The organism is Streptomyces sp. YJ-C3 (genome assembly GCF_053891275.1).
On sequence record NZ_CM132685.1, the window covers coordinates 3,542,630 to 3,766,576 of the forward strand.

Sequence of the window (223,947 nt, forward strand, 5' to 3'; positions counted from 1 at the left end):
GTGGTCGAGGCGCGGACCTTCCTGCCCCTGGTGGATCTGCGGATGCTGCGCGACCGGTTCCTCGTCGGCGGGGTCGCCGCACAGGTGCTCTGGGGCATGGGCGTCAACGGCGTGTTCTTCTTCACCGCCCTCTACCTCCAGCAGGTCCTCGGCTTCTCGCCGGTCAAGGCCGGCCTCGCGTTCCTGCCGCTCGCCGGCGCGCTGCTGCTGTGCACCCCGTTCGCCGAACGGGTCGCCCGGCTAGTGGGCGTACACCGCTCCATCGCCGCCGGCCTCGCGCTCGTCGCGGCGGGCCTGCTGCTCGTGTCGCGGGTCGGGGCCGGCGCCTCCTACGCGGATCTGCAGCCCGGCCTCGTGCTCATCGGTGTCGGCTCCTCGCTGACCACACCGTTGACCGTACGGTCCGTCGCGGGCGTCCCCGCCACGCGCACCGGCATGGCGTCCGGCCTGGTGAGCGCGGCACGCGAGATCAGCGGCGTGTTCGGCGTCGTCCTGGTCGGCATCGTGCTCACCCGCACCGAACGCGACGCGCTGCACGACGGCGCCGACCCGCGCACGGCGTTCCTCGACGGCTACGACACCGGGCTCCGGCTGGCCGCCGGATGTGTCCTCCTCGGCGCTGTCGTCACGGCCGTCGCGCTGCGCCGCCCGGGCCGTCATCGCCGCCGCGCGCGTCGAGAAGGGTGACGAAGCCGTCGGGTCCGCACATCGCGAGCCGTCCCGTACGCAGCCATCCGCCGGGCATCAGGCCCGGCACGTCGCCGAACTGCGGTCCGCGCAGCAGCAGTTCGCCCGCATGGCCGGGCAGCGCCTCGGCCGCGAGCGCCCCCTCGACGGCGATCCGTACCTCCGTCCCGGGCAGCGGGATCCCCGCCGTGCCCGAACGGGCGTCGGCCGTGGCCGGGTTGGCCAGCGCGATCCCGGCCGCCGCGGTCGGCCCGTACGCCTCGACGACCCGGACGTCCAGGGCCGCCCGCAGCCGCTCACCGGTGACGGCGTCCAGCGGGCCCGTGACGACCGTCCGCACCGTGGCGAGTGCCTCCCGCTCGTGGGCGGGCCGCTCCATGAGCAGCCGCAGCCGGGCGGGTGACGCCGCGAGGACGGTGGGCGCCGCGCGGCGTGCCGCCCGCAGCGCCGTCGCGGGATCGCCGTCCGGCACCAGGACGGTGCAGGCCCCGGTGAGCGCGGCCGCCGCCACGCCCAGCGCGAGACCGTGGGGCCCGGACAGCGGCACCAGCGACAGCAGCCGGGCGCTCCGCTGCGCCGACTCCGGATGCCAGGCACGGATCTGGTGGGCCGCCGCGGCCAGATGACGGTGCCGGAGCGTCACGGAGGTGCCGTCACGGCGGGGCAGGACGACGGCGATGTCCTCGGGCAGCGGACCGCCGGCCCGGCTCCGGTCGTCAGCGGCATCCCGCCGGTCCAGGTCGTGATAGGCCACCAGCGTCGGGGCCTGCCGCGGCTGACGGGGAGCGGTTCCCGGCCCGCGGGCCGAGGTGGTCCGGCTCGGTCCGCGCGGCCGCGGCGGTGCCCCGCCCGCCGTCAGCGACGCCCGCGACACGGAACCGGCCGGGATCCCGCCTCGACGCCTCGCCCCCGGACCGCCCCGTCGGCCCACCTCGACGGTCACGACCACGGACAGTGCCGCGTACCTCCCGGCCCGCGCCGTCTCCGGCCCTCTCTCCCGCGGCACGACGGCGACCACGGCTCCCGCCACCGCCCGCCCGGGGTCCGCCGGGTTCCCCGGCACGACCACCGCCCCGAGCCGCCACACCGCATGGCACAGCACCACCAGTTCCGGACAGTCGGGGAGCAGCACCGCCACCCGGTCGCCGCGGCCCACCCCGAGCCGATCCAGCGCCGCGGCGCAGCGCACCGCGGCCCGCCGCAGCGCGCGGAAACCCGTCCGGCGCCCCTGGCAGGACAGCGCCGCGCGGAACCGGAACCGACGGGCGGCGTCGTCGAGCAGGTCCGGCAGCGTGACCGGGGGCACCGACAGGTCCGGGGGAACTCCGGGCGCGTAGAAGCGCAGCCAGGGCGCCGTCACGGGGCGTCGCGCGAACAGGTCCGTCATGCACGGATCGTGGCGCACGACACATCGTCACCACTTGTGCCCGCACGCGCAGGACGCGTCGGCGCGTTGTCACTCCAGTGACAAGGGTCACGGCGGATTCTGTACGCCGACGACGGGCCGCCGCCCGGGCCCGGCAGTATCGTCGCCGAGCCCCTGATGTCCCCACGCGCAGAGGGAGGTCCCATGGCCGACGGAGCCCGCACCACGGCCGAACGCCCGGCGGACGAGGCCGCGTTCAGCTCCTTCCCCGCCGAACTCCACGACCAGCTGAGGCCGTTCCTCGGTGACCTCACCGACGAGGTCGTCCGCGCCATCAGAACAGAGATCGCCGAGTACGCCCGGCCGATGGACGACACGTACATGCATGTCGTGCACCGTGGCGTCGAGCAGGCCCTGGAGGGTTTCCTCGCCCGCGTCGCCGACTCCGAGACCGACTGGGAGGACGTCAAGGCGACGTATCAGCGCATCGGCCGGGGCGAGGCCGACGAGGGCCGCAGCCTCGACTCGTTCCAGTCGGCGCTGCGGCTCGGCGCCCGCGTCACCTGGCGCCGGGTCAGCGAACTGGTCCGGGCCGACCGGCTCCCGCCGAACGTCCTCGTCGCGTTCGGCGAGGCCATGTTCCTGCACCTCGACGAGATGGCGGCCGCCACCACCGCCGGATACACCGAGGCCCGGCTGCACATCGCCGGTGAACTCCAGCAGCGCCGCGACCGGTTGATCGATCTGGTCACCGCCGATCCGCCGGTCTCCCCGGAGGCCGTCGCCGACCTCGCGCACACCGCGCAGTGGCCGGTGCCGAGGGAGATCGCCGTGGTCGTCACCGAGGGCGCAGGGAAGGGCGAGACGCTCCGGCCCATCGTGCCGCCCGAGTTCCTCGCCCGGTTCGAAGGACCGTCCGGCGTCATCGTCGTGCCCGACCCCGAGGGCCCGGGGCGGGAGAGGGCCATCACCGGGACGTTACGGGGCCTGCGCGCCGCGATCGGGCCGACGGTCGCGCTCGACGAGGGGGCCCGCTCCCTGCGATGGGCCCGCGACGCGCTCGACCTCGTGCGCCGTGGCGCGCTCCCCGCCACCGGCCTCGTCCGCTGCACCGACCATCTGGCGACCCTGCTGCTCTTCCGCGACGAGGACCTCGTCGACGCGCTCGCCCGCCAGCACCTCGGCCCGCTCGACGCCGTACGGTCCCCGCAGCGCGAGCGGCTCGCCGAGACCCTGCTGTGCTGGCTGAGCTGCGCCCGCAACGCGAGCGAGGTCGCCCAGCGCCTCGCCGTCCACCCCCAGACCGTCCGCTACCGGCTGCGCCAGCTGGAGGAGGTGTTCGGCGACCAACTCCGTGACCCGACGGCTCAGTTCGAGATGCAGCTCGCGTTACGGGCACTGAGCCTGCGCCGGTCGCCGCAGGGCGCGGGTGCGCCGGCCGGCTCGCGGAGCGCCTAGCGTCGGAGGAGGGGACGCGGGCCCGGTCAGCCTGCGACGCGGACGCCGAACTGGAAGCTGCCGATCGTGCTCATCGACTCGTACCGGACGACGGCGCCCGGGTACGGCGCGTGCAGTACCTGGCCGCCGCCCGCGTAGAGGCCGACGTGCTCGGTGTTGTTGAAGAAGACCAGGTCGCCGGGCTTGAGTGCGCTCATGCCCACCCGGGCTCCGTCGTTGACCTGCGTGTACGTGACCCGGGAGATCTGGACACCGGCCTGCGCGTACGCCCACTGCGTGAGGCCCGAGCAGTCGTAGGAGTTGGGGCCCGTGCCGCCACGGACGTACGGCTTGCCTATCTGAGAGGCGGCCGCGTTCAGGGCGGCCGATCCGAACTTGGAGGCGGCCACCTCGTTGCCGAGGTCGACGCGGCCGGCGGCGGAGCGGCTGGCGCGCGCTTCGTCGTCGGCCATCTCCTGGCGCTCGGCGGCGGTCAGGGAGTTCAGCAGTTTCTGTGCGGAGCCGAGCTTGCCCTGAATCTCCTTCTTCCTCTCGCCGAGCTCGGTGCGGGTGTCGGCGAGGTCCTTGAGCTTCTCGGCGGCCTCGGCGCGCTCCTGGGTCAGCTCGCGCTGCTTCGCCTGGACCTTCTTCAGCGACTCCAGCTGCTGTTCGGAGAGCGAGTCGAGGGTGGACGCCTTGTCGAGGTAGTCGTCCGGGTCGGTGGAGAGGAAGAGCTGGACGGAGGGGTCGATGCCACCGGAGCGGTACTGCTCGCTGGCCATCGCGCCGATGCCCGTGCGCAGTTCATTGAGCTCGTCCTGCTCGCGGGCGACCTTCTCCTGGAGCCGGCTGATCTCCTTCTCCAGTTTCTTCTGCTTCTCCTTGGCTCCGTCGTACTGGTTGGTGGCCCGCTCGGCCTCTTGGTAGAGCTTGTCGACCTTGGCCTTGACCTCGCTCTTCGTGGGCTTGGGGGCCGCGTTTGCGGCCTGCGAGGTGAGTGCCACGGCAGCGGCGGCGGTCACGGTGAGCACGGTCACTTGAGCGCGGCTCGGCTGCTTGGGTCGACGGTGGGACGCCACGAAGGCGAGCTCCTTCTTCCTCCGGCCGCCCACGGAACACCGAGTGGGCGGTGCCCCTCCACCGTCACACACCTCATGTGAGTGATCATCCAAGCGGAGGTTCGATGTTGACCTTAGTGACCTTCCTGTGACCGTTTCAAAGGTTGACGTGAAAAATATCGGTCACACCCTGCATTCTTTGCGCACAACTCACGTGCAGTGATGCCAACTTGACCGTACGTTGTGTGACAGTTACGTCAAATCGGCTAAGCGGGACATAGGTTGCAGATCTGTTCGCCGACCGTGGCCATGGTCCGCCACGGAGCCGCCATCCGGATGTGGGCGGCGGCCCGGGCCGGGAACGTCGACGTCACCTGATGTGCCGCGCCGGCCGCGTGGCGGCGTGGAGCAGATACTCCAGCGGGCCGCGGGGGAGCAAGCGGGTCCAGACCGTCGCCAGGAACATGGCGGTCACCGTGAACACGCAGAGCGACAGCAGCGCCGGACCGGTGGCGTCCTCCATTCCCACCACGCGGATGGCCACGATGTGCAGCACGTAGGCCGTGAGCGCGATACGGCCCACCGCCATGACGGGAACCGCCCGGCGGGTGAAGCGGGGGCTCCGGGTGGCCGCGAGGCAGAGGGCGACGACGAGGAGCGCGAAGCCCGTGTTGCCGAGGATCGAGAACGTCGTCTGGCTGTGGGGCGCCCCCACCAGCAGCCAGCCGCCGGGGGCGGCACCGGTCAGGTCGCCGACGGTGTCGGACCACCAGGCCGCGGACGCGGAACCGCCGTCCGTGGCCCCGGCCACGGAGGACAAGGCCCCCGGGACGAGGTGCAGCGCCAGCCACGAGCCGCCGTACCCCAGGACGGCGAGCGCACCGCCGACGAGGGTCAGCCGGGCACGGACCCGGTGCCGGGTCAGGTCGAGACGGGCCACCGCCATGCCGGCCAGGAGGAACGGCGCCCACGTGAGGATCGGGTACTCGCCCGTGAAGAACAGCTCAGTGAAGCCGTCCGTGTCCGTGATCCGGGCCAGCGGATCCGCGGCGACGACAGCGTCCGACCAGTCGCCCTCCCAGATCAACTGCCGGATGACGAACAGCACTTGCGGCAGGATCAGCGCGCTCGCGGCGGCGAGGAGCGTCAACGCCCGGGCGCCCAGCCGGTGCAGCGGGAGGAGCAGGAGGAAGAGCAGGCCGTAGAAGGACAGGATCACGTCGACGTCGGTGTCCAGCGCGGTCAGCATGTAACCGAGCACCATCAGCACGAGGGCGCGCAGGACGACCCGGCCGGCCGCCTGGCGTCCCGCGCGCCCGGTGTGCGGACGCGGGCGGCCGGTGATGAGCACCAGGGAGAATCCGGCAAGCAGCGCGAAGAGCGCGGAGGAACGCCCGCGCCCCAGTTCCATGAGGAAGCCTCCGGTACCGCCGATGACGGGGTCGGGGCCGACGTGGGCGGCGTACATGCCGAGGACCGCGAGACCTCGGGCCAGGTCGATGCCCAGGAGCCGGCCCGGGGGTGGTCCCGCGCCCGGATCGGCGGTATCGGTGGTTTCGGAGGGATCGGGCGAACGGACGGATGCGGCGGACGATGCTTGTCGCGTCATGGGCCCGAGCCTCGGTGCGCGTGAGCGCCGGGCCCATCCGGCAGGCGGCCGGAGTCCCCCCGCCGACCGGCGGGGAGGCCCGCCGGGGAACCGGCGGGCGCCACCGGCCGTCACAGCGGTCCACTGGTGGTCCGACGAGGGGCTGAGCACGCATGATCCGGGTACTGGTCGTCGACGACGAGGCCATGGTGCGTACGGGCTTCCGGCACATCCTGGACACCGCGGACGACATCGAGGTGGTGGCGGCCGTCTCCGGCGGCGCCGCCGTCGAGACCGCGCGCGGACGTCGGCCGGACGTCGTACTGCTCGACATCCGGATGCCGGACGTGGACGGACTGACCGTACTGGCCGAGCTGCGCCGGATGCCGGATCCGCCGGTGGTCGCGATGCTCACGACGTTCGACATGGACGAGTACGTGTCCGCCGCCCTGCGCAGCGGGGCGGCCGGATTCCTGCTGAAGGACACCGATCCCGAGCAACTCCCTTACTTGATACGTTCCTTGGCCCAAGGCGGCGTCGTACTGTCGGGCAAGGTGACGCGCAGGGTCGTCGACGGCTACCTGGACACGGGGCCCGGCAGCCCGGCCGCCACGGGTGTCGCCCGGCTCAGCGAGCGCGAGCGCACCGTGGTCGTCCTCGTCGCCGAGGGCCTGTCCAACACCGGCATCGCCGAGCGGATGCATCTCAGTGCCGCGACGGTCAAGGACCATGTGAGCGCGGTCCTGGCGAAGCTGGGGGTCGGCAACCGGGTCCAGGCAGCGCTGCTCGCCCAGCGCGCCGGTCTGCTCAACGAGCCGTCCGCGCCGCCGGAGGCCCGATGAGCCGACGCCCGTCCGGCCTCGTCGTCGACATCGCTCTCGTGGCCGTCGCGCTGCTGGACGTCCGGGTGCACGTCCAGGGTCACCACCGGGCGTCCATGGCGTGTGCGCTGCTGGGCGCATTCGCGCTCCTGCTGCGCCGCCACCGGCCCCTGCTGACCTATCTGCTGACGCTGCCCACCACGCTCGTCACGGACGCGGTGTTCGCCACCCTGGCCGCGCTCTACGCGCTCGCGTCCCGCACCCATCACCGCGCCCTGCTGGTCTGCTGCGCACTGGTCTTCACCCTCAGCGACACCACCGTATGGTCGTACGACGCACCGGAGTTCGCCGATCCTTCGGACTCCCGCGCCCTGGTCACGATCACGTACAGCCTGGCGACGGCGGCCGCGCCCGTCTTCCTCGGGCAGCTCGTCCAGGCCCGGCGGGCCCTGGCGCTGCGGCTCGCCGAGATCACCGAAGCGCGGGTGAACGAGCGGCAGTTGATCGCGCAGACCGTGCTGGCCAAGGAACGGGCCCAGCTGGCCCGCGAGATGCACGACGTCGTCTCCCACCAGGTCAGCCTGATCGCGGTCCGCGCGGGCGCCCTCCAGGTCAGCACCGGGGACACGGAGTCGAAGGCGGCCGCCGCCGACATCAGACGGCTCGCCGTGCAGACACTCGACGAACTGCGGCACATGGTCGGCGTCCTGCGGGCCGCGGGCAGCCGCCCCGCCGAACTCACCCCGCAGCCCTCGCTCGCCGACCTGCCGAACCTGGTCCACGCCAGCGGGATCGAGGCCGAGCTGAGCACCGAACTGACCGAGGAGCTGCCGACCACCGCGCAGCGCGCCGTCTACCGCACCGTCCAGGAAGCGCTGACCAACGTACGCAAGCACGCTCCCGGCGCGAAGGCCGCCATCCGCATCGCCCGCGCGGACGACACCGTACGCGTCGTGGTGACCAACACGGCCTCCCGCCACCCGGCCCTGCCCCTTCCGGGCGCTCACCACGGCCTGGTCGGGCTGCGCCAGCGCGCCGAACTCCTCGGCGGGAGCGTCACGGCGGGGCCCACGCTCGACGGCGGATACGAAGTGCGCCTGGAGTTCCCGGCCCGGTCCGCGCGCTGAGGGAGCGCACCGCTCGGCAGAGCAGCGCGGCGGGCGGATCTCATGTATCCGCCTGAGCCTTGGTCCCGGATGGTTTGTGGGACGAGCTGAGTGACAAGGAGTCGAACAGACGGCCCGTGTGCGGCGGTTGTACGTGAAGGGGACGGAGGCGGACGGAGGAGCATGGATTACGTGGAGCAGTTCCGACGTGAGGTCGAGGCGTTCGAAGCAGCTGCCCGCGCGGCGGCGCGGGCAGCAGGGGACGGCGGTGTCGCCCTGGTGCCGTCGTGTCCCGGATGGTCGGTGGCGGACCTGACCCTGCACCTGGGGGCGGCGCACCGCTATGTGATCCGGCTGATCGAGGAGGGGCTGCGGGAGCCGCCGCAGGACCACGGCCCCCAGCACCTCGGGCTGCCGGCGGACACGGCGGGCTGGCCGGATCCGGAAGGGGGCCCGCACCACGGCCCGTTGGCCGAGAGCCTGCTCACCTGGTTCGTGGAGGGCGCCGCGGCGCTGGCCGAGCTGTTCGCCGAGCGGGACCCGGCGGAGCCGGTGTGGACCTGGTCCGAGAAGCAGTCCGTCGGGTTCTGGCTGCAGATGCAGACCATCGAGGCGGCCGTGCACCGCTGGGACGCGCAGAACGCACTGGGCGACCCCCGCCCGATCGACCGGCAGCTGGCGGCGGACGCCGTCACCCACACCTTCGAGGTGATGGCCCCCGCCCGCCGCAGATCGCAGGCCGCGGCGTCGGGAGCCGGGGAGCGGATGCGGTTCCGGGAGGCGGACGGCCACCGCATGTGGATCGTGCAGACGGACCCCGACGAGGTCCTCCTCAACCAGGGCACCGGATGCTGCCTCGTCGAGCTCAGCGGCACGACATCGGAACTGATGCTGTTCCTGTGGCACCGCATCCGCAAGGAGGACCTGGCGGTGCGGGGTGACGAAGCGCTCCTGGACCGCTACTTCAAACTCGTCCCGCCCATGTAGACCGATGCGCGGTGACGGCGCGCGGGCGCGGCGAAGACGGCCGGGCGCACACCGCGGGCGGTTCGAGGAGGCGCGGAGATCCGGTCACCCGGTACGGGGGCGCAGTTGCCTCATCGGGGCCGGCCGCTGCCGTACGGCGCGTACAGGTCGAGCAGCCGGGTGCGGGCCGACTGGAGGCGGTGCGCGAGCACCCGGCCGACCCAGTCGGCGACGGCACGGCCGAAGGCGGTGTCCTCGGCGCACAGGGCGCGGACCGTGGCGGCGTCGAACTCCCAGGCACGTACGGGGGTCGACGCCTCGGCGCCGAGTTGCCACACGAACGGCGTGAAGTGCCAGGACCAGCCGATGAGTTCACCGTGACCGAGCGTCTCGATGAGCGCGGCCCGGCGTCCCGGCACATGCATGTCGAGACCGACGGTGCCGGTGCGCACCACCCAGAACCGGTCGGCGCGCCCCCCTTCCTCGAACAGGCGGGTACCCGCCTCGAAGTGGACTTCTCGGGCGACGCGCAGCAGGCGTTCCCGGTATTCGACCGGCAGGCTCGTGCGCAGCGTGGTCGCGGAGGTCATCCGTCTCTCCTTCCTTGCCTCGTTCCGGGACGGTGCCGGGGCCCGTCGCCTCAGGCGGCGCCGAGCCCCGACGCGTGATCGGGCACGTACCGCTGGAGTTCGCGCGGCGGCCGGTGGTACCCCGTGGACGGCGGACGCGGGGGGAGTTCCAGATCGGGCGGTGGCACGTCCCGGTAGGGCACCGTCGACAACAGGTGCGCGATCATGTTGAGGCGCGCGCTGCGCTTGTCGTCGCTCTCGACGACGTACCAGGGTGCTTCCGGGATGTCCGTGTGCACGAGCATGTCGTCCTTCGCCCGCGAGTACGCCTCCCAGCGCGTGATCGACTCCACGTCGAGCGGAGACAGTTTCCAGCGCCGGGTCGGGTCGTCGAGGCGGCGGCGGAAGCGCTGCTCCTGCACGGTGTCGCTCACCGAGAACCAGTACTTGCGCAACAGCACACCGTCCTCCACCAGGAGCCGCTCGAAGATGGGGCACTGGTGGAGGAAGCGCCGGTGTTCGGCCGGAGTGCAGAAGCCCATGACGTGCTCCACCCCGGCCCGGTTGTACCAACTGCGGTCGAACAGCACGATCTCGCCGGCCGTGGGAAGCCGCTCGACGTACCGCTGGAAGTACCACTGCGCCCGCTCGCGGTCCGAGGGCGCGGGCAGCGCGACGATCCGGGCGACCCGCGGGTTGAGGTGCTCGGCGACGCGTTTGATCGTGCCGCCCTTCCCGGCCGCGTCCCGGCCCTCGAAGACCACGACGAGGCGGGCCGCCTGGACGCGCACCCACTCCTGGAGCTTCACCAACTCCGTCTGCAGGCGCAGCAGTTCCCGTCCGTACAGCGCCTTGTGCACCAGGTTGCTCCTCTCCCGAGGGGGCGGCGGGTCCGGTGGGCCCGGTCAGTCGTGCGGGACGACCGCGACCGGGCAGGCGGAGTGGTGCAGGACGGCATGGCCGACCGGGCCGAGCTGCAGACCAAGAGCGCCGCGGTGCCGGCGGGCGCCGACGATCAGCAGATCGCAGTGCGCGGACACCTCGACCAGGATGTCGCGGGCCCGCCCCTCCCGCGGCTGCGTCCGTACCGTCACCGCGGCGTGACCCTCGCGCGGGTCGTGCAGCGTGACGCTCAACTCGTTCTCCGCCCGCACCTGGTGGGTCTCGCTGTCGGCCGTGGGGTAGTCGGGCACCTCGTGAGCGGGGCACCGCCAGGCCCGCAGCGCGAGCAGATCGGCCCGGCGCAGCTCGGCCTCCCGGAACGCGAACTCGGCGACGTCCGCGGCCCCTTCGGCCTCCCCCACGCCCAGGGCGAGCTGCCCGAAACCGCCGTGCACGTTCTTCTCGTGGCCGCGCACGACGACGACAGGAGCCTCGGCGCGCGCGGCGACCGGAAGGCTGACCGAGCCGAGCAGCAGCCCCGCGAAGGTACCCCGCCCGCGGCTGCCGACCACCACCATCACAGCCTCTCGGCTGGCCTCGACCAGGGCGGCCGCCGGGTCGTGCGGGGTGACCTCGCCGGTGATCCTGGTCCCGGGTGCGCGGTGCCGGGCACGTTCGGTCGCCTGCGCCGCGATGTGCTCCGCGAACTCCTGGACGGCGCCGCGGCCGCGGCCGAAGGACGGCTCCAGGACTTCGTACCGCTCCCAGCGCGAGGCGTGCAGCAGATGCAGCCCGGCGTCGCGGCGCCCCGCCTCCTCGATCGCCCAGTCCAGGGCCTGAGCACTCGACTCCGAGCCGTCGATCCCGACGATCAGCGGACCCCGTTCCACGGTCCTCGCCCCCTTCCGGGGAGGCCCCGATGAGGGCCTCCCCGCCCACGCTGGCATCGCCCGGTCGCCGGGAGCAGGGGCGAACTGGCCCCGCACATCGGGTCGTTCGGCCCTGCCGGGCCGTCCGGCTCTCTACGTCGCGCGCCTCGACGGCACGGTCGGGGGAGCGCTCGGGGCGCCGCGTCGGGCCGGTCCGCGCGGTGGGGGCACAGGGCCGGACGGCCCCGTCCCTCTGCCCCGCCCGCCCCTGGGAGCCGGGGCGCGCACGCCGGACGCTGGACGAGGAGGCCGGCGACCGAGTCGGCGTCCGAAGTCGCCGGAGGGCGAGGACATGACGGACAGGCGCAACGCCACGGCCGGGACACACTCGCTCCTCGTCGACGGAACGACCGTACGGATCCGTCCGCCGCGCGGCGCGGACCACGCCAAGGTGCGGGAACTCTACGAGGAGATGTCGCCGGGGAACCTGCGGCTGCGCTTCTTCGGGCTGAGCCGCGACTCGGCACGCCGGGCCGCGGACCGGATCTGCGACACGTCCGACAAGGGACACCGGGGGCTTCTGGCCGAGCACGAAGGGCAGTTGGTGGGAGTCGCCGAGTACGAGCGGACGCCGGGCACGGACGCCGCCGAGATCGCACTCGCCGTGGGGGACGACTGGCACCACCGGGGCGTCGGCACCCTCCTCCTGGAACATCTGGTCTCAGCCGCCCGCGCGGACGGCATCGCCGCGTTCACCGCGGACGCCCTCGCCGAGAACCACGAGGTGCTGAAGGTCTTCGCCGACCTGGGACTGCGCACCGCCCGCCGGTTCGACGGGCCCGAAGTCCGCTGCACCGTCCAACTCGCCCAGAGCGAGACCTATTTGACCGCGGTGGAGCAGCGCGGGCGGGCCGCCGCGGTCGCCAGCCTCGTGCCCCTGCTGCGGCCCCGCTCGGTCGCCGTGGTCGGCGTGGGCCGGGGGCCCGGCTCGCCCGGGCGCGCGATCCTGCGCAACCTGCGCACCGGCGGCTGCACCGCCCGGCTGCACGCCGTGCACCACCGGGCCGCCGCCGTCCTCGGGGTGCACGCCTTCCCGGCCGTCTCCGCACTGCCCGAGGTCCCGGACCTGGTGGTGCTGGCGGTGCCCGCCGATGAGATGGTCGGGATCGCCGAGGAGTGCGGCAAGCTCGGCGCGCACGCGCTGCTCGTCGTCACCGGCGGACTCGACCCGGCCCGGGCCGCCGTCCTCCTGGAGACGTGCCGCACCCACGGCATGCGGCTCGTCGGGCCGCACTGCCTCGGCCTGGCGAACACCGAGGAGACGGTCCGCCTCGACGCCACCTTCGCCGCCGCGCACCCGGCCCCGGGCACCGCCGGAGTCGCCGCCCAGTCCGGCGGCGTCGGCATCGCCCTGCTCGGCGGCCTGGCCCGCCTCGGTATCGGCGTGTCCAGCTTCGTCTCGCTCGGCGACAAGTACGACGTCAGCGGGAACGACCTGCTCCAATGGTGGGAGAGCGACGAGCGCACCGGCCTCGCGCTGCTGCACCTCGAATCGTTCGGCAACCCGCGGGCGTTCTCCCGGACCGCCCGCCGCGTGACCCGCCGGATGCCCGTGCTGACCGTGGACGCGGGCCGCACCGAGGCGGGGCGCCGCGCGGCCGCCGCGCACACCGCTGCCGCCGCCACCCGCACCATGACCCGGCAGGCCCTGTTCGCACAGGCCGGCATCACGGCCACCCGCACGATCCCCGAACTCCTCGACGCGGCGGCCCTGTTGTACGCGCAGCCCCTGCCCGCCGGACGCCGGACCGGCATCGTCACCAACGCGGGCGGCGCCGCCGTGCTCACCGCCGACGCCTGCGCGGAAGCGGGGCTGACCCTGCCGCCGTTCGGGCCCGGCCTCGTCGACGAGCTGCTCGCCGTCCTGCCGCGCGGAGCGAGCGCCGTCAACCCCGTCGACGCCGGCGCCACGGTCACCGAGGACCAACTCCGCGACTGCGTGGACCTCTTGACCGGATCCGGCGCCGTCGACGCGATCCTCGTGGCGCTGGTGCCGACCGCCGTGTCCGCCGCGACCGGCGACGATCTCGTCCGGTCCCTCACCCGGGCCCCCGGACGACGCCGCACCCGCCCGCTGGCCGCGGTCCTCCTCGACCAGGCCGAATCCGTCCGCCTGCTCCCTGCCGACCAGGGGCCCGTGCCGTCCTACGCCGATCCCCAGGCCGCCGCCCGCGCCCTCGCCCACGCGGCCGCACGCGCCGACTGGCTGTCCCGGCCCCCGGGGACCGTCCCCGCGCCCGAAGGCCTCGACCCGGAGCGCGCCCGCGGCGTGGCCGAGCGCCACCTGGGCGCATCCGGGGACGGCGGCTGGCTCGACCCGCGCGCCTGCGCCGAACTCCTCGACTGCTACCGCATTCCGCAGCTGCCCTGGGCCTGGGCGGGAACCGAGGACGAGGCCGTGCTCGCCGCCGAACGCCTCAGGGGAGCCGACGGCCTCGTCGTGCTCAAGGCGCACTGGCCCGGCCTCCTGCACAGGACCCAGCAGCGCGCCGTGCATCTGGACCTGCGCGGCGACAGCCAAGTGCGGGCGGCACACCGGGACTTCGAGATCCGTTTCGGCGGCGTGCTGACCGGAGTGGTGGTGCAGCCGCTGGCCCCGCGCGGCATTGAGCTCTTCGCGGGCGTCGTGCAGGACGCCGTGTTCGGACCGCTCGTCCTCTTCGGACTCGGCGGCACCGCCCACGAGGTCCTCGCCGACCAGGCGGGCCGCCTTGCGCCGCTCACGGACCACGACGTCCACGACCTGATCACCGCGCCGCGCTGTGCCCCGCTGCTGTTCGGGCACGGCGCACGGGGCCCCGTCGACCTCGAAGGCCTGGAACAACTCCTGCTGCGGCTGTCCCATATGGCGAGCGACCTGCCGCAGCTCGCCGAGGCCGACTTCAACCCGGTGCTCGCCCGTTCCGGCGGTGTCACGGTCGTCGATGCCCGGATACGCCTCGCGCCGGCCCGGACCCGGGACCCCTACCTCAGGCGACTGCGCTGACGACGAACGACGAGAGGAGCCGGCGGAGATGAAGCACAGCAAGGTCGGATCCGTGATGGTGGCGGAGGTCGTGCACGCCGAGTACGCCACGCCCTTCAAAGAAGTCGCACGGCTGCTGAACCGGCACCGGATCAGCGGCCTGCCGGTGGTGGACGACGACGAGCGGGTCATCGGTGTGATCTCCGAGACCGATCTCATGATCCGCCAACGCGACGAGGCCGAACCCGAGTCCCGCGGCAGGCGCCGATGGCTCTCGCGGCTGCGCCGCGGTGCCCGCGGCACCCGCCGCAAGGAGACCGCTCGTACCGCCGGTCAGCTGATGTCCGAGCCGGCCGTCACGGTCCACGCCGACGACACGATCGCCGAGGCCGCCCGCACCATGGCCCACCGCAAGGTGGAGCGGCTGCCGGTGGTCGACGAGGAGGACCGGCTCGTCGGCATCGTCACGCGCCGCGATCTGCTCCAGGTGTTCCTGCGCCGTGACGACGAGATCCGCCGCGAGGTCGTCGACGAGGTGCTGGTGCGCTGCCTGTGGCTGACGCCGGAAACCCTCACCGTCCAGGTCCACGAGGGCGTGGTCACCCTGACCGGCCAGGTCGAGCGGCGCAGCGAGAAGGACATCGCCGCCCGCATGACCGGACACATCGACGGCGTCGTCGCCGTCGTCGACAAGATGTCGTACCGGCAGGACGACGCACACCTGCGCCCCGACGAGCCGGCGATGCACGGGATCCAGGAGCACTGGCTGCGCAAGCGGTGAACACACGAGAACACGAGAACGGGAGAACACGGAGGGAGACGGCGATGTTCGGCAATATGGGCCCCTACATGAACAGTTGGGGATACACGCTGATGGCGGCGAGCGTCCTTGCGCTCTGGGGGCTGCTCGGCCTGGCCGCGTTCGCGCTCAGCCGCGGCACGTCCCGCCGCTTCGACGACCGTGAGATGCCGCCCGGGCGGGCCGAGCAACTGCTCGCCGAACGGTACGCCCGCGGGGAGCTGGACGCGGACGAGTACCGCAAGCACCTCGCCGTGCTGCGCGACAACACACCCCTCACCAAGGGAGGTTGACGGCCATGGCCGACAGGGAGCCTCGCGTGCTGATCGCCTACGGGACGAAGAACGGCTCCACCGCAGAGATCGCCCGGCACCTGGGCGAGGTCCTGGCCAAGGAAGGGTGCGCCATGACGGTGTGCCCCGCCGACGAGGTCGGCGTGGACGTGTCCGCGTACGACGCCGTGGTGCTCGGCGGCGCCCTGTACGCGGGCCGCTGGCACCGGGACGCCCGCCGCTTCGCCCGCCGGGCCCGCCGCGACCTGGCGACGCGCCCGGTGTGGCTGTTCAGCAGCGGTCCGCTCGACGCCTCCGCCCCGGACCGGGACATCGCGCCGGTGCGAGGTGTGCGCCGCGTCGCGGACCGGATCGACGCGCGGGGCCACGTCACGTTCGGGGGCCGGCTCGACGAGCACGCCCGCGGTTTCACGGCACGGATGATCGTCAGGTCCGGCAGGGGTGGGGACTACCGGAGCTTCGAGCAGGTCACCGCCTGGGCCGAGGGCATCGCCCGCGACGCCCGGTCCGCCAATTCCGAGAGGACGTGACGCGCGGTGGGATGCCCGTACGGCACGGAAGCCGCTGGGCGGGGTGGCTTAGGCTGCCCTCCCGCGCCCGGGTGAGGTGCGGGTCGGAGGGGGCGGGCATGGCCGGTCGGGACACGAAGCACGGCGAGATCACACTCAACTCCACGCTGCGGGCGGAGATCGATCTGCCCTGCCCGACGACCGGTGCCGCTTACCGCGAGCTGGCCGAACGCTGGTTCACCGCCGCGATCGAGGCACTCGCGGGGCCGCTGGGGGCGACCTTCGCATCCGACGCGGACTTCTCCGGTCGCGCCGTCGCACTCAGCCGCGGCGAAGCCGCCCCCGGAGAGCTGTGGGCGACCCTGGTGCTTCTCGAGCCGACCCGTCGGCGCAAGAGACCGTACGAGGTCCACTGGTCCCCGAAGAACTGGCGCGCCTTTCTGCGGGATCTGGAGGACATGCCCGGTCAGGCGACGGTCGCCCTCAGCACCGTCGGCCCCGACGGCCACCCCGACCAGCCGTCGCTGTATGTCGACGTGGACCGGGACCGCGACACCCCCGAGGTCGTCTCACTCGTCGCGTCCCGCTCCACGGAGGAATTCACCGACCCGGGCACCCGCGACGAGACCCAGCACCGCTGGATCGCCTTCTTCCGTACGCAACTGCACCGGCACACGGACATCCTCTACGGAAGCATCGCGGACGACGCGGAATCCGTGACGGGCAGGACCGCGCTGGAGCGTGAGATCGGCCTGCTGCTGGAGGACACGTTCCCCGAACTGGACACGGCCCTGCGGGGCTACGCGTGGTGGACCGTCTGCTCCCCGGGCGCGGCAGCGCGCCTCGGCGGCATCGAGGCCCTCCGCGACAGCGGCGCCTTCCACGAGGCCGAGCTGCTGCCCGGGGGAGGGGCGTCCCTGCGGGCGACCGCGAACCTCTGGGAGTACGACGAGGAACGGGTGCGCGCGGTGTTCCGGGCGGTGGCCCCCGCGCTGCCCGAAGGGAAGCCGTCCAGATCGATCAGCTCGGACACGCACAGGCTGGTCTGCGAGGACGCGGCGGACCACCGAGGAGCACAGCGCCGCTGACTTTCCCTGTCGTTCCGGCCGCGGCAACGGAAATCAGGGCGGTGAAGGGAACCCCGGCGCGGGACAGTCGGGTTCGGCGTACGTACCCGACCGGGCCGTCTCACCGGCCCCGGTCCGGTCGGCCCAGCGTCAGCTTCGGCAGCGCATAGCCGACGAGGGGGCCTATCGCGAGGGCGAACACCACCGTGGCGATGCCGACACCGCCGCCCAGCAGCCATCCCGCGGCCAGCACCGACACCTCGATCGCCGCACGCGCCGCCACGACGGGAACGCCGCGCTCGGCCAGCCCGGTCATCAGCCCGTCACGGGGACCCGGGCCCCAGCCCGCCCCCACGTAGAGACCGGTCGCGACGGCCACGCCGCACACCGCCACCACGAGGAAGACCGCCCGTTCGACCAGGTGGTGCGCGGCGGGGAGCCACGCGATGCCCAGGTCGAGGAACGGCCCGACGAGCAACGCGTTGGCGACCGTGCCCAAGCCGGGACGCTGGCGCAGCGGGAGCCACAGCACCAGCAGGACCAGCGAGACGACGACGACCACCTCGCCGAGCGAGAGGCCGGTGGCCAGAGCGATGCCCTGCGTGAAGACGGTCCACGGGTCGGCGCCGAGACCCGCTTTGAGGAGCAGTGCCAGGGAGAAGCCGAACAGGGCCAGCCCCGCCACGATCCGTGTGGCCCGCTGGACCGGGCGGTCGGACAGGCTACGCATGAGCGCCCGTGGCCGCCGCGACGAGCACCGCGGCCGCCCGCGCCGCGTCGTCGACCGCGCCGGCCGCGGCCCCGGGACCGTGGACGACCACGCGTCCGGCCACGCCGTCGATGAGGAGCAGGAGTTGGGAGGCGAGCACCTCAGGGGACCTGGCACCGGCCTCCTCGCACAGCCGCCCGAGCGTGTTCAGCAGCCACTGCTTCTCCTCCTGCGCCGCGACCGAGACCAGCTCGTCCGACGGTGACAGCTCGGCGGCGGCGTTGACGAAGGCACACCCTCTCTTCCCGTGGCCCTCGTACCAGTCGGCCAGCCACGTGAACACGGCGAGCAGACGCGGTTCCCCTGACGCCTCGGTGGAGAGGTACGTCTCCAGATCGGCGGCCCGCCGCGCATGCCGACTTCTGAGCGCTTCCGCCGCCAGCGCCGATTTCGACGGGAAGTGGGCGTACAGGGTCGGCTTCGTCACTCCCGCTTCCTGGGCGACGGCGTCGACGTTGGTCGAGACGATCCCCCGCTCATAGAAGACGCCCTCGGCCGCGGCGAGAAGACGGGCTCGGGAGGTGGTGTTCCGCTTCATAAATTAAACTTACCAGTTAGTTTAATTAGGAGGCTACTCCGGCTTCCGTTCCGGGACTTGTGCGGAGCGGGCCGTGTGGCGGAGGTTTGCGGCATGATCCACACGTGCGCGAGGTGAGCGTTTGGGCGCCGGCGCGGTAGGGGAGCGGGACATGGCCGTACTGGTGAGGCCGCAGGCGATCCGGCGGCGGGCCGGATGGCATGATTGCCGACGACATAGGCGACGGCGGTTCGAGGAATCCGGTGTGAATCCGGTGCGGTACCGCCACTGTGATCGGCGAGCGGATCCCGACGAGCCACTGCCCAGGACGGGTGGGAAGGCCGGGACGAGCTTCGACCCGAGAGCCAGGAGACTCACGCTGTCGCCTCCTCGACGGACCCCGGGGCGGACTTCCCCGGAGAGGGAGGAGTGCGGCATGCCCAAGAGGCCGGCTGACGAGAAGGGCGCAGCACGGGGCCGCGAGGTTCCGTGCAGGGTGGTGGTGTGCCGCGACTGCTGCTGCGGCAGCGCCAAGGTGAGCGGTGATCACGCGGCGCAGACCGCGCGGTTGCGGGCGGTCGCGCCGGTCCGCGTCTCCGAGTGCCTGGATGTCTGCGACCAGGCCAACGTCATCGTCGTACAGCCCTCGGAGGCCGGGCGGGCGGCGGGTGCCCGCCCGGTGTGGCTCGGCCTCGTCAACGACCGTGACGCCACCGAGGACATAGCCGACTGGATCACCGCCGGCGGGCCGGGCGTCGCACCCCTTCCGGAGATTCTCGATCTGTACCTCTTCAAGCCGCCGCGCCGCCTCAGGACCTCTTGAGCCCTCGGCTCCGGATGTCCGAACCACCACAGCGCTGAAGGGACTTGTCGTGAGTGAGGAGCCGAGCGAGCTCTCGCGCGGGAGCGTGATCGAGGCGCTTCACGAGGTCGCGAGACTCGACGGATTCTTCGTCCTGGAGACGGCGGAGAGGCCCGCAGGACGGGCATCCGGGAGCGGGCGGCTCGCCTCGTCGGAATTCGCCGTTCTCGCGCGGGCGGTCAACGACCGCTGCGCCACGGACGAAGCCCGCGTAGGCGTCTCCCTCGCGCACCTGGGGCTCGCCGCCCGTCTTTGGTCACCGGTGCTGGCCTGCACGCTCCTGCACCGGATCGTGCCCGACACGAGCACGGTGGAATGGGCCGGAGGCGGTCCGGCGCTCCGCCTGGCGGCTCCGACGGGACGGCCCGCCGGGTGCTTGCCGTCCCTTGCGGAGGCCGTGTACGCGGAGGTCAACGGCCCACTGGAGGAACTGGAGAGCAGACTCACCGTCACCATCGCCCCGGGGCTGCTGGCGGGGAACGTCGCGTCCGCGCTCGTCGGGTCGGCGGCGGTGCTGCTCAGGGCTCGGCCGGACCTGCGTACAGAACTCGTGTGCCTCACAAGGGAGTTGCTGGAGACGGGACGGCTTCGTGGCACCGGCCGGATCACCGGCCCGGGGCTGACGTTCCGCCGCCGCAGTTGCTGCCTGTACTACCGCATCCCGGGCGGCGGGAAGTGCGGGGACTGCTGCCTGGCGGACTGACCGGGTTCTCCTCTCAGCGTTCTCCTGTCAGCGGAGCAGGGTGGGGAGCGGCGCCCGTCGAGGCCTACAGTCCGACCGCGCCCCGCACGAATCTCCGGAGATGCCCGCGTACCTCATCGGGCCGTTCCAGCCAGGGCTCGTGCCCCGCGCCGTCGATCCGTGTCAGCGGGACACCGAGCCGGACCGCCAGCGACGCGAGTGCCGACAGCGGGCGGGGATCGTCTCCGCCGCCGAGGATCTCCACCTGCGCGGGCAGACGTGCGCGAAGCTCGCCGAGGCGTCGGACGAGCGGTTCCTTCCGCCCCTCCGCGCCGAGTTCACGGTTCATGGTCCAGTTGACGGGGCGCCGACTCCGCGCGCCCTGCGCGGCCCAATGCCGGCCGCGTTCGGGATCGGCGTGGTCGGTGAACCAGGACAGCGTGAGCAACTCGACCTCCTGCTGCTCCGTGCGGTGCGGCAATTGCTGGAGCTCGTGGAGCCGTGCCTGTTGCGGTGCGGTCATGCGGCGGCCCCGTTCCGCTCGGTCCGCGGTGCGCCACTCACCGACGAACGGCCCGCACAGCAGCAGCGTCGCGGCCACTCGCTCCGGATGCGCCAGGCAGAACCGCGAGGCGAGGTCGGCGCCGTAGGAGCGGCCGATCAGCACGGCCGCCGGCGCGTCCCACGCGTCGAGAAGCTCGGCGAGATCACCGACATGGCGGACAACTGCAACGTTGTGCGCTGGTGCGGGCAGACACCGTCTCCCGGGAACGGGTCCTCGACGCCCTGCCCCGCCTGCTCGCCCCTGCGCGGACGGCCCTGGTGTTCGTCAGCCATGACCTGCCCGCGGTGCGTGCGCTGACCGGGGAGGCCGTGCTGTTCGAGGGCGGTCGTTGTGTGCGGCGGGGGCCCGTCGAAGAGGTGCTGCCCGCTCCCGGCGGCATCGGAACCGCGTGAGCCAGGGGACGAACGAGGGCGTCGGCTTCAGCCGTGATCCGCCCGATGGCCGTGGATGGTGAGGGCCGTGGCGAGCGTCATCTGGGTGGTGAACGAGGTGACGTCCGCGTCGAGGAGCCGTCCGACCCTGTGGAGCCGGTTGTTCACGGTATTGGGATGGACGCCCAATGCCCTGGCGGTGCGCGCGCGGTCCAGGTCGTTGGTGAACCAGGCGCGCAGGGTGTCGACCAGCTCCGGGTGCGGGTGCAGCGGTTCGATCTGCCCGAGGAGTGTGGCCTGAGCGGGGGAGACGTGGGTGAGGTGATAGTCCAGAGCGTGGTCGGCGATGCGGTGTGTGTGATCGCCCGCGGCAGTGGAGGAGCGGGCCAGACGCAGCAGGTCGTGCCCGACGCGTGCGGACGCGGGCAGGTGGCGGATCTCGGCGGGATCGGTGCAGGAGGCGCGGATGTCGAGGCGGGTCTCCGTGCGCAGGGCGCGATGCAGGGCGTTCGCCCGCTCGGCGACGACCGGGTCGGGTTCGTGCGTGTCGGCGGGGAGCAGGATCTGGGCGTGGGTCGCTTCGAGTACGGCGAGGTTGGTGCGGCCCGCGTGGTGGTGGGCGAGCGCGGTCGCCACCTGACGGACACGGCGCCGTGTGGTCACCTCGTGCGTCACCGGACGGGCGGGTGAGGACGGCAGAGGCGGCAGCGTCAGGGTGAGGATCGCGTAACGGGAGGCGAGGGGCGCACTGGTGGCGTGACCCGTCTCAGGGCCTGGTTCCTGCCCTGCCAGGAGGGCTTGTGCCAGCATTCGGCCGGTACCCAGGTCCTCGTCCCGCAGTACGGAGAGCCGGGCCTGATAGCTCTCCGTCACCGCCTGCAGGGCGGCGTCCTGGAAGGCGTACAACTGGTGGCCCAGGTAGCCGAGACCGGCGATGTGCCGATCGCCCGCGGCGTCGACGCAGGCCTGCCACAGCAGGCGGGCCGCGTGCTGCCAGTTGTGCAGGACGAGAGGGAGCGGCATGCCCTCTTCGGCGCGCTGCGCGGCGCGGTGACGGGCCAGTTCGAGGTCGGAGCGGTCGAACTGCCCGCCCGAACGCATCAGGCGCAGTGCTGCGGCGTAGTAGCGACGCGCGGTGAGCGGGAGTTCGTGACGGGCGATGTCGTCGGGCATGCCCTCCAGGAGCGGATCGTCGCTGCTGTCCCGTGCCAGGGCGTCGACGCGGACACGGACCAGGTCGAGGATGGCCACCGCGTCAGGGGGCGGGACGGCGGATGCCATGGAGTGCTGCCTTCCGTTCGGTGCTGCGGTGGTGCTCGAGCACCACCGCAGCACCTGTGAGTGTCATCGACGCCATTGTCAGGGCTCGCGCCCGGACGCCTCCCACGGGGCCGTCCCGCTCAGGCGCGGGGCTCCGGAGCCGCTGTCGACCTGACGTGTGCGCCGAGGCATGTGGCTCAGTCCCGTACGCGGGCCTACAGGTCCACGGGCTGTCCGCTGCGCACGGACTCCTCGATCGCGCACAGGATCCTCGTGACCTCGATGCCGTCCTGGCCGGTGGCGAGGACCGGCTTGTCGAAGACGACGGCGTCGACGAAGTAGGCGATGGCGTCCAGCACGAAGCCGGTGAGGTGCTCGCCGGTGGGCGGGGCGTACAGGTCGGGGAAGGTGCTGCGCTCGGCCGTGTACAGCTCCAGGGCGCGGTTGTGGGAGCCGTCGATGTTGAGCGCGCCCTTGTCGCCGAGGATCTCCAGCTTCAGGTCCTTCACGGTGGAGTGGGTGTCGGGCAGGATCCACGCGGACTCGAACACGGCGACGGCGCCCCCGGCGAACTCCACGGTTGCAGCGTGGAAGTCGGCGGTGGGGATGCCGCGTTCGCGCAGGATCTTGTCGCGGCTGACCGCGTAGACGCGGGTGACCTCGTCGTCGAGCATCCAGCGCACGACGTCGATGGTGTGGCTGGCCAGGAACCACAGGGCCGAGGAGTGGCCGGCCCAGGAGAGCATGCCGGTGGCCACGCCCAGGGTGTTGCTCAGCCGGGAGTAGACGTAGGCGGGCGTGCCGATGTCACCGCGGGCGATGGCCTGTTGGGCGGAGTACATCATCGGGTTGACCCGGTTGTGGAAGTCGACCATGAGCTTGACCCCGTTGGCACGGGCGGCGTCGTCGATGGCGCGGGCGTCCTCCACCGTGGTGGCCAGTGGCTTCTCCACGAGGATGTGCTTGCCCGCTTCGGCCGCGGCCACGGCCAGATCGCGGTGCAGGTGGTCAGGGGTGGCGATGGAGACGGCGTCGATGGTGGCGTCGGCGAGAACGTCCCGGTGGTCACGGGTGGCATGGGCGGCGCCGTACGTGGCGGCGATCTCCTCGGCCCGGCCGGGGCGCATGTCGCACACGGCGGCGAAGTCCACGTAGGGGGAGCGGTGGTAGGCCTGGGCGTGGCGTTCGCCGAAGAGTCCGGCGCCGATGAGGGCAAATCGCTTGGTGTTCACGGCAGTTGTTTCCCTTGGTTGGTGCGGGTGGTGGTGCGGGTGGTGGTACGGGTGGTGGTGCGACAGGGGGTCTTCAGAGGGCGAGCGCCCGTAAGTAGGGGGCGGCCCTGGGGAGCTGGTCCGGGGCGCGGTGGGCGAGGCGGGCCAGCTGTGCGGCGCCGTCCAGCGAGGAGCCGGCGGGCTCGGTCAGCCGGGCGTGCGGCGCGGCACGGCGTACGGCCGCCCGGAACGGGTCACGCAGCAGTGCTCCGGCGCGGAAGAGACCTCCGCACCAGGACACGAGCGGTTCGTGGTGGGCGGCCGGCAGCGCCGCGACGACGCTGTCGGCCAGATGCTCCGCGGCGCGCTGCCAGATGCTGCGGGCCACGGCGTCGCCCCGGTGGGCGGCGTCGGCGACGTCGGTGGTGAAGGAGGCGAGACGGCCGGCGACGTCGCCGTGCGGGTAGATCCGGGAAGGCCACCGCGCACAAGGGCCGAAGCGGTCGACGGCCAGGTGCAGCAGCGCCGTTGAACCGCCGGGACGCTCGTCGTGGGACCGTAGCGCGGCGCGCAGGCCCTCGGCTCCGATCCACGCGCCGCTGCCCTCGTCCCCGAGCAGATGCCCCCAGCCGTCGCGGTGGCGCCACCACTGCGCGAAGTCGGTGCCCAGCGCCACCGCCCCGGTGCCTGCGGCGACGACCGCGCCGGGCCGCATCCCGAGTGCGCCGATGTGGGAGGTGAGTACGTCGGAGGTCAGCACCACGTGCCGGGCACCGAACAGATGGGCGAGATCCGTCATCAGGCGGGCCGGGTTCGCGGTGAGGGCCAGCAGCCCGCTCATGCCCACGGCCACGGCCGTGATGGGGGTGCTCTCGGGCAGGCGCAGTGACCGCAGCGCGTTCTTCACGGCGGTGAGCAGGGCCTCGGTGTCGAGTCCGTCGCCGGTGACGGCCCGTCCGGGACCGTGCGCGGTGCGGTCGGTTCCGGACACGGTCAGACGGATGCCGGAGCCGCCGATGTCCACCGCGGCCACCCGCGCGTCGGGTGCGCCCCCGGGCGGTGCGGCGGCCGGTGCGGCCGGGCGGGGGTGGCCGGCGGAGTGCACCGCGCTCATGAGTGCCGCGTCCTTGCGGGCGTGCGCCGCTGCTGCAGCGCGTCGTGGGTCAGGGACAGGGCGCGCATGGTGGTGTCGTAGGTGCGCTGGGTGATGCCGACGAAGAGGCAGTCGATGGTGAGGAGTTGGCTGATCCTGCTCGCCAGGGCGCCGGGCCGGAACGGGCTCTCGCCTCCCGCGGGGCGCAGCAGATGACCGCAGCTGCGGGCCAGCGTGGACCGTGGGTGGTTGGTGATGGCGACGGTGGCGGCGCCGGTGGCGGCGGCCTGCCGCAGCGGGTCCACGACGTCACGTGTCTCGCCCGAGTAGGAGATCCCGATGGCCACGTCGGCCTCGCCGAGCAGGGCGGTACTCGTCAGACCGGCATGGATGTCGAGATGGACGTGGCTGAGATAGCCGATGCGCTCCAGCTTGTGGTGCAGGTCCGTGGCCACCAGGCCGGAGGCGCCGGAGCCGTGGACGGTGATCCGTCGTGCGCCGATGAGCAGGTCGATGACCCTGTCGAGGACGACGGCGTCGAGCTGGGCCGCGGTGTCGGAGATGGCCTTCATCTCTTCGCCGGCCAGCTTGGCGATGACGTCGGGCAGGGCGTCGTCGCGGGAGATGTCCCCGGTGACGGGCCGTTCGCCCGCCTCTCGGGCGGCTTCGGCGGCCAGCGCGAGGCGCAGTTGAGCGTAGCCGCCGAAGCCGAGCGCCCGGGTGGCGCGGACGACGGAGGACTCGCTGGTGCCGGCCAGCTCGGCCAGCTGTGTCATCGTCAGCTGCGCGGCGCGGGCGCGGTCCTCCAGCAGGACCCGGGCGATGCGGGTGGCGGCCGGATTGAGGCTGGGCAGCAGGGCGCGGACACGTCCCTCGAGGCGTTCCGGCCGGGAGAGCAGGTGAGGGTCGCCGGCGGTCGCGGTGGTGGATTCAGTCATGGGTGGCGGCTGCTTTCCGCTCGGAGCTGCTTCGGGGGGAGACGGGAAGGCCGGCTGCGGCGGGCGCCTTGGCCAGTTCGGGCACATCCGGAAAGAGCCGGGCCCGACGGCGCAACAGGCGCCCGGGGACGTCGAGGAAGACCAGCAGGACGAGGGCGACGACCCCGACGGCCGTCAGGCTGACCATCGCCGTGCCCAGCCCCCAGCTGTCGCCGAGCACGGCGCCCCACCACGGGGCGACGCCGCCGCCGACGGCGCCGATGTTGTAGACGGTGCCGAGGCCGGAGGCCCGGGTCCCGGCGTCGAAGTAGTCGTAGAGGTACTTGGGCAGGAGTCCGGAGATGCCGAAGTTGGTGCCCATGAAGCAGAACAGCAGGAGCACCAGCGGCAGGGGCCGGCCGCCGCCGACGGCGAAGACGGGGAAGAGGAACACCAAGGACACGGCGAGCACCGACGCGTAGGTGCGGGCGGTTCCGAACCGGTCCCCGAGGAACCCCGAGGCCGCGGTGCCGAGAACGGTGCCCAGGCCGGCGTAGAACATGATGTCGCCGCTGCTCCGGCGGCTGTAGCCGAGTGAGTCCAGATAGGAGGGCATCAGCCCGGAGACCGGCCAGTTGGTGCAGAACGCCAGGAACACGACCAGGATCAGCGTGAGTGTCACCGGCAGGCGCTGCCGGGAGAACAGCGACAGGGCGGAGAGGGAGCGCACAGTGCCCTGTTCGCGGGCGGCGGCCTGCCATTCGGCGCTCTCGGGTGCGGACTTGCGGATGTACAGGGCGACGAAGACGGGCAGCAGGCCGAGGAAGAACAGGGAGCGCCAGCCGAAGTGGTCGACCACCGGGGCGTACACCTGGGCCGCGACGAGCCCGCCGACCGCGAAGCCGGTGATCAGGAAGGCGCTGGCCTTGTTCTTCAGGTGCGCGGGCCAGCTCTCGACCGCGTAGGTACTGCTCGCTCCGTACTCGCCCGCCATACCGATGCCGACGATGAGGCGGAACGCGAACAGGGCGGCGAAGTTCCAGGCGAGGCCGCACAGGAACGTGCCGCCCGAGTACAGGACGATCGACCAGACCATCGCCGCCTTGCGGCCGTAGCGGTCGCCGACGGACCCGAAGACGACTCCTCCCAGCCATCGGGACCCGAAGGTCGCCACCAACAGGGTGCTGGCGGTCGCCAGGGACACGTCGAACTCGGCGCTGATGTCACTCAGGACGTACGTCAGCAGAACGAAGTCGAAACCGTCGAGCAGGTAGCCGATCCAGGCCGCGAAGAGCGCGCGGACATGGGTGCCGGTGAGTTGTCTGAACCACGGCTTCGGGGGTGCGGGGGACAACGGGTACCTCCGGGCAGGGCGGTGCGCACGGGCGGACCGTGACGGTGGGCGTGGTGTGAAGGGACGGCCGGGCGCGGGCCGGAGCAGTGGTGGAGGATTCCGCCGGACTGCTCGTGTGCGGTGGAGATCAACTCCGCCGCCGGGACACGAGCTTGCGATCACCGTCAGGGGAACGTCAACGGTTACCGGTTGGTAGGTGCGGTGGTCCGGATGCCGGGGCCGCAGGCGTCATCACCCCTCGCTCGTGCCTGCGGAGCGGTTTCGCCGCACTCCCGATGTCGGCTGCGTGACATACCAACTCGCCTATTTAGTAACGGAATTGGAGCAGCTCAAGCGGTGTACGTCCTGCGCTCCGCGGGCGGTCGTTTCCCGCGTTCCCGCCGGAGGTGACCGTCCCCTCGTCACCGGCGGGTGTCGTGAACTCGCCTGGCGGGAAACGGTGGTGGCGACATTGCGACAGCATCCACTTGTCGACACTGAAGCCCTGTCGCGCGCCCTGCTCCGGCTCCTGGCAGACGACCGATGCGGGGGCTCGCTCGCCGCGGCCACCTGCCCGGCCGGCGACGGCCTCGTGAACTCCGTGCATTCAGGGCGGAGGTGACGGAGGCGACACTATTCGCGGGCTCGGCGCGCGGGTCCCCAGCCGGCCGAGGCCAGATGAATCCCGAGCTGCAGACGGTTGACGCTGCCGCTCGTCTCCATGAGCCGGGCGATGCGCCGCTGCACCGTCCGCGCCGCACAGCCCAGCGCCCGTGCGATCGCCGCGTCCGTCAGTCCCGACACGAGCAGGCGCACCAACTGCTCGTCCTCCGCCGGCACCGAGGGCCGCGCTGGGAGCGCCTCGGTCAGGGGCAACGGCAGCGCCCGCGCCCACACCGACTCGAACAACTCCAGGAGTGCTTCCAGCAGCGCGCACGGACGGACCAGCACCGCCCGGTGCGAGGACCGTTCCTGCTGCTCCAGTGGAATCACCGCGACCCGCCGGTCCACCACCACCAGCTTCATCGGCAGCCGGTCCGTCGTCCGCGCCAGCTCCCCGGCCGACACCGCCGCCCGCACCGACCCCTCACCCTCCTCGGTGGCCAGCGCGGCATGCGCGTACACCGTGCGGTACTGGACCTGGCGCTCCCGCATCATCTCCACCTGCACGGCATTGAAGCGGTCCGGCGAGACGCAGGGCGGCCGGTCGAGGATCAGGACCTCGTCCCGCGCGGCCCGCTGAAGGGCGTCGAAAGCGGCCGGCCCGGCATCCCCGGGTTCGAGGATCTCGACCGGGTCGCTGCGCGATCCCCGGCCGCGGCGCCACCGTTCGGCCACCTCCTGGGCGGACGCCCGTACCTCGTCCAGTGCCGCGTCCCAGGCCCGCACGACACGGCTCAGCCCCGTGCCCGGTTCCACCGCCTGCGGCATGCCCCCGGTCCTGTCGTGCTCCACCAGGCCCCAGACATGAAGGTGTTCCAGCGCCGTGCGCACGACGTCGGCGCCCAGCTCCTCGCGGAGCGGTTCCAGGCCTCCCGAGGCCCCGGACGCCAGCCGCTCGTAGAGCAGCCAGTCGTCGGGCGAGAGCGGGGAGGGATTCACGGAGAACTCCGGCAGCACGTAGAACGTCTCGTCCGCAGAACGCGCGGCGAGACATCGATGGCGGGGATGTCGATCACGCTAAGCAGTCCGCTGGGGCGGAGCAATGAGTCCTGGGCCCAACCGAAGCGCATGCGACTGTGCTCGAGCACACCGCGAGGTGTGGGTACGGCTCACGAGGGCGGGGCGGACGGGCGGCTGATGCCGTCGAGCGTGACGTCGTGGACCCGCGGGGCGCGCTCGTCGAGTCCGGCGGCGGGGATGCCGAGGTCGCCGGAGAGGGTGTCGCGGAAGATGCGGTAGTCCATGGCGCAGGCCGCGGTCAGCTGGGCGAGGGCGAAGCGGAGCATGGCGCGCGGCGCCGTTCGGTGAACGGCCTGTCCCAGTGGTTCTGGGCACAGAGGGGGCGAGTAGCGCGGGATCAATCGTCTCAAGCGCCACCGGGCCATAGCCACGAGGTACGACGAACTCGCCGTCCGCTACGAAGCCACGGTGCTGGTCGCGGTGATCGACGAATGTATGTGAGTGGCTCCGGCGCACCCATGATCGTTAGCCTCACCGGCTATGAAGCAGCGCCGGCAGAAGAAGCTCTCCCGCCGCCTTTTCGAGGCGATCCTGACAGGTGACGCCCGGAGTACGAAGACCCTGTTGCGCAGCGGAGCAGACCCAGAGAAGCGGAACAGTGACGGCACCACTCCGCTGTACTTGGCATCGGTGCAGGGCGAATTCGAAGTAGCCCGTCTCCTCATGGAAGCCGGGGCTTCTCCCGACACGGAGAGCAGCGGCCTCGGCTCGGAGGGCACGCCGCTGTGTGCGGCGGCGTGCTGGGGGCACATCGAAACGGTCCGGCAACTGCTGGCACACGGAGCCGATCCCAACCTTCGCGAAGACCATGGCACAGGCTGGTCCCCGCTCGACTGGGCGGACAACGGCCCCCACCACAGCACTGCCGAGATCCTCCGAGCAGCGGGAGCGCAACCGACAGCGCACTCGGCTCCGTAGCCAGTGCGACCTCAGCACTCACTGTCGCAACAGACCCTAGGCGACATCGGTGGCGGCGAGCCGCAGCCGCAGCCGGTTCAGCCCTCGCCTGGAGTGGCTCTTGACGGTGCCCAGGGGCCAGCCCGTCACCTGAGCGATCTGACTGTGCGTGAGGTCGCTGTAGAAGGCGAGTTCCAGAACGCGCCGCTGTACCGCGGGCAACAGTGCCAGTTCGTGACTGATGAGCACCCGGTCGAGGGTGCGCTGCGTAGAGTCGTCGGCGGCCGGTGCCGCGCTCAGCGAGGCCTCCGCGGCGGATGCCAGTGCGGACCGGCGGGTCCGGGCGCTCAGGGCATCGGCGATCTTGCGTCGGGTGATGCCCACGACCCAGCCGACGAAGGCGCCGCGCTCGGGGGCGTACCCCTCACGGCCGCGCCACACGGCCAGGAAGACCTGCTGGGTGACGTCCTCGGCTTCGCGCGAGTCGCCCAGTGACCGGTAGGCCAGCGTGTGAACGAGCGTTCCCCAGCGACGGTAGGCGGCCTCCAGGCACGCTTCCTGGCCGCGGCGAAGGCCGGTGGCCAACTCTTCGTCGGCAAGGGACTCTTCGACAGGTGCCCACAGGCCGTCCTGCAGAGTCCGCGTGGTCCGCTGAGCGCGCATGGGCCCGTGCCCTTCCGTCGCCGGTCAAGTGATCTTCACTCTGGGGCAGCGGAGGCCTTGAATTCGAGTCGCATCGAATGTGCATCGCTTCTGCGTGGGGCGGGAGTCGCCCCCCCCCGGACTACAGCTCGCGTCGAATCGCCTCCCATACCGTGTCGGGCGGCCGCGCGGCTGCTACCGGTCCCTCCCGGCCGGCCGCCAGCACGCGCAGGAACGAGTTCAATGTCGACAGGCAGGTCTCGCACTCCGGCACGTGCTGGTCCGCCGGTGTCGGCGCCTCGGCGCCCAGTGCGATGAGCGCGAGATCCCCCGGCGAGGGATGGCGGATCGAGGACGGGGCTGACATCGGTCACCTCTGGCGGCCAGGCCTGTGGAGCAAGGCGAATGTGCGGGACGGGAAGAACCCGTGTCACCGGACGTTCCGTTCCTTGCGGCAGGGCAGATGCACGCGGCAGCAGATCCGTGCAGCCGCCACGCCTCGCCCCGGACCGCAACGATGTTGCGTCGATACACTTCGTGCATGAACTCCCACGCTGTGCCCGAACAGCCGCCCCGGCGTCCGGCAGCGGTCGACGGTGCGGGCATCACCTCGGGATCGCTGGCCCGGCGCCTGGGCATTTCACCCACGACGCTGCGGTCATGGGACCAGCGCTACCGGCTGGGTCCCGCCCAGCGGAATCATGGTCGCCACCGTCGCTGGTCCCCGCGTGACGTCGCCATGATCGAGGACATGTGCCGCCTCACGGCTTCCGGCATCCCTCCGGCCGAAGCCGCGCGCGTCGCCAAAGAACGTGCCGGAGCCGTCGCACAGCACGGTGAAGCGACCGAGACCGCCATGTCCGCCAGTACGGCGCCGGCCCCTCCGCAGAGCCACGGCCCCGGCACGTCCTTTCTCCAGATTGGCATGGTGCGGACCGAATGCCGGGGACTCGCCCGTGCCGCTCTGCGCCTCGACTCCGACGCCGTTCAGCAGCAGCTCGACGCCTTCGTCCGGCACCACGGGGTGATCACCGCGTGGGAAGAACTCATGATGCCGACCCTGCACGCGGTCGGCCGCAAGTGGGAGTCCGCCGGTGACCGCTACGTCGAGGTCGAACACCTGCTGTCCTGGCACGTGTCCACCACCCTGCGCAACGCACAGTTCCTGCTGGACTCTCCGCAGACGATCCGAAACGCGCCCCGTGTGCTCCTGGCCTGCGTTCCCGGCGAACAGCACACGCTGCCGCTCGAGGCCTTGCACGCGGCGCTCCTGCACGTGGGCCGACCCGCGCGGATGCTCGGCGCAGCCGTTCCGGCCGACGCACTGGTCGCCACGGTGCGCCGGACCGGGCCGGCCGCCATAGTGCTGTGGTCGCAGACCCGGTCCTTGGCGAGCACCCCTCTCGCCGCGCACCTCCAGCGAGCGGCCTGGGGACTCAAAGGGGCACGGCAACAGCCGGCACTCCATCTGGCGGGGCCCGGCTGGCGGGGCACTGTCATCGACGGGTCCGTCCAACCCGGGGGACTGCGCGAGGCCGTCGCCCTGCTGGAGCCGGAGCTCTGCGGCTAGGGCGTGTCCTGCGGTGGAGCGCTCGGGATCGAAGGCGGGTGGGCGTCCGTCGCGGGAGCCCTCGGCTGTGCGGCGGGCGATCTGGTCGCTGCGTTCCGGACTGGTGGACGCGATCCCGCGAGCTCGCATTGCCGCCCGGGTCGACGGGTGGGAGTACGCCTTGTCGGCCAGGACCCGGTCGGGGTGTGTGCGAGGGCGGCCGGATCCGTCACGGCCGACTGCTATCTGCTCCAGCAGTGGCAGCAGGTGCGAGTGTCCCCGGCCTGGCCCGGGGACAAGACGACCGACATGGGTAGTCCGCGCGCGTCGACGGCAAGGTGGATCTTGCTGGTCAGTCCGCCGCGGGACTCCAATCCATGGGGTGGGCGGGCGTCGCCATATGCGGGTTTGGAAGGGCGCCGGGTCATTGCCCGAGACCAGTTTCCGTACCAGCCCTCCAACACTGCTGTCGGCGAGGGCCTCGAACCGGACCGCGGCTTTCTCACGGTCCGGGCTCGCGGGTGACGACCCGGATCGGAGGTCCGAGGGCGTGGCCAGATGGACGAGGGGGTCTCTCCGCTCGCTCCACGGCCGCGTACCGACGTCCCCGAGGTCGGGGTGGGTGACCCCGCAGCGTTGAGGCGTCGTTGGATCAGGCTGTGGGCAGCCGGGTGCCGCGGCGCCAGACGGCTCGGGTGTTGAGGGTGTCGTCGATGGTGGTGGTGGGGTCGCCGTCCACGAGGAGCAGGTCGGCGCGCAGGCCCTCTGCGATGCGGCCGCGGTCGTCGAGCTTGAAGCGGCGGGCGGTTGTGGCTGTGGCGGCGCGCAGGGCCTGGGCGGGGGTGAGGCCGGCCTGTACGAGGTATTGCAGTTCGTGGTGGAGGCTGGCGCCGTGAGCGAGGCCGCCGAGGAAGGGCATCGGCATGGAGACGTCGGTGCCGGCGAGGATGTCGACGCCTGCCTCGTGCAGGGCGCGGACCGAGGCCAGGACGTCGTCGATGCGGCCCTGTGGGTAGTGGTTGAAGCTGCTACGGAGCGTCTTGATCCAGGCTTCGTCGAGGCGGCTCGCCACGCGGGGGTCGTCGGCGAGACGGTCGCCGGTGATGCCCATCATGGAGGCGTTCAGCACGACGCAGGGCACGACGAACGTGCCGGAGTCGCGGATCAGGGTGATGATCTCGTCGCTGTGGGGGCCGTCCATGAACAGGTGGGCCAGGCCGTCGACGCCGGCCTCGATGGCCATGTCGGTCGCCTCGACGGTCAGGGCGTGGGCGACGGTGAGCTTGCCGTGGCGCTTGGCCTCGGCGACTCCCGCGTTCAAGGTGGCCTGGTCCAGCATGGGCAGGCCGGGATGGCCCTCTACGGACCCGTCGTCGACCATGAACTTGATGTAGTCCGAGCCGCGTTCGATCAGCTGGGGGATGAACGCCACCGCTTCCTCAGGGGTGGTGGAGAACGGCATGAGCGGCGGGGGGCCCTCCGGCCGCGCAGATGAGGCGCCGGGTGGCGGGCCGGGACGGAATCCCTCCGGGAACAGTTCGCTGGGGTGGCCGCCGGGCGGCGTGATGCCGAAGCCGGAGGAGCGAACGTCGGCGAGCGAGTCGTCGTCGGTGATGTGCGCGCGGTTGTCGGCGGTGTTGGTGCCCTGCATCTCCAGTTCGGTGGTCACTCCGAAACGTAGCGCGAGCGCGAGCGAGGCGGTGTTGGTGTGGACGTGGGCGTCGATCAGCCCAGGCAGCAGGGTCGCGCCCTCGGCGTCGACCACTTCGGCGCCCTCGGGGGTGTCGGCGCCGAGGGCGCGGATCCCCGTGGAGTCGAAGACGACGGTGCTCGCCTGAAGCGTCTGCTCGTCGTCGAAGATGCGGGCGTTGATGATCGCAGTGGTCATGGCTGTGTGTCCCATCAGTGGTGTGCCGCTGCGCAGCGATCCGCAACGGCGGCGCAGCACACATGCAGTGCAGCATATACATGCATTCTTGCATGCTTATGTATTCGGCACGAGTCTGCGGATATGCTGGGCGGATGAAGGACCACGCAGATCAGATGCCCGACATGTTGCTGGACTCGGTCGGCGCTGCGTTCGCCCGGATACGCCGGCGCACTGCATTGGTGCAGGTCGACCCGCCGGTGACCCGCAAGGACATGTCCCGCAATCAGGTCATCAACATCGTCGACGAGGCTGAGGGGGAGATGACGGTAGGAGGGGTCGCCTATCAGCTCTCCGTCGACCCCTCGGTGGCCAGCAGGATGGTCAAGGACTGCATCGATGCCGGCCTGTTGGAGCGGACCGTCTCACAGCGTGACGCGCGCCGGACCGTTCTGCGGCTGACCGGCGAGGGCATCGCCCTGCGTGATCGTTTCCGCAGCCAGCACCGCCAGGCGTTCGTCCACCTCACCCGCGGCTGGCCGGAACAGGAGCGGCTCGAATTCGCCCGGCTGTTGCTGAAGTACGCGGACGCGACGGCCGAGCTCGGCCGGGAGACAGGCAGCTGAACCGCCCCTTCGGCCTGCGCGGGCGTGTTGCGGTTGCGGGGTGGTGGCCGCGTGCGGCAGGTCAGCAGGTCGCGGCGATGCTGATCGCGGCGAGCTGGATTCCTGCGGCGACGCGCACGGGCACGGTGGGGGGTGTGTCCGCTACGGATTCCTGCTCCCACTGCTGGTAGGTGCGGGTCATCTGTGCGTGCAGCGGCCGCAGTGCGGGGTTCGAGGCGAGCAGGCGGACGAGCATGCTTCCGTAGCGCAGGCGCAGCAGGTGCCGGGACTGTGCTTGGGATGCCACCTCGGCCCGCGTGGCCAGGCGGCCGGTGGTGGGTGGCATGAGGCTTGGCTTCGATGTCAGGCGGTCTCGGCAGGCTCGGGCGAAGAGTGAGCCTGCGTCGATGAAGTCGGCCGCCTCGGTGTAGACGTCTCCCAGGATCTGAAGGGTGTGCTGGGTGGTGGCGCGCTCCTGTTCGCGGAGCTCGTCGAGGGGGACGGTGCTGGGGCTGGTGTCGCTGAACGTGGCATCGCTCCACATGGGCACTTCGGCAATGAGTCCGGTGGTCCCGTACTTCCGGGCGTAGGAGAAGCTGGAGTCGCCGGCGCTCCAGGTGTCCGGTGCTTTGCCGTGCTCGATCAGGCAGTCGATCTCTTCTGGGGTGTCCCACTGGCCGAAGACGGCGGGCGCCAACAGGGGCGCGCCCGGTGATTCGGGTTCGCCGACGTCGAGGGTGAGACCGAAGAGCGGGGGCAGGGCGGACAGCCGTCGGGCCAGGTCGGAGACGTCGCGGGAGAGGTAGTAGAAGACGCCGCCGGTGTCGCTGTTGTGCAGCGACGGCATGAGGTCGGGCCGGAGTTCGTCGATCGATTCCATCCAGGCGTGCACCTCGGGCAGGGTCGCCTCGAATGTCACCCCCCGGTGGTCGAGGGGGAAGGTCCATTCGATCTGGTCGAAGAAGGCAGGGCGGTAGAAGCCGCGGAAGTAGGCGAGCCGGTCGTGGGGGCGGTCGAACCAGGAGTAGTTGAGCTTGGCGCCGTCGGGATCGATACAGCCAATGATGTGCCAGGAGTGGCCCAGGCGTTCGCGCAGAGCCGGGTCGGCGCAGAGCGCTTCGGCCAGGTGCAGCGCGGTGATGGAGCCGATCGGTTCGTTGGGATGCGGGCCGCCCACGACCAGGGCGGTACGGGGACCGCCGTCGATATCCAGACGCAGCAGCGGCTCGCCGCCCCGGGATGTCCCGATGCGGCGCAGGCTCGCCACGGACGGGTGCCGCTCGGCTAGTGCCGCCAGGCGGTCGTTGATCTCGGTGACGGTGGGAAAGGCCGTGACGTGCGGGACGGAGGCGCACAGCGTCCTCAGGTCGGGCGGCAGCGGCCAGTGCGGCGAGAGGGCGGGGGTGACGTGCATGAAGTCTCCAGTCAGCGGCTCGACTGACAGATGTATCAGTTTGAATCGGCTCCTGTACATGCCCATTCGCGCGTAACCCCTTCGTTACATGCATGTGCGGCGGCAACTTAGTGACAGACATGTCAATCATGCGTAGAGTTCCGGCCACTCGGCCCGGCGCGGTGGCGTCGGCACGGCTGGAACTGTTCGAGGAGCTCGCATGAAGCTCAGGAAACCGGCACGCTGGCAGGCGCGATGCGCGGCCGTCAGCATGCTCATGGTGGCAGCGGTGGGATGCCGCGCCCCGGGCGCGCCTCCGGAGGGAGAGGTGCTGCGGATCGGGACGGTGTCGCCGATCGACTCCGTCAACCCCTACACCGCGGGCAGCGACGAGGGGCTCAACGCCGTCTCGATGACCTACCCGCGACTGGTGCAGTACGGCCCGGGCAACAAGGTGATCCCGGCGCTGGCGACCCGTTGGTCGAAGACCGACGGGGGCCGGAGCCTGGTCCTGCACCTGAACCCCGATGCCCGGTGGTCCGACGGGTCGGCGCTGGGCGCGCCGGACGTGGTCTGGAGTGCGCGCACCGACCTGAAGTTCGCCAAGGGTGCCACTGCCTCCCTCGCTTCCGCGTTGGGCCCGGTCGACAAGGTGAGTGCCGTCGACGCCCACACGGTGAAGCTGGCGTTCACGCGTGAGGCTCCGTCCAACATCCTCGATCTGCTCACCGGCTTCTTCGTCCTGCCGCGCACGGTGTGGAAGGACCACATCGGCAAGGGCGGGGCGGGCCTGCTGAGCTATCGGCCGCAGGACTCGCTGCCCATGGTCAGCGGGGGGCCCTTCACCATCACGCGGCTGGAGGAGAAGGGGACCACGGTCTACCGGCCCAACCCCCGCTACTACGGCGCCCGGCCCACGCTCAAGGCCGTGACCCTGACCTACTACACGAACGCCGAAGCCCTGGTCTCCGACCTCATCGCGGGCAATCTCGACTTCGTCAACCAGCTGCCCAGCACGACCGCGGACGCCCTGCGCAAGGCCGACAAGATGCGGGTGACCACAGCTGACGGACCGATGCGCAGCGACATCATCTTCAATTCCAACCCCGCCAAGCCCCGCAACCGCGAGCTGCTCGACCCGCAGGTACGCGAGGCGCTGGAGCGGGGAGTGGACCGGCGGCGCATCGCCAAGGTCGTCTTCGGCGACTATGCCCAGCCGTACGCGAACCTCATCTCGCCCATGTCGGGCGACGCCTGGCGCGACCCGAAGATCAAGCCGCTACCGTTCGACGTCGCCGCCGCCAACCGGGCACTGGACGCCCTGGGCTACCGGCGCGACAAGGACGGGACACGGATCGTCCCCGCCACGACCGGCAAGTATCCGCAGCCGGCACACCGCATGAATTACGAGATCATCACCCCCGGGGACCTGACCTTCGACGTCAATCGCCAGTTCAAGATCGTGCAGAGCGACTGGGCGAAACTCGGAGTGAAGGTCACCCAACTGCCCTCCGGAGACACGGCGCAGGCGTTCGCCGCCCTGTCGGCGCCCGACTACAAGTACGAGAAGGCCGACATCGGCATGTGGACGTGGGGCGGGAACGTCGATCCGTCGTTCAATCTGTCGCTCCTGGCCAGCGACCAGCTCGGCAACCTCAACGACACCGGGTTCAGCGACCCCGCCTACGACCGCCTCTTCCAGGAACAGGCCCGCGCCGGCTCGCTCGCCCAACGCCGCGCCCTCGTGCACCGGCTGCAGCAGATCGCCGCTCGCCAGCGCCCGTACATCTTCCTGGTCAACACCTCTCTCATCAGCGCAGCCCGCCCCGGGTGGAGCGGGTTCGCCCCCCGCACCATCGGAGCCTGCGACTGCTACTACGCCAACGTGCAGCACCACCAAGGAGATCCGCGATGACCGACTCCTGTTGTCCGCTCACGCTGTTTCCCGGGGGCCGCGCATGAGCCCGCAGCGCCTCATACGCCGGATCGGCGCGGCCCTTCTCACGCTGTGGGTGGCCGCCACGCTCAACTTCGTCCTCTTCCGCACGATCCCCGGCGACGCCGTCTCCTCCCTGCGCTGCCAGCGCTGCACCCCGGCCTTCCGGGAACTGCTGCGCCACCAGCTCGGCCTCGACCGGCCGCTGATCGTGCAGTACCTGTACTACCTGCGCGACCTGCTCCACGGCGACCTCGGCCAGTCGGTCTCCTCCCACCGCCCCGTCACCACACAGCTGCTCCAACCGCTGCTGGCCACCCTGCCCATGCTGCTGCTGGGCACCATCGCGGCCCTGCTGCTCGGCGTCATCGCCGGCTCGCTGGCCGCATGGCGGCACAACACGCTCACCGACCGCGGCCTCACCCTGACCAGCCTCATCCTCTACTCGATGCCCGCCCAGTGGCTCGGCCTCATGCTCGTCATGTACGTCGCGTTCACCGTCGGCCTGCCGGTCGCAGGACTCCACTCACCCAGCCTCGGCGTCCTCGAACCCGCCTCATGGAGCGACAGCCTGATCGACCGCGTCCAGCACATGGTGCTGCCCTCGGCGACCCTCGGCATCATCCTGTTCGGCCAGTTCGCGCTCATCACCCGCTCCTCCCTGCTGTCCGCCCTGGGTGAGGACCACGTGCTGACTGCCCGGGCCAAAGGACTCAGCCCACTGAGCGCGGTCTTCCGGCACGCACTGCCCAACGCCCTCCTCCCGCTGGTCACGATCACCGCTCAGACCTTCGGTTACATCGTGGGCGGCGCCGTCGTCATCGAGAGCGTCTTTTCCTACCCGGGCATTGGCCTCGCCGTCATGGACGCCATCAGCAGCCGCGACTACCCGACCCTGCAGGGCGCCTTCCTCCTGCTGACCGCCGCCGTGATCGTCGCCAACCTGATCGCCGACCTCCTCTACCCCAAGCTCGACCCGCGTGTGGGAGCCGCCTCGTGAGCGCACCAGCCCCGACCGAACCAGCCCCCACGACCATCGCCCCGCCGTCGCCTGCGCGCCGTCGCCGGCCCGTCCGTGACGCCCTGCTGCACACCCTCTACGGGCGCATCGGTCTCGTCCTGCTCGGCCTTCTGCTGATCGTGTCCGTCTTCGGGCCGCTGCTCGAACCGCACGGCACCAACAGTGCCGTGGGGGACCCGTTCGAAGCCCCCTCCGCGCGCTTCCCGCTCGGCCTGGACGACGGCGGCGTCGACATGCTCAGCCAGCTCATCGCCGGCGCCCGCGTCTCCCTGATCGTCGGCCTCACCGCGGCCGCCGTCGCGGTCCTGATCGGCGGCGCCGTCGGCATGATCTCCGGCTACGTCGGCGGCCGCACCGAGGGCATCCTCATGCGGATCACCGACTACTTCCTGACCCTGCCCGATGTCCCGTTGATGATCGTGGCCGCGGCACTGTTCGGCCGGAACCTCACCAACGTCGTGATCATCATCGCCGCGATCTACTGGACCAGCACGGCCCGCATGGTGCGCGCCGAGGTCAAGTCGCTGCGCGAACGCCCCCACATCCAGCGCGTGCGGTCCCTGGGCGCCAGTCACGGCCGGATCCTGCGCCACCACATCCTGCCGGGCATCGCACCTCTGCTGGCCGCGAACGTGGTGCTGATGATCTCCACGGCGATCTTCGCCGAGAGCTACGTGTCCTTCCTCGGCCTGGGCGACCCCAACGCCATCACCTGGGGCGGCCTCATCGAAGCCGCCTCGACCTCCAGCGCCGTCCTGCGCGGAGCCTGGTGGGCCATCGTCCCGCCCGGCCTGTGCATCACGCTCGCCGTCGTCGCCTGCTCCATGGTCGGCCAGACCATCGAGGACGCACTCAACCCCCGCCTGGGAGCGGGCCACCTGTCGGTGCGCACCTTCGGCGTCCTGCCGCTCGCCCGGTTCAAGGAGAAGCGATGACCCCGACCTCGACGCAGCCGCAGGAGTCAGAAGTCACGGCGGTGCCCACCCCCGTCCTCGAAGTCAAAGACCTCCATGTCAGGTTCGAGCAGGCGGCCGGAGAGCCGGTCACCGTGCTGCACGGGGTCGACCTGGCCGTCCACGCCGGTCAGCGACTGGGCCTCGTCGGCGAATCGGGCAGCGGCAAGTCCACCGTCTCCCTCACCTGCATGGGGCTGCTGCCCGCCAACGCCACCGCCGCCGGCCACGTTTTCCTCAACGGCACGAACATTCTGGCGGGGGGTGAGCGCTCCATCCGGCCCCACCGGTGGAAGGACATCGCCATGGTCTTCCAGGGAGCCATGGCCGCCTTCAACCCGGTACGCACCATCGGCAAGCAGATCGCCGAACCGATGCTGCTGCACCAGACCCAACCGCACCGCAAAGCGGCCCGAGCGCACACCGAACATCTTCTGGACCTGGTCGGTCTCACCCCCGCTGTTGCGGACCGCTACCCCCACGAACTGTCCGGCGGCATGCGCCAGCGCGCGGTCATCGCCATGGCACTCGCCTGCGAGCCCAAGGTGCTGCTCGCCGACGAGCCCACGACAGCCCTCGACGTCATCGTCCAGGCGCAGATCGCCGATCTCCTCGTCGACCTCACCGACCGGTTGGGTCTGGGGCTCGTCCTCGTCTCGCACGACCTGCCACTGGTGAGCCAGTACTGCGAAAGCCTCGCCGTCATGCGCCACGGCAAGGTCGTCGAGCACGGCCCCAGCGCGCGCCTGCGCACCGACCCTGCCCACCCCTACACCCGCCAGCTGTTCGACGCCTCCGAGGAAGCCGCCCGATGAGCAACCCCACACCAGCCGAGGCACCCTGCCCGCTCGAACTGCGCGACGTCTGTGTCAGCTTCGCCCCGCAGCGCCGCACCCTCCTGCCCCGCTCCCGTACGGCCGAGCCGGTCCGCGCGGTCGACCACGTCAGCCTGCGCCTGGAACACGGCAAGGCACTGGCCCTAGGTCGTGTCCGCAAAGTCGTTGGCTCGTTGGTCTGTTCATGGTGCGTCGTCATGAACTGACCGATGAATCCTGGGCGGTGATCGAGCCGTTACTGGCTCCGCCCCGGATGGGCCGTCCGGTGCGGGACCGACGTCAGGTCGTCAACGGAATCCTGTGGAAGCTGTCGACCGGGGCGGCCTGGCGGGACCTGCCGGAACGCTATGGCCCGTGGAAGACGGTCTACGAACGCTTCCGCCGCTGGTCGGCCGATGGAACCTGGGACCGCCTGCTGGCCCACGTCCAGCAGCATTCCGACGCCGTGGGCGCTGTCGACTGGTCGATCGTGTGTGTCGACTCCACGACGGTGCGAGCCCATCAGCATGCGGCCGGGGCACGAAAAGGGGGCTCTGGCCGGGCGAGGCGATCGGCCGCTCCCGCGGCGGACTGACCACGAAGATCCACCTTGCCTGCGACGGACTCGGCCGGCCCCTGGCCTTCACCCTGACCGCTGGGAACGTCAACGACTGCACCCAGTTCGAGGCGGTGATGGCCCGCATCCGGGTCGCCCGATGCGGTCCGGGCCGCCCACGCACCAGACCGGAGCGGGTGGCCGCAGACAAGGGTTACTCGTCCGTCAAGATCCGCGCCTACCTGCGCGGACGCGGCATCAAAGCAGCGATCCCGGAACGAATCGACCAGATCAACGGCCGCATCCGCAGAGGCCAGAGCCGATGCAGACTCAACCGGGCCGCCTACCGGCGCCGCAACCTCGTCGAACGCTGCTTCAACAAGCTCAAGCACCACAAGGCCCTGGCCACCCGCTACGACAAACGAGCCCGCCACTACCAAGCCATGGTCACCCTCGCCTGCCTACAACTCTGGCTCCCATGACTTTGCGGACACGACCTAGTCGGCGGCTCCGGCTCGGGCAAGAGCACCACGGCCGCCGTCGCCGCCCGCATGCTCACCTGCGACAGCGGCACCGTCCTGCACGCCGGCCAGGACGTCACCCACCTCGGCGGAGCCGCGCTGCGCGCCCGGCGGCGCCACATCCAGACCGTCTACCAGGATCCCTTCGCCAGCCTGCCCAGCCGCTTCACCGTGCGCCGGATCGTCGAGGAGGGGCTCCTCATCCACAAGATCGGCTCCAACGCCGGCGAGCGTGAGGACCGCATCGTCCGCGCCCTCGAACGCGCTCACGTGCCCACTGCCCTGCTGGACCGGCTGCCCCACCAGCTGTCCGGCGGCCAGCGCCAGCGCGTCGCCATCGCCGCCGCCCTGGTCCTGGAACCGGCCGTCCTCATCGCCGACGAACCCGTCTCCATGCTCGACGTCTCCATGCGGGCCGGCATCATGCAGCTCTTCGACGACCTGCGCAGCACCGGCACCGCCCTGCTGCTGATCACCCACGACCTGCCCGCCGCGGCCCGCCACGCCGACACCATCGCCGTCCTCCAGAAGGGCTGCATCGTCGAGGAAGGCGACGCCCGCACCGTCCTGAGCGAGCCCGCCCACCCCTACACACAAGCCCTTCTCGACGCCACCCCCACCACCGCTTCCCGCCCCTGAAGGGCGTTCAGAACCCCCACCCGTATAGGTTGCTGACTGTGCCCACCAGGAAAGTAGAAGTACGCCGCGAACAGATCCTCCACGCGACGATCGAGGTACTGCGCGAACACGGCTTCGCCAAGGCGCGCGTCAAGCACGTCGCCGAGCAGCTCGGCATCAGCTACACCCTCGTCTACTACCACTTCCCCACCAGGGAAAAGCTCCTGACGGACACCTTCACCTTCCTCGCCGAGGACGAAGCCGTCGCCATGCGCCACACCGCCGAAGGCGACGGCAACGCCATCGAGAAGATGCGCGCTGCCATCACCCCGATCACGGCCGAGCGGCCCACCACTCGCTGGATCCCTCTCATGGAGGGCTGGGTTGCCGCGCTGCGCGTTCCGGAAGTCAGATCGGGACAGATCCGCTACCTGCACCGGTGGCTCGACTCCTTCCAGCGCATCATTGAACAAGGCAACCAAGAAGGCTCGTTCCACTGCACTTCCCCAGAAGCATCCGCCTGGCGCATCAACGCGCTGCTCGACGGAGTGTGCGTGCAACTCGCCAGCTATGACGGGGCCCTGCCGCGCAAGACCGCCTATGCGCGCATGTGGGACGGCATTGCCCTCGAACTCGGCTGCACCACCCAGACGCTGGCACCGCAGGCCAAGTAGGGGCGGTCCTCGGCTCGCTCCGCCGCCCTGCCAGACTTCCTGCACACCTGCAACCACCACCGCTGCCACACCGCGCTCGGCGGCCACCCACCGATCACCCGCGTAAACAACGCTGCGAGTCAATACACCTAGGCAGCGACGGCCCGCACTCCACGGTGCAGAGCCCGCGCCGGGCCTGACCGACCGGCGAGAGAGGCTGCCCTGTCACAGGAAGTGCTGCACGGCCCGGGTGGCCGTCTCGGCGGCGCGGAACGACAGCGGGCGCTTCGCCCAGCGGCCGGGGTCCACCGTCACGCTGTGGGAGACGTCGGCGTCGTAGTCCGCGTCGAGGGCGGCGGTGAACTCCGTGTCGAGGACGGCGAGCATCACCTCCTCGTCGTGGTCGAGGGAACGCCGGTTGAGGTTGGCCGAGCCGATGAGGGCGGCGGTGCCGTCCACCGTGACGATCTTGCAGTGGAGCATGGTCCGCTGGTACTCGCGTATGGTCACCCCGCACTCCAGCAGCCGGTGATAGTGGTGACGTCCGGCGATCCGGCTGATCTTCTTGTCGGTGTACGGGCCGGGCACCAGCAGCTCGACCTCGACGCCGCGGCCCGCCGCGGCGCACAGCAGCTCGACGAAGTGGTCGTCGGGTGAGAAGTAGGCGGTGGCCAGGCGCAGTCGCTGCTCGGCGGACGCGATCGCCACCCGCAGCAGCGTCTGGATGTCCTGCCAGCCGAGGCTGGCCGACCCGCGCACCACCTGCACGACGGCATCGCCCTTCGGCTCGTGCTCGACGAAACGGTCCCGCTCGTCGAAGAGCTCGTCGTGGCACTCCGCCCAGTTCTGGGCGAAGGCGGCGCAGATTCCGTCGACGGCCGGGCCGTGCACCTGGACGTGGGTGTCGCGCCACTCGTGCGGGCCACGGGCGTCTCCGCACCACTCCTCGGCGATGCCGACGCCGCCGGTGAACGCCGTCAGCTCGTCGACGACGAGGACCTTGCGGTGGCAGCGGTGGTTCTGTTTGAACGGGGACAGCAGCAGTGGCTTGCGGAACCAGGCGATGTCGACGCCCTCGCGCTCCATCAGGTCGAGGAGGTCCTGTTCGATGGTGCGGCTGCCGAACGCGTCGAGCAGGAGCCGCACACGAACACCGGCGCGCGCACGCTCGGCGAGAGCCTCGGCGAACTCCCGGGCTATCTCGCCCTGCCAGTAGACGAACGTCATCATGTCGACGGTGTGCCGGGCCTCGCGGATCGCCGTCAGCATGGCGGGGAAGATCTCGTCGCCGTTGCGCAGGGGCAGGAGTCTGTTCCCCTCGGTGGCGGCGACGCCGATGAGGCGCTCCATGCGGCGTCGCAGGCGCTGAACCCGCTCGGCCTGTGACCTCCCGTGCGTCGGCTCGGGAACGGTGGCCGCGGTGGTGGCAGACATGTGCTTCTCCAGGTCGGGTGCGGGTGGTCGCACGCATCCGCATGCCCCTTCACCTTTTGTTCACGCATCTGCACATCGCCGTGCCCTGCGGGGAGTTCGGCCGTGGTCCGCCGAGCAGGTTCCGGCCCTGCGGCACGCTCCTTCAGGTTCCGTAGATCGGTACGACAACCTGCAGGTATGCACGTCGACTTCCTGGGTAAGCGGGGTGGACGGGGACCGATAGGCAGGCTCAGTCGACAAGAGGCGGAACGCATGAAGATCGTGACGGCGCAGGGACCCACGACGGCCACACCGGCCGAGGAGGCCTTGGTCGAGCGGGCGTACGCGGACCCGTCGTCGATCGCGCCGAAGGACGCGCGTCAGGTCGGCCGGCACTTCTTCGACCGCCTCACCGAACTCGAGGAAGGCACGCACGAGTACCAGTACGTGCGCAACGTCCTGATCGAGATGAACCTCTCCCTCGTGCAGTACGCGGCGTCCCGGTTCAAGCACCGCGGTCCGCAGGAGATGGAGGACATCGTCCAGGTCGGCACGATCGGTCTGATCAAGGCGATCGACCGGTTCGAGCTGAGCCGCGAGGTCGAGTTCACCTCTTTCGCCGTCCCCTACATCACCGGCGAGATCAAGCGCTTCTTCCGCGACACGTCCTGGGCCGTGCACGTCCCACGCCGTCTGCAGGAAGCGCGCATCGAACTGTCCAAGGCCACCGAGGAGCTGCGCTCCCGTCTGGGACGCGCGCCGAGCACGGCGGAGCTGGCGGAGCTGATGCAGCTGGACCCGGCCGAGGTCGCCGAGGCGCAGAAGGCCTCCAACGGTTACAACAGCGTGTCCCTGGACGCGACGGTCAACGGCAAGGACGACGAGTCCGACACCATGCTGGCCGACTTCGTCGGCGTCGACGAGGACCGCTTCGAGCTCGTCGAGAACTTCCACGCCCTGGCTCCGCTGATCGCCGATCTGGACGAGCGGGAACGCGCCATCATCCATCTGCGCTTCGTCGAGGAGCGGACCCAACAGCAGATCGGTGAGGAACTGGGCTACTCGCAGATGCACGTCTCCCGGTTGATCACCCGCGTCGTGAACAAGCTCCGGGCGGGCCTGATGACCGACGCGTAGCCGATGCCGCCGCCCCTGCCCCCGCGCCGAGCAGACCCGGGGAAGGGGCAGCGGGACCCGTGCGGGATGAAATAATGAGTTCATGCGCGCGTCTTTGCAGGTCACCATCCGTCTCGAACCCGAGCGATCGGTGATCGTCCTGGTCGGTGACTGTGACGAGGACACCGGGCATCTACTGGACGAGGCCTTGTCGGACGTGATGGCGGGCGCCCCCGAGATTCTCGAGATCGACGTGTCGCGGGTGGAGTTCGGTGACTCCATGCTCCTGCACGCTCTGCTGCGGGCGCTGCGCTCGCAGCGCACCCGGCAGGGCCGTCTGGTGCTGCGGGGCCCGCTGAGTGTCGGCGTTCGGCGTCTGCTCACCGAAACCGGAACCATGAACGTGTTCGAGGCCTGCGTCGAGGACACGGAACGCGCGGAAGACGGCCGTCGCGGCAGGCCGGGGACCGTGACCGACAGCCGGGGGTGTTCCTCGTGAGAGAGGTGCGCGGTCCGGTGGGTGCACCGTCCAGTGGAAGCAAGAGCACGCCATGAGGGCGGCGCACCACGACGGACAGGACGCATCGCGTCCGCCCCCGCAGCCCGCCCCGGGCCTGCGGGAGATGTCAGGTGCGCAGGCGCGTGAGCAAGTGCGCCGAGCGGTCCACGCATGCGCCGCCGACGCTCCCGAAGGTGCCGGCGCGCAGGTGGAACAGCGCCTGGCGGATGCCCAGTTGGCCTGCTCGGAACTCGTGTCCAACGCTCGTCGGCACGGCGGCGGCCTGGCGTGGTTCCAGGTGCGTGCCGAGGGCGGCCACGTGGTGATCGAGGTGGGCGACCACAGTTCGGCGCTGCCCCTGTCGCCGCCGCGCGACGCTCTGGAGCCGGGTGGCTTCGGCTGGGCGCTGGTACAGCGGTTGGCCGAGAAGATCTCCGTGGAGGTCCGCCCCGACGGGCGCGGCAAGATCATCCGTGCCCACCTGCCGGTGCGCTGAACACGTGACCGTCTGTTGATGATTCTCTTCCCACGATCGAGGGACGTTGGGCGCCGCGCCCTGGGGGTACTGGCGCCAACGGGGCCGTCGATGGGGTGACTGAGCGGGAAGTGAGCTTGTTGTCAGTGCAGTCGGAGCAGGACACGTACGCGCTTGCCGCCGGTCAGCGGCTGGGTGGCGGTGACCGACGCGGCGACGGCCGTCACGATCGACCAGCCGTACCCGGCCCGGCTGGACATGTGGAAGTCCCCTCGCCCGCCGGGCGCGTAGTCGACGGTCACGCCGAGCGTGCCTCCGTGCACCGCCGCGGTGAAACAGCGGATGCCCGGAGTGTGCTGCTCGGCATTGGAGACCAGTTCGGACACCGCCAGCATGATGTCGCCGCGCAGCGCAACGGGACAGGCTTCGCCCGGTTCCTCGATCAGCAGGTCGACGGCCTCCCGCGCCTCCGCGGGATTGTCCGGTACCCCGCTCAGCGTGCCGCCGCTGTGCCACAGCGTCATACGAACCTCCGCACCCCGGCGATTCCCCTGCCTCCCGGTTGCCCCGCGCCCCCCGACGGACGCCGGGCAGCCCCTGCCCTCACACGAACGAGTGACCCCCGGCCCGGAACGACCAGGAGGCCGGCATGACACGCGCCCCGTACGACAGCAACGACGAAGGTCGCCACACCCACCGCTCCGTCACCATCAACCGTACTGACGCGGGCGCCACGGCGACGATCTCGGTCCTCGGTTTCCTGGAATGGGACACCACCGAAGAGTTAGTCGCCCACATCGAGAAGGCGGCCGGCACCCCCACCGTCGTCATCGACCTGCGCGGCCTCGTCTGGGCCGACTCCGCGCTGCTCCACGCGCTGATCAACACCCAGCGGCACCTGCGCCGCAGCGACTCGGTCCTCATGCTGCGAGGCCCTTTGCAGCCCGTGCTCCAGCGCCTGTTCGAACTCACCGGGACCACCTCCTACTTCGCCTTCTGTTGACACGGGGAGAGCTGATCGCTTTACTCCTCGAAACGCCGGAGCCGAGCACGCGAAGCAGGGCTCGCGGCGTCAGAGGTACGCCTAGCCGGTAAGCGCCAGGGCCCCACGGCCCGCAAGCCCGGACACAGTCGCCAGGGTCACTCCAGGGCCCGAGGCGGGGACGTACCCTCCATCACACTGGAGCTCGACAGTGAGCATCGATCGTGCCCGTACCCGCCGGATCTCCGCCGCGGTCGTGGCCCTCTCGGCGACGCTGGTCGCCCCCGTCCTCAGCGCGTCCCCCGCGGCCGCCGCACTGACCCTTCCCCCGGCCCACGCCGGGTTCGACTACCAGATCGGCGGCGCGTACACCCCGCCCGCGGGGGTGTCCGTGGTGAGCCGTGACCGCGGGCGTCGCGCCACGGCGGCCCCCGGCCTCTACAACATCTGCTACGTCAACGCCTTCCAGGTGCAGCCCGACGAACTCGACGCGTGGGACGCCGACCTCCTCCTGCGGGACTCCGCGGGCGACGTCATCATCGACGAGGAGTGGAACGAGGCCGTCCTGGACGTGAGCACGGCCGCCAAGCGCGAACGGATCGCCGCCAAGGTGAACGGCTGGATCGACGGCTGCGCGGCCAAGGGCTTCCAGGCGGTCGAGCCCGACAACTACGACAGCTACACCCGCAGCCAGGGCGGGTTCGGCGCCTCGGCGGCCATGGCGTACATCACCCAGCTCTCCGCCCACGCGCACTCCAAGGGCCTGGCGATCGCCCAGAAGAACACCGCCGACCTCGCCGAGCACCGCTCCACCACCGGGCTCGACTTCGCCGTCGCGGAGGAGTGCGGGGAGTGGAACGAGTGCGACTCCTTCACCGACCACTTCGGTGACGACGTGATCGTCATCGAGTACACCGCCAAGGGGCTCGCCACCGCCTGCCAGGGCTGGAAGGACGAACTGTCCATCGTCCGCCGGGACATGGACGTCTCTCCGGCCGGCAGCAGCGGCTATCTGCGGCAGACCTGCTGACCGGCACCCTCCCCGTCCTGCGCTCCGGCGCCCCGGTCCCTGGTGAACAGGGCTCTCGGTCTGGGATGCACCAGGCCTTCGGTGATACGGCACGGCGTGCTCCGCACGCCCCTTGGAGGTGCACATGGCCGCGAACCCTCGTACGTCCCACCCGTCCCGCCGCCGGATCCTGCGCCGGGGCACCGGCCTTGCGCTCGGCGCCGCCGCGCCGGCCGCGCTGTCCGGATGCGGCGCGGACGCGTCGGACGGCGTCGGCCCCGACGGCCGCGTCACGGTCGAACTGTGGCACGGCCAGACCGACACCGCGCGCACCGTGATCGAGGCGCTGGTCCGGGAGTTCAACCGAACCCACCCCCGGATCCGCGTCGACGCGGGCGGCGGCGTCCTGTCCGACGCGATGCTCCAGAAGATCACCGCGGCGCTCGCGTCCGGTTCCTTCCCGGACATCGTGTACGTCTTCGGCTCGGACCTCGCCAGCGTCGCGCGCAGCCCGTCGGCGGTCGACCTGACCGACACCTTCCGCTCGGGTCCCGTCCCGTGGGACGGGTACTGGAAGCCGGCGCGGGACGCCGTCACCGTCAACGGCCGGGTGCGCGCGGCCCCCGCACTGATCGACTCGCTCGCCGTCGTCTGCAACAAGAAGGTCTTCCGCGACGCCGGCCTGCCGCTGCCCGAACCCGGCTGGACCTGGCAGGAATTCACCGACACGGCCGCCCGCCTCACCGACCGGCGGCGCTCCGTCTTCGGCACCGGCTGGCCGGGGGTGGGCGACGAGGACACGGTGTGGCGGCTGTGGCCGATGGTGTGGGACCTGGGCGGTGAGGTCGTCGCGCCGGACGGGAAGTCGATCGGCTTCGCGAAGGAGGGCGTACGGGCCCTGGAGACGGTGGAAACCCTCGCGCGGGCGAAGAGCGTGTACATCGACCCCAAGCCCGGCAGCGAGCAGATGTACCAGGTCTTCCTCGCCGGACGGATGGGCATGGTCGTCACCGGGCCGTGGCAGCTTCCCGACATCCGGAACGCGAAGATCGACTACCACGTCGTCCCGCTGCCCAGCTACAGCCGTCGCCCGATGACCATTTCGGGACCGGACACCTGGACGGTCTTCGACAACGGCCCGGCGCGGGTCCGGGCCGCGCGCACCTTCGTGACGTGGCTGACGCAGCCCGCCCAGGACGTGCGCTGGGACGTCCAGGCGGGCAGCCTGCCGCTCAGCCGCCCGACCGCGGCGCTGCCGGCCTGGCGGAAGCGGGACGCGGAGACCGAGGGCCTCTCCGTGTTCACACAGGCACTGGACTCCGCCCGCGTACGCCCGGTGCACCCCGCCTACCCGCAGATCTCGCAGGCGCTCGGCCAGGCCGTCTCCGCCGTACTGCTCGGCAGAAGCAGCCCGGCCGAGGCGCTGCGCCGGTGCGCGCGGGAGGCCGACGCCGCGCTCCTCATCCCGCGGTGACCAGGCGCACGGCATCGACCGTGCCCGCGTACAGCGCACGGGCAGCCCCACCCGTGCGGACAGCTGCCCCGCGCAGACCGCGTACACCGCGTACACCGCGCTCAGGAGAACCGTCATGCCCCGACTGCCCGCCCCGCTCACGCTTCCCGACCAAGACCCCGGTTCTCTGCGCGCAGGCCGCGCCCGTGGGAAGGACCCCGGCCGACCGGTCGGGCGTGCGGAGGCCCGGCTCCCGCGCAAGGGCGGATCGCCGCCGCGCCGCGGCGAGTCCGCGACCGCCTGGGCGTACATCTCGCCCGCCGTCCTGATCATCCTCGGCCTGAGCGTCGTCCCCGTCTGCTGGTCCCTCCTCCTCTCCTTCCAGGCGGACGACCTGGTCACCCCCAGCCGCTGGGTCGGCCTCGACAACTACCGTGCGCTGCGCCAGGATCCGCACTTCGCCGAGGCCGTGTGGAACACCGTGCTCTACACGGCGCTGTACGTGCCGCTCTCCATCGGCCTCGGCATGGCGCTGGGCCTCGCACTGAACCAGCGCATCCGCTTCGTGGGGCTCTACCGGACCCTGTTCTTCGTGCCGTTCGTCGTCTCGGCCACTGCACAGGGCGTCCTGTTCTCCTTCATCCTCGACCCGGAGTTCGGCGTCGCCAACTCCGTACTGCACCATCTCGGCGTCTCCCCGCAGGGCTTCCTCTCCGATCCGGGGCAGGCGCTCCTCGTACTGGTGGCCATCTCGCTCTGGAGCGGCACCGGCTTCTGCGTCGTCGTCTTCCTCGCCGCGCTCCAGGACGTGGAGCCGTCCCTGATCGAGGCGGCACGCCTTGACGGTGCCGGGCGGTGGCACCTGCTGCGGCACGTCACCCTGCCCGCGCTGACGCCGGTCAGTGTGTTCCTGCTGGTGTGGCAGACCATCAACGCCCTGCAGGTCTTCGACCTGGTGTACGTGACGACCAAGGGCGGGCCGCTCGGCTCGACCACGGTGATCGTCTACTTCATCTGGGAGCAGGCCTTCAAGAACTTCACGGCCGGCTACGGCGCGGCGGCGGCCTACGTCCTCGCTCTGGCGCTGGGCGTGGTCACCGTGGGGCTTCGGCTGGTGCGGAGCCGTTCCGTACGCCCGGCACCCCTGGAAGGAGCCGACCAGTGACGCTCACCACCCCGCCCGCCGCGCGCCCCAAGGGCCGGGCCCGGCTGCCCTTCAGCGCCTGGCACCTGCTGCTCGCCCCGCTCGCCCTGGTCTTCGCGATCCCGCTGATCTGGCTGCTGCTCAGTTCCGTGATGAACAACGCCGAGATCAACCGCTTCCCGCCCGCACTGTGGCCCTCCGGTATCGACATCGGCGGCTACCGGTACGTCCTCGGCAACGCGATGTTCCCCCGCTGCTTCGCCAACTCCCTGATCGTCTCGGTCGTCGCGGTCGTGTCCAACCTGGTCCTCGGCGCCCTCGGCGGGTACGCGTTCGCCCGGATGCGGTTCGCCGGGTCCCGGCTGCTGATGGGGCTGATGCTGGCGACGATGGCGATCCCGTTCCAGCTCACGATGATCCCGACCTTCCTCGTCATGAAACGGCTCGGGCTGATCGACACCCTGGGCGCGCTCATCGTGCCGTCGCTGGTCACCCCGTTCGCGGTCTTCCTGCTGCGGCAGTTCTTCCTGTCGCTGCCCAGGGAACTGGAGGAGGCCGCCTGGATGGACGGCTGTTCACGGCTGCGCGTGCTCTTCCTGATCGTGCTGCCGATGTCGCGGCCCGCGCTGAGCACCGTCGCGGTACTGACCTTCCTGACCACCTGGAACGACCTGACCTGGCCCCTGATCGCCATCAACCACGACACGCAGTACACGCTGCAACTCGGCCTGACGACCTTCCAGGGCCTGCACCACACGAAGTGGTCGGCGGTCATGGCCGGCAACGTGATCACCGTGCTGCCGGTGCTGCTCGCCTTCCTCTTCGCCCAGAAGTCGTTCGTCCAGTCCATCACCTCGTCGGGGCTCAAGGGATGAGCAGGCGATGAGACCGGACCACCCCGCTCACCTCTCCGCATCGCAACCTCAGGGAAACCGGATGCTGCCGCACGCCTCGCCCGTCCCGCACACCTCATTCACCTACGATCTGCTGGTCATCGGGGACGCCAACCCCGACATCGTCCTCGGCCCCCTCGACGCGCCGCTCGCCTTCGGCCAGCGCGAACAACTCGTCGACACGGGCCTGCTGACCCTCGGCGGCTCCGCCGCGATCATGGCGTGCGGCGCCGCGCGCCTCGGCCTGAAGGTCGCCTTCGCGGGGCGGGTCGGGGACGACGAGGCAGGACGCTTCGTCACGGCCGCACTCGCCACCCGCGGCGTCGACACCAGCGCCGTCCGGGTCGACCCCGCCCTGTCGACCCCGCTCACGGTCGTGGTGACGCGCGGCGGCGGCGACCGTACGATCCTCACCTCGCCCGGCACCCTCGCCGCCACGAGCGCCGACGACGTACCCGAGGCGCTGCTCGGCGACAGCCGCCACGTGCACGCAGCCTCGTACTTCCTGCTGCCGAAGCTCGCCGAGGCGCTGCCCGCGCTCTTCCGCACGGCGCGCGAGCGGGGGGCCACCACCTCGCTGGACACCAACGACGACCCGGCCGGGAAGTGGGACACCGGCGACCCCGACGGGTTCGGCTCGGTGCTCGCCGTCACCGACTTCCTGCTGCCCAACGCCCGCGAAGCCCGCGCCCTCGCCGGCCTGCCCGAGGACGCGCCCCTCGACGCGGCGGCACGTCAACTCGCCCTGCGCGGACCTCTGGTGGCCGTCAAGGACGGCGCGGACGGAGCCCTCGTCCACGACGGCCGGACCGCGCTCCGCACCCGCGGCATCCAGGCCGAGCCGCTGGACACGGTCGGCGCGGGCGACAGTTTCGACGCGGGCTTCGTCGCGGCCGTGCTGGCCGGGCACTCCGCCGCCGACGCGCTCGAACTCGCCTCGGTCTGCGGGGCTCTGTCCACCCGGGCGTACGGCGGCACGCCGGCCCAGCCCACCTGGGCCGAGGCGGACGCCGCGCTCCCCACCGTGCCCCGGCCACCCGCGTAACAACACTGCCACCGCACGCGTCACCGCACCTTTCACAGCACCGGCCGCGGCCCCGCACCAGTACTCGCAACGGAAAGAACGTCTCATGACCACCACGAAGAACGCCACGAAGAACGCCACGAAGATCGCCTTCATCGGCGCCGGAAGCGTTGTCTTCACCCAGGGGCTCCTGACGGACCTCTTCGCCTTCCCCGATCTCCGCGACCTCCACATCGCCCTGCACGACATCGACCCGGAGCGACTGGAGACCGCCCTCGGCGCGGCCCGGCACATCGCCGACCGTGCCGGGGCCACCCCGTACGTCACCGTCACCGCGCACCCGGACCGCCGAGAGACCCTGGCCGGCGCCGACTTCGTCATCAACATCGTCCAGGTCGGCATGGGCGCGTCGACCCGCACGGACTTCGACGTACCCGCGGCCCACGGCGTCCGCCAGACCATCGGCGACACCCTCGGCGTCGGCGGCATCTTCCGCGCGCTGCGCACCTTCCCCGTGCTGAAGGCGCTCGGCGCGGACATCGCGGAACTGTGCCCGGACGCGTGGCTGCTCAACTACACCAACCCCATGGCGATGAACGTCCAGTACCTCACCGCCGCCACCGGACTCACGCGCGTCGTGGGCCTGTGCCACTCCGTCTACTGGACGCTACGCGACCTCTCGGACCTGCTGAACGTGCCCTACGAGCAGGTCACTTACCGCGCGGCCGGCGTCAATCACCAAGCCTGGCTGCTGCGGTTCGAGCACGACGGCGAGGACCTCTATCCCCGACTCGACGAACTCATCGCCTCCGAGCCGCAGTTGCGGCGCCGGGTGCGCGTCGACATGTACCGGCGCCTCGGCTACTACCCGACCGAGACGAGCGAGCACTCCGCCGAGTACGTGCCCTGGTACCTGCACCACGACAGCGAGATCGAGCGGCTGCGGCTGCCCGTCGGCGCCTACCTCGGCATCGTCGACGAGAACGTCGCCCTGTACGAGAAGACCCGCGACGCGCTCCGCGCCGGGGCCCCGCTCGATGTCGAGGGCACGATGGAGTACGCGCCCCAGATCATCCACAGCATCACCACCGGCACCCCGCGCACCGTCTACGGCAACGTCCCCAACCACGGCCTGATCGACAACCTCCCGGCGACCGGCACCGTCGAAGTCCCCTGCCTGGTCGACGCGTCGGGCGTGCAGCCGACCCGGATCGGTGCCCTGCCCGCCCAGTGCGCGGCCCTCAACCGCGGCTATCTGAGCATGAACGACCTGGTCGTCAGGGCCGCACTGGAGGACGACCCGCGTGCGATCCGGCAGGCCGCCATGGCGGACCCGGCGACCGCCGCCGCGCTGCCCGTGGAACGCATCTGGGAGCTGTGCGACGCCATGGTGCTGGCACACGGCGATCTGCTCCAGCCGTCCCTGCGGGCGACCGCACTGCTCTGACCCGGCTCGCCGCGGAACGGGACGGGACCGTCCGTCCCGCCTCCGCCCCGAACGACACGAGGAGAGCCGCCCGACGGTCTGCACCGTCGACCGTCAGGGCACGGAAGGGCTGACCAGGGGCTCCGGGCGCTGCCCTACGAGGCGGCCTTGACCCGGCTGTGCTTCCAGAAGCCGGAGAAGGTGATCCGGTTCTTCGGAAGCCCCGCCTTGTGCAGATGCCGGCGGCCCTCCGTGGCGAGCGTCGATTCGCCGATGACGAACGCGTACCCCGTCTCGGACACCTTCTCGTGGCGCCGCAGTTCCTTCAGCGCCGCCGCGCCGGGCACGGCCGTGGGGTCATTGCGTACGACCCACGTCACGGAGACCCCTTCCGGCGCACCGAGTTCGCGCCGGTCGCCGTCCGCCGGGATCTCCTGGATGACGCGGCCGACAGTGCCGCGGGGGAGTGAGCGCAGCACACCGCCGGTCGCGGGAAGGCCGCTCTCGTCGGCCACCAGCAGCACCTCGGACGCGTCGTCCGGGCAGTCGAACAGGAGGCCCTGGTCGAGCAGCGCGATCGGGTCGCCGGCGCGGGCGGCGCACGCCCAGATCGCCGCGGCGCCCTCGGGTTCGCCCGTCGGGCCGCAGTGCACCACGAAGTCGATGTCCAGTTCCGCCTTCTCCGGGCGGAAGTCCGCCACGGTGTAGTTGGCGCAGTGCGGACGCTCGTCCTCGGGGAGGGCGAGATAGGGCTCCCACCATGTGGAGCCGGACAGGTGCGGCAGGACGAACCGGTCCTGGTGCGGCAGTTTGAAGAAGAGCCGGAACCAGTGGTCGTAGCCCTGCCACGGGAACGTGGCGAAGGGGTCGCCGGTCACCGTCACGCGCTGCATCGACGGAGAAAACCGGACACTGCTCACGACTTCACCGCGGAAGAGGCCGGGGTGCTTCGGTACAAGCCTGGGAGTCTTCGACACGCAGTTAGCTTAGCCTAAGCTAACTGCGTGTCCAGCTGTGTCGCGCTGCCGCCTTCGTCGCAGCCAGGGGCTCCCGGTGCCGGCGCGGGCCCCGGGTAGGCGCGTCCGCATGCTCCGATCGTCCCGTGGTGACGTCTCGGCCAGCAGCGCAGCCGACCGGTCAGAACCGTGGCCTGCTGCCTCAGTAATCCGCAGCGCGACGGCACTCATCTCTGCCGGCCCCTTCAGCCACCGCTCGCCGCTGTCGACGATCCGGCGGCCTGCGCGCATGGAGACGTCAATGACCTCGACGGCGAGCTGATGACGTTCCGGCGCGTCCTCCGCGACCGGCCCGCCGAACTGCTCCGCGCGTGCAAGCTCACCCCGCACTCCTCGGCGAACTGAAGGCGACGCTCGCCGAGGCGCCGGCCGACGATCTCGAACTCTCCCGCCGCATCTGGTCGCGGCTCGCCCAAGGTCGGTCCACCGCGCAGCGCCGCCTCCGCAAGCGCGATCGCCACGCGTTCCTGAGGCTGCGCGAACTGTCCCGACAGATCGAAGCGGGCGTCCCGCTCCCCGACGTCGTCGTGAGCGCGCGACCGGCCACCCCCTCGGTCGCGTTGCTCCTCCGGCCGGCCACCTCCGCGCTCCTACTCACCATCCGGTGGGCAGGGCGCACCCTCTACCGACGATTCACCCGCCACCACGCCACCCCGACCACCAGCACCATCGCTCCCGCCCACCACGCCGTCTGCTCGGCCGCCGCACCCCACGAGTCCTGCGCCAGCCAGCGCTCCAGCAGCAGCACGACCCCTGCACCCACAACCAGACCGACCAGACCTCGCAGCAACAGCCTCATGCCGCCCAACTACCCACGATCACACGGCTTCCGACGGCTCCGTGTTCGCTGGGAACGGCTAGCCGACATTCACGAAGCCTTCCTCAAACTGGCCTGCTGCCTCATCACTCACCGGCAACTCAGGTCACTGTGTGAGCCGCCGATAGCCGGTTAAGAACTTCGTCGGGAGTGAAGCTCCAGCCGACCAGGCTCGGCCCGGGACTGGAAGTGTGCCGCGAAGTACAGCCAGGCCTCCGCGGTGAGCGCGGGCTTCGTCGGAGCATTTACCGGACCGGGCGTCGCGCCTGCGGCGGGCCTCGGTGCCGTCGGTGGCCAGGTTGGGTCATTCTGGAGGTGCTGACGATTTGCCGCTTATGGCCTTGGGCAGGAAGAATTCCCGGCCTGCCCAAGGCCATTGCCGCGGAGAGGGAGACATGCCCAAGCTGGACCCGTCCGACATCAGTTCCGGATTCTGGATTCCCATCGCACTTTGCCTGGCGGTCTTCTTCGTGACCACCGCCTGCGGCGTGGGCCTTGTACCAGCGGCCGCCTGGGCCGCGGGAGCCGGGGTCGCGGCCGCCCTGATCCTGCGGTTCGTGAAGAAGAATCTGCTTCTCGGTCACGCCACTCACCACGAAGACGAATAGCCGCTCGTATTACTTGCATATTCACGGCAGTCAGGCCTCTGCTCGGTTTGCCGACGGACGGTCAGGCTCGGCTGACCGCCCTCATGAGCCGCCCGTATTCATCGACGGTAAGAACGGCTCGTTCTTCCTTCGTCGTGATGGCGACTGCGATCCACACGATGCCCCACAGCAGGCGGGTGGCCAGGGTCAGGATCGCGTGCAGCCTGCGGTTCGGCGCGTGGCCTTTGACGAGCACGGCTTGCACGGGAGTTCGGGATTCGATCCGCAGCCGTGGATCACATAGGTGTTGATCTCGCGGTCGAGGATGCTCGACCGGGCCGCTTCGCTGAGCAGGGGTGCGTCGCCGGGCAGCTCGGTGATCTGGTGTTCGTCGGGCTGCCTTGCGCCGTCGCCCCATCCGGGCCAGGGCTGCTTCTGCTCCATACGGTCACGGTGGCCTGCTTCTGGGGCGCCTGCCACTCGGCATGCTGTGCGCTGGTCTGCGCCATAGCCTGGTGGTCTCGGGGCTGATTGTGAAGGTTCGTCATGCCCCGCCCTGTGTGGACCGGCGCTAGGGCTGGTCACGATCCCCATCAAGGTCACGGCAGCGACCGAGGATCACAGCCTGCGTTTCCACCAGTACCACTTGGAAGACATGGCCAGGGTGCGCACCAAGAAGATCTGCGAGACCGAGGACCGCGAGGTCGCGAACGCCGAGATCGGCAAGGGCTACGAGTACGCGAAGGACCAGGTCGTCGCTATCTCCGATGAGGAACTCCGCGAGATCCCGCTGCCGACGGCGAAGGCCATCGAGATCGTCGCCTTCGTGCCCTACGAGTCCATCGACCCGATCCAAATCGGGGAGGGCTACTACCTGGAGACCGACGGGCAGGTCGCCACCAAGCCGTACGTCCTCCTCAGGCAGGCCCTCGAGCGCAAAAGCAAGGCCGCAGTCGCAAAGTTCGTCTGGCACGGCAGGGAAGGACTCGGCTTGCTGCGCGTGGTCGAGAACGCCATCGCCCTGCACGCCCTGAAGTGGCCTGACGAGATCCGCTCCCCGGAATCCCTCGCCCCCAAGGCCGTCGACATCAGCGACAAGGAGGTCGACGAGGCGATCCTCCTCATCGAATCCATGACGCGTGAGGAGCCCATCGCCGACGCCGACTGGGCCACCGACCGCTACACGGATGCTCTCGCGGACGTCATCAAGGCGAAGGCCTCCGGCAAGAAGCCGCCGCAGATGGAGAGCGAAGAGGGGCCGGCTGGTCAGGTCGTCGACCTCATGGCCGCCCTGGAGCAGTCCGTCGCCAAGGCCCCGACGCCCGCGGCGAGGGCGCGCACGCCGACGTCCACGAGCTGCAAGCGAAGAAGAAGGCCGCGACGAAGAAGGCGCCGGCCAAGAAGACGGCCGCGAAGAAGGCGACCAAGCGGACACCGACGGGCAAGGCGAAGCCCGCATGACGACGCGGTGGCAGCTGCTGTCCCTGTGGCCAGTGACAACGACGGCCTGTGCTGCACCGATCCGGCCAGCATCCTTCGCTCCTCATCCTGGTCGCCAACGTTGGTCGGGCCGGCCGGAGGTGTCCATACGTCCCGGTCCGGGTGACGGAGCCCGCGGGAGCGCCGAATCTACGTCGCAGGTCAGACATCCTCGCTATGTGGCGGCTGCGGCGACGGATACTGTCCGTTTGAGGGACGCTCCTGGGGTGGAGCGCAGCCCAAGGGGGACGTATGGACGGAGAGTTGATCACTGCGATCGCCGCGGTGGTCGTGGCAATTGCGGGGACTGGGTACTCGGGAGTGCAGGCGCGGACGGCGAAGGTGGCCGCGAAGGCTGCGAAGGATCAGGTAGACCTGTTGCGGCGGCAGATCGAGGCGGAGGAGAAGGAGCGCTTCGAGAACAGTGGTCCCGCGTTCGAGGTGTAGGGCCGCATCGTGGCGCCGGGGTCGTCGCGGTCGGGGGACTCGGAGACCATGACGCCGATGATCTCGGAGTCGTGCTTGCCGTTGTCACCCCACACTTCGAGCATGCCGACGGCGCCGTGGCCGAGCCCGTTCTTGTCGATCTTGACGTGCACCTTCGCGGTGGAGCCGAGGACCTTGGGGGAGACGTTCCGCTGCGTGGACCTCTTCGAGGATCTTCTTGGCGACCCTGACCTGGTTGTCGTTGGCGGAGCCGGAGGAGTGGTGCCGGTGCTGGATCGCCGGCCGCAGTCCCCAAGGCTCCCCATGACGCTCTCATGGGGAGCCTTGCCGGCCGCTGAACTCCTCAGCACCGACACCGCACGCCCCGCAGCCGAACCCGTTGAATGTCGGACCACCCGACTGCGCTCGCTCACATGACCGACGCCTCCCCGTTCCCGTCCGACCTCCTCGCCACACAGAAGCGGACAGCCGAGCTGTACGCCGAGATCGCCGCCTTCCCCCAGGCCCACAACCTGCCCTGGTCCGAGGAGCCTCTCGACGGCTGGGAACTCCAAGAGACAGCACACGGCGGGAAGGTCAACGGCTACCAGTCGTCCAAGCCCACGTCAGCCGGCTGGACGGACGAGGACAAGGCCGCCTACGCGGCACTGCGACAGGAGCTCACGGAGCAGGCACACCTCGTACTCACCCATACACACTGGAAGACGTACGAAGGCAGCGACCTGGTGAAAGCCCGCATGCAACTCACCTCCCCTGTGGTGAGTCACCAGGGGCAGGCCTTCCGGCGAGGGCCTGCCCCTTCACCCCACACGGACAACGGTGAACCTCTGCTCCCGCGACGTTCCTGCACAGAACTCTGCGCAGCTCACTTCAGCAGGCCACGATCGGCGACGGAGGCAAGGAACTCCTGGCTCTGTACCGCAGGAGTGCCCCGCAGGGGCGCAGGCCGCGAGGATCCGCGCGGCACTGCGCCGGGCGACGCGTTGATTGCGGCGCGTACAGCGATGTCGCGTTCCCTGCGCACGATCTCGGCGTAGCGCCGCGGAACCGGGCGTTTGTCTTCGATGCCCAGCAGCACCTGATCCGAGGCACCGGGCCGGTCGAAGCCGTACGTGCTGACCCTCCAGTCCAAGCGACAGGCGGCCACGCGAAGGGCGGCCCGGATCAGAGCTGGGCCGCCCAGCTGGTCTGAGTCCTTGCTCGCGAGGACCAGCTGGAAACAGCCGCCGTAACCGTCGGCATCCGGGGGAGAGCTACGCCGGAGCAGCGGTTCCACCGCCTCGGCGAGCGCTGTGCACCGCGGATCTTGTGAGTACGAGGCCATCTGGTGACCGTACGAACGGGATCGGGCCCACCGGGTTCGGCAAGCCCGTCGCGCGCCTGCCACTACCTGGACGGGCGAACCGGGGCAGGGCTCAGCCGGACAGGTGTCCTCCTGGTCATCTGAGTCTCGTCCGCGGTCTTCGTCCACACGTAGGGCTTGGGGTCGGTGTTCCAGGCGGCGATCCAGTTACGGATGTCCTTCTCCGAGGGCGCGCGGCGCCGCCCGTACGAGCCGCCTCAGGCGGCGCCGAAGGCCCGGACGGCGCGTCCCCGCTCCACTTGAGCTTCTCGTGGCCTCGGTCCACAGGCGTCCGGCCGGCGGGCCGGGGTAGACGGCTGACCGGCCCGCCCCATTGGCGCGGCCCGAAATCAGGAGAGGACACGATCAGCGTGAGCGACGCCGAGCACCAGAAGCAGACCCCCGACGGAGCGGCCGAACTCCTGGTTCGCTGCCTGGAGAACGAGGGCGTCGAGGTGGTGTTCGGCGTGCCCGGCGAGGAGAACATCCGCTTCACCAACGCCCTCGCCCGCTCGGAGAAGATCCGCTACGTCCTCACCCGGCACGAGCAGGCCGCGTCCTTCATGGCGGAGATGCACGGCCGGCTTACCGGCTCGGCGGGGGTGATGTCCGCGACGCTGGGGCCCGGCGCGATCAACCTGATGCTGGGCGTCGCCGACGCCATGACGAACAGCACGCCCGTCGTCGCGATCACCGCGCAGGTCGGCAAGGAGCGCAACTACAAGGAGTCTCACCAGTTCGTGGACCTGGTGAGCATGTTCGCCCCGGTCACGAAGTGGTCGGCGGAGGTCCCGGCCACCCGGGCCCTGCCAGAGATGGTGCGGCGCGCGTTCAAGACCGCGGAGTCCGAGCGGCCGGGCGCCGTCTACCTCGCTGTGCCCGAGGACGTCGACGCGGCGACGGACGGCTCGGACCTGCGCCCGCTGCGCAGGAACGTCGTGCAGGCTGAGGCGCCGTCCCCGAAGCAGATCAAGCGGGCGGCGGAGCTGCTGCGCGAGGCCCGCCGGCCGGTGATCCTCGCTGGTCACGGCGCGGCGCGCGGCGGCGCCGAGGAGTCGCTGGCGGCGTTCGCCACCGCACTTGACGTGTCGACGGCGACCACCTTCCACGGCAAGGGCGTCCTGCCCGACGACCACCCGTGCGCGACCGGCACGTTCGGCTTCATGCGGCGCGACTACACCAACTTCGGGTTCGAGGAGGCCGACGTCGTCATCGCCGTCGGCTACGAGTTGCAGGAGTTCGACCCGTCCCGGATAAACCCGGACGGTGACAAGAAGATCGTCCACATCCACCGCTTCCCGGCGGAGGTGGACGACAGCTACTCGGTCGACGTCGGCATCATCGGTGACATCTCCGCCTCCCTCGACGCCCTCGCCACCGAACTCGACGGCCTGCGCTGGACCATCGACGACGAGGACACCACGGCCACCCGCGCGCTGCTGGCCAAGGAACTCGAGCAGGGCGCCGCGGACGAGCGCTACCCGCTCGCCCCGCAGCGCGTCATCGCCGACACCCGTGCCGCGCTCGGTCGCGACGACATCGTGCTGGTCGACACCGGCGCGCTGAAGATGTGGATGGCCCGGCTCTACCCGACGTACGCGCCGAACACCTGCCTCATCTCCAACGGCTTGTCCACCATGGGCTTCTCGCTGCCCGGCGCACTCGCGGTCCAGCTCGCCAGGCCCCAGACGAAGGTGCTGGCGACGGTCGGCGACGGCTCGTTCCTCATGCACTCCCAGGAGATCGAGACGGCGGTCCGCGAGAACATCCCGCTCACCGTGCTGATCTGGGAGGACAACGGCTACGGGCTCATCAAGTGGAAGATGGACCTGGAGGTCGGGGAAAACTCCAACACCGACTTCGCAAACCCGGATATCGTCCAGTACGCCCGCAGCTTCGGCGCGAAGGGCTACCACATCGAGTCCGCCGGGGAGCTGCTGCCGACGCTGAGTGAGGCACTGGCGGACCCGGGCGTGTCGATCATCAACTGCCCGGTGGACTACGCCGAGAACATGAACCTCATCGAGCACCTCGGGCACCTCGACTCGGCGCTCTGACCCGCCCGCGCGGCGCGGCCCGACCCCCGTACGGGCCGCGCCGCGGCCCTCCCGCAGGGGCGGCACCCTCGGGTCTTCGGCAGCGCGTGGCATTTCCGCGGCGCGGGGTAGACGGCCACCGTGAGGTTCAGCCGGTCGACGAGAGGAACGTTCGTGATGCGTGCTCGGAGCATAGGTGCGGCAGCCGCCACAGGGTTGGCGCTGGTGGCCGCCCGCGACCTCGTGCAGAAGAAGCACGCGCTGCTGAGGAACTTCCCCCTGGTGGGACACGCCAGGTACATCCTGGAGACGATCGGCCCCGAGCTACGGCAGTACATCGTGACGTCCAACGACGAGGAGCGCCCCTTCAGCCGTGACCAGCGCAGCTGGATCTACGCGTCGGCAAAGGGGGAGAACAACTACTTCGGGTTCGGCACCGACAACGACATCGAGCACGAGCAGGGTCACGCGTACGTGAAGCAGCGTACTTTCGCCGGTGCGCTGCCCGATCTGAGCGACCCGCAGGCGCCGTTGCCCTCGGCCAAAGTGCTCGGCGGACCGCGCGGCCGCGCGAAGGCGTTCCGCCCGGCGAGCGTCATCAACATCTCGGCGATGAGCTTCGGCTCGCTGTCCAGCGCGGCCGTCACGGCCCTCAACAAGGGCGCGGCGCTGGCCGGGACGATGCAGAACACCGGCGAGGGCGGCCTGTCGCCCTACCACCTCAACGGCGGGGACCTCGTCCTCCAGATCGGCACGTCGTACTTCGGCTGCCGCAACGAGGACGGGACGTTCAACCTCGACAAGCTCAAGTCCACGGTCGCGGACGCGCCCGTCAAGGCGATCGAGATCAAGCTCTCGCAGGGCGCGAAGCCGGGGCTCGGCGGCATGCTACCGGGCGCGAAAGTGACCGACGAGATCGCCCGGATCCGCGACATTCCCGCGGGCGAGGACTGCGCTTCGCCGTCGCGGCACACCGCGTTCCACGACGTGGACTCGATGCTCGACTTCGTGGAACTGCTGGCCACGGAGACCGGACTGCCGGTCGGGATCAAGAGCGCCATCGGGGAGATGGACTTCTGGGAGGAGCTCGCCACCCTGATGGAGCGGGGCGAGCGAGGGGTCGACTTCGTGACCGTCGACGGTGGCGAGGGCGGCACCGGGGCGGCTCCCCTGATCTTCGCCGACTCGGTGTCCCTGCCGTTTCGCGTGGGCTTCTCCCGCGTCTACGGCGTGTTCGCCGAGCGGGGCCTGACCGACGACATCACCTTCATCGGTTCCGGCAAGCTCGGCCTGCCCGAGAACGCCGTCGTCGCGTTCGCCCTCGGCGTCGACCTGATCAACGTGGGCCGTGAGGCGATGCTCTCCATCGGCTGCATCCAGGCCCAGAAGTGCCACACCGACAAGTGCCCCACCGGCATCGCCACCCAGAACCCGTGGCTGGCGCGCGGTATCGACGCGCCCTCGAAGAGCACCCGGGCCGCGACGTACCTGCGCACCCTGCGCCGGGACTTGCTGAAGGTCTCGGGCGCCGCCGGCGTCCCCCACCCGTCGCTCATCACCCCCACCGACATAGACCTCCTGAACGGCGACTACGAAGCCCGCACCCTGGGGAGTGTGTACGGCTACAAGGATGGCTGGGGCTCGCTCGGCCCGAAGCTCGCCCATGAGATCGCCGAACTGCTCACCACCTGAGCCGGCCACTCGGCTACCTGTTTTCAGCAGATCTGAGTCCCTACGGCTGTATCAGTGCACATACCCGGGCGCGCGAACATACGTCAGACCGCACGCGATCGGGCGCAGTCTGCCATCGGTTCCCTTCCTGAGCCCTCCAAGATTCGGCGAACCCGTCGGATTCCAGTGAAGGGCGACTCGATGGCGGGCGCCCACGTGCTTGATGGCGACACCGTGATCATCCGCGTGCAGGAGACAGCCGGGAACGGCGAGGTCGTGGCCGCCACGTTGGAAGGCGAAGCCACCGTCAGGCTGCTCAAGCGGGACGGCGCTCACGTGTGGCCGGTTGCCGAGAACCCGGCCTACGCATATCGCCCATATAGTGCCATTTCAGCTGGGGGTAAAGTACGGAGCTCCGCCGTTGACGAGGGGTTACTGATCTGTTCGGGGTGTTGTCGGGAGGGGTGACGGGCGGCGATTCCCGCGGTAGGCCGGTGGTATGCGGTACGCACAGGGCGGTGGACTGACCGCCGAACGGCAGCATTTTCGTGAGCGGATTCGCCTCGAGGCCGGGGAACGGTTCGAGCGGGGTGAGAAGAACACGGTGATCGCGAAGGAACTGCGGGTCAGTGTGCGCTCGGTGGAGCGCTGGCGGCGGGCCTGGCGCCAGGGCGGGACCGCCGCCCTGACCTCGGCCGGGCCGCCGAAGCTGCCCAGGCTGAGCGATGACCGGTTCACCGAACTGGAACAGGAGCTGGCCCGGGGGCCGGCGGTGCACGGCTGGGAAGACCAGCGCTGGACCCTGGCGAGGATCCGCATACTGATCTTCCGGCTATTCGCCCTGGAGGTCTCGCCGGCGGCGGTGTGGCGGCTACTGCACCGGCACGGCTGGTCCTGGCAGTCACCCGCCCGCCGGGCCGTTGAACGCGACGAATCCGCGGTCCATCTGTGGAAGAAAAACGTGTGGCCGCAGGCGGAATGACTGCGGCGGCGCTGGGCGCCTTCCTCGTCTTCGAGGACGAGGCCGGGTGCGGGATGACCCCGACACGGGCCCGGACCTGGGGCCGGCGCGGGCAGACGCCGGTGGTGCGGGTGCGCGGCCGGTCCTGGCGCCGCTATTCGATCGCCGCCCTGTGCTGTTACCGGCCGGGCGAGTTCTCCCGGCTGATCTACCGGCCCCGCCGGCACCGCAAGCACCCCGGCACGGGACGCAACAGTTTCGCCTGGACCGACTACCGCGACCTCATCGTTCGCGCCCACATCCAGCTCAAGGCTCCCATCGTCCTCATCTGGGACAATCTCAACACCCACCGGACCGCCGGGATGCGCCAGTACGCGGCAGGCCACGACTGGCTCACCATCGTTCATCTGCCCTCGTATACCCCGGACTTGAACCCGGTGGAGGGCGTCTGGTCACTGCTGCGGCGCGGTCCGCTGGCCAATGTCGCCTTCACCGACGACGACCATCTCGAACACACCCTCCGCCGCGGCCTGCGGCACATTCAACGCCACCCCGAACTCATCGACGGCTGCCTCACCGGCACCGGACTCAAGCTGACTCACTATCCGACGACAACACTCCGAATAGGTCAGTAGGCTCGGTCCCGACGGGCGGCCCGGCGCCGTCCTCGTTGAGAGCCCGGACGCTGACAGGTCGAACGCGCAACGCGCCCCGTCCATCCCGCTGTGAGTGCCGAGTTCGTCCACGCACAAGCGATGGAGCTTGGCGCACCCCAGGCCTTGGTTGGTCCGCGCAGCACACAAGCCCTGTGCGACACGACAACACCAGGTGATACACCTCACGCGCCTCAACGGTCGCGCGCGTACAACCCTTTCGCTTCATCGACGATCAACACTGTGCGGCCGCTGTGGCCGTGCGACCTGTATCCGCCCATCGAAAGTCCATAACGGAGCCTTCTCATGTCCCAGCACTCCCGCAACAAGTTGACGCCCGGCAAGAAGGTGACCCTGGGCGTCAGCGCACTGGCCGCCTCCGGAGTTGCCGTCGGTCTGCTCGTCACACCGTCCGCGACGGCGGGCGGGACCGGCGAGGATGAGGCGCTGCAGCAGAGCAAGGCCTTCGCCGCCGACGCGTCGGCAGCGAAAGCCGCAGCGCCCAGGACCCTCGCCGCGAGAGCTGCCGACTCCACCGTCGTCTCCGGCATCACCGTCGACGGCGGCAACAGCGCCCGCATCGGGACGACGAACACGCAGACGATCACTGTGAAGTGGACGGTCAGCGGCGGGTCGAAGCTCTACGGCAGCCACGCGTCGATCTGGCGCGGCACCGACCGCGACAGCGACCTGAAGCAGTTCTTCAACTCCGAGCAGTTCGACGCGGACATCGACCCGTGCGTTCAGTCCGGCGACACCATGTTCGACTGCACGGCCACCTTCAAGATCGACCCCCAGGACTACCTGAAGAACGAGGACGCCGGAGCGTGGAAGATCGCCCTCTATGCGATCACCGACGCGGCCACCGACGTGGACACCGACAACGCCAAGACCTGGTACCTCAAGCGCTGGTCCCGGCTGAGCAACAACGCGGCCCCCGAACCCGTCGCCAAGGGCAAGACGATCACGATCACCGGCAAGCTGGAGCGCGCCAACTGGGACACCCACAAGTACGCGGGCTACACCCAGCAGACCGTCCGCCTCCAGGAGCGTTCGCTGACCGGCTCGTACGCCACCACCAGCAGCCACATCACCGGCACCGGCAGCCTGGCGGGTGTCGAAAAGCAGACTCGCACCGCCACGACCGACCGCTGCTACCGCTACAAGTTCGAGGGCACCTCTACTACGCCGCCGGTCACCGCCACCGGTGACTGCGTGGACGTGCGCTGAGCCCGCTGACCTGGCTGACCACACCGGGGCGGCGAGGCGACAGACTCGTGCTCGTCCCGGTGTTGGCCGGCTTACGGATCCGGTGGCGCGGTCGGTCCGGCCCCGCGGCCGCCCGGACCACTGAGTTCGCCGGGCCGGGCTCGTTCGTAGCGGCGGATGACCTGCCCGGTGGGCCGGTCCAGGAAGGCCAGGCGGTTCAGCCCGTGGCGGGCCAGGATCCGGTGCGCGGTGGAGGCGGGCAGGCCAAGGATCGGGCCGATGCGGGCCGTTCCGAGTCTGCGGTCCTGGCGCAGGCGGCAGACCCGGGCCTCCAGCGGTGCCGCGGTGCGGTGCGGTGTGGTGGGGGGAGGGCTGGAACGGTCGTGCAGTCCTTGTTCGCCCTCGGTGCGCCAGCGGCGGATCCAGGTGTGGGCGGTGGGCCGCGAGATGCCCATTTCGGCGGCCACATACGTGACCGGGCGACCGGCGCGGACACGTTCGACCAGCAGTCGCCTGCCGTGCACGGTCAGACTGGCATCACGGTGGGACACGAAGCCCTCCGTGCGGTGCAGTCGCTAGTGCTCTGACCGGGAAGGTTCGCCGGGGCGGTGGTCGCTTCCTCAGGCTTGGAGCCAGCCGTGCATTCTCCTTCTGAGCGGCGGTAGCAGTCCCGAAGAAAATGGATTGGGTGTAGCTCCTTTGGAGGGATGGTCGCCGAGGAGAGCCACATCTGTCGGCTGGCCCGTGCAGGATCGGGGCTTCCCCGGAGCGACACCACACCCCTATGGTCACAGCGGTATGAGACCTGGCAGGAAGCGCAAGGTGGGCGCGAAGCGCTCGTCGCGAACTCGACCGCTCGACGAAACGAGCCTCTGGTGGATTCCGCTCGGCGTCCTTGTCATGCTGTTCATGAGCTGGGGAATCTCCGGGTTCATAGCCCGTTGCGAGCCTGGCATCAGGGGCGACTGCGTTGCGCCGCACCACAGCGTCCCGTGGCCGTTTTGGGTGGTGTTTCTCGCAGTGTTGCCGACGTACGTGGTGGTGATCACGGGACTCGCCACGTGCCATTGGCCACCCGCGCTCAGCGTAGCCCTGGGCGGTATCGCTGGTGGGGCGTACGTGCTTGCCCAAGGACAGACGAGGCCGTCCATGATCACTGCGGGCATCGCGCTCGTCCTTGCCCTTGCGTCCCCCGCACTGACATGGCATCGCCGCCGACACGGGGCCCATGCCCAACCCTAGACGGTCATCCCTCCAGAAGAGCCACACCCAAATGGATTGCCTTGGGGACGGTGCTCACGTTGGCTGGGCAGCATGGCTGAACTGCATACCGATCGCCTCGTGCTCCGTCGATGGCAAGACTCCGACCTTGAACCGTGGGCGGCGATGAATGCTGATCCCGAGGTCCGGGAGCACTTGGGCGACCTGCTCACCCGTGAACAGAGCGATGCCTCCGTGGCGCAGTTCCAGGCCGAGTTCGACCAGCGAGGCTACGGATGGTGGGCAGTTCAACTGCAGGCCACGGGCGAGTTCATCGGCTTCGCGGGCTTGGACCAGGTGGATGATGGCATGCCGTTCACTGGGGTAGAGATCGGTTGGAGGCTCGCTCGCTCGGCCTGGGGCCAGGGTTACGCCACCGAGGCCGCCTTGGCTGGCCTGGCCTTCGGCTTCGAAACGCTTGAACTTACCGAGATCCTTGCAGTGACGACTGCCACGAACCTCCGTTCCCAAGCAGTGATGCGCCGGATCGGCATGACCCGAGACCCGGCTGACGATTTCGACGACCCCACCGCACCCGAAGGGCCACTGCGTCCGAACGTGCTGTACCGAATCGCGCGTGGTGTGAGGGTCTGACGCTCTCGGCGGCCTCTGTCGCTTGGTCAGGCCGGGGCGGGGAGCGGGCGTCCGCCCCAGCGAATGCCCTTTTCGCTGCGGATGCGGGCGCGTTCGCGACGCTGGGCCGCGAGGACGTCGGGGTGGCGGGCGTTGGCGTTGCGCCAGCGCAGGTAGGAGTGCAGGGCCCGGGTCTGCACGCTGTGGTTGCGGTGGTTGGAGTTGGCAATCGTGAACTGCCGCAGTGGCCCGAAATGCGCCTCGATCGGGTTGGCCCAGGAGGCGTAGGTCGGGGTGAAGCACAGCTCGACGCGGTTCTTCTTCGCCCAGCGACGGATCTTGTCGCCCTTGTGGGCGGACAGGTTGTCCAGGATGACGTAGATCGGGGTGTCGTCCGGGCGTGCGGCCCGGATCGACCTCAGTGCGGCCAGGGTGTTCACCGCACCCTTCTTGCGGCGGTTGACGCCCCACACCCGGTCGTCGCCGACGGAGTAGCAGCCGTGGAAGTACCGCACCCCGTGGGTGCGGTGATAGGTCGCGGGATGGCGCTCAGGGTGACCGGCGGGAGCCCAGCCAGCTCCGGCGGTGGGGCGGATGCCGAGCGGCCCGAACTCGTCGAACGCAAACACGCGGTCCGGGAAGCGTTCCAGCACCTCCTCGATGCGGTCCAGCTTGGTGTCGCGCTCGGGGTCGGGCGACTCCTTCCAAGTCTTGGTGCGTTGGAAGGTGATGCCGCGACGGGCGAGCAGGCACCGTAATGTCTCGCCACCGATCCGGATCAAAGGGCCGTGCACTTTCCGCAGGTAGGCGGCGAGTTTGCGGATGGACCAGCGGGTGAAGGGCTGGCCGAGCTTGGTCGGGCGGGTGGTGGCCGTCTGGACGACGAAGTCCTCGTCGTCAGGACTAAGCAGGCGGGGACGGCCTCCCGCCCACCGAGGGTCCAGGCAGGCAAGACCGATCTCGTTGAACCGGTGGATCACGTCGCGGACGGTGTCCTCGTCGGCCTGGACCAGCTTCGCGATCACTGGGACCCGATTCCCGCCGGCCGAGGCCAGCAGCATCATCGCGCGCCGGTACCGCACCGAACTGGTGCTGCCACGACGCACGCTCTGCTGCAGCTTCTGCCCCTCCTGGTCGGTCAACCTGCGCACATGGACAGGCTTAGCCACCACACCCCCAGCGGTCGGATCGGACGTCTCCGGACATCCAACCTCTGGAACCACCGATCCGGCGAACCTTCCCGGTCAGAGCACTAGACAGCTCCACCACACCGGAGGTCTTCGCCATGATCAAGCCCCGCCAGCGGTGACAACGTTCGTGGAGAGCTGGTCCCGCGTGATGAATCTTCTGCGGCAGCACGCCCCTGCCGATCACGTGGATCTGCCTGGGCCCGCTACGGAACAGATGATCGCGGCCGCTGAGAAGCGGATGGGTATCGGCCTCCCTCAGGATCTGCGGGCGTGGCTGCTGCAGAACAATCTGGATCTTCCTGAGGAGGATGTGGACGACGATGCCGCATGTTGCGGCTTCGCGGGGTTTCCGGACGAGGGAAGCTTCTTTCTGGGTATCCGGGCCATGGAGAGGCTCTACGAGAACCGCTCCATGCCCGGTGGATTCGACCCCCCGGACCAGCCGGAGAATCCGTTCTGGCGCAATGAGTGGATCCCGTTCCTGTCGGACCAGGCCGGCTGGATGGGAAAGTTCATCGACGTGCGGGACGGGCGTGTCGGCAAATGGTTCGCGGGCGAGATCACGACCACGGGTGAGTACGAATCGCTGGCTCACTATTTCGACTCCGTGGCGGAGATGCTGACGAAGATCGCCGATGGAGAACACCCAGTCTGTGAGTTCGCCGAAGGGCGACTCGTCTGGTCGTGAAACAGTCCCCACCACATGACCGACATCGCCAAAGCCGTCCTCACCCTGGAGAAGTAAGAACAGAGCGTTCGTCCCGGGCCCGGTGCGTGGTCCGAAAACCGCGCGGACGCGTTCGCAGGCACATGGCGGCGGTGATGTCGGGAGGGCGCTCAGGGGGTGAGGCCGGCGTCGCGGGCCAAGAGCGCGGCCTGGACCCGGTTGGTGACGCCCAGGGTGGTCAAGATACGGCTGACGTGGGATTTGACGGTGCTCTCCTGCATGCCGAGGGATTTCGCAATATCGGCGTTGGTGTCCCCTTTAGCGAGCAGCGCCAGGACGTCCTTTTCACGTGGGGTGAGAGGTGCGATGCGGGCTTGGGCCTGGGTGGCCTGAGGGCGGCCCGTGTGGTGGTAGCGATCGATGAGGCGGCGGGCGGCGGTGGGGTGGAGCATGGCGGAACCGGCGGCGACGAGGTGGACGGCTCGCAAGATTTCAGCGGGGTCGGTGTCCTTGAGGAGGAAGCCGTCGGCGCCCGCGGCCAGTGCGTCGTAGACGTACTCGTCGAGGTCGAAGGTGGTCAGGGTGATGACCTTCGGTGGGTGGGGCAGGGCACGCAGCCGCCGAGTGGCAGCGATGCCGTCCATACGGGGCATGCGGACGTCGACCAGGGCGACGTCGATGCGGTGGGCGGTGGCCTGCTCGATGGCGTGGAGGCCGTCGGTGGCCTGGGCGACGACCTCGATGGCGTCGTCGCTGGCGAGGAGGTCGGTCAGTCCGAGGCGGACGAGGGCGTCGTCGTCGACGACCATGGCGCGGATCACGTACGGGGGCCGTTCTGTTCGGTGACGGGGTGGGGGATGCGGGCGGCCAGTCGCCAGGTCCCGGCGCCGCCGGGGCCGGCGTTCAAGTGCCCGCCCAGTGCTTCGACGCGCTCGCGCAGTCCGATGAGGCCGAATCCGGAGGGAACCGCCGGGGCGCCGTGGAGGTTCGTGCTGGGAGGGTTGGTGACTTCGATCAGGGTGGCGGGTGGCCCGTAGTCGACGCGGACGTGGACGGGCGCGTCGGGGGCGTGCTTGCGGGCATTGGTCAATGCTTCCTGGACCAACCGGTAGACGGCCAGACGGTGCGCCGCGGGCGCCTGTTCAGGACTGCCCTCGACCATCGTGCCGATGACCTGTCCGGCCGCCCGGGACTGCCCGATCATCTCTTCGACGTCGCGCAGGGCCGGTGCGGGCGGGTCGGTGGCAGCAGAGGTATCGGTACGCAGGGCGCCAAGCACGTCGCGCAGGTCGGTCAGAGCCTCGGTGGAGGTGGTACGCAGCAGGCTGAGGCGTTCGACGACGGGATCGGGCAGGGCATCCTTTTTCGTGGCGAGGACACCCGTGTGAAGGGCGATCAGGCTGAGCCGGTGGGCGAGTACGTCGTGCATCTCCGCCGCGATCGCGGACCGCTCGGCCATGCGTGCGGCCTGCTCGCGTAGTTCCCGCTCGGTCCGCAGATGATCCACCTGAGTATTCAGCGCCTCGACCAGGCGGCGGCGGTTTCCCATCCACAGCCCGCCCACCACGGCCAGCAGCACAAAGAGCACCGAACCATAGGGTTGCGGGCTCCACAAGGACACCACCGGGCGTAGGACGGCGTTGCCGGTGAGGGCCACGGCAGAGCAGACCACGGCTGCCAGGGTGCGGCGGCGGGAGGCGAGGTCGAACAGGGCCAGCAGGAACAGCGGGAGCATGGGCCACCCCCACACACCCGCCGCCGCCGTCGTGAGAGCCGGGGCGAGCCACCAGGGGCCGCGGCGCAGCAGCAGGGCGAGCCCGCACGCGAGCGCCACCGCTGTGCGGGCGCCGCCGTAGTGGCCGCCGGCGCTCGATGCCGTGTTCTGGACCGCGGCCAGCGTCAGCAACACCACCAGGCCGTAGCGACCGTACGCGGCCCACCTGTGGTTCTGTTCCCGCTTCATCTGCGCAGCGTAGGCAGGCGGCCGTCTGCGTCACGGCCACCGTTCCGCCACGGCGACCCCCTACTTTCGTAGGGGAAGGCGGACGCACAAGGGATGATCCGCAGGAGAGCGAGCGTCCTTAGCGTCGAAGACATGGACGATTGGACCACCTCACACGACCGTGTCCTCGCGCAGCGCAACGCCGAGGGCTGGATGTTTCTCATCGAAGCAGCCCGCGACCTGCGCACCACCGGAGCCATCGCTCCCAGCAGCAAAGCGCTCGCCCGCCTGCTCACCGACCCGGTCCAGGAGCACGCAACGCAGCCCCTCAACGTCCTGGAGGCGGGCGCGGGCACCGGCTCCGTCACCCGCACCCTGATCTCCCGCCTCTCCCCGGGCAGCCGACTGGACATCGTCGAGGCCAACGCGCGCTTCGCCTCCCAGCTGCGCCGCCTCGTCCGCACTCATCCGCGGCTCGTCGGCCGGAGTGAACGGGTCCGCGTCCACCACACCCTCGTCGAACAGCTCGACACCGGCCGCCCCTACGACGTGATCGTCTCCGGCCTGCCCTTCACCAACTTCACCCCCGCCCAGGTCGAGACGATCATGAACCGGTACATGGAACTGCTCCACCCCGGCGGCACCCTCACCTACTTCGCCTACCGCGGCACCCGCTACGCCCGCGCCCTGACCGCCTCCCGCAGCGAAGCCCGCCGCCACCGCGCCGTCGAAGAGGTCCTCGCCGACTACCAGCGCAGGTACGCCACCGGCTGCTGGACCGTGTGGGGCAACCTGCCCCCGGCCAACGTCTGGCAGCTGCGCCGCCCCGCCCGCGCATCCGTCCCGGCAGCGCAGCACATCATGGCCGGTGCAGACCGGTGAACACGCTGACCGGACTGATCAGTCACGTTCCCGCCCAGGCCGCCTACGCGATCCTGGCCGCCGCGGTGCTGGCCGAGTCCGTGCTGCTGATCGGCGCGTTCATCCCGACCCTGACTCTCTTGCTGGCCTCCGGAACCCTGGCTCGCGCCGGCGACCTGAACCTCGTTCTGGTCATCGCCACCGCCTCGGGCGCGGTCGTCGCCGGGGACGCCCTCGGCCACCGCACCGGACACATGCTCGGCAGCCACCTGCGCACCGGACGGCTCGGCCGCCGCATCCCCACCGCCGCGTGGCAGCGAGCCGAAGCACTCATGGCCCGACGCGGCGGCCAGGCCGTCTTCCTGTCCCGCTTCGTCCCCGTCGTACGCACCCTGACCCCGCACCTGGCCGGGGCGACCCACCTGCCCTACCGGCGCATCGCCCCCTACAGCCTGCTCGCCGCACCGGTGTGGGCCGGCGCCGAAGCCACCACGGGATACGTCGCAGCCACCTCCCTCCAGCACACCATCGCCTACGGAGGCCCCGCCCTCGCCGCCACCGCCGCAGTGATCACTGCGGCCGTCCTGGGCGGCAGCAAAATCCGCAGCCGGACCCGCTCTGGTGCTTCTGCTTCTCGGCGGAAGCAGGAGGCGCTGGGCCGGTCGTCGTCGCCCAGCGCGGAGGGTCGTCGATGTGAAGGGCGGTCAACTCCGCGACGGAGTCGACGGGAAGCCCGCCAGCTCGAAGGTGAGCCACGGCTTTGGGCAGCAGGCGGCTGCGTTCATCGGAACCGGCTCCGGACGGGAGGTGGGGGGTCGTTTCGCCACCGAGTCTTTGGTCGGTGGATCTGTGGGACCACTCGGGGAAAAGCTCCAGTTCATGCAGGCGGTGGAGAACAGCGGATATCGAAACACCCCAGTCGCCGGCTTCTGCGGCCAAGCGTTCGAGAGTGGCGGTGCGGAGCGTCGAGGCGACGACGGCAGTACGGGGCATGAGGAAAGCAGAGGCGGACGGGACGGCCGCAGTGCGCGAGACCCGGTGGCCCGGCCGGCTATGGCCAAGGACGCGTTGCCCGAGCTCGTGGGGGAGGTGCCGCCGTGCCTGTTCGCCGTCCAGACGGGATGGGAGGAAGACGAAGGGTGTCCCGGACTGGCGTGTGAACAACGCCCCTACGTCTCCGCAGTCGGTCGGTAGAGCAACGATGCGGATGTCATTGGCTTCGAGGAGCGGCATCAGCGCGTCAGTGGGGGCGTCGCCCATCGGCCAGTGGGCCCGTAGGGCCTCGGCGGCGTCCTTCGCGCGTTGACCGCCGTCCATGGGGTGCAAGGCGGTCGCTCACCCGTGGCCACGCCCCGCACCGAGCGCGGCCAGGGCTGCCCCACGCCCTGGCCCGGCTCGACTTGGTGAATCGGCGGGCGCGGTCGGTCCGGATCGGCCGAAGGCGCCGGTGATGGCCGCGCTGCAGGGGGCGGTTACGTGTACATCCCGCCCTGGAGGTTGTCGAAGAGCTCGTTCCACTCGCTGTACTGGTTGGCGAACGGCAGCGGATCGACTTCGCGGATGTACGCCATCAGTGCTTCGACTTCCTGACGGCGACGGGCATCCGCGGAGTCGGGGTCCTCGTCGTCGGCGCTGAAGGAGGTGATGAAGTCGAGCCAGGACTGGGCGGTCTTGATGAGTGAGGAGATGTCCTGGTGGATGGGGATGACCAGGTTGACGCCCTCTGTGTACTGGTAGACGGTGCCTGTGTCCGCAGCGATCACGATCGGGTTGATCGGGAAGTTCCCGATCTTGACGACCGTCTTGAGCTCGTCAGGGGTCTCCCATCCGTCGGCAGCTTTCGCTGTGGCGTCCCAGATGAACGCTGAGTTGAAGTCTTGCGGCAGGAAGAACCCCAGCTCGTACTCCTCTGCTTGTGGGAGCCCGACGTGGGTGAGGAAGTCCAACGTCTCTCCGCTGAAGCCGTACTGGCGGCCGGTGGCCTCGGGCGGTACGGCGACTTCCTCCACCAGCTCGACGTCTTCCAGGGCCTGATGGTCAACGTTGAACAGCACTGACTCGGACGGAACGCGAAGCTGCAATTCAAGGTCTCCGATGTAGACACGTGGGCTCGGCAGCAACGCATCGGATGACACCGGGCGGCTCCGGATTTTCACCCGCCCGAAGCCGCCTCCGTCTCATGCAGCCAGTGCAGTCAGGCCAGCAGGGAGCGTCGGGAGTAGGAAACCGTGGGAACGATCGGGACGTACTTTGGTGAGCGCGGCGCCGGGATGTAGGGGCGCGGCGGGGTTTCGTGGTCCGGCACGGCGGGTGGCCGGACACGGCAGGCCCGGATCGCCGTCCTCCATAGGGCTCCGTACCAAACGTTGCTGACTTGGTTTCGCCAGTGGAATTGTGCATGGTCTGCGTGCCGAGCGGGCCGCCCGGCTTGTAGATCCAGCTGGTCCCGTACGGTGCCGGCCGCCCCTCGTCGTCGCCCGTCCCTCGCCCCGCGCCCCCATCCGCGCACCCCTCCAGCACGCCCGTCGGCGCGCCGGGGAGCGGACCTTGGGTTCCCGGTTCCGCGCCGGGCGGCCCGCGCCGGGAGGGCTCGCTCCCCGGCACGGGCGCCCGGAACGGAACCGGCGGACGGTTCAGCTGCGGTGGGCGCCGGAGAACTGAGGGGAGGCGATGGCGAAGTCGCCCGGGTCGACGCCGCCCTCCTTGGTGTCGTCGTTGGCGAAGACGAACGCCTCGACGGGCACGTCGCGTTCGGCGCTGAGGGCCTGGACGAGTTCCTGGACGACGGCCGTCTCCAGGACGACGCGCGGCGCCGGGTCCGTCCCGGGCAGCCGGACCACGCCGAGTGCGTCGCCGGCCTCGACCTCCCGGGTGGTGACGAGCAGCGTCAGGTGACCGGCGCCGGACAGCGAGCGGGCGAGCTCGACCTCGCGGCCGTCGCCGAACACAAGGTGCAGTGTGTTGCCCGCCGACTCCATCTCGCCGTGCAGGTAGTTGCGGGTGACGGAGGCGGCGGCGGGCAGGCGCGGCACCTCGCGCAGCAGCAGGGCGGCCTCCTCGGCGGTGGCCCGCGAGGCGCCGGAGGCCACGCAGTCCGCGGCGACGCAGGCGGCGGCGCGGGCCCGCAGCGGCGCGATCGTGGCGGCTGCCCGCTCCCGTACGGTGCGCAGCCGGTCCGCGATGCCGTCCCACGGATCACCGGCGCGACCCGCGACCGCCCCGGCGAGGAGGTCGAGGGCGACGACGGTGCCGGTGAAACCGACGGTCGAGGCGTACGAGTCCGGTTCGTTGCCGAGATCGAGCGTCAGTCTCGCGAGGTCGCCCAGCGGGGACGGCGCCACGTTGATCAGGGCGGCGGTGCGCACATCACCGGCCGCCCTGAACGCGGCGAGCGTCTCCGAACTGCGCCCGGACTGCGACACGCCGATCAGCGCGTCGGTGTCGAACCCGCCGAGCCCGTCCTCGATCTCGCTGGCGAGCACCCGCTGGGCGGGCACCCCATGGGCGCGCAGCACCGCGACCGGCACGGCGAGCGCGGCGTACGAGGCGCCGATCCCGGCGAACAGCGGCCTGCGGGCGGCGGCGAGGTCGCGGGCCGGTCCGGAGAGCTGCGCGCGGACGTGGGCCGTCACCCGCTCCAGGGCGTCGGGCTGCCGGTCCTGGCCGGTGTGGAAGGTGATGCGGGAGCCGGTCATGGGGGTTCCTTTCGGCGGCCCTGGCCGCGGGCGGCGGCTCGGGGCGCGGGTGGTGCGGTCGTACGGCGTCGTGGGCGGGCGCGTCAGCCGGTCGGCGGGGTCGCGGGGCCGGCCTGCGGTGACGCGGGATTGGTGGGCGGAGTCACGGGGCCGGTCGCGAGGCCCGGGGCCTCCGCTGCGGTGGCCACGTTCTCCTGCTCGCGCGGGGGCGGCACGGCGGCCTCCCCGGGGTCGTCCTCGCGTTCCCGGCCCGGGGTGGGCAGGTCGAACCGGACGATGGCGAAGCGGAAGATCCCGTAGTAGAGGAGGGCGAACAGCAGACCGATCGGGATGAGCAGCCACGGCTTGGTGGCGATGCCGAAGTTGAGGACGTAGTCGATGGCGCCGGAGGAGAAACCGAAGCCGTCGCGGATACCGAGCGCGTAGCAGACGCCCATGGAGACGCCGAAGAGCACCGCGTGGATGGCGTAGAGGACGGGCGCCACGAACATGAAGCTGAACTCCAGCGGTTCGGTGACACCGGTGACGAACGAGGTCAGGGCGACCGAGATCATCATGCCCTTGACGGCCTTACGGCGCTCGGGCCGCGCGGTGTGTGCGATGGCGAGGGCGGCGGCGGGCAACGCGAACATGTAGATCGGGAAGCCGCCGGTCATGAACTGCCCGGCGCTGGGGTCGCCGGCCAGGAAGCGGGCGATGTCGCCGTGGGCCTCGGCGCCGGTCTGCGGGTTGGTGTACGAACCCGCCTCGAACCAGGGGAAGAACGAGAAGAAGTGATGCATCCCGATCGGGATGAGCGCCCGCACCACCAGGCCGAACAGCCCCGCGCCCCAGGCGCCGGTGCCCACCAGCCACTCGCCGAAGTGGAAGAACCAGCCGCCGACGACCGGCCACACCAGGCCGAAGACGAGCCCGGTCACGACACCGGCGAACGCGCTGAGGATCGGCACGAGCCGCCGGCCGCCGAAGAAGCCCAGCCACTCCGGGAGCTTGGTCCGGCTGAAGCGCTGGTAGAGCAGGGCGCAGATCAGGCCCATCACGATGCCGCCGAGCACCTTCGCATCCTGCGGCTGGCCGTCGACTCCCTTGGGGAAGGCCGGGCTTGCGAGGACGTTCTTGAAGACGAGGTAGCCGACCGCTGCGGCCAGCGCTGTCGAGCCGTCGGACTTCTTGGCGAAACCGATGGCGACACCGATCGCGAAGAGCAGCGGCAGGTTGTCGAAGACCGCCTGGCCGCCGGCGCTGAGGATCATGCCGAACTTGCGGATGACCTCGGGCAGGGCCTCGCGGCCCAGCAGGTCGTCCTTGCCGAGCCGCAGCAGGATCGCCGCCGCGGGCAGCACCGCCACCGGCAGCATCAGGCTGCGTCCGATCCGCTGCATGACCGCCATCACGCCGCTTCCGGCACGCTTCGTCGCGTGAGCCGTACTCATCTGTCTTCCTCCGTGGGACTGGGGAACACTCCCAAGGTATGCGGAGGTCTGCAACTGGTCAACACTGGTATTAATGAAGCAGACCAAAAGCGAGCCACGTACCATCGGGAGAGCGACCTGACGGGCTCTACTGGTATGCGGTGGTATGGTTCAGGTTGTCGAACCGGAGGAACCCGTATGTCGGAATTGGGCCCAGCCGCCCCCACCCCGCGCCGTGGCAGCGGTGCCGCCCCGCTGTGGGAGCAGGCCGCCGATCTGATCCGCGGGGAGATCGCGCGCGAAGGACTCGCGGCGGGCGACCGGCTGCCGTCCGAGCGTCACCTGTGCGTGCGCCTGGCCATCTCCCGGGTCACCCTGCGCAAGGCGCTGACCCACCTGGTGGAGCAGGGGCTGCTGACGGCGACGCACGGCCGGGGCTGGTTCGTCGCCGCGCCCGCGCCCGCCCGCGAGTGGCCCAACGACTTGGAGTCCTTCACCGCCACCGCGCGGCGCAAGCAGATGACGGCGAGTTCGCTGGTGCTGACGCGGGAGCGGGTGCTCGCCACCCTCGACGACGCGGACCGGCTCGACGTCCCGGCCGGCACTCCGCTCCTGCGCCTTGACCGGGTCCGCTTCCTCGACGGCGTACGCATCGCAGTCGACCGCACCCTCATCGTCGACCGGGCCGCTCCGGGCCTGGACGAGGTCGACTTCACCTCCGCCTCCCTCTTCGCGGAACTCGCCGTCCGCGGGGTTGTTCTCGACCACGCGGAGACGGCCATCGAGGCCCGCGCCGCCGATCCGGAGCTCGCCCGAGAACTCCAGATCGCGGTGGGCGCGCCAGTGCTCAGGCTCGACCAGACGATCCGCGGCCGGGACCAGCGGCCGGTACTGCTGTCGACGGTCGACTACAGCGGCGAGCGCTATCGGCTGCGTACCACGTTCCCCTCGCGCTGACCGGACTCATCCTTCCGCGCCGCATCGCCCGTCCCGCCCGCCACATGTCCCGTGGGCGGGGGCCGATCGCCCCTGATCCGCTCGGCGGAGGGCCCGGGTGGTGTCCTCGGTGAACAACTGCTGGCTGTGCGCGGCCGGGTACGCGACTTCCGTGTAGGTGAGGGCGTCCTGAGCCCGCACTTCACGGATCACGTCGCCTTGATGGCCGTCTCAAGACTGCGGCAGCACATAGGGCTCCGGTAATTCCCGGGGGGAGGGGGGCTGCGTCGAAGTAGCGCGGCGACTTCTCCCAGGGAAGGGGGGCGCCTTGACCTACGTCAGCGCGTATATGCGGATGGCCACCACGTCCTCTCCCTCGGGGCGGGCGAGACCGACGAAGACCGTCTCGGCGAGCCAGCGGTGGGCTGGGGCGTCGGTGCGGAAGACGGGGTGGGTGCGGTAGTAGTGGCCGGCGTGGGTGACCTGGAGGTCCGCGTCGTACTGGTCCGGGCTGTCCGGCGCCGGACGGTAGTAGCCGCGGTTGACGATGTCTATGACGGCCCCGTCGTCGGCCTGAAGGAGATAGCGGGCGTCGAGTTCGCATACCTCGCCGCGCGTGCTGCTCCAGTCGCCGCCGCCGGGGAGGACTTTTCCGCGCAGCAGAGGACCGTCGACGGTGCCGCCGACGATCGGGGTGAACTCGGTGACCTCTCCGTCGCCGTGGCCGATGTGCAGGGACGGATCAAGGTGGGCGCGGATCTCGAACGCGTAGGTCAGGGCGGGGGAGAAGGGCATGGCTGAACTCCGTTACGAGGTCGGTGGGTTGGTGTCGGCGGAGGGAAGGCGGCGGCTGGGTCTCCAGCCGCGCCGTGGCACCGAGTCGAGCAGCTTGCGGGTGTACGGGTCCTGCGGCTTGTCGAGCACGGAAAGGGTGGGTCCGCTCTCGACGACACGTCCGCGGTGCATGACGACGATGTCGTCGCAGATGTGCTGGACGATGCCGAGGTCGTGGGTGATGAACAGATAGGAGATGTCCGAGCGTTCGCGGATCTCCCTGAGCAGCGCGATGATCTGCGCCTGCACGGACACGTCCAGGGCGGCGACCGCCTCGTCCAGGATCAGCAGGCGCGGCTCGACGGCCACGGCCCGTGCGATGGCCACCCGCTGCCGTTGCCCTCCGGACAGGGAACGCGGCAGCGACCGGGCCTGCGGTGCGCCGAGCCCCACTTGGTGGAGCAGTTCGGCGGTGCGGCGGCGCAGCTCGTCGCCCCTCAAGTCGGTGTGCAGCGTGAGGACTTCGCTGATGCTGTCCGCCACGCGCTGATGGCGGTCCAGCGATGCGTACGGGTCCTGGAACACCATCTGTACGCATCGGGCGAAGCGTCGGCGTGCGGCGGGTCCCGCCCGGCGCCCGGGCAGGGCCTGTCCGTCCAGCCGGAGCGTGCCGGCTGTGAGCGGCTCAAGGCCGGCGATCATGCGTGCGGTGGTGGTCTTGCCCGAGCCCGACTCGCCGACCACGGCCAGCGAGGAGCCGGGCGCCAGGGTCAGGGTGATGTCGTCCACGGCGACGAAGTCGCCGAAGGTCTTGCGCAGGCCGACCGCCTCCAGGGCGGGCGATGCGGCGTCGTCAGTCATGTCGTGCGCTCCTGTCCTGGTCGCCGTGCAGGGTGGTGGGCGAGGGGAAATGACAGGCGGCCGAGCCGTGTTCGACCGGTGCCGGCTTCGGGCTCTCGCTGGCGCAGATGTCCTGGACGGCCGGGCAGCGTGGCGCGAAGGCGCACCCCCGCCCGGCCTCGAACGCCGACAGTGGCCTGCCGCCGATGGTCCGCAGAGGCTGCGCACCGGCACCGGGCTCGGGCCGTGACGCGAGCAGAGCGCGGGTGTACGGATGCGCGGAGCCGTCGTGCAGCCGTGCCGCCGGCACCTCCTCGACGACGGAGCCCGCGTACATGACGGCGATGCTGTCGCAGACGGCCGTGGCCAGGGCCAGGTCGTGGGTGATGAACAGCATCGCGAGGCCGCGCCGAGCACGGGCCTCGTCGACGATGGCCATGACCTCCGACTGAGTGGTGACGTCCAGGGCGGTGGTGGGCTCGTCGGCCAGCAGGAGCCGGGGCTCACCGAGCAGCGCGGCGGCGATCATCACCCGCTGCAGAAGCCCCCCGGACAGCTCGGCCGGACGCTGGCGAAGGCGACGGGAGGCGTCGGCGATGCCCACCTCGCGCAGCAGGTCCACGGCCTTGGCCTCGGCACTCCCGCGGCGCTCTTCGCGCGTGGCGATCAGTCCCTCGGTGAGGAAGTCGCCGATGGTGCGCAGCGGATTGATGTGCGCCCGCGGATCCTGGAAGATCATCGCGACGTCGTGGCCGCGCAGCGCACGCAGAGCCGCCGGGCCCATGGCGGTGACCGACGCCCCGGCGAAGCGGACCTCACCCTCGACCCGGGCGCCGGGCGGCAGCAGCCGGAGCACCGACCGGGCGGTGAGCGACTTTCCCGAGCCGGATTCCCCGACCAGCCCCACGGCGCTCCCCGCCGGCACGGACAGATCCACGCGGTGGATGACGGGACGGTGCTCGCCCTTCACCGGGAGGGTGACGCGCAGCCCGTCGAATTCAAGGAGCGGTGTGCTCATCGGTCCTCTCCCAGCAGTCGGCGGGACAGGGCGCCGCCGAAGAGGTTGCAGGCGATGACGAGGACGACGATGACCAGGCCCGCGTACAGCGCCTGTGCGGGCTGGCCGGCGAGGATGCCGGGCGCGCCGTTCGCGACCATCAATCCCCATTCGGCGGTGGGTGGTTGGGTGCCGAGGCCGATGAAGGAGAACGCCGCCACGTCGAGCAGCGTGTAGCCGAAGGAGGTCGTGGCCTGCACCAGGATCAGGGGCAGCAGATTGGGCAGCAGATGGCGTAGGCAGATCCGTCGCCCCGACATGCCGAGCATGCCGAGGGCGGAGACATAGGGGAGGGACCGCTCCCGCAGGGCTGAGCTGCGTACGACGCGGGCGATGTAGGGCAGGTACGCGATCGAGAGGGTGGCCACAGCGATGTGCAGACCCGCTCCGAAGACCGCTGCCCCGACCACCGCCAGGACCAGACCGGGAAACCCGAAGATCAGGTCCAGGAAGCCGGACACCAGACGGTCGTACCAGCCCCCGAGCCACGCGGCCGACACCGCGAGGCCTGTGCCGGCCAATCCGGCGATCACGGTGATCAGGGCCGGAGCGAGAAGGCTGGGCCTGGCTCCGTACAGCAGTCGCGACAACAGGTCGCGGCCGGTGTCGTCGGTGCCGAGCCAGTGCGCCGCCGAACTGCCCTGGGAGACCGCCAGCGGGTCCACGGCGTTCGGGTCGTAGGGCGCGAGGAGCGGCGCGGACACGGCGGCCAGGACCACGAGGGCGACGACGGCTCCGGAGGTGATCAGCATGCCCCGGCCACGGGTGAGGGCGCGGAAGCGGCCCGTGGAGGGCCGCCCTCGGGACAAGGACGCCAGTTGGTAGGTGCTCACCGGTCTCCTCCCAGAGCGACGCGATGGTCCAGGGCGGCGGTGACCACGTCCACCACGGTGTTGATCACGGCGAACGCCACCACGGTGAGCAGCGCCACCGCCTGCACGACCGCCAGGTCCTGCTGGGCGGCGCTGCGGATCAGCAGGGCGCCGACACCGTTGAGACCGAAGGCCTGTTCCACGATGGCGCTGCCGGCGATGAGCCCGGCGACGGCCACTCCGGAGACGGAGGCGATCGGCGCGGCGGCGTTGCGCAGGATGTGTTTGCGGATGACGACGCGCTCCCCGATGCCGCGGCTGCGGGCCGTCTGCACGTGTTCGGAGGCGAGTTCGGTCCGGACCGACGACCGGGTCACCTGGGCGACGTAGGCGAGCCAGGAGGCGGCGAGCGCGACGGCGGGCAGCGTGAGGTGTTCGAGCCGCCCGGTGAATCCGGATCCGCTGCCGTACGCCGGGAGCCAGGCGAGCCGTACGGCGAAGAGCCAGATCAGGAGCGTGGCCATGACGAACACGGGGACGGCCATGAGCGTGGTGGAGGCCACCGTCATGGTGGTGTCGGTCAGGCGGCCGCGCAGGGCGGCCACCGTGCCCGAGGTGACGCCGAGGACGACGATGAGCACGGCGGCGTACACGATGAGGAACACGGTGTTGCCGGCCCGGTCGGCCAGGAGGTGGGTGACGGAGTCCTGGTAGCTGAGCGACTGACCGGCGTCCCCTTGGACGATGCCGGTCAGCCAGCGCCAGTAGCTCTCCAGGAACGGATCGTCCAGGTGGTACTGCCGGTGGATCTCCGCGAGCAGTCCGGGGCTCGGCTCCTTGCCGCCGCCCACCAGCAGCGTGGCCGGGTCGCCGGGGGAGAGGAACAGGGCGCCGTAGACGGCGACGCTCGCGACGAGCAGCGTCACCGCCAGGGCCGCCGCGCGCCGGGCGACGAAGCGGGCGATCACGAGGTGGCCTTCCCGGTGCCGCCGAGGTAGGCCGCCCAGGGCATGTTGAGGTAGGCGAAGGAGGCGGGCGCGCCGCTGAGCCGCTTGTTGAGGAACAGCCGCTCGTAGGGTGAGGCCAGCGGCACCACCGGCAGGTCCTTCGTGTACAGCGCCTGTGCCTGGTTGAAGAGGGCTGCCGAATCGGCGGGCCGCAGGGTGGCCTGGGCCTTGCCGAGGAGGGAAGTGACCTTGGCGTTGCGGTAGTTGGTCCAGTTGAACGGCGAGGTGGGTGACGTCATGAGCTGCGCGTACGAGAGGGGGTCGGGTATCTCGACGTAGCCGAGGACCATGGTCGCGTCCAGGCCCTTGCGCAGGGACGGGTCGAAGAACAGACCCGACATCTGTGTGGGCTGGAGCTGCTTGATGACCAGCTTGAGGCCGATCTTCTTCGCTCCCGCCTGGAGGAAGGTGAGGGTCTGCTGGGACTGCTGGTCGCCCGCGGCGACGGCGACATTCAGGGTGCGCCGGGCAGGATTCGCCTGCGCGATCAGCTTCTTGGCGCGCTCGACGTCGACCGCGGGCACGGCGGGGAGAGCGTCGTAGCCCTTGGCGTAGGTGTCGGCGGCGTCGCCGTGCTGCCACACCAAGGGCGGGTTGAACGTCTTGAGCTGCTGAGCCGCACCCGCGTACACGTTTTTGACGAGGGACTTGTGGTCGAGGACGAGGGACAGCGCCTCGGCGACCCGGTGGTCGGCGAGGGGCGAGCCGGTGCCGATGGCGGCGATGAAGTTCGTCTGGGCCGAGGGCCCGTGGTAGAGCGTGCCGACGGATGACGCGGACAGCGCGCGGGCACCGGAGGAGCTGATCTCGTAGCTGCCGTCGACCTGTCCGGACAGCAGGGCGCTGGTCAGGGTCGAGCCGTCGGTGATGAACTTGAACGTGAGCTTCTGGACCTTGGGCCTCAGGGATGTGTCCCAGTAGTCGGCGTTGCGCGTGGCCGTGATCGATTCGCCGGGCTTCCACGAGCTCAGCCTGAACGGGCCGGTACACATCAGACCGCCCTTGGCCGTGCCGTAGGAACGGCCTGCGCGTTTCATCGCCGCGGCCTCGTTGACCGTGCCGAAGCTGGTCGCGAGCGACTTGAGGAACATCTCGTCCGGCCTCGTGAACCGGACCGTCACTTGGTGCGCGCCGGACGCGGTGATCGTTTTGACGTTGGCCAGCAGAGTCGCATTGACGCCTTGGGTCGCGGGGTCCTTCTGGCGCAGGAGTCCGGCGACGACGTCGTCCGCGGTCATGGGGTGGCCGTTCCAGAACGTGACGTCCTTGCGCAGGTTCAGGACCAGCGTGGTGTCGTCCGGGCGGCTCCACGAGGAGGCGAGGCCCGGGCCTGTGGTGTAGTCGGGCTTCAACCGCAGCAGGGAGTCGCAGAGGTTGGCCTTCACGGTGCTCGGCGAGTAGTCGGCGATCTTCGCCGAGTCCAGCGTCCTGGGCTCGCCCATGGGGAGGTTCCAGGTGACGCTTTCCAGGGGCTTGGTCGCCGCGGGTGTGCGCAGGGTGAGCTTCGGGGCTTCGGGCGCCGACTCGGTGCCGGAGCCCGAGCTACAGGCGGTCGCCGACAGCAGGACGCACAGGGCGCCGATGGCGGTGCGGTTGGTTCGGAGAGTGGTTCTGGGAGCCTGCATGAGGGAGCTCCTCAAAGGAGACGGATCGCTGCGGTGGATTCCTTGGCGCGGGGTCGCGCGGTGGTGCGGGTGAACCGTCGGGTGTGCGGACGGCTCAGGGAGCGGCCGGCGGCACGACCGTGACGGTGAGGTGCGAAGGGCGTACTCCGCCGACGTGCAGGGTCTGCACGCTCGGTTTCGCGGTGAGCGCTGTCCACGGGTTCTCCCCGGTGCCCGGCGCCGGCAGGAACAGCGGATGATCGCTGCTCGCCAGGACCAGCGTCAGCCGGTGACCGGGCCGCAACCGGTAGCCGGTGTGCCCGAGTTCGACGCGGATCTCGTCCGCGGCCTCACTCGCGTGCACCGAGATCTGGCCACGGGCGACGAGCCGGGCCTGCCCGTCCGGAGCGAGATCGACGACCCTGGCGAACACGTCGAACACCTCGGCGGTGCTGGTGACATGCAGTCCCACGACGACCGGGCCCGCGAGGTCGAGAGGTTCCGACAGCACGGGACCGGAGAAGGCGAGGACGTCCTCCCGCCCGACCATGAGTGACAGGTCGGGGTGGACGCGCAGATAGGCGAACGAGTCGTCGACCGCCGAGGGGACCGGGTCGTCGGGATCGTGCGTCCACCGCACGGTCGCGCCCTCGTCGACCGGGTGGTCGCTCAGTGAACCGCCCGGCAGCGGGCTGCTCGCACGGACGGCATCGGCCAGCCAGAAGGTGCGTTCGGTGCTGTCGGGCGGTGGCCACTTGGTCGAGGTGCGCCAGCCGGAGTGCCCGAGCTCCCAGCTCACCTTGGACAGCGAGGAGAGGGGACGTACCTCCTTGAGGAACACGTCGAAGAACTCGATGGCCGGGTTCGCGTAGTCGGGCAGCATCCGGTCCAGGGCGCCCTCGTCGGTGTTGTGGTCGTTCTCGGCGGAGACCGGAGCCTGCGCCAGGCGGTAGTTCTCGTGGTCGACCGCACCGGCCCACAGGTACTGGACCGCGTCCCAGCCGGGCCGGGACGCCAGTTCCATGTAGTCCCGCATGTGCGCGCTGACGATGTTGTCGAACCAGCCGACGCAGTGCAGCACCGGGACGGGCCGCGCGTCGAACGGATGCAGGCCGGGCTGCGTGGACAGACCCGCCTGTCGGGGGGCCAGCAGATCGAACCAGAGCGAGCGCGCCCCGATCGCCCGGAAGGCCTCCTCGTACTGCTCGATGACGGGCCGTCGGGAACGGTCGATCGCGTACTCGTAGGACTCGTTGTCCACCCAGTGGTGGGCGAAGTACTCGACGCCCTCCAGCCAGACCGGTGCGCGCTGCCCCTCGGGCTGCCAGATCGTGTTGAAGTCCGCGGCGGTCACGCGCGGCACGATGGCGCGCAGCGCCGGGTGCTGCGCCGCGACGGCGGCCCACTGGGTGAACCCGTAGTAGGAGTCGCCGAACATGCCGACGCGGCCGTCCGACCAGGGCTGGTGCACGATCCACTCGAGGGTGTCGTAGCCGTCCTGTGGTTCACGCAGGAAGGGCACCGTGCTGCCACCGGAGCGGAACTTGCCGCGCACGTCCTGCACCACCACGGCATAGCCGCGGGCGGTGAAGAGGCGGGCCACCCGGTCGAGATACACGTACCGGCTGTTCTTGTCGTAGGGGAGGCGGACCAGGACGGCGGGGACCGTTCCCGCGCCCTCGTCCGACGCGGGGAGATAGACATCGGTGGCCAGGCGCACGCCGTCGCGCATACGGACCATGTACTGCCGGGCGTCCTCGGGGACCGGTGCCGCGCTGATCCGCTCGAAGGGAAAAGGCATGGGGCATCTCCAGCCAAATGAAATACAACAGTGTTGTGCAACGCTGTTGTATGACAACATTGCAGCTGTTCTTCACCTCGTCAACACCCGTCGACAACCCCTTGAGGTCAATGACATGCCGATCGAAGTAGACGCAGTGCGGCGGCTCGACGAGATCGCTGCCGCCACCATCGACGTGGCCCGTGAGCGAGGGGTGCGTGCCGTGACCATCCGGGCCGTCGCCGAGAAGCTCGGTGGATCGACGGCCATGGTCACCAACTACGTCCGCAGTCGCGCCGATCTCATGGTCAACGCGCTGCGCCGCGCGGAGCGGGAGTGGGGCCGGGAAGTGGAGGAGCTGCTCGACGGGGTGGGCGGGCCGGAGCGGCTGCCGGCGCTGGCCCGCTGGATGTGCACGACCGCGGACGACGACGAGGTCATGCGGCGCCTGCTGATGGAGATCGTCGGTGCCGGGTCGGGCGCCGGGACCGAGCTGAAGCAGGTCCGCACGGTGGCCCGCGCCCAGCACGCGGAACTGGTCGAGGTCGTCGCCGAAGCGGGAACTCCCGCGCCGGAACTGGCCGCCGACATCCTGCATCTGCTCTTCCGCGGCTACTGGCTCTCCACGCTGGAGGACCCCGACGGCTGGACGTCCGAGCGCGGGACGCGTACCGTTCTCGCCGCGGTGGAGCTGCTGGGGTCGGGGAAGCAGGCCTGACGGGCTCGTGGCCTTGACAACCCGCTGGTGGGGGATGAGTCTGAGCACGCGATGCAACGTTGTTGTATGACGCCGTTGCATTTTCTGGTCGGAGTGGTCCTCCTCCGACTCTCCCCGCACGCGGCCGGTTCTTCGTGAGGCGCGGGCACCCCCCTTCTCAGAGGTGAGAGGCGATCATGGAAAACCAGCACCCCGCAGCCGAGTTGTGGCAGCGCACGGCCACCGATCTGGCGGCGGCGATCCGTACCCGCGAGGTCTCGTCCGTCGACGTCGTACGGTCCTGCCTGGACCGCATCGAGGAGACCAACCCCCGCCTCGCGGCCCTGGTCGACCTGCGCCCCGAGGAGGCGCTGGCCGATGCCCGCCGCGCGGACGAGGCCGTCGCCGCGGGGGCCGAACTCGGCGCGCTGCACGGCGTACCGGTGTCTACCAAGATCAACACGGATCAGCGGGGCCACGTCACCAGCCATGGGGTGGCCGCTCTCGCCGGACCTCCCGCGCAGGACGACGCGGCGTGCGTGGCGGCGCTGCGCGAATCCGGCGCCGTGCTCCTCGGCCGGAGCAACGCCCCTTCCTTCTCCTACCGTTGGTTCTCCACCAACGACCTGCACGGCCGCACCCTCAACCCCTGGGATCCGGAGCGCACGCCGGGCGGTTCCAGCGGCGGCGCGTCCAGCAGCGTTGCCGCGGGCATGACGCCGATCGCGCAGGGCAACGACATCGGCGGCTCGATCCGCTATCCAGCCGCCTGCTGCGGAGTCGTCGGCATCCGGCCCACCGTCGGCCGGGTCTCCGGATGGATGCCGCCCGCGTACGCCGACACCCCGGCCGGCCGGGTGCAGATCGACTTCCCGCCCACCGTCCAGATGTGCGCGGTCGAGGGGCCGTTGGCCCGGACCGTGGCCGACGCCAGACTCGCGCTGGACGTCATGACGGCGCCCGACCTGCGCGATCCGGTCGGCATACCCGTCGCGCCCGCCCGTCTGCCGCAAGGAGTGAAGGCCGCGGTCGCCGTGGTGCGGGGGATCGGCACGGTCAAGAACCACCCGGCCGTCGAGCGGGCCATCGACGAGGCCGTCGCCCGGCTCACCGCCGCCGGCCACGAGGTCGAGGAGCTGGACGGACTTCCCCTGCTGGCGGAGGCCGCGCGCATCTGGTCACTCCTCATCTACGAGGACTTCCGGCCCATGCTGCCGCTGGTGGAGAAGGTCGGCGACGAGGACATCCGCACCTCGCTCGCGTACTCCTTCGCCGCGGCGGCGAACGAGTGGGGGGAGCGCCCCGGGCTGGAGACCTACATCCAGGGCTGGGCGCGCCGGGCCACACTCGTCACCCGGCTCCAGCAACTCCTGGGCAGCGACCGGATCCTGCTCACCCCGGTCTCCGCCGAGCTGCCGTTCGAGCAGGACGCCGACATCGCGGGACCGGAGCGGGCTGCCGAACTCGTCGCCGCCCAGTGGCCGATGGCCGCGGTTCCCGTCCTGGGGTTCCCGGCCGTCACGGTGCCGTCGATCCTCGACGACGGGTTGCCGGTCAGTGTCCAGCTCATCGGCGGACGCTTCGCGGAGGACCGGATCCTCGATGCCGCACAGGTCATCGAGGACGGCGCGCCCGACCTGCGACCGCCGCTTCCGCTCGGCCGGGGATGAGGGGCCGGTCCCGTTCGGGCCGAGCCCGTTCGGGACCCTGCGACCGTCAGACCGGACCGGCGGCCGTGTCGGCGGGAACAACGTCCAGGACGGCGTCGGCCACCTGCCCGGCAGGGCCGTCGTACTGGGCGGACAACTTCCGGAACACCTGCTCGGCGCGGACCGCGGGCCAGTCCTCCGGAAGATGATCCGCGGGCAACCGTGGTGTGGACCGCACCAGTTGGAGCCAGTCCGTGTGCAGCAGCAACTGCCGGGCGAGATCGTCGGGCGCGGCCGGCATCGGCCGGGGCGTGTCCCACGCCGCCAGAAAGGCGCGGCTGCGCGCGGCGATGGCGGCCGTGTCGAAGGCCCGGTCGAGGAGGTGTGCCGCCTCGGTCGGCTCGGCCGCCTGGGCCCGCAGCACATTGAGATGACGGTCCAGATCGAGCCCGGCGACGACGGTGGGTACATCGATCCGGCCGGGTGCCGCCCACAGCCCGTTCTGCAGCGGACCGAAACCGGCCCACACCAGGCGCGAGCGCAGATCGTGGCGCAGGCTGCGCCGGCTCTCGGGCAGCGAGAAACCCACCAGGGTCCAGGTGCCGTCCCAGTCGGGCTCGACGACCGAGCCGCTCCAGATCCGGTCGTGACCGTCCCGCAGTACGTCGACGGCGCGCTCGGTGAGCCCGAAGTACATTTTGCGGCCGCGCCGGTGACGGACCAGCAGATCGCGCTTGACCATGCGGGCCAGCGTGGAGCGCGCCGCGTCCTCGGACACCTCCAGACGTGCGAACACGTCGATGACGCTGCCCGAGTAGACCGCGGTGCCGCGCCCCAGAACGTAGAGGCCCAAGAAACTGAGCATCAGCGACTGCGGGCGCGCGGCGGTCGCGGGCCCGTCCTCCTCGTCCCTCACGGAATTCACGTCTGTCCTGGTCACGGGCGTCAGTGTAGGGCTTCCCTCTAATGTTCGGCAGAGTATTGACGACAGTCGTAGAACTGCCTAACGTCAAACGCATCATCCCCCCTCCCTCCGACAAAGGACCGTGCACATGGATCTGTCGAACAAGGTCGCCGTCGTCACCGGCAGCGGGCAGGGACTCGGACTCGCCTACGCCACGGCACTGGCCGCGGCCGGCGCGGCGGTCGTGGTCAACGACGTGGACGCCGCGAGCGCCGACCGGGCCGTCCGGCAGATCACCGCCGCCGGCGGACGCGCGGTCGCCGAAGTCGTTCCGGTCGGCGGCACCGAAGCCGCCGAGGCGCTGGTGTCGCGCGCCGTGGACGCCTTCGGCCGCCTCGACGTCATGGTCACCAACGCCGGGATCCTGCGGGACCGGGTGCTGTGGAAGATGTCCGACGACGACTTCGACTCCGTCGTGGACGTGCACCTGCGGGGCACCTTCACCTGCGCCCGGGCCGCAGCCGTGCGGATGCGCGAGCAGGGAGAGGGGGGCCGCATCATCACCGCCTGCTCCCCGGCCGGCCAGCGCGGCAACTTCGGGCAGACCAACTACGCCGCGGCCAAGGCCGGCATCGCCGCCATGACCCGTACCTGGGCCATGGAGCTGGCCAAGGCGGGCATCACCGCCAACGCGCTGGTACCGGTCGCGGCCACCGGAATGACCCGCACCATCCCCGCGTTCGCCGCTCACGTCGACGCCCTGGAGACGCGTGGCGAGCCGCTGCCGGACCAGCTGCGCAAGGGCGAGGGCTTCGGCACCCCCGAGGACGTCGCGGGGCTCGTCGTCTACCTGGCCTCCGACGCCGCCTCCGACGTCACCGGCCAGTGCATCGGCATCGGCGGCGACAAGCTGGCCCTGTGGTCACACCCGCAGGAGGTCAACAGCGCCTACACAGAGGGAGGTTGGAGTGCCGACGCGATCGCCGCGGCCTGGCCGGTGTCCGTCGGCCGCGAGCCGCAGACCTACGGCATTCCCGCCCCGAAGCCCGTCGGGGTCTGACCTCACACTCGTACGACGAAAGGTGAGCCGACGATGACGTCGCCCAACCTCGACGAACTGGTCGCGATCGACGTACACACGCACGCGGAGATCTCCAAGGACGGCCACACAGCCCTGAGCCCCGACCTGCTGGGAGCCTCGGCGGACTACTTCAAGGCGCACGGACACCGGCAGCCGACCATCGACGAGATGGCCGCGTACTACCGGGAGCGGCGGATGGCCGCCGTGGTGTTCACCGTCGACGCCGAGCACGCCACCGGGCATCCGCGCATCGCCAATCAAGAGATCGCCGAGAGCTGCGCCGCCCACTCCGACGTACTCATCCCCTTCGCCAGCATCGATCCGCACCGGGGACGGGCCGGCGCGCGCGAAGCCAGGCGCCTGGTGGAGGAGTACGGGGTGCGCGGCTTCAAGTTCCATCCGAGCATCCAGGGCTTCGCCCCGAACGACCGCCTGGCCTACCCGCTGTACGAGGCCATCGAAGAACTCGGCGTCCCCGCCCTCTTCCATACAGGGCAGACCGGCATCGGCGCCGGCGTGCCCGGAGGCGGCGGTATCCGCCTGAAGTACTCCAACCCGATGCTCGTCGACGACGTCGCCGTGGACTTCCCGGAGCTGCGGATCATCCTGGCCCACCCGTCGTTCCCCTGGCAGGACGAGGCGCTCGCGGTGGCCACGCACAAGCCGTACGTCCACATCGACCTGTCCGGCTGGTCGCCGAAGTACTTCCCGCCGCAGCTGGTGCGCTACGCGAACACCCTGCTCAAGGACAAGGTCCTCTTCGGCTCCGACTACCCCGTCATCACGCCGGACCGCTGGCTGGCGGACTTCGAGCGGCTCGACATCAAGCCCGAGGTGCGACCGAAGATCCTCAAGGAGAACGCCGCCCGCCTGCTGGGTCTCGGCAAGGACTGAAGGGGGTCACCATGCTCGACCAAGGCATCGGCTCCTGGCCGGCCCGCCGGGCCCGCAAGACCCCCGACCGCGTCGCCGTCGTCCACGAGGACCGGCAGTGGACGTACGCGGAACTGCACCGTCGTGTCCTGCGACTGGCCGACGCGCTGCGGGAGCTGGGCGTACGGCGCGGGGACCGCGTCGCCTATCTCGGCCCCAACCATCCGTCGTTCCTGGAGACCCTGTTCGCCGTCGGCGCGCTCGGCGCGGTGTTCGTGCCGCTCAACACCCGTCTGGCCGCTCCCGAACTCGCCTTCAACCTCACCGACTCCGGCAGTCGCGTGCTCGTCCACTCCCACGAGCTGTCCGAGACCGCCGAAACGGCCGCCACCGGGGCCGGGGTCCACCACCGCATCACCCTGGGCGCACCGTGCGCGGACGCGCTCGGGTACGAGACACTGCTCGCCGCCGCGTCCGACCTGCACCTGGACGAGCTCGTGTCACCCGACGACCCCTGCATGATCATGTATACGTCGGGCACCACCGGCCGCCCCAAGGGAGCAGTCCTCTCGCACGGCAACATCGTCTGGAACAGCGTCAACGTCCTGGTCGACACCGACATCGCCGGCGACGAGGTGACCCTGGTGACCGCCCCGCTCTTCCACACCGCCGCCCTCAACATGACGTGCCTGCCCACCATCCTCAAGGGCGGGAAAGTCGTCCTGCTCGGTGCGTTCGACCCCGACCGCGTCCTCGAACTGATCGAGACCCGGCAGGTGACCTACCTGTTCGGCGTCCCTGCCATGTACGACGCGCTCACGGCTGCGCCCGGCTGGGCGAGCGCCGACCTCTCCGGCCTGCGCCACCTCAACTGCGGGGGCGCACCCGTCCCGGACCGCACCATCGCCGCCTACCTGGCGCGCGGTCTGTCGTTCAGCCAGGGCTACGGACTGACGGAGGCCGCCCCCGGCGTCCTCTACCTGGACAGGGAGCAGGTCCGTGAGAAGGCCGGATCCGCCGGCGTCCCGCACTTCTTCACCGACATGCGCGCCGTACTGCCCGACGGCCGGGACGCGGACGAAGGGGAGACCGGCGAGATCCTCGTCCAGGGACCCCACGTCATGACCGGCTACTGGGGACGGCCCGAGGCGACGGCCGACGCGTTCACCGACGACGGCTGGCTGCGCACCGGCGACCTGGCCCGTCTCGACGGCGACGGTTTCGCGTACATCGCGGGCCGGGTCAAGGACATGTTCATCTCCGGCGGCGAGAACGTCTACCCGGCCGAGGTCGAGAACGCGCTGCTCGCCCACCCGGCGATCGAGGAGTGCGCCGTGATCGGCGTACCGGACGCCCGTTGGGGCGAGGTGGGGCATGCGGTCGTCGTTCTGAAGGCCGGTGCCCGGGCACGGGAGCAGGACCTGCTGGCCTTCCTGCACGGCCGGCTCGGCAAATACAAGATCCCCAGATCGCTCGCCTTCACGGACGCGCTGCCCCGAACCGCCTCCGGGAAGATCATCAAGCCTCGGCTGCAGGCGAGCGATCAGCTCTCCTGAGCCAGCCGCAGCACCCCCTCACTCATCTGCCTTTCGAGAGGACCCCTCATGCCCACCACCGCGCGCGGGCTCGACGAGCTCAGAACACTGGGCGGCCGCGACCTCGGCCGTACGGCCTGGCTGGAGATCACCCAGGACCGGGTGAACACCTTCGCCGACGCCACAGGAGACCATCAGTGGATCCACACCGACCCCGAGCGGGCCGCGGCCGGCCCCTTCGGCGGTCCCATCGCCCACGGCTATCTCACCCTGTCCCTGATCATCCCGATGTTCAGCGACCTGCTGGAGATCTCCGGCATCACCATGAGCGTGAACTACGGCCTGGAGAAGGTCCGTTTCCCGAGTCCGGTCCTTGTCGGCGCCAAGATCCGGCTGCACGGGACCGTCGACTCCGTCGAGGAGGTCAAGGGCGACGGGGTGCAGATGCGGTTGACGTTCACTGTCGAGACCGAGGGCGGCGCCAAGCCGGCGTGCGTCGCACAGGCGGTGTACCGCCACTACGTTTAGCGGTACGCCGCAGTGCCGTTTCAGATGGTGCCATTTCGTTCCGGCTTTGGTCACCGGCCTCTTCAGCCAGCGGTTCGTAGGGCTGTCGGGCGAGCTTCAGAACCCGGCACGTCACCATGACGAGTAACAAGGTTCTTCGTCTGCTGGTGGTACAGCAGTTGCCCCCATGTCGACCAGGCAAAACGGTAGTTGGCGCAGCCTTCGGTCGAGGGCTGGTCCGGAGTTGGTCCGGATTTTGGTCTGGTGGCGCCGGTACAGGGCATGCTGCGGCTGACGTGCCGGGGGGAGAGGAGGGAGCGAGCGGGACCGGATGGGGTGGATGGTCGGCTCCCGGACGCCGGCTTCCCGGGACAGAGGGTGAGGGGCATCGGGGATCCGCTGCCAGGCCCCATCGGCGGCCCAGCGGAGCGGGCGCTTGTGAGCGGTCTGGAATGCATGGAGTTGACGCTGTTCCGGCCAGGGCGATGCAGTGCGGTACTTCCACGCAATCGCTTCCAACGTGCGGCGTTGGTCAGCGCACCGCCGTCCACGCACTGGTTCGGCCGGCATCAGGAGCACGACCCGGTACTGGCATCTGCGCAAGCTGCTTGTCAGTGGGGCCTGAGAGGATCCGGTCAACCCCTCCCCGAGTCTGCTTGCCCTCGGCCGGTGCGGGTCCGGACAGGACCATAGCCCTGCCCGTCACCGTCTCCGGTGCGGCCCTTGGTGAGGACTGAGGTGGCGCGCTACGGAAGTCCCGGGGGATTGACCTGGGATGCGGTGACCGCCTCGCCTGCCAAGTGCCAGCGTTTGACGGCCTTGCCGTAGGTACCGTTGTCGATCAGTTCGCTTATCGCCCGGCTCAGGGGAGTGGCGAGCCCGTTGCCCTTCTTGGTCGTGGCGGCTATCCAGCCTTCGCGGCCGGGCCCCGCCCCGGAGTAGGTGCCGACGATCTCGGTCTGGCCGGCATCGGCGACGTGGTAGGCCACCGACGGATTGGAGCCGAGGTAGACGTCGATCCGGCCCGAGCGCAGGGCCAGGTAGACATCGCTCTGGGTCTGGTAGTACTTGACGGTCACCGGCTTCCTGCCCGCGCGGGTGTTGTCCTTGCTCCACCGCGTGATCAGCTTCTCCTGGTTGGTCCCCGGATGCACCGCGACGGTGCGGCCTGCCACGTCTTTCGGGCCCCGCACAGTCAGCTCGCTCCCCTTCAGCGCCTCGAAGGCCACCTTGTCCTGGCGGTAGGAGGCGAAGTCGTACTTGCGCTTGCGCTCTTCGGTATCGGTGATGTTGGCGATGGCCACGTCGTACTTGCCGCTGTCCAGGCCGACGAACATGTTCTCCCATGACACCGTGTGCAGTCGGAGGTCGAGCCCCAGGACGTCGGCGACGAGGCGGGCGAGATCCGGCTCCATGCCGATGACGGTCTTGTTGTCGGTCGCGTAGAAGCTCAGGGGAGGCGCGAGACCGGCGAAGGTCACGACCTCCAGAGTCCCTCGGTCCCGGACGGCCTTCGGAACCGTCGAGGCGATCGCTTCGGTCCGGTGCGTGCGTAGGGGGCGGAGGCCGGCTTCCTTGCTGATGTCGCCGACGCCGTCGGACGCCCTGCCATTGGGGGAGTCGGCGTCCGGAGGGTTGGCACAGGAGGAGAGGGCGAGAGCCGTGAGGCAGAGCGACACGGCCAGAGCCCGTACGGAGCGGAGACGAGACACACGTGTTCCTTGAGGCTTCGAGAGCGGGACTGCAGGACGAAAGGTGCTACAGGACTTTGGAGAGGAAGGAGCGAGCTCGCGGGTGCCGCGGGTCGTCCAGGACCGCGGAGGGGGGACCCTGTTCGACGATGACGCCGTCGTGCATGAAGACGACGGTGTCGGCCACCCGCCGGGCGAACTCGATCTCGTGCGTGACCACGATCATCGTGGTGCCGGCGCGGGCCAAGTCCTCGATGACGTCGAGCACTTCGTCGACCAGTTCGGGGTCGAGTGCCGAGGTGGGCTCGTCGAAGAGCAGCACTTTCGGCTTCAGGACGAGCGCCCGAGCGATCGCCACCCGTTGCTGCTGACCGCCGGACAGCCGGCGCGGATACGTGTGGGCCTTGTCCGCGAGGCCGACCCGCTCCAGCAGCGCGTGCGCCTGTGCCGACCATTCCGCGCGACGTGCCCGCCCGGTGGCGAGAGGCGCCTCCATGAGGTTTTCCAGGACGGTCAGATGGGGGAAGAGGTTGAAGTTCTGAAAGACGAAGCCGACCTTCGCGCGCTGCCGCAGGATCTCCTTCTCCGCGAGTTCGTGAAGACGTGTGCCGGATCTGCGGTAGCCGATCAGCTCGCCGTCGATGGTGACCCACCCTTGATCGGCCCGCTCCAGATGGTTCACCACCCGCAACAGCGTCGACTTGCCCGAGCCCGACGGCCCCAGAAGGGCGGCCACTTCCCCGGTGCGCACCTGAAGGTCCACGCCGCGCAGGACCTGAAGGGTGCCGAAGCTCTTGTGGACGCCTCGCACGTCCACGGTCAGGTCGCTCACCGGGGGCTGCCGATCGCCAGGGCGTCGCGCTGACGCGAGCCAGAGGTGAGGTCGCGCAGAACACGCCGTGCGCGCTGGAGGGGAGTGGGTGGCGGAGTGCGGTCGAGGCCGCGGGCGAGCCGCCGCTCCACGTAGTACTGGGCCACCGACAGGACGGACGTCAGGGCCACGTACCACGTGGTGGCGACGAGCAGGAGCGGGATCACCCGGCTGTTGCGGCTGTAGATGACCTGCACCTGGTAGAACAGCTCGCCGATGGCCATGACGTAGACCACCGAGGTGCCCTTGAGGAGGCTGATGATCTCGCTGACGGCCGTGGGCAGGAGGGAGCGCAGGGCCTGCGGCAGGATGATCCGGCGTATCTGGCGCAGGCGGGGAATGCCCAGGGCGGCCGCGGCCTCCCACTGCCCGCGGTCCACGGCGATGACACCGCCTCGCACGATCTCCGCACAGTAGGCGGCCTGGTGCAGTGACAGCCCGATGACGGCCGCTCCCATTGTGCCGATGAGCGTGTTGCTGTCCACCGAGACGAGAACGGGGCCGAAGGGGATGCCGACCCCCAACTCCCGGTACAGAGCGCCCAGGTTGAACCAGAAGACGAGCTGCACGATCATCGGGATGGAGCGGAAGACCCAGATGTACGTCCAGGCGACCGTCCGCAGCACGGGGCTGTGCGAGAGCCGCATGAACGCGAGCACCGTGCCGAGCGTGAAGCCCAACAGTGTGGCGTACAGGGTGAGTTGCAGGGTCACGGCGACCGCGTTCACGATCGCCTCGGACAGCAGGTACGACGAGAAGACCTGCCACTCCCAGACCGGGTTCGTGAGCAGGCCGTGGGCGAACTGTGCCGTGAGCACCAGGACAGCGAGGGACGCGACCCAGCGGGCGCAGTGACGAGCGGGTACCACGTGAAGCGTCTCGGTCCCGTCGAGCGTCTTGCTTTCGGCGGCGCGGTCTGCGACGGGGTCGGGGGTACGTGTGACGGCGTCGGCGTCGCTCCGGCGAGGCGCCCCCTCCGTGGGCGGGGGATCGGTTCGGCGTGCCATGGCGTACTCCTTGTCGGTTGCCGGTGGTGCGGGAGCGACCGGCGTTCGTGCCGGTCCGTGGTCTGTGGTGTGCGGCCTTCGCGCGGCGGTGCTCCCGGCGGCTGCGGGGAGGGGACCGCACGGCCGTCCCGCGGGTCGCCTCAGGTCCGGGGCCGGGCCGTCGCGGACCATGTCGCCAGCGACGCGGCCACGGCGGCGGCGACGGGGGAGCAGAGCAGGAGGGCCGGTGTGCCGAGCGCATCGGCCAGTGCGGCCCCACCGAAGGAGCCCGCGGCGAATCCGACGGTGGTCATGCTGTTGGCCCAGCCCTGTACCTCGTGGTCGGCGCCGGGCGGTGTCGCCGCTCCAAGGTCGGTGAAGAAGCGGGCGAAGACCGAACCGGTGGCGAGGCCGGCCGGGACACTGACCGCGGCCACCGCCAGGGGGCCCAGGAACATGGCCGCGCCGATCGCGCTCGTGCCGGTGGCCAGCAGCAGGAGCAGTACCGGCAGCCGGGTGATGCCGGAGCCGGGCAGTCTGCCCAGAACCAGAGCGCCGATGATGCTGCCCACGGAGAGGCCCGCCAGGAGCAGGCCGCTGTAGGCGGCCGCGTTCTGCTGCTGCGCGTAGACGGGCAGCGACACCTCCGTGGCCGCCAGGGCCGTGCAGAAGAAGAACTGTGTGCCGAACAGGCTCACCAGCGCAGCGCCCCCCAGACGGCGTCCGTGCCGGGGAAGCGGCGCGGACGGCGTCGCGTGGTCCGCCAGACCCGACAGCAGGACGATCGCGAGCGTCATCAGCAAACCGATGAGGACCAGGGGGAGCACGGGGCTGAGGGAGGTGCTGAGCCAGCTGGCCATGAGGGGACCGGTGATCAGGGACAGGTCCATCAGGGCGGATTCCAGGGCGTTGGCGGAGGAGCGGCCGCGGCCGCGGTCCACCGCGGTCCAGTGGGAGCGCAGCAGAATGCTGGCCGGCGGGAAGAAGGTGCCCATGAGCGCCGCTGCGGCGAGGACGATCGCGAAAGGCGCGGAGACGGCCGCGGCCACCGCGATCCCCGTCAGCCCGGCCAGATAACCGGCCAGACAGGTCCGTAGCACCGCGGGTGCTCCGTGCCGGGTGAGACGGCGGCCGCGAGCCGGGCTGCCGGCCGCGTTGGTGGCGAGCATCACCGCGACGACGGCGCCGGCCTGGGCGTAGGAGTAGACCGGCGAGACGAACAGCAGCGTGCTGACGGGAAACATGCTGATCGGCCACTTGGACACCAGGCTGGCAACGGCGAGCCGGGTGGCCCCCGGGGCGGCCAGGATCTCCCGGTAGGTGGCCACGAGGCCCACGGGCGGGTGTGCGGGCGTGGAGGTGTGGGCCGATGAGTCCGGGGACATCGGTTCAGGCATGTGAGGAGGCCGCGGTCGCGGCGTCGGTGCCGTCCACGGCTGCGGCGGGCCGCGTCTCCACCCGCACCAGGGACCTGATGCGGGCCAGTGTCGCGAGGACCGCGTCGGAGTCGGGACCGTGGACCGCGGCGCTGAAGGGGATGCTGACGTTGTCGTGTGTGGCGGGTACGTGCTCGCCCGGCGCGTAACCGAGTTCCACGCTGTCGACTCCGGGCAGGCGGGCCGCCTCCTCGGCCCCGTGCACCGCGACGAGCGGGCCGGGGCCCTGCTCGTTGTGCACGACGGCAGAACCGAACCGGACGGGAAAGACGACGGGCTTCTCGACAAGCGCCGGGCGCTGCCCGAGGTAGCAGGCGATCGTGTCGTGGAAGGGTCGCAGTCCGCCGTGCGCGATCCACAGGTCGACGGCGGGGCCCCCGGACAGCCGCGCGCCCACCTCGATGAGGAACTCGCCGTCGTCGGCGCACTTGACCTCGGTGTGGCTGGGACCGCGCCGGATGCCGAAGGCGGTCAGCACGCCGCGCGTGTAGGTCTCGACACGGGCGAAGTCGGGGTGCTCCGGGCCGATCTGGACGATGTCCCACAGCGGGAAGTCGTAGTCGGCGTCGTCGGGCCGCAGGTACTCCCAGATGTCCACCAGGCGGTGCTCGCCGTGCGCGCTCAAGAAGTTGACGGCGAACTCGCGCCCCCGCACGTAGCGTTCGACGAGCCATTCGCGCACGGGCTCGCGGTACACGTCGTGGGTGACGGGTGGGCCCTGGGCGTCGAGGTCGGCGGCGGTGGAGAAGACACGCACGCCCTGTGACCCTGCCCCCAGCGTGGGTTTGACGATCACGGGGAAGCCCACCTCGTGCGCAGCGGCCGCGATGTCGTTCCGCGAACGGACGAGCCGGAACTCCGGGATCCGGACGCCTGCCTGTGCCGCGTGCTCACGCATGGCTGCCTTGTTCCGGCGGGCCCAGGCGAGGGTGTGGTCGTTGCCCGGCAGGCCGAGCCGGTCGGCCAGCACATCGGTGAGGTGGACCCCGGCCTCCAGGCAGGGCACCACGGCCCGGGCATCGACGCCGGCGGCGGTGATGAGGCGGTGCGCCTCGTGCGGGTCGGCCGGGTACAGACTGAGATCGTCACCCTCCGCGTGCCCGGACAGGGAGGCCAGGTAGTCGTGTGTGTAGAGGGAGACGACGGAGAAGCCGAGGTCACGGGCAGCCGCCTTGAAGGGCCGTCCCTGCCGCACCGGGTCTATCAGGATGATCGCGGGTGCGCTGATGGTCATGGGCGCCTCTCCTCGATGCTCGGACGGCCGCCGCTCTCGCGAACGGCCCTGCGCTGTCTGGGAATTCTGTCCGTTGGGCGGAGCCCGGGGGCACGTACCCGGAGACGGTCTGAAAGGGCGGTACGACTGCCCGCTCGTGCAGAAGCCCCCGCCCTTAAGGCCGCATCCGGATTTCTGCCACCGGCCGGAATGCAGCCGGCCGTCTCGGGGGCGCACGCACAGGTTCGACGGCCGGTCGTCCGGGCAAGATGACAACGCTGTCGAGCAGGCGTGCCGACAGTGACCCTGATGTCCGGAAGTTGCGCCGCTCCGAATTCGGGGCGGCGCAAAATGTGTGCTCAAGGAACCCGAAACCAACGGAAATCAAACTCCGCGGCACCGTGCGGCTGTGTATATGACCAAGACTGATAGGGCTAACGGGTTTTTGCGGCAGGGCAGTTGTGGTGAGGTCATCCAACACTTCCAGCCACGATCCGACGTTTCACGTCAACTTGAAAGGTAACCATCAGTCGCCAGTCCACTACGGGGCTGTCGGCGCCTAGCATCTGCGGGCAGTACGGGGGATTCACCGGATCCACTTGAAAGCAAAGGACGTACATGTCTCGGCGCTACCCCACCCTGTGCAGCGACGCACCTCTTCGCCTGCTGCAGGAGCAGCCGACCGACCACATGGCACAAAGACCGGCGTCTGTCATCTCCGTCGTTCTGCACGGGGGCGACCCGCTCACCCGTGCCGGAGTCGTCGCCCACATAGGGCACCGGCCTTCCATGACGCTGATATCCGATCCGAGCCGAACTCTCGACGATCCCACCCAGGCCGTGGCGCTGGTGCTGGACCACGAGCTGGACGCGGAGTCCGTCGCCAAACTCCGCAAGCTGGCCACGGACTACGGCAAACGCGTCGTGCTGGTGGCGGGCGAACTGGAAGAGGAGCGGCTGAACTTGGTGATCGAAGCCAGGATCTCCTCCGTCGTCTGGCGTCACCAGGCCACCCCCGCGCGGCTGGTGAAGGCGATCGAGGCGACGGCCAGGAACGAGGGAGACATGCCCGGAGACCTCCTGCACCGGCTCCTTGCCCACCTCGAACGCCAAGCGCAGGGGACGGTGTTGAGCACCGTGGCGACCGGCCGTCCCACGGGGCGCGAACTGAACGTCCTGGAGCTGGTCTCGCACGGCCTGGGCACCAAGGAGATCGCCGAGAAGCTCAGCTACTCCGAGCGCACCATCAAAGGGATCCTGCACGATGCCATGACACGCCTGCACCTGCGCAATCGGGCACATGCCGTGGCCTACGCGATCCGCGAGGGCTACCTGTGACGGATCGCCCCGACCTTCCGCACAAGCGCCGCCCCACGTGAGAGCCCACACGTGTGACCCCGACAGGTGCGCCGGCAGGTCGGCGACAACGGACTGCGGCGGTCCACGACGAACCAAGAGGTCCGCCGCGGACCGCCGCAGGCCGGGAGCCCGGCGACGTGTCAGGACCGCAGGAGCGCCAGCAACTCACCGCGCAGCGCGCTGTCGTCGCCGAACGCGCCCAGGAACGCGGTCGACGTCATCTCGGCGCTAGTCTTGATGCCGCGCATCGTCATGCAGAGGTGTTCGCCCTTGGCCAGCACCGCCACGTCCCGGGCGCCCGTGACGTCCGCCACCTCCTGGGCTATGCCGGTGACCAGCCGCTCCTGCACCTGAAGGCGGTGAGCGTGGCGGTGCGCCACGCGGGCGAACTTCGAGAGGCCCAGCAGGCGGCTCGTGGGGCGATAGGCGATGTCGATCGAGCAGTTGAAGGGCAGGAGGTGATGCTCGCACAGCGACCACACCCGGATGTCAGAGACCACCACCATCTGGCTGGTGGTCGTGGTCTCGAAGAGGGTGTCGATGGTCCCGGGGTCGTAGTCGACGAACTCGCGCCACCAGCGAGCGAAGCGCTCGGGCGTCTGCCGCAGCCCGTCCCGATCGGGATCCTCACCGATCTCCTTGAGCAGCCGGTGCGCGAGATCGACCAGCGGATCGTCCCCGCTCTCCTCGTCCCCGGTCCGCGGTTCGACAGTGTTCATGGTCACTTCAGACACCTCTCTTGTGTCCCCAGACCAGCGTGTGCAGCCGGGTGGTCACGTTCCATCCCCGGTCGATGACCGAGGAGACGAGTTCCTGCATGTGTTTGTCGATGTCGTCCGGGCTCTGTCCCTCGGGCATGACCCAGACGGATTCGATGCCGAAGTCGGCGGCGAGCACACTCACCTCGTCAAGGTCCGCGACGGTGCGGCAGACAAACTTGAACGTGGTGCCCGGCGTGGTGGCGAACTGGCGCAGCGCCTGCGGCACGATGCGCCGTCGGGCCGGATCTCCGGAGTGCGCCAGCTTCGGCGAGACGTTGAAACGCACACCCGGCCGCACCAGCCGGCTGTCCGGGACGCGGGTTCCGTTGGTTTCGAACTCCACCTCCATCCCCGCGCCCAGCAGCGTCTCGACCAGGGGCAGCAACCGTGCCTGCTGACTGAGCGGCTCCCCGCCCGAGATGACGATGAGGTCGACCCCGAGAGCCGTCAGCTCCTCGGCGACCGAGGAGACCGGCCGCCGGTGCAACTCGACCTTGGGGTCGTAGCTGACGCCGCTGTCGCTGACGCCCTGCCAGTCCCACGTGTAGGGGGTGTCACACCAGCGGCAGGACAGGTTGCAGCCGCCGAGCCGCAGGAAGCCGCATCTGCGGCCGAGCGACCGTCCTTCTCCTTGGACGGCCTCAAGTGGGGCCGAAGATCTCGTTGACGACGAGTTCCGGTTCCACGGGGCACCACCTCCTCTTCAGTTCGGGCATGCGCCGGTTGCGGGTGAGGGCGAGGACTGCAGGGAGCGGGCCCGGAGGTCAGGGCCGGTACTCCGCCCACGTCTTGGGCGTTTCGGAGACGCGGACCGAGGTCAGCTCGGGAAAGTCCTTCTCCCACTGCGCGTACATCCACACCGCCAGGTTCTCCGCGGTCGGGTTCTGGTCGACGACGTCGTTGAGGTGGCGGTGATCCAGAGTGTCGTCGAGCCATTTCTTGAACACCGAGAGGTCGCCGTAGTCGCGGACGAACCCGACCGGCGTCAACTCGTGCTGCTCGGCGCTCAGTTCGAGTTCCACCGCGTAGTTGTGGCCGTGCAGCCGCGCACACTGGTGGTCTTCGTGCAGGCCGTCGAGCCGGTGACTGGCGGAGAACTCGAAACGCTTGGTGATACGCAGGGTCATGACGGGAGGGAGACCTTTCTTCTGAGGACGGGGCGCCCCGGGTGGCCGGGGGCGCTCACGAGAAGGACGCGGTGGCGTCGGGGAGGACACCGAGCTTCTCCAGCACCGAGCGGCGCGAGATGACGGGAGCGAATGCGGAGTCCCCGCCGACCGGCGGGGCCAGCGGCTCGACGAGCGTGTCGGGGTCGGACTCGAAGAAGAACACCAAGGACAGCAGTTCCTCGTGAGGGGCGCTCGGACTGGGCGCCAGCACGCGATGGCGCAGCGCCCGCCAGCGGCCGTTCGTCCAGAGCTCCATCAGATCGCCGAGGTTCACCACCAGCGCCTCGGGGTCGTACGGCGGCGCGAACCAGCCGTCGGCCTCGTTCCAGGCCTGCAGACCGCCCACGCCCTGCTGACGGCTGAGGATGGTGAAGGCGCCGAGATCGGTGTGCGGACCGTTGCGCAGCTGCCCGCTCGCCACCGCACCCACGGTGGCCAGTGACGGGTACCAGCTCACGTTCTGGGTCCACGTGGCGTGACCGGCACGGCGGGTGAAGAAGTCCCCGGGCAGTCCCAGCACCTCGGCGAACAGTGTGTTCACGCCGCGAGCCACGCGCTCCATGTGAGCGGTGTAGGCCTCGGTGGCCCGGCGCAGTCCGGGCAGCACCGCGTCGGGCCACCGGTTGCGCGGGTAGCAGTAGCGGTCGATCGCCTCGTCGCCCGAACGGTACGCGGGGCCGGCGTAGAAGGACTCGTGCAGGTCGGGCGCCGCCATCGGCTCCTCGCCCTCCTCGCGAGGCACCCCCACACCTCCGCCGGGATGCATCTCCAGCCAGCCGCTCTCGTACGGGGCGCCGATGGCACAGGGCTCCTTCGCCTCGCGCGGCAGAGCGAAGAACTCCCGGCCCTGTGCGCGGAGTTCGTCCATCGCCCGGCGCGGCACGCCGTGTCCCTTCAGCAGGAACATGCCGGTCTCGCGCAGGGCCAGGTCCAGTGCCGTGGCGGTGGCTTGCCGCTCCTGGTCGGAGGCAGTGGGCCAGGCGCCGAGGTCGACGGTCGGGATGGCGCTGTTCATGGGGGGCTCCTTTCGTACGGTGCGGTGTTCGTTCTCGTCAGCCGTGAAGAGTCGCGTCGACGGACGCTCCGAGGATGTCGACGCCCTGGTCCAACTCGGCGTCGGAGACGGTGAGCGGCGGCAAGAGCTTGACCACGGAGCCGTCCGCTCCCGATGTCTCGACCAGGAGCCCGCGCCGGAACGCCTCCGCGGACACCTGGGCCGCGATGGCGCCGGCCCTGTCACCGTGGGACCGGAAGTCGAGCCCCGCGGCCAGGCCCCGTCCCTTCACGGTGGGCACGCCGTCGTGGTGCCCACGGGTGATCTCACCGAGCGCGCTGGCGAGCCGTTCGCCGGACCGCCGCACAGCCTTCTCCAGGTCGTTGCCGGACCAGTAGGCACGCAGTGCGGCGGCGCCGGTCACGAACGCCGGGCCCACACCACGGAATGTGCCGTTGTGGTCGCCGGGCTTCCAGACGTCGAGTTCGGGGCGGATCAGCGTCAGCGCCAGCGGCAGGCCGTAGCCGCCGATCGACTTGGACAGACACACCATGTCCGGCACGATGCCGGCGTCCTCGAAGCTGAAGAACGGGCCGACCCGACCGCAGCCCATCTGCACGTCGTCGACGATCAGCAGCACCCCGTGGCGGCGGCACACCGCTGCCAGAGCGCGCAGCCAGTCGTCCTCCGCGGCTTGTACCCCGCCCTCGCCCTGCACCGTCTCGACGATCACGGCGGCGGGCTTGTCGAGTCCGCTCCCGCTGTCGCCGATCATGCGGTCCAGAAGTTCGGGGGCGCTGCCCGGGTAGCCGTCGTAGGGCATGGAGACGGCATGCCCCAGTGGTACGCCGGCCGCGGCCCGCTTGGCGGCGTTGCCGCTCACAGCCAAGGCGCCGAGCGTCATGCCGTGGAAGGAGTTGGTGAAGCCGACCACGGTGGTGCGACCGGTCACGCGCCGGGCGAGTTTGAGTGCGGCCTCGACCGCGTTCGTTCCCCCGGGGCCGGGGAACACCACGCGGTAGTCCAGTGCCCTGGGCGCGAGGACGGTCTCGTGGAGCGTGGTCAGGAAACGGCGCCGGGCGACGGTGAACATGTCCAGGGAGTGTGCGATCCCGTCCCTGGCGATGTAGTCCATCAGGGCCCTCTTCAGAACGGGCGGGTTGTGGCCGTAGTTCAGTGCGCCGGCGCCGGCGAAGAAGTCCAGGTAGCGGCGGCCGTCCTCGTCGTAGAGCCAGCTTCCCTGGGCGTGGTCGAACACCACTGGCCAGGTACGGCTGTAGCTGCGGACCTCGGATTCCATCTGTTCGAACACGTTCATCAGATGTCCTTCGTGCATACCCCCGCGTCGAGGCGGGTGAGGGAACGAGGGTCCTGCGAAGCAGGGTGGGAAGAGCCGCTCCGCCCGGGGCGCAATTCAGCGGGGAAAGGCCCTCAAGCCGACGCCGAGGGCGCTCTTGAGGCGGCGTAGACGGTGGGGTCGTGGACACCGGCCGCGGTGAATGCTTCGCGGCGCTCGATGCAGGACGCACACCTCCCGCAGTGCACCTCCTCACCGCGGAAGCAGGTCCAGGTGTCCTCGAACGGCACGGAGAGCTGATCGCCGAGGGTGATGACCTCACGCTTGAGCAGCCGGGCCAGGGGCGCGATCAGGTCCAGGTCCGGGTGGGCGTGACCGCGGGTCGCGATGCGCTCCATGGCGAGGAAGGCGTCCAGGAACTCGAGCGATGTGTCCGATGGACCTATGTCCTCCGCCATGATCCCGAAGGCGACGGCTTCGGCCCGCTCCACGACGGCCAGCGCGAACGCCGCTGAGAGCAACAGGGCGTTTCGGTTGGGGACGATGTTGGGACGGCCGGGGACCGCGATGTCACTGTCGGCCGGCCCGCCGCCACCCGTGCCCTCGTCCGGGACATCGACGGCGGAGTCCGTGAGGGAGGAGCCGCGCAGTACTCCGCGGGCGCCGCCGAGATCGGCTTCCTCGTACGGGGCGTCGAGGCGGCGGGCGACCAGCCGGGCACAGTCGAGTTCGCGTCGGTGGCGCTGCCCGTAGTCGATGCCGAGCAGGTGCAGGTCGTGGCCCTGCGCCCGCAACTGGTACGCCATGGTGACGGAGTCGATTCCGCCGGACACCACCGCAATGATCTTTGACACGTGTCGTCCTCACTTCGTCAGTGCACCAAGAAGGTGACCGGCCGCCCGGTCTCGTCGGCGCCGTCACCCATGCTGCGTCGCCGGGGGCGGTGGGGGACATGTCCGGCGGTACGGGCGCCCAAGATCTGCCCGTTGTCCTCTCGTGCAGCCGTGCCCGCCGGACGGACAACATCGGGTGGCCGAGCGGACACTCGTCGGCGCGAGAGCGGGCGCGGCCACGCGGAGCCCGTCGAGGGGCGACAGCCGCGCAGAGCACGACGAAGGCCCGGACACCATGGGTGTGTCCGGGCCTTCGTCGTGCTCTGGCCGGTCAGTCCTCGGCGGTGAGCTGGGCCCGGAGAACGAACCAGTGCCGGGCCAGGTGGATGCCCTCCTGCGCGGTCGCCCGCGTGACGTAGCGATCGAAGGCCTCGCGATCGGACTCGGTGTCGTAGTCCTCGAAGATCGGCACCATCTGCAGGAACCGGTCCAGATCTTCAGGGGTGTGGAAGAACTCGTCGTAGGAGAACTCGCGCTCGTAATCGACGGTGAAACCCGCGTCCTCAAGCCTGCGACGCTCCTCCAGCGCCACTGGCGTCCCGGCCCAGCGTCCGTACAACTGGCCCCGGCCGAACGTCTCCTTCAACGTCCGCACATCCCGCTCACCGATACCCAGGTAGACCACTGATCCGCCGTGGCGCAGCACCCTGCGGAACTCCTCCGGGAACAACGGACCGCGCCGCGAGGTGACCAGATCGAAGGTTCCGGCGGGGAAGCCGGTGGCCGAGGCGTCCCCGCCGGCGAATCGGACATGGTCCAGTCCCGATGCGGCCCGGTGCCGTTCTGCCGACGCCAGCATTTCCGGGGACAGATCCAGCCCGTCCACTCGCCCGAACGAGGGGGCGAGGCCCAGCAGGTTCAGGCCATCGGCGCAGCCGACATCCAGCAACTTGCCTGTAGCCGAGCCGAGTTCGTGCACCAGGGCATCGAATTCCTCCTCCGGATCCCCTTGTGGATAGGAGGTGGTGCGCCGCGCACCGCTGGAGTACCCACCGAACTTCTCGGCGACCTTGGAGTAGAACCCCTGCTGCTCCGCCATGATCTGCCCTTCGCTCAACCGTCGAGGTGTGGAACGGTCCATGCTGTCGAGCGCCCGCTCCATGCTGAAGGGCCCACCGTTCGGACCTGCGCGGTCCGGAGGGCGACCACAAAGTCACCCCCACTGCCCGAGCGGGCATGAGCCGAGGCTGGTCGGACTGCGCAGGCGGACGCCGTGCGTGCCGTGACCGGCGCGGCGGCCTCGGGCGGGAGGGGAGGCGGCGCGGCTGTCACCGGCGGGCAGCACGGCACGATATCTCCCACAACGATGTTGCTGTTGCTGTTGCTGTTGCTGTTGATGGCTCAGGGCGACGTTGCCGTCGACGCCGGAGGCCGAGTGCGGTTCCAACTGGAGGGGCTCCGGTGCGTGAGGAAGACGGCCGGGTGATCGCGGCCATCAGCATCGCGGCCCTCCCTCACTGCCCGCGGGATTCGCCGCCGAGGAGACCGGAGTCGGCGGGACCGGGGTCGGAATGATCTGGGCAGGATGCCTGGCTGTTGTTCCGTGCTTCAGGTCCCACAGCATGAGCCGGATACGGTCCTGCGCGCTCACTGTCTACCGAGAAGGGATACGCGGGTGGTGGCCATCGGCGATCCACTGCCCGGTAGCCGAACGACTGCCGGGCCTTCACCGTGTCCGGCGTCGATGCGGCCTGCCGCGGTGTTCCCGTGATCGCGGATGGCGGCTACCAAGGAACCGGACTGCTCATCCCGCACCGCAGACGTCCAGATCAACAGTGCCTGAGCCCGGCACAGGAGGCTGAGAACGCGGTCCACCGCCGGGCCCGGGCGCGTGTCGAGCACGCCTTGTCCCGCCTGAAGAACTGAAAGATCCTGCGGGACTGCCGACTCAAGGGCAACGGCGTGCACCAAGCCATGCTCGGTGTCGCACACCCCCACAACATCGCCCTCACTGGATAACTCCAGCCCCATACGGGACAGCCTCTAGGTAAACCTCAGGAAGCGGCCTTGCGCAGGGCCGCCAGGGCCTGGTCCGCGTGCGCGCTCATTCTGAACTCGCTGCGTACCACTTCGAGTACGCGCCGGTCCGTGCCGATGACGAAAGTGGCCCGCTTCGTCGGCAGCGGGCCGAAACCGCGGGCCACACCGAACTGCCCGCGCACCACACCTCTCTGTGCCGCTTGGATCGCTGCTCCTTGAGCGCGGCGGTTCGGCTCTGGCTACAGAAGCACGAGCTCAGGCGGCCGGAGCGGGACAGAGGTCGGGCGTCGACTTGGAACTGACGGGGCGTTACGAAAGTCAGCATTGGGTCAGCATCAGTCCGGCTAAAGCTGGCTACAGCTGACGAAACTTGCGACTCATAAGTGCGGGTCCAGGTGTTCCGAGAAGCGTTTACGATCGCGTGGGAGGGAAGTCAGGTGAGTCGACTTTGCTGCTCGTCCGACTTCACGTGGAGTGCGCCGAGAACAGCCCGTTCAGCGCACCCGACCTCGCGGTTTAAGCGGCACAGGCGGCAGCTCAGGCGCATCCAACCGCCCTCCGTCGTACCCCTTCACATCCCCAAATCGCGACCCACTCATCCAGTCCTCCCGCGCCTGCGTGATCTCGTCCTGCGACCTGCCGATGAAGTTCCACCACATCACCAGCTCCTCCTCGAACGGCTCGCCGCCCAGCAGCATCAGGCCCGCGTCCGACGCCGCCCGGACCGGGAGTTCGGTGCGGCCGCAGCCGAGGTAGAGCATCGAGCCGGGGAGCAGCGGGACGCCGTCGACGTGGGACTCGCCGGACATCGACAAGGCCGCGTACTCGAAGTCGGGGTCCAGGGGGACGCGGACGTCGGCGCCGTGGGCCAGGGCCAGGTCCGCGCCGACGATCGGGGTGTACGTGGTGCCGGGGGAGGACGCCCCGTCCAGCGAGCCGAGGACGACCGTCGCGGTCAGACCGGGGGCCGTCACCGTCGGCAGATCTGCGTGGTGCTCGAAGTGCGGGTCCGTGTGGCGGTGGGCGTCGGGAAGCGCCACCCACAGCTGCGCGCCGTGCAGGAAGCGGGCGTGGGACTTCGGGCTCTCCTCGGAGTGGGAGATCGCCCGGCCCGACGTCATGAGACCGAGTTCGCGGGGGCGGATCGTCTGCAGGCTGCCCGTGCTGTCGCGGTGCAGCACCTCGCCGTCGTGCAGCCAGCTCACCGTCTGCAGCCCCATGTGCGGGTGGGGCGGCACCTGCATGCCGGGCTCGTCGGCGATGTCGTCGGGGCCGTAGTGATCGACGAAGGCCCAGGCCCCCACCATGCGCCGGCCCAGATTCGGGAGCAGCCGGCGCACCTCCGTGGACCCGCCCAGCTTCACCCTGCGCGGGCTGAGGAGTTCCCGTACCGGTTCCGCCACGACGAAGCCCCGTCCGCCGCACACGGAGGGCACCGCCTCGCGATCAAGATTGCTCATGTCGGACAACCTAGTCCCGCCGCCGTGTCCCGTCAGGCCCGAGGCCGGAAGTCGCCCCGTCGGACGGCGCGCGCCCGGTGCGCCTGCCGCCCGTACGGGTCATCCCAGCGCGCCCCGCGCCGTCCCTGCCACTGGAATGGACGAGTGCCCCTCGTGACCGCGGTGCCGGACACACCGCCGGACGACTGCCTCGCCCGCAACGACTGGATCTGCGGCGAGTACCTGAGCACGCGCCGGCACATCCTCGTCGACGCCGTCGTGCAGCATCTGCAGATCACCCTCGTCGCCGTCGCGATCGCCCTCGTCATCGCCGTACCGCTCGCCGTCGTCGCGCGACGGTGGGGGTGGGCCGCCGGGCCCGTGCTCGCCCTGACCACCGTGCTGTACACGATCCCGTCGCTGGCCATGTTCTCGTTGCTGCTGCCCGCCTACGGGCTCTCCGCCACGCTCGTCGTCGCCGGCCTCGTGCTGTACTCGCTGACCCTGCTCGTGCGGAACATCCTCGCCGGGCTGCGCGCCGTGCCCGAGGAGACCCGGCAGGCCGCGCGCGGTATGGGATACGGGCCGATCCGGCTGCTGCTCACCGTGGAGCTGCCCCTCGCCCTGCCCGCCGCCATGGCCGGGCTGCGCATCGCGACCGTGTCGGCCGTGTCCCTGGTGACCGTCGGCGCCATCGTCGGCTACGGGGGCCTCGGGAACCTGATCTACGCCGGGATGAACACGTACTTCAAGGCGCAGGTACTGACCGCCTCTGTGCTCTGCGTCGTCATCGCCATCGCCGCCGATCTGGTGCTGCTGGGCGTGGGCCGGCTGCTCACCCCCTGGACGAGAGCGAGCCGCGCGTGAAGACCCTCACCGACGCCTGGGACTGGCTCAGCGACCCGTCGCACTGGTCCGGCGACGACGGCATCTGGCACCGGCTCACCCAGCACCTCGTGCTCACGCTCGTGTGCCTGGTCATCAGCTGCCTGATCGCCCTGCCCATCGCCCTGGTGCTCGGGCACCTGGGCAAGGGCGGGGCACTCGCCGTGAACATCTCCAACGTCGGACGGGCCGTGCCCACCTTCGCCGTCCTCGTGCTCCTGCTGCTCACGCCGCTGGGGAACTACGGCGAAGGGCCGACCGTCGTCGCCCTCGTCCTGTTCGCCGTGCCGCCGCTGCTCACCAACGCGTACGTGGGCATGCGCGGCGTCGACCGGGAAGTCGTCCGGGCCGCGCGGGGCATGGGCATGACCGGGCGGCAGATGCTGCTGCGGGTCGAGGCGCCGCTCGCGCTGCCCATGATCCTCAACGGGGTACGGATCGCGGCCGTGCAACTCGTCGCCACCGCCACCATCGCCGCCCTCGCGGGCGGCGGCGGCCTCGGACGCATCATCACCGCCGGGTTCAACCTCGCCAGCACACCGCAGGTGGTCGCCGGCGCCGTGCTCGTCGCCGTGTTCGCCCTCGTCGTCGAGGGACTCTTCGAGATCGCCGAGCGGCTCGCGCCGTCCTGGGCGCGGGGGAGGGCCGGATGAGGGCGCGACTGCGCGGACCGGCGGCGCTGCTGGGGCTCGTGCTGCTCGTCGCCGGGTGTTCCAGCGGGCCGTCCCTGGAGAACCAGGGCGAGGTGACGGCGCCGCCCGGCGACAGCAAGCACCTCGTCATCGGATCCGCCGGGTTCACCGAGAGCGACCTGCTCGCCACCATGTACGCGCTGCTGCTGAAGAACGCCGGCTACGGGACCGAGATCCTGTCCGTCGCCAACCGGGAGCTGTACGAACCCGCCCTGGAATCCGGCCAGATCGACGTTGTCCCGGAATACGCGGCCACCTTCGCCGACTGGCTTAACGCCAAGACCAACGGGGCCGACGCCGATCCCGTCGGCTCGCCCGACCTGGACGCCACCATGAAGGCGCTGCGGGGACTGGCCCGGCCGCGGGGCCTCGTGGTCCTCGACGCCGGCAAGGCCGTCGACCAGAACGCGTTCGCCGTCGCCCGGTCCTACGCCGCGCGGCATCACCTCAAGACCCTCAGCGATCTGGGCGCGTCGGGCCTCGAGGTACGGCTCGCCGCCGGTGACGAATGCGTCCAGCGGCCCTACTGCGAACCGGGGCTGAAGAAGGTCTACGGCATCGACATCACCGGCGTCGACCCGAAGGGCGTCGGCACCACCCAGTCCAAGAAGGCCGTGCAGAGCGGGCAGGACCAGATGGTGCTGACCACGTCCACCGACGCGACCCTGGCCGACTTCGGCCTCGTCCTCCTCGACGACGACAAGCATCTGCAGAACGCCGACTACATCGTGCCCGTCGTGAACCGGTCACGGGCGGGCAGCGCCAAGGTCGCCGCGGCCCTCGGGGCCCTCAACTCCGTACTGACCACGGAGGATCTGGCCTCCCTGAACCAGCAGGTCGACAGCTGGCGGCGGCTTCCCGAGGACGTCGCCAGGACGTACCTGGAGGACAAGGGACTCCTGAAGTAGGCCGATACGGGAGGGTGTGCGGGGGCTGGATCGCGGGAAGGTGGAACGCCCCCCGCCCCGACCCGTCCGGACAGGATCGTCCATGACCTCAGCCGTCGTCGTCGGCGCGGGCGTGCTCGGCGCCTGCGTCAGCCGTCATCTCGCCCGCGCGGGCGTCCGTGTCGTCGTCGTGGAGCGGGCCCGGCCCGCGAGCGGCACCTCCGGCGCCACGTTCTCGGCGGACGTGACCCACCTCAAGACCCCGTACGCGTACTACCGGCTGAACCGGCAGGGCTCCGAGGAGCACCGCCTCCTGTCCGAGGCGCTCGGCGGCCCGGCCTGGCGGCACCCGGCGCCGCTCCTGCAGTGGGCCGACGGCGACGACGCGCACCGGGCGCTGCGCGAACGGGCCCTGCGCGCCCGGGGCTGGGGCCACGAGTGCCGCCTCGCCCCGCCGTCCGTGCTGAGCGAGCTGGCGCCGGCCGTGGACCCGGCCGCCTGCGGTGCCGACGAGGTCGTGGTGCACGAGAACACGGCCTGGTTCGACGCGCCGCGCTTCGTGCACGCCCTGCTCGACGACGCCGTGCGGCACGGCGCCGAGACACACTACGGGGTGGCCGTCACCGGTCTGACGCGGGCGGACGGGCGGATCACCGGCGTCGTGGCGGGGGCGCGCTCCTGGAGCGCCGATGTCGTCGTCAACTGCGCCGGGCCCGCGGCCGACCGGATCGCCGGGTTCGCCGGGGTCCGGCTGCCCCTGCGTCAGGTCCCGGGTCTAGTCACCGAGACGGACCCGCTGCCGGGGGAGCCGCTGACCGCGATCGTCGCCGCCCCCGACATCGACCTGCGGCCCACCCCGGGCGGGGGCGTGCTGGCCCTGTCCTGGGAGGTCGACGCACGACTCGACGGCGCGGCCCGCGGCCTCCCGCAGGAACTGCACCGGCGCGCCGAAGCCGTTGTCCCCGGCCTGGCGCGGGCCCGGATCGAGGACGCGCGCATCGGGGTGCGGCCCGTGCCCTCCGACGGGCTGCCGCTGGTGGGAGTGGCCGCGGGGGCGCCCGGTCTCTACCACCTCGTCTCGCACAGCGCGGTCACCCTCGCGCCGGTGCTCGGCCGGCTCGCCGCGCAGGAGATCGCCACCGGACGGCCCGTCGCCGACCTCGCCGCGTACCGGCCGGACCGGACCGTCCCCAGCGACGTACAGGACGAGAACTTGCGCGCCATGAACCACTGGCGCCCCAGGCCTCAATCTGCACCTTAGGGTGAGGCTCATCGGGTCGTGCCGTCGGTCGGACAGGGAATCGGTGCGGAAGCGGTGGCCGACGCGTCGTCTTCTTGGAGAGACTCGTCGGCGTGTCTGACACCTCGTTGCTCGTGGCTGGTCTCACTGGTGTGACGGCGATCGCGGCCAGCTCGCTGGCCAGTTGGTTGACCAGCAGGGGCAATGCGACCGCTGCGCGGATCCAGGTCGGTGCCACGGTGGACGCGCAGCGTCGCGAAGGCATCCGGCAGACTCGGCGGGCCGCCTACCTGGACCTCATCGAGCGGGCTCAGTCCGTCGCCGACGGGCTTCGAGGCATCGACGGTCTGGCGACGACCGAGTGCGAAGCCGCACTGGACGCTCACCGCGACCGGCATCAGCACCTGCGTCGGGCCGTGACGCTGATCGGTCTGGAAGGCCCGTCCGCCGTCGAGGTCGCGGCGTCGAACTTGTTGATCATGTCGGGGACGCTCAGCACCGCTCTGGCGGCCCTGGCCCAGAACGTGTGCCGGGAGAACCGTCGCGAGTTCCAGGAGACCCTGCGTGCGTACATACGGCTGATCAGGCCCACCGTGGATGCGGCTGCCGCCGCACTGGATGAGACGTAGTCATCTTCTGGCCCCCCTTCGCAGCAGTGACAGTGGCAGTGGGCGGCGGGAACGAGTCAGGCGTCGGCGACCGAGTCGAACTCCACCTCGTCGCGGCCGACCCCCTGTGCGTCCGCGTCGACCGACCGGCGCAGCGCCTCGTGCAGCTTCGCCGGGGTGAGGACGCCGAGGAAGCGCGAGCCGTCCAGGACCGCCACCCAGCCGGCGTCGTGCTGGAGCATCACGCCGAACGCCTGCTTGAGCGGGGCGCCGATCGGCACCCACGCGTTCATCCGGTGCGCCAGATCGGCGACCCGGCCGTCCGGCCCGGCCAGCGTGACCTCGTCGATCCCGACCCAGCCGTGCAGATCGCCCTGTGCGTCCAGGACCACGGCCCAGCGGACCGCCTCCTCACGCATCCGGGCCGCGGCCTGCGCGGCGGACTCGTCGAGCCGGGCCACCGACGGCTGTTCCAGGTCGTCCGCCTCGATCTCGGTCACCGACAGCCGCTTGAGCCCGCGGTCCGCGCCGACGAACTCGGCGACGTACGGCGTCGCGGGGGTGCCCAGCACCGCGCCCGGGGTGTCGAACTGCTCGATGCGCCCCTGCCCGTACACCGCGATCCGGTCGCCGAGCCGGACCGCCTCCTCGATGTCGTGCGTGACCAGCAGGACCGTCTTGCGCACCGCCGCCTGCATCCGCAGGAACTCGTCCTGCAGCTGCTCGCGCACCACCGGGTCGACCGCGCCGAACGGTTCGTCCATCAGCAGGACCGGCGGATCCGCGGCCAGCGCCCGGGCCACGCCCACCCGCTGGCGCTGACCGCCCGACAGCTGTTCCGGATAGCGGCTGCCGTACGTCTTCGGGTCCAGGCCCACCAGATCGAGCAGCTCCGCGGCGCGCGCCCGCGCCTTCGGCTTCTTCCAGCCGATCAGGGCCGGGACGGTCGCCGTGTTGTCGAGGATGGTGCGGTGCGGGAAGAGGCCGACCTGCTGGATGACGTAGCCGATGCGCCTGCGCAGCTTGACCGGATCGACGGACGCGATGTCCTCGCCCTCGACGTAGATACGGCCGGACGTCGGCTCGATGAGCCGGTTGACCATCATCATCGTCGTGGTCTTGCCGCAGCCGGACGGGCCGACGAGCGTGACCAGTTCGCCCTCGGCGACCTCGAAGGAGAGGTCGTCGACCGCCGTGGTGCCGTCCGCGTACCGCTTGGTGACTTGGTCGAACCGGATCATGAGCTCACGCTAACCGCGCGTCTCACTCCTCGCTCACCAGCACCACCTCCAGCGTGCGCGGACCGTGCACCCCCTCGACCCGGTCCAGCTCGATGTCGCTGGTCGCGGACGGGCCCGAGATCCACGTCAGGGGGCGCGTCGGATCGAGCCGTTCGAGGGCCTGAGGGACCGAGGAGACGACCTGGCCGGGGACGCGGACGACGCAGATGTGGTGGTCGGGGACGAGGGTGATGCGGCGGCGGCCCTGGTCGGGGGAGCCGTCGAGGACGATCGTGCCGGTCTCGGCGACGGCGACCGCGCAGGCGGTGACGACGCTGTCGACCTCGTCGAGTTCGGCGGGGGTGTGCGCCGCGCGGTCCTGGATCCGCGTGGGATCGGCCGCGGCCAGCCACTCCACGGGAAGCTCCGGCGGCACGACCACCGTCTGCGAGCCGTGCGCGGCCAGCAGCCGCATGACCGTCTGAGGCAGTTCCGCGCCGGTGCACCGGTGCACGATCGCCCGGTAGTCCGCCAGATTCTCCGCCAGCAGATCCACCGTCTGCTCGACCGTGCGGTCGCCGTGCTCGCGCAGATAGCTCCGGTCGATATCGGTGTCGTACGTCGCCGGGGCCCCCGCCGGGCCCCCGAGCGCCCGTCGTACCCGGCCCAGGATCACGTCCCTGCTGCTCACTTCGCTCCGCCCTTTCCGCCGTTCGTCCGCTGCCACCAGTCGCGGAACGGTTCCGCCGGCACCGTCGGCAGATCCCGGGTGGCCGTCCACGCGCGGCCGGGGCCCGGCACCGTGCGCGGATGGAAGCGGCGGGTCCGCGAGGCCAGGCGCTGGCCGGTGCCGAGTGCGGCCGGGTGGGTGAACGCCCAGCGGGCCGCGCGCATCGCGGCCCGCTCCGCCGCGTGCCCCTTCGCCGGTTTCAGCGTCACCTTCGCGCCGCGCCGGGTCACCTCGCCGCCCTGGACGACCCGCTCCCGCAGATGCACCAGCACCTCGGGGATGTCGATGGCGACCGGGCACACCTCGTAGCAGGCGCCGCACAGCGACGACGCGTACGGCAGCGACGCGTCGATCTCGCTCCCGGTGCCGCGCAGCTGCGGGCTGAGGATGGCGCCGATCGGGCCCGGGTAGACCGAGCCGTAGGCGTGCCCGCCCGCCCGCTCGTACACCGGGCAGACGTTGAGGCACGCCGAGCAGCGGATGCAGCGCAGGGCCTGGCGGCCCACCTCGTCGGCGAGGGTGTCGGTGCGGCCGTTGTCGAGCAGCACCAGGTGGAACGTCCGCGGGCCGTCGGAGTCGGTGGTGCCGGTCCACGTCGACGTGTACGGGTTCATGCGCTCGGCGGTGGAGGAGCGGGGGAGCGTCTGGAGGAAGACCTCCAGGTCCTGCCAGGTGGGCACGGCCTTCTCGATGCCGACGACGGAGATCAGGGTCTCGGGCAGGGTCAGGCACATGCGGCCGTTGCCCTCGGACTCGACGACGACGAGGGTGCCGGTCTCGGCGACCATGAAGTTCGCCCCGGAGATGCCGACCTTGGCGCGCAGGAACTTCTCGCGCAGGTGAAGGCGGGCCGCCTCGGCCAGTTCGGCGGGAGTGTCGGTGAGTCCGTCCGGAGCCGGCCGGCCCCAACTGCCCATCTTCCGCTCGAAGATGTCGCGGATCTCGCCGCGGTTGCGGTGGATCGCCGGGACCAGGATGTGCGAGGGGCGGTCGTCGCCGAGTTGCACGATGAGCTCGGCGAGGTCGGTCTCGTAGGCGGCGATGCCGGCTTCCTCGAGGGCTTCGTTGAGGCCGATCTCCTGCGTGGCCATCGACTTGACCTTGACCACTTCGGTCTCGCCCGTCTCGCGGACGAGCCGGGTGACGATGCGGTTGGCCTCGTCGGCGTCGGCGGCCCAGTGGACGGTGCCGCCCGCCGCCGTCACCGCCTCCTCCAACTGGACCAGGTAGTGCTCCAGATGGCGCAGCGTGTGGTCCTTGATCTGTTTGCCCGCCTCGCGCAGCCGCGCCCAGTCGTCCAGTTCGGCGACGGCGCGGGCGCGCTTGTCGCGGATGGTGTGGGTGGCGTGCCGCAGATTGGCGCGCAGCGTCGTGTTCCGTACGGCGTCGTGCGCGGCCTTCGGGAAGGCCGGCATCCCGAGATACGTACCGCTCATGCCAGGGGCTCCTCTTCCGTGCTCGCCAGGATCTCCGCGATGTGGACCGGCCGGAGCGCCGTGTGCAGACGGCTCATCGTGCCGCCGATGTGCATCAGGCACGAGTTGTCGGCGGCGCACAGCACGTCCGCGCCCGTCGACTCGGCGTTGCGCACCTTGTCGGCGCCCATCGCCGACGAGACATCGGAGTTCTTCACGGCGAAGGTGCCGCCGAAGCCGCAGCACTCCTGCGCGCCCGGCAGCTCCACCAGCTCAAGTCCCTTGACGGCACGGAGCAGTTGGGTGGGGCGGTCGCCGAGGCCCAGAGAGCGCAGACCGTGGCACGTCGGGTGGTACGTCACCTTGTGCGGGTAGTACGCGCCGACGTCGGTGACGCCGAGCACGTCCACCAGGAACTCCGTCAGTTCGTACGTCTTCGGGACGACCGGCGCGAGCGTCGTCGCGAGGCCGTCGCCGCGGCCCTCCGCGCGGGCCCGCTCGCCCATCCGGGGGTACAGCTCACGCACCATCGCCGCGCACGAACCGGACGGCGTGATGATGGCGTCGTAATCACCCGTGCCGATCCCCGGCCCGAAGACATCGGAGAAGTGGCGGGCCAGCGGCTCGGCCTCGTGCCGGTAGCCGGTGTTGTAGTGGGCCTGTCCGCAGCAGGTCTGGGCGGCCGGGAAGTCCACTTCCACGCCCAGTCTGGTCAGCAGTTTCACCACGGCACGTCCGGTGTCCGGGTAGAGCGTGTCGTTGACACACGTCAGGAAGAGCGCGACACGCATCGTGGCCCCTTCGGTCGGTCGATTCGGCTCGATCATCGGATGGGTGCAGGGTACGTCGTACCGGGGTTCGGGTCACGGGGTGGTGACACGGGCCGCGGCCGCCGTCCACCGGGCACGGTCGCCGCGCGGCGCGTAGCGCGTCAGCGGCTGGCTGTCGGCGACCAGTCGGCGCATCGCCGCGCGGTCGCCGAGGACTCCGTCGGCGCGCGCCTGCACGAGGACGTTGCCGAGCGCGGCGGCCTCCGCGGGGCCCGCCACGACCGGCAGTCCGCAGGCGTCCGCGGTCAGTTGGCACAGCAGGGCGTTACGGGCCCCGCCGCCGACGATGTGCACGACGTCGACCGGCCGGTCGGCGAGGCGGGCCGCCTCCTCGACGGCCCGGCGGTGGGCGAGGGCGAGCGAGTCGAGGATGCAGCGCGTCGTCTCGGCGCGGGTGCGCGGCTCGGGCTGGCCGGTGGCGCGGCAGGCGGCCGCGATCCGGTCCGGCATGTCGCCGGGGGCGAGGAACGCGGCGTCGCCCGCATCGACGACCGAGCGCAGCGCGGTGGCCCGCGCGGCCTCGTCCAGGAGCTCCGCCAAGTCGGTCTCGTCCCAGGCGCGTTGGCACTCCTGGAGCAGCCACAGGCCCATGATGTTGCGCAGGTAGCGGACCGTGCCGTCGATGCCGAGCTCGTTCGTGAAGTTCGCGGCGCGGCTCTCCTCGGTCAGGACGGGGGCGTCGAGTTCGAGACCCGCGAGTGACCAGGTGCCGGTGCAGATGTACGCGAAGTTCTCCCCGGTGGCAGGGACCGCGGCGACCGCGGACGCGGTGTCGTGGGAGGCCACGGTCGTCACCGGAACGGGACCGGTCAGGCCGGTCTCGTCGAGGACGCGGGGGAGCAGCTCGCCGGCCGGGTCGCCGGGGCGGCGCAGCGGCGCGAACAGGCCCAGGTCGATGCCGGTGCGGGCCGCGACGTCCCGCGCCCAGTCACCCGTGCGGGGATCGATGAGCTGGGTGGTGGAGGCGTTCGTCAGCTCGGTGCCCTGCTGCCCGGTCAGCCAGTACGTGAGCAGGTCCGGGATCAGCAACAGCCGCTGTGCCGAACGGAGTTGAGCGGTGTCGCGGGCCGCCGCGAGCTGGTACAGGGTGTTGAACGGGGCGTACTGGAGGCCGGTCGTGGCGTACAGCTCCTGCGGCGGCACGCTCGCCCAGACCTTCTCGGCGATGTGGTCCGTGCGGGTGTCGCGGTAGTGGAACGGGTTGCCGAGGAGCGCGCCGTCCGCGTCGAGGAGCCCGTGGTCGACGGCCCAGCTGTCGATGCCGACGGACCGGACCTGACCGGCCTTGCGCAGGCCGTCCAGGATGCCCGCGTACAGGGCGAGGACGTCCCAGTGCAGGTGGCCTCCGGCGTTCACCGGTCGGTTGGGGAACCGGTGCGCTTCGCTGAGGTTCAGCGTGGTCGGGGTGACCTGGGCCGTGATGACTCGGCCGCTCGATGCGCCCAGGTCTATCGCGGCGTAGGGGGTGGTGGGCATGGAGGTTTCGCCTTTGCGCCGTTGCGGGTTGGGGGTGTGTCGCCGGGGGCGGGTCGTCGTGGGCTGGTCGCGCAGATCCCCGCGCCCCTTGCGGGGCGCCGGTCATCCGGCGCCCCGGGTGTCCCCGGTCAGCGCAAGAACGCCGCCGCCACCCCCGCGTCCACCGGGACGTGCAGGCCCGTCGTGTGGGTCAGCTCCCCGCCCGTGAGGGCGAACACGGCGTTGGCGACATGCTCCGGGAGGACCTCGCGCTTGAGCAGGGTCCGCTGGGCGTAGAACTCGCCCAGCTTCTCCTCCTCGATGCCGTACGTCGCCGCGCGCTGCGCGCCCCAGCCGCCCGCGAAGATGCCGGAGCCGCGCACGACACCGTCCGGGTTGACGCCGTTGACGCGGATGCCGTCGCCGCCCAACTCCGCTGCGAGAAGGCGTACTTGGTGGGCCTGATCGGCCTTGGTGGCCGAGTAGGCGACGTTGTTGGGGCCGGCGAAGACGGCGTTCTTGGAGGCGATGTAGACGATGTCGCCGCCCATGCTCTGCTGCCGCATGACGCGGGCCGCCTCGCGCGAGACGAGGAAGGAGCCGCGCGCCATGATGTCGTGCTGGAGGTCCCAGTCCTTCGCCGTCGTCTCCAGCAGCGGCTTGGAGATGGAGATGCCGGCGTTGTTGACGACCAGGTCGACCCCGCCGAAGGCGAGCGCCGCGGCCCGGAAGGCCTCGGCGATCTGCTCCTCCGACGTGACGTCGACGGTGACCGCCACGGCCTTGTCCGCGCCGCCCAGTTCCTCGGCGACCGTGGCCGCGCCCTCGGCGTTGAGGTCGGCGACCACGACGCAGGCGCCCTCCGCGGAGAGGCGGTGCGCGATGGCCCTGCCGATGCCGCTGCCCGCGCCCGTCACCAGCGCCACGCGCGTGGCGAGCGCCTTGGGCTTCGGCATCCGCCGCAGCTTGGCCTCCTCCAGCTCCCAGTACTCGATGCGGAACTTCTCGGACTCCTCGATGGGCGCGTACGTGGAGACGGCCTCGGCGCCCCGCATCACGTTGATCGCGTTCAGGTAGAACTCGCCCGCGACCCGCGCCGTCTGCTTGTCCTTGCCGAAGCTGAACATGCCGACACCCGGGACGAGCACGATCGCCGGGTCCGCGCCGCGCATCGCGGGGGAGTCGGGCGTGGCGTGCCGCGCGTAGTAGGCGGCGTACTCCTCGCGGTACTCGGCGTGCAGCTCCTTCAGCCGGGCGACGGCCGTGTCGAGGCCGGCCGACGGTGGCAGGTCGAGGACCAGCGGGCGGACCTTGGTGCGCAGGAAGTGGTCGGGGCAGGAGGTGCCGAGGGCGGCGAGGCGCGGGTGCTCGGCGCTCGCCAGGAAGTCGAGGACGGTCTCGGAGTCGTCGAAGTGCCCGACCTGTGGCCGGTCGAAGGAGGCCAGGCCCCGGATCACCGGAGCGAGCTCGGCGGCGCGCGCCCTGCGCTCGGCCCCGCTCAGGGCCGCGTACCCCTCGACGACCGGACCGAACGGCTCGGTCTTGCCGCGCTCGGCGAGGAACGTCTCCGCGGTCCGGATGATGAACAGCGAGTTCGCCTCGCACTCCTCGGCGGTGTCGCCCCACGCGGTGATGCCGTGACCGCCCAGCACGCAGCCGATGGCCTCGGGGTGGGCGGCCTTGAGTGCGGCGATGTCGAGCCCGAGCTGGAAGCCGGGCCGCCGCCACGGCACCCACGCGACCTTGTCGCCGAAGCACTCGGCGGTCAGCTTCTCACCGTCGGCGGCGCAGGCGAGCGCGATCCCGGAGTCGGGGTGCAGGTGGTCGACGTGGGCGGCGTCCACCAGACCGTGCATCGCGGTGTCGATGGACGGCGCGGCGCCGCCCTTGCCGTGCAGGCAGTAGTCGAACGCGGCGACCATCTCGTCCTCGCGCTCCACCCCCGGGTACACCTCGGTGAGCGCCCGCAGGCGGTCCAGGCGCAGGGCGGCGAGCCCGGCCGCGGTGAGCGTGCCCAGGTCGCCGCCCGAGCCCTTGACCCACATCAGCTCGACGTCCGCACCGGTCACCGGGTCGGTGTCGGTGCCCTTGGCGGAGGTGTTGCCGCCCGCGTAGTTGGTGTTGCGGGGATCGGCGCCCAGGCGGTTCGAGCGCGCCAGCAGCGCGGCGACTTCGGGAGGGGTGGCGGAGGTCATGACGGGTTCCTTTGCGAGTTCGGTGAGCGGGTGTCGACTGCGGGAGGGACTGCGGTCACGCCCCCCAGCCGGCCTGCTCGCCGCCCACCCGCTCGGCCACGATCCGCTCCTGCCACCCGGACGCGTGGTAGGCGGCGACGGGGTCAGGGGCCAGGCCCTGCTCCTCGCGCAGTTCGCGCAGCAGCGGGCGCACGTCGGTGTTGTAGGCGTCCATGAGGACCGCGTTGGCGGTGAGGACGTCGCCCTCGCGCTGCGCGGCGGTCAGGGCGTCGCGGTCGACGAGGAGCGCCTTGGCCGTGGCCTCCTGCACGTTCGTCACGGAGCGGATGACCGCCGGGATCTTCGCCTCGATGTTGTGGCACTGGTCGAGCATGAACGCCACGTTCGTCGCCGCGTCGAAGCCGCCGTTCTTGGCGACCTCGTGCAGGATGCGGAACAGCTGGAAGGGGTCCGCGGATCCCACCATCAGGTCGTCGTCGGCGTAGAAGCGGGAGTTGAAGTCGAAGCCGCCGAGCCTCCCCTCGCGCAGCAGCAGCGCCACGATGAACTCGATGTTGGTGCCGGGCGCGTGGTGCCCGGTGTCCACCACGACCTGCGCCCGCTCGCCCAGCTTCAGGCACTGGAGGTACGACGTGCCCCAGTCCGGCACGTCCGTCGTGTAGAAGGCCGGCTCGAACAGCTTGTACTCCAGGAGCAGCCGCTGGTCGTCGGCGAGCCGCTCGTACACCGCCGCGAGGGACTCGGCCAGCCGGTCCTGGCGGGCCACGATGTCGTCCTGGCCCGGGTAGTTGGTGCCGTCGGCGAGCCACAGCTTCAGGTCCTTCGACCCGGTGGCGTCCATGATGTCGACGCACTCCAGGAGGTGGCCGACGGCCTTGCGCCGCACCTTCGGGTCCGGGTGGCAGACGCTGCCCAGCTTGTAGTCGTCGTCCTGGAAGGTGTTGGAGTTGACCGTGCCGAGTTCGAGGCCGCGCTCCTTCGCGTAGGCGGCGAGGGCTGCGTAGTCGTCGACGGTGTCCCACGGGATGTGCAGCGCCACCTTGGGGGCGATGCCGGTGAACTCGTGCACCTTGGCGGCGTCGTCGAGCTTCTCCTGGGGGGTGCGCGGCACGCCGGCCTGGGCGAACACCTTGAACCGGGTGCCGGAGTTGCCGTAGCCCCAGGACGGCGTCTCGATCCGCTGATCGGCGAGTGCGGCCTTCACGGCAGCGATGTCAGGCATGTTCACCTCTGAGTGCGTGAATCGATTCACTTCGCTGGGGAAGTTAGCCCCGGGCGATCCGGCCGTCAAGGGGTCCGGCACGAGGTCAAGTGCGTTACGCAATCGTGCTGTTACCTCGCCGCGTGCGGTCTTCCCCGCTTTTTCCTCGCAGTTCACGCGATGCCGGGGGCGGGCGAAGCGGGCGATTCGGCGCAGCCCGGTGATTCGGCTTCACTCCGGCCCCTTGACCTCTCCGGAGGGACGGAGCTAGCTTCCGGGCAACTTCACTGAAACATTTCACGCCGGTGATCCGCCCGGCGCCCTCAGTGGCTCTCGTGCGCTCGGCACGGTCCGTCCACCCCTGCACACTCACGGAGACATGCAATGACGCATCCTGAACCGGAGACCACTCCGGTCCTCGCGCTGGAGGGGGTGAGCAAGTCCTTCGGTGCCGTGCGCGCCCTGCGCGGCGTCAGCCTGCGCCTGTACGCCGGAGAGGCGCACGCCCTCGCCGGTGAGAACGGCGCAGGGAAGTCGACCCTGATCAAGGCCCTCGCCGGGGTGCACCGTCCCGACACCGGCACGGTCCTGCTCGACGGCGCGCCGGTGGAGTTCCACGGCCCCGCCGACGCCCGGGACGCCGGCGTCGCCGTCATCTACCAGGAGCCCACGCTCTTCCCCGACCTGTCGATCGCCGAGAACATCTTCATGGGGCGCCAGCCGCGCCGCTCGCTCGGCCGCGTCGACCACCGCGCCGTCAAGCAGGCCACGGCCGACCTGTTCGCCCGGCTCGGCGTCGAGCTCGACCCGGACCAGCCGGCCCGCGGCCTGTCCATCGCCGACCAGCAGCTCGTCGAGATCGCCAAGGCCCTCTCCTTCGACGCCCGTGTGCTGATCATGGACGAGCCGACCGCCGCGCTCACCGGCAGCGAGGTGGCCCGCCTGTTCGGCGTCGTCCGTACGCTGCGCGAACAGGGCGCGGCCGTGCTGTTCATCTCGCACCGCCTAGAGGAGATCTTCGGGCTGTGCCAGCGCGTCACCACCCTGCGCGACGGCGGCTGGGTCGCCAGCGAACCGCTCGACGGCCTGACCGAGGACGACCTGGTGCGCCGGATGGTCGGCCGCGACCTCGACGAGCTCTACCCCAAGCAGGACACCGAGATCGGTGACGTGGCCCTGAGCGTGCGCCGGCTGACCCGCGAGGGCGTCTTCACCGACGTCTCCTTCGAGGTGCGGCGCGGCGAGATCGTGGGCCTGGCCGGTCTGGTGGGGGCCGGCCGCAGCGAGGTCGCCCGCGCCGTGTTCGGTGTCGACCGGTTCGACGGCGGTGAGGTCGAGGTGCTCGGCACGAAGCTCAAGCCCGGCGCCCCGAGCCTCGCCATGCACGCGGGCCTCGCCCTCGTCCCCGAGGACCGGCGTGCCCAGGGCCTGGTGATGGACATGTCCATCGAGCGCAACATCGGCCTCACCGGCTTCGCCGACACCAGCCGGGCCGGCCTGATGAACCGCAGGGCCGAGCGCAGCCGCTCCCTGGACTGGTCCGTCAAGCTCCAGGTGAAGTACGCGCGCCTCGCCGACGTCGTCGGCACCCTGTCCGGCGGCAACCAGCAGAAGGTCGTCCTCGCCAAGTGGCTCGCCACCGGGCCGCAGGTCCTCATCGTCGACGAGCCGACGCGCGGCATCGACGTCGGCACCAAGGCCGAGGTGCACCGGCTGCTGTCGTCGCTCGCCGCCGAGGGCGTCGCCGTCCTGATGATCTCGTCCGACCTGCCCGAGATCCTCGGCATGGCCGACCGGGTGCTCGTCATGCACGAGGGACGGCTCACGGCGGAGCTGAGCCGCTCCGCCGCGAACGAGGAGTCCGTGATGGCCGCGGCCACGGGGAGGGGCGCCTGATGATCGCCCTTTCGCCGTTGATTGTCGCTCGTTCGTCGGCGGCCGCACGCCGTGTGTGGTTGCTCGCGCAAGTCCCCGCGCCCCTGAGGTCCCTTGAGGTGGCTGGATCATGACCGTTACCGCCCCATCCGTGCGGGAAGACGCCGCACCGGAAGCCACCGCCGGACGGCGGCTCATCGACAAGGTGTTCAAGGCCCGCGAACTCGCCGTGGCCGGTGTGCTCGTCCTGATGCTCCTCGCGACCGAGCTGTCCAACACGGAGTTCCTGTCCGAGCAGGGCGTCAAGGACCTCCTCCTGAACGCCACCATCCTGGTCCTCGTCGCCACCGGCCAGGCCGTCGTCGTCATCACCCGCAACGTCGACCTGTCCGTCGGCTCCGTACTCGGCATCTCCGCCTTCGCCGCGGGCGACTACCTCCAGGGCGGCGGCAGTTCACTGATCGCCGTGGTCTACGCCGTCGCGATCGGCGCCCTGTTCGGCGTCCTGAACGGCGCGCTCGTCAGCCTCGGCAAGGTCCCCGCCCTCGTCGTCACGCTCGGCACCCTGTACGTGGTGCGCGGCATCGACTCCATCTGGGTCGGATCGCAGCAGATCGTCGCCGCCGACCTGCCGGACCCCTTCGTCGACTTCGGCCACGACGGCATCTGGATCGTGCCCTACCTGGCGCTCCTCGCCGTCGCCGTACTCCTCTGCGTCGGCTACTACCTGCGCAGCTACCGCAGCGGCCGCGACATGTACGCGCTCGGCTCCAGCCCCGAGGCGGCCACCCTCGCTGGCGTGCCCGTCCGCAAGCGCATCATGACCGCGTACGTCCTGTGCGGCGCGCTCGCCGGACTCGCGGGCGCCCTCTACCTCGCCCGCTTCGGCAACGTCGACTCCGCCACCGGCAACGGCTACGAACTCACCGTCGTCAGCGCCGTCGTGGTCGGCGGCGTCGCCTTCACCGGCGGCTCCGGCACCGTCTACGGCGCGGCCCTCGGCGCTCTGCTGCTGACGTCCATCAACAGCGTCCTGCCGGCGATCGGCGTCAGCTCCGTCTGGGTCACCGCCATCAACGGCATCCTGCTGCTGCTCGCCATCGCCGTCGACCGGATCCTGGCCCTGCGGGTCGCCGCAGTCCTGCGCAAGCAGGCCGCACAGATGAGGAGCGCCCGCCATGCCTGATCTCAAGAAGACGTCACGCCTCGGCGGCGCCGTGCGCTGGGACACCGCCGTCGGTGCCCTGCTGATCGTGCTGCTGCTCTGCTCGTTCTCGTTCGTCGACAACTTCGGCAACGCGCTCAACATCTCGTTCCTGATCGGCAACACCCTGCCCATCGCCCTGATCGCCCTGCCGATGACGATGCTGGTCGTCTCCGGCGAGGTCGACCTGTCCGTGGGCTCCACGGCCGGCCTGTCCGGAGCCGTCATGGGCGCCCTGTGGAACCAGGGCATGACCATCGAGACGATCATCCCGCTGTGCCTGGTGCTCGGCCTCGTCTGCGGCCTGGTCAACGGGCTGCTCGTGACCCGCCTCGGCCTGCCGTCCCTCGCCGTCACCATCGGCACCATGGCCGCCTACCGGGGCATCGCCCAGATCGTGCTCGGCTCCGACTCGGTCACCGACTTCCCCGCGCAGTACCTGGACTTCGGCGCCGGCCGGTTCGGCGACACGTTCCTGCCGTACGCGGCGCTGCCGTTCCTCGTGCTGCTCGCCATCGCCGTCGTCGTCCTGCACGCCACCCGCGTCGGCCGCTCGCTCTTCGCGATCGGCGCCAGCGAGGAGGCCGCCCGGTTCTCAGGCGTCCGCGTCAAGCGGCTCAAGCTGTCCATGTTCGTCACGACCGGCCTGCTGTCCGCGCTCACCGGCGTGTTCTGGGCCCTGCACTACGCCAGCGCCCGCTACGACAACGCCACCGGCCTCGAACTGTCCGTCATCGCGGCCGTCCTGCTCGGCGGCATCGACTTCGACGGCGGCAAGGGCACCCTCGGCGGCGCCGTCGCGGGCGTCTTCCTCCTCGGCTCGCTGCGGAACGTGATGAGCCTGCTGAACGTCTCCGCCCAGTCCCAGATCGTCGTCACCGGCGTCCTCCTGGTCATCTCCGTGCTCGCGCCCCGCGTCGGCCGCCAGATCGCGCAGACCAGGGCCCGCCGCCGCACCCCCGACACGGCCGCACCACCACCGGCACCCGCCGCCTCCTGAGCGCGCGCCCCCAGATCCCCGCACCGTCCCGCACAGCCCACCACCGAAGGAACCGCCATGTCCCGGACCGTCACCGCCAGAACCCGCCGACTCACCGCCGCGCTCGCCGTCACCACCGCCCTCGTCATCGGCGCCACCGCCTGCGGCGGCACCACCAAGGACGACGCCAACAAGGAAGCGGCCAAGTCCAACGCCGCGGGCAAGGCCGACCCGAACGCGGCCACCAAGAAGGGCCTCACGGTCGCCTTCCTGCCCAAGCAGGTCAACAACCCGTACTTCACCACCTCCGACAACGGCGGCAAGAAGGCGCTCCAGGAGCTCGGTTCGACGTACAAGGAGGTCGGCACCAGCAGCGGTACCGACACCTCCGGTCAGGTCTCCTACGTCAACACCCTCACCCAGCAGCAGGCCGACGCCATCGCCGTGTCCGCGCAGGACCCGGGCGCCCTGTGCACCGCCCTGAAGCAGGCCATGAAGAACGGCGTCAGCATCGTCACGTACGACTCCGACACCAAGGCCGACTGCCGCAATGTCTTCGTCTCGCAGGCCAGCGCCGAGGACCTCGGCCGCACCCAGGTGCAGCAGATGGCCAAGCAGATCGGCAACAAGGGCGAGATCGCGATCCTCTCGGCGGCCCAGACGGCCACCAACCAGAACACCTGGATCGACTACATGAAGGACGAGCTGAAGAAGCCCGAGTACAAGGACATCAAGCTCGTCACGACCGCCTACGGGGACGACGACGCCCAGAAGTCGTTCCAGCAGACCCAGGGCCTCCTCCAGGAGCACCCGAAGCTCAAGGGGATCATCTCCCCGACCACCGTCGGCATCAAGGCCGCCGCCCAGTACCTGTCGGGCTCGAAGTACAAGGGCAAGGTCAAGCTCACCGGCCTCGGCACCCCGAACGACATGCGCGCCTACGTCAAGAACGGCACCGTCGAGGCGTTCGAGCTGTGGGACCCGGCCAAGCTGGGCGCGCTCGCCGCGCACACCGCCGTCGCCCTGGAGTCCGGCCAGATCACCGGCAAGGAGGGCGAGAAGTACAAGGCCGGCGACATGGGCGAGTTCACCATCGGCAAGGACGGCGTCGTCTCCCTCGGCAAGCCGACCGTCTTCGACAAGTCGAACATCGACCAGTTCCAGTTCTGATCCGCGAGGAGACGGGAGAGGCGACATGACGGACCCGCAGCGCGTCTGTTTCCTGCTGAAGGTCAGAGCCGACCGCATCGACGAGTACCGCGCGCGCCACCAGGACGTGTGGCGCGAGATGCGGGAGGCCCTGACCGCGAGCGGCTGGCACAACTACTCGCTCTTCCTGCGCGAGGACGGCCTGCTCGTCGGCTACCTGGAGACGGAGGACTTCGACGCCGCGCGCGCCGCCATGGACGCCACCGAAGTCAACGCCCGCTGGCAGGCCCATATGGCCGACTTCTTCGAGGAGTTGGCCGGGCAGGCCCCGGACGCCGCGATGCGCCCGCTCACCGAGGTCTTCCACCTTGCGTGAGCGCGCGACGGTCGGCATCAAGGACGTGGCCCACGCAGCCGGAGTCTCCGTGGGCACCGTCTCCAACGTCCTCAACCAACCCCACCGCGTCTCCGAACCGACCCGGCGCCACGTCCAGCAGGTCATCGCCCGCCTCGGCTACGTACGCAGCGAGTACGCCCGCCAGTTGCGCGCCGGGCACAGCCGCATCATGGCGCTGCTCGTCCTCGACATGGGCAACCCGTTCTTCGTGGACGTCGCGCGCGGCGCCGAGCGGGCCGCCCGCGACGCCGGGCTCGGCGTCATGGTCTGCAACAGCGCGCAGAACCCGTCCGAGGAGGCCGAGTACCTCTCGCTCTTCGCCGAACAGCGGGTGCGCGGCGCCCTGATCACCCCGGCCGACCCGAGCGGCGCGACGCTGCGCGACTTCCGCCGGCACGGCATTCCGTACGTCGTCGTGGACCGCGTCGCAGGCGACGAGGAAGGCTGCTCGGTCTCCGTCGACGACGTGTCGGGCGGCGCGCTGGCCGTCCGCCACCTCGTCGCCGGAGGACACCGCGCCCTCGCCTTCGTCAGCGGCCCGGCGCACCTCAGACAGGTGCAGGACCGCCGCGAGGGCGCCCTCAAGGCACTCGCCGAGGCGGGCCTGTCCGAGGACCTGCTGCGCGAACTGCCCACCGAGCGGCTCGACGTGGCCGCGGGCCGCGACGCGGGCGCCCGCCTCCTCGGCCTCGCACAGCGCCCCACGGCCGTCTTCTGCGCCAACGATCTGCTCGCCCTCGGCGTCCTGCAGGCCCTGTACGCGGCCGGGGTCAAGGTCCCCGACGACATGTCCATCGTGGGCTACGACGACATCGAGTTCGCCGCGGCGGCCACGGTCCCGCTCACCTCGGTCCGGCAGCCCGCCCTGACCCTGGGAGCCATCGCGGCGGAACTGCTCCTCCAGGAGACGGGGGAGCGCGCCGCCGAGCACCGGCATCAACACGTCGTGCTGCGGCCGGAGCTGGTGGTACGGGGATCGAGCAGGGCGCTGGGCTGAGCGGCCCCCGCCCGCTTCGCCGAACCGTGCCGCCACTGACTCGGCGTACTGCCGTAGGCCCGGTGGAACCGGCGGGTGAAATGGGCGGGGTGGACGAAACCCCAGGAGCGGGCGATGGCACCGATCGTGCGATGAGCCTGGCCGGGGGAGGCCAGGTCGGCCCGCGCACCCTCCAGTCTGCGCTGGATGATCCAGCTCTCCAGACTCAGCCCCTCCTGCTCGCACAGCCGGTAGAGGGTGCGCACGGAGATGCCGTGCGCCCAGGCGATGCGCTGCGGCGCGAGGTCGGGCTCGCGCAGGTGTGCCCGTACATACGCCAGGATCCGGGTGAACAGCGTCTCCTCGGCGACGGCCCGGCGCAGACGGTCCCGGCCGGCGACCGACACGATCAGGGCCCGCGTCAGATGCACGGTGGCGGCGGCGAGCGCGTCCGCCGCGGGATCGTCACTCAGCCGGTCCGCGTGTCTGCGCAGCTCGCGGATCTGGTGCAGGAGCATCGACTCGACGGGGCTGTGCTGCAGCAGCGGGACCGCGGCCCGCACGGTGTCCACCGGCAGGCCCAGATGCGCCAGGCCGACGGAGAAGGCCACGGACCGGCCGATGCCCGACCAGGCGTACTCGTGCGAGGCGACCATGTGCGGTGTCAGCCCCACGCCCCCTCCCGCCAGACGTCGTTGGAATCCGTCGCAGCCGAAGGCGGCCGTGCCGAACCCCTCGGCCTGGGTCATGACCGAGACGTTGTCCATCAGTTCGCGACGAGCCGTGCGCACCGGCCGCGCGAAGCGCACCGCTGTGCCGTACGTGTCGAACAGGGTGAGCGGCCCGAAGTGCCAGACCTCCAGCCGCTTGCGCATCCTGGCAGCCGGTTCCCTCTCCTCGACCGTGGAGACACCGCCCTCCCGGGCCACCACGGAACGCAGCGCCTCGTACCGGTCCGCCGGGGCGAGGTCGTCGGTGTCGAGAACGAGCACGGAGCCCCCCACGGCAGTGGCGGCGGTCCCCTCACCGCCGCTCCCCTCGAAGGGCAGTGTCCGCCAGGGCGGGCATGTTCGACAAAGCTGCGTGTAGCGGACACGCGCTCCTGTCGGCCGGGCCGCGTAAAGGCTCCGGCACACAGGGGCCAGACCGTGGCGCAGGGTCAATCGGGCCTCCCGGGCCCATGTCATGCTCCCCTCCACCGGCGCGCCACCGAGCCCCAGGAAGGGACCCCGCCATGAGCGCTCCTGACACCGTCGTCCTCATCCACGGCTTCTGGGTCACGCCCCGCAGCTGGGAGCAGTGGGCCGAGCACTACAAGAAGCGGGGCTACCGGGTCCTCGCCCCCGCCTATCCGGGCTTCGAAGCGGAGGTCGAGGCGCTCAACACCGACCCCGCGCCGATCGAGAAGGTCACCGTCGAGCAGATCGTCGAGAAGCTGGAGACGCTGGTGCGCGGCCTGGACGAGCCGCCCGTCCTGATCGGCCACTCCGCCGGCGGCGTGTTCGTGCAGCTGCTGCTCGACCGGGGGCTCGGCGCGGCGGGGGTGGCGATCTGCTCCGCCCCCACGGAGGGCGTCGCGGTGCTGCCGCTGAGCCAGATCAAGGCCGCGTTCCCCGTGCTGCGCAACCCCGCCAACCGGCACCGGTCGGTCGCGCTGACCGCCGAGCAGTGGCACTACGCCTTCACCAACACCTTCTCCGAGCAGGAGTCGAAGCTCCTGTACGAGCGGTACGCGATCCCCGCGTCCGGCGCCATCTTCTGGGACAGCGCCCTGGCCACGCTCCGCCCCGGCCACCAGAGCACGTACGTCGACTACCACAACGACGCCCGGCCGCCGCTGCTCTTCGTCTCCGGCGGCGAGGACCATCTCATGCCGCCCAAGGTGCAGCAGTCCAACGCCCGTCACTACAAGTCGAGTTCGGTCACCGAGGTGAAGGAGTTCCCGGGCATGCCGCATCTGCTGCCCGCCGCCCCCGGCTGGGAGGAGGTCGCCGACCACGCCCTCGACTGGGCCCTCGCGCACGCCCGGTAGAAGCAGACCGCCCCGGGGCATCGGGAAGGAGCCCGCGCATGACCGTGGTCCGCGTCACCCACATCGGCGGTCCGACCACACTGATCGAGGCGGCCGGCTGGCGGCTGCTGACGGATCCGACGTTCGATCCGCCCGGCCGCCGCTACCCGTTCCGCTGGGGAACCTCCTCCCGCAAGACCGCGGGCCCCGCCCTGCGGGCCGCCGAACTCCCGCCGCTGGACGCTGTGCTGCTCACGCATGATCAGCACGCCGACAATCTCGACACGGCGGGCCGCGCCCTGCTGGCCACGGTCGGCACCGTGCTCACGACGCCGTCCGGGGCTCGCCGCCTCGGCGGCACCTCCCGCGGTCTCGCGCCGTGGACGACACGGCGGCTGACGTCCCCGGACCGGGTCACTGTGGAGGTCACCGCCACCCCCGCCCGGCACGGACCCCCGCTGTCCCGCGCGCTCGTCGGCGACGTCACCGGTTTCGCCCTGCGCTGGGAGGGTCAGCGGCACGGCACGCTGTGGATCTCCGGCGACACCGTCCTGTACGGCGGCGTGCGCGAGCTGGCCCGCCGCCAGGACGTGGGCACCGCGCTGCTGCACCTGGGCGGGGTGCGCTTCCCGCAGACCGGGCCGGTCCGTTACACGCTGACGGCGGCCCGGGCCGTGGAGCTGTGCCGGGAACTGCGGCCGCGCACCGTGCTCCCCGTGCATTACGAAGGGTGGTCGCACTTCCGGGAAGGGCGCAGCGCGGTGACCGGTGCGTGGGCGAAGGCACCCGCCGACGTACGGGCACAGATCGTCTGGCTGCCGCCCGGCTCGGCCGAGGAGGTGACGGTCTGACGGCGGCGCGCTCTCGTCCGCCGAGTGCGCATGCCGGGCGGCTGCGCGTGAGGGGCCGAACGTCGCCCGTCCGGCCCCTCACCTGGTGCTCCGCCGCGGGTCAGCGCACCGTACTGGTCAACCGGTACCGTCCGGCCGGCAGCCGGTACGTGGCCGTCCCGTCCTCGAAGCCGACGTAGCGCACCCCGTCCACCGAGGCCAGCGGTGTCCGTCCCTCACGCACGGCGGACGCCGACACCGCGGGCAGGCTCAGCGTCGCCTCGCTGTTCGCGGGGACGAACGCCTCGTACGTCAGCGTCCCGTCCTTCGCCAGCGACCACGCGCTGGTGATCTCGCCGTACGGGGACTCGTGCCGGCCCGTCACCCGGGTGATGCCGCCGGTCGGGTCCAGGTGGGGCCGCAGGACGAAACGCTGGAACCCGGGGTGCTCCGGGTCCCGGGCGATGCCCGCCATGTACGCGTACATCCACTCCGCGATCGCGCCGTACGAGTAGTGGTTGAAGGAGTTCATCTCGACGGGGCCGAAACCGTCCTCCTTCGAGTACGAGTTCCAGCGCTCCCACACCGTCGTCGCGCCGTTGTCGACCGAGTACAGCCACGACGGCATGGCGTTCTGGTGGAGCAGCTTGTACGCGAGGTCGGCGCGGCCCTCGTCGGTCAGCACCGGCGCGAGGACGTTCACGCCGAGGAAGCCCACGGACAGGGTGTTCTCGGCGTACTGCACACGGGCACTGTCGGGGTGGGCGGCCTTGTACGCCGCGTCGTTGCCGATGTTGTCCGCCAACAGGCCGACCAGCGCGCGGCGTTGGGCCTGCGTGTCGTAGAAGCCGAGCTTGAGCACCCACAGCAGTGCCGACTGACTGTTGTCCTCGGGGTCGCCGCCCATGGACGGCTTGCCGCCGAGGCTCGACCGTACGGTGATCTTGTCGCCGTCCGTCTCCACGTACTTGGCCATGAACGCGCGCCGGATGTTGGTGAAGAGCCCGTCGTACGTCTTGGCCTCCGCGGCGCGCCCGGTGGCCCGCGCCATCTGGGCCATCAGATGGACGCTGTAGGCGTAGTACGCGTCGCTCATCAGCTGGGTGCCGGTGTTCTGCGGCGCCAGCCAGTCGGCGAAGATCGCGCCCTGTCCGGCGTAACTGTCCCCGCCCTGCTCCCGGATCCAGTCGATGTAGCGGGCCATCGCGTCCCAGCTGCGGTCGATGATGGTCCGGTCGCCGCTCATCTGCCACACCGTCCACGGCACGATCACTCCGCAGTCCGCCCAACCGCTGCACGGCGACGCCGCGTTGTACCGGTTGCCGGGCGCGACCGCCGTGAACTGGGCGCCGCCCAGCCCGTAGATCTTCTGCGACTCGATGAGGATGTCCTCGAAGTTGCTGAGGAACGCGACCGCGTCCGCGTTGTAGAGCCCGGTGTTGGAGAAGACCTGGGTGTCACCGGTCCAGCCGAGCCGCTCGTCGCGCTGCGGGCAGTCGGTGGGCACCCACAGGTAATTGCCGCGCTGACCCCACCGCACGTTGCTGATCAGCTGGTTGACCTTGTCGTCGTCCGTGCTGACACTGCCGATGTCCCGGACCGCCGACGTGGCGACCTTGCCCGTGACACCGGACACGGTGACCTCGGTGTCCGGCGTCGTCACCTCCACCGACACATAGCGGAAGCCGTAGAACGTGAGCGAGTCCTGGTGGGTCTCGCCGTCCTTCGCGCCCTTGAGGACGTACGTGCTCGTGGCCTTGGCGCTGCGCAGGTTGGCCCGGTACGGGGAACCCACCGGGCCGTCCGCGCCCTTGCTGTCGTCATTGAGCATCTCGGCGAACTTCACGACGACTTCGGCGCCCGCCGGGCCGGTCAGCGTGTAGCGGGGGACGCCGACCATGTTCTGGCCGAGGTCGTAGACGGCCGTGTCGCCGGTGCGCAGCGCGACGGCCCCCGGGGTGCCCGCGGTGGAGCGCGCCGGGTCGGGCACGATGCGGCCCTTGCCGTTGGCGCTCGACGACTCGCCCGTGACCTCGTCGTAGACCGTGAGGGACTGCGGGCGCCGGTCCCACTTCGCCATCAGCCGGGCCGACTCGCCGGGGTACGCGGTGAGCTTGGCGTCGGGGAACTTCGCCGCGTAGCCGACCTGCTCGACCTCCGCCCAGCCGGCGGTGTCGAAGCCGTTCGCCGCCCAGCCGTCGAGCTCCTGGCGGGCGTCGTAGGTCTGGCCGTCGTAGATGTCGTCGGCGCGGTAGGGACCCTTGTCGGTGGCCTTCCACCCGTCACCGGGCTTCGTGACGACCGACTGCGTGCTGCCGTCGGCGTAGCGGATCAGGAGCTTGGCCTTCAGCGCGAGCGGGTTGCCGTCCTTGGAGTAGTACGTACTGCCCTCGGAGACCCGCGCGTTGTACCAGCCGTTGCCCAGCACCGCCGCGAGCGTCACCGGCCGGCCGCTCGCGACCAGGTCCGAGACGTCGTACGTCAGGTAGTTCACGGTCATGTCGTAGTTGGTCCAGCCCGGGGCGAGCAGCTCGGCCGTGCGGCCGCCGTCCTGGGGGACGGTGACGCGCTCGCCGTTCACGTACGCCTCGTAGACGCCGAGGGCGGTCACGTACAGGCGGGCCTCACTGACCTTGCCCTTCCGCAGCGCCGTCTCGCAGCGGAGCATGGGCGCGCCCGCCGAGTTCGGCGCCTTGCCCTTCATGCCGATCCACTGCGCGCCGTCCCAGCCGGTGACGCCGTCGGAGCCGAGCAGGCCCGTCTCGAAGGACGCGGCGGGCGCGGTGCCGACCTTGCGACGCTGGGCGTCCCAGACGGTGACGGCCCAGAAGTACCGCGTGGACGGCTTCAGCCGGGGCCCGTCGTAGAGCACGGCGACCGAGTCGGACGAGGTCACCCGGCCGCTGTCCCAGACGTCGGGCCGTGAAGAGGCGAGCCGCGCGGGCGAGGACGCGACCTGGATCCGGTACGCGCCCTGCGTGAGGCCGCGCTGCTGCGAGCCGAGGCGCCAGCCGAAGCGGGGGCGGGCGGCGTCCGTGCCGAGCGGCTGGACACGGTGCTCCACGGTCAGACCGGTCACGGCGCCGCCGTCGGTCTGCGCGGCGGGAGCCGCCTGGGCGGGGGCCGCACCGGCGAACGTGCCGGCGGCGGCCACGACGGGCACGGCGCCCGCGGTCGCGGCGAGGACGGTCCTGCGGCGGATGTCGCTGCTCATCTGTCAGGTTTCCCTTCGGCGGTGAAGGTGCTCGCCCCTGGTCAGGATCGGTTGAACGATTTCAAACGATTCAATATGGGGTGGAGGAACCTACGTGCAGCTGTGACCCGTGGCAAGAGGTGTGCATGAAGCGCCTGTATGGAAGTGATTCACCGGCGCCGTCTCCCCGTACAAAGTCGCCGAAGGTAAGGTGCGAAACGATTCAACCGGAACGGAGCGGTTGCGGCGCCGTCCGCGGCCGGACAACGACCGGGCCGGCCCACGTACACTCCCCCTGCCGCACCCGCTCACCTGGAGGTCCACGCCCGATGGCACAGTCCGTGGGGATCAAGGACGTCGCGCGCGTCGCCGGGGTGTCCGTGGGCACGGTCTCGAACGTGATCAACCGGCCCGAGACCGTCGCCGACGAGACCCGGGCCCGCGTCCTCGCGGCCATCGACCGCCTCGGCTACGTCCGCAGCGAGTCCGCCCGCCAACTGCGCGCGGGCCGCAGCCGCATCATGGGCCTGCTCGTCCTCGACATGGGCAACCCGTTCTTCGTGGACGTGGCACGCGGCGCCGAGCGCGCCGCCCGCGACGCCGGGCTCGGCGTCATGGTGTGCAACAGCGCGCAGAGCGCCTCCGAGGAGGCCGAGTACCTCTCGCTCTTCGCGGAGCAGCGGGTGCGCGGCGTCCTGCTGACCCCGGCCGAGGCGACGGGCCGTACCGTCGAGGGATTCCGGCGGCACGACATCCCGTTCGTGCTCGTCGACCGGGTCGCCGAGGGCGCCACCGAGTGCTCGGTCTCCGTCGACGACGTCAACGGCGGCGCTCTCGCCGTGCGCCATCTCGTCGACGCCGGGCACCGCCGCATCGCCTACGTCAGCGGCCCGCCCGCCCTGAACCAGGTCAAGGACCGCCGCCAGGGCGCGCTGCGCGCCCTGGAAGAGGCCGGGCTGCCCGCATCCGCCCTGCACGAACTGCCCACCGAGCGCCTCGACGTGGCCGCCGGGCGCGACGCCGGTGCCCGCCTGCTCGGTCTCGCCGACCGCCCCACTGCCGTCTTCTGCGCGAACGACCTGCTCGCCCTCGGCGTCCTGCAGTCCATGTACGCGGCCGGGGTTCGGGTCCCGGAGGACGTCGCGATCGTCGGCTACGACGACATCGAGTTCGCGGCGGCCGCCGCGGTACCGCTCACCTCCGTGCGCCAGCCCGCCGTCACCATGGGCGCGCTCGCCGCCGATCTGCTCCTGGAGGAGATCGCCGCCGCCGACCACCCGGACACCGTGCACGAGCACCGCCGCGTGGTGCTCCAGCCCGAGCTCGTCGTCCGCGGCTCCAGCCTGGGCCCGCGCTGACCTCGGCCGCTGCCGTGTGCTGAACTGGGCGGCGGACCCGGCGTCCGGAATCCGGGGCCGCCCGCACGCCATGCGCACACCAGCGCAGCAGCACGCCCGCACATCAGCACGTTCGCACAGGAGTCGAATTGAGCGCCGCGCGATACCGACAGGCCGGGGTCGTCCTCACCGACCGCCGTTTCTCCGTCCCGCTGGACCACGACGCCCCGGACGGCGAGCGGATCGAGGTGTACGCGCGCGAGGCCGTCGCCGCGGGCCGCGAGGACGCCGAACTGCCCTGGCTGGTCTACCTCCAGGGCGGTCCCGGCTTCGGCGCCAACCGGTTCGCCGGCAAGCAGGCCTGGCTCGGCCGCGCCCTCCAGGACTACCGCGTCCTCCTCCTCGACCAGCGCGGCACCGGCGCGTCCGCCCCCGCCAACCGGCAGACCCTCCCGCTGCGCGGCGACGCCCGCGCCCAGGCCGACTACCTGACCCACTTCCGTGCCGACGCGATCGTCCGCGACTGCGAGCTCATCCGCCACGAGGTCACGGGCGGCGCGCCCTGGACCGTGCTCGGACAGAGCTTCGGCGGCTTCTGCGCCACCCACTACCTGTCGTCCGCACCGCACGGCCTGGAGGCGGCGCTCATCACGGGCGGACTGCCCACGCTGGACGGCCACGCCGACGACGTGTACCGGGCCGCGTACCCACGCATCGAACGCAAGGTCCGCGCGCACTACGCCCGCTACCCGATGGACGTCGAGCGGGCACGGGAGATCGCCGCGTACGTCCAGGAACACGAGCCCGTCCTGCCCGGCGGCTACCGGCTGACGCTGGAAGCGTTCCAGTCGCTCGGCATCTGGCTCGGCGGCTCCGACGGCAGCGACCGCCTGCACTACCTGCTGGAGGACGCGTTCGTGCGCACCCCCGCGGGCCGCGAGCTCGCGGACGCGTTCCAGGAGCAGGTGGCCTCCGCACTGTCGTACGCGGGCCACCCGCTGTACGCGGTGCTGCACGAGGCGATCTACGCGCAGGGCGGCCGCGCCACGGACTGGGCGGCCGAGCGCGTGCGCGCCGAGTTCCCCCAGTTCGACGGCGACAAGGCCCTCGCGTCCGGTGCGGCCCTCATGTTCACCGGTGAGTCGATCCACCCGTGGCAGTTCGAGAGCGACCCGGCGCTGCGGCCCCTGCGGGACGCGGCGCACGACCTGGCCGCGCGCACGGACTGGACGCCCTTGTACGACACGACCCGGCTCGCGGCGAACGAGGTGCCGGTGGCCGCCGCCGTCTACCACGACGACATGTACGTCGACACGGACCACGCCCTGCGCACGGCCGGCGCGATCCGCGGACTGCGCCCCTGGGTGACGAACGAGTTCGAGCACGACGGACTGCGGGCGGGCGGGCCGCGGGTGCTCGACCGGCTGCTGGCGACGGTGCGCGGCGAGGTGTGACCCGGCCCGGACACATAGGCTGCCGGACATGAGCGTGACTGAACCGAACAGCCAGGCACCGTTGCAGCCGATGCCGGACGACTGGACGCGGGCCCTCGCGGTCGTCGCCCACCCCGACGACCTGGAGTACGGCTGCGCCGCGGCCGTCGCCGCCTGGACGGACGGGGGCCGCGAGGTCACGTACGTCCTCGCCACCCGGGGCGAGGCCGGTATCGACACCCTCGAACCGGCGACGTGCGGCCCGCTGCGCGAACAGGAGCAGCGGGCCAGCGCCGCCGTCGTCGGCGTCGACACCGTCGAGTTCCTCGACCACCGGGACGGGGTCGTCGAGTACGGCCCGGCACTGCGCCGGGACATCGCCGCCGCGATCCGCCGCCACCGCCCGGAACTCGTCATCACCCTCAACCACCGCGACACCTGGGGCGGCGTCCACTGGAACACCCCCGACCACGTCGCCGTCGGCCGCGCCACCCTCGACGCCGCGGCCGACGCGGGCAACCGCTGGATCTTCCCGGAGCTGACCGAACAGGGCCTTCAGCCGTGGAACGGGGTGCGATGGGTGGCCGTCGCGGGATCCGCCGAGCCGACCCACGCCGTCGACGCGACGCCCGGCCTCGAACGCGCCGTCCGCTCCCTGCTCGAACACCGCACCTATATCGAGGTGTTGACGAGCGAGGACCCGGAGACGTACTGCCGTACGTTCCTGACGCAGAACGTGGAGTCCGTGGCCGAGCGGTTCGGCGGAACGCCCGCCGTGCCGTTCGAGGTGTTCAGCCGCTAGGCGCGGTCGGACACGTGGGCGGGAGAGCCGGGGACATCGGGAAGAGGAACGGAGAGCCGGACGCATGATGGCTCGCAGCAAGCTGATCCAGGAGCTGCGCCGCGGCGACGCCGGCCACACCGCCGCGTCGGCCGCGCAGCTCGTGGAGGACTACGCCCACCAACTCGCCGTGCAGCTGCGGGAGGCCGGTCATCGTGACGCCGCCGACCTCATCGATCCCCGCCGCGGCCGGTGCATGTGCGGGGCGCCGGCCGGCGACGACGAGGACAGTGCGCTGACCCGCCGGTACTGGCATCACTCCCGGGCCTGTCCGCTGGGCTCGCCCACCGATTGACGAAGGCCCGCGAGCCAGCCGGTGGCGGTCACCACCTCGCCCGCGATGGCACCGACGGACCGCCCGTCCGTCGTCACCCGGATCGTGCCCGCGGCGGCCCGCCCGTCCAGGATCCGTGCCTTGCGGGCGCTCGCCGCCAGCTCCGTCGCCAGCTCGGAGCCGAGTTCCCGGCCGGTCAGCCGCTCGTGGGCGGTGGCGTCGGACGCGGTGAGCAGGATCCGGGTGATCCGGACCCGCGCCCCCATCGCGCGCTCGAACATGCCGGTCGCCTCGGGCAGCACGCTCGCCGTGTTCGTGTAGACGAGACGGCGGTGGCCGAGCGCGGCGAAGTTCGCCCAGACCGCCGTGAGATTGCGTTCGGTGATCCCCGCACGGTGCGGGTCGTCCTCAGGCGCCGGGTGCACCTGGCCCATGAAGTCGCCGTCGACGACCGTATGAGGGACGGCCGCGGCACGCAGCAGCGCCGAGACCTCCCATCCCACGGTCGTCTTGCCGACCCCGGCCCGTCCCCCGATGAGGAGCACTTCCGCTGCCGTACCGTCCGAATCCGTAGCGTCCATGGGGGCAGACTGTCAGCGTGCGGCCTCGCCTCGCGATCCTGTTTTCGCACCACCGGATGAGGCGCGCGGCGCCGTTCGAAGCGGTCAACCCGCGGGCGCGCGGGGCACTATCGTGTGCGGATGGCTGCCGAGCTGATCCGTATCGTCTCCCGTTCCTCACCGATGGCGCTCGCCCAGGTGGAGCGCGTCCGCGCCGAACTCGCCGTGATCCACCCCGATGTGCGCACCGAGGTCGTCCCCGTCACCACCAGCGGCGACAAGTGGATGGGCGACCTCGCCGCGCTCGGCGGGAAGGGCGCCTTCACCAAAGAGGTCGACCAGGCGCTGCTCGACGGGCGGGCCGATCTGGCCGTGCACTGCCTCAAGGACGTCCCGGCGGACCGGCCGCTGCCCGAAGGGTGCACGTTCGGGGCGTACTTGAAGCGCGACGACGTCCGTGACGCGCTGATCGACCCTGCGGGGCGGACCCTCGACGAACTGCCCGAAGGCACCCGGGTCGGGACGTCGTCCGTGCGCAGGGTGGCCCAACTGGCCGCCACGCACCCGCACCTGACCTGCGTTCCGATGCGCGGCAACGCCAACCGGAGGCTGGAGAAGCTCGCGGCGGGGGACGCGGACGTCCTGCTGCTCGCGGTGTCGGGGCTCGAACGGATCGGGCGCCCGGACCTGATGACCGACGTGCTGTCACCGGAGCTGATGTGCCCGCCCATCGGGGCGGGCATCCTGGCGCTGCAGTGCCGCGCCGACGACGAGGCGACCCTCGACACCGTGAGCGGGCTCGGACACCGGGACACCTGGCGCGAGGCGACCGCCGAGCGCATGTTCCTGCACGTACTGCAGGGACACTGCAACTCGCCGGTCGCCGGGTACGCGCGGGCCGAGCGCGGCGGTGACCTGTCGCTGCGGGCCTGTGTGTTCACGCCCGACGGGAAGCGGGTGCTGAACGCCCAGGAGTGGGCGGGGCCGTTGGACCCCGCCACCCTGGGCATGTCCGTGGCGGTGGCGCTGCTGCGGCAGGGCGCACGCGAGCTGATCGACGGCATTCCGCACTGACGGGAGCGACGGCATCCGCACCGACGGGACGGTCAGGCCACCTGCGCGGTCTCCCGCATCCGCCGGGGCAGCCGTCCTGCCGCCGCCGCGCCGACGCAGGTCACGAGAGCCAGGGCGGTCAGCGTCGGCCCCATCGACGCGGTGAGGTCCCTGCCGGACATGAGCAGGGTCGTGGACAGGGCCGTGCCGAGGGTCGGGCCGATGTTCATCGCCGTCTGCTGGAGGCCGCCCGCCACCCCGGCGTCGGCCGCGGCCGCCCGGCGGACGAGCACCTCCGTGGCGCTGACCATCACCGTGCCGAAGCCCGTGCCCATCGCGAACGCGCAGGCCCCGATCGCCGGTGCCGTGGCCGTGGCGTCGAGCCTGCCGAAGCCGAAGACGCCGAGCGCCAGGAGGGCCATGCCCGCGCCCGTCGTCGCCCGCGCCCCGTACCGGCGCAGCAGCACCGCGCTCAGCGGCGCCGCGAGGATCATGCACAGCGCGGCGGGCAGCATGCGCAGCGCCGTGTCGAGCGCGTCGAGCCCGAGGACGTCCTGCAGGAAGTACGACGCCACGAACAGCGAGCCGAACAGCGCCGCCGACGCGGCCAGCAGGATCCCGAGCGCGGCGACGACGACCGGTGAGGCCACGACGGACGGCGCCAGCAGCGGGCTCGCCGTGCGGCGTTCGTGCCGGACGAGTGCCGCGGTCGCCGTCACGGCGCCGGCCACGGCGAGGACCGTGAGTGTCGACCAGCCGGCGCCGGGCAGCTCGACCAGCGCGGTGACCAGGCAGGCGAGGGCCGTGCCGAGCAGCAGCACACCGCCCGGGTCCAGGCCCACGGGACCCGGCGCCGCAGAGGGCTCCGGATCCCGTACGAGCAGCACGAGCAGGGCGATCGCCACCGCGGGCAGCACCCCCAGGAAGAACACCGAGCGCCAGCCGAGATGTGCCGTCAGCGCGCCGCCGACCAGGGGTCCGGCGGCCGCCGCGACGCCGATCGCGCTCGTGCGCAGCGCGATCGGCATGCCGAGTCGGTCCGGCGGGTACGCCGCCCGCAGCATGCCGAGCGTCGCCGGTTGCAGCAGGGCGCCGCACACGCCCTGCGCGACGCGCAGGGCGATCACCCAGCCGATGCCGGGCGCGAACCCGATCCCCGCCGACGTGGCCGCGAAGCCGAGCATGCCGAGGGCGAAGAGCCGCCGGTGCCCGTACCGGTCGCCGAGGCGCCCCGCGAAGACCAGCAGGCTCGCCACCGCGATGAGATAGGCCGTGCCGGTCCACTGGGCCTCGGCCAGCGACGCGTCCAGGTCGCGCTGGAGCGCGGGCCGGGCGATGGTCAGCACGGTGCCGTCGAGCGCGACGAGGACGGCGCCGACGACGCTGCCGGCCAGGGTGACGCGGCGGTGCGACAGCACACCCATCAGGCCACCGGGCCCAGATGCGCGTCGAGGACCGAGGCGAGGAGCGGCTCGATGTCGGCGGCGCCGACGGCGAGTTGCAGACTTCCCCAGCCCCACAGCTGCGCGACGCCGTGCAGATTCGCCCACAACGCGCCCGCCACGACGGTCGGTTCGACATCAGGGCGGGCCGACCCGATCAGCTCCACGAGCATCCCGAAGAGCGGCAGACTCGTCTCCCGCAGGCCCAACGTGTCGCTTTCCAACACATCGTGACGGAACATCAACTCGTACATGCCGCGATGGTCCGCCGCGAAGTCCAGATACACGCGGGACAGGGCGGCCAGCCGTGCGCGCGGGCTCTCCTCGCTGGCGTGGACGGCCTCCTTCGCCCGCGCCCCCAGATCCGTGAAGCCGCGGCGGGCGATCGCCGACAGCAGCTCCAGGTGGGTGGGGAAGTAGCGGCGGGGCGCCCCGTGCGAGACCCCCGCCCCGCGGGCGATCTCCCTGAGCGACAGGGCCGCCGCTCCCTTCGCGTCGACGAGGGCGACACCCGTCTCGATGAGGCGGTCCCGAAGGGTGCCGCCGTCGTTCTCCGTCTGCATAGACACTGTCTACCAGTCGCTAGTAGACAGTGTCTACTCCTTCCCTGTGTGGTTGTCGGGCCTTCTAGGTGCGGGGAAAGACCGCTACGCTGCGCGCCGCCAGCACCGCCGTACCGTCCTCGACCGGCAGGGGGCCGCATGATCGACACGACCGACACGGAGATCCCCGACGGCGACGACCGGCGGCTGCGCCTGGACGTGGAGAAGAACGGCATCGGCGTCCTCACGCTCTGCCGCCCGGCCAAGCTGAACGCCTGGAGCTGGGAGTCCAGTCGCCAGCTCGGCGTCATGGCCGACCGGATCCGCTTCGACGACCGCATCCGCGTCGTCCTGCTGCGGGCCGAGGGCCGCGCCTTCTGCGCGGGCATCGACGTGGGTGCGCCCGGCGGCGGTATCGAGGGGGAGAGCGGCTCCGCACGCAGCCGGGGCTACTACGAGGGAATCCGCTGGGCGCACGAGCGGTTCGCCGCGTTCGCGCGGCTGCCACAGCCGGTGGTCGCGGGCGTCCAGGGCTACTGCCTGGGCTTCGGCTTCGAACTGGCGCTGATGGCGGACGTCCGCATCGCGGCGGACGACGCCGTGTTCGCGCTGCCCGAGGCCCGGCTCGGCGTCGCCGTCGACGCGGGCGGCGATCTGCGGATCGCGCGCGAGGCGGGAGCGGGCTGGGCGAAGTTCCTCGCGCTCACCGGACGCCGGATCGACGCGGACACCGCGCAGCGCCTCAACCTGCTCCAACAGGTCGTGCCCGCGGCCGAGTTGGAGAGCGCCGCGCGCGAGGTGGCGGCCGAGATCGCCGCGAACGCCCCGCTCGCCGTGCAGTCCGTCAAGCGGGACATCGACGCCTACGCCGACCACGGGCTCGACGCCGCCCTGGACCGGGTGGCCATGAGCGCGGCCCTCACGCTCACCTCGGACGACGCGACGGAGGGGTTCACCGCGCAGGCGCACCGCAGGCCGCCGGAGTTCCGGGGCGCGTGACCCGGGGCCGGCCGGCCCCGGTCAGCCGGCCTCGAACGGCCCGCGCCCCAACTGCTCCCGCACCGTCGTGACGGGGGCGTTCACCAGGTCCCGCCGCTGCCAGTTCGCGCCGTCCACCACCAGCGTGTGCCCGCTGACGAAACGTGCGTAGGGGGAGGCGAGGAAGGTCGCGGCCCAGCCCAGCTCCCGTGGAGTGCCCACGCGCAGCGCGGGCTGACGGGCGCCGGGGTCCTCGGCGCGGTCGAGGGTGGCGCGGATGTCGCGCGTCATGTCGTCGTGCGGCATGAGGCCCGGCACCAGGCCGTTGACCTGGATGCCGTACGGGCCCCACTCCACGGCCAGCGTCTCCACCATGTTCTTCACGCCCGCCTTCGCCGCCGCGCTGTGCGCGAACCCCGGGCCGCCCGTCCACGCGTACGAGGCGCCGACGGCGATCACCGAGCCCGCCGTGCCCGCCGCGAGATGCCTGCGCGCGAACTCGCGGGACATGAAGAACGTGCCGTTGAGAGTGATGTCGATGACGGAGCGCCAGCCGTTGGGCGACAAGTCCTCCGCCGGTACGGGGAAGTTGGCGGCCGCGTTGTTCACGAGGACGTCCGGGACGCGGCCGTGCGCCGCCGCGGCCGCGTCGAAGACCTCGGCGATGCGCCCCGCGTCCCGGATGTCACAGGCCGCGGCCGTGACCGGCCCCGCCCCCTCGATCGCCGCCAACTCCTCGCGGGCGGGCGCCAGATGCTCGGGGCTCCGGCTGACGATCATCACGGCGGCGCCGAGCCGGGCGAACTCGGCGGCGACGGCCCGCCCGAGCCCGGTGCCGCCACCGGTCACCAGGACGAGCCGGTCGTCGTACGTGCCCGGGGGCAGCGCCGCGGCGCCGAGCGGGGGAGGGGCGGGCAGTCCGTGCGGTGCGCTGGAGGACGTCATGCGGGCATGGATACTCCTGGACCGCTCAATCCTCCATGCCCGCGCGGTACTTCACGCGCCGGTCCGCGCCGTGTGGGCCCGCGCCACCGCGCGCTCGCCCTCCGGTGAGAACACCCCGGCCCGCCGCAGCGCCGCGGCCCGCTCCAGGTCGGTGTGGAGCAGGTCGGCGTTGATGGTGGTCCCGGCCCGGTACCCGGCGCTCGCCGCGTTCACCACCTGCTCCGCCGGACCCGCCGCGTTGCCCACGGCCCACACGCCCGGCACGCTGGTCAGCCCCGTCGGGTCCACGTCGGCGAACGGACCGGCCGGGGTCTCGCGGGTCCGCGCGCCGAGCGCGGTGAGCAGCGCGTCCCGCGGCACCATGCGCGGCGGCACCACGAACACCGACCGCGCGAAGACCCGGCCGTCCGCGAGCCGGACCCCGCTCAGCGCGTCGTCGGTCACGACGAGCCCGCCGACCTTCCCGCTCACCACGCCCACCCCGGCCGCCGCCAGCATCTGCCAGTCGGAGTCCGGGAGTTCGTCCTCGTCGGTACCGTCCAGGAAGAGCGTCACGTCGTCCGACAGCTGACTGAACAGCAGGGCCTGGTGGATGCCGGACGCCTTCGCGTGGAGCACACCGATCGCCCGGTCCCGGACCTCCCAGCCGTGGCAGTACGGGCAGTGCATCACGTCGTCGCCCCACCGCTCGGCGACGCCGGGGATGTCCGGCAGTTCGTCGACCAGGCCGGTGGCGACGACGAGCCTGCGCGCGTGCACCCGGCCGCCGTCCGCGAGGCTCACGTCGAACTCCCCGGACCCGACGGGTTCGGCCGCCGTCACCCTGTCCCGGACGAGCCCGACGCCGTACGCCGCGACCTCCCGCCGCACCTCGGCCAGGAACGCGCCGGGCGGCATGCCGTCCCGCGACGGGTACCCGTGCATGTGCGCGGCCGGCGCGTTGCGCGGCTCGCCCGCGTCCACGACGAGCACCGAGCGGCGCGAGCGGCCCAGGACCAGCGCCGCCGAGAGGCCCGCCGCTCCGCCGCCGACGACCACGACGTCGTACGCGTCCGTGCTGTGCTGCTGATGTCCCATGGTGACCGCCTTGTGCGTGAGTGCTGCGTCTGCGTCCCTCCCGAAGGTGCACCCGGTCTCGCCGTATTGACAAACGGCTTTGCCGAAACTGCAATGGAATCATGAAACCGCACCACCGTGACCGTGAAGACGAACCCTCCGAGGCGAGTACGGACGCCGTGCTCTCCGGGGTCGGACCGCGCCTGCGCGCCCTGCGCAAGGAGCGCGGCGCCACGCTCTCCGGGCTCTCCGAGGCCACCGGTATCTCCGTCAGCACGCTCTCCCGCCTGGAGTCGGGCCTGCGCAAGCCCAGCCTGGAGCTGCTCCTGCCGATCGCCCGCGCCCACCAGGTGCCGCTCGACGAGCTCGTCGGCGCCCCGCCCGTCGGCGACCCGCGCGTGCGCCTGAAGCCGATCGTGCACTACGGCCGGACGATGATCCCGCTCACCCGGCAGCCCGGGGGGCTCCAGGCGTACAAGGTGATCGAGCCGGCCCGGCAGATCGAGCCGGACCCGCAGACGCACGAGGGCTACGAGTGGCTGTACATGCTCTCCGGCAGGCTGCGGCTTGTCCTCGGCGAGCACGACGTGATCCTCGGGCCCGGGGAGGCGGCCGAGTTCGACACGCGTACGCCGCACTGGTTCGGGTCCACCGGTGAGGGGCCCGCCGAATTCCTCAGTCTCTTCGGGCCGCAGGGCGAGCGGATGCACGTACGGGCGCGCCCCACGCGCGCCGCGGCGGACTGACCTTCCGTGAGGGCATTCCCAGGACGGCAAGCGACCGCTTAGTATGCGGCTGAACCCGGTAGCGGAACCAGGTGTGACGCAGCAGTCCCGACGCAGCAGTCCGTGGAGGCCCCGCATGCAGGCATGGCAAGTGCACGAGAACGGCGAGCCGAGCGAGGTGATGCGCCTCGAAGAGGTCGAGCGCCCCGTGCCCGGTGACGGGCAGGTCCTGCTCAAGGTGCGCGCCGCCAACATCAACTTCCCGGACGCCCTGCTGTGCAAGGGGCAGTACCAGGTCAGGCCGCCGCTTCCCTTCACGCCCGGCGTGGAGATCTGCGGCGAGACCGAGGACGGCCGCCGGGTCATCGCCAACCCCGCGCTGCCGCACGGCGGCCTCGCCGAGTACGTCGTCGCCGACGCGCGCGCCCTGCTGCCCGCGCCCGAGGCCCTGGACGACGCCGAGACGGCCGCCCTGCACATCGGCTACCAGACCGGCTGGTTCGGTCTGCACCAGCGCGCGCACCTGCAGGCCGGCGAGACGCTCCTCGTGCACGCCGCCGCGGGCGGTGTCGGCAGCGCGGCGGTCCAGCTCGGCAAGGCCGCGGGCGCCCGGGTCATCGGCGTCGTCGGCGGCCCCGAGAAGGCGAAGGTCGCCCAGGAGCTGGGCTGCGACGTGGTCGTCGACCGGCGCTCCGAGGACGTCATCGCCGCCGTGAAGGAGGCCACCGGCGGCCGCGGCGCCGACGTGATCTACGACCCCGTGGGCGGCGACGCGTACACCCAGTCCGCCAAGACGGTCGCCTTCGAGGGCCGGATCGTCGTGGTCGGCTTCGCCAGCGGCACCATCCCGAGCCCCGCGCTCAACCACGCCCTGGTGAAGAACTACTCGATCCTCGGCCTGCACTGGGGCCTGTACGCCACCAAGAACCCGAAGCTCATCCCGCACTGCCACGAGAAGCTCACCGAGCTCGCCGCGCGCGGTGCCATCAAGCCCCTGGTCAGCGAGCGCGTCGATCTGACCGACGCCGCGGCCGCCGTCCAGCGCGTCGCCGACGGCGTCACCACGGGCCGCGTCGTCGTCATCCCGGGACTGAACGCGCGCACCGAAGGAGCCGCCGCATGACCGTCGACGCCGCGCAACTGCGCACGCTCACCCAGGAGTTCCTCGCGGCCAACCCGCCGGCCGGCACGCCCCGCGCGGACTTCCTGACCGCCCGCTTCGACGCCGGGCTCGCCTGGGTGCACTACCCGAAGGGCCTCGGCGGCCTCGACGCGCCGCGCGCCCTGCAGGCCGTCGTGGACGCCGAGCTGGAAGCCGCTGGCGCCCCCGACAACGACCCCCGGCGCAACGGCATCGGCCTCGGCATGGCCGCGCCGACCATCCTCCACTACGGCACCGACGAGCAGAAGCAGCGCTTCCTCAAGCCGCTCTGGGTCGGCGAGGAGGTGTGGTGCCAGCTGTTCAGCGAGCCCGGCGCCGGCTCCGACCTCGCCGCGCTCGGCACCCGCGCGGTGCGCGACGGCGACGACTGGATCGTCAACGGGCAGAAGGTGTGGACGTCCGGCGCGCACAACGCCCGGTTCGCCATCCTCATCGCCCGCACCGACCCGGACGTGCCCAAGCACCGCGGCATCACGTACTTCGTGTGCGACATGACCGACCCCGGCGTCGAGGTGCGGCCGCTGCGCCAGATCACGGGCGAGGCCGAGTTCAACGAGGTGTTCCTCACCGACGTCCGCATCCCCGACGCCCACCGGCTCGGCGCGGTCGGCAACGGCTGGAAGGTCGCGCAGACCACCCTCAACAACGAGCGCGTCGCCATCGGCGGCATGCGACTGCCGCGCGAGGGCGGTCTCATCGGCCCGGTCGCGAAGACCTGGCGCGAGCGCCCCGAGCTGCGCACCCACGACCTGCACCAGCGCCTCGTCAAGCTGTGGGTCGACGCCGAGGTCGCCCGGCTCACCGGTGAGCGGCTGCGCCAGCAGCTCGTCGCCGGACACCCCGGCCCGGAGGGCGCCGGAATGAAGCTCGGCTTCGCCCGGCTCAACCAGGAGATCAGCGGTCTGGAGGTCGAACTCCTCGGTGAGGAAGGCCTGTTGTACGACGACTGGACCCTGCGGCGCCCCGAGCTCGTCGACTTCGCGGGCCGTGAGGCCGGATACCGCTATCTGCGCGCCAAGGGCAACAGCATCGAGGGCGGGACGAGCGAGGTCCTGCTGAACATCGTCGCCGAGCGCGTCCTGGGCCTGCCGCCCGAGCCGCGCACCGACAAGGACGTCGCCTGGAAGGACCTGTCCCGATGAGCACCCAGCCCGACCTGCTGTACTCCGAGGAAGAGGAAGCGCTGCGCTCGGCGGTCCGCGATCTGCTCGCCGACCACTGCGACGCCACCGCCGTACTGGCCCGCATCGAGACGGACGAGCCGTACGACCGCGCCCTGTGGAAGAACCTCGCCGAGAGCATGGGCCTGGCCGGACTCCTCGTCCCGGAGGAGCACGGCGGCCAGGGCGCCTCGCACCGTGAAGCCGCCGTGGTCCTGGAGGAGTTGGGACGCTCGGTGGCCCCGGTTCCGTACCTGGCGAGCGCCGTCATCGCGACGGAGGCCCTGCTCGCCTGCGACACCGACGATGCACGGGCACTGCTCGCGTCCCTCGCCTCCGGCCGCACCCTCGGCGCGCTCACCGTGCCCTTCTCGGCGACGCCCGGGCGGGACTTCAAGGACGTACGAGAAGAGGGCGGGGCGCTGACCGGGCGCGTCACCGGGGTCGCGGACGCGGCCGCCGCCGATGTGCTCCTCGTGCCCACCGAGAGCGGCCTGTTCGCCGTGGACGCGACGGCGAGCGGGGTCACCGTCGACGCCCAGATCTCCTTCGACCGCACGCGCCCGCTGGCCGCCGTCACGTTCGAGGGCGCGGCCGCACGCCCGCTCGCCGGCCATGCCGCGCCCGCCGTCCGCCGCGCCCTGCGCGCCGGAGCCGGCCTCCTCGTCTCGGAGCAACTCGGCCTCGCGGACTGGCTGTTGACGGAGACTGTGCGCTACACGCGGGAGCGCCACCAGTTCAACCGACCGGTCGGGTCCTTCCAGGCGCTCAAGCACCGGCTCGCGCAGCTGTGGCTCGAGACGGTCAACACCCGCGCCGTCGCGCGGAACGCGGCCGACGCGCTCGCCACCGGCAGCGACGACGCCGATGTCGCGGTGGCCGTCGCCCAGGCGTACGCGGCGCCCGTCGCCGTGCGCGCCGCCGAGGAGGCGCTCCAGCTGCACGGCGGCATCGGGATGACCTGGGAGCACCCGATCCACCTGTACCTCAAGCGCGCCAAGGCCGATTCGATCGCGCTCGGGACCGCGGGCCGCCACCGGGAGGAGCTGGCCGAGCTGGTCGACCTCCGGGCGCCGTGAGCCGGACATGACCCCCGGCTTTACCTGCCCTTGACGAGATGGCACTATTGCGATTCATTCGCAATAGTGGTTGATCTTGAATAGGGGTGGGCGGCGTGGCACGGCCGGCAAGGAGCGTCATATCAGGGGCAGCGGTCACCGCACTGGCGTTGACCGCTGCCGCCTGCGCGACGCCGGACGACGACGCGAAGGGCGGCGGCGCGGACAGCGCCGTCGTCGGTATCGCCTACGAGCCCGACACGCTCAGCCCGCTCCTCGGCTACGGCAAGGACGGCAACTCCAAGCTCTTCGACGGACTGCTCACGCACGACGCCGACATGAAGCTGAAGCCCGCGCTCGCCACCGCACTGCCGAAGGTCACCGACGGCGGGCGCACGTACACGTACACCCTGCGCGACGGCGTGAAATTCAGCGACGGGAAGCCGTTCACGTCCAAGGACGTCGTCTTCACGTACGAGACGATCCTCGACAAGAAGACCAACAACGCGTCCAGGACCGAGCTGGACGCCGTCAAGAGCGTCGAGGCCAAGGGGGACGACACCGTCGTCTTCCACCTCGAGTACCCCTACGCGCCGTTCGCCGAGCGCACCGTCCTGCCCATCGCGCCCGAGCACGTGGCGGGCCGGCAGGACGTGAACAACGGCGCGTTCACCACCCGGCCCGTGGGCACCGGCCCCTACACGCTGGTCACGTGGTCCAAGGGCGAGAAGCTCGTCTTCAAGGCCAACCCCGACTACTGGGGCGGCGCGCCGAAGATCAAGAACTTCACCATGGCCATCATCAAGGACGACGACGTGCGCGCCACCCGGCTGCGCTCCGGCGACCTCGACGGCGCCATCCTCCCGCCGAACCTCGCCAGGACGTTCAAGGACGACACCGGCAAGAAGACGTACGCGGCGAAAACCTTCGACTACCGCGTCGTCACCCTGCCCACCGGCAACAAGGTCGCGGGCGACCGCGCGATCCGCCGCGCCCTCGACATCGGCGTCGACCGCAAGGCCATGGTCGACCGGATCCTGGAGGGCGCGGGCAAGGCGGCGTACGGCCCGGTGCCGACCGACAGCCCCTGGTTCGCGAAGGGCACGGAGCGCACGTACGACGTGGCGAAGGCCAAGAAGCTGCTGGACCGGGCGGGCTGGAAGGCCGGTGCCGGCGGCGTCCGCGCACGCGACGGAGTCCGCGCGTCCTTCCCCCTGTGGTACCTGACCGGCGACAAGCTCCGCCAGGACCACGCCCTCGCCTACGCCTCCGACGCCAAGAAGCTCGGCATCGACATCAAGGTCGAGTCCGGCACCTGGGAGGTCATCGAGCCGCGCATGCCCAAGGACGCGGTCCTCGCCGGCGGCGGCGCGCCCGCCGACCCCGACTTCGACCAGTACACGCTGCTCAAGTCCTCCCTCGCCGGGGACGGCTTCAACAACATGGCCTGGTACGAGAACGCCGAGGTCGACGCCGCCCTGGAGGACGGCCGCCGCAGCGGTGACGACACCGAGCGGCGGGCCGCCTACGACACGGTCCAGCGCGAGCTCGTGAAGGATCCCGGCTACACCTTCCTCACGCACATCGACCACCTCTACGTCGTCGACGCACGCTTCGGCGGCCTCACCACACAGACCGAGCCGCACGACCACGGGCTCGCGTCCGGGCCGTGGTGGAACGTGGAGGACTGGCGCGCATGAACCGGCGGCTCCCCTGGGGGCCGATGGCACGCCTGACGGGCCGGCGGATCCTGTTCGCCGCGCCCGTCCTGGCCGCCGTCACCTTCGGCGTCTTCGCGATCGCCGCCGCCTCCCCGTTCGATCCGGTCAAGGCGTACGCGGGCACGGCCGGCCTCACCGCGTCGCAGGAGAACCTCGACCAGCTCCGCGCCAACCTCGGCGTCGACCGGCCGCTGCCCGCCCGCTGGTGGGAATGGCTGACCTCGGCGCTCTCCGGTGACCTCGGCGACTCCGCCGTCCTGCGCCAGCCCGTCGCCGACGTGATCGCCCAGCGCCTCGGCTGGTCCGCCCTGCTCGCCGCCACCGCCTTCCTCCTCGCCATCGCGCTCGGCACCCTGCTCGGGGTGCTCGCGGCCCGTTGCCGCGGCGGCCCGCTCGACCGCGCGGTGACGTCGCTGGCCTACACACTGGAAGCCGCGCCGCCGTTCTGGCTCGGCCTGCTCGCCGTCTGGCTCTTCGCGCTCCAACTCGGCGTGCTGCCCGCGGGCGGCCTCACCGACACCGGTTCCGCGACCGTCTCCGCCGCACAGGTGCTGTCCCATCTCGTGCTGCCCGCGGGCGTGCTGGGCCTCTCGCAGCTGCCGTGGTTCGTCCTGTACGTCCGCCAGGGCGTCGGCGACGCCCTCGACGAGGACCCGGTGCGCGGCGCCCGGGCCCGCGGACTCGCCCCGCGCACCGTCCTGTTCGGGCACGCTCTGCGCTCCGGCACGCTGCCCGTGCTCACCCTCATCGGCTCCCGCGTGCCCGAACTCATCACCGGCGCCCTGCTCGTGGAGACCGTGTTCAGCTGGCCGGGCATCGCCGCCGCGACCGTCCAGGCCGCCACGGCCGTGGACTTCCCGCTGCTCGCCGCCCTCACGGTCCTCGCGACACTCGCCGTCCTCGCCGGGAACTGGGCCGCCGACCTGCTGTACGGCCTCGCCGACCCGAGAGTGGGCTTCGATGGCTGAGCAGACGCTGACATGGCGTACGCGCGGGGCGCGGCGCCGCTCCACACGCGCGTGGCGGGTGTGGTCCTCGGCCGGGATCGTGGGCCTCGTCGTCCTCGCGGTGCTGCTCGTGCCCCCGCTCGCCGACCTCGACGAGCAGGCCGTCGACCTGGCCGCGAAACTGCAACCCCCGTCCTGGACGCACCCGTTCGGAACCGACGACGTGGGACGCGACCTGCTCCTGCGCTGCGTGTACGGGCTGCGCGTCTCGCTGCTCGTCGGCGTCGTCGCGGCCGTCGTGGCCACCGTCATCGGCACGGCCGTCGGAGCCCTCGCGGGCGCCCTCGGCGGCTGGGCGGACCGGGGCGTGATGCGCGTCGTCGACACGTTCTCGTCCGTGCCGCACCTGCTGCTCGGCGTCTTCATCGTCGCCATGTTCCGGCCGGGCGTGTGGCCCGTCGTCGTCTCCGTCGGCCTGACCCACTGGCTATCGACGGCCCGGATCGTCCGCGCCGAAGTGCTGTCGCTGCGTTCGCGCCCGTATGTCGAGGCCGCGATCTCCGGCGGCGCCTCCCGGTGGCGGGTCACCGTACGGCACCTGCTGCCAGGCGTCCTGCCACAGGCCGCGCTCGCCGCCGTGCTCATGGTGCCGCACGCCATCTGGCACGAATCGGCCCTGTCCTTCCTCGGACTGGGGCTGCCCGCCCACCGGGCGAGCCTCGGCACGCTGGTGCAGAGCGCGCGCGGTTCGCTGCTCGCCGGCGACTGGTGGCCCACCCTCTTCCCCGGCCTGTTCATCATCGTGCCGACCCTGGCCGTCGCGGGACTCGCCGGCGCCTGGCGCGAACGCCTGAACCCGCGCCGCCGATCGGAGCTGACCCTGTGACCCCCGTGCTCGCGGTCGACGAACTGTCCGTGCGTTTCCGGATGCGCGACGGCGCCCACGTGCGGGCCGTCAGCGACGTCTCCTTCGCGCTCGCGGCGGGGGAGTGCCTGGCCCTCGTCGGCGAGAGCGGGTGCGGCAAGTCGGTGCTCGCGTCGGCCCTGCTCGGGCTCCTGCCGGAGAACGCCGAGACCGCGGGCGCCGCACGCCTGGGCGACGGCCTCGATCTGCTGGCCGCCGACGAGAGGACCCTCGCCTGCCGGGTACGCGGCCGCCGCGTCGCTCTGGTGCCGCAGAGCCCCGCCGCTCATCTGACACCGGTACGGACGGTTCGCTCCCAACTCGCCGAAACCGTAGCGGCGTTGAAGGGGCGCCGGGTCGATGTCCGGCGGGCCGTGCACGAGGCCGCCGACCGTGCCGCGTTCCCGCTCGACCACCTCGACCGGTACCCCCACGAACTCTCCGGCGGCCTCGCCCAGCGTGCGGCCACCGCGCTCGCCCTCGTCGGCGACGCGCCCCTCCTCCTCGCCGACGAGCCGACGACCGGCCTCGACCGCGACCTCGTCGACCGCACCGTGGACGAACTGCGCCGCCACATCGGCGCCGACCGGGCGCTGCTCCTCATCACCCACGATCTGGCGGCGGCCGAACGGATCGCCGACCGCGTGGCCGTCATGTACGCGAGCCGCATCGTCGAACTCGCCGACGCCCCGGCCTTCTTCGGTGCGCCCGGGCCCCGCCACCCGTACGCCCGCGGCCTGCTGAACGCCCTGCCCGAGCGAGAGTTCGCCCCGATCCCCGGCATGCCGCCCGAGCTGAGCGCGCTGCCGCCCGGCTGCGCCTTCGCGGCCCGCTGCGCCCGGGCCGACGAGACGTGCGCCAGGGTGCCGGAGCCGGCCGACGGCGTGGCCTGCCACCACCCCGAACCCGCCCGGACGGAGACCCTGCGTGCTTGAACTGAACGCGATCACCGCGGGATACGACCGCCGCGCCCCCGTCCTGCGCGACGTCACCCTCACCGTGCGGCCCGGCGAGAGCGTGGGCCTGCTGGGCCCCAGCGGCTGCGGCAAGTCGACCCTCGCCCGGGTCGCGGCCCTGCTGCACGAGCCGTACGCCGGGCAGGTCGTCATCGACGGCGAGCCGGCCCGGGGCTGGCGTCACCGCGCGCCCCGGGCCCAGCGCACCGCCTTCGGCGTCGTCTTCCAGCAGCCCCGCCTGTCCGCCGACCCGCGCCTGCGCCTCGCCGACCTCATCGCCGAGCCCCTGCGCGCACAGCGACGCGCACACGTCGCGCGGGTCCGGGAGCTGGCGGACGCGGTGGGCCTCGGCGCCGATCTCCTCGGCCGCCGCCCCCATGAGGTCAGCGACGGCCAGCTCCAACGGGCCTGCGTCGCCCGCGCCCTCGTCCTGCGCCCCCGCTGGCTGGTCTGCGACGAGATGACGGCGATGCTCGACGCGTCGACCACGGCGGCGCTGGTGGGCGTGGTGGAGGAGTACCGCCGTGACACCGGCGCGGGGCTGCTGGCCGTCGGACACGACCGGGTGCTCCTCGAGCGGTGGTGCGACCGGACCGTGGATCACGGCAGCACGAGGGACGGCAGGGCACGTCAGTGATCGTTTGACGCCCATGACCACACGCATCAGGCACATCACCATCGACCGGGGAGCGCACCCGCGACGACGAGGTCGTGCGCCTGCCGGCCCTCGGAGTGAGCCTCCACAAGGACCGCCGCCGCCCCGACGGCCTCGGCCGGGTGACCCCGCGCGACCCGGAAGGCAACGAGTTCGGCGTCGAACGCAGCACATCTGAACGGGCGGCAGCCGCGCCGCACCCCGTGACGCCGTTATGAACCCGGGGCGGCAGTCCGGCCAACTCCTTTCCCAGCACTGCCCCTTGGTGCCGGGCGCCCCGCATACTCGCCCATGTCCCCACCCGCCCACCACGGGAGGCACACATGGCCCCGACCACCCGCCGCAGAGCCCTCGGCGCCCTCGCCGGCGCACTGGCCCTCGGCGCCGTCACGCCGCAACTCGCCCAGGCCACGGAGCGCGGGCACGGCCCCCGCCCCCTCCTGCGGGCCCACGCCCACAACGACTACGACCACCCGAGGCCCCTCTTCGACGCCCTCGACCACCGGTTCAACAGCGTCGAGGCCGACATCTACCTCGTGGACGGCGACCTGCTCGTCGCCCACGACCCCGTCGACCTCGACCCGGACCGCACCCTGGAGTCCCTCTACCTCGCACCGCTCGCCGCCCGCGTGAAGGCCAACCGCGGCGCGGTGTACCGCGGACGGCGCATCCCGCTCCAGCTGCTGATCGACATCAAGACCGAGGGCGCGGCGACCTACGTAGAACTCGACCGCCAACTGCGCCGCCACCGCGGTCTGTTCACCACCTACGCCCATGGGCGGGTGCGTACCGGGCCCGTCACCGCCGTCATCTCCGGCGACCGCGCCGCCCGCGCCCCGATGGAGGCGCAGCGCACCCGCAGCGCCTTCTACGACGGGCGGCTCACCGACCTCGCAACGCCCGCCCCCGCCTCGTTCGTCCCGCTCATCAGCGACAACTGGGCCAACAACTTCACCTGGCAGGGCGCCGGCCCCATCCCCGCGGCCGAGCGCGACAAGCTGCGCGCCATCGTCTCCGCCGCGCACGCCCGACGCCAGCGCGTACGGTTCTGGGCCACGCCCGACCTCGCCGGACCCGAACGCGACGCTGTCTGGTCCGAGTTGATCGCCGCCGACGTCGACCACCTCAACACCGACGATCTCGCCGGTCTCGAGGCCTTCCTCGACGCGCACGACCGATGACCCGGCTTTAACACCCGTTCGGGGGACAGGTCATGCCCCGGCGGACGCCCTCCGCTACGCCACACTTGCGGCCGAAAGCCACGGTGCCGGCGTGGCGGAGGAGGTACGACGATGTCGCTGTCCATTTCCATCGTGCTGCTGCTCGTGATCGTCGCGGTGATCATCGTGCGCAACGGGGCCATGAAGCTCTCGCACGCGCTGGTCTGCGTCCTGCTCGGCTTCCTGCTCGCGGGTACCGGGGTCGCCCCGACCATCCACAACGGCATCACGGCCACCGCGGGGCTGGTCAGCAGCATCAAGCCGTGACCGCCGGCCCTGGCCCCGTGATCGTTTCGGGTTCGTGAACAACTCCCCTATATGCATGGACACTTCAAGCGTCGGAACCTAGCTTCGGGCGCATGCCGCAGCGAAGAAACCTCGCCCGGGCCCTGGCCGTGACCCTCACCCTCACGGCCGCGGGCGCCGCGCAGCCGCCGGGCGCCTGGGCGGACGGGATCCCCAAGGCGCCGGGCCACCGCCTCGTCGAGCAGTACGGCGGTGCCCCCGCGACCCCGCAGCCGGTCCCCGGCAAGGCGCCCGCCCAGCACCCCTTCCTCGCCGCCAACGGCCGCAGCGGAATGCACGCGGACGGCTGGGGCAGCGGAACGTACCCCTGGAGCGGGCCGGACGGGAAGAACCCGGACGTCACCAGCGAACAGATGGCCGCGCTCGGCGGCGAGTGCGCCACCGTCACCTTCGACAAGGCCGGACGCATCGTCACCGTCTGCGGCACCTTCACCGGCTTCCTGGTCAAACTCCTCGACCCGCACAGCCTCCGGACCCTCGCCGAGTACCAGCTGCCCCAGCGCCCCTCGACCGTCGAGGCCATCACCCGCCTCGACTTCTCCAGGATCTTCAAGGACACCTCCGGCGGCGCCTACTCCTACCTCGACGACCAGGACCGCCTCGTCCTCGCCGACTCCCGCCAGCACATCGTCCGCCTCGCCCACGAGCAGGCCGCGGACGGCAGTTGGCGGTTCGTCGTCACCGACGACTGGGACCTCACCGGACAGGTCCCGCACGACTGCGTGAGCTGGACGAACCTGTACCCGAGCGGCCAGTGCGACCCCGTCACCTCCGTCATGCCGGACTGGACGGGACGGATCTGGTGGGTGACCCGGCAGGGCCGCGTCGGCACCGTCGACCCCGCCACCGGCGCCATCAAGTCGATCCAGCTGGCAGGGGAGGAGATCCAGAACTCCTTCTCCGTCGCCGAGGACGGCGTCTCCATCGTCACCGACCACGCCCTGTACAGCTTCGACGCGGCCGCCGACGGCACCCCGAAGGCCGTCTGGCGGCAGACGTACGACCGCGGCACCGGCACCAAACCCGGTTCGGTGAACCAGGGTTCGGGGACCACCCCCGACCTGTTCGGCGAACACGACGACTACGTCGCGATCACCGACAACGCCGACGACCGCATGAACGTGCTCGTGTACCGGCGCGGCGCCGACGTCCCCGAGGGCCGGCGGCTCGTCTGCAAGGTCCCCGTCTTCGGCTCCGGCGCCTCCACGACCGACAACTCCCTGATCTCGCACGGGAACAGCCTCGTCGTCGAGAACAACTACGGCTACGAGAACATCACCTCGCTGACCTTCGGGCGCAGCGTCGTCGGCGGGGTCAGCCGCATCGACGTACGCGACGACGGCAGCGGCTGCGACACGGTGTGGGAGAGCGCCGTGCGCTCCCCGTCCACCGTGCCGAAACTCTCCACCGCCAACGGGCTGCTGTACTTCTACACGAAGGAGCCGAACTCCCTGGGCGTCGACGCCTGGTACTTCACGGCCGTCGACTTCCGGACCGGGGCGACCCGCTGGAAGCGCCTCGCCGGAACCGGCGTCGCGTACGACAACAACTGGGCGCCCGTGACCCTCGGCCCCGACGGCACGGCCTATGTCGGCGTCTTCAACGGACTGGTCGCCGTGCGCGACGGGTCCTAGCGGCCCGCGAACACGCCTATGCCGCCTGCGACGGGGCGCTCGGGGGAGTCCGTGGGGTGGTTGAGGACCGTGACCGAGGCCGCCCCCGGCTCCCGCGCCACCAGCGTCGACGAGCCGCCGCCGTCCAGACTGAACGCGTCGTCCGCACCCAACGACCGCATGGTGTCGGCCACCTCGGCGATGGACAGGCCCGTGCGGTAGGCGGGCGCGCCGTCCAGCGCCAGCAGGACGAGGGTGCGCCCGTGGTCCGCGACGCCGGCCGCCGTACGGACCGCGGACGTCTTCGCGTCGAGGCCGGGCAGCGGGGCTCCGTCGCGCAGTACCGGATAGCCGCCGACCGCGAACCGGTACGGGATGCGCGACTGCGCGGCGACCAGGCGGTGCCGCACCTGGACCGGGTCGCCCGCCGACAGCTTCCGCAGCCACTGCGCGCCCGCCTCCCGCCCCACCAGCACCGTGCTGCCGTCCGCGACGGGCCCGCTGCCGGGCGTGTCCGCCCGTGCCACGATGCGGCCGCGGCGCACCGTCACCTCATATGTGTCCGTACTGCACGGCGCCGCTCGCACGGTGTCCGTGCCGCAGGTGGCACGGGCCCGGGAGACGCTGCCCCACTCCGCGGTGAAGGCACCTATGGAACCGACCGGCAGCGCGTACTGGTTGAGCCCGCCGAGCGCCACCCGGTCCTCGCGGCTGCGCACCGACCCGTCCAGCGCCATGCTGTCGAGCCGGGCCCGCCGGTCGACGCCCACCCCGAGCACGTCGCGGGTGGACGTCCCCGGCGGCAGGGCCGGGCCGAAGCGCTGCCCGTCCGGGACGGCCGCCTTGAGGGTCCGGCCGCTCGCGACCGCAGGCCCGACCGCGGCACCGGTCGCCTCGACCCCGGGGTGCTGGGTCTCGGTGATGTTGAAGAAGTCCCCGTTGACGCCGCCGACGGCGCCCGCTGCGTCGGCCATCGAGGAGACGGTGGCCCGGGCCCCGACCGCGCCCGGGTGCAGCAGATCGACGCGTACGCGCGGATCGCGCAGATCGACCGTGAGGACATGGGCGTGGGCGGTGCCCTTGGCGGCGGGGATGTCGAACCCGGTGTACGTCACCCCGGGCGCCACCCGCTCGGCCGCCGCGGCGGCGCCGGCCGGTGCCGCCGCCGTCAGGGTGGCACCGGCCAGTACTCCCACGACCGTCAGGGCCGCCAGGACACTCTTGCGTCGCTTGCCAACTCTCGTCTGCATCAAGGGAGTTCAGCAGACGACAGGGTGCCCGTCGATGGCTAGGTGCCGACCAGCCGGGAACGGATCAGGAAACGTACGCCCTCCGGCGCCTCCAGCGAGAAGCCGCTGCCGCGCCCCTCGACGACGTCGACGATGAGCCGCGTATGGCTCCACACCTCGTACTGGCTCTTCGACATCCAGAACGAGACCGGTTCCGCCACGCCGTCCACCGCCAGATCCTGGAGCAGCACGTCCGCGGCACCGGTACGGAACTCGCCCGCCGGATAGCACATCGGCGCGCTGCCGTCGCAGCAGCCGCCGGACTGGTGGAACATCAACGGCCCATGGGTGTCACGCAGTCGCCGCACCAGTTCGGCGGCCGCGGGGGTCAGCTCCACGCGAGGTACGTCGCTCATGACGGAACAGTGAAGCGGGCAGGACGTTGCGAGCACGTTGCACCCTCGGGGCCGTCGCCCGCATAGGCTCCGCACATGGAACAGAGGGAGATCGTTCTGCGGGCCATCGGTGTGCTCACAGAGACGCAGGAGATGGTGCGCAGGCTCAACGACGGCGACGGACTCGACACCGACCTGAGTCAGCTCGGACGGCTCGTGTCGGAAGTGTTCCCGACGATCGAGATCCCGGCGGGATCCGATCCGGAGCAGGCCGCCGAGCTGACCATCGCCGCGCTCATGCCGGCCAGCGTGTCACTCGTCGAGGCGTTCGCGTTTCTCTTCACGCAGCTCGCGAAGGTGCACGACGAGGGCCGCACCGACATCAACTCCACCGAACTGCTGCGCGAGATCGCCCTGCGCATGTCCGACCCGGGCGACGAGGGGGAGGACGAGGAGTGACGCCGGCGGGCCCTACTTGTTCGGGTCGCGGAAGCGGCCGAACGCCTTCGTGAGAGCGCCCAGCGGCGAGCCGTCGGCCCTGACCTGCCCCGGCGCGACCGGCCGGGGCACGCCGTCGCCGCCGGTCGCCTCGGCCAGCGCGGCCTGCGCCGCGTCGGCCGCCTCCCGGTACAGATCACGTGACTTCGTCATGGCGTCGAGCGCCTCGGCGTACCGGGTGACCATGCCCTGGGCGTGCACCAGCTCCTCGTCCGGAGTGAGCAGGTGCCAGCCCTGGCGCAGCCGGGTCAGGGCCCGCTCGGCGTCGGCGGGCAGCGGCCGCGGCAGCGCCGCGAACTCCTTGATCCGGTCCAGCAGCTCGGTCGGCTCCGACCCGTCCAGGAAGACGCTGCGCACGGTGAAACGGTCCGCGTCGTAGTCCGGGCCCTGCGGCGCCGTGGGCAGCACGACGCCGCCGCCCCGCGGCATCCGCAGCTTCAGCTCCCGCTTCAGCGCGAAGTCGACGATCTGCGCCTGCTCCGGCGTGCCCCGGTGCTCGATCACCCGGTGCCGCAGACTCGGCGGCAGGAACCGCGTGACCGGCTGCTGCCCCTTCGCGTCCGGCGTCATCGCCTCGTGCACCACGACATGGACGTACCAGCTCTGCCGGGTCCACTCGCGCAGCCGGTGGCGCAGCTCGTCGTCGTCCTTCGGCAGGTGGTTCGTCGTCCGCAGGCGCGCACCCCCCACCGCGTCGTGGTCCCACGGCACACGGTCGCTGTCCGGCCAGAACATGGTGGCGGGCGACGGCCAGTACGGGTCCCACGGCTGTTCCGCCTCGGCCGCGAGGACCCAGGTGACGGCCTCGGCCTCCTTGCGGCGACCTTCGGGGTCGTACGTCGTCAGCTGGGCACGCACCGTGACGTCGTCGGCCACGCGCCAGCGCGCCTCGAACAGGCGGCGGGCCAGGACGGTGGAGCGGGCCGCCTCGACGGGGTCGAGGTCCAGGAAGTCGTCGAGCACCCCGGCCGCCTTGAGAGCGATCAGGTTGCGCCGGACGTCCTGCTCGGGCTCGGGCCCCAGGTGGCGCCCGCTGCCCAGCCATGCGGTGTCGGGGACGGTGGTCGAGGAGGTGCTGTTCTTGGCCATGGAGTCGTTCTGTGGGTGATCGGGGCCCGATCAGTATGGGCCGTGGACGGGTCGGCGGGAGCGGGCAGGGTGGGCGGGTGTCGGGATTGTCGCGCGTGTACACGGCTCTCCGCGGTGCGCAACGCCGTCGTACCGCGGCCTTGATCCCGTACGCTCGACGGATGGCCCGGTACTTCGACGTGCACCCCGCGAACCCGCAGACGCGCATCATCGGCGCTGTCGCCGATGGCATCCGCGACAGCGCGCTGATCGCCTACCCCACCGACTCCTGTTATGCACTCGGCTGCCGACTCGGCAACCGCGAGGGCGTCGAGCGGATCCGCGCGATCCGGCACCTCGACGACAAACACCACTTCACGCTCGTCTGCCAGGACTTCGCACAGCTGGGCAAGTTCGTGCAGATCGACAACGACGTGTTCCGCGCGATCAAGGCGGCCACGCCCGGCAGCTACACCTTCATCCTGCCCGCCACGCGTGAGGTGCCGCGCCAGCTGCAGCACCCGAAGAAGAAGACGGTCGGCGTCCGCATCCCCGACCATGTCGTCACCCAGGCGCTCCTCGCCGAGCTGGGCGAGCCGCTGCTGTCCAGCACCCTGCTGCTGCCCGGCGAGGACGAGCCGCTCACCCAGGGCTGGGAGATCAAGGAGCGGCTCGACCACGCGGTCGACGCGGTGCTCGACTCCGGCGACTGCGGCACCGAGCCGACCACCGTCATCGACTTCTCCGGCGGCGAGGCCGAGATCGTCCGCTACGGCGCGGGGGATGCCGACCGGTTCGAGTGACCCCCGCGCGCCTCAGCCGTCGTGGGCGAGCGTGCCCAGGAACCGGATGTGGGGGCGCTCGCCGGGACCGGGCCGGGTGATGTGCGCGCGGACGCCGTAGACGTCGGCGATGAGGTCCTCGGTGAGGACGGTCCCCGGCTCGCCCGCCGCCACGACCCTTCCCTGCCGCAGCACCACGACCTGGTCGCAGTACGTGGCGGCCAGGTTCAGGTCGTGCAGGGCGACGACGCTGGTCAGCTCCAGGCCCGTGATCAGGTCCATCAGCTCCAGCTGGTGCTGGATGTCGAGATGGTTCGTCGGCTCGTCGAGCAGCAGCTCACGCGGTTCCTGCGCGAGAGCGCGGGCGATCTGCACCCGCTGGCGCTCACCGCCCGACAGCGTGTGCCACAGGCGGTGCGCCTGCTCGGCGAGGCCGCTGCGGTCGAGGGCCGCACGGACCGCCGCCTCGTCCGCGGCCGAGACGGGCGCCCAGGCCCTGCGATGCGGGACCCGGCCCAGCCGGACGACATCGCCGACCGTCAACTCGACCTGGGTGTCAGCCTGTTGATGGACCAGGGCGATCCGCCGGGCCGCCTCCTTGCGGGGCAGCGCGGAGAGCGGGGCGCCGTCGAGGGTGACGACTCCGGCCGCCGGAGCGAGGACCCCGGCGAGCAGCCGCAGCAGCGTCGACTTGCCCGAGCCGTTCGGGCCGAGCACCCCGGTGACGGAGCCCGTCCGGGGCGTCAGGCTGACCCCGTCCAGGATCAGGGCGCCGCCGGGCGACCAGGACACGCGGTCCGCGCGCAGGCCCGCGCTCACCGGGTGCTCCGGCCGCGGTACAGCACGGCCACGAACGCGGGCACGCCGATCAGCGACGTCACCACGCCCACCGGAACCTCCTGCGGTTCGAGGACCGTACGGGCCAGCGTGTCGACCCACACCAGGAACACGGCACCGGCCACCGCCGTGACCGGCAGCAGCCGGGTGTGCCCCGGCCCCACCAGGGCGCGCGCCGCGTGCGGCAGGACGAGCCCGACGAAGCCGATCGCCCCCGCCGCGCTGACCAGGGCCGCCGTCAGCAGGGCCGTCACGCACAGCAGGACGAGCCGGGTGCGGGCCACGTGCACGCCGAGCGCGGCCGCCGCCTCCGGGCCGAAGGCGAACGCGTCCAGGGTCCGGCCGTGCCCGAGGCACACCGCCAGCGTCACCACGAGCACCGCCAGACACAGCCACACCTCCGTCCAGCCGACCCCGCCGAGCGAGCCGAGCAGCCAGAACAGGACGCCGCGCGTCGTCTCCGCGTCGGCCGCCGTGAGCACCACGAACGAGGTCAGCGCCGAGAACAGCTGCATCGCGGCGACCCCGCACAGCACCACCCGGTCCGTCGTCCCGCCCAGGGTGTGACTGAGCAGCAGCACCAGCGCGAACGAGCACAGCGCCCCGAGGAACGCGCCGCCGGACACCGAGAGCGCGCCGCCGCCGAGGCCCAGCACCACGACGAGGACCGCCCCGGTCGACGCGCCCGACGAGACACCGAGCACGAACGGGTCGGCGAGCGGATTGCGCAGCAGCGCCTGGAGCGTGGTGCCGCACACCGCGAGCCCGGCCCCGCACACCGCGGCGAGCAGCGTGCGCGGCAGCCGCAGGTTCCACACGATGCCGTCCCGGATCGGGGACAGCTCGGAGGTGCCCCAGCCGATCCGGGCGCCGACCGCCGACCACACGTCGCCGACGCCGATGTGCGCGGGTCCGATGGTGATGGCCACGGCGACGGACGCGCACAGCACGGCGAGTGCCGCGGCCCCGTACAGGGCGGGCCGGACCGTGCTCACTTGCCGAGGCCGAAGCCGCGCAGCGCGGCGGCCACCTTCTCCACACCGTCGACGGTACGGATCGTCGGATTCAGGTCCTGCCCCTTCAGCAGCACGTACCGCTTCTCGCGGACGGCGGTCATCTCCTTGGTCACCGGGTCGGACTCCAGGAACCGGATCTTCTGCGCGGCGGACTCCGCGGACTGCGAACGGCGGGTCAGATCGCCGATGACGAGGACGTCGGGGTCGCGGTCCGCGACGGTCTCCCAGTTGATCTGCGGCCACTCCTCGTGCGTGTCGTCGAAGACGTTGCGCACACCGAGCTCCTCGGTGACGATGCCGGGCGCGCCGCAACAGCCGGCCATGTAGGGCGAGTCGGAGTTCGCGAACCAGTACAGGACGCTCACACCCTTGGCGTCCACGCCCGAAGCCGCCTTCTTCACACGGGACTTGAGCTGCGCGACGAGCTTGTCGCCGCGCTCCTCCACGTCGAAGATCCGGGCCAGGTCGCGTATCTCGCCGTAGACGGTGTCCATGGTCAGGGCACGGGTGCGTACGCCGTCGCCGTCACCGCTGTTGTCCTTGCCGGCGCAGTCCGTGGGTGACAGGTAGGTGGGCACGCCGAGCTTCTCGAACTGCTCGCGGGGCGCCACGCCGCCCTTGCCGAGGGTGTACGTGAACGAGGCTGCGGCGAAGTCCGGTTCGGTGTCCAGGACCTTCTCGAAGGACGGGTAGCGGTCGGCGAGCCGCGGGACCTTCGCGTTCGCCTTCTCCAGGCCCTTCAGGACGGGATCGGTCCACGTCGCGGTCCCCACCATCCGGTCGGCGAGACCGAGCGAGAGCATGATCTCCGCCGAACCCTGGTCCAGGGCGACGGCGCGGCGCGGGGCGTGCGCGACCCGGACCTTCGTACCGCAGTTGTCGAGGGTGACGCCCCCGCCGGCCCGGTCCGCGGTGTCGGCGGAGCCTGCCCCGCCGCAGGCCGTGAGCAACAAGGCGCCCGCCAACAGCGGTGCGAGACGGCGGACTTGACGTGCGAACGGCACGGAACTTCCTCTGCGTCCAGGGCCCATACGCGGAGCCGGTCTGTGGTCCACCCCCGGCCGGTCCTCGACCCCGGGGGCCGCCAGCAGGTCTTCGGACTCGGGATCGTCCGGCCGGAGCGCCTTCCCGGACCGGTGGACCGGCCCAGTGGCAGTGGCTCCGCCCGTCACCCTCACCGCTGCGCGTCAGTTCCGGACTTCCACCGGATTCCCTGACCCGTGCACGTACGAGAACGCACAAAGGTACGACTGGCCATCGGAAGGTATCACGGGCCTGACCAGGCACTCCCGGGCGGGCCGGGCCTCCCGGTACGTCCCGGAGGCCATGGCATGGTGCTGCTCCGGGAACATCTGGGTCGCCGCCCACGCCGTCCGGCCCCTACCCTGCGTCGGATGATGACAGCTGACGACGTGCGGGCCGTGCTCGCCCTGCTGCGCCGGGCCGGGGCGGACGTGTGGGTCGGGGGCGGCTGGGGCATCGACGCCCTGGTCGGCGAGCAGACCCGGGAGCACCGTGATCTGGACCTGATGCACCGGCAGGAACAGGAGCCGGTCGTGCTCGCCGCCCTGGCCGACGCGGGATTCACCGAGTCCCTGGACCAGCGCCCCGTCCGGTTCGTCGTCACGGATCCGGACGGACGCGTACTCGATCTGCATCCCCTGGTCTTCGCCGACGACGGTTCCGCCCGGCAGGCCTCCTTCGCCGCGGAGCGGCCGTTCGTCTATCCGGCGGAGTGCTTCGTCACCGGCACGGTCGCGGGGGAGCGGGTGCCGTGCCTCTCCGCCGCCCAGCAGGTGTCCTTCCACCAGGGCTACGAGCCCACGGACCGCGACCGGCACGACATGGCCCTGCTCCGCACGGTCTTCGGGATCGCCACGCACTTCTGACCGTCAGTCACGGCGTGAGCATCGAGCGACTGCTCCTCAGCGCTCGGCGTTCAACGCGGCGACCGCGCCCGCCGGGTCGCCGATCGTGGCGTAGTCCACGGCGACGAACGTGACCGGTCTGCCGCGCTCCCGCTCGCACCGGTGGACCCGGTCCAGGACGAAGCGGCGGGTGTTCACCGTGCCCGCGTCGAGCCGGCTGCCGCCGTCGATGGTGATGAAGTGGTTCAGCAGGAACAGCCGCTTGTCGTCGCCGCCGCGGTGCGGCGCGCAGCTCATCTCGTCCGGCGCGCGGAACGCGAACGGGGTCTCCATGCCGTACCGGTAGAAATTGCGGTACCAGGGCGCCGGGCCGTCCGCCCGCTCGGCGAAGACGACCAGGCGGCGACCGCTGTCGATCATGTCGCCGAGCGTCGGCCAGGGCTTCGCCGGGTCGGGGTCGGGCGTGTGCACGAGAGTGTCCAACCCGGCCTCGTGCACGGCCTGTCGGGTGTCCCGGCCGGTGATCGCGTCCTGCACGATGAGGGTGATCACCTCGGTCGGGTGCGCGCGCATCCAGTCACCGATCTCGCGCAGCGTCGGCACCAGGGCGAGCGCCCCCGCCCGGCACACGGAATGGCACAGCCACAGCCCCTCGCGCGGAGGGTTGAACGTGTTGATCGCCTGGGTGATGAGCGCCTGCTGCGCGGCCGTGAAGTCGGAGTCGCGCAGGCGCCCGGCGATCTCGTCGGGCTGCTCCCACCGGTAGGTGTCGATCTGCAGGGCGCGGACGCCGTCGTTCAACTGGGCGGTGATCCCCGGGTCCTGGAGAGGGCCGATGAAGCGGTCGACCGTCGTCGACATGGCGTTGTGCGAGGTGAGGTACGCGACCTCGTCGTAGCGGCGGTCGCACAGCGCGGAGCTGCCCTGGCACGGACGCGGTGCGGCCGGCCGGGCGACGAGCGGCACCACGGTCATCCCGGCCAGCGCCACAGCGGCGCCGCCGAGCCCGAGGGTGACGAGGCGCCGGGAGTCCAGGGCCCGCACCCGCCGTACCCGGTCCACCAGGACCAGCAGCGCTCCGGCGGCCACGGGGACGAGCGCGGCCCACAGGGCGGTGCGGGCGATGTGGTCGAGGGCGCCGTGCTGCACGTCGTCGACGAGCCGGATCAGACTCGGCGGCCACGACGCGGGCGGGTCGACGACGCGGCCGTCGGTGACCAGCCGGGTCACACCGACGGCGGCCGCCGTCAGCAGCCCGCCGGCGAGGAGCGACCACCCGAGGCGCCGCAGCCGGGAGCCCGGCCGGGGAGGGCCGATGAACCAGAGCGCGGCCAGGGAGAGCACGAGCAGCACCGCGGCGACGATCTCCACGAGCCCGAGTCCCGCGGCGGTGTAGGGGCGGATGTCGTGGAGGACCTGGAGGTCGTTGCCGGAGGCGGCGAGGACCGCGCCGAGGTCCCAGGTGCCGCCGTCGACGGCCCGCTGGAACTGCCGCACCGCCTCGCGGGCCCGGTCCGAGAACACCGCGGGCGCCACGGCCGCGAGCGCCGTGGCCACGTCCCCGTCGGCCAGCGCGGTCTCGACCTGCGGGCGCAGCGCGTCACGCTCCCGCTCCGGCAGCGCCCGCAGCAGCGTCTCGGCGGCCCGGTCGGCCTGCGTCGTGGTGAGCGGGAGCGTCGGCAGCCCCTCCGGTGCCCGGCCCGCCGCCAGATCGCCCACGGCGTCCGAGAGGTCCGCCGTGAACCGGTCGAAGTCGGGTTCCGTGCTGCGCTGCAGCCCGGCCACGAGATCGCCGAAGTAGGTCTGCGCCAGATGGTCGACATTGGCGAGCACCGGCCGCAGGTCGACGGTCAGGTCGAGGGTGGCGCGCTCGCCGTTCAGATAGCCGACCACCGCGTCGATCTGCTGCTGTGCCAGGGCACGGACCGTCTCCGGCGGCAGCACCAGTTTGATGTTGGACGTCACCTGGGCTTCCGGGACGTTCAGCCCCGCCAGCAGGTCCCTGGTGACCGGGGAGACCGCGGGGTCCACCAGCACCTCGTTGTAGAGCCGGTCGTACGCGCGCTGCTCGTCGAGCACGGACGCGTGGAACGCCGGGTCGAGGACCGTGGCGCGCACCGTCGCCGTCGTGATCACGCACAGGGTGGCCAGCGCGGCCACCACGAAGGCCACCACCCGCACCGGTCCGTGGAGCGCGGTCCGTTCCATGGCGTGACCTCACCGGCTGCGCGGCGGTCAGAAGTCCACGGGGTCGCGCACGATGGGGCAGGTCATGCAGTGCCCGCCACCACGGCCGCGGCCGAGTTCGGCGCCGACGATGGTGACGACCTCGACACCGGCCTTGCGCAGCAGGGTGTTGGTCTGGGTGTTGCGGTCGTAGGTGACGACGACACCGGGTTCGAGGGCGACCGCGTTGTTGCCGCTGTCCCACTGCTGGCGCTCGGACGCGTACACGTCCCCGCCGGTCTCGATCACCTGGAGCCCGGGGAGGCCGAGCGCCTTGGCGACGACGTCGACGAACGGGGTCGAGCCCTCGTCGACGATGTCGAGGCCGGGAGCCTTGTCGCTGGGACGCAGCGAGAACGTGTGCACCGAGTCCATGATCCGCGGGTAGAGCGTGACGATGTCCCGGTCGGCGAACGTGAAGACGGTGTCCAGATGCATCGCCGAGCGCAGCTTCGGCATCCCGGCGACGACGACGTGCTCGGCCGCGCCCTTCTCGAACAGGGCGGCCGCGACCTGGGTGATGGCCTGCCGCGAGGTGCGCTCGCTCATGCCCATCAGGACCACTCCGTTGCCGACCGGCATGATGTCGCCGCCCTCGAACGTGGCCTGCCCCCAGCCCAGTTCGGGATCGCCCCACCACACGGTCGACCCGACGAAGTCCGGGTGGAAGAGGTAGATCGCCTTCATCAGCAGCGTCTCGTCGTGCCGTGCGGGCCAGTACAGCGGGTTGAGCGTGAGGCCGCCGTACAGCCAGCAGGTGGTGTCGCGGGTGTAGAGCGTGTTGGGCAGCGGCGGCATCAAGTACTCGCGCACACCGGTCGACTCGCGGGCCATCGCCACGTACGCGGAGCGGTAGTCGTCGGGCAGGTCGGTGGTGGCGAGACCGCCGATGAGGTACTCGGCGAGCTGCCGCGGCTCCAGTGACTCCAGGAAGGCGCGGGTGTCGTCGATCAGCCCCACCCCGACCTGATTGGCGACGATCTTGCGGTCGAGGAGCCAGGACCTCGCCTCGGGGATCGCCATGGTCCGCGCGAGCAGATCGTGCAGCTCGACCACGTCGACACCGCGCCGGCGCAGCTTGTTGACGAAGTCGGCGTGGTCGCGCTGGGCGTTCTCCACCCACATGACGTCGTCGAAGAGCAGGTCGTCGGAGTTGGTCGGGGTGAGCCTGCGGTGCGCGAGCCCCGGCGCGCAGACCAGGACCTTGCGCAGCGTGCCCACCTCGGAGTGGACGCCGTACGCGGCGGAAGCGGGGGTGTCGTGGTCAGTCACGGTGTGCCTTCCGGGGTTGACGGTCTCACAGGCTGATCCAGCCGGCCGCCAGGGCGACGATGCCGAGCACGGCGCCGACGACGGAGACGATCAGGATGAGCAGCTCGCGCGGGGAGAACAGGCGCCTGCCCTGCTCCCTGCGGGCCATGACGAACAGGATCGTGGCCGGGGCGTAGAAGACGAACGAGACCAGGACGAACTTCAGCCCGGCCGCGTAGAGCATGAACGCGGTGTAGAGCGTGGCGACGGCCGCGATGGTCAGCTCGCGCGTCGAGGAGCGCCCGCCCTCCGTACGGCGGTCGGGCCGCGTCCCGATCTTCACGGCGAAGGCGGCCGCCAGCAGGTACGGAATCAGGGACAGCGCGCTGGTGAGATCGAGCGCGAAGTTGAAGGCGTCGTCCGAGAACGCGGTGATCACCAGGACGACCTGGGTGAGCACGGTCGTCATGAGGAGCGCCGGCAGCGGGACGTCCGCCGAGGTCGCGCGCCGCAGGAACCGCGGCATGTCGTCGTCCTTGGCCGCCACGAACAGCACCTCGGCGGCCATCAGCGTCCAGGCGAGATAGGCGCCGAGGACGGAGACGATCAGACCGACGCTGATGAACACCTTGCCCCAGGTGCCGACGGCCTCCTCGAGGACGCCCGCCATGGACGGCTGGCGCAGTTCGGCGATCTCGCCCATCGGCAGGATCCCGTACGACACGATGACGACGGAGGCGAAGACGGCGAAGACGCTGAGGAAACCGAGGATCGTGGCCCGGCCGACGTCCGAGCGCTTCTTGGCGTGCCGGGAGTAGACGCTCGCGCCCTCGACACCGAGGAAGACGAACACGGTGGCCAGCATCGTGCCGCGCACCTGGCTGAACAGCGAACCGGCGTAGTCGGCGCCGCCGAAGTTGTCGGCGAACACCGACGGCTTGAAGTACACCAGGGCCAGTACGACGAAGACGAGGATCGGCACGATCTTGGCCACGGTCACGACCTTGTTGATCGCCGCGGCCTCCTTCACCCCGCGCCGGATCATCAGGAAGAACGCCCACAGGCCGGCCGAGGAGAGCACCACGGCGAGCGCCGTGTCGCCGTCGCCCAGAGCGGGCCAGATCGCGCCCACGGTGGACATGATCAGCACCCAGTACGTCACATTGCCGACGCAGGCGCTGGCCCAGTAGCCGAACGCCGAGAAGAAGCCCAGGTACTCGCCGAACCCTGCCTTCGCGTACGCGTAGACGCCCGCGTCCAGGTCGGGCCGGCGCACGGCCAGGGACTGGAAGACGAAGGCGAGCATCAGCATGCCGGTGCCGGCGATCGCCCAGGCGATGAGGGCGCCCGCCACCCCGGTCTCCTCGGCGAAGCGCCGGGGGAGGGAGAACACCCCGGCGCCGACCATGGAGCCGATGACCATCGTGGTCAGGGTGAAGAGAGTCAGCTTCGCGGCGGGAGCGCTCTTCTCGACGGCCTGCTCCATGTCGGCCCCTCCGGGCGGTACGGGTGTGCGTGCGGGTGTGAACGGGATGCCGGTGCACCAGTTTCAACCTGTTTGATGGGGTGCCGCACCTTTTACTCGTATCCGGATGGCTGGATGAGCCGATCTGTGCGCAGCATGGATGGATCGCGACAGAAGGGCCTTCAGGCATGCATTCCTCGTTGAACCCGGCGATTCTCGGGCAGCTGCGCGCACCGCGGCCCTATCCCGCCGTGTCCCTGGCGATGCCGACCCACCGGACGAAGCCCGACAACGCCCAGGACCCCGTCCGCCTCGGCAACCTCGTCGACGAAGCCGTACGGCAGCTCGCCGCGGACCCGGCCGTGACCAGGGAACGCCGCGACGACGTGGTCGCGCAGCTGAGGAAGGCGGTCGAGGAGGTGGACCTCGCCCACGCCAGGAAGGGGCTCGTCGTCTTCGCCGCGCCCGGGGAGCACCAGGCGTGGGTCGTCGACCGGTCCGTGCCCGAACGGGTCGTGGTCGCGGACACCTTCCTCACCCGCAACCTCGTCGCCGCCGACGCGGCGCAGCGCGCCTACTGGGTGCTGGCCGTGGCCGCCGACCGGATGACCCTCTGGGACGGGCAGGGCGACCGCGTCACCGAGGACACCGGCCACGGCTTCCCGCTGAGCCGCAGCCTGGAGGACCCCGACGCCGAGCGCAAGGAGCGCGTCGGCGACCTGCCGAGCACCTTCCGCGACGAGCAGACCCGGCAGTTCTTCCGCGACGCCGACGCCGCACTGGGCAACCGGCTGGGCGACGAGCCCCGGCCCCTCTACGTCACCGGGGAGCCGGCCGCCCTGTCCCTGCTCAACGAGATCGGGACCGCCGCGCACGGCGCGGTCCAGGTCCCGTTCGGCGGGCTGGCCGGGGCCGCCGCGGACACGGTCGCGCGGGCCGTGGCCCCGGCCCGTGCCGACGACGCCGAACGCGTGGTCGCCGAGGCGCTCGCGGAGCTGGACCGGGCACGCGGCGGCAACACCTACGCGGCCGGCGTGGACGAGGTCTGGCAGAAGGCCTCGGACGGCCGGATCCACCGGCTCGTCGTGGAGGAGAACTACCGCATCACCGTGCGGGCCGGGGAGGGCCATCTCGAACCGGCCGCCGCCGACGACCTGGACGCGGTCCACGACATCGTCGACGAGATCGTCGAGTCCGCCCTGGAGACCGGCGCGGAGGTCGTCTTCGTCCCCGACGGCACGCTGGCGGACGCCGGACACGTGGCCGCCGTCCTGCGCTTCTGACCGACCGCCCTACAGGCGCGAGGAAGCGTCAGTGCTCAGAAAGGAACCCGCTCATGAAGACAGCCCGGGCGTCCGGACGGACCCGCCGCCGTCGCGCGCCGATCGCCGTGGCCGTGTGCGCGGCCGCCGGCATGCTGACCCTCGCGGCATGCGGCTCCGACAGCGACAACGACGGCGGAGCGAGCGCCAGCCCCCGGCCGACCGCACCGAACGCGTCGGACTTCTCCGGTGAGGCTCCGTCGGCGCTGGCCTCCAGCGCCGCGTCGAAGAAGGCGGAGGTCAAGGAGTCGGCCTCCAGGGCGGCCGAGTCGGCGTCCCAGCGGGCCCACGACTTCGAGGCGTCGGTCTCCGCCGACGTGGAGCGCAACCGGCAGGAGTTCCAGAAGGAGCTGGACGCCGTCGACGGGCAAGGCAACGCGATGAAGGACGTCTCCCTCACCGGCAAGCCGCTCGCCGAGACGGACAACGTGCGCGCGCTCGTCGTCAACATCACCAACAGGACCGACGAGACCGCGTCGTTCGCGGTGCAGGTCGACTTCAGCGACTCCGACGGCAAGGTCGTGGAGTCCAAGGTCGTCGGCGCGAAGGACCTGAAGGCGGGCGACCGCGCCCAGCCGCTGGCCATCAGCTCGAAGCCGCCGGAGCCGCACCTCACCGCGAAGATCGCGAAGGCCCAGCGGTACTGACGGAACGGGGCGCCGGCACGGTCGCTATCTTGTGATCCATGCAGTCCTACACAATCGGCCAGGCGGCACGGCTGCTCGGCGTCAGCCCCGACACGGCGCGGCGCTGGGCCGACGCGGGCCGGGTCGTCACGCATCGCGACGAGGGCGGACGGCGCCTCATCGAGGGCAAGGACCTCGCCGCGTTCTCCGTGGAGCTGGCCAAGGGCACCGGCGGCGACGAGGACGTCTCGTACACCTCGGTGCGCAACGCGTTCCCCGGGATCGTCACCGCCGTCAAGCTCGGTGACGTCGCCGCCCAGGTCGAGATCCAGGCCGGACCGCACCGGCTGGTGTCGCTGCTGACCCGCGAGGCCGTGGAGGAACTCGGCCTGGAGGTCGGCATGGAGGCCACCGCCCGGGTGAAGTCGACGAACGTGCACATCGACCGCGCCTGACCGCTCAGATGCCGGCCGAGCGGTCGTGGCACAGCAGGGCCGCCCACAGATCGAGCCGGTCGGCGAGCCGGGACAGATCGCGCCCGGTGAAGAGCTCGATGCGCTGGACGCGGTAGTGAACGGTGTTGACGTGCAGGTGCAGGGCCTGCGCGGTCCGCGCCCACGACCCGTCGCAGGCGAGGAAGGTCCGCAGGGTCTCCAGAAGCGGGGTCGCGGAGGCGTTCTCGGCGTCGAGGAGCGGGGCGAGCACCGTGCCGCTGAACGCGCCGCGGACCGTCGCCGGGATCCCGGCGAGCAGCGTGTCGAGTGTGGTGAGAGCGGTCGCGTCGGTCAGCAGCGAGGAGCCGGGGGCGGTGCCGCGGGCCGCGTCCAGGGCGAACCGGGCCTCGGCCAGCGCAGGTCCGAGGCCCGCGGCCGACGCGGCGGGTGATCCGGTACCGCCGTGCAGCGCCACCCCCGGATCGCAGGCGGCGACGCGCTGCCACACCTCGTCGGCCGGCCCCGCCGGACCGGCGGTGACGGAGAACGCCGTGCCGTCCGGCAGTACACCGACCGCCGCGGGCCCCGTCGCCACCAGAGCCGTCACCTCCGCCAGCGCGCCCTCGGCGGGCCACGCGCCCTCGCCGCTCGTGCCGGCGACGACCACGCGGTACGGGCCACGGGCGGGCAGCCCGCAGTCGCGCAGCGCCGCTTCCAGCGCGCTCGCGGAGGCAGTCTCCCGGCAGAGCAGCGCGCCCAGTCCGTCGGCGGCCCGGACCCCGGTCGAGCGGTCCCGGATCCCCGACTCCTGGCAGCGGCCCAGGATCGCGGCGACCTCCTGCAACAGACGGGGCGGTACGGCGTCCCGGTCGGGCAGGTACAGATGCCTTCGCTCGTACGGGGAGGCGAGGTCCGCCTCGACGGGCAGCGCCGCGCCGTCGCTGTCATGGACCAGCGCCGCCGCCTGCACCGCGGCCAACGGCCGTGCGTGCGCGGTGGCGGCGACCGTGCGCCCGGCCGGGGTCAGCACGTAGGCCTCGGTCGCCCGGCCGAGATGCGCGAACGCGGCCTCGACGATCTCCTGCGGTCCCGCGCCCCGGGCGAGGAGCCGGCTCAGGCGGATCCGCGCGTTCTCCGGCAGGGCGTGATGACGGCTCAACTCGCCCCACTGCTGCAGATAGACGGTGTCCGTCACGGACCGGAACATGACGTGCGCCGGGACCGCCGCCACCGGCAGCGCATGCCGCGCGCACGCCTCGACCAGCACCTCGGGAACCGCGCCGTGCGTCTCCTCGCCCGCCAGCAGCGCGGCGGCCCCGGCGCCGCGCAGTGCGGAGACGAACCGCTCCGCGCGCCCCGGACCGCCCCGCGGCGTCCACCACACCAGTCCGCTGAGCACCACCTCGCCCGGGCGCACGAACCGGGCCGGATTCTCCAGGTCCGTCACGGTCACCCCGCTGATCTCCCGCTCCAGCAGCGCGTCCGCGGCCCACAGCAGGCGCAGGCCCAGGGTCTCGTCCTTCAGGAGATGTTCGACGTGCATGGTGCTCCGGGTTCTCGTACGGACCGGATCCGGCCGCTCCGCGTGCCGCTCTCCGACATATCTCATTCACCAGGCAAATGAGCTTCTTGGCATAGTAAATGCCAGGTGAAGGGAGTGGAATACCCCTTGGTTGATCCTCCAGCCGAGGCCCCGGAAAACTCGGAGTTTCCGTGCTGTGAACCAGTCGTCCGCGGCCGGATCCCGTTGCTTCACTGACCGGCATGGACCTGAACACCGTGGTGGAGATACGGGATGCCCGGGATCCCGCGCCCTGGCAGCCGGGCGACGCGTGGCTCGGCGGCGGCACCTTCCTGTTCTCCGAACCCCAGCCGCGCCTGCGGCGCCTGGTCGACCTCAGCCGCACCGGCTGGACCCCCGTGCGGCGCCACCCGGACGGCTCCGTGGAGATCGCCGCCACCTGCACCATCGCCCGACTGTCCCGCTACGCCGCGGCGTTGACGGACGCAGCGGCGCCCCTGTTCGAGCAGTGCTGCCGGGCCTTCCTGGCCTCGTTCAAGATCTGGAACATGGCCACGGTCGGCGGCAACCTCTGCAACGCCCTCCCGGCCGGCCCGATGATCTCGCTCACCGCCGCGCTCGACGGGGAGTGCCTGCTGCTCGCCCAGGACGGCGTACGCCGCCGGGTGCGCGTCGCCGACTTCGTCACGGGAGCCGGCCGCAAGGTCCTCGCCGAGGGGGAGTTGCTGCGGTCGGTGACCCTGCCGGCCCGCGCCCTCGCCTGCCGCACGGCGTTCCGGCAGGCGTCGCTGTACGGCCTCGGCCGCTCCGGGGCGCTGGTCATCGGGGCGCTCGACCCGCACGACGGATCGCTGGCCATCACCGTCACCGCCGCGACCGTGCGGCCGATCCGGCTGTGGTTCCCGCTGCCGCCGAGTGCCGACCGGCTGCGCGCGGACCTCGACACGGCGATCCGCGACGACGAGTGGGTCGACGACATCCACGGACTGCCCGCCTGGCGACGGCATATGACACTCCGGTACGCGGAGGAGATCCGCCGCGAGCTCGAAGGGACCCCCGCACCATGAGGACCGACATCAACGGCCGCCCCTTCGAGGACGAGCCGCGTCCCGGCCAGTGCCTGCGCACCTACCTGCGCGAACGCGGCTGGTTCGGGGTGAAGAAAGGCTGCGACGCGGGGGACTGCGGCGCCTGCACCGTGCACGTCGACGGCGAACCCGTGCACAGCTGCCTGTACCCGGCCTTCCGCGCCGACGGCCGAGCCGTCACCACCGTCGAGGGGCTGGCCGCACCGGACGGCGAACTCCACCCCGTGCAGCGGAAGTTCCTCGACGCCCAGGGATTCCAGTGCGGGTTCTGCACGGCCGGGTTCATGATGACGACGGCGGCCCTCTCCGACGACCAACTCGACGATCTCCCCAAAGCGTTCAAGGGAAATCTGTGCCGCTGCACCGGCTACCGCGCCATCGAGGACGCCGTACGCGGCCGGTGCCACGTCGAGGCCCCCGCCCCCGGCGAGTCCGTCGGCCGCAACCTGCCCGCCCCCGCAGGCCCCCAGGTCGTCACCGGCACCGCCCGCTACACCTTCGACCTCGACGTGCCCGGACTGCTGCACATGAAGCTGCTGCGCTCCCCGCACGCCCACGCCCGCATCACCGCGGTCGACACCGCCGCCGCCCTGCGCGTCCCCGGCGTCCACGCCGTCTTCACCCACCAGGACGCCCCCGAGCGGCACTACTCCACCGCCCGCCACGAACACCCCGAGGAGGACCCCGACGACACCCGCCTCCTCGACGACACCGTCCGCTACATCGGGCAGCGCGTCGCCGCGGTCGTCGCCGACAGCGAGGCCGCCGCGGAAGAGGGTTGCCGCCGCGTCGAGATCACGTACGAAGTGCTGCCCGCCGTCCTCGACCCGGAGGACGCCATGCGGCCGGGCGCACCCGTCGTACACGACAAGGACGCGGCCACCGCGCGCATCGCCCGCCCTCGCGCCAACGTCGTCGGCGAGACGCACGGCGAGACCGGCGACGTGGAGCGCGGCTTCGCCGAGGCCGACGTCGTGTACGAGGACACGTACCGCACCCAGCGCGTCCAGCACGCCAGCCTGGAGACGCACGGCGCCCTCGCCTGGCTCGACGAGGACGACCGGCTCGTCGTGCGCTCCAGCACCCAGACCCCCTTCCTCACCCGGCGGGCCCTGTGCGCGCTGTTCGACCTGCCGCAGGACAAGGTCCGCGTCGTCGCGGGCCGGGTCGGCGGCGGCTTCGGCGGCAAGCAGGAGATGCTCGTCGAGGACATCGTCGCCCTCGCCGTGCTGCGGCTGCGCCGCCCGGTGAAACTGGAGTACACCCGCGCCGAGCAGTTCTACGGAGCGACCACCCGGCACCCCTTCACCATCGGCGTGAAACTCGGCGCCCGGCGCGACGGCACCCTCACCGCGCTCCAGCTCCGCGTCGTCTCCGACACGGGCGCCTACGGCAACCACGGCCCGGCCGTGATGTTCCACAGCGTCGGCGAGTCCACCGCCGTCTACCGGGCCCCGCACAAGAAGGTCGACGCGTACGCGGTCTACACGCACACCGTTCCGGCCGGCGCCTTCCGCGGCTACGGCCTCGGGCAGGTGATGTTCGCGCTGGAGTCCGCGCTCGACGAACTCGCCCGGCAACTCGGCCTGGATCCGCTGGAGTTCAAGGCCCGCAACATCATCGGCCCGGGCGAGGCCATGGTCACTCCCGGCGGCGAGGAGGAGGATCTCCACATCGCCAGCTACGGCCTCGACCAGTGCGTGGACATCGTGCGCCGCGCGCAGGCCGAACTCGCGGGCGAGAGCGCCCCGGAGGGCTGGCTCGTCGGCGAGGGCACGGCCCTCGCGATGATCGCCACCGGCCCGCCCGGCGGCCACTTCGCGGACGCCCGCGCCGCCCTCGCCTGCGACGGGACGTACGAACTCGCCTTCGGGACAGCCGAGTTCGGCAACGGCACGACCACCGTCCACCGGCAGATCGCCGCGGGCGAACTCGCCACCACCGTCGACCGCATCGCGGTGCGCCAGTCCGACACCGACGTCGTCCGCCACGACACCGGAGCCTTCGCCTCCACCGGTGTCGTGGTCGCGGGCAAGGCCACCCTGCGCGCCGCACGCGCTCTGGCCGACCAGATCCTCGACGTCGCGGCCGCCCAACTACGCGTCCCGCGCGCCGACTGCCGTCTGGGAGAGGAGGCCGTCCTGCACCCCGGCGGACGCCTCCCGCTGAAGGAGCTGTACGCCGCCGCGCAGGCCGTCGGCGTGACCTTCACGGCCGAGGGGCACTTCGGCGGCACCCCGCGCTCGGTCGCCTTCAACGCGCAGTGGTTCCGGATCGCCGTGGACCCCGGCACCGGCGAGATCCGCATCCTGCGCAGCGTGCACGCGGCCGACGCCGGACAGGTCATGAACCCCATGCAGTGCCGGGGCCAGGTCGAGGGCGGCGTCGCGCAGGCGCTCGGCGCCACCCTCTTCGAGCACGTGCGCATCGACGAGCACGGCGCCGTGGAGACCGCCGCCTTCCGCCGCTACCGGCTCCCTCAGTACGCCGACGTGCCGCGCACCGAGGTCCACTTCATGGAGACGCGCGACGCCATCGGCCCGCTCGGCGCGAAATCGATGAGCGAGAGCCCCTTCAACCCCGTCGCCCCCGCCTTCGCCAACGCCCTGCGCGCCGCGACCGGCATCCGCTTCACCGAGCTGCCGCTCACCCGCGACCGCGTCTGGCTCGCCCTGCACACCGCTCAGACCCAGGAGGCGTAGTCCCCCGTCACGCGGATCGCACTGATGCCGCTGATGTGCCGGGCCCCGCAGCGGTCCTGCGGCAGTACGAGCTGCGGCCCCGCCCGGTCCAGCGGGCTGTCGTCGACGGTCAGCGCCAGCAGGACCGGCTGGCCCGCGAAGTCGGGGTCGATCTCGGCCCAGGACAGCAGCGCGTGGTGACCGTCGGCGCCGCGCACCGCGACGAGATAGCGCAGCCGGTCCTTGCGGCGCACCGGGTCGAAGCCCGGCCCCGCCGCCGACAGCACGTCGTACAGCCGCGGACCGGTGAAGCGGTGGTGCTGGACGCCGCTGGTGGCGCACTCGAAGTCGACCTCGGCGCCGTGCTGCGACCAGGCCCGCAGATCGGTCACGGACAGCCGGGCCGGCCGTGCGAGATCGCCGCTCAGCGTCAGCTGCGCCACGGGGTCGGCCACGGGTTCCGTCATGGACTGGCTCATGGGCCACCACCTCCCGCAGGACCGTACCCGCCCGATCGCCCCGTACAAACGCACATGCGTATATCCAAGGGGCAAGATCCCAGCTCATGCGATGTGACAGAAGACTTACACCTTGCAGGTGCGGCAGTATGATCCCCGCAACCCATCGGCTGCCGCACCAGTCGAAAGCTCAGGAACCAAGGGAGTGGACCCGTGATAACCCGTTCCGCGCGCCGGACCCGTCGGATGCTGTCCGTGGCCGGCCTCGGTACCGCCGCGCTGCTGACCCTGAGCGCCTGCGGCTCGTCCGACTCCGGCTCGTCCTCGGACTCCTCCGCACCGGCCTCCGCGGACAAGAAGCTGTCCGGCACGGTGACCGTGTTCGCCGCCGCCTCGCTCAAGGAGAGCTTCACGACGCTGGGCAAGCAGTTCGAGAAGGAGCACCCCGGTACCAAGGTCACCTTCAACTTCGGCGGCAGCGACAGCCTCGCCGCGGGCATCAACGGCGGCGCCCCCGCCGACGTGTTCGCCGCCGCGAGCCCCAAGACCATGAAGATCGTCACCGACAAGGGCGGCGCGTCCGGCGAGCCGACGACCTTCGTGCGCAACCAGCTGGAGATCGCCACCCTGCCGGGCAACCCGGACAAGGTGTCCTCGCTGAAGGACCTCACGAACTCCGACCTCAAGGTCGTGCTGTGCGACAAGAGCGTGCCGTGCGGCGCCGCCGCCCAGAAGGCGCTCGACGCCAGCAAGCTGAAGCTCACCCCGGTCTCGTACGAGCAGGACGTCAAGAGCGCCCTGACGAAGGTCGAGCTGAAGGAGGCCGACGCGGCCGTCGTCTACAAGACCGACGTCCACGCGGCAGGTGACAAGGTGGAGGGCGTGGAGTTCCCCGAATCGACCGACGCCATCAACGACTACCCGATCGCCCTGCTCAAGGACGCGCCCAACGCCGCCGCCGCGAAGGAGTTCATGAAGCTGGTGCAGTCGGCCGACGGGCAGAAGGTGCTGACCGAGGCCGGGTTCCTCAAGCCGTGACCTCGCTCGACAAGTCCGGCGCCGCGGCCGACACCCTCACCGGTGGGCCGCGGCGCCGCCGTGTCCGCACCGCGCCGCTGCCCCTGCTGCTGCCCGCCCTCGTGGGCCTCGCGTTCCTCGTGGTGCCGCTGCTGGCGCTGCTCGTCCGCGCCCCCTGGCGGGACCTGCCGTCCCAGCTGACCAGCACCGAGGTGTGGCAGGCGCTCCAGCTCTCCCTCGTCTGCGCCACGCTGGCCACCCTCGTGAGCCTGGTGCTCGGCGTGCCGCTGGCCTGGCTGCTGGCCCGCACGGAGTTCCGCGGCCGCGGTCTCGTACGCGCCCTGGTGACACTGCCGCTCGTCCTGCCCCCGGTGGTGGGCGGTGTGGCGCTGCTGACGGCGCTCGGCCGCAACGGGATCGTCGGCCAGTACCTGGACTCCTGGTTCGGCATCACCCTGCCCTTCACCACGACGGGCGTGGTGATCGCCGAGGCGTTCGTCGCCATGCCCTTCCTCGTCATCAGCGTCGAGGGCACCCTGCGCGCCGCCGACCCGCGCTACGAGGAGGCCGCCATGACGCTCGGCGCGTCCCGCTTCACCGCGTTCCGCCGGGTGACGCTGCCACTGATCGCGCCCGGCATCGCCGCGGGCTCGGTCCTCGCCTGGGCCCGTGCGCTCGGCGAGTTCGGCGCGACCATCACCTTCGCCGGGAACTTCCCCGGCCGCACCCAGACCATGCCGCTCGCCGTCTACCTCGCCATGCAGAGCGACCCGGCCGCGGCGATCGCCCTCAGCCTGGTCCTGCTCGCCGTGTCCATCACGGTTCTCGCGGGCCTGCGCGACCGCTGGATGACCGCCTCATGACCGAGACCGTGACCGACCGCGAGTCGGCCCGCCGGGACGGCGCGGGCCTCGACGCCCGTCTCGTCGTCGACCGTGGCACCTTCCGCCTCGACGTGACCCTGGCCGCCGCCCCCGGCGACGTCGTCGCCCTGCTCGGCCCGAACGGCGCGGGAAAGACCACCGCGCTGCGCGCCCTCGCCGGCCTCGCCCCGCTCGACGACGGCCACCTGCGCCTCGACGGCCACGAACTCGACGGCACCCCGCCCGAGTCCCGCCCCGTCGGCGTCGTCTTCCAGGACTACCTCCTCTTCCCGCACCTGACCGCCCTGGACAACGTCGCCTTCGGGCCCCGCTGCCAGGGCAGGACCAAGTCGGAGGCCCGCGCCGAGGCCACCGCCTGGCTCGACCGGATGGGACTCGCCGCCCACGCCGGGGCCAAGCCGCGCCGCCTGTCCGGCGGCCAGGCCCAGCGCGTCGCCCTCGCCCGCGCCCTGGCCACCCGGCCCCGCCTGCTCCTGCTCGACGAGCCCCTGGCCGCGCTCGACGCCCGTACCCGCCTCGACGTTCGGGCCCAACTCCGGCGCCACCTGGCCGAGTTCGAGGCCGTCGCCGTCCTGGTCACGCACGACCCGCTGGACGCCATGGTGCTGGCCGACCGCCTGGTGGTCGTCGAGGACGGGCACGTCGTCCAGGAGGGCGCCCCCTCCGACATCGCCCGCCACCCGCGCACCGACTACATCGCGCAGCTCGTCGGCCTCAATCTCTACCGGGGCCGCTCCGACGGCCACACCGTCCAGGTCGACGGCGACGGCCCCGCGATCACCACCACCGAGGACCTCGACGGCCCGGTCTTCGTCGCGTTCCCGCCGGGAGCGGTGACCCTGCACGGCGAGCGGCCCACCGGTTCCAGCGCGCGCAACCTGTGGCGCTGCGAAGTGGCCGGCATGGAGACCCACGGCGACCAGATCCGCGCCGCCCTCACCGGCGAACTGGCGCTCGCCGCCGACCTCACGACCGTGGCGGCCGCCGAGCTCGACCTGCACCCCGGCGCCACGGTGTGGGCGACGGTCAAGGCGGCGCAGACCCACGCGTACCCCGCCTGATCCGGGACCTTCGGCCCCACTTGGTCCCCTGCGGCGAGGGTCCGCCACGATCTGCCAGGCGCCGCCGTCCGGGCGCCTGGCACCTGCGACGGGGGTGGGGCTCTGGCGCGCCCGGCAGGACTACGGTGAGGTCGCAACAGGCCCCGTAAGGGGCAGAACACCGCTATTCGTAAGGCGCGCCGTCATGACTCTGAGCATCCGCAACCAGCTGCCCGGCACCGTCACCGCCATCACGTCCGGCGAGGCGATGGCGACGGTCAGGGTCCGCCTCGACGGCGGTCAGCACCTCACGGCAGCCATCACCCTGGAGTCCGTCAAGGACCTCGGCCTCGCCGACGGCTCCGCCGTCCGGGCCCTGGTCAAGTCCACCGAGGTGGCCCTCGCCACCGGCCCGGTGGAAGGCCTGTCCATCCGCAACCAACTGCCCGGCACCGTCACCGACGTGACCACCGGCGCCGCCATGGCCTCCGTCAAGATCTCCGTCGACGGCGGCGAACTGACCGCGGCCGTCACCAAGGACGCGGTCACCGACCTCGGCCTGAGCGCCGGCTCCTCCGTCGTCGCCCTCATGAAGTCCACCGAGGTGTCGCTCGCCACCGTCTGACAGGCCGTTGCGTGACCCGCGGGGCCATCGGGGAGGATGGCACCAAGAAGATCGTCCGGGCCCGCGGGTCCCCGCCTCTGGAAGGAAACGACGAGCTCATGCACATCCTCGTGACCCGTGCCCTGACGGAGGACCTCGGATGACCGGCGGCGAAGCCCCCGTCCTCGTCCACCGGGAGGGCCGGGCCGCCCACCTCGTCCTCAACCGGCCCCGCGCCCTGAACGCGCTCAACCACGACATGGTGCGCCTCATCGACCAGGCGCTCACCTCCTGGGAGGACGACGACACCGTCGGGACCGTCGTCATCACCGGCGCGGGGGAGCGCGGCCTGTGCGCGGGCGGCGACATCCGCGCGGTGCACGACGACGCGCGGGACGGCGACGGCACCGCATCCGCCGCGTTCTGGCGCGACGAGTACCACCTCAACGCCCGTATCGCCCGCTACCCCAAGCCGTACGTCGCCGTGATGGACGGCATCGTGATGGGCGGCGGCGTGGGCGTCTCCGCGCACGGCGGCGTCCGAGTCGTCACCGAACGCTCGCGGGTCGCCATGCCGGAGACCGGCATCGGTTTCGTGCCCGATGTCGGCGGCACGTACCTCCTGACGCGTGCGCCCGGCGAGACGGGCACCCGCCTCGCGCTGACGGGCGAGCACATCGGGGCCGCTGACGCCCTGCTGTGCGGGCTCGCCGACCACTACGTGCCGTCGGCGGCGCTGCCCGCACTCCTGGCCGAGCTGGCGACCGCGCCGGTGCGGGACGCGCTCGCGCGCCACGAACTCCCGGCGCCGCAGGGAGAGTTGACGGCTCAGCGTGACTGGACGGACACCTGTTTCGCGGCGGACACCGTCGAGGAGATCGTGGACCGCCTGCTCGGCCACGGCGACCCCGCGGCCAAGGAAACGGCCGAAGTGCTGCTCAGCCGGTCGCCCACCGCCGTCAAGGTCACCCTGGCCGCGATGCGCCGGGCCCGCGCACTCGACTCCCTGGAAAGCGTGCTCGACCAGGAGTACCGCGTCTCCTGCGCGGCGCTGAGCGGCCCGGACCTCGTCGAGGGCGTCCGCGCCCAGGTCATCGACAAGGACCGCAGGCCCCGATGGTCACCGCGCACCCTCGCCGAGGTCACCGACGCCGACGTGGCACGCCACTTCGCACCGCTGGGCGCGCGCGAACTCGGCCTCGGCGCGCGCAGGTCGTAGCCGCACCGGCACTGCGAGCAAGATCACTCCGGCCGGGGCTGTCTTGGCCATGCACGCGACACGCGGTACCTTCAGTGCGTATCGACGACGGCACGACGGAAGCCGGTGGAAATCCGGCACGGTCGCGCCACTGTGTGCGAGCGGTCCCAGGACCGCTCGTGAGTCAGACCCGTGGCTGTCGTCCTGTGCACCACCGAGATGGGACGCGAACTCCCGAGGAGGCCCTGCCATGGCGCAGCCTGTCGCCCAGCCGACCGCCACCACCCCTGTCATACCGGCAAAACTGCCGCTGAAGGTGATCGCCCCCTGGGCCGCCTTCTTCGGCATCCTGATGCTCGTCCTGCTCTACTTCGTCGGCGCCGAACAGGGCGCCACGTCCGTGTTCAGCGGCGCGGAGGTCCATGAGTGGGTGCACGACGCCCGCCACCTGCTCGGCTTCCCCTGCCACTGACCAGAGGGACGTCGCGCAGCTCATGAACTCGACAACCGTACGCAACCTGCTTGTTCGGGGCATGCTCGCCGGCCTTGCCGCCGGCGTGCTCGCCCTGGTCATCGCCTACTGGCTCGGTGAGCCGAACGTCGACAAGGCGATCGGCTTCGAGGAGAGCGGCCACGCCGGGCACTCCCACGGCGACGAGGTCGAACTCGTCTCCCGCAGCCTGCAGTCGACGGCCGGACTCGCCACCGGCGTCCTCGTCTACGGGGTCGCCTTCGGCGGCATCGCCGCGCTCGCCTACTGCTTCGCCCTGGGCCGGGTGGGCCGCTTCGGCCCGCGCGCCACGGCGCTGCTGCTGTCGGTGTGCGCGCTGATCGCCGTGTACGTCGTGCCGTTCCTGAAGTATCCGGCCAATCCGCCCGCGGTCGGCAACGGCGACACCATCGGCAAGCGGACCACCCTGTACTTCCTGATGATGGTGCTCAGTGTGCTGCTCGCGATCGGCGCGACGATCCTGGGCAAGCGGCTCGCCCCCAGGATCGGCACCTGGTACGCCACCGTCGTGGCGGTGCTCGGCTTCGTCGTCGTGATCGGCGTGGCCTTCGCGTTCCTGCCCGTGGTCAATGAGGTGCCGGACCACTTCCCGGCCGCTCTGCTGTGGCGCTTCCGGCTCTCCGCCCTCGCCGTACAGATCACGCTGTGGGGTGCATTCGGCCTGCTCTTCGGTGAGTTGGCCGAACGGCTGCTGCGTCCGCGGTCCGCCGCGGTGCCCGCTCGGGCGGTGCCGGCCGGGCAGTGACCCGACCCGTCGCACGAGAGGGCCCGCGGAACCGTCCGGGGGCCCTCTCGCGTTCGCGGGGGCCGGCCGGGCCACGCGTCGCCGACCGGGCGAGGAGGGGAGGAGCCGAGCGGCCGGACCGTCCCGGCCGCGCCGCACCACCCCCGGCGGTCACGAGGTGATCGCCGAACGGGAGCGAGATGTGCGGGGACGGAGAGGGCCCCGTTCCAGGTCCGCCACTGGAGGCGCCGCCGACCGCCGCGGGAGCGCGGTCGGCCGCGCCGAACCCGGAGGCACCGCTCCCTGGCCGGCAGCGGGCCTCGTTCCCCTCGGCCGGGTCAGGACGGGCCCAGTGGACGGCCGAGCCCGACGTTCCACCGCCCCAGCCGCCCGCTGAGCTCCGTGACCGTCAGCGGCGCCACGTCCAGCCGCCAGAACGCGGCCGGGGGCGCCCCGATCGCCTGCACCACGGCGGCCCGCACCACGTCCGGTTCCACCACCGCGACGAGACGCCCCGCGCCCGGCTCCACGCCGCCCAGCCATCGCGCGACCCGCGCGCACACCTGCGCCACCGACTCCCCGCCCGGCGCGGCGGTGCCCGGTTCGGTGAGCCAGCGCCCCAGGGCCTCGGGCTCGGCGGCGCCCACCTCGTCCAGCGTCCTGCCGCGCCAGCTCCCCGCGTCGATGCCCGCCAGTTCGGCGGCGGTCGACGCGGTCGAGAGCCCGAGCGCGGCGGCGGTCTCCCGGCAGCGCGCGCTGGGCGACACCACCACCCGGGCATCCGCGGGCAGCGAACCGGCTGCCGCGCGGGCCCGCTCGGCCCCCGCGGGGTCGAGCGGATCGCCGTCGTCGAAGGCGGCCCGGCGCTGCGCCGCGCTCAGGGCGGGTGTCACGAGAAGGACGCGACTGGTCTGGTTCATAGGAGTCGAGACTAGCGACCGGCACCACGCCCCCACCGGCGAGGACCAGGGCGGGAGCGCTCTCCGAGAGCCCAAGTGCCGCTGTTGCGAAGCCACTTGATGAGGTGCCGGAACACCCCTGGAACGGGTGGGCCCGGCGCCGCTTCCTGAAACAGGGCGTTCACTTTCTCTTGACACTGCCACGTCAGAGCGAGAACACTCCCCGGCGAGAGAGCGCTCTCTCGACCCGTGCGCGACATGTCCCACGGACGGCGGCCACCCCTCGTGCCGCCGCCCACCCCCCACCACACGTCGTACCGACATGGCAGGAGGTCTCCATGGCACGGAGATCGAAAATCTTCTCAGGGCTGCTGATATCCGGCGCACTCGTACTGACCACGCTGGGCGTGGGCGGCGTCGCCCTCACCGCCGGCGCCGCCGAGGCACCCGCGCAGCAGACGTCCTCGTCCGCATCCGTCCACCAGGGCCACACGATGGCCGCGTCCACCCGAGCCGCCGCCGAGGACGCGGACGGCGACGGCTACATCCCGGCGAACCCGCCGGTCACGGGCGTCGAACCGTCCACGAAGGAGCCGCCGCACGCCTACTTCCACGAGTTCCAGGCGCACTGCTCCGTCACCCACACCAAGCCGGACGACCCGATCGTCTACCCCGGCCAGGCCGGAAAGTCCCACGACCACACGTTCATGGGCAACACCACGACCGACGCGAACAGCACCACGGACTCGCTCGGCAGCGGCTCCACGAAGTGCCTCGCGCCGGGCGACAAGTCCGGCTACTGGATGCCCACCATGCTCAACGGCGACCAGCCGGTCCTCCCGGTCGGCGAGCAGACCATCTACTACAAGGCCGGTGTCACCGACTACACCAGTGTGCGGCCCTTCCCCAAGGGACTGCGGTTCGTCGTCGGCAGCCCGATGCAGACCGCGCAGGAGTTCCGCAACCACCCCGGCTTCGTCGAGGGCTGGGAGTGCGGTGACAGCTTCTTCAACGTCGACTTCCCCAAGGACTGCCCCACGACGCCGTCCACCCAGGTCAACATCCGCTTCCAGGCGCCGAGTTGCTGGGACGGGAAGTACCTGGACACCCCTGACCACAAGAGCCACATGGCGTATCCGGTCGTGAAGAACGGGACCAACGACAACATCTGCCCGGCCGACCACCCCGTCGCCCTGCCGATGATCGAGTTCAAGATGGCGTTCCCCGTCAACGGCGACCTGTCGAAGCTGCGGCTGTCCAGCGGCCCCAGCTACTCGTTCCACTACGACTTCTTCAACGCCTGGGACGACCGGACGCTGAAGGCCATGGTCGACCACTGCGTCGTCGGCGGCCTCCAGTGCGACCCGCGCGGCTACGACCAGAACCACCCGGAGAAGGGCGCGGTCCTCAACGACCACTACGAGCTGCCTTGACCCCGCGAAGTACCCGGGGCGGCGGCCGTCCTGACCGGCCGCCGCCCCTTCCCCTCCCTCTCTCCCTCCCTCTGCTTCCCCTCTCTCTGCCCCCTCTGCTTCTCCCACCGACCCCCACCGGAGGCACCCGCATGCGCAGGACCCGCACCACCAACCGCAGATCGCACCGTCTGGCCACACCCGTCACCGCCGGGATGCTCGCGGCCGGCTTCCTGGCCCTGCCCGCCCAGCACGCGCAGGCGGCGGGCGACGTGGTGAAGGTGACCGGATCGCAGGGCAACTGGCAGCTCCAGGTCAACGGCTCGCCGTACCAGGTCAAGGGCCTGACCTGGGGACCGTCCGTCGGCGACGCCGACAAGTACCTCCCCGACCTGAAGTCCATGGGCGTCAACACCATTCGCACCTGGGGCACCGACGCCACCAGCAAGCCGCTGTTCGACTCCGCGGCCGCGAACGGCATCAAGGTCATCGCCGGCTTCTGGCTCCAGCCCGGCGGCGGCCCCGGCAGCGGCGGCTGCGTGAACTACCTGACGGACACCGCGTACAAGAACCAGATGCTCGACGAGTTCCCCAAGTGGGTCGACACGTACAAGGACAACCCCGGCGTGCTGATGTGGAACGTCGGCAACGAGTCCGTACTCGGTCTGCAGAACTGCTACAGCGGCGACGAACTGGAGAAGCAGCGCGACGCCTACACGACCTTCGTCAACGACATCACCAAGAAGATCCACGCCGTCGACCCGAACCACCCGGTCACCTCCACCGACGCCTGGGTCGGCGCCTGGCCCTACTACAAGAAGAACGCCCCCGACCTCGACCTGTACGCCGTCAACTCCTACAACGCGGTCTGCGACGTCAAGTCGGCCTGGGAGCAGGGCGGTTACACCAAGCCGTACATCGTCACCGAGACCGGCCCCGCGGGGGAGTGGGAGGTGCCCGACGACGCCAACGGCGTTCCCCAGGAGCCCACCGACCAGGCCAAGGCCGAGGGCTACACCAAGGCGTGGGGCTGCATCACCGGGCACAAGGGCGTCGCCCTCGGCGCCACCATGTTCCACTACGGCACCGAGTACGACTTCGGCGGCATCTGGTTCAACCTGCTGCCCGCCGGTGAGAAGCGGCTGTCCTACTACGCCGTGAAGAAGGCCTACGGAGCGGACACGTCCAGGGACAACACCCCGCCCGTCATCTCGCAGATGGACATCGAGGGGGGTGCGTCGAACGTGCCCGCCGGACGCGATCTCATCGTCTCCGCCAAAGCGACCGATCCCGACGGCGACCCGCTGTCCTACCAGGTCCTGAGCAACAGCAACTACATCGACCAGAGCAAGCAGCTCGTGCCGATGCAGGCCACCGACCTCGGCTCGGGACGGCTGAAGGTGACCGCCCCGGACAAGCCCGGCGTCTGGAAGATCTACGTCAAGGTGACCGACGGCAAGGGCAACGTGGGCGTCGAGACCCGCTCGGTGCGCGTCGTGCCGCCGCCCGTCGACGGCACGAACATCGCCCTCGGTAAGACCGCCACGGCCTCCTCGCAGCAGACCACCGACTACGGCGACTGCCCGTGCACCGCCCCGAGCGCCGTCGACGGCAAGAACGACACCCGCTGGGCCAGTGACTGGAGCGACCCGCAGTGGCTCCGGGTCGACCTCGGCTCCCGCCAGTCGTTCCGGCACGTCCAGCTCAACTGGGAGACCTCGTACGCGAAGGCGTACACGATCCAGACCTCGGACGACGGACAGAACTGGACGACCGTCCGCGAGGTCACCGACGGCAACGGCGGCGTCGACGACTTCGACGTGACCGGCACGGGCCGCTACGTCCGCGTCAACGGCACCGCCCGCGGCACCGGATACGGCTACTCCCTCTACGAGTTCGGTATCTACAACTGACCGGAATCCGATAGAACGACACCGTGAGAGAGCGCTCTACAGCATCCATGGGTTCGAAGGGTGGGGCAATGGCCGACGAGGAGCCGGACCGGCTGGTCGACAAGCTGGGTCCGCGGCAGAAGGTACGGCTGCTCACGGGCGGGACCACCTGGCGCACCCGCGCCGAACCCGCCGTGGGCCTGGCCGAGGTGGTCACCTCGGACGGGCCCGCGGGGGTACGGGGAGAAGCCTGGGACGAGCGCGTCACCTCGGTCCTGCTGCCGTCCGCGTCGGCCCTCGCGGCGACCTGGGACGAGCAACTGGTCCGCGAACTAGGCGGGTTGCTCGCCACGGAGGCACATCGCAAGGGCGTGCACGTCGTGCTGGCCCCCAACCTGAATCTGCACCGCTCGCCCCTGGCCGGACGCCACTTCGAGTGCTTCTCAGAAGACCCCTGGCTCGTCGGCCGCATCGGCGCGGCACTCGTCCGCGGCCTGCAGGCAGAAGGGGTCGCCGCCACCGCCAAACACCTCGTCGCCAACGACTCCGAGACGGGCCGCCTGACCGTGGACGTACGGGTGGACGAGCGCACCCTGCGCGAGGTCTGCCTCGCCCCCTTCGAGGCGGCCGTCGACGCGGGCGTCTGGGCGGTCATGGCCGGATACAACCGCGTCAACGGGACCACCATGGCCGCCAGCCCGCTGCTCGCGAGCCCCCTGAAGGACGAGTGGGGCTTCGACGGCGTGGTGATGTCCGACTGGGGCGCCCTGCGCACGGCGGTCGACACGGCGAACGCCGCCCTCGACCTCGCGATGCCCGGACCGGGCGGCCCCTGGGACGACCTGCTCGCCGACGCCGTGGAGGACGGGCGGGTGCCGCAGGCCGCGATCGACGACAAGGTGCGCCGACTGCTCCTGCTGGCCCAGCGTGTCGGCGCCCTGGACACGACGCCCGCTTCGGCACGCCGCATACCGCCGCCCGCCTCCCGTACCCGGCAGTTGCTGCGCCGCGCCGTCACGGCCGGAACGGTGCTGCTGACCAATGACGGCGTACTCCCGCTGCGCGAGGCCGAGTCGAGCACCGTCGCGGTCATCGGAGCGCACGCCGTCACGCCACGCGTCCAGGGCGGCGGCAGCGCCGGGGTCTTCCCCGAGCGGATCGTCCCGCCGCTCGACGGGATCCGGGATCGACTGCGCGGCCGGGCCCGCGTCGTCCACGCCACCGGCCCGGACCTGGGGGCCCCGCCCGCCCCGCTGTCCCCGCGGAACTGCGTCGATCCGCGATCCGGCGCGCCGGGCCTGCTGCTGCGCATCCTGGACGCCGAGGGGAACGAGCTCACCAGCGAACACCGGCACTCCGGCCGGCTCCTCGAGCCCACCCTCACCGACGGCGCCCGCACGGTGGAGATCAGTGCCCTGCTGACCCCGGAGACCGGCGGCCGATGGGCCTTCGCCCTCGGCGGGTTCGGCCGGCTGTCCCTGACCGTGGACGGCCACACACTGATCGACGACGAGTTCCCGCGCCGCACCGACGACCCGGCCGTCGTCCACGTGAACCCGCCCGGCCCCACGGCACACCACACCCTCACCGCCAGAACCCCCGTACTGGTCGTGGCACGCCGCGAACTCGCCCCCGACACCGGACGCGCCACAGTCCTGACCGCGGCGGCGCCCGCCCCACTGGCCGAAGTGGCGATCGCCGAGGCCGTCGCCGCTGCCCGCGACGCCAACGCGGCGATCGTCGTCGTGGGGACCACGGACGGCAGTGAGTCGGAGGGCCACGACCGCACCACCCTCGCCCTGCCCGGACGCCAGGACGACCTGGTGCGCGCGGTGGCCGCGGTCAACCCCCGCACCGTCGTGGTCGTCAACTCCGGAGGGCCGGTCGAACTCCCGTGGCGGGACCGCGTCGCCGCGGTCCTGCTCGCCTGGCTGCCGGGCCAGGAGGCCGGGGGAGCCCTCGCCGACATCCTGTTCGGTGACACCGAGCCCGGCGGCCGGCTCCCCACCACCTGGGCCGACCGGCTCGACGACGCACCCGTCACCGAGACACGGCCCGTCGACGGCGTGCTCGCCTACGAGGAAGGGCTGCACGTCGGACACCGGGCCTGGCTGCGCACCGGACGCACCCCCGCCTACTGGTTCGGGCACGGTCTCGGCTACACGACGTGGGACTACGAGAACATCACCGTGTCCCAAGCCGCTCAGGAGGAGGGCCAGTTCACGGTGACGGCACGGGTGCGGAACACGGGTGACCGGAACGGGCGCGAGGTCGTCCAGGTGTATCTGTCCCGGCCCGATTCGCGGGTGGAGCGACCCGCGCGCTGGCTCGCCGGGTACGCGGCCGTGCAGGCGGCGCCCGGTGGCACGACCCGCGCCGACATCACCGTGTCGGCCCGCGCGCTGCGGCACTGGTCCGCGGAGGAGCACAGCTGGGTCGTCGAGCCCGGCCGCTTCACCGTGCACGTGGGGCGCTCGGCCGGTGACCTCCCGCTCACCGGGCACCTAGAGGTGGGCGCCGACGGCAGTTGACAAGAGAGCGCTCTATGCGCGATGCGGCGGCACGATTAAGCTGCGTGCATGCAACGACAGTCCTTGACGCTGGAGGACGTCGCCCGTGAGGCGGGGGTCTCGCGGGCGACCGTGTCCCGGGTGATCAACGAGGTCCCCAGCGTGGACCCTGCCATTCGCGAGACGGTGCGCGAGGCGATCCGGCGCACCGGCTACACCCCCAACAGGGCCGCGCGCTCCCTGGTCACCCGGCGTGCGGAGACCATCGCCCTCGTGGTGTCCGGCGCGGGCGAGGAGGACGAGAGCGCGCAGAACGCCTTCGCGGCGCGGGTGTTCGCCGACCCCTTCTTCGGCCGCATCGTCAGCGGCGTCGTCGCCTTCCTGCGGACCCGATCGATGCATCCGGTCCTGATGTTCGCCGAGTCGGAGTCGGCACGGAACGAGGTGATGGGCTACCTGCGCGAGGGCCGGGCCGACGGCGCGCTCGTCGTCTCCACGCACGCCGAGGACCCGCTGCCGCCGCTGCTCGCGCGGGAACAGCTGCCCGCCGTGTGTTTCGCCCGGCCCGCTCTGCCCGCTCCCGTCAGCTACGTGGACCTGGCACACGGCGAAGGCGGCCGGATGGCCGCGCAGCACCTCCTGGACCGGGGCCGGCGCCGCGTGGCGACGGTGACGGGCCCGCTGGACCTGCCGGCCGGCCAGCAGCGGCTCGCCGGTTTCCGGGAAGCGATGGAGCGGGCGGGCCTGCCCTACGTCCCCATCGCGGAAGGCGGCTTCACCCTCGACAGCGGCGCGGCCGCGATGGCCAGGCTGCTGGACGACCACCCTCACCTGGACGGCGTGTTCGCGGCCAACGACCTGATGGCGCAAGGCGTGTGCCAGGTGCTGCGGGAGCGGGGCCGGCGCATCCCGGAGGACGTGGCGGTGGTCGGCTTCGACGACTCCAGCGTCGCGATCACCTGCACCCCGCCGCTGACGACCGTCCGCCAGCCAGTGGAGGAGATGGCCAGGGCCATGGCCCGCATCCTGCAGGAGCACATCGAGGGCGCGCGCACGGAACCGACGTCGATGATCTTCGAACCCGAGCTGGTGGTCCGCGCGTCCACGTGACCGCTCATCCGCCCGCGGCCACCGGCAGCCGTACGCGCATGCGCAGGCCCCCGCTCGCGGGCGCCTCGGCGGTGACCGTCCCGTGGTGCGCGCGGACCACGCTGCGGACGATGGCGAGACCCAGGCCGTGGCCCCGGTCGCTGGAGACGCGGGGGCGCGCGCGATAGAACGGCTCGAAGAGCCGGTCCACCGTCTCCGGGTCCACCACCGGACCGGTGTTGGTGACGGTGAGCACCACGCCGTCGGCGTCGGTGTCCGAAGAGGTGTCGGCGTCGACGGTCACCTCGACCGATCCGGCCGCCGTGTTGTGGGTGCGCGCGTTGTCGAGCAGGTTGACCACCAACTGCCGTAGGAGCGTGGCGTTTCCCGCGACGTGGCAGTCCGTCTCCGGGCCGGGCAGCCGCAGCCGCACGTCCAGGTCGCCGCCGCGGCCCGTGAGGTCGTCCACCGCCTCGGCGACGACGTCGGCCACGTCGACCGGCTCCGCGTCGAACTCGGCCTGTTCGGTGGCGGCCAGTTGCAGCAGTTCGTTCACGACGGTGATGTTGCGTTCATTGGTCTCCACCAGCATCGGCAGCAGCTCGGCGAACTCCTCGCGGCTCGGGTCGGCCGCCGCGACCTGCAGGACGGCCCGCGTCGTGGCGAGCGGGGTGAGCAGCTCGTGCGAGGCGTTGGCCGCGAACCGGCGGTGCGCCTCGAAGGACTCCTCGAGCCGCTCCAGCGTCGTGTCGAAGGTGTCCGCCAGCTGCTTGAGCTCGTCGGCGGGCCCTGCCGCGTCGATCCGGTACGACAGATCGCCCTGACCGGCGCGCGCCGCGGCCCGGTTGATCGCCGACAGCGGGGTGAGCAGCCGGCGGGACAGCAGCCATCCGGCGCCGCATCCGACCGCGGTCACCAGCAGCACCCCGGCCACGGACACCGCGAGGACCGTGTGCCACACGTCCTCCTTGTCCTGGACGAGGCCGTTCGTGTCGACCTTCTCGCCCTCGACGGGCCGAGCCTGCCGGAAGTCCGGCAGCTTCGTCGGGGCGGGCGAGGACGCCGCCGGCGAAGGAACGGAGACGGTGGTCGTGAAGTCGTACGTCGGCAGATAGCGGATGCCCACGTAGATGATCGCGACCATGAGCGCCCCGCACCCGGCGAGCGCGGCTCCGAAACCCAGGAAGAGCCGGGTGTGGATGCTCAGGGTGCGCGAGCGCGGCGGGGTACGGCGGCCCGGCCGGATCATCCGGTCGTCCCCAGGTAGTAGCCGGCGCCGATGGACGTGTGCACGAGCCGTGGTTCTCCGAGCTTCCTGCGCAGGGTGTGGACCACCAGGCGGACCGCGTTGGTGAACGGATCGGTGTGCGCGTCCCAGGCCTTGTCCAGCAGGTACTCGGCGCTCACGACACCGCCCTCGGCGCGCATGAGCAGCTCCAGCACGGCGCGTTCCTTCGGGGTGAGACGGATCTCGACGCCGTCCCGCGCGACCCGGCGGCGGTGCGTGTCGAAGGTGAGCCCGGCGAAGGCGAGCACCGGGGGATGCGCCACGGGGCTGCGCCGGTACAGGGCCCGCAGGCGGGCCACGAGTTCGGGGAAGTCGAAGGGCTTGGCGAGGTAGTCGTCGGCGCCCAGGCCGAGCCCCTCCACCTTGTCGCCGAGCCGCCCGGCGGCCGTCAGCATGAGGATCCGGCAGTCCAGGCCCATGGCGACGATCCGCCGGCACACGTCGTCGCCGTGCAGCCCCGGCAGATCACGGTCCAGGACCACCGCGTCGTAGTCGTACACGGTGAGCTTCTCCAGCGCGCGGTCCCCGTCGTGGACGACGTCGGTGGCGATGGCCTCGCGGCGCAGCCCGATCTCCAGGACGCGCGCCATGTACTGCTCGTCCTCCACCACCAGCACGCGCACGCCGGGCCGTCCCTTCCGCACATTCCCTGTACGTTCTCTGAGCTTTTCCTGTGGGCGGTGAAAGGGAATTCCTGTTCCGCAGGCACCGCCGCCACTTCTATCAGAGCGCGTATGTGACGCGTGTATGAGCGGAAGGCGGCATCCGCGGAAAGCAAACGCGGCTCAAAGCGGCCGCTGTCTAGCGTCGATGACCATGAACTTTCTGAAGCGGGCCTGGTGGCGCCTCACGGGCCATTGGGGCAAGACCCTGAGTCTGACCGGGCTCTTCCTCGTCATCTGCACGCTCGTCCTGTCCGGATATCTGATCCAGGCCGCCGCGGCGCGCGCCGCCGAGGGAGCCAAGCGCGAGGTCGGTGCCGTGGCCACGATGCAGCTCGACGTCGACGCGCTCATGCGGTCCGGCGGCGCGGACGCCCCGGGCAACGGGCAGGGCGGTGTCATCGGCGAGAAGGGTGATCTGCGGCGCAGCGTCGTCGACAAGATCTGCGCGTCCGCGGTCGTCGACCGCTGCAACTACACGACGGACGCCGGAGCGTTCCCCACGAAGTCCACGAAGCTGTACCAGCCGGTCCCGGCGCCCGCCGGGGAGGGCAGCCCGATGACCGACCTCTTCAAGGCCGATGGAATTCGAGACCTGGACGCCGTCGCCGAATTCCGCAACGGCGACGCGAAGTTGGTGTCCGGGCACGGCATCACCCCCGACAGCGAAAAGGACGAGATCGTCGTCGAGGAACGCCTCGCCGAGGCGAACCACCTGAAAGTCGGCGACCGGCTCCAGCTGAAGGCCGGGGAACTCCCGGCCCCCGGCGAGAAACAGAACCAGACCGCGTACTCCTTCGAAGTCGTCGGCATCTACACGTCCGGCACCGCCGACGCCGGACAGTACGTGCCCCCGGTGACGGACCCGGCCAACCACCTGTACCTGAGCCCCGACGGCGCGAGCATCCTGATGAACAAGGGCGCGGGCAAGGACGGTGTCGTCCAGGAGGCCACCTTCACGCTCCACGACCCCGACGACCTGGGCGCGCTGCGGCACGACGCGCAGGCCGCGGGCGCCGACCCGGAGATCTTTCCGTTGACCGTCAACGACAAGCAGTACCGCCGGCTCGTCGGCCCCATCACCAAGACCGCCGACTTCGCCACGGTCACCGTGTGGCTGGTCGCCGTGGCGGGCACGGTCATCCTCGCCCTGATCGTCGCCGCGTCCCTGCGTGAGCGCCGCACCGAACTCGGCATCCTGCTGTCCCTGGGGGAGCGCGGTCCGCGGCTGCTGGGCCAGCACCTGGTGGAGATCGTCGCCTGCGCCCTCGTCGCCATCGGTCTCGCCGCCGCCTGCAGCCCGGTCCTGTCGGAGGCGATCGGGCAGCAACTGCTGTCGAGCCAGGTCTCCTCGGCCCGCGAGGACGCCGCGAACGAGACGCCCGAGCAGGACTACGCGAACACCGGCGGCGGCACGAAACGCGACGAACCCGAGGCGGAGCCGATCGAGGACATGGACATCCGCCTCGGTCCGGCCGACCTCACCAAGGTCGCCGCCACCGGGCTCGGCATCGCCGCCCTGGCCACGCTCGTCCCGGGCGTCCGCGTCCTGCGGCTGACCCCGCGCGACATCCTGACGAAGGGGAACTGACATGTCCGACGACGCCCTCCTCGAACTCTCCGGCGTGACGCGCACGTTCACCGGCGGCGGCCGCCGCCGCGTCGTGCTCAAAGAGGTCTCCCACCGGTTCCGCGCGGGCCGCATGTACGCCGTGACGGGTCCGTCGGGATCCGGCAAGACCACCCTGCTCTCCCTGGCCAGCGGACTGGATTCACCGACCTCCGGGAGCGTGCGGTTCCGGGGCAGGGACATCGCGGAGATCGGTCTGGGCGCCTACCGCAACCGGCACGCGGCCACGGTGTTCCAGTCCCTGAACCTGCTGACGTACATGACCGCGATCCAGAACGTCACCGCGGCCATGGAGATCACCGGAGTCACGGTCCGCCACCGCAGGAAGCGCGCCGCCGAACTCCTCGCCCTGCTCGGCATCGAGGAGGCCGAGCAGCACCGCAGGACCCTCCAGCTGTCCGGCGGCCAACAGCAGCGGGTCGCGATCGCCCGGGCGCTCGCCTGCGACGTCGACATCCTGTTCGCCGACGAACCGACCGGCAGCCTCGACCACGACACCGCGGCCGGGATCATCACCCTGTTCCGGAAGCTGGCGCACGACGAGGGCAAGTGCGTGATCGTGGTGACGCACTCCAAGGACGTCGCCGACGCCGCGGACGAGACGCTGACGATCAGGCGCGGGAGGATCGGCGCCCGCGCGTGAGACGGGCCGGGCCGCCGCCGGGGGAGCGCCGGCCCAGCACCGCGACCAGGGACAGGAGCAGCAGGAGCAGCCCGGCGAACCAGGTCATCGCGGTGGTGGCGGAGAACGACAGCGTGGCCACACCGATACCGACCGCCGGGAGACTCAGCCCCAGGTAGGCGATGAGGAACAGGCTCGCCAGCGCCTCGCTGCGGCGGGCCGGCGCGGCCATCGCGACGACGGTGCCCACCGCCGCCTTGAACAGCAGCCCCGCCCCGACGCCCGCCACGACGCCACCGGTCAGGAAGGTCGCGAGGTCGACGGTGTGCATGCCGACGACGAGCGTCAGGAAACCGACGGCCTCGGCGAGCAGCCCCAGTGTCATCTTCGCGCGGGGCGGGAGCCGATGGGTCAGCGTCTGGGCGAGGGCCGCGCCGCCGAACACCGCGCACACCACGACGCCGGCCAGAGCCCGGGACGGATGGCCGAGCGTGTGCCCGACGAACCCGGCGGCGATCGACGTGAACAACCCGAACACCGCGAAGGAGGAGAAGGCCGCCGCCGCGGCGGCGACGTACCCGGCGCGGTCCCCGTGGTCGGCGCTCACGCGCTGCGGCCGGTACCGCGGGCGGACCGGCGGCGCCTGAACCGTCTCGGGGGCGAGCGCGAGCGCGGCCATGACCACGACGAGCAGCACCGCGAAGACGACGTAGGGCACCCGCAGCGGCGCACCCACGTACTGGGCGAGGAACCCGGCCACCAGCGGACCGACGCCCAAGCCGCCGATGTTGGCCGCGGTGGAGACGATCTCGAAGCGCTGCGCCGGGGCACCGGGCCGGTGCGCGGCGTGCAGTTCGTGCAGGTGCGCCGTGGCCGTCGCGGTCAGCATGCCGACCCCGAGGCCCGTGACGAACCGGGCCACGAGCAGCATGGGCAGCGCCGAGGTGGTCAGGAACAGGACGGCCGCGACGAGCTCCAGGAAGAGCGCGGCCAGAAGTATCCTCCGGCGGCCCGCCCAGTCCGAGACGTGCCCGGCGAGGACGAGGCTGACCGTCACCCCCACGGCGTAGACCGCGAACACGACGGTGACCATGAACGTGGAGAAGCCGTCCCGGGCCTCGTACAGCGGATACAGCGGCGTCGGCACGGTCGAGAACGCCATGGCGATGAGGAACGCCACGGCGACCGTCCAGAACCCGATGCCGTGGCGGGCGGAACCGGCTGGCGCGGGAGGCGGTCCGCCGGGTGCGGAGAGCCGGGCGCGCTCGGGCGTCGACGTGGTCATGGCGCTGCTCCGATCGGAGGTCGGCGGGCTGGGGACGTCTCAGGGCACCTCCCACTGTGCGCCTCGACGGCGATCACGTCCAACGAATGATCAAGCTGGCAAGTATCTCTCCATGCGATAGTCGAGGCGTGGAGCTACGACATCTCGAGTACTTCGTCGCCGTCGCCGAGGAGCAGAACTTCACGCGCGCGGCGGCGCGGCTGCACATCGTGCAGTCCGCGGTGTCCGCCGCGGTGAAGGCCCTGGAGCGGGACCTGGACGCCCGGCTGCTCGACCGCAACTCCAAGCGGGTGCTGCTCACCGACGCGGGCCGCGCCCTGCTGCCCAAGGCCCGGATCGCGCTGGACGCCGCCCGGGACGCGGCCGACGCCGTCGCCGAGGTGCGCGGTGGGCTGCGCGGCACCCTGCGTCTGGGCACGCTGACCTCGATCCGGCTGATCGACCTGCCCGCCCTGCTCGGCGAGTTCCACCGCCGCCACCCCGGGGTGCAGCTGCAGATCGGCGTGGCGCCCACCGGCTCGCAGGGGCACATCGCGGGTCTCGCCGAGCGCCGCCTCGACCTGGCCTTCGTCTCGCTGCCGGGGCCGCGCCCGGCCGGCGTCAAGCTGCTGCCGCTGGCGGGTTCGACGCTGGACCTGGTCGTGCCGCCCGATCATCCGCTCGCCGGACGCGCCGACGTGGCGATCGGTGAGCTGGCCGGACTGCGCTTCATCGACTGCCCGGTCGGCTACGGCAACCGGGCCGTCGCCGACCGCGCCTTCGCGGCCCGCGCGGTGCCGCGGCACGTCACCATCGAGATCACCGACATCGCCACCAGCGCGGACTACGTGCGCGCGGGCCTCGGCGTCGCGCTGCTGCCGCGCTTCCTCACCGGCACCGCGCAGGGGCTCGCCGTGATCCCGGTGACCGGCGCGGACCTGCACTGGCCGCTGTCCCTCGCGGTCCCGGCCGACCGCCCGCCGAGCGCCGCGGCCCGCGCCCTGATCGACCTGCTGCGCGCGTCCGTGCCGTCGCCCGGCTGACCGGCTCAGCCCGCGTCGCGCGCGACCTTCCGCGCCCACAGCACCAACGGCACCTGCAGCGGCAGTCGGGCCAGAGCGGCGCGCCGCAGCGGGGCCGGGCGGTCGCGCCAGTCCACGGCCATCTGCACGTTGGCGGGCGCGACCGCGACGAAGAACGCGGCCGCGGCCGACGCCGCCCGCTCCCGCGTCGCCGGCAGGGCGACCCCCGCGGCCAGCGCCAGCTCCACGGCACCGCTGGCGTAGGTCCAGGCCCGCGCCGAGCCCGGCAGAATGCGCGGCACCATCGCGTCGAACGGCCTCGGCGCCAGGAAGTGGGTGACCCCGGCCCCGGCCAGGAGCCCGGCGAGGAGCTGGGGCGAGCGTACGCGGCGCAAGGGAGCCTCCCGAAGGCGGTGGGAATACGGATGCCCAGCGAGCTTACTGACTGGTAAGTAACGGTGTCGAGATCGCTGCCGCTCCGTCGAACCGCCCGCTCACCGCGCTCCGGTGCGAGGATCACTCCATGACGTACATGGTGCTGCCGGACGCGCACAGGACGTCCGGCACGGGCAGCGCCGCCTGATGCGCGCCTGGTTGCCGCAGGCCGCGGTGCCCCGGCTCGTCGCGGCCGTGGTCCTCGGCGCCCTGGCCGGCATCGCCGTGGGAGTCGCGACGGACAAGCCGCTGGGCTGGCTCGTGGGCATCGCCGCGACCGAACTCGTCTTCGTCGTGTCCGGGTGGGCGGTGCTCTGGCCGATGGACGCCGACGCCACCCGCCGCAACGCCGGCCGCGAGGACTTCCGCCCCGTCACCGAGGAACTCGTGGTCGTCGCCGCGGCCCTGTGCGGCCTCGTCGCCATCGTGCTGCTGCTCCTGCGCGGCAGGTCCGACACCGGCCACGTCGCCGCCGCGACCGCCCTGTGCGGCGTGTTCCTGGCCTGGGCCGCGCTGCACCTCATGTACGCGACCCGGTACGCCTACATCTACTACGCGTCCGGCGGCGGCATCGACTTCAACTCCCCGCAGCCACCGGCGTACCGGGACTTCTTCTACTTCAGCTACAACCTCGGCATGACGTACCAGGTGTCCGACACCGACGTCTCCAGTTCGACGATCCGCGCGATCGTGCTCCGGCACACCCTGCTGTCCTACGTCTTCGGCACCGGCATCCTCGCCACCGCCATCAACCTCGTCGCCGGCCTGGTGACCGGCTGACGCCGCGCTCAGACCCTGCGGTACCGGGCGAGCGCGAACGAGAACAGGCCGAACAGGAGCAGGCCGAACGCGATCAGGGCCAGCAGCCACGGCCCGGCCGGGGTGTCGGCGAAGGCGCGCAGGGTGCCGTCCATCCCCTTGGCCCGGTCCGGGTCGTACTGCGCGGCGGCGCTCAGCACGAAGACGCCCACGCCCGCGTAGATCAGCCCGCGCGCGACACCGCCGCTGATGCCCAGCACATCGATCGCCCGGCGTACGTGCTGGGACATCTGGCCCTTCTTGAGGTGCTTGTGGAACGTGCGCAGCACCGCCCGCACCCCGACACCGATGCCGATGCCTATCACCACCACACCGGCGATGCCGACCAGCCAGCGGCCCAGCGGAAGATCGAGCGCCCGGGCCGTGAAGTCCTGCGACTTCGCGTCGCTGCCCTTGCTGCCGCGGGAGGAGAGGGCGAAGGACAGCACCGAGTACGCCATGAACCCGTAGAAGACGCAGCGCCCGGCCGACAGCAGCCGCTTGCCCGGCTTCTTGCCGTCGGGGCCCGAAGCGCCGAACAGCGCCTCGCTGAGCCGCCACAGCGCCATCCCCACCAGGCCCACCCCGACGGCCCACACCAGGATCTTCCCGAACGGCTGCTGGGCCAGCTCACGGATGGCGCCGCTGCTGTCGGCCTCCTTGCCCCCACCGCCGAACGCGACGCGCAGCGCCAGCAGCCCGATCAGCAGATAGAGCACCCCGCGTGCGGCCAGCCCCCAGCGCGCCCCGGTGTCGACGACGGAACTGTTCGCCGCCTTCCGGGCCGTGGCCCCGCCCTTGCCCCTGGTCAGACTCATGCGCTCTCCTCACGCCGTCGGTGCACCCGCGCTTCGGCGGTATGGACGACAGGTGCCCCCGGCGGTGCACGGCATGCGGCGACGCTGCGCATCCACGGGTTCAGCGCGCGGCGGGCGGGCCGGATCGTTCCGGCCAAGATCCTGGACCGGACCGATCCAGGAGAGGCTGTCCAGCAAGCTGGAGCCCGGCACGGTGAACAGGCTCCTCGCGCGCTCGGAAAAATGTGTCGCGCGAGGTGTCGAAAGGGAGCCGTTCCGTTCGTCGGTGGGGTGAAACAAACGGATGAACACCGGGAGGACCCATGAAGTACATGCTGCTGGTCTGCGGCGACGACACCGCGGACGCCTCGGGGATGGCGCCCGTCGCGCCCTGGGTCGAGGAGCTGAGCGGCGAGCGCGGCACGAGGCTGCACGGTCACCGGCTGAGCGCCCCGGCCGACGCCGTCACCGTGCGCGTACGGGACGGTGAAGTGCTGCGCACCGACGGGCCGTTCGCCGAGACCAAGGAGTACGTCGCGGGGTTCGACATCCTCGACTGCGCGACCATGGAGGAGGCCGTCGCGGCCGCCGCGAAGCACCCCGTCGCCACCATCGGGGCCCTGGAGGTGCGCGCGTTCTGGGACGACGAGGACGCCGAGGCCGAGATCCGGCGGCTCGACGCGGAGCTCACCGCGGCCGGCCGCGAGCGCGACTTCGACCGGGCCATGGCCTGCTACGCGCCGGACGTCGAGGTCTTCCACCCGGTGAGCGGCCTCGAGCAGAGCGGCGTGGAAGCCCTGCGCAAGGCGGAGGAGCTGTGGTTCTCGACGCTGGCCGGACCCGTCGAGCGCGAGGTGCTGGACTTCCGCGTCCGCGTCGACGAGAGCATCGCGTTCAGCCACGCCCTGGTACGGATCAGGGCGACGCTGGCCACCGGCGAACCGCTGGACACCGTCTCGCGGGTGACCACCGGATACCGGTCGGCGGGCGACCGCTGGCAGATCGTCCACCAGCACACGTCGGTGCCGCTCGTCGTTCCCGGCATGGAGGGCGAGGCGTGAGGTACGCCCTGTTCCTGTGCGCACCGCTCGACCACGAGGGGGTGACCGGGCGCGGCGCGGGGGAGGGCGGCTGCGTGCGGCTGCGCCCGCCCTGCGACGCCACCACCGTGCGGGTGCGGGGTGACGAAGTCCTGCTCGGAGACGGCCCGTTCGATCCGTCCGCGGAGTACGTCGCCGCGATCGACCTCGTCGAGGCCGCCGACCTCGACGACGCCCTCGCGCTCGCCGCCCGGCACCCCGGCGTACCGGCCGGTGGAGCGGTGGAGATTCGGCCGGTGTGGGAGTGACCGACGTCGAGGCGGCGGTCGAGGCCGCCTTCCATGAGGAATGGGGCCAGATCGTCGCCACCCTCATCAGGGTGACCGGCGGCGACTGGGACCTCGCCGAGGAGTGCGCGCAGCACGCCTTCGCCCAGGCCCTGGACCGGTGGCGGCGCGACGGAGTACCGCGCCGCCCCGGCGCCTGGCTGACCACGACCGCGCGCCACCGGGCCCTGGACGTGTTGCGCCGCACCACGGTGGAGGCCGGAAGACTTCGGGAGGCGGCCGTGCTGACACCGCGTGAGGAACCGTCCGACCCGGCGGCCGACGACGCCGACGACAGCGGGGTGCACGACGACCGGCTCCGGCTGATCTTCACCTGCTGCCATCCCGCGCTGTCCATGGACGCCCGGGTGGCCCTGACCCTGCGCACGCTCGCCGGGCTCACCACACCGGAGATCGCCCGCGCCTTCCTCGTGCCCGAGGCGACCATGGCGCAGCGTCTCGTGCGGGCCAAGCGGAAGATCCGCAACGCGGGCATCCCGTACCGCGTGCCGCCCGCCCACCTGCTGCCCGAACGGACGACCGGCGTACTCGGCGTCGTGTACCTGCTGTTCAACGAGGGGTACGCCGCCACCTCGGGCGCCGACCTGGTGCGCGCGAACCTGTGCGCCGAGGCCGTCCGCCTGGCCCGCGTCCTGGCCCGCCTCATGCCCGACGAGCCCGAAGTGCTGGGCCTGCTCGCCCTGTTGCTGCTGCACGACGCCCGGCGCGGCAGCCGAGTCGACGCACACGGCGACCTGGTCACCCTGGAGGACCAGGACCGCACCGCCTGGGACCGGGCCGCGATCGACGAGGGCGCCGCACTGCTGGAGACCGCCCTGCGCCGCCGCCGTCCGGGGCCGTACCAGATCCAGGCCGCCATCGCCGCCTGTCACACCACGGCGGCCACGGCCGAGGCCACCGACTGGGCCGAGATCGCCGCACTGTACGGGGAGTTGGCCCGGCATGTGCCGACCGCCGTGGTGCGGCTGAACCGCGCGGTGGCCGTCGGCATGGCGCAGGGACCGCAGGCCGGGCTCGCCCTCGTCGCGGACCTGGAGGCATCGGGTGAGCTGGACGGTGTGCACCTGCTGCCGGCGACCCGGGCCGATCTGCTGCGCCGCATGGGACGGACGGCGGAGGCGGCCGAGTCCTACGCCCGCGCGCTGGACCTGGTCGGGAACGGCGCGGAGCGGCGGTTCCTCCAGAAGCGGCTCGCCACCGGACTTTGAACTCGTTGATGACAAAGTATGGACGTGCTCAGCAGAAGTCCCCTAGCGTGACGGCGCAACCGTAGGAGTACCGCCCACTTTCCGCGCACCCGCGGATCCGTACTGCTCGACCGGAGTGCGATCCGGCGGCCTCCGGTCCCGTCCTGGAGGACCGATGCATCCACGGCTGTTCCACCGCGCCCGAAGACGCCTCACCACCCTGCTCGTCGGGGGTTTCCTCGCCGGAGGCGTCTGGGCCGCGCCCCCGTCGGCCGCCGCTCCCGACGACATCCCGCCCCAGGAACCCGGTGTCACCCTGCGCGTCTTCGACACCCAGGTCCCGCTCAGCAAGCTGTGTACGCTCAAGCCCGGGCAGACGCCCAACCACGACAAGTTGATGGGGACCGTGGACTGGTCCGCGGTCGACGACTTCGGCGGCTTCGCCGACAACTTCACGGCCCAGGCCTCCGGTTACCTGGTCGTCCCGAGCGACGGGACGTACGCCTTCCGTCTCACCAGTGACGACGGCTCGCGGCTCACCGTCGACGACCGCGAGGTCATCGACCACGACGGGCTGCACGGCGCCGAACCGAAGGACGGGTCCGTCGAACTCACCGCAGGATCCCACCCGTTTCGCGTCGACTACTTCGAGCGGACCGGCGGGCAGCAGCTCACGCTCGCGTGGAAGCCGCCGGGCGCGGACGACTTCACCGTCGTGCCGCGCGAGGCCCTGAGCACCGACGCGGGCGTCGTCCGGGTGACCGCGCCGGGCCGCAAGGAGTGCGAGGCGGGCGCGGACAGCCCGGGCGACGGCCTGCCGCTGGCCGGCGTACGCCCCGACCTCGACCTCACCGACCTGCGCCCGGACGGCTTCGAACCGCAGGTCACCGGCCTGGACTGGCTGCCCGACGGGCGTCTGGCACTCAGCACCTGGGGCGGTTCCGAGAACACGGCCGGCGAGGTGTACCTCCTCGACCACGTCACCGGTGACACCAGCCGCGACAAGGTGACCGTCAAGAAGGTCGCGAGCGGGCTGCGCGAGCCCATGGGCATCAAGTACGTCGACGGCTCGCTGTACGTCTCGCAGAAGCACGAGCTGACCCAACTCGTCGACAAGGACAAGGACTTCGTCACCGACGAGTACCGCACGGTCGCGACCTGGCCGTACGGCGGCAACTTCCACGAGTTCGCCTTCGGGCTGCTCTACCGTGACGGCTACTTCTACGTGAACCTCTCCGTCGCCATCAACTACGGCGGCGCGACCACCACCCCGCAGCCCGCGCCCGGCCGCGGCACCACGTACAAGATCAGCAAGAAGACGGGGAAGACCCAGCCCGTGGCGGGCGGTCTGCGCACCCCGAACGGGATCGGCTGGGGCCCCGGCGGCGACATCTTCACCGCCGACAACCAGGGCGGCTGGCTGCCCGCGTCCAAGCTCGTGCAGATCAAACAGGACCGCTTCTTCAACCACTACACCGAGCCGTCGGGCCCCTTCGACGACAAGCCCGTGACCCAGCCGGTGCTGTGGCTGCCGCAGAACGAGATAGCCAACTCGCCCAGTACACCGCTGTACTTGACCAAGGGGCGGTTCGCCGGGCAGATGCTCTTCGGTGACGTCACCTACGGCGGGCTCCAGCGCGGCTACCTGGAGAAGGTGAAGGGCCAGTACCAGGGCGCCGTGTTCCGGTACACCCAGGGACTCGAAGCCGGCGTCAACCGGATCACCATGGGACCCGACGGCGCGATCTACGCGGGCGGCCTCGGCGCCGACGGCAACTGGGGCCAGGAAGGGAAGCTGAAGTTCGGCCTGCAGAAGCTCACGCCGAACGGCGGCAACACCTTCGACGTCCAGGAGATGCGCGCCGTCCCCGGCGGCTTCGACCTGGAGTACACCCAGCCCCTGTCGGAGGCCACCGTCGAGAAGCTGGCCGAGCGCTACCAGGCCGAGCAGTGGCGCTACACCCCGACGGCCGACTACGGCGGACCGAAGATCGCCGAGGAGAAGCTCGCCGTGCGCTCGGCGACGCTCGCCGACGACGGCCGCACGGTCCGGCTGCGGCTCGACGGACTCAAGCCCGGCCGCGTCGTGCACGTCCGTTCGCCGCGCCCCTTCGCGTCCGCGTCCGGCGAGACGCTGTGGAGCACGGAGGCCTGGTACACGCTGAACGAACTGCCCGGCAAGCAGCCGCCGCCCGCCACGCTGTACGAGGCCGAGGAGGCGAGCCTCACGGGCACGGCCGGCGTCAACACCGATCACACCGGCTACTCGGGCAGCGGCTTCGTCGACCGCTACAACACCGAGGGCAAGGCCGCCACGACCTTCGACGTGACGGTCCCCAAGGCCGGCGACTACGACGTGAACCTGCGCTACTCCAACGGCCCCAACCCCTACCAGGGCACCAAGTCCCTCTCCCTGTACGCGAACGGGAAGAAGCTCAGGCAGACGCCCCTCGCCTCGACCGGCACCTGGGACGCCTGGTCGACCCGGACCGAACGCGTCACGCTGCGCGCGGGGCACAACACCGTCGCGTACCGCTTCGACACCGGCGACGCGGGCCACGTCAACCTCGACCTGATCACCGTGCGCCCGCACGGCTCCCAGGTCACCCTCTTCGACGGCACCGCCGACTCCCAGGCGCAGTGGCAGCATCCGGACGGCCGACGCGTCGAATGGCCGCTGGCCGACGAACGATCGATGGAGGTGTGCTGCGGCGACATCCGGACCAAGGACGCCTACCAGGACTTCACCCTGCACGCGGAGTTCCGCGTCCCCCTCCTGCCGGACGACGTGACCGGCCAGAACCGCGGCAACAGCGGCATCTATCTCCAGGACCGCTACGAACTCCAGATCCTGGACTCGTACGGTGACCAGACCCTCGACACGAACGAGGCCGGGGCGATCTATCTGAAGAAGGCGCCGGACGTCAACGCCGCGACGGCGCCGGAGACATGGCAGACGTACGACATCACGTTCCGTGCCGCCCGCTTCGACGACAGCGGCAACAAGACCGCCGACGCGCGGGTGACCGTGGTGTGGAACGGCAAGAAGGTCCACGACGACGTCGCGATCGACGGACCGACCGGCGCGGGCGCGCCGGAGGGACCGTCGGCCGGGGCGATCCGCCTCCAGGACCACGGGAACAAGGTGCGGTTCCGCAATGTCCGGGTGACGCCGCTGGGTTGAGGGCGCCCGGCCTGAGGCACACCTGAACGACGGAGGTGCGCACACGAGGGTGTGTGCGCACCTCTGCGTTGCGGGCCCCGCGCGGCCGAGCGGTTCAGTCGGTCCGGCCGAGATCGCTCAGGAGTCCGTCGAGGGCTTTGGTGAGGGCCGCGGAGTTGGCCGGGTCGAACCAAGTGGTGCGGATGCGCTCGTTGTTCCCCTTCGGGGTCTCGTGGTCAGCCGCGAGCCGGGGCAGGGAACGGGTCTCGTCGCTCAGGGCGCGCCCGACGCCCTGGAAGAGGCTGCGAACGTAGCGGTCCGCGTCGTCGGAGGCGATGCCGTGGCCGGCGGCCCACGACGTGAGCGTGGCGAGGTACGCGTAGTGGGTCGTCAGCGTGCCCGTCAGCGCGGAGAAGACGTTGAAGGCATCCTCGTCCGCGACCGGGAGCACCCCGCCCAGGTGCTCGAACAGGGCGTTCACCGCCGGGTGCGACGGCCACGTCACCGTGACGGAGCGTCGTTCGCGCACTGCGGGCAAGGGGATGGCCCGTACCAGCGGGGCCGTGGTGGCGAGGGTCCCGCGCAGGTCGTCCTCGCAGACGCCTGCCATCACGTTGACCACCACCTTGCAGGCGTCCACTTCGAGTCCGGCGAGCGCGTCGTGCCGGTCCTGGCGGCGTACGGCGATGATCACCACGTCGGAGCGGTCCACCACCTCCTGGTTGTCGGCACACACCCGCACGCTCCCGTAGCGCTCGGACAGCTCCGCGGCGGTGCGGGCCCCCCGAGGGGAGAGGAAGACCTCCGGCGGCTCGTCCGCCTCGTCGCACAGACCTGTCACGATCGCCCGGCCGATCTCGCCCACCCCGATGATGCCGATCCGCTGCACTGTGCCTTCCTCCATCGTCGTCCCCTGCCGTACGGTCGCCGGTCCCTTCGCGGAGCGAGTCTGCCGGAGCCGTGTCATACCGGTCGTGGTTTCCTCCATATCAGGGTGCCCTTGGTCAGTGGCTTGGTCAGCAGTTTGATCGGCGGCGAGGGAGGTGCGGAGGAAGGCCAGGATCTCGGCGCGCGCGGCCTCGGCCTGCGGTGCCACCCCCGGCAGGCTGAGGAACGCGTGTCCCGCTCCGGGGTATTCGGTGAGCCGTGCCGGTGTCCCGGCCGCCCGCAGTCGCTCGGCGTAGCGGCGCCCGTGATCGGCGAGCGGGTCGCGGGTCGGCACCACCAGGAGCGCCGGGGCCAGCCCGTCCAGGTCGTCGGCGTACAGCGGTGACAGCGTGCGGGGTCGGTTCCCGACGGCACGCCGAACCGCCGGAACAGGTGCAGCACGGGCACGGCGAGCGTCGGGGTGTGTGCGTGCTCGGTGATCGAGGCGTGGTCGAGCATCGTGTCGGTCACGTCGGTGGCGGGGTTGACCAGCACCTGCGCCCGCAGGGGCAGACCAGTCTCCTTGGCCCGGATCGCCGCCGGCGCGCTGATCAGCGCGGCGCAGCTCTCGCCGAAGACGCCGACCCGCGTCGGATCGATGCCCCACTGCGCGGCGTGCTCCACCAGGTGCCGGAGCACGTCCCAGCCGTCGGCGACGGCCGCCGACAGGGGAGTGTCCGCTCCATGAGCCGGTGTTCGACCGACACGCCGACCGCGGGCAGCCGGGCGGCGACGTGGCTGTTGCTCCAGTCGCACTGCACGGCCGTCCCGACGAATCCGCCACCGTGCACATGGACCACGAGGGGCAGGGCGGTCCGGTCCGCGCCCCCGTCGTCCTGGCCGGAGGACGGCCGGTAGACCCGGACCGGGATCTCGCGGTCGGGCAGCGCCACCCGCTGCCAGGAGATCTCGGCACCGGGGTCTGGCTCTCCGGTGAACGCCCGCGCCTCGTCGGACGCCCGGAAACGGTTCTCCGCCTCGCGGTAGGCGACCAGTTCCTCGAACGTCACCGTCGCCCAGTCCGGCTCCGGCGGCCTCGTCGTAGCAGTGCTCTCGCTCATGGCGTCCCCTGCCCATAGATTTTCGCGACCTGAGGTATCGAAACCTAGAGTAGCGAAAACAGGTATCGTCCGGGAATGACTTCGAGGACATCCGCCAGGCCGCCGGGCCGCCCCCGCGCCGGCGTCAACGACGCGGTCTTCGCCGCGACGCTGAGCACCGTCCAGGAGCTCGGCTACGCGCGTGCCACCGTCGAGCGCATCGCCGCCGCGGCCGGCGTCGCCAAATCGACGGTCTACCGGCGCTGGCCGACGAAGGGCGCGCTGATCGTGGACTGCCTCCTGGACGCGTTCGGTCCGGCGCCGCTGGAGGGCGCCGACCGGGCCGCGCTCATGTCGTCGGCCATCCGCTGGATCGCGAGGAAGGTCGGCGAGCCCGGTGTGGGAGACGCGTTCGCCGGCGTGTTCAGTGACGCCGTCAGCGATCCGGCCCTGCGCGAGATCCTGTCCACGCGGCTCCAGGACCCGTACCGGATCGCGTTCCAGGAGGCGCTCGGCGAGCCGGAGCACCGGGTCCTTTTCTTCATCGACGTGGTGGTCGGGGTCCTGCTCCACCGGATGGGCATGACCGGCGAGCCCATGGCCGAGACCGACGTCGACGCACTGATCGAGATGGTCCTGTCGCACTTCGCCGACGCGGAGGGCCCGGCCTGAGCCGCGCGTACGAGCCCCGGCGCCAGGTCGGCTCGCGACAGATCTAGGCGGCCGACCTGGCCGGAGACGCCGCCCGCCCGGAGCGGAGTTCGGCGCGGAAGGCGACGACCGTCTCGCGCGCCTCCTTGAGGCCGATCCGGGCGAACTCCTTGTCCAGCTCGTCCAGTTCGGCGAGCGTCTCCCGCTCGGGCCGGCCCAGCCGGGCCCGTGACTTGGCGAGCCCGAGCCGGGCCAGCGCCGCACCGCGCTTCTCGTGCATCGCGGTGAACTCGTCCAGGGCGATGCCGTACGTGACGCGGGCGGCCTCGTACCACCCGGCCCGGTAGAGGATGTTGCCGCGCATCTTGTGGTTGTAGGCGAGCGCGCCGGCCAGGTTCATGGCACGGCAGATGACCTCGGCCTCGGTGAGCAGGGCGAGGGCCCGGTCCGAGGCACCGCGCAGCGACAGGACGTCGGCCACCCCGCGCAGCGACCAGGCACGCCCGCGGGCGTCGTCGGCCTCGGTGGCGATGCGCACGGACTCCTCGAAGAGGTCGAGGGCCTTCGCGTAGTCACCCTGGTTGCGGTGCATCTGGGCGATGCCGGACATCGCCCAGACCATGTGACGGGCCTCTCCGTGCGCCCGCCCCTGCTCGAGGAGCTGCTCGTGCAGCTCGGCGACCGCGGCGTAGTCGCCCTGGATACGGCCCGTCTCGGCGAGCCCCGCGAGGGAGTAGCCGTGGGCCAGCCGGTCGTCGCCGCGGGCGGCGAGCGCGACGGACCAGGTCAGCAGACGCCGGGCCAGGGCGAGCGTGCCGCACTGCCGGGCCAGGGTGCCGCCGCTCCACAACGCCCAGGCCATGGCGCTCTCGTCCCCCGCGTCCCGCGCGCTGCGGTAGCTCTCGCGCCAGGCGGCCCGCGCGTCCTCGACCCGGCCGAGCCGCCGGTTGGCCTCGGCCACCGCCAGGGCCGCGCGCGATCTGTCCAGAGCGGTGCCCGCCTCGGCGAGCGCCCGGCTCGCCGCCGACAGGACGTCCTCGTACGAGGAGTTCACACCGAGCTCCGCGCTCAGTTCGCCTTGGTACTCGGGCGCGCATGCCTTGCCGTACATCGATCCATGACCTCTCGATCAACTCCGTGGTCCGATCAAGAAATTACGAGGCGGCGGGGGTGCGCCGAATCCGTCCGCGTATGGGTTGTGCCGTACGACTGGAGTGCTACGCCGAGGGGCGGGGTCATCATCGGGACGTACGGGAAGACGGCCCTTCGCCCGGTGACCGAGCGGGACGCTGAGGGGCGCACCGCCTGGCGGTGACGTGCTCCGTTCCGGTCGACCCGGACCGCTCGTCGGCGGTTGCCGCGCCGTCCCACTGGACCGGATGCCACAGGGGCGAGCGCGGCCCCCGCACCCCCGGAACACGGGCCCGTCACCCGTCCGCGTCGCCCGTCCGGCCCCGATCGGGAGTGCGGGGGCGCCGGTGAGCAGGCGCGTCACGGCTCATCGACGGAATATGGGAGAAGCCGGAGTGGGTCGAGCGACGGGAGTGCCGCAGGTGGCTGGCGGGCGCGGGGGCGAGGGTGGCGAGGAGCGCGACGCCGAGCTGCGCCAGGTCGAGGCCCTCAACCGGATGGCGGGCCCGTCGTCCGCCGGCGTGTCCGGCGGGGCGTCCGACCCCACCCGCCATCGAAGCGCCGACCTGCTCGTGACGGGGCACGCCCTGGCCTGGGTCGAATCGCTCGGGGAGGCGCTGGTCCTGATCTCCCAGCTCGCCGACGCCACCCTTCCCCTGTCCCGGCAGGCGGTGTTCCGGGCGGACCGCGAAGTCCTGCACTGCGTGGGCCAGTTCGGTCACCCCGACGGCGAGTGCGATGCCTTTCGGCTGCCGCTGGAAACCAGCCATCCGGCCGCGCAGGTGGCCAGGACCGGGCGCCCGGTGTTCCTGGCTTCGCCGCGGGAGTACCGCGAACGGTTCCCGTCCGGCTGGCCCCTCTCCGACCGGGACGGCCAAGAGGCCTGGGCCTTCCTGCCCCTGACCACCTACGATCAGCTCACCGGCGTATGGATGGCCGCCTTCGACGCCCCGGTGCGGATGACCGACGGCCTGGGCAGCTTCCTGCTGACCCTGGCCAGGCTGCTCGGCCGGAGCATCGAGCAGACCTACAACGGCCAGGCGGACCGCGCCCTCTCCCAGAGCCTGCGCAGCAGCATGAGCCGGATCGGCCCCGGAGTCGAAGGGCTCACCGTCTCCGCCCGGTACGTCCCCACCGGCGGGGGGCTCATGGTCGGCGGCGACTGGTTCGACAGCATCACCCTGCCCAGCGGGCGCCTCGGCCTGGTGATCGGCGACGTCCAGGGCCACGACGTGCAGGCCGCCGGCCTGATGTCCCAGCTGCGCACGGCCATCCATGCCTACGCGGCCGAGGGGCACGGCCCCGACGCCGTGCTGGTGCGTGCCTCCCACTTCCTGGCGTCACTGGACGAGGGCCGCTTCGCCACCTGCATCTACCTGGAGGCCGACCCCGCCACCGGAATCCTGCGCATCGCGCGCGCCGGGCATCCGCACCCCGTGCTGCGCCTGCCCGACGGAACCTGCCTGCTCAAGCACGTACGGGGCGGCCTGCCCCTGGGCCTCGACCTGGGGGAGGACGACTATCCCGTCAGCGTCGTGTCCCTGCGCGAGAACGAGATCCTCATGCTGTGCACCGACGGGCTGATCGAGTCCGGCGGCCATGACATGTACTCCGGCTGGCTCCGGGTCCGCGACGCGCTGACCCCCGGCGGCCCCGACGACCTCGACGGCCTCGCCGACCGGCTCCTGAACGCGGTCGTGGCCCCGTCCCCCGCGCAGGCGGGCGACCAGCCCGCCGCCTCCTTCACGGAGGACGACATCGCCCTGCTGCTCCTGCGCCGCGACCCGTCGGACGCGCGCGCGGTCCGGTCCGGGCGGCACCTGCGCTTCACCCTCGAACAGGACCAGGCCCAGGGCCTCGCCGACGCACGGATCGAATTCCAGGGCCTGCTCCACGACTGGGCACGCCCCGAACAGGTCGACACCGCGCTCCTGCTCGTCTCCGAACTCCTCGGGAACGTCCTGGTCCACACCGAACACGCCGCTGTCCTGCGGGCCGACGTCAGCGGCGCGCACGGCCGGCGACGACTGCGCGTGGAGGTCACCGACCGCAGCGACGACGTCCCGCACCGGCGCGCTCCCGGCGAACTCTCCTCCTCGGGCCGCGGCCTCGTCCTCCTCGACCTGCTGGCCCACCGGTGGAACATCCGCCCCGAACCGGAGGGCAAGACGGTGTGGTTCGAACTCGACGAGGACGGCCCCGAAGAACCGTGACTCCGGGCCGGACACGGCGTCCCGCGGGTCCGTGACCTGCCCCGGCGACCTGACGGTCCGGCCCACAGAGAACGATGTCAGGATGCGGGGCATGAACGCACCAGAGGTCCCGCCCGGCACCCGACTCCTCGTCGTCGACGACGAGCCGGCCATCCTGGACGTCCTCGCCACCTCGCTGCGGTTCCTCGGGTACGAGGTGGCGGAGGCGGCGACCGGCCGGGCGGCCCTCGCGGCGGTCCGCGAGCACGCCCCGCACCTCGTGCTGCTCGACGTGATGCTGCCCGACATCGACGGCTTCGAGGTGGTGCGCCGGCTGCGGGAGGCCGGCTCGACCACCCCGGTGGTCTTCCTGACCGCCCGCGAGAGCGGACACGACATTGTGGGCGGACTCGACCTCGGCGCCGACGACTACATCACCAAGCCCTTCCGGCTGGCCGAGGTCGCCGCCCGGGTCCGTGCCGTCCTGCGCCGGGGCGAGAGCCGCACCGAGCCCCGGCTGCTCGTCTGCGGGGACGTGGAGATGAACACCGAGACCTACGAGGTGCGCCGGGCCGGCACGCGCGTGGACCTCTCGCCCACCGAATACCGGCTGCTCCACCACCTGCTGCTGAACCGGAACCGCGTCCTCACGCACGAGCAACTGCTCGCACACGTCTGGGACTTCGGCGAGGGCGACCCCGGGGTGCTGAAGACCTACATCTCCTACCTGCGCCGCAAACTCGACGCTCTGGGCCCGGGCTTGATCGAGACCCGGCGCGGCGTCGGCTACATCCTCCGCGAGAAGGGCACCGCGTGACCCCCGCGGGATCCCGGCGCCGCTCCCTGCGCCCCCGCTCGCTGCGCGGCCGGCTCCTGCTCGCGCTGCTCACCCTGGTGGCCGTGGCCCTGATCGCCCTGGACGCCGTCGTGTACGGGGCGCTGAGCAACGACCTCACCCGGCGCACCGACGTCACCCTGCGCGCGGTGCGCCAACGCGTGGCCCAACAACTGGAACAGGCCGGGCCGGGAGGAACGCTCGGCAACGACGTCCGGCTGCTCGGCGCATCCGAGTTCTATCTCCAACTGCGCCGGTCCGACGGCGGCGTGCGGGACCTGGTACCGCGGCTGCGGGACCCGGACGACGCCGCGCCGCACCTGCCGGACCCGCTGTCCGACGCCCGCGGCGCCGACCCGGTCACAGTGGGCCCGGCCGAGCCGGGCGGACCCGACTACCGCTTGCTGGTGCAGCGGGTGCCCGGCCGCGGGACGCTGATCGCGGCCGTCCCCCTGGACCAGGTCCAGGGAACGCTGCGGCAGGTGCTGATCGTCGAGGTGGCGGCGACCGGCGGCGTGCTGGCACTCCTCGCGGGCGCGGGGCTGCTCGTCCTGCGCCGCGGCCTGCGCCCGCTGGAGTCGATGGCCCGCGACGCGGACGCCATCGCGTCCGGGGACCGGGCCGGCCGGGTCGCACCGGCCGACGACGACACGGAGGTCGGCCGGCTCGGCCTGGCGCTGAACACGATGCTGGCCGCCGAGCGCACCACGCAGGACCGGCTGCGCCGCTTCGTCGCGGACGCCTCGCACGAACTGCGCACGCCTGTCACCGCCGTGCTCGGCTACGCCGACCTGCACCACCAGGGCGCACTCGCCGTCCCCGCGCAGCGGGAGCGCGTGATGAACGGCATCACCACCGAGGCGCTGCGCATGCAGCGGCTCGTCGACGACCTGCTGCTGCTCGCCCGGCTCGACAGCGCCCCGGCCCGCGACCGGTCCGCCGTGGACCTGGCCGTGATCGTGCGCGACGCGGCGTCCGCCGCACGCGTCGTGGCCCCGCGCAGCCCCCTCACCGTGCGGGCCGAGGGCGGCGCGGTGGTGCACGGGGACGGCGAGCAACTACGACGTGTGGTCGACAACCTGCTGGCCAACGTCCGCAATCACACCCCGTCCGGGACCGCCGCGCAGGTGACGGTGAGCACCGCCGGTCCCTCCGCGCCGCAGGTGGTCGTCACGGTCGCCGACGAGGGCCCGGGAATCCCCGAGGAGGCGCTGCCGCACGTCTTCGACCGCTTCTATCGCGGCGACCCGGCGCACAGCGGCGACGGCAGCGGTCTGGGGCTGGCCATCGTCGCGGCGGTGGCCCAGGCGCACGGCGGCAGCGTGCACGTCGCCGGCGCGCCCGGGGGCACCCGCGTGACCGTCCGGCTCCCGCCGGCGTCCTGACGCACCGGGAGCCGGCCGGCCTCACAGGAAGGCGAGAGTGGAGTCGTGGCCGTCCAGGACCTTCGCCGGGTCCGTGTCGAGGACGTCGCGCAACAGCGTGGCGTACACGTCGCGGAAATCGGTCGTCGTGCGCAGATCGTCGTCCGTGAGATCGGTCAGGCTCGGCTGGTCACCGTAGAAGCCGCCCTTGACCGGCTCGCCCAGCACGAACACCGGCCCCGACGTGCCGTGATCGGTCCCCTGATTGGCATTGGCCTTGGGGCGGCGGCCGAACTCCGAGTACACGGCGACGACGACCTTCTGCCCGGCCTTCGTCTTCCTCACCCGGTCGAGGAACGTACCGAGATCGCGGTCGAGTTGGGCCAGCAGCCTCGACTGGGTGGCCTTCTCCCCGGCGTGGGTGTCGAAGCCGCCGAGGCTCACGCTGTACGCCCGCGTGGACACGCCGGACTCGATCGCCCTGGCCACCACGTCCAGCTGGGTGCCGAGCCCGCCCTGGCCGCCGGCCGAGCCCCCGTCGTTCGTCGCGTCGTCGTCCGACTCGTCGGTGTCGTCATGGTCCGACCCCTGTTTGTCGTCGAAGGCCGAGGACACCTTGGTCAGGTCGGCCAGTGACATACCCGCCCGCTTCAGCAGCGGGTGGGCGTCGCCGTCGACCCGCGCGAGCTCGGTGCAGGTGCGCTGCCAGGCATCCGGGAGCTTCGCACCGCCGAGGCGCACGGCCGCGCCCGCCGTCCGCTCGCCGGCCATCAGCGGCGGCAGAGTGGCGCCCACGGACACGCCCATGAGCGGGTCCTTGCCGCCCTCCTGGTCCAGCCAGCGGCCCAGCCAGCCCGAGGGCAGCGGACCGGACGGAGACGCCGTCTGCCAGATCGCCATCGAACGGAAGTGGCTGTGGTCCGGTTTCGGGTAGGACACGCCGCGGACGACCGCGAGGCGCTTGTCGTCCCAGAGCCGCTTCATCTGCTTCATGCCCGGGTTGAGGCCGAGGCCGTCGCCCAGCGCGAGCACCTCGTCCTCGCCGTACGCGAGATCGCCGCGCAGGTCCTGATAGTGCCCATCGGCGGCGGGCACCAGGGTGTTGAGGCCGTCGTTGCCTCCGTACAGGGTGACCAGCACCAGGGTCGCGGCGTCACTGCCGGCCGTACCGGAGCCGGTGGCGAGCAGTTCGTCCACGCCCCAGGCGGTCGCTCCGGCGGCCAGGGCCACGCCCCCGGCCACACCGCTCGTGGTGAGGAACTTCCGTCGGGTCCAGGTGTCCACGGGGGCTCTCCTTCAGCTCAGGACAAGGTGCTCGGGCGCGGTCAGCGCGACGGCCGTCACCTTGCGGGGGTCGTGGGCGGCGGCGCGCAGCACGCCGCGGGTGGTCGCGCCCCAGGCGCCGACGCCGAACTTGCGGGCCAGCAGGTCCGGACGCTCGCTCGCGGCCGCGGCGTCCACGTCGTCGAGGTCGGCGTGGTGCACGAGCTGCTGCGCGAACGTGATCCGCACCTGCGCGGCGGCCGTCGTCAGCCAGGCCGCGCCGGCGGGCCAGCCGCCCACGCTCTCCGGTGCGAACGGCACCTGGCCGAGACCCGTCAGCGTGCGGGTCAGCAGCTGCCTGCGTGCCTTCTGCGGCAGCGCGGAAGGGCGTACGCCGAGCGCGCGCAGACTGCCCACCACGTACTCGACCGGCTGTTTCACCAGCACGTTGTCGGCGTCCGCGAACGCCTCGTCGGTGAACATGGACCGGAACAGGGCCGTCGTGTCGCGCTGCCGCCCGTACGCCGCGGTCATGCGTGCCAGGGCCGCTTTCGACGGCTTGTTCTCGTTGCTCACCAAGGCGCCCCACATCCGGGTGGCCACGTGAGCGTGCGAGTCCGGCAGGCTCACCAGATGGTCGATGAGGGAACGCGCGGTGAAGTCGGTCGTCTCACCGACCACCGTCTGCCGTCCCTGGTCGTGCCGGCGTGCCTTGAAGCGCGCCTTCCACGGATGCGCCTGCCGGTCCACGGTCCAGCCGGTGAGCGCGGCGGCCGCCTGGCGGACGTCGGTCTCGGTGTAGTGGCCCACGCCGAGCACGAAGAGCTCCATCAGTTCCCGGCCGAGGTTCTCGTTCGGGGCCTTCGCGGTACTGCCGTCGGCGTCCAGCCACACCATGAGCGCCGGGTCGACCACCATGGCGCGGGCCAGATCGCGGAAGTCCCCTGCGCCGAGGCGCCGCAACGTCTCGTTCTGGCGCAGCATCGCGTCACCGGACTTCACCTTCCGGATGGAGGTGGCCCAGTGGTTGTGCCACAGCAGCGTGCGCTTCTCGGCCCACGGATGCTCTGCGGCCACCATGCGCTCGAGCCACCACTGGGTGAGCTCCTCGCGCTGCTGCCGCAGCACCTCGCGGTAGTGCTTGCGGACGGGATCGTCCTTGGGGTCCTTCGGTGTCCCGTCGCCCCCGGATTCACCCTTCGGTTCGTCCTTCGGTTCGGCCTGCGGGGAACCGCCGTGGTCGGCAGCGGCGGTCGCCGTGGCCGCGTCACCTCGGCGCTCGGTGCGCTTGCCCGACGGTCCCTGCTCGCGTCGCTTCTTCGCCTCGGAGTTGCGCGGCGGCAGGGGCCCCAGTTCGGGGGCCGGCGTCGCATCGACCCCACGGTCGGTTCCCGAGGCGGCCAGCACACGGTCGAGCGTGGCCTCGAAGCCGGACTTCAGCGCGGCCTCCACGGCATCCGGCCGGGCGTCGAACCCCGTACGGTGCAGCAGACGCGTCACGTGTGCCCGAGTGTCCAGTGTCCTTCCCATACCGGGAGCTTGCGGGGGCGGGGTTCCACGCACGTCTGTGCCAGGTGTGAGAACCGTGGGAATCGATCACCGCACCACGAAGAGGGGGCTCCGCGACACCGGAGCCCCCCTCGCGTCCTTGCGGACCGGCGCCGGTCAGTCGGCCCGCGCGGCCGCGCCGCACTCCTCGGCACCCTTGCAGTCCGTCAACTTCTCTGTCTGCGACGCGAGTTGCTTCTTCGTGTCCGAGGACAGCTGCGCGTAGACGTTGTGCAGCATGTCCGGGTCCTTGCTGCGGTCGTAGTACTCGTGGGAGCCGTTCTCGTACGCGACATACGTGTACCGGTCGGTGCGCAGCGCCTCGTAGCTGGGCGGATTGCCGCTGCCCTTGCCCGGCTTGTCGGGGTCCTTCGCCGAGGTGGTGGGCCCGTGGTGCTCCACCAGCGCGGTCCGCGGCCAGTCCTTCGGGGTGTCCCCCTTCAGCAGGGGCACGAGGCTGCGGCCGTCGGCCGCCGGATCGGGACTGCCGCCGCCCAGCTCGGTGAAGGTGGGGCAGATGTCGATGTTGGATGCGATCGCCCCGGTGGTGGCGCCCCGCTCGACGCCCGGTCCGGTGACCACCAGGGGCACGTTGACATCCGTGTCGAAGGCGGTCTGCTTGCCCGGCATCAGACGGTACTGGCCCATGTGGAACCCGTTGTCGGAGGCGAAGGCGAAGACGGTGTCGTCGTAGACGCCTTCCTTCCTCAGTTTCTCCTGGAGGTCACCGATCATCCGGTCGACCGCCTGCACGGCGCGGACGCGCTTGCGGTACGTCTTGGTGATCTTCTTGATCTGCTGAGGAGTGAAGGACTTCTTGTCCGTGAGCCACTGCGGGGCGTCCGTGGGCGTCTTGTCGAAGGCCGCGGGCCTCGGCAGTTCCAGATCCTGGTACGTGTTCTCGTCCTGGGGAGCCGGGGTGGCCGGGCCGTGCGGCGCGAAAGTGGAGATGTCGAGCACGAAGGGCTTCTTCTCCTTCACCGAGTCCTCGATGAAGTCCTGGCCCTTTTCGTTGACCACGTCGGTCAGATAGTCCTCCGGGTCGTGCCCGTGGTCGACCGTCCTGCCGTTCTGGTTCAGCGTGTAGTCGTACTCCTTGTAGCCGTTCCCGGCCACGTCCCACTCGTCCCAGCCCGGGGGAACGTAGTTCTTCTCGCCGTTCACGGTCATGTCCGGCTCATAGCCGTTGAGGTACTTGCCCATCATGGCCGTGCGGTAGCCCTGCTTCTTGAGCGACGTCGCGAAGGTCTTGTCCTCGTTGCCCTTCTCGTGGAACGTCCCGAACCCGCCGTCCGGCGGCATGTTGGTGAACACCCCGGTGTTGTGCGGGAACTTGCCGGTGAAGAGGGACGAACGTGAGGGGCAGCACAGCGAGTCCGTCACCGTGTAGTTGGAGAAGGACATGCCGTTCTTCTCCATGGCCTTCACGTGCGGCATGTAGTCCACCAGGTCCGACGAGAGGTCGTCGGTCAGCACCCACACGATGTTGGGGTGCCCGGACGACGCGGCACGCTGCCCGCCGGCGCTCTCCTCGGCCGTGTTCGCCCCGCCGCTGTCGCTGTCGCACGCGACCAGGCCGGCCGCCAGAGCGCCCGTGGCCAGCCACAGCAGGGCTTTCCTGGGAACACTTGCGTTGGTCAACGGTTCTCCTTCTGGACTGCGTGACAGAACGACTCCCGACGTCGACCGTGGCGCAAGAGGGTGGGAGAACCGTGTGAACAGGGCGCGTGGGGCGTGGGAATGCCGCGGGATCCCACGGACGGGCGCATAGGTGGGGCCCATGCGGACAGGCGAACCGTATGAATGCCAACGGGACGAAATGGAATCGTGAACGTGCCTGCGCGGCAGGACTCGTGGCGGTCGGCGTGCTGGCCGTCACCGCGTGCGGTGCGCAGGACGACCAGGCGGCCGCTCACACGACGACCCGCAGTGCGCAGTCGACCGATGCGGCCAAGGACGGCGCGGCACCGAGCAGCCACCCGCGGACCTCCGGCTCCGCGGCCCCCGCGACCACCTCCGAGGCCTCGGACGCCTCGGACGCCGGCATGGGCAGCGACTGCACCACGGACGCCCTGAAGACGGCGCTGAAGCCGACGGGCCAGGAGATGAACAGCAAGTACTTCGACCTGACCCTGACCAACACCACGGACGGCACCTGCGCGCTCAAGGGCTATCCGGGCCTGTCGCTGACCGACGCGCACGGCAAGCGCGTCGGCAAGCCCGCGACACGGTCGAACAACGGCACCATGCGTGACGTCGTGCTCAAGCCGGGCCAAACGGCCCACGCGGTGGTGCAGACACCCCGCAAGGAGGTCACCGACGGCACCTGCTGGCCCGACCCGGCCCGCATCAAGGTCTACCCGCCCAACAACACGGCGGCCCTCACCGCGACGGCCCCCGGCGAGCTCGAGGTGTGCGGGGACAGTTTCACGGTCGGCCCGTTCACGGCACGGGCGCTCTGACCGCTCCCGCTGCCAGATGCCGTCGACGACCTCTTCGAACGTGAAGTTCCCCTCCGTGAACGCGAAGAACGACGCCTTGCTCCGAGGTGGCCACCTGCCCGCTGCGCTCGTGAATCGCTTGCGCGTTCTGTGACGAACAATCACAAGGCGTCATTTGCCGTTGGGTCGGCAGAGCACAGGCGCGGCTGGCTAGAGTCGAGGAGGTGACGCGACGGGAGGGGGAGCATGGGCGTGACGCGGCACGACACCGCGCAGTGGGACCGGCAGGTGCAGGTGCGCCTGGCCCGCGGCGAGGCGGCTGCCCTGGGCGAGACCTACGACCGGCACGCCCGACTCGTGCACGCGATCGCCGTCCGTCTGCTCGGCGAGGAGAAGGCAGCACGTGAAGTCGTGACCGCGGTCTTCTCCCAACTGTGGCAGCACCCCGAAGCGTTCGACCCGACAAGACACCGCCTCAGCACGTGGCTCGCCATGGAGGCCTGCGAGCGCGCCGGCAAGCGAGTGAGGGACGGCGGACCCGGCGGGCCCGCCCGGACCACAGAAATCGAACAGGCCGATGCCGTCCTCGCTTCCGTGAATTCCAGGACACGCGTGGCGCTTCACCTGGTGTACACAGGGAACATGGACTACCGCCAAGCGGCAGCACAGTTGGGCATCACGGAGGACGAAGTCCTCAGCCGGCTGCGGCTGGGGCTGCAGATGCTCTCCGGCGGTGTCAGGGAGGACGAGCGGTGAGCGGGAACGCGTGCGAAGACCTCCACCTGCAGCGGATGCTCGGTGCCTGGGCGCTCCACGCCTGCTCGGCGGAGGAGACGGAGCGGATCGAGGAGCATCTGTCCGCCTGCGCGTCGTGCGCGGCGGAAGCACAACGGCTGCGTTCCGCCTCCGAGTTCCTGCATCCCCACATGGACCTGGACCTGCCCCCGACCCTGCGTGCCGAGGTGCTCGGAGCCTGTCTGGGCGCTCGTCCGCCACAGGTCGCCGTGCCGGACTATGCGAAGCCCTACGACGCCGAAACCGCGCGCCTGGACGGGCTGTTGGCGGATCTGGCGGAGGACGAGTGGGCCAAGCCGGTACAACTGCAGTGGTTCGAGGGCGACGACTCCGCCAGCCACAGCACGTCGGTGGGCGGGGTCCTCGGGCACTTGGTGGCCGTCGACGGGATGGTGTCCGCCAGCCTCGGTCTGCCGGATCCGGTCACGCCGGACGGGAAGGGCTCGACGGATCCGCAACAGCGCACCGAGGCCCTGTGGAAGCAGATGGAATCGCCCGAGGAGGGATCGGACGCGAGCGGGCGGGCCGACGGCAGTTCGGTGCGCAGCACGTGGCGGGACCAGGCCTACGAACTGATCCGGACCTGCGCGTACGGCGGCGGCGGAGTGGCCGACATCGCGGTGCCGTACGGGGAGGACGTGGTCCTGCCGCTGCGACTGGCGCTGCTGGACAGGGCTTTCGAGACGTGGATCCATGCCACCGACATCGCCGATGCCGTGGACTATCCGTATCCACCGCCGGTGCCGGAGCACCTGCAGACCCTGATCGGGGTCGCTGTGCAGATGTTGCCGTCGATCCTCGCGGCCAGACGGCAGGCCGGTCTCGCCTCTCCACCGCTGCCGGTCGTCGAACCGGGCGCTTCGGAGCGGAGCGTCCGTCTCGAGATCGAGGGCGAGAGCGGAGGGGAGTGGTATCTCCCGCTCGACCGGCCCGACGGCCCTGCCGGTCCTGACAACTGCGTGAGCCATATCGTGCTCCCGGAGGTGGAGTTTTGCCGTCTCGCGGCCGGTCACCTCGCCCCGAGGCAGGCTGCCACCGGACAGCAGGGCGACCAGACGGCCATCGTCGAGCTCTTGTACGCGATGGCTTCCATGAGCCGCTTGTAGCGACGGCGCCCGCCCGCGTGCCGGTGGCGCCACGGCGGTCGTACAGGTGGCCGACAACAGCGTGTTCGGCGACAGGCGCAGGCCTGGAGCGCGGGCTTGAAAGCGGTCCCGCGACGAGCGAGCGGTGTCTAGGCTGGAGGCACATCTCCAGCGCGGTCGGGGCGGGTGGCGTCCATGGTGCAGTCCTTGTCGGTGCCGGGCATCGAGGTGTCGGTCACCTCGCAAGCCGAGAGAGCAGTCGTTCGCGTATCCGGGCAGCTGGATCACGGGGCTGTCGTGGCGTTGCGGAGGCAGCTCTCGCGCCTGGCGGAACAAGACGGCTGCCTCGTGCTCGACTTCAGCGACGTCTCCTTCATGGGATTCGCCGGAGTGGCGCTCGTCGAGGCACTTTCGGAACAAGTGCGCTCCGCGGGTGGGGAGATGGAGGTGTGGGGAGCCGACGATCCCAGGCTGCGGGCCCTTCATCTGAACGGCGCTCTGCGGGCCCTGCGCATCCAAGGAACAAGTGGTGCGTCGTCCGCCGTCGCCGTCCAGGAGCGCAATCGGCTCGTGCTGCAGGAGGCCCTTGCGGCAGCATTGCGTGTGATCGGGGCTCCGATGGGCAACGCCCAGTTGCTCGACCCCGCGTCGCGGACGCTGCGCATCGCGGCACAGCGGGGATTCCACCCACCGTTCTTGTCCTTCTTCCACAGCGTGCAGCTCAATGGGAAGGGGAGTGCCTGCGGCGCGGCAGCCCGCCAGCAGCACCCCGTGTTCGTGGAAGACGTGCGTACGTCACCGTTGTTCGTGGGCACCACAGCGGCCGAGGTGCTCCAGGACGCGGGCGTGCACGCCGTCGCCTCACTGCCCGTCGTCACGCCGGCCGGCACGCTCATCGGGATGCTCTCCACGCACTGTGCGAAGCCGACCGTCTGGACGCCCGACGCACAGCGGGAGCTCGCGTACGTGATCCAGGTGGCCGGCCGGATGGTCCGCTGAGTCGGCGCGTGCGGCGACCGGCGCGTGGGGACAGCGCGACCGCTAGGCGAGCGGCATCGGCGAGGGCGGCCCGGAGTCGGTGGCCGCCGCACGCAGGCAGCGGGTGGGCAGGTCGGGCGCACGAGCGGCCCACAACTCGGCCTCCGCGTCCGGCGTGAGACTCGCGGACCACACCGTCATCAGGAGCTGCACCGCCGTCTCCCGCTGCGGGCACGAGAGCGAGGCCGTGAGTGCCGCCTGCCCGACCGCGCACTCGGCCGGCCGACGAAGACGGCGGATCACGACGG

Annotated in this window: 211 protein-coding genes, 11 pseudogenes and 2 riboswitches (2 of these 224 only partly in view); of the genes and pseudogenes, 125 read left to right on the forward strand and 97 right to left on the reverse strand. The window is 71.2% G+C overall.

The genetic code is table 11. The features are described 5' to 3' along the window. Positions 1-687 carry the final stretch of an MFS transporter gene (locus ACVHNB_RS15480; RefSeq protein ID WP_456228356.1) on the forward strand. The gene continues 732 nt to the left of window position 1, outside the view, so the window shows 687 of its 1,419 coding nt (coding positions 733-1,419); its start codon lies off the left edge, out of view; it ends in the stop codon at positions 685-687. Here the strand turns inward: ACVHNB_RS15480 and ACVHNB_RS15485 are convergent. Next, positions 626-2,074, reverse strand: coding sequence for an AMP-binding protein (locus ACVHNB_RS15485; protein ID WP_456228357.1), 1,449 nt, complete (start codon positions 2,072-2,074; stop codon positions 626-628). The two genes, ACVHNB_RS15480 and ACVHNB_RS15485, sit on opposite strands and share 62 nt — an antisense overlap. Positions 2,075-2,257: 183 nt before the next feature. Here ACVHNB_RS15485 and ACVHNB_RS15490 point away from each other — a divergent pair, with 183 nt between their 5' ends. Then, positions 2,258-3,511, forward strand: a complete 1,254-nt coding sequence (locus ACVHNB_RS15490) for a PucR family transcriptional regulator (protein ID WP_428950581.1) — start codon at positions 2,258-2,260, stop codon at positions 3,509-3,511. A 26-nt stretch (positions 3,512-3,537) separates the two neighbouring features. On the opposite strand, the gene ACVHNB_RS15495 is transcribed toward ACVHNB_RS15490, so the two are convergent. Continuing rightward, the gene (locus ACVHNB_RS15495; protein ID WP_456228358.1) at positions 3,538-4,569 is read right to left on the reverse strand and encodes an NlpC/P60 family protein; all 1,032 of its coding nucleotides are present in this window, start codon (positions 4,567-4,569) and stop codon (positions 3,538-3,540) included. Between the two features lie 279 nt (positions 4,570-4,848). Between ACVHNB_RS15495 and ACVHNB_RS15500 the strand changes: the two are divergent. Next, positions 4,849-4,920, forward strand: a pseudogene (locus ACVHNB_RS15500) (histidine phosphatase family protein); the annotation flags it as partial. Here ACVHNB_RS15500 and ACVHNB_RS15505 read toward each other — a convergent pair. Then, positions 4,919-6,157, reverse strand: coding sequence for a DUF418 domain-containing protein (locus tag ACVHNB_RS15505; RefSeq protein WP_428950579.1), 1,239 nt, complete (start codon positions 6,155-6,157; stop codon positions 4,919-4,921). The pseudogene ACVHNB_RS15500 and the gene ACVHNB_RS15505 sit on opposite strands and share 2 nt — an antisense overlap. Positions 6,158-6,309: 152 nt before the next feature. Here ACVHNB_RS15505 and ACVHNB_RS15510 point away from each other — a divergent pair, with 152 nt between their 5' ends. From ACVHNB_RS15510 to ACVHNB_RS15520, 3 genes are all read left to right on the forward strand, one after another. Further along, positions 6,310-6,978, forward strand: coding sequence for a response regulator (locus ACVHNB_RS15510; protein ID WP_456228359.1), 669 nt, complete (start codon positions 6,310-6,312; stop codon positions 6,976-6,978). Next, positions 6,975-8,084: a sensor histidine kinase gene (locus ACVHNB_RS15515; RefSeq protein ID WP_428950577.1), complete on the forward strand. Its 1,110-nt coding sequence runs from the start codon at positions 6,975-6,977 to the stop codon at positions 8,082-8,084. Before ACVHNB_RS15510 ends, ACVHNB_RS15515 begins: the two co-directional genes overlap by 4 nt. Before the next feature lie 162 nt (positions 8,085-8,246). Next, complete coding sequence (locus ACVHNB_RS15520) at positions 8,247-9,050, forward strand: maleylpyruvate isomerase family mycothiol-dependent enzyme (protein WP_456228360.1); 804 nt, start codon at positions 8,247-8,249, stop codon at positions 9,048-9,050. A 110-nt stretch (positions 9,051-9,160) separates the two neighbouring features. On the opposite strand, the gene ACVHNB_RS15525 is transcribed toward ACVHNB_RS15520, so the two are convergent. Genes ACVHNB_RS15525 through ACVHNB_RS15535 form a run of 3 tightly spaced genes read right to left on the reverse strand, consistent with a single transcriptional unit; the run spans position 9,161 to position 11,370 of the window. Further along, a complete protein-coding gene (locus ACVHNB_RS15525) occupies positions 9,161-9,619 on the reverse strand; it encodes a Crp/Fnr family transcriptional regulator (RefSeq protein ID WP_428950575.1) in 459 nt (152 codons plus the stop codon). Positions 9,620-9,669: 50 nt separating this feature from the next. After that, positions 9,670-10,461, reverse strand: coding sequence for a polyphosphate kinase 2 (gene ppk2 / locus ACVHNB_RS15530; RefSeq protein ID WP_428957450.1), 792 nt, complete (start codon positions 10,459-10,461; stop codon positions 9,670-9,672). Positions 10,462-10,503: 42 nt separating this feature from the next. Continuing rightward, entirely contained in the window at positions 10,504-11,370 is an 867-nt protein-coding gene (locus ACVHNB_RS15535; protein ID WP_428950574.1) for a universal stress protein, read from the reverse strand. A gap of 331 nt (positions 11,371-11,701) precedes the next feature. Here ACVHNB_RS15535 and ACVHNB_RS15540 point away from each other — a divergent pair, with 331 nt between their 5' ends. The 5 genes from ACVHNB_RS15540 (at position 11,702) to ACVHNB_RS15560 (ending at position 17,063) form a co-directional block, all read left to right on the forward strand. Continuing rightward, positions 11,702-14,395, forward strand: a complete 2,694-nt coding sequence (locus ACVHNB_RS15540) for a bifunctional acetate--CoA ligase family protein/GNAT family N-acetyltransferase (RefSeq protein WP_456228361.1) — start codon at positions 11,702-11,704, stop codon at positions 14,393-14,395. A gap of 28 nt (positions 14,396-14,423) precedes the next feature. Next, entirely contained in the window at positions 14,424-15,155 is a 732-nt protein-coding gene (locus tag ACVHNB_RS15545) for a CBS domain-containing protein (RefSeq protein WP_456228362.1), read from the forward strand. Positions 15,156-15,199: 44 nt separating this feature from the next. After that, positions 15,200-15,466, forward strand: a complete 267-nt coding sequence (locus ACVHNB_RS15550; protein ID WP_428950571.1) for an SHOCT domain-containing protein — start codon at positions 15,200-15,202, stop codon at positions 15,464-15,466. Positions 15,467-15,471: 5 nt separating this feature from the next. Next, complete coding sequence (locus ACVHNB_RS15555; protein WP_456228363.1) at positions 15,472-15,996, forward strand: flavodoxin domain-containing protein; 525 nt, start codon at positions 15,472-15,474, stop codon at positions 15,994-15,996. A 98-nt stretch (positions 15,997-16,094) separates the two neighbouring features. Then, positions 16,095-17,063: a hypothetical protein gene (locus ACVHNB_RS15560; protein WP_456228364.1), complete on the forward strand. Its 969-nt coding sequence runs from the start codon at positions 16,095-16,097 to the stop codon at positions 17,061-17,063. A 100-nt stretch (positions 17,064-17,163) separates the two neighbouring features. On the opposite strand, the gene yczE is transcribed toward ACVHNB_RS15560, so the two are convergent. Beyond that, positions 17,164-17,772: a membrane protein YczE gene (yczE, locus tag ACVHNB_RS15565; RefSeq protein WP_428950568.1), complete on the reverse strand. Its 609-nt coding sequence runs from the start codon at positions 17,770-17,772 to the stop codon at positions 17,164-17,166. Next, entirely contained in the window at positions 17,765-18,349 is a 585-nt protein-coding gene (locus tag ACVHNB_RS15570; RefSeq protein ID WP_456228365.1) for a TetR/AcrR family transcriptional regulator, read from the reverse strand. Before ACVHNB_RS15570 ends, yczE begins: the two co-directional genes overlap by 8 nt. Before the next feature lie 209 nt (positions 18,350-18,558). Next, a riboswitch (cobalamin riboswitch) is annotated at positions 18,559-18,723 on the forward strand. A 41-nt stretch (positions 18,724-18,764) separates the two neighbouring features. Between ACVHNB_RS15570 and ACVHNB_RS15575 the strand changes: the two genes are divergently transcribed. Both ACVHNB_RS15575 and ACVHNB_RS15580 read left to right on the forward strand, forming a co-directional pair. Further along, on the forward strand, positions 18,765-19,151 hold the full coding sequence (locus ACVHNB_RS15575; RefSeq protein ID WP_428950566.1) for a hypothetical protein: 387 nt from the start codon (positions 18,765-18,767) through the stop codon (positions 19,149-19,151). A gap of 49 nt (positions 19,152-19,200) precedes the next feature. Next, on the forward strand, positions 19,201-19,893 hold the full coding sequence (locus ACVHNB_RS15580; RefSeq protein ID WP_456228366.1) for a (2Fe-2S)-binding protein: 693 nt from the start codon (positions 19,201-19,203) through the stop codon (positions 19,891-19,893). 64 nt (positions 19,894-19,957) lie between these two features. Here the strand turns inward: ACVHNB_RS15580 and ACVHNB_RS15585 are convergent, their stop codons facing one another. After that, positions 19,958-20,626 (reverse strand): alpha/beta fold hydrolase, encoded by a 669-nt coding sequence (locus tag ACVHNB_RS15585; RefSeq protein WP_456228890.1) that lies wholly within the window; start codon positions 20,624-20,626, stop codon positions 19,958-19,960. Here ACVHNB_RS15585 and ACVHNB_RS15590 point away from each other — a divergent pair. Further along, on the forward strand, positions 20,617-20,829 hold the full coding sequence (locus ACVHNB_RS15590) for a hypothetical protein (protein ID WP_456228367.1): 213 nt from the start codon (positions 20,617-20,619) through the stop codon (positions 20,827-20,829). The two genes, ACVHNB_RS15585 and ACVHNB_RS15590, sit on opposite strands and share 10 nt — an antisense overlap. A 27-nt stretch (positions 20,830-20,856) precedes the next feature. Here ACVHNB_RS15590 and ACVHNB_RS15595 read toward each other — a convergent pair whose 3' ends face one another. The 7 genes from ACVHNB_RS15595 to ACVHNB_RS15625 all read right to left on the reverse strand — a co-directional run bounded on the left by ACVHNB_RS15595 (position 20,857) and on the right by ACVHNB_RS15625 (position 28,571). Further along, on the reverse strand, positions 20,857-22,089 hold the full coding sequence (locus ACVHNB_RS15595) for a PucR family transcriptional regulator (protein ID WP_428950562.1): 1,233 nt from the start codon (positions 22,087-22,089) through the stop codon (positions 20,857-20,859). Positions 22,090-22,283: 194 nt separating this feature from the next. Next, complete coding sequence (locus tag ACVHNB_RS15600) at positions 22,284-23,300, reverse strand: Gfo/Idh/MocA family protein (protein WP_456228368.1); 1,017 nt, start codon at positions 23,298-23,300, stop codon at positions 22,284-22,286. Between the two features lie 73 nt (positions 23,301-23,373). Continuing rightward, positions 23,374-24,393, reverse strand: coding sequence for an N-acetylglucosamine kinase (locus tag ACVHNB_RS15605; RefSeq protein WP_456228369.1), 1,020 nt, complete (start codon positions 24,391-24,393; stop codon positions 23,374-23,376). Next, a complete protein-coding gene (locus ACVHNB_RS15610; protein WP_428950559.1) occupies positions 24,390-25,310 on the reverse strand; it encodes a MurR/RpiR family transcriptional regulator in 921 nt (306 codons plus the stop codon). The genes ACVHNB_RS15605 and ACVHNB_RS15610 overlap by 4 nt, the downstream gene beginning before the upstream one ends. Further along, the gene (locus tag ACVHNB_RS15615) at positions 25,303-26,643 is read right to left on the reverse strand and encodes an MFS transporter (protein ID WP_456228370.1); all 1,341 of its coding nucleotides are present in this window, start codon (positions 26,641-26,643) and stop codon (positions 25,303-25,305) included. The genes ACVHNB_RS15610 and ACVHNB_RS15615 overlap by 8 nt, the downstream gene beginning before the upstream one ends. A 612-nt stretch (positions 26,644-27,255) precedes the next feature. Continuing rightward, entirely contained in the window at positions 27,256-28,224 is a 969-nt protein-coding gene (locus ACVHNB_RS15620) for a hypothetical protein (protein ID WP_456228371.1), read from the reverse strand. Between the two features lie 170 nt (positions 28,225-28,394). After that, positions 28,395-28,571, reverse strand: coding sequence for a hypothetical protein (locus ACVHNB_RS15625; RefSeq protein WP_428950556.1), 177 nt, complete (start codon positions 28,569-28,571; stop codon positions 28,395-28,397). Between the two features lie 67 nt (positions 28,572-28,638). Here ACVHNB_RS15625 and ACVHNB_RS15630 point away from each other — a divergent pair. Both ACVHNB_RS15630 and ACVHNB_RS15635 read left to right on the forward strand, forming a co-directional pair. Beyond that, a pseudogene (locus ACVHNB_RS15630) lies at positions 28,639-28,746 on the forward strand (IS5 family transposase); the annotation flags it as partial. A gap of 39 nt (positions 28,747-28,785) precedes the next feature. Next, positions 28,786-29,223: an ankyrin repeat domain-containing protein gene (locus tag ACVHNB_RS15635; protein ID WP_456228372.1), complete on the forward strand. Its 438-nt coding sequence runs from the start codon at positions 28,786-28,788 to the stop codon at positions 29,221-29,223. A gap of 36 nt (positions 29,224-29,259) precedes the next feature. Here ACVHNB_RS15635 and ACVHNB_RS15640 read toward each other — a convergent pair whose 3' ends face one another. Both ACVHNB_RS15640 and ACVHNB_RS15645 read right to left on the reverse strand, forming a co-directional pair. Beyond that, positions 29,260-29,865, reverse strand: coding sequence for a sigma-70 family RNA polymerase sigma factor (locus ACVHNB_RS15640; protein ID WP_428950554.1), 606 nt, complete (start codon positions 29,863-29,865; stop codon positions 29,260-29,262). A gap of 121 nt (positions 29,866-29,986) precedes the next feature. After that, complete coding sequence (locus ACVHNB_RS15645; protein ID WP_428950553.1) at positions 29,987-30,211, reverse strand: hypothetical protein; 225 nt, start codon at positions 30,209-30,211, stop codon at positions 29,987-29,989. Between the two features lie 174 nt (positions 30,212-30,385). On the opposite strand from ACVHNB_RS15645, the gene ACVHNB_RS15650 reads away from it, so the two are divergent. After that, positions 30,386-31,414 (forward strand): MerR family transcriptional regulator, encoded by a 1,029-nt coding sequence (locus ACVHNB_RS15650; RefSeq protein ID WP_456228373.1) that lies wholly within the window; start codon positions 30,386-30,388, stop codon positions 31,412-31,414. A gap of 631 nt (positions 31,415-32,045) precedes the next feature. Here ACVHNB_RS15650 and ACVHNB_RS15655 read toward each other — a convergent pair. Beyond that, entirely contained in the window at positions 32,046-33,281 is a 1,236-nt protein-coding gene (locus tag ACVHNB_RS15655) for an amidohydrolase family protein (RefSeq protein ID WP_456228374.1), read from the reverse strand. A 134-nt stretch (positions 33,282-33,415) separates the two neighbouring features. Between ACVHNB_RS15655 and ACVHNB_RS15660 the strand changes: the two genes are divergently transcribed. Beyond that, positions 33,416-33,886, forward strand: a complete 471-nt coding sequence (locus tag ACVHNB_RS15660) for a MarR family winged helix-turn-helix transcriptional regulator (RefSeq protein WP_456228375.1) — start codon at positions 33,416-33,418, stop codon at positions 33,884-33,886. 61 nt (positions 33,887-33,947) lie between these two features. Here ACVHNB_RS15660 and ACVHNB_RS15665 read toward each other — a convergent pair whose 3' ends face one another. Beyond that, positions 33,948-35,279, reverse strand: a complete 1,332-nt coding sequence (locus ACVHNB_RS15665) for a M14 family zinc carboxypeptidase (protein WP_456228376.1) — start codon at positions 35,277-35,279, stop codon at positions 33,948-33,950. A gap of 199 nt (positions 35,280-35,478) precedes the next feature. Here ACVHNB_RS15665 and ACVHNB_RS15670 point away from each other — a divergent pair, with 199 nt between their 5' ends. From ACVHNB_RS15670 to ACVHNB_RS15710, 9 genes and pseudogenes are all read left to right on the forward strand, one after another. After that, on the forward strand, positions 35,479-37,173 hold the full coding sequence (locus tag ACVHNB_RS15670) for an ABC transporter substrate-binding protein (protein WP_456228377.1): 1,695 nt from the start codon (positions 35,479-35,481) through the stop codon (positions 37,171-37,173). A gap of 43 nt (positions 37,174-37,216) precedes the next feature. Further along, positions 37,217-38,194, forward strand: coding sequence for an ABC transporter permease (locus tag ACVHNB_RS15675; protein WP_456228378.1), 978 nt, complete (start codon positions 37,217-37,219; stop codon positions 38,192-38,194). Next, positions 38,191-39,150, forward strand: a complete 960-nt coding sequence (locus ACVHNB_RS15680) for an ABC transporter permease (RefSeq protein ID WP_456228379.1) — start codon at positions 38,191-38,193, stop codon at positions 39,148-39,150. Before ACVHNB_RS15675 ends, ACVHNB_RS15680 begins: the two co-directional genes overlap by 4 nt. Then, positions 39,147-39,983, forward strand: a complete 837-nt coding sequence (locus ACVHNB_RS15685) for an ABC transporter ATP-binding protein (RefSeq protein ID WP_428950545.1) — start codon at positions 39,147-39,149, stop codon at positions 39,981-39,983. The genes ACVHNB_RS15680 and ACVHNB_RS15685 overlap by 4 nt, the downstream gene beginning before the upstream one ends. Next, positions 39,980-40,210 (forward strand): hypothetical protein, encoded by a 231-nt coding sequence (locus ACVHNB_RS15690; protein ID WP_456228380.1) that lies wholly within the window; start codon positions 39,980-39,982, stop codon positions 40,208-40,210. Before ACVHNB_RS15685 ends, ACVHNB_RS15690 begins: the two co-directional genes overlap by 4 nt. Positions 40,211-40,257: 47 nt before the next feature. Then, positions 40,258-41,021, forward strand: a pseudogene (locus ACVHNB_RS15695) (IS5 family transposase). 69 nt (positions 41,022-41,090) lie between these two features. Further along, the gene (locus ACVHNB_RS15700; protein WP_456228381.1) at positions 41,091-41,699 is read left to right on the forward strand and encodes an ABC transporter ATP-binding protein; all 609 of its coding nucleotides are present in this window, start codon (positions 41,091-41,093) and stop codon (positions 41,697-41,699) included. A 38-nt stretch (positions 41,700-41,737) separates the two neighbouring features. Continuing rightward, on the forward strand, positions 41,738-42,352 hold the full coding sequence (locus ACVHNB_RS15705; RefSeq protein ID WP_428950543.1) for a TetR/AcrR family transcriptional regulator: 615 nt from the start codon (positions 41,738-41,740) through the stop codon (positions 42,350-42,352). 6 nt (positions 42,353-42,358) lie between these two features. Beyond that, positions 42,359-42,484: pseudogene (locus ACVHNB_RS15710) on the forward strand (IS481 family transposase); the annotation flags it as partial. A gap of 72 nt (positions 42,485-42,556) precedes the next feature. On the opposite strand, the gene ACVHNB_RS15715 reads toward ACVHNB_RS15710, so the two are convergent. Beyond that, positions 42,557-43,765: a phospholipase D-like domain-containing protein gene (locus ACVHNB_RS15715; protein ID WP_428950542.1), complete on the reverse strand. Its 1,209-nt coding sequence runs from the start codon at positions 43,763-43,765 to the stop codon at positions 42,557-42,559. Between the two features lie 252 nt (positions 43,766-44,017). Between ACVHNB_RS15715 and ACVHNB_RS15720 the strand changes: the two genes are divergently transcribed. The 3 genes from ACVHNB_RS15720 (at position 44,018) to ACVHNB_RS15730 (ending at position 45,855) form a co-directional block, all read left to right on the forward strand. Next, entirely contained in the window at positions 44,018-44,881 is an 864-nt protein-coding gene (locus tag ACVHNB_RS15720; RefSeq protein ID WP_428950541.1) for a SigB/SigF/SigG family RNA polymerase sigma factor, read from the forward strand. A gap of 82 nt (positions 44,882-44,963) precedes the next feature. Next, entirely contained in the window at positions 44,964-45,359 is a 396-nt protein-coding gene (locus tag ACVHNB_RS15725; protein WP_456228382.1) for an STAS domain-containing protein, read from the forward strand. A 124-nt stretch (positions 45,360-45,483) separates the two neighbouring features. Beyond that, positions 45,484-45,855 (forward strand): ATP-binding protein, encoded by a 372-nt coding sequence (locus tag ACVHNB_RS15730; protein WP_456228383.1) that lies wholly within the window; start codon positions 45,484-45,486, stop codon positions 45,853-45,855. Positions 45,856-45,977: 122 nt separating this feature from the next. On the opposite strand, the gene ACVHNB_RS15735 is transcribed toward ACVHNB_RS15730, so the two are convergent. After that, positions 45,978-46,358 (reverse strand): ATP-binding protein, encoded by a 381-nt coding sequence (locus ACVHNB_RS15735; protein ID WP_456228384.1) that lies wholly within the window; start codon positions 46,356-46,358, stop codon positions 45,978-45,980. 125 nt (positions 46,359-46,483) lie between these two features. On the opposite strand from ACVHNB_RS15735, the gene ACVHNB_RS15740 reads away from it, so the two are divergent. From ACVHNB_RS15740 to melA, 7 genes are all read left to right on the forward strand, one after another. Beyond that, a complete protein-coding gene (locus ACVHNB_RS15740) occupies positions 46,484-46,837 on the forward strand; it encodes an STAS domain-containing protein (RefSeq protein WP_428950537.1) in 354 nt (117 codons plus the stop codon). Positions 46,838-47,027: 190 nt separating this feature from the next. After that, positions 47,028-47,846 (forward strand): endo alpha-1,4 polygalactosaminidase, encoded by an 819-nt coding sequence (locus tag ACVHNB_RS15745; RefSeq protein ID WP_456228385.1) that lies wholly within the window; start codon positions 47,028-47,030, stop codon positions 47,844-47,846. 124 nt (positions 47,847-47,970) lie between these two features. Then, positions 47,971-49,299 carry an ABC transporter substrate-binding protein gene (locus ACVHNB_RS15750; RefSeq protein WP_456228386.1) on the forward strand — a complete coding sequence of 443 codons (1,329 nt, stop codon included), beginning with the start codon at positions 47,971-47,973 and terminating at the stop codon, positions 49,297-49,299. Between the two features lie 115 nt (positions 49,300-49,414). Then, entirely contained in the window at positions 49,415-50,443 is a 1,029-nt protein-coding gene (locus ACVHNB_RS15755; protein ID WP_456228387.1) for a carbohydrate ABC transporter permease, read from the forward strand. Next, positions 50,440-51,297 carry a carbohydrate ABC transporter permease gene (locus ACVHNB_RS15760; RefSeq protein WP_456228388.1) on the forward strand — a complete coding sequence of 286 codons (858 nt, stop codon included), beginning with the start codon at positions 50,440-50,442 and terminating at the stop codon, positions 51,295-51,297. Before ACVHNB_RS15755 ends, ACVHNB_RS15760 begins: the two co-directional genes overlap by 4 nt. A gap of 61 nt (positions 51,298-51,358) precedes the next feature. Then, positions 51,359-52,360, forward strand: a complete 1,002-nt coding sequence (locus ACVHNB_RS15765; protein WP_456228389.1) for a carbohydrate kinase family protein — start codon at positions 51,359-51,361, stop codon at positions 52,358-52,360. Positions 52,361-52,445: 85 nt separating this feature from the next. Further along, entirely contained in the window at positions 52,446-53,786 is a 1,341-nt protein-coding gene (melA, locus tag ACVHNB_RS15770) for an alpha-galactosidase (RefSeq protein ID WP_456228390.1), read from the forward strand. 134 nt (positions 53,787-53,920) lie between these two features. On the opposite strand, the gene ACVHNB_RS15775 is transcribed toward melA, so the two are convergent. Then, positions 53,921-54,742 (reverse strand): siderophore-interacting protein, encoded by an 822-nt coding sequence (locus ACVHNB_RS15775; protein ID WP_428950530.1) that lies wholly within the window; start codon positions 54,740-54,742, stop codon positions 53,921-53,923. Between the two features lie 168 nt (positions 54,743-54,910). Between ACVHNB_RS15775 and ACVHNB_RS15780 the strand changes: the two genes are divergently transcribed. Continuing rightward, positions 54,911-55,126: a hypothetical protein gene (locus tag ACVHNB_RS15780; protein ID WP_456228391.1), complete on the forward strand. Its 216-nt coding sequence runs from the start codon at positions 54,911-54,913 to the stop codon at positions 55,124-55,126. A gap of 277 nt (positions 55,127-55,403) precedes the next feature. On the opposite strand, the gene ACVHNB_RS15785 is transcribed toward ACVHNB_RS15780, so the two are convergent. Then, entirely contained in the window at positions 55,404-55,544 is a 141-nt protein-coding gene (locus ACVHNB_RS15785; protein ID WP_456229017.1) for a hypothetical protein, read from the reverse strand. 58 nt (positions 55,545-55,602) lie between these two features. Between ACVHNB_RS15785 and ACVHNB_RS15790 the strand changes: the two are divergent. Together ACVHNB_RS15790 and ACVHNB_RS15795 are read left to right on the forward strand one after the other, a co-directional pair. Next, positions 55,603-55,734: pseudogene (locus ACVHNB_RS15790) on the forward strand (IS5/IS1182 family transposase); the annotation flags it as partial. Between the two features lie 259 nt (positions 55,735-55,993). Beyond that, a complete protein-coding gene (locus tag ACVHNB_RS15795) occupies positions 55,994-56,206 on the forward strand; it encodes a hypothetical protein (RefSeq protein WP_456228392.1) in 213 nt (70 codons plus the stop codon). A gap of 186 nt (positions 56,207-56,392) precedes the next feature. Here ACVHNB_RS15795 and ACVHNB_RS15800 read toward each other — a convergent pair whose 3' ends face one another. Next, positions 56,393-56,629, reverse strand: a complete 237-nt coding sequence (locus ACVHNB_RS15800) for a hypothetical protein (RefSeq protein WP_456228393.1) — start codon at positions 56,627-56,629, stop codon at positions 56,393-56,395. 181 nt (positions 56,630-56,810) lie between these two features. Between ACVHNB_RS15800 and ku the strand changes: the two genes are divergently transcribed. Further along, complete coding sequence (gene ku, locus ACVHNB_RS15805) at positions 56,811-57,791, forward strand: non-homologous end joining protein Ku (RefSeq protein WP_456228891.1); 981 nt, start codon at positions 56,811-56,813, stop codon at positions 57,789-57,791. Positions 57,792-58,029: 238 nt separating this feature from the next. On the opposite strand, the gene ACVHNB_RS15810 is transcribed toward ku, so the two are convergent. Continuing rightward, a complete protein-coding gene (locus ACVHNB_RS15810; RefSeq protein WP_456228394.1) occupies positions 58,030-58,263 on the reverse strand; it encodes a hypothetical protein in 234 nt (77 codons plus the stop codon). A gap of 713 nt (positions 58,264-58,976) precedes the next feature. Next, complete coding sequence (locus ACVHNB_RS15815; protein WP_456228395.1) at positions 58,977-59,435, reverse strand: hypothetical protein; 459 nt, start codon at positions 59,433-59,435, stop codon at positions 58,977-58,979. 389 nt (positions 59,436-59,824) lie between these two features. Here ACVHNB_RS15815 and ACVHNB_RS15820 point away from each other — a divergent pair, with 389 nt between their 5' ends. From ACVHNB_RS15820 to ACVHNB_RS15840, 5 genes are all read left to right on the forward strand, one after another. Beyond that, positions 59,825-61,510: an acetolactate synthase large subunit gene (locus tag ACVHNB_RS15820; RefSeq protein ID WP_456228396.1), complete on the forward strand. Its 1,686-nt coding sequence runs from the start codon at positions 59,825-59,827 to the stop codon at positions 61,508-61,510. Between the two features lie 156 nt (positions 61,511-61,666). Beyond that, a complete protein-coding gene (locus ACVHNB_RS15825) occupies positions 61,667-63,181 on the forward strand; it encodes an FMN-binding glutamate synthase family protein (RefSeq protein ID WP_428950524.1) in 1,515 nt (504 codons plus the stop codon). A 180-nt stretch (positions 63,182-63,361) separates the two neighbouring features. Then, positions 63,362-63,628 carry a LexA family protein gene (locus ACVHNB_RS15830; protein ID WP_456228397.1) on the forward strand — a complete coding sequence of 89 codons (267 nt, stop codon included), beginning with the start codon at positions 63,362-63,364 and terminating at the stop codon, positions 63,626-63,628. Positions 63,629-63,659: 31 nt separating this feature from the next. Continuing rightward, positions 63,660-64,756, forward strand: a protein-coding gene (locus tag ACVHNB_RS15835) for an IS630 family transposase (protein ID WP_456228398.1) whose coding sequence is annotated in 2 segments (ribosomal slippage) — positions 63,660-64,121 and positions 64,124-64,756 — 1,095 coding nt in all. Because the reading frame shifts where the segments join, the coding sequence is not laid out codon by codon here. A gap of 324 nt (positions 64,757-65,080) precedes the next feature. Further along, on the forward strand, positions 65,081-66,004 hold the full coding sequence (locus ACVHNB_RS15840; RefSeq protein ID WP_428950521.1) for a calcium-binding protein: 924 nt from the start codon (positions 65,081-65,083) through the stop codon (positions 66,002-66,004). Between the two features lie 122 nt (positions 66,005-66,126). Here ACVHNB_RS15840 and ACVHNB_RS15845 read toward each other — a convergent pair. Further along, positions 66,127-66,534 (reverse strand): annotated as a pseudogene (locus tag ACVHNB_RS15845) (helix-turn-helix domain-containing protein); the annotation flags it as partial. A 763-nt stretch (positions 66,535-67,297) separates the two neighbouring features. Here ACVHNB_RS15845 and ACVHNB_RS15850 point away from each other — a divergent pair. Next, on the forward strand, positions 67,298-67,837 hold the full coding sequence (locus ACVHNB_RS15850) for a GNAT family N-acetyltransferase (RefSeq protein ID WP_428950520.1): 540 nt from the start codon (positions 67,298-67,300) through the stop codon (positions 67,835-67,837). A 26-nt stretch (positions 67,838-67,863) separates the two neighbouring features. Here ACVHNB_RS15850 and ACVHNB_RS15855 read toward each other — a convergent pair whose 3' ends face one another. Continuing rightward, entirely contained in the window at positions 67,864-68,985 is a 1,122-nt protein-coding gene (locus tag ACVHNB_RS15855; protein ID WP_428950519.1) for an IS630 family transposase, read from the reverse strand. Positions 68,986-69,154: 169 nt separating this feature from the next. On the opposite strand from ACVHNB_RS15855, the gene ACVHNB_RS15860 reads away from it, so the two are divergent. Then, on the forward strand, positions 69,155-69,694 hold the full coding sequence (locus ACVHNB_RS15860) for an SMI1/KNR4 family protein (protein ID WP_456228892.1): 540 nt from the start codon (positions 69,155-69,157) through the stop codon (positions 69,692-69,694). Positions 69,695-69,843: 149 nt separating this feature from the next. Here the strand turns inward: ACVHNB_RS15860 and ACVHNB_RS15865 are convergent, their stop codons facing one another. Both ACVHNB_RS15865 and ACVHNB_RS15870 read right to left on the reverse strand, forming a co-directional pair. Continuing rightward, positions 69,844-70,494, reverse strand: coding sequence for a response regulator (locus ACVHNB_RS15865; RefSeq protein WP_456228399.1), 651 nt, complete (start codon positions 70,492-70,494; stop codon positions 69,844-69,846). Beyond that, on the reverse strand, positions 70,491-71,636 hold the full coding sequence (locus ACVHNB_RS15870) for a sensor histidine kinase (protein ID WP_456228400.1): 1,146 nt from the start codon (positions 71,634-71,636) through the stop codon (positions 70,491-70,493). The genes ACVHNB_RS15865 and ACVHNB_RS15870 overlap by 4 nt, the downstream gene beginning before the upstream one ends. 132 nt (positions 71,637-71,768) lie before the next feature. On the opposite strand from ACVHNB_RS15870, the gene ACVHNB_RS15875 reads away from it, so the two are divergent. Together ACVHNB_RS15875 and ACVHNB_RS15880 are read left to right on the forward strand one after the other, a co-directional pair. Then, a complete protein-coding gene (locus ACVHNB_RS15875) occupies positions 71,769-72,497 on the forward strand; it encodes a class I SAM-dependent methyltransferase (protein WP_456228401.1) in 729 nt (242 codons plus the stop codon). An 80-nt stretch (positions 72,498-72,577) separates the two neighbouring features. Next, complete coding sequence (locus tag ACVHNB_RS15880) at positions 72,578-73,471, forward strand: DedA family protein (RefSeq protein WP_456228893.1); 894 nt, start codon at positions 72,578-72,580, stop codon at positions 73,469-73,471. Here ACVHNB_RS15880 and ACVHNB_RS15885 read toward each other — a convergent pair. The 4 genes and pseudogenes from ACVHNB_RS15885 to ACVHNB_RS15900 all read right to left on the reverse strand — a co-directional run. Then, positions 73,416-73,793 (reverse strand): annotated as a pseudogene (locus ACVHNB_RS15885) (ImmA/IrrE family metallo-endopeptidase); the annotation flags it as partial. The gene ACVHNB_RS15880 and the pseudogene ACVHNB_RS15885 sit on opposite strands and share 56 nt — an antisense overlap. A gap of 155 nt (positions 73,794-73,948) precedes the next feature. Further along, positions 73,949-74,530: an SUKH-4 family immunity protein gene (locus tag ACVHNB_RS15890; protein WP_456228402.1), complete on the reverse strand. Its 582-nt coding sequence runs from the start codon at positions 74,528-74,530 to the stop codon at positions 73,949-73,951. A gap of 579 nt (positions 74,531-75,109) precedes the next feature. Continuing rightward, positions 75,110-76,171: an SIS domain-containing protein gene (locus ACVHNB_RS15895; protein ID WP_428950514.1), complete on the reverse strand. Its 1,062-nt coding sequence runs from the start codon at positions 76,169-76,171 to the stop codon at positions 75,110-75,112. 83 nt (positions 76,172-76,254) lie between these two features. Then, entirely contained in the window at positions 76,255-77,604 is a 1,350-nt protein-coding gene (locus ACVHNB_RS15900) for a PTS transporter subunit EIIC (protein WP_456228403.1), read from the reverse strand. A 177-nt stretch (positions 77,605-77,781) separates the two neighbouring features. Here ACVHNB_RS15900 and ACVHNB_RS15905 point away from each other — a divergent pair, with 177 nt between their 5' ends. Then, positions 77,782-78,540 (forward strand): GntR family transcriptional regulator, encoded by a 759-nt coding sequence (locus tag ACVHNB_RS15905; RefSeq protein ID WP_456228404.1) that lies wholly within the window; start codon positions 77,782-77,784, stop codon positions 78,538-78,540. A gap of 312 nt (positions 78,541-78,852) precedes the next feature. Here ACVHNB_RS15905 and ACVHNB_RS15910 read toward each other — a convergent pair whose 3' ends face one another. The 7 genes from ACVHNB_RS15910 to ACVHNB_RS15940 all read right to left on the reverse strand — a co-directional run bounded on the left by ACVHNB_RS15910 (position 78,853) and on the right by ACVHNB_RS15940 (position 86,414). Further along, on the reverse strand, positions 78,853-79,314 hold the full coding sequence (locus ACVHNB_RS15910; RefSeq protein ID WP_456228405.1) for a DUF3237 domain-containing protein: 462 nt from the start codon (positions 79,312-79,314) through the stop codon (positions 78,853-78,855). Positions 79,315-79,326: 12 nt separating this feature from the next. Beyond that, the gene (locus ACVHNB_RS15915) at positions 79,327-80,154 is read right to left on the reverse strand and encodes an ABC transporter ATP-binding protein (RefSeq protein WP_456228406.1); all 828 of its coding nucleotides are present in this window, start codon (positions 80,152-80,154) and stop codon (positions 79,327-79,329) included. Continuing rightward, on the reverse strand, positions 80,147-81,151 hold the full coding sequence (locus tag ACVHNB_RS15920; RefSeq protein WP_456228407.1) for an ABC transporter ATP-binding protein: 1,005 nt from the start codon (positions 81,149-81,151) through the stop codon (positions 80,147-80,149). Before ACVHNB_RS15920 ends, ACVHNB_RS15915 begins: the two co-directional genes overlap by 8 nt. Further along, positions 81,148-82,023, reverse strand: coding sequence for an ABC transporter permease (locus tag ACVHNB_RS15925; protein WP_428950508.1), 876 nt, complete (start codon positions 82,021-82,023; stop codon positions 81,148-81,150). The genes ACVHNB_RS15920 and ACVHNB_RS15925 overlap by 4 nt, the downstream gene beginning before the upstream one ends. After that, positions 82,020-82,970 (reverse strand): ABC transporter permease, encoded by a 951-nt coding sequence (locus ACVHNB_RS15930; protein WP_428950507.1) that lies wholly within the window; start codon positions 82,968-82,970, stop codon positions 82,020-82,022. The genes ACVHNB_RS15925 and ACVHNB_RS15930 overlap by 4 nt, the downstream gene beginning before the upstream one ends. After that, the gene (locus ACVHNB_RS15935; protein WP_456228408.1) at positions 82,967-84,634 is read right to left on the reverse strand and encodes an ABC transporter substrate-binding protein; all 1,668 of its coding nucleotides are present in this window, start codon (positions 84,632-84,634) and stop codon (positions 82,967-82,969) included. The genes ACVHNB_RS15930 and ACVHNB_RS15935 overlap by 4 nt, the downstream gene beginning before the upstream one ends. A 94-nt stretch (positions 84,635-84,728) precedes the next feature. Continuing rightward, complete coding sequence (locus tag ACVHNB_RS15940) at positions 84,729-86,414, reverse strand: CocE/NonD family hydrolase (RefSeq protein ID WP_428950505.1); 1,686 nt, start codon at positions 86,412-86,414, stop codon at positions 84,729-84,731. 115 nt (positions 86,415-86,529) lie between these two features. On the opposite strand from ACVHNB_RS15940, the gene ACVHNB_RS15945 reads away from it, so the two are divergent. Both ACVHNB_RS15945 and ACVHNB_RS15950 read left to right on the forward strand, forming a co-directional pair. Continuing rightward, on the forward strand, positions 86,530-87,111 hold the full coding sequence (locus ACVHNB_RS15945) for a TetR/AcrR family transcriptional regulator (protein ID WP_428950504.1): 582 nt from the start codon (positions 86,530-86,532) through the stop codon (positions 87,109-87,111). 176 nt (positions 87,112-87,287) lie between these two features. After that, positions 87,288-88,760 carry an amidase gene (locus ACVHNB_RS15950; protein WP_456228409.1) on the forward strand — a complete coding sequence of 491 codons (1,473 nt, stop codon included), beginning with the start codon at positions 87,288-87,290 and terminating at the stop codon, positions 88,758-88,760. 46 nt (positions 88,761-88,806) lie between these two features. Here ACVHNB_RS15950 and ACVHNB_RS15955 read toward each other — a convergent pair whose 3' ends face one another. Beyond that, positions 88,807-89,679, reverse strand: coding sequence for a PaaX family transcriptional regulator (locus tag ACVHNB_RS15955; protein WP_428950502.1), 873 nt, complete (start codon positions 89,677-89,679; stop codon positions 88,807-88,809). A gap of 112 nt (positions 89,680-89,791) precedes the next feature. On the opposite strand from ACVHNB_RS15955, the gene ACVHNB_RS15960 reads away from it, so the two are divergent. Genes ACVHNB_RS15960 through ACVHNB_RS15975 form a run of 4 tightly spaced genes read left to right on the forward strand, consistent with a single transcriptional unit; the run spans position 89,792 to position 93,660 of the window. Continuing rightward, positions 89,792-90,703, forward strand: a complete 912-nt coding sequence (locus ACVHNB_RS15960) for an SDR family NAD(P)-dependent oxidoreductase (protein ID WP_456228410.1) — start codon at positions 89,792-89,794, stop codon at positions 90,701-90,703. Positions 90,704-90,736: 33 nt separating this feature from the next. Then, complete coding sequence (locus tag ACVHNB_RS15965; protein ID WP_428950500.1) at positions 90,737-91,618, forward strand: amidohydrolase family protein; 882 nt, start codon at positions 90,737-90,739, stop codon at positions 91,616-91,618. Positions 91,619-91,629: 11 nt separating this feature from the next. Then, positions 91,630-93,153: an acyl-CoA synthetase gene (locus ACVHNB_RS15970; RefSeq protein ID WP_456228411.1), complete on the forward strand. Its 1,524-nt coding sequence runs from the start codon at positions 91,630-91,632 to the stop codon at positions 93,151-93,153. A 48-nt stretch (positions 93,154-93,201) separates the two neighbouring features. Further along, positions 93,202-93,660, forward strand: coding sequence for a MaoC family dehydratase (locus tag ACVHNB_RS15975; RefSeq protein WP_456228412.1), 459 nt, complete (start codon positions 93,202-93,204; stop codon positions 93,658-93,660). A gap of 372 nt (positions 93,661-94,032) precedes the next feature. Here ACVHNB_RS15975 and ACVHNB_RS15980 read toward each other — a convergent pair. The 6 genes and pseudogenes from ACVHNB_RS15980 to ACVHNB_RS16005 all read right to left on the reverse strand — a co-directional run. Beyond that, positions 94,033-94,209, reverse strand: a pseudogene (locus ACVHNB_RS15980) (transposase); the annotation flags it as partial. 176 nt (positions 94,210-94,385) lie between these two features. After that, positions 94,386-95,351 (reverse strand): ABC transporter substrate-binding protein, encoded by a 966-nt coding sequence (locus ACVHNB_RS15985; RefSeq protein ID WP_456228413.1) that lies wholly within the window; start codon positions 95,349-95,351, stop codon positions 94,386-94,388. Between the two features lie 46 nt (positions 95,352-95,397). Then, the gene (locus ACVHNB_RS15990) at positions 95,398-96,162 is read right to left on the reverse strand and encodes an amino acid ABC transporter ATP-binding protein (RefSeq protein ID WP_456228414.1); all 765 of its coding nucleotides are present in this window, start codon (positions 96,160-96,162) and stop codon (positions 95,398-95,400) included. Further along, entirely contained in the window at positions 96,159-97,208 is a 1,050-nt protein-coding gene (locus tag ACVHNB_RS15995) for an amino acid ABC transporter permease (protein WP_456228415.1), read from the reverse strand. The genes ACVHNB_RS15990 and ACVHNB_RS15995 overlap by 4 nt, the downstream gene beginning before the upstream one ends. A 140-nt stretch (positions 97,209-97,348) precedes the next feature. Next, positions 97,349-98,572, reverse strand: coding sequence for an MFS transporter (locus ACVHNB_RS16000; RefSeq protein WP_456228416.1), 1,224 nt, complete (start codon positions 98,570-98,572; stop codon positions 97,349-97,351). Positions 98,573-98,576: 4 nt separating this feature from the next. Further along, the gene (locus tag ACVHNB_RS16005) at positions 98,577-99,857 is read right to left on the reverse strand and encodes an ATP-grasp domain-containing protein (RefSeq protein WP_456228417.1); all 1,281 of its coding nucleotides are present in this window, start codon (positions 99,855-99,857) and stop codon (positions 98,577-98,579) included. A gap of 768 nt (positions 99,858-100,625) precedes the next feature. Between ACVHNB_RS16005 and ACVHNB_RS16010 the strand changes: the two genes are divergently transcribed. Further along, a complete protein-coding gene (locus ACVHNB_RS16010; RefSeq protein WP_456228418.1) occupies positions 100,626-101,174 on the forward strand; it encodes a helix-turn-helix transcriptional regulator in 549 nt (182 codons plus the stop codon). Between the two features lie 161 nt (positions 101,175-101,335). On the opposite strand, the gene folE is transcribed toward ACVHNB_RS16010, so the two are convergent. From folE to ACVHNB_RS16045, 7 genes are all read right to left on the reverse strand, one after another. Beyond that, the gene (folE, locus tag ACVHNB_RS16015) at positions 101,336-101,914 is read right to left on the reverse strand and encodes a GTP cyclohydrolase I (protein WP_428950490.1); all 579 of its coding nucleotides are present in this window, start codon (positions 101,912-101,914) and stop codon (positions 101,336-101,338) included. 7 nt (positions 101,915-101,921) lie between these two features. Continuing rightward, the gene (locus ACVHNB_RS16020) at positions 101,922-102,551 is read right to left on the reverse strand and encodes a 7-carboxy-7-deazaguanine synthase QueE (RefSeq protein WP_456228894.1); all 630 of its coding nucleotides are present in this window, start codon (positions 102,549-102,551) and stop codon (positions 101,922-101,924) included. Positions 102,552-102,720: 169 nt separating this feature from the next. Then, the gene (gene queD, locus ACVHNB_RS16025) at positions 102,721-103,083 is read right to left on the reverse strand and encodes a 6-carboxytetrahydropterin synthase QueD (protein WP_428950489.1); all 363 of its coding nucleotides are present in this window, start codon (positions 103,081-103,083) and stop codon (positions 102,721-102,723) included. A gap of 55 nt (positions 103,084-103,138) precedes the next feature. Beyond that, positions 103,139-104,140: an isopenicillin N synthase family dioxygenase gene (locus ACVHNB_RS16030; protein ID WP_428950488.1), complete on the reverse strand. Its 1,002-nt coding sequence runs from the start codon at positions 104,138-104,140 to the stop codon at positions 103,139-103,141. A gap of 37 nt (positions 104,141-104,177) precedes the next feature. Then, positions 104,178-105,437: a diaminobutyrate--2-oxoglutarate transaminase gene (gene ectB / locus ACVHNB_RS16035; protein ID WP_428950487.1), complete on the reverse strand. Its 1,260-nt coding sequence runs from the start codon at positions 105,435-105,437 to the stop codon at positions 104,178-104,180. Positions 105,438-105,550: 113 nt separating this feature from the next. After that, complete coding sequence (locus tag ACVHNB_RS16040; protein WP_428950486.1) at positions 105,551-106,270, reverse strand: 7-cyano-7-deazaguanine synthase; 720 nt, start codon at positions 106,268-106,270, stop codon at positions 105,551-105,553. Positions 106,271-106,580: 310 nt separating this feature from the next. Continuing rightward, positions 106,581-107,411: a class I SAM-dependent methyltransferase gene (locus ACVHNB_RS16045; RefSeq protein ID WP_456228419.1), complete on the reverse strand. Its 831-nt coding sequence runs from the start codon at positions 107,409-107,411 to the stop codon at positions 106,581-106,583. Between the two features lie 513 nt (positions 107,412-107,924). Between ACVHNB_RS16045 and ACVHNB_RS16050 the strand changes: the two are divergent. After that, positions 107,925-108,268, forward strand: a pseudogene (locus ACVHNB_RS16050) (transposase family protein); the annotation flags it as partial. Positions 108,269-108,303: 35 nt separating this feature from the next. Here ACVHNB_RS16050 and ACVHNB_RS16055 read toward each other — a convergent pair. Beyond that, positions 108,304-108,477: pseudogene (locus ACVHNB_RS16055) on the reverse strand (peroxiredoxin); the annotation flags it as partial. A gap of 306 nt (positions 108,478-108,783) precedes the next feature. Further along, positions 108,784-109,749 (reverse strand): pirin family protein, encoded by a 966-nt coding sequence (locus ACVHNB_RS16060; RefSeq protein ID WP_428950484.1) that lies wholly within the window; start codon positions 109,747-109,749, stop codon positions 108,784-108,786. Between the two features lie 153 nt (positions 109,750-109,902). Here ACVHNB_RS16060 and ACVHNB_RS16065 point away from each other — a divergent pair, with 153 nt between their 5' ends. The 5 genes from ACVHNB_RS16065 to ACVHNB_RS16085 all read left to right on the forward strand — a co-directional run bounded on the left by ACVHNB_RS16065 (position 109,903) and on the right by ACVHNB_RS16085 (position 114,061). Next, on the forward strand, positions 109,903-110,595 hold the full coding sequence (locus ACVHNB_RS16065; RefSeq protein ID WP_428957445.1) for an ABC transporter permease: 693 nt from the start codon (positions 109,903-109,905) through the stop codon (positions 110,593-110,595). Beyond that, complete coding sequence (locus ACVHNB_RS16070; RefSeq protein WP_456228420.1) at positions 110,592-111,266, forward strand: ABC transporter permease; 675 nt, start codon at positions 110,592-110,594, stop codon at positions 111,264-111,266. The genes ACVHNB_RS16065 and ACVHNB_RS16070 overlap by 4 nt, the downstream gene beginning before the upstream one ends. After that, positions 111,263-112,213: an ABC transporter substrate-binding protein gene (locus ACVHNB_RS16075; RefSeq protein WP_456228421.1), complete on the forward strand. Its 951-nt coding sequence runs from the start codon at positions 111,263-111,265 to the stop codon at positions 112,211-112,213. Before ACVHNB_RS16070 ends, ACVHNB_RS16075 begins: the two co-directional genes overlap by 4 nt. 82 nt (positions 112,214-112,295) lie before the next feature. Continuing rightward, positions 112,296-113,453, forward strand: coding sequence for an NAD(P)/FAD-dependent oxidoreductase (locus tag ACVHNB_RS16080; RefSeq protein ID WP_428950481.1), 1,158 nt, complete (start codon positions 112,296-112,298; stop codon positions 113,451-113,453). Between the two features lie 92 nt (positions 113,454-113,545). Next, a complete protein-coding gene (locus ACVHNB_RS16085) occupies positions 113,546-114,061 on the forward strand; it encodes a hypothetical protein (protein ID WP_428950480.1) in 516 nt (171 codons plus the stop codon). 56 nt (positions 114,062-114,117) lie between these two features. On the opposite strand, the gene ACVHNB_RS16090 is transcribed toward ACVHNB_RS16085, so the two are convergent. From ACVHNB_RS16090 to rhaI, 7 genes are all read right to left on the reverse strand, one after another. Next, positions 114,118-115,281: an ABC transporter ATP-binding protein gene (locus ACVHNB_RS16090; protein ID WP_428950479.1), complete on the reverse strand. Its 1,164-nt coding sequence runs from the start codon at positions 115,279-115,281 to the stop codon at positions 114,118-114,120. Positions 115,282-115,303: 22 nt separating this feature from the next. Next, entirely contained in the window at positions 115,304-115,951 is a 648-nt protein-coding gene (locus ACVHNB_RS16095; protein WP_428950478.1) for a LutC/YkgG family protein, read from the reverse strand. Continuing rightward, on the reverse strand, positions 115,948-117,426 hold the full coding sequence (locus ACVHNB_RS16100) for a LutB/LldF family L-lactate oxidation iron-sulfur protein (RefSeq protein ID WP_428950477.1): 1,479 nt from the start codon (positions 117,424-117,426) through the stop codon (positions 115,948-115,950). Before ACVHNB_RS16100 ends, ACVHNB_RS16095 begins: the two co-directional genes overlap by 4 nt. Next, entirely contained in the window at positions 117,423-118,196 is a 774-nt protein-coding gene (locus tag ACVHNB_RS16105; protein ID WP_456228422.1) for a (Fe-S)-binding protein, read from the reverse strand. The genes ACVHNB_RS16100 and ACVHNB_RS16105 overlap by 4 nt, the downstream gene beginning before the upstream one ends. A 72-nt stretch (positions 118,197-118,268) precedes the next feature. Next, positions 118,269-119,711 carry a rhamnulokinase gene (locus ACVHNB_RS16110; RefSeq protein WP_456228423.1) on the reverse strand — a complete coding sequence of 481 codons (1,443 nt, stop codon included), beginning with the start codon at positions 119,709-119,711 and terminating at the stop codon, positions 118,269-118,271. 128 nt (positions 119,712-119,839) lie between these two features. Beyond that, positions 119,840-121,885, reverse strand: a complete 2,046-nt coding sequence (locus tag ACVHNB_RS16115) for a bifunctional aldolase/short-chain dehydrogenase (protein WP_456228424.1) — start codon at positions 121,883-121,885, stop codon at positions 119,840-119,842. Between the two features lie 55 nt (positions 121,886-121,940). After that, the gene (gene rhaI, locus ACVHNB_RS16120; protein WP_456228425.1) at positions 121,941-123,107 is read right to left on the reverse strand and encodes an L-rhamnose isomerase; all 1,167 of its coding nucleotides are present in this window, start codon (positions 123,105-123,107) and stop codon (positions 121,941-121,943) included. 363 nt (positions 123,108-123,470) lie between these two features. On the opposite strand from rhaI, the gene ACVHNB_RS16125 reads away from it, so the two are divergent. The 6 genes from ACVHNB_RS16125 to ACVHNB_RS16150 all read left to right on the forward strand — a co-directional run bounded on the left by ACVHNB_RS16125 (position 123,471) and on the right by ACVHNB_RS16150 (position 129,687). Then, entirely contained in the window at positions 123,471-124,982 is a 1,512-nt protein-coding gene (locus tag ACVHNB_RS16125; protein WP_428950471.1) for a sugar ABC transporter ATP-binding protein, read from the forward strand. Positions 124,983-125,091: 109 nt separating this feature from the next. After that, on the forward strand, positions 125,092-126,147 hold the full coding sequence (locus tag ACVHNB_RS16130; protein WP_456228426.1) for an ABC transporter permease: 1,056 nt from the start codon (positions 125,092-125,094) through the stop codon (positions 126,145-126,147). After that, positions 126,140-127,165 carry an ABC transporter permease gene (locus tag ACVHNB_RS16135; RefSeq protein ID WP_456228427.1) on the forward strand — a complete coding sequence of 342 codons (1,026 nt, stop codon included), beginning with the start codon at positions 126,140-126,142 and terminating at the stop codon, positions 127,163-127,165. Before ACVHNB_RS16130 ends, ACVHNB_RS16135 begins: the two co-directional genes overlap by 8 nt. Before the next feature lie 57 nt (positions 127,166-127,222). After that, complete coding sequence (rhaS, locus tag ACVHNB_RS16140) at positions 127,223-128,314, forward strand: rhamnose ABC transporter substrate-binding protein (protein ID WP_428950468.1); 1,092 nt, start codon at positions 127,223-127,225, stop codon at positions 128,312-128,314. Between the two features lie 25 nt (positions 128,315-128,339). Continuing rightward, positions 128,340-128,669 carry an L-rhamnose mutarotase gene (locus tag ACVHNB_RS16145; RefSeq protein ID WP_456228428.1) on the forward strand — a complete coding sequence of 110 codons (330 nt, stop codon included), beginning with the start codon at positions 128,340-128,342 and terminating at the stop codon, positions 128,667-128,669. Further along, on the forward strand, positions 128,662-129,687 hold the full coding sequence (locus ACVHNB_RS16150) for a LacI family DNA-binding transcriptional regulator (protein ID WP_428950466.1): 1,026 nt from the start codon (positions 128,662-128,664) through the stop codon (positions 129,685-129,687). The genes ACVHNB_RS16145 and ACVHNB_RS16150 overlap by 8 nt, the downstream gene beginning before the upstream one ends. Here ACVHNB_RS16150 and ACVHNB_RS16155 read toward each other — a convergent pair. Next, complete coding sequence (locus tag ACVHNB_RS16155) at positions 129,627-130,658, reverse strand: helix-turn-helix domain-containing protein (RefSeq protein WP_428950465.1); 1,032 nt, start codon at positions 130,656-130,658, stop codon at positions 129,627-129,629. The two genes, ACVHNB_RS16150 and ACVHNB_RS16155, sit on opposite strands and share 61 nt — an antisense overlap. 242 nt (positions 130,659-130,900) lie before the next feature. Between ACVHNB_RS16155 and ACVHNB_RS16160 the strand changes: the two genes are divergently transcribed. Continuing rightward, positions 130,901-131,698, forward strand: a complete 798-nt coding sequence (locus ACVHNB_RS16160) for an alpha/beta hydrolase (RefSeq protein WP_456228429.1) — start codon at positions 130,901-130,903, stop codon at positions 131,696-131,698. A gap of 38 nt (positions 131,699-131,736) precedes the next feature. Continuing rightward, complete coding sequence (locus ACVHNB_RS16165; RefSeq protein WP_456228430.1) at positions 131,737-132,528, forward strand: MBL fold metallo-hydrolase; 792 nt, start codon at positions 131,737-131,739, stop codon at positions 132,526-132,528. A 100-nt stretch (positions 132,529-132,628) separates the two neighbouring features. Here ACVHNB_RS16165 and ACVHNB_RS16170 read toward each other — a convergent pair whose 3' ends face one another. Continuing rightward, positions 132,629-135,721, reverse strand: a complete 3,093-nt coding sequence (locus tag ACVHNB_RS16170; RefSeq protein ID WP_456228431.1) for a family 78 glycoside hydrolase catalytic domain — start codon at positions 135,719-135,721, stop codon at positions 132,629-132,631. 308 nt (positions 135,722-136,029) lie between these two features. Between ACVHNB_RS16170 and ACVHNB_RS16175 the strand changes: the two genes are divergently transcribed. From ACVHNB_RS16175 to ACVHNB_RS16190, 4 genes are all read left to right on the forward strand, one after another. Next, the gene (locus ACVHNB_RS16175) at positions 136,030-137,058 is read left to right on the forward strand and encodes a LacI family DNA-binding transcriptional regulator (RefSeq protein ID WP_428950461.1); all 1,029 of its coding nucleotides are present in this window, start codon (positions 136,030-136,032) and stop codon (positions 137,056-137,058) included. Positions 137,059-137,186: 128 nt separating this feature from the next. Then, positions 137,187-138,491 (forward strand): alpha/beta fold hydrolase, encoded by a 1,305-nt coding sequence (locus tag ACVHNB_RS16180; protein WP_428950460.1) that lies wholly within the window; start codon positions 137,187-137,189, stop codon positions 138,489-138,491. 28 nt (positions 138,492-138,519) lie between these two features. Then, positions 138,520-139,272 (forward strand): PIG-L deacetylase family protein, encoded by a 753-nt coding sequence (locus ACVHNB_RS16185; protein WP_428950459.1) that lies wholly within the window; start codon positions 138,520-138,522, stop codon positions 139,270-139,272. A gap of 64 nt (positions 139,273-139,336) precedes the next feature. Beyond that, positions 139,337-139,606, forward strand: coding sequence for a hypothetical protein (locus ACVHNB_RS16190; protein WP_428950458.1), 270 nt, complete (start codon positions 139,337-139,339; stop codon positions 139,604-139,606). On the opposite strand, the gene ACVHNB_RS16195 is transcribed toward ACVHNB_RS16190, so the two are convergent. Further along, positions 139,567-140,166, reverse strand: coding sequence for a hypothetical protein (locus ACVHNB_RS16195; protein WP_456228432.1), 600 nt, complete (start codon positions 140,164-140,166; stop codon positions 139,567-139,569). The genes ACVHNB_RS16190 and ACVHNB_RS16195 overlap by 40 nt on opposite strands. Before the next feature lie 120 nt (positions 140,167-140,286). On the opposite strand from ACVHNB_RS16195, the gene hemC reads away from it, so the two are divergent. After that, positions 140,287-141,219: a hydroxymethylbilane synthase gene (gene hemC / locus ACVHNB_RS16200; RefSeq protein WP_428950456.1), complete on the forward strand. Its 933-nt coding sequence runs from the start codon at positions 140,287-140,289 to the stop codon at positions 141,217-141,219. A gap of 32 nt (positions 141,220-141,251) precedes the next feature. On the opposite strand, the gene ACVHNB_RS16205 is transcribed toward hemC, so the two are convergent. Both ACVHNB_RS16205 and ACVHNB_RS16210 read right to left on the reverse strand, forming a co-directional pair. After that, the gene (locus tag ACVHNB_RS16205) at positions 141,252-142,622 is read right to left on the reverse strand and encodes an MFS transporter (RefSeq protein WP_456228433.1); all 1,371 of its coding nucleotides are present in this window, start codon (positions 142,620-142,622) and stop codon (positions 141,252-141,254) included. After that, a complete protein-coding gene (locus tag ACVHNB_RS16210; protein WP_456228434.1) occupies positions 142,622-143,203 on the reverse strand; it encodes a TetR/AcrR family transcriptional regulator in 582 nt (193 codons plus the stop codon). The genes ACVHNB_RS16205 and ACVHNB_RS16210 overlap by 1 nt, the downstream gene beginning before the upstream one ends. Before the next feature lie 138 nt (positions 143,204-143,341). Here ACVHNB_RS16210 and ACVHNB_RS16215 point away from each other — a divergent pair, with 138 nt between their 5' ends. Beyond that, positions 143,342-144,181: an enoyl-CoA hydratase/isomerase family protein gene (locus ACVHNB_RS16215; protein ID WP_428950453.1), complete on the forward strand. Its 840-nt coding sequence runs from the start codon at positions 143,342-143,344 to the stop codon at positions 144,179-144,181. Positions 144,182-144,202: 21 nt separating this feature from the next. Here ACVHNB_RS16215 and ACVHNB_RS16220 read toward each other — a convergent pair whose 3' ends face one another. Both ACVHNB_RS16220 and ACVHNB_RS16225 read right to left on the reverse strand, forming a co-directional pair. Beyond that, on the reverse strand, positions 144,203-145,105 hold the full coding sequence (locus ACVHNB_RS16220; RefSeq protein WP_456228435.1) for an SDR family oxidoreductase: 903 nt from the start codon (positions 145,103-145,105) through the stop codon (positions 144,203-144,205). A gap of 51 nt (positions 145,106-145,156) precedes the next feature. Beyond that, positions 145,157-146,182 (reverse strand): NAD(P)/FAD-dependent oxidoreductase, encoded by a 1,026-nt coding sequence (locus tag ACVHNB_RS16225; protein WP_456228436.1) that lies wholly within the window; start codon positions 146,180-146,182, stop codon positions 145,157-145,159. 101 nt (positions 146,183-146,283) lie between these two features. Between ACVHNB_RS16225 and ACVHNB_RS16230 the strand changes: the two genes are divergently transcribed. From ACVHNB_RS16230 to ACVHNB_RS16285, 12 genes are all read left to right on the forward strand, one after another. Next, entirely contained in the window at positions 146,284-146,907 is a 624-nt protein-coding gene (locus ACVHNB_RS16230; protein WP_456228437.1) for a helix-turn-helix domain-containing protein, read from the forward strand. Between the two features lie 115 nt (positions 146,908-147,022). Continuing rightward, complete coding sequence (locus tag ACVHNB_RS16235; RefSeq protein ID WP_456228438.1) at positions 147,023-148,009, forward strand: NADPH:quinone oxidoreductase family protein; 987 nt, start codon at positions 147,023-147,025, stop codon at positions 148,007-148,009. Then, complete coding sequence (locus ACVHNB_RS16240; protein ID WP_428950448.1) at positions 148,006-149,190, forward strand: acyl-CoA dehydrogenase family protein; 1,185 nt, start codon at positions 148,006-148,008, stop codon at positions 149,188-149,190. The genes ACVHNB_RS16235 and ACVHNB_RS16240 overlap by 4 nt, the downstream gene beginning before the upstream one ends. After that, entirely contained in the window at positions 149,187-150,287 is a 1,101-nt protein-coding gene (locus tag ACVHNB_RS16245) for an acyl-CoA dehydrogenase family protein (protein ID WP_456228439.1), read from the forward strand. The genes ACVHNB_RS16240 and ACVHNB_RS16245 overlap by 4 nt, the downstream gene beginning before the upstream one ends. A gap of 95 nt (positions 150,288-150,382) precedes the next feature. Beyond that, on the forward strand, positions 150,383-151,966 hold the full coding sequence (locus ACVHNB_RS16250) for an ABC transporter substrate-binding protein (protein WP_456228440.1): 1,584 nt from the start codon (positions 150,383-150,385) through the stop codon (positions 151,964-151,966). After that, positions 151,963-152,955, forward strand: coding sequence for an ABC transporter permease (locus tag ACVHNB_RS16255; protein WP_456228441.1), 993 nt, complete (start codon positions 151,963-151,965; stop codon positions 152,953-152,955). Before ACVHNB_RS16250 ends, ACVHNB_RS16255 begins: the two co-directional genes overlap by 4 nt. Further along, positions 152,948-153,820, forward strand: a complete 873-nt coding sequence (locus tag ACVHNB_RS16260; protein ID WP_428950444.1) for an ABC transporter permease — start codon at positions 152,948-152,950, stop codon at positions 153,818-153,820. The genes ACVHNB_RS16255 and ACVHNB_RS16260 overlap by 8 nt, the downstream gene beginning before the upstream one ends. 41 nt (positions 153,821-153,861) lie before the next feature. Then, positions 153,862-154,773 (forward strand): ABC transporter ATP-binding protein, encoded by a 912-nt coding sequence (locus ACVHNB_RS16265; RefSeq protein ID WP_428957444.1) that lies wholly within the window; start codon positions 153,862-153,864, stop codon positions 154,771-154,773. Next, positions 154,766-155,431 carry an ABC transporter ATP-binding protein gene (locus ACVHNB_RS16270; protein ID WP_428950443.1) on the forward strand — a complete coding sequence of 222 codons (666 nt, stop codon included), beginning with the start codon at positions 154,766-154,768 and terminating at the stop codon, positions 155,429-155,431. The genes ACVHNB_RS16265 and ACVHNB_RS16270 overlap by 8 nt, the downstream gene beginning before the upstream one ends. Before the next feature lie 341 nt (positions 155,432-155,772). Beyond that, positions 155,773-156,630 (forward strand): phosphatidylinositol-specific phospholipase C/glycerophosphodiester phosphodiesterase family protein, encoded by an 858-nt coding sequence (locus ACVHNB_RS16275; protein WP_456228442.1) that lies wholly within the window; start codon positions 155,773-155,775, stop codon positions 156,628-156,630. 111 nt (positions 156,631-156,741) lie between these two features. Next, the gene (locus tag ACVHNB_RS16280; protein WP_428950441.1) at positions 156,742-156,936 is read left to right on the forward strand and encodes a hypothetical protein; all 195 of its coding nucleotides are present in this window, start codon (positions 156,742-156,744) and stop codon (positions 156,934-156,936) included. Positions 156,937-157,028: 92 nt separating this feature from the next. Continuing rightward, positions 157,029-158,609, forward strand: a complete 1,581-nt coding sequence (locus tag ACVHNB_RS16285; RefSeq protein ID WP_456228443.1) for a hypothetical protein — start codon at positions 157,029-157,031, stop codon at positions 158,607-158,609. Here ACVHNB_RS16285 and ACVHNB_RS16290 read toward each other — a convergent pair. Then, entirely contained in the window at positions 158,606-159,838 is a 1,233-nt protein-coding gene (locus ACVHNB_RS16290; protein ID WP_428950439.1) for a phosphodiester glycosidase family protein, read from the reverse strand. The genes ACVHNB_RS16285 and ACVHNB_RS16290 overlap by 4 nt on opposite strands. A gap of 38 nt (positions 159,839-159,876) precedes the next feature. Beyond that, positions 159,877-160,233, reverse strand: a complete 357-nt coding sequence (locus tag ACVHNB_RS16295; RefSeq protein WP_428950438.1) for a DUF779 domain-containing protein — start codon at positions 160,231-160,233, stop codon at positions 159,877-159,879. 75 nt (positions 160,234-160,308) lie between these two features. Here ACVHNB_RS16295 and ACVHNB_RS16300 point away from each other — a divergent pair, with 75 nt between their 5' ends. After that, positions 160,309-160,671, forward strand: a complete 363-nt coding sequence (locus ACVHNB_RS16300; protein ID WP_428950437.1) for a hypothetical protein — start codon at positions 160,309-160,311, stop codon at positions 160,669-160,671. A 12-nt stretch (positions 160,672-160,683) separates the two neighbouring features. On the opposite strand, the gene ACVHNB_RS16305 is transcribed toward ACVHNB_RS16300, so the two are convergent. Beyond that, the gene (locus ACVHNB_RS16305; RefSeq protein WP_456228444.1) at positions 160,684-161,799 is read right to left on the reverse strand and encodes a hypothetical protein; all 1,116 of its coding nucleotides are present in this window, start codon (positions 161,797-161,799) and stop codon (positions 160,684-160,686) included. 161 nt (positions 161,800-161,960) lie between these two features. Here ACVHNB_RS16305 and ACVHNB_RS16310 point away from each other — a divergent pair, with 161 nt between their 5' ends. Continuing rightward, positions 161,961-162,581, forward strand: coding sequence for an L-threonylcarbamoyladenylate synthase (locus ACVHNB_RS16310; RefSeq protein WP_428950435.1), 621 nt, complete (start codon positions 161,961-161,963; stop codon positions 162,579-162,581). 12 nt (positions 162,582-162,593) lie between these two features. On the opposite strand, the gene ACVHNB_RS16315 is transcribed toward ACVHNB_RS16310, so the two are convergent. From ACVHNB_RS16315 to ACVHNB_RS16325, 3 genes are read right to left on the reverse strand one after another with little or no spacing between them, the layout of a single operon-like run. Continuing rightward, positions 162,594-163,379: an ABC transporter ATP-binding protein gene (locus ACVHNB_RS16315; protein WP_428950434.1), complete on the reverse strand. Its 786-nt coding sequence runs from the start codon at positions 163,377-163,379 to the stop codon at positions 162,594-162,596. Continuing rightward, positions 163,376-164,392: a FecCD family ABC transporter permease gene (locus ACVHNB_RS16320; protein ID WP_456228445.1), complete on the reverse strand. Its 1,017-nt coding sequence runs from the start codon at positions 164,390-164,392 to the stop codon at positions 163,376-163,378. The genes ACVHNB_RS16315 and ACVHNB_RS16320 overlap by 4 nt, the downstream gene beginning before the upstream one ends. Further along, a complete protein-coding gene (locus ACVHNB_RS16325; RefSeq protein ID WP_428950432.1) occupies positions 164,389-165,444 on the reverse strand; it encodes an ABC transporter substrate-binding protein in 1,056 nt (351 codons plus the stop codon). The genes ACVHNB_RS16320 and ACVHNB_RS16325 overlap by 4 nt, the downstream gene beginning before the upstream one ends. A gap of 38 nt (positions 165,445-165,482) precedes the next feature. After that, positions 165,483-165,683, reverse strand: a riboswitch (cobalamin riboswitch). A 127-nt stretch (positions 165,684-165,810) separates the two neighbouring features. On the opposite strand from ACVHNB_RS16325, the gene ACVHNB_RS16330 reads away from it, so the two are divergent. Next, positions 165,811-166,302 (forward strand): nucleotidyltransferase domain-containing protein, encoded by a 492-nt coding sequence (locus ACVHNB_RS16330; RefSeq protein WP_456228895.1) that lies wholly within the window; start codon positions 165,811-165,813, stop codon positions 166,300-166,302. Between the two features lie 36 nt (positions 166,303-166,338). On the opposite strand, the gene ACVHNB_RS16335 is transcribed toward ACVHNB_RS16330, so the two are convergent. The 3 genes from ACVHNB_RS16335 to ACVHNB_RS16345 are packed head-to-tail and all read right to left on the reverse strand — an operon-like array spanning position 166,339 to position 171,244. After that, positions 166,339-168,489 (reverse strand): hypothetical protein, encoded by a 2,151-nt coding sequence (locus ACVHNB_RS16335; protein WP_456228446.1) that lies wholly within the window; start codon positions 168,487-168,489, stop codon positions 166,339-166,341. A 27-nt stretch (positions 168,490-168,516) separates the two neighbouring features. Further along, positions 168,517-169,779: an arginine deiminase gene (locus ACVHNB_RS16340; RefSeq protein WP_428950430.1), complete on the reverse strand. Its 1,263-nt coding sequence runs from the start codon at positions 169,777-169,779 to the stop codon at positions 168,517-168,519. Between the two features lie 25 nt (positions 169,780-169,804). Then, complete coding sequence (locus ACVHNB_RS16345) at positions 169,805-171,244, reverse strand: basic amino acid/polyamine antiporter (RefSeq protein WP_428950429.1); 1,440 nt, start codon at positions 171,242-171,244, stop codon at positions 169,805-169,807. Positions 171,245-171,411: 167 nt separating this feature from the next. Between ACVHNB_RS16345 and ACVHNB_RS16350 the strand changes: the two genes are divergently transcribed. From ACVHNB_RS16350 to ACVHNB_RS16360, 3 genes are read left to right on the forward strand one after another with little or no spacing between them, the layout of a single operon-like run. After that, entirely contained in the window at positions 171,412-172,506 is a 1,095-nt protein-coding gene (locus tag ACVHNB_RS16350) for a baeRF3 domain-containing protein (protein ID WP_456228447.1), read from the forward strand. A 53-nt stretch (positions 172,507-172,559) separates the two neighbouring features. After that, a complete protein-coding gene (locus ACVHNB_RS16355) occupies positions 172,560-173,192 on the forward strand; it encodes a hypothetical protein (protein WP_428950427.1) in 633 nt (210 codons plus the stop codon). Positions 173,193-173,230: 38 nt separating this feature from the next. Beyond that, a complete protein-coding gene (locus tag ACVHNB_RS16360; RefSeq protein WP_428950426.1) occupies positions 173,231-173,626 on the forward strand; it encodes a TOBE domain-containing protein in 396 nt (131 codons plus the stop codon). A 4-nt stretch (positions 173,627-173,630) separates the two neighbouring features. Here ACVHNB_RS16360 and ACVHNB_RS16365 read toward each other — a convergent pair whose 3' ends face one another. Next, positions 173,631-175,148, reverse strand: coding sequence for a helix-turn-helix domain-containing protein (locus ACVHNB_RS16365; protein WP_456228448.1), 1,518 nt, complete (start codon positions 175,146-175,148; stop codon positions 173,631-173,633). Positions 175,149-175,369: 221 nt separating this feature from the next. Here ACVHNB_RS16365 and ACVHNB_RS16370 point away from each other — a divergent pair, with 221 nt between their 5' ends. Together ACVHNB_RS16370 and ACVHNB_RS16375 are read left to right on the forward strand one after the other, a co-directional pair. Next, positions 175,370-176,194, forward strand: a complete 825-nt coding sequence (locus tag ACVHNB_RS16370) for an FAD binding domain-containing protein (RefSeq protein ID WP_456228449.1) — start codon at positions 175,370-175,372, stop codon at positions 176,192-176,194. Further along, positions 176,191-178,917: a molybdopterin-dependent oxidoreductase gene (locus ACVHNB_RS16375; RefSeq protein ID WP_456228450.1), complete on the forward strand. Its 2,727-nt coding sequence runs from the start codon at positions 176,191-176,193 to the stop codon at positions 178,915-178,917. The genes ACVHNB_RS16370 and ACVHNB_RS16375 overlap by 4 nt, the downstream gene beginning before the upstream one ends. Here ACVHNB_RS16375 and ACVHNB_RS16380 read toward each other — a convergent pair. Then, a complete protein-coding gene (locus ACVHNB_RS16380) occupies positions 178,899-179,375 on the reverse strand; it encodes a molybdopterin-dependent oxidoreductase (RefSeq protein ID WP_428950422.1) in 477 nt (158 codons plus the stop codon). The genes ACVHNB_RS16375 and ACVHNB_RS16380 overlap by 19 nt on opposite strands. A gap of 195 nt (positions 179,376-179,570) precedes the next feature. Between ACVHNB_RS16380 and modA the strand changes: the two genes are divergently transcribed. The 7 genes from modA (at position 179,571) to ACVHNB_RS16415 (ending at position 185,353) form a co-directional block, all read left to right on the forward strand. Beyond that, positions 179,571-180,392 (forward strand): molybdate ABC transporter substrate-binding protein, encoded by an 822-nt coding sequence (gene modA / locus ACVHNB_RS16385; protein ID WP_428957442.1) that lies wholly within the window; start codon positions 179,571-179,573, stop codon positions 180,390-180,392. Then, entirely contained in the window at positions 180,389-181,234 is an 846-nt protein-coding gene (gene modB, locus ACVHNB_RS16390) for a molybdate ABC transporter permease subunit (RefSeq protein WP_428950421.1), read from the forward strand. Before modA ends, modB begins: the two co-directional genes overlap by 4 nt. Beyond that, positions 181,231-182,316 (forward strand): ABC transporter ATP-binding protein, encoded by a 1,086-nt coding sequence (locus ACVHNB_RS16395; RefSeq protein ID WP_456228451.1) that lies wholly within the window; start codon positions 181,231-181,233, stop codon positions 182,314-182,316. Before modB ends, ACVHNB_RS16395 begins: the two co-directional genes overlap by 4 nt. 184 nt (positions 182,317-182,500) lie before the next feature. Next, complete coding sequence (locus ACVHNB_RS16400) at positions 182,501-182,920, forward strand: TOBE domain-containing protein (protein ID WP_428950419.1); 420 nt, start codon at positions 182,501-182,503, stop codon at positions 182,918-182,920. A gap of 139 nt (positions 182,921-183,059) precedes the next feature. Beyond that, positions 183,060-184,118, forward strand: coding sequence for an enoyl-CoA hydratase/isomerase family protein (locus ACVHNB_RS16405; RefSeq protein WP_428950418.1), 1,059 nt, complete (start codon positions 183,060-183,062; stop codon positions 184,116-184,118). A 229-nt stretch (positions 184,119-184,347) separates the two neighbouring features. Continuing rightward, positions 184,348-184,569 carry a CbtB domain-containing protein gene (locus tag ACVHNB_RS16410; RefSeq protein ID WP_428950417.1) on the forward strand — a complete coding sequence of 74 codons (222 nt, stop codon included), beginning with the start codon at positions 184,348-184,350 and terminating at the stop codon, positions 184,567-184,569. A 22-nt stretch (positions 184,570-184,591) separates the two neighbouring features. Then, entirely contained in the window at positions 184,592-185,353 is a 762-nt protein-coding gene (locus ACVHNB_RS16415; RefSeq protein WP_456228452.1) for a CbtA family protein, read from the forward strand. A gap of 317 nt (positions 185,354-185,670) precedes the next feature. On the opposite strand, the gene ACVHNB_RS16420 is transcribed toward ACVHNB_RS16415, so the two are convergent. Then, entirely contained in the window at positions 185,671-186,252 is a 582-nt protein-coding gene (locus ACVHNB_RS16420; protein WP_428950415.1) for a histidine phosphatase family protein, read from the reverse strand. Between the two features lie 317 nt (positions 186,253-186,569). Here ACVHNB_RS16420 and ACVHNB_RS16425 point away from each other — a divergent pair, with 317 nt between their 5' ends. From ACVHNB_RS16425 to ACVHNB_RS16440, 4 genes are all read left to right on the forward strand, one after another. Beyond that, on the forward strand, positions 186,570-187,664 hold the full coding sequence (locus tag ACVHNB_RS16425) for a DUF1996 domain-containing protein (RefSeq protein ID WP_428950414.1): 1,095 nt from the start codon (positions 186,570-186,572) through the stop codon (positions 187,662-187,664). 131 nt (positions 187,665-187,795) lie between these two features. Then, positions 187,796-189,556, forward strand: coding sequence for a discoidin domain-containing protein (locus tag ACVHNB_RS16430; protein WP_428950413.1), 1,761 nt, complete (start codon positions 187,796-187,798; stop codon positions 189,554-189,556). 68 nt (positions 189,557-189,624) lie between these two features. Then, the gene (locus tag ACVHNB_RS16435; protein WP_456228453.1) at positions 189,625-192,066 is read left to right on the forward strand and encodes a glycoside hydrolase family 3 C-terminal domain-containing protein; all 2,442 of its coding nucleotides are present in this window, start codon (positions 189,625-189,627) and stop codon (positions 192,064-192,066) included. Positions 192,067-192,114: 48 nt separating this feature from the next. After that, entirely contained in the window at positions 192,115-193,155 is a 1,041-nt protein-coding gene (locus tag ACVHNB_RS16440; protein ID WP_428950411.1) for a LacI family DNA-binding transcriptional regulator, read from the forward strand. 4 nt (positions 193,156-193,159) lie between these two features. On the opposite strand, the gene ACVHNB_RS16445 is transcribed toward ACVHNB_RS16440, so the two are convergent. Continuing rightward, positions 193,160-194,383 carry a sensor histidine kinase gene (locus ACVHNB_RS16445; protein ID WP_456228454.1) on the reverse strand — a complete coding sequence of 408 codons (1,224 nt, stop codon included), beginning with the start codon at positions 194,381-194,383 and terminating at the stop codon, positions 193,160-193,162. Next, on the reverse strand, positions 194,380-195,045 hold the full coding sequence (locus ACVHNB_RS16450; protein ID WP_428950409.1) for a response regulator transcription factor: 666 nt from the start codon (positions 195,043-195,045) through the stop codon (positions 194,380-194,382). Before ACVHNB_RS16450 ends, ACVHNB_RS16445 begins: the two co-directional genes overlap by 4 nt. 193 nt (positions 195,046-195,238) lie before the next feature. On the opposite strand from ACVHNB_RS16450, the gene ACVHNB_RS16455 reads away from it, so the two are divergent. Both ACVHNB_RS16455 and ACVHNB_RS16460 read left to right on the forward strand, forming a co-directional pair. After that, a complete protein-coding gene (locus ACVHNB_RS16455) occupies positions 195,239-196,675 on the forward strand; it encodes an ABC transporter permease (RefSeq protein ID WP_456228455.1) in 1,437 nt (478 codons plus the stop codon). Position 196,676: 1 nt separating this feature from the next. Further along, positions 196,677-197,357: an ABC transporter ATP-binding protein gene (locus tag ACVHNB_RS16460; RefSeq protein WP_428950407.1), complete on the forward strand. Its 681-nt coding sequence runs from the start codon at positions 196,677-196,679 to the stop codon at positions 197,355-197,357. On the opposite strand, the gene ACVHNB_RS16465 is transcribed toward ACVHNB_RS16460, so the two are convergent. Continuing rightward, the gene (locus ACVHNB_RS16465; RefSeq protein ID WP_456228456.1) at positions 197,326-198,621 is read right to left on the reverse strand and encodes an MFS transporter; all 1,296 of its coding nucleotides are present in this window, start codon (positions 198,619-198,621) and stop codon (positions 197,326-197,328) included. The two genes, ACVHNB_RS16460 and ACVHNB_RS16465, sit on opposite strands and share 32 nt — an antisense overlap. A 128-nt stretch (positions 198,622-198,749) precedes the next feature. Between ACVHNB_RS16465 and ACVHNB_RS16470 the strand changes: the two genes are divergently transcribed. Next, positions 198,750-199,643, forward strand: coding sequence for a LysR family transcriptional regulator (locus tag ACVHNB_RS16470; RefSeq protein WP_428950405.1), 894 nt, complete (start codon positions 198,750-198,752; stop codon positions 199,641-199,643). 5 nt (positions 199,644-199,648) lie between these two features. Here ACVHNB_RS16470 and ACVHNB_RS16475 read toward each other — a convergent pair whose 3' ends face one another. After that, the gene (locus ACVHNB_RS16475) at positions 199,649-200,017 is read right to left on the reverse strand and encodes a DoxX family protein (protein ID WP_428950404.1); all 369 of its coding nucleotides are present in this window, start codon (positions 200,015-200,017) and stop codon (positions 199,649-199,651) included. 187 nt (positions 200,018-200,204) lie between these two features. Here ACVHNB_RS16475 and ACVHNB_RS16480 point away from each other — a divergent pair, with 187 nt between their 5' ends. Next, on the forward strand, positions 200,205-200,837 hold the full coding sequence (locus ACVHNB_RS16480) for a DUF1345 domain-containing protein (RefSeq protein WP_456228457.1): 633 nt from the start codon (positions 200,205-200,207) through the stop codon (positions 200,835-200,837). Positions 200,838-200,845: 8 nt separating this feature from the next. Here ACVHNB_RS16480 and ACVHNB_RS16485 read toward each other — a convergent pair whose 3' ends face one another. Further along, on the reverse strand, positions 200,846-201,673 hold the full coding sequence (locus tag ACVHNB_RS16485) for a DUF1206 domain-containing protein (protein ID WP_456228458.1): 828 nt from the start codon (positions 201,671-201,673) through the stop codon (positions 200,846-200,848). A gap of 302 nt (positions 201,674-201,975) precedes the next feature. On the opposite strand from ACVHNB_RS16485, the gene ACVHNB_RS16490 reads away from it, so the two are divergent. The 4 genes from ACVHNB_RS16490 (at position 201,976) to ACVHNB_RS16505 (ending at position 207,410) form a co-directional block, all read left to right on the forward strand. After that, positions 201,976-202,713: a nuclear transport factor 2 family protein gene (locus ACVHNB_RS16490; RefSeq protein WP_428950401.1), complete on the forward strand. Its 738-nt coding sequence runs from the start codon at positions 201,976-201,978 to the stop codon at positions 202,711-202,713. Then, positions 202,710-203,000: a YciI family protein gene (locus tag ACVHNB_RS16495; RefSeq protein ID WP_456228459.1), complete on the forward strand. Its 291-nt coding sequence runs from the start codon at positions 202,710-202,712 to the stop codon at positions 202,998-203,000. Before ACVHNB_RS16490 ends, ACVHNB_RS16495 begins: the two co-directional genes overlap by 4 nt. After that, a complete protein-coding gene (locus ACVHNB_RS16500; RefSeq protein ID WP_456228460.1) occupies positions 202,991-204,247 on the forward strand; it encodes an RNA polymerase sigma factor in 1,257 nt (418 codons plus the stop codon). Before ACVHNB_RS16495 ends, ACVHNB_RS16500 begins: the two co-directional genes overlap by 10 nt. 154 nt (positions 204,248-204,401) lie before the next feature. Further along, complete coding sequence (locus tag ACVHNB_RS16505) at positions 204,402-207,410, forward strand: family 16 glycoside hydrolase (protein ID WP_456228461.1); 3,009 nt, start codon at positions 204,402-204,404, stop codon at positions 207,408-207,410. A gap of 94 nt (positions 207,411-207,504) precedes the next feature. On the opposite strand, the gene ACVHNB_RS16510 is transcribed toward ACVHNB_RS16505, so the two are convergent. The 3 genes and pseudogenes from ACVHNB_RS16510 to ACVHNB_RS16520 form a co-directional block, all read right to left on the reverse strand. After that, complete coding sequence (locus tag ACVHNB_RS16510) at positions 207,505-208,293, reverse strand: NAD(P)-binding domain-containing protein (protein ID WP_428957441.1); 789 nt, start codon at positions 208,291-208,293, stop codon at positions 207,505-207,507. A 264-nt stretch (positions 208,294-208,557) separates the two neighbouring features. Further along, a pseudogene (locus ACVHNB_RS16515) lies at positions 208,558-208,955 on the reverse strand (alpha/beta hydrolase fold domain-containing protein); the annotation flags it as partial. Next, positions 208,868-209,377 (reverse strand): hypothetical protein, encoded by a 510-nt coding sequence (locus tag ACVHNB_RS16520; protein WP_456228462.1) that lies wholly within the window; start codon positions 209,375-209,377, stop codon positions 208,868-208,870. The pseudogene ACVHNB_RS16515 and the gene ACVHNB_RS16520, both read right to left, overlap by 88 nt. A gap of 75 nt (positions 209,378-209,452) precedes the next feature. On the opposite strand from ACVHNB_RS16520, the gene ACVHNB_RS16525 reads away from it, so the two are divergent. Then, positions 209,453-210,028, forward strand: a complete 576-nt coding sequence (locus ACVHNB_RS16525) for a TetR/AcrR family transcriptional regulator (protein ID WP_456228463.1) — start codon at positions 209,453-209,455, stop codon at positions 210,026-210,028. A 43-nt stretch (positions 210,029-210,071) separates the two neighbouring features. Here ACVHNB_RS16525 and ACVHNB_RS16530 read toward each other — a convergent pair whose 3' ends face one another. Then, positions 210,072-211,118, reverse strand: coding sequence for a tetratricopeptide repeat protein (locus ACVHNB_RS16530; protein WP_456228464.1), 1,047 nt, complete (start codon positions 211,116-211,118; stop codon positions 210,072-210,074). A gap of 442 nt (positions 211,119-211,560) precedes the next feature. Between ACVHNB_RS16530 and ACVHNB_RS16535 the strand changes: the two genes are divergently transcribed. The 3 genes from ACVHNB_RS16535 to ACVHNB_RS16545 all read left to right on the forward strand — a co-directional run bounded on the left by ACVHNB_RS16535 (position 211,561) and on the right by ACVHNB_RS16545 (position 215,550). Further along, on the forward strand, positions 211,561-213,351 hold the full coding sequence (locus tag ACVHNB_RS16535; RefSeq protein WP_456228465.1) for a SpoIIE family protein phosphatase: 1,791 nt from the start codon (positions 211,561-211,563) through the stop codon (positions 213,349-213,351). Between the two features lie 91 nt (positions 213,352-213,442). Continuing rightward, positions 213,443-214,147 carry a response regulator transcription factor gene (locus ACVHNB_RS16540; RefSeq protein WP_428950393.1) on the forward strand — a complete coding sequence of 235 codons (705 nt, stop codon included), beginning with the start codon at positions 213,443-213,445 and terminating at the stop codon, positions 214,145-214,147. Continuing rightward, positions 214,144-215,550 (forward strand): sensor histidine kinase, encoded by a 1,407-nt coding sequence (locus tag ACVHNB_RS16545; RefSeq protein WP_428950392.1) that lies wholly within the window; start codon positions 214,144-214,146, stop codon positions 215,548-215,550. The genes ACVHNB_RS16540 and ACVHNB_RS16545 overlap by 4 nt, the downstream gene beginning before the upstream one ends. A 21-nt stretch (positions 215,551-215,571) precedes the next feature. Here ACVHNB_RS16545 and ACVHNB_RS16550 read toward each other — a convergent pair whose 3' ends face one another. The 3 genes from ACVHNB_RS16550 to ACVHNB_RS16560 form a co-directional block, all read right to left on the reverse strand. After that, positions 215,572-216,813 (reverse strand): DUF1501 domain-containing protein, encoded by a 1,242-nt coding sequence (locus ACVHNB_RS16550; protein ID WP_456228466.1) that lies wholly within the window; start codon positions 216,811-216,813, stop codon positions 215,572-215,574. Between the two features lie 12 nt (positions 216,814-216,825). Continuing rightward, positions 216,826-218,292 carry a DUF1800 domain-containing protein gene (locus ACVHNB_RS16555; protein ID WP_428950390.1) on the reverse strand — a complete coding sequence of 489 codons (1,467 nt, stop codon included), beginning with the start codon at positions 218,290-218,292 and terminating at the stop codon, positions 216,826-216,828. A 165-nt stretch (positions 218,293-218,457) separates the two neighbouring features. Next, positions 218,458-219,981 (reverse strand): sulfatase-like hydrolase/transferase, encoded by a 1,524-nt coding sequence (locus tag ACVHNB_RS16560; protein WP_456228467.1) that lies wholly within the window; start codon positions 219,979-219,981, stop codon positions 218,458-218,460. 158 nt (positions 219,982-220,139) lie between these two features. On the opposite strand from ACVHNB_RS16560, the gene ACVHNB_RS16565 reads away from it, so the two are divergent. The 4 genes from ACVHNB_RS16565 (at position 220,140) to ACVHNB_RS16580 (ending at position 223,660) form a co-directional block, all read left to right on the forward strand. Beyond that, complete coding sequence (locus ACVHNB_RS16565; RefSeq protein WP_456228468.1) at positions 220,140-220,802, forward strand: DUF4232 domain-containing protein; 663 nt, start codon at positions 220,140-220,142, stop codon at positions 220,800-220,802. Positions 220,803-221,033: 231 nt separating this feature from the next. Next, complete coding sequence (locus tag ACVHNB_RS16570) at positions 221,034-221,537, forward strand: sigma factor (RefSeq protein WP_428950387.1); 504 nt, start codon at positions 221,034-221,036, stop codon at positions 221,535-221,537. Continuing rightward, complete coding sequence (locus ACVHNB_RS16575) at positions 221,534-222,682, forward strand: maleylpyruvate isomerase N-terminal domain-containing protein (RefSeq protein ID WP_428950386.1); 1,149 nt, start codon at positions 221,534-221,536, stop codon at positions 222,680-222,682. Before ACVHNB_RS16570 ends, ACVHNB_RS16575 begins: the two co-directional genes overlap by 4 nt. Before the next feature lie 192 nt (positions 222,683-222,874). Then, positions 222,875-223,660 (forward strand): STAS domain-containing protein, encoded by a 786-nt coding sequence (locus ACVHNB_RS16580; protein WP_456228469.1) that lies wholly within the window; start codon positions 222,875-222,877, stop codon positions 223,658-223,660. Positions 223,661-223,702: 42 nt separating this feature from the next. Here the strand turns inward: ACVHNB_RS16580 and ACVHNB_RS16585 are convergent, their stop codons facing one another. Beyond that, on the reverse strand, positions 223,703-223,947 hold the 3' portion of the coding sequence (locus tag ACVHNB_RS16585) for a hypothetical protein (RefSeq protein ID WP_428950384.1). Its footprint extends 178 nt past the window's final position; only the last 245 of its 423 coding nucleotides appear in the window; the start codon falls outside the window, past its right edge — the gene reads right to left on this strand; it ends in the stop codon at positions 223,703-223,705.

Bases quoted from the DNA above. Each gene is read 5' to 3' on its own strand.
- ACVHNB_RS15920 (WP_456228407.1), bottom strand. From the start codon at position 81,151: ATGAGCACACCGCTCCTTGAATTCGACGGGCTGCGCGTCACCCTCCCG.
- ACVHNB_RS16285 (WP_456228443.1), top strand. From the start codon at position 157,029: ATGCCGCAGCGAAGAAACCTCGCCCGGGCCCTGGCCGTGACCCTCACC.
- ACVHNB_RS16290 (WP_428950439.1), bottom strand. From the start codon at position 159,838: ATGCAGACGAGAGTTGGCAAGCGACGCAAGAGTGTCCTGGCGGCCCTG.
- ACVHNB_RS16480 (WP_456228457.1), top strand. From the start codon at position 200,205: ATGCGCGCCTGGTTGCCGCAGGCCGCGGTGCCCCGGCTCGTCGCGGCC.
- ACVHNB_RS15505 (WP_428950579.1), bottom strand. From the start codon at position 6,157: ATGACGCGACAAGCATCGTCCGCCGCATCCGTCCGTTCGCCCGATCCC.
- ACVHNB_RS15650 (WP_456228373.1), top strand. From the start codon at position 30,386: ATGAACTCCCACGCTGTGCCCGAACAGCCGCCCCGGCGTCCGGCAGCG.
- ACVHNB_RS16540 (WP_428950393.1), top strand. From the start codon at position 213,443: ATGAACGCACCAGAGGTCCCGCCCGGCACCCGACTCCTCGTCGTCGAC.
- ACVHNB_RS16460 (WP_428950407.1), top strand. From the start codon at position 196,677: ATGTCCGACGACGCCCTCCTCGAACTCTCCGGCGTGACGCGCACGTTC.
- ACVHNB_RS15895 (WP_428950514.1), bottom strand. From the start codon at position 76,171: ATGACCGGCTCCCGCATCACCTTCCACACCGGCCAGGACCGGCAGCCC.
- ACVHNB_RS16405 (WP_428950418.1), top strand. From the start codon at position 183,060: ATGACCGGCGGCGAAGCCCCCGTCCTCGTCCACCGGGAGGGCCGGGCC.
- ACVHNB_RS16300 (WP_428950437.1), top strand. From the start codon at position 160,309: ATGGAACAGAGGGAGATCGTTCTGCGGGCCATCGGTGTGCTCACAGAG.
- ACVHNB_RS16210 (WP_456228434.1), bottom strand. From the start codon at position 143,203: ATGCAGACGGAGAACGACGGCGGCACCCTTCGGGACCGCCTCATCGAG.
- ACVHNB_RS16000 (WP_456228416.1), bottom strand. From the start codon at position 98,572: ATGTCCCCGGACTCATCGGCCCACACCTCCACGCCCGCACACCCGCCC.
- ACVHNB_RS15795 (WP_456228392.1), top strand. From the start codon at position 55,994: ATGCCCAAGCTGGACCCGTCCGACATCAGTTCCGGATTCTGGATTCCC.
- ACVHNB_RS15690 (WP_456228380.1), top strand. From the start codon at position 39,980: ATGAGCAACCCCACACCAGCCGAGGCACCCTGCCCGCTCGAACTGCGC.
- ACVHNB_RS15875 (WP_456228401.1), top strand. From the start codon at position 71,769: ATGGACGATTGGACCACCTCACACGACCGTGTCCTCGCGCAGCGCAAC.
- ACVHNB_RS16400 (WP_428950419.1), top strand. From the start codon at position 182,501: ATGACTCTGAGCATCCGCAACCAGCTGCCCGGCACCGTCACCGCCATC.
- ACVHNB_RS15720 (WP_428950541.1), top strand. From the start codon at position 44,018: ATGAAGATCGTGACGGCGCAGGGACCCACGACGGCCACACCGGCCGAG.
- ACVHNB_RS15700 (WP_456228381.1), top strand. From the start codon at position 41,091: ATGCTCACCTGCGACAGCGGCACCGTCCTGCACGCCGGCCAGGACGTC.
- ACVHNB_RS15485 (WP_456228357.1), bottom strand. From the start codon at position 2,074: ATGACGGACCTGTTCGCGCGACGCCCCGTGACGGCGCCCTGGCTGCGC.
- ACVHNB_RS16425 (WP_428950414.1), top strand. From the start codon at position 186,570: ATGGCACGGAGATCGAAAATCTTCTCAGGGCTGCTGATATCCGGCGCA.
- ACVHNB_RS15525 (WP_428950575.1), bottom strand. From the start codon at position 9,619: ATGACCTCCGCGACCACGCTGCGCACGAGCCTGCCGGTCGAATACCGG.
- ectB (WP_428950487.1), bottom strand. From the start codon at position 105,437: ATGAACGTGTTCGAACAGATGGAATCCGAGGTCCGCAGCTACAGCCGT.
- ACVHNB_RS16505 (WP_456228461.1), top strand. From the start codon at position 204,402: ATGCATCCACGGCTGTTCCACCGCGCCCGAAGACGCCTCACCACCCTG.
- hemC (WP_428950456.1), top strand. From the start codon at position 140,287: ATGGCTGCCGAGCTGATCCGTATCGTCTCCCGTTCCTCACCGATGGCG.
- ACVHNB_RS16485 (WP_456228458.1), bottom strand. From the start codon at position 201,673: ATGAGTCTGACCAGGGGCAAGGGCGGGGCCACGGCCCGGAAGGCGGCG.
- ACVHNB_RS16185 (WP_428950459.1), top strand. From the start codon at position 138,520: ATGAGCGTGACTGAACCGAACAGCCAGGCACCGTTGCAGCCGATGCCG.
- ACVHNB_RS16350 (WP_456228447.1), top strand. From the start codon at position 171,412: ATGCATTCCTCGTTGAACCCGGCGATTCTCGGGCAGCTGCGCGCACCG.
- ACVHNB_RS16365 (WP_456228448.1), bottom strand. From the start codon at position 175,148: ATGCACGTCGAACATCTCCTGAAGGACGAGACCCTGGGCCTGCGCCTG.
- ACVHNB_RS15670 (WP_456228377.1), top strand. From the start codon at position 35,479: ATGAAGCTCAGGAAACCGGCACGCTGGCAGGCGCGATGCGCGGCCGTC.
- ACVHNB_RS16245 (WP_456228439.1), top strand. From the start codon at position 149,187: ATGAGCACCCAGCCCGACCTGCTGTACTCCGAGGAAGAGGAAGCGCTG.
- ACVHNB_RS15685 (WP_428950545.1), top strand. From the start codon at position 39,147: ATGACCCCGACCTCGACGCAGCCGCAGGAGTCAGAAGTCACGGCGGTG.
- ACVHNB_RS16125 (WP_428950471.1), top strand. From the start codon at position 123,471: ATGACGCATCCTGAACCGGAGACCACTCCGGTCCTCGCGCTGGAGGGG.
- ACVHNB_RS16305 (WP_456228444.1), bottom strand. From the start codon at position 161,799: ATGGCCAAGAACAGCACCTCCTCGACCACCGTCCCCGACACCGCATGG.
- ACVHNB_RS16030 (WP_428950488.1), bottom strand. From the start codon at position 104,140: ATGAACAGCGCCATCCCGACCGTCGACCTCGGCGCCTGGCCCACTGCC.
- ACVHNB_RS16465 (WP_456228456.1), bottom strand. From the start codon at position 198,621: ATGACCACGTCGACGCCCGAGCGCGCCCGGCTCTCCGCACCCGGCGGA.
- ACVHNB_RS16225 (WP_456228436.1), bottom strand. From the start codon at position 146,182: ATGGGACATCAGCAGCACAGCACGGACGCGTACGACGTCGTGGTCGTC.
- ACVHNB_RS16420 (WP_428950415.1), bottom strand. From the start codon at position 186,252: ATGAACCAGACCAGTCGCGTCCTTCTCGTGACACCCGCCCTGAGCGCG.
- ACVHNB_RS16260 (WP_428950444.1), top strand. From the start codon at position 152,948: ATGGCTGAGCAGACGCTGACATGGCGTACGCGCGGGGCGCGGCGCCGC.
- ACVHNB_RS15510 (WP_456228359.1), top strand. From the start codon at position 6,310: ATGATCCGGGTACTGGTCGTCGACGACGAGGCCATGGTGCGTACGGGC.
- ACVHNB_RS15640 (WP_428950554.1), bottom strand. From the start codon at position 29,865: ATGCGCGCTCAGCGGACCACGCGGACTCTGCAGGACGGCCTGTGGGCA.
- ACVHNB_RS16110 (WP_456228423.1), bottom strand. From the start codon at position 119,711: ATGCCCACCACCCCCTACGCCGCGATAGACCTGGGCGCATCGAGCGGC.
- ACVHNB_RS16360 (WP_428950426.1), top strand. From the start codon at position 173,231: ATGCAGTCCTACACAATCGGCCAGGCGGCACGGCTGCTCGGCGTCAGC.
- ACVHNB_RS16440 (WP_428950411.1), top strand. From the start codon at position 192,115: ATGCAACGACAGTCCTTGACGCTGGAGGACGTCGCCCGTGAGGCGGGG.
- ACVHNB_RS16145 (WP_456228428.1), top strand. From the start codon at position 128,340: ATGACGGACCCGCAGCGCGTCTGTTTCCTGCTGAAGGTCAGAGCCGAC.
- ACVHNB_RS16415 (WP_456228452.1), top strand. From the start codon at position 184,592: ATGAACTCGACAACCGTACGCAACCTGCTTGTTCGGGGCATGCTCGCC.
- ACVHNB_RS15750 (WP_456228386.1), top strand. From the start codon at position 47,971: ATGGCCGCGAACCCTCGTACGTCCCACCCGTCCCGCCGCCGGATCCTG.
- ACVHNB_RS15555 (WP_456228363.1), top strand. From the start codon at position 15,472: ATGGCCGACAGGGAGCCTCGCGTGCTGATCGCCTACGGGACGAAGAAC.
- ACVHNB_RS16565 (WP_456228468.1), top strand. From the start codon at position 220,140: ATGAATGCCAACGGGACGAAATGGAATCGTGAACGTGCCTGCGCGGCA.
- ACVHNB_RS16220 (WP_456228435.1), bottom strand. From the start codon at position 145,105: ATGACGTCCTCCAGCGCACCGCACGGACTGCCCGCCCCTCCCCCGCTC.
- ACVHNB_RS15575 (WP_428950566.1), top strand. From the start codon at position 18,765: ATGCCCAAGAGGCCGGCTGACGAGAAGGGCGCAGCACGGGGCCGCGAG.
- rhaI (WP_456228425.1), bottom strand. From the start codon at position 123,107: ATGCCTGACATCGCTGCCGTGAAGGCCGCACTCGCCGATCAGCGGATC.
- ACVHNB_RS16075 (WP_456228421.1), top strand. From the start codon at position 111,263: ATGAGGGCGCGACTGCGCGGACCGGCGGCGCTGCTGGGGCTCGTGCTG.
- ACVHNB_RS15965 (WP_428950500.1), top strand. From the start codon at position 90,737: ATGACGTCGCCCAACCTCGACGAACTGGTCGCGATCGACGTACACACG.
- ACVHNB_RS16510 (WP_428957441.1), bottom strand. From the start codon at position 208,293: ATGGAGGAAGGCACAGTGCAGCGGATCGGCATCATCGGGGTGGGCGAG.
- ACVHNB_RS16325 (WP_428950432.1), bottom strand. From the start codon at position 165,444: ATGGGCCCTGGACGCAGAGGAAGTTCCGTGCCGTTCGCACGTCAAGTC.
- ACVHNB_RS16240 (WP_428950448.1), top strand. From the start codon at position 148,006: ATGACCGTCGACGCCGCGCAACTGCGCACGCTCACCCAGGAGTTCCTC.
- ACVHNB_RS16090 (WP_428950479.1), bottom strand. From the start codon at position 115,281: ATGATCCGGTTCGACCAAGTCACCAAGCGGTACGCGGACGGCACCACG.
- ACVHNB_RS16175 (WP_428950461.1), top strand. From the start codon at position 136,030: ATGGCACAGTCCGTGGGGATCAAGGACGTCGCGCGCGTCGCCGGGGTG.
- ACVHNB_RS15540 (WP_456228361.1), top strand. From the start codon at position 11,702: ATGACGGACAGGCGCAACGCCACGGCCGGGACACACTCGCTCCTCGTC.
- ACVHNB_RS16530 (WP_456228464.1), bottom strand. From the start codon at position 211,118: ATGTACGGCAAGGCATGCGCGCCCGAGTACCAAGGCGAACTGAGCGCG.
- ACVHNB_RS15560 (WP_456228364.1), top strand. From the start codon at position 16,095: ATGGCCGGTCGGGACACGAAGCACGGCGAGATCACACTCAACTCCACG.
- ACVHNB_RS16430 (WP_428950413.1), top strand. From the start codon at position 187,796: ATGCGCAGGACCCGCACCACCAACCGCAGATCGCACCGTCTGGCCACA.
- ACVHNB_RS16295 (WP_428950438.1), bottom strand. From the start codon at position 160,233: ATGAGCGACGTACCTCGCGTGGAGCTGACCCCCGCGGCCGCCGAACTG.
- ACVHNB_RS15655 (WP_456228374.1), bottom strand. From the start codon at position 33,281: ATGACCACTGCGATCATCAACGCCCGCATCTTCGACGACGAGCAGACG.
- ACVHNB_RS16195 (WP_456228432.1), bottom strand. From the start codon at position 140,166: ATGGACGCTACGGATTCGGACGGTACGGCAGCGGAAGTGCTCCTCATC.
- ACVHNB_RS15550 (WP_428950571.1), top strand. From the start codon at position 15,200: ATGTTCGGCAATATGGGCCCCTACATGAACAGTTGGGGATACACGCTG.
- ACVHNB_RS16395 (WP_456228451.1), top strand. From the start codon at position 181,231: ATGACCGAGACCGTGACCGACCGCGAGTCGGCCCGCCGGGACGGCGCG.
- ACVHNB_RS16525 (WP_456228463.1), top strand. From the start codon at position 209,453: ATGACTTCGAGGACATCCGCCAGGCCGCCGGGCCGCCCCCGCGCCGGC.
- ACVHNB_RS16160 (WP_456228429.1), top strand. From the start codon at position 130,901: ATGAGCGCTCCTGACACCGTCGTCCTCATCCACGGCTTCTGGGTCACG.
- ACVHNB_RS16235 (WP_456228438.1), top strand. From the start codon at position 147,023: ATGCAGGCATGGCAAGTGCACGAGAACGGCGAGCCGAGCGAGGTGATG.
- ACVHNB_RS16490 (WP_428950401.1), top strand. From the start codon at position 201,976: ATGAAGTACATGCTGCTGGTCTGCGGCGACGACACCGCGGACGCCTCG.
- ACVHNB_RS15665 (WP_456228376.1), bottom strand. From the start codon at position 35,279: ATGCACGTCACCCCCGCCCTCTCGCCGCACTGGCCGCTGCCGCCCGAC.
- ACVHNB_RS16380 (WP_428950422.1), bottom strand. From the start codon at position 179,375: ATGAGCCAGTCCATGACGGAACCCGTGGCCGACCCCGTGGCGCAGCTG.
- ACVHNB_RS15545 (WP_456228362.1), top strand. From the start codon at position 14,424: ATGAAGCACAGCAAGGTCGGATCCGTGATGGTGGCGGAGGTCGTGCAC.
- ACVHNB_RS16080 (WP_428950481.1), top strand. From the start codon at position 112,296: ATGACCTCAGCCGTCGTCGTCGGCGCGGGCGTGCTCGGCGCCTGCGTC.
- ACVHNB_RS16205 (WP_456228433.1), bottom strand. From the start codon at position 142,622: ATGGGTGTGCTGTCGCACCGCCGCGTCACCCTGGCCGGCAGCGTCGTC.
- ACVHNB_RS16520 (WP_456228462.1), bottom strand. From the start codon at position 209,377: ATGAGCGAGAGCACTGCTACGACGAGGCCGCCGGAGCCGGACTGGGCG.
- ACVHNB_RS15975 (WP_456228412.1), top strand. From the start codon at position 93,202: ATGCCCACCACCGCGCGCGGGCTCGACGAGCTCAGAACACTGGGCGGC.
- ACVHNB_RS15755 (WP_456228387.1), top strand. From the start codon at position 49,415: ATGCCCCGACTGCCCGCCCCGCTCACGCTTCCCGACCAAGACCCCGGT.
- ACVHNB_RS15800 (WP_456228393.1), bottom strand. From the start codon at position 56,629: ATGGAGCAGAAGCAGCCCTGGCCCGGATGGGGCGACGGCGCAAGGCAG.
- ACVHNB_RS15860 (WP_456228892.1), top strand. From the start codon at position 69,155: ATGAATCTTCTGCGGCAGCACGCCCCTGCCGATCACGTGGATCTGCCT.
- ACVHNB_RS16135 (WP_456228427.1), top strand. From the start codon at position 126,140: ATGCCTGATCTCAAGAAGACGTCACGCCTCGGCGGCGCCGTGCGCTGG.
- ACVHNB_RS15905 (WP_456228404.1), top strand. From the start codon at position 77,782: ATGTCGGAATTGGGCCCAGCCGCCCCCACCCCGCGCCGTGGCAGCGGT.
- ACVHNB_RS16330 (WP_456228895.1), top strand. From the start codon at position 165,811: ATGACAGCTGACGACGTGCGGGCCGTGCTCGCCCTGCTGCGCCGGGCC.
- ACVHNB_RS16105 (WP_456228422.1), bottom strand. From the start codon at position 118,196: ATGCGTGTCGCGCTCTTCCTGACGTGTGTCAACGACACGCTCTACCCG.
- ACVHNB_RS16255 (WP_456228441.1), top strand. From the start codon at position 151,963: ATGAACCGGCGGCTCCCCTGGGGGCCGATGGCACGCCTGACGGGCCGG.
- ACVHNB_RS15660 (WP_456228375.1), top strand. From the start codon at position 33,416: ATGAAGGACCACGCAGATCAGATGCCCGACATGTTGCTGGACTCGGTC.
- ACVHNB_RS15520 (WP_456228360.1), top strand. From the start codon at position 8,247: ATGGATTACGTGGAGCAGTTCCGACGTGAGGTCGAGGCGTTCGAAGCA.
- ACVHNB_RS16005 (WP_456228417.1), bottom strand. From the start codon at position 99,857: ATGACCATCAGCGCACCCGCGATCATCCTGATAGACCCGGTGCGGCAG.
- ACVHNB_RS15715 (WP_428950542.1), bottom strand. From the start codon at position 43,765: ATGTCTGCCACCACCGCGGCCACCGTTCCCGAGCCGACGCACGGGAGG.
- ACVHNB_RS15515 (WP_428950577.1), top strand. From the start codon at position 6,975: ATGAGCCGACGCCCGTCCGGCCTCGTCGTCGACATCGCTCTCGTGGCC.
- ACVHNB_RS15840 (WP_428950521.1), top strand. From the start codon at position 65,081: ATGTCCCAGCACTCCCGCAACAAGTTGACGCCCGGCAAGAAGGTGACC.
- ACVHNB_RS15970 (WP_456228411.1), top strand. From the start codon at position 91,630: ATGCTCGACCAAGGCATCGGCTCCTGGCCGGCCCGCCGGGCCCGCAAG.
- ACVHNB_RS16165 (WP_456228430.1), top strand. From the start codon at position 131,737: ATGACCGTGGTCCGCGTCACCCACATCGGCGGTCCGACCACACTGATC.
- ACVHNB_RS15850 (WP_428950520.1), top strand. From the start codon at position 67,298: ATGGCTGAACTGCATACCGATCGCCTCGTGCTCCGTCGATGGCAAGAC.
- ACVHNB_RS16100 (WP_428950477.1), bottom strand. From the start codon at position 117,426: ATGAGCGGTACGTATCTCGGGATGCCGGCCTTCCCGAAGGCCGCGCAC.
- ACVHNB_RS16310 (WP_428950435.1), top strand. From the start codon at position 161,961: ATGGCCCGGTACTTCGACGTGCACCCCGCGAACCCGCAGACGCGCATC.
- ACVHNB_RS15610 (WP_428950559.1), bottom strand. From the start codon at position 25,310: ATGACTGAATCCACCACCGCGACCGCCGGCGACCCTCACCTGCTCTCC.
- ACVHNB_RS15950 (WP_456228409.1), top strand. From the start codon at position 87,288: ATGGAAAACCAGCACCCCGCAGCCGAGTTGTGGCAGCGCACGGCCACC.
- ACVHNB_RS15910 (WP_456228405.1), bottom strand. From the start codon at position 79,314: ATGCCCTTCTCCCCCGCCCTGACCTACGCGTTCGAGATCCGCGCCCAC.
- ACVHNB_RS16010 (WP_456228418.1), top strand. From the start codon at position 100,626: ATGACGCTGATATCCGATCCGAGCCGAACTCTCGACGATCCCACCCAG.
- ACVHNB_RS16410 (WP_428950417.1), top strand. From the start codon at position 184,348: ATGGCGCAGCCTGTCGCCCAGCCGACCGCCACCACCCCTGTCATACCG.
- ACVHNB_RS16370 (WP_456228449.1), top strand. From the start codon at position 175,370: ATGGACCTGAACACCGTGGTGGAGATACGGGATGCCCGGGATCCCGCG.
- ACVHNB_RS16435 (WP_456228453.1), top strand. From the start codon at position 189,625: ATGGCCGACGAGGAGCCGGACCGGCTGGTCGACAAGCTGGGTCCGCGG.
- rhaS (WP_428950468.1), top strand. From the start codon at position 127,223: ATGTCCCGGACCGTCACCGCCAGAACCCGCCGACTCACCGCCGCGCTC.
- ACVHNB_RS16230 (WP_456228437.1), top strand. From the start codon at position 146,284: ATGAAACCGCACCACCGTGACCGTGAAGACGAACCCTCCGAGGCGAGT.
- ACVHNB_RS16215 (WP_428950453.1), top strand. From the start codon at position 143,342: ATGATCGACACGACCGACACGGAGATCCCCGACGGCGACGACCGGCGG.
- ACVHNB_RS15870 (WP_456228400.1), bottom strand. From the start codon at position 71,636: ATGAAGCGGGAACAGAACCACAGGTGGGCCGCGTACGGTCGCTACGGC.
- ACVHNB_RS15595 (WP_428950562.1), bottom strand. From the start codon at position 22,089: ATGGCATCCGCCGTCCCGCCCCCTGACGCGGTGGCCATCCTCGACCTG.
- queD (WP_428950489.1), bottom strand. From the start codon at position 103,083: ATGACCCTGCGTATCACCAAGCGTTTCGAGTTCTCCGCCAGTCACCGG.
- ACVHNB_RS15740 (WP_428950537.1), top strand. From the start codon at position 46,484: ATGACACGCGCCCCGTACGACAGCAACGACGAAGGTCGCCACACCCAC.
- ACVHNB_RS16060 (WP_428950484.1), bottom strand. From the start codon at position 109,749: ATGAGCAATCTTGATCGCGAGGCGGTGCCCTCCGTGTGCGGCGGACGG.
- ACVHNB_RS15490 (WP_428950581.1), top strand. From the start codon at position 2,258: ATGGCCGACGGAGCCCGCACCACGGCCGAACGCCCGGCGGACGAGGCC.
- ACVHNB_RS15995 (WP_456228415.1), bottom strand. From the start codon at position 97,208: ATGGCACGCCGAACCGATCCCCCGCCCACGGAGGGGGCGCCTCGCCGG.
- ACVHNB_RS15940 (WP_428950505.1), bottom strand. From the start codon at position 86,414: ATGCCTTTTCCCTTCGAGCGGATCAGCGCGGCACCGGTCCCCGAGGAC.
- ACVHNB_RS16115 (WP_456228424.1), bottom strand. From the start codon at position 121,885: ATGACCTCCGCCACCCCTCCCGAAGTCGCCGCGCTGCTGGCGCGCTCG.
- ACVHNB_RS15730 (WP_456228383.1), top strand. From the start codon at position 45,484: ATGTCAGGTGCGCAGGCGCGTGAGCAAGTGCGCCGAGCGGTCCACGCA.
- ACVHNB_RS15945 (WP_428950504.1), top strand. From the start codon at position 86,530: ATGCCGATCGAAGTAGACGCAGTGCGGCGGCTCGACGAGATCGCTGCC.
- ACVHNB_RS16355 (WP_428950427.1), top strand. From the start codon at position 172,560: ATGAAGACAGCCCGGGCGTCCGGACGGACCCGCCGCCGTCGCGCGCCG.
- ACVHNB_RS15960 (WP_456228410.1), top strand. From the start codon at position 89,792: ATGGATCTGTCGAACAAGGTCGCCGTCGTCACCGGCAGCGGGCAGGGA.
- ACVHNB_RS15605 (WP_456228369.1), bottom strand. From the start codon at position 24,393: ATGAGCGCGGTGCACTCCGCCGGCCACCCCCGCCCGGCCGCACCGGCC.
- ACVHNB_RS15765 (WP_456228389.1), top strand. From the start codon at position 51,359: ATGCTGCCGCACGCCTCGCCCGTCCCGCACACCTCATTCACCTACGAT.
- ACVHNB_RS16275 (WP_456228442.1), top strand. From the start codon at position 155,773: ATGGCCCCGACCACCCGCCGCAGAGCCCTCGGCGCCCTCGCCGGCGCA.
- ACVHNB_RS15815 (WP_456228395.1), bottom strand. From the start codon at position 59,435: ATGGCCTCGTACTCACAAGATCCGCGGTGCACAGCGCTCGCCGAGGCG.
- ACVHNB_RS16345 (WP_428950429.1), bottom strand. From the start codon at position 171,244: ATGGAGCAGGCCGTCGAGAAGAGCGCTCCCGCCGCGAAGCTGACTCTC.
- ACVHNB_RS16045 (WP_456228419.1), bottom strand. From the start codon at position 107,411: ATGGAGCGGGCGCTCGACAGCATGGACCGTTCCACACCTCGACGGTTG.
- yczE (WP_428950568.1), bottom strand. From the start codon at position 17,772: ATGCGTAGCCTGTCCGACCGCCCGGTCCAGCGGGCCACACGGATCGTG.
- ACVHNB_RS16265 (WP_428957444.1), top strand. From the start codon at position 153,862: ATGCGCGACGGCGCCCACGTGCGGGCCGTCAGCGACGTCTCCTTCGCG.
- ACVHNB_RS15645 (WP_428950553.1), bottom strand. From the start codon at position 30,211: ATGTCAGCCCCGTCCTCGATCCGCCATCCCTCGCCGGGGGATCTCGCG.
- ACVHNB_RS15735 (WP_456228384.1), bottom strand. From the start codon at position 46,358: ATGACGCTGTGGCACAGCGGCGGCACGCTGAGCGGGGTACCGGACAAT.
- ACVHNB_RS16190 (WP_428950458.1), top strand. From the start codon at position 139,337: ATGATGGCTCGCAGCAAGCTGATCCAGGAGCTGCGCCGCGGCGACGCC.
- ACVHNB_RS15570 (WP_456228365.1), bottom strand. From the start codon at position 18,349: ATGAAGCGGAACACCACCTCCCGAGCCCGTCTTCTCGCCGCGGCCGAG.
- ACVHNB_RS15825 (WP_428950524.1), top strand. From the start codon at position 61,667: ATGCGTGCTCGGAGCATAGGTGCGGCAGCCGCCACAGGGTTGGCGCTG.
- ACVHNB_RS15675 (WP_456228378.1), top strand. From the start codon at position 37,217: ATGAGCCCGCAGCGCCTCATACGCCGGATCGGCGCGGCCCTTCTCACG.
- ACVHNB_RS15725 (WP_456228382.1), top strand. From the start codon at position 44,964: ATGCGCGCGTCTTTGCAGGTCACCATCCGTCTCGAACCCGAGCGATCG.
- ACVHNB_RS15935 (WP_456228408.1), bottom strand. From the start codon at position 84,634: ATGCAGGCTCCCAGAACCACTCTCCGAACCAACCGCACCGCCATCGGC.
- ACVHNB_RS16375 (WP_456228450.1), top strand. From the start codon at position 176,191: ATGAGGACCGACATCAACGGCCGCCCCTTCGAGGACGAGCCGCGTCCC.
- melA (WP_456228390.1), top strand. From the start codon at position 52,446: ATGACCACCACGAAGAACGCCACGAAGAACGCCACGAAGATCGCCTTC.
- ACVHNB_RS15830 (WP_456228397.1), top strand. From the start codon at position 63,362: ATGGCGGGCGCCCACGTGCTTGATGGCGACACCGTGATCATCCGCGTG.
- ACVHNB_RS16445 (WP_456228454.1), bottom strand. From the start codon at position 194,383: ATGATCCGGCCGGGCCGCCGTACCCCGCCGCGCTCGCGCACCCTGAGC.
- ACVHNB_RS16280 (WP_428950441.1), top strand. From the start codon at position 156,742: ATGTCGCTGTCCATTTCCATCGTGCTGCTGCTCGTGATCGTCGCGGTG.
- ACVHNB_RS16170 (WP_456228431.1), bottom strand. From the start codon at position 135,721: ATGAGCAGCGACATCCGCCGCAGGACCGTCCTCGCCGCGACCGCGGGC.
- ACVHNB_RS16335 (WP_456228446.1), bottom strand. From the start codon at position 168,489: ATGGAACGGACCGCGCTCCACGGACCGGTGCGGGTGGTGGCCTTCGTG.
- folE (WP_428950490.1), bottom strand. From the start codon at position 101,914: ATGAACACTGTCGAACCGCGGACCGGGGACGAGGAGAGCGGGGACGAT.
- ACVHNB_RS15915 (WP_456228406.1), bottom strand. From the start codon at position 80,154: ATGACTGACGACGCCGCATCGCCCGCCCTGGAGGCGGTCGGCCTGCGC.
- ACVHNB_RS15625 (WP_428950556.1), bottom strand. From the start codon at position 28,571: ATGCTCCGCTTCGCCCTCGCCCAGCTGACCGCGGCCTGCGCCATGGAC.
- ACVHNB_RS15900 (WP_456228403.1), bottom strand. From the start codon at position 77,604: ATGAGTACGGCTCACGCGACGAAGCGTGCCGGAAGCGGCGTGATGGCG.
- ACVHNB_RS16130 (WP_456228426.1), top strand. From the start codon at position 125,092: ATGACCGTTACCGCCCCATCCGTGCGGGAAGACGCCGCACCGGAAGCC.
- ACVHNB_RS15635 (WP_456228372.1), top strand. From the start codon at position 28,786: ATGAAGCAGCGCCGGCAGAAGAAGCTCTCCCGCCGCCTTTTCGAGGCG.
- ACVHNB_RS16455 (WP_456228455.1), top strand. From the start codon at position 195,239: ATGAACTTTCTGAAGCGGGCCTGGTGGCGCCTCACGGGCCATTGGGGC.